Source organism: Alphaproteobacteria bacterium, assembly GCA_023898745.1.
GTDB lineage: Bacteria > Pseudomonadota > Alphaproteobacteria.
In genome coordinates this window covers 403,583-634,268 of the sequence record CP060237.1, presented here as the reverse complement: position 1 = coordinate 634,268, position 230,686 = coordinate 403,583, and the positions used below count along the sequence as shown (strand labels likewise).

General features: G+C 38.1%; 223 protein-coding genes, 9 tRNA genes, 1 other RNA gene and 2 pseudogenes (2 of these 235 cut by a window edge). 120 read left to right on the top strand and 115 right to left on the bottom strand.

From position 1 onward, the window contains the following. On the bottom strand, positions 1–169 hold the start of the coding sequence (gene gyrB / locus H6850_03175) for a DNA topoisomerase (ATP-hydrolyzing) subunit B (GenBank protein USO02089.1). 2,168 nt of this gene lie to the left of the window's left edge; the window shows 169 of its 2,337 coding nt (coding positions 1–169); its start codon is at positions 167–169; the stop codon falls past the left edge of the window. A 47-nt stretch (positions 170–216) separates the two neighbouring features. Between gyrB and ssrA the strand changes: the two genes are divergently transcribed. After that, positions 217–582: a transfer-messenger RNA gene (ssrA, locus tag H6850_03170) on the top strand. Positions 583–604: 22 nt separating this feature from the next. Further along, the gene (locus H6850_03165) at positions 605–1,024 is read left to right on the top strand and encodes a hypothetical protein (protein ID USO02088.1); all 420 of its coding nucleotides are present in this window, start codon (positions 605–607) and stop codon (positions 1,022–1,024) included. Positions 1,025–1,081: 57 nt separating this feature from the next. Here the strand turns inward: H6850_03165 and H6850_03160 are convergent, their stop codons facing one another. Together H6850_03160 and glmU are read right to left on the bottom strand one after the other, a co-directional pair. Further along, entirely contained in the window at positions 1,082–1,666 is a 585-nt protein-coding gene (locus H6850_03160) for a hypothetical protein (protein USO02087.1), read from the bottom strand. 73 nt (positions 1,667–1,739) lie between these two features. Beyond that, positions 1,740–2,987 carry a bifunctional UDP-N-acetylglucosamine diphosphorylase/glucosamine-1-phosphate N-acetyltransferase GlmU gene (gene glmU / locus H6850_03155; protein ID USO02086.1) on the bottom strand — a complete coding sequence of 416 codons (1,248 nt, stop codon included), beginning with the start codon at positions 2,985–2,987 and terminating at the stop codon, positions 1,740–1,742. Positions 2,988–3,165: 178 nt separating this feature from the next. Here glmU and murJ point away from each other — a divergent pair, with 178 nt between their 5' ends. The 4 genes from murJ to H6850_03135 all read left to right on the top strand — a co-directional run bounded on the left by murJ (position 3,166) and on the right by H6850_03135 (position 7,009). After that, positions 3,166–4,686 (top strand): murein biosynthesis integral membrane protein MurJ, encoded by a 1,521-nt coding sequence (murJ, locus tag H6850_03150; protein USO02085.1) that lies wholly within the window; start codon positions 3,166–3,168, stop codon positions 4,684–4,686. 63 nt (positions 4,687–4,749) lie between these two features. Then, positions 4,750–5,679, top strand: a complete 930-nt coding sequence (locus tag H6850_03145) for a hypothetical protein (protein ID USO02084.1) — start codon at positions 4,750–4,752, stop codon at positions 5,677–5,679. 71 nt (positions 5,680–5,750) lie between these two features. Then, positions 5,751–6,209 carry a DUF721 domain-containing protein gene (locus H6850_03140; protein ID USO02083.1) on the top strand — a complete coding sequence of 153 codons (459 nt, stop codon included), beginning with the start codon at positions 5,751–5,753 and terminating at the stop codon, positions 6,207–6,209. Next, the gene (locus H6850_03135; protein ID USO02082.1) at positions 6,206–7,009 is read left to right on the top strand and encodes a hypothetical protein; all 804 of its coding nucleotides are present in this window, start codon (positions 6,206–6,208) and stop codon (positions 7,007–7,009) included. Before H6850_03140 ends, H6850_03135 begins: the two co-directional genes overlap by 4 nt. On the opposite strand, the gene H6850_03130 is transcribed toward H6850_03135, so the two are convergent. Next, on the bottom strand, positions 7,006–8,208 hold the full coding sequence (locus H6850_03130; GenBank protein ID USO02081.1) for a lipoprotein-releasing ABC transporter permease subunit: 1,203 nt from the start codon (positions 8,206–8,208) through the stop codon (positions 7,006–7,008). The two genes, H6850_03135 and H6850_03130, sit on opposite strands and share 4 nt — an antisense overlap. Before the next feature lie 254 nt (positions 8,209–8,462). On the opposite strand from H6850_03130, the gene H6850_03125 reads away from it, so the two are divergent. Together H6850_03125 and dnaQ are read left to right on the top strand one after the other, a co-directional pair. Next, positions 8,463–9,953, top strand: coding sequence for an NTP/NDP exchange transporter (locus tag H6850_03125; protein USO02080.1), 1,491 nt, complete (start codon positions 8,463–8,465; stop codon positions 9,951–9,953). Between the two features lie 6 nt (positions 9,954–9,959). After that, positions 9,960–10,655, top strand: a complete 696-nt coding sequence (gene dnaQ, locus H6850_03120; protein USO02079.1) for a DNA polymerase III subunit epsilon — start codon at positions 9,960–9,962, stop codon at positions 10,653–10,655. A 285-nt stretch (positions 10,656–10,940) separates the two neighbouring features. Here dnaQ and H6850_03115 read toward each other — a convergent pair whose 3' ends face one another. Then, on the bottom strand, positions 10,941–11,843 hold the full coding sequence (locus tag H6850_03115; protein USO02078.1) for an NAD(P)-binding domain-containing protein: 903 nt from the start codon (positions 11,841–11,843) through the stop codon (positions 10,941–10,943). A gap of 129 nt (positions 11,844–11,972) precedes the next feature. After that, a tRNA-Ile gene (locus tag H6850_03110) sits at positions 11,973–12,047 on the bottom strand. 102 nt (positions 12,048–12,149) lie between these two features. On the opposite strand from H6850_03110, the gene H6850_03105 reads away from it, so the two are divergent. From H6850_03105 to H6850_03080, 6 genes are read left to right on the top strand one after another with little or no spacing between them, the layout of a single operon-like run. Continuing rightward, positions 12,150–12,647, top strand: coding sequence for a hypothetical protein (locus tag H6850_03105; protein ID USO02077.1), 498 nt, complete (start codon positions 12,150–12,152; stop codon positions 12,645–12,647). Between the two features lie 15 nt (positions 12,648–12,662). Beyond that, positions 12,663–13,064, top strand: coding sequence for a hypothetical protein (locus tag H6850_03100; GenBank protein ID USO02076.1), 402 nt, complete (start codon positions 12,663–12,665; stop codon positions 13,062–13,064). 28 nt (positions 13,065–13,092) lie between these two features. Further along, complete coding sequence (locus H6850_03095) at positions 13,093–13,395, top strand: hypothetical protein (GenBank protein ID USO02075.1); 303 nt, start codon at positions 13,093–13,095, stop codon at positions 13,393–13,395. Between the two features lie 58 nt (positions 13,396–13,453). After that, the gene (locus tag H6850_03090; GenBank protein USO02074.1) at positions 13,454–15,190 is read left to right on the top strand and encodes an ABC transporter ATP-binding protein; all 1,737 of its coding nucleotides are present in this window, start codon (positions 13,454–13,456) and stop codon (positions 15,188–15,190) included. A 1-nt stretch (position 15,191) separates the two neighbouring features. After that, positions 15,192–16,871: an ABC transporter ATP-binding protein gene (locus tag H6850_03085; GenBank protein ID USO02073.1), complete on the top strand. Its 1,680-nt coding sequence runs from the start codon at positions 15,192–15,194 to the stop codon at positions 16,869–16,871. Position 16,872: 1 nt separating this feature from the next. Beyond that, a complete protein-coding gene (locus H6850_03080; GenBank protein USO02072.1) occupies positions 16,873–17,853 on the top strand; it encodes a low specificity L-threonine aldolase in 981 nt (326 codons plus the stop codon). On the opposite strand, the gene H6850_03075 is transcribed toward H6850_03080, so the two are convergent. After that, the gene (locus tag H6850_03075) at positions 17,840–19,177 is read right to left on the bottom strand and encodes an ABC-F family ATP-binding cassette domain-containing protein (protein USO02071.1); all 1,338 of its coding nucleotides are present in this window, start codon (positions 19,175–19,177) and stop codon (positions 17,840–17,842) included. The genes H6850_03080 and H6850_03075 overlap by 14 nt on opposite strands. 204 nt (positions 19,178–19,381) lie before the next feature. Beyond that, positions 19,382–20,683 carry a carotenoid oxygenase family protein gene (locus tag H6850_03070; GenBank protein USO02070.1) on the bottom strand — a complete coding sequence of 434 codons (1,302 nt, stop codon included), beginning with the start codon at positions 20,681–20,683 and terminating at the stop codon, positions 19,382–19,384. 87 nt (positions 20,684–20,770) lie between these two features. On the opposite strand from H6850_03070, the gene H6850_03065 reads away from it, so the two are divergent. Both H6850_03065 and H6850_03060 read left to right on the top strand, forming a co-directional pair. Then, the gene (locus H6850_03065; protein USO02069.1) at positions 20,771–22,396 is read left to right on the top strand and encodes an arginine--tRNA ligase; all 1,626 of its coding nucleotides are present in this window, start codon (positions 20,771–20,773) and stop codon (positions 22,394–22,396) included. A 137-nt stretch (positions 22,397–22,533) separates the two neighbouring features. After that, positions 22,534–23,199, top strand: a complete 666-nt coding sequence (locus H6850_03060) for a hypothetical protein (GenBank protein ID USO02068.1) — start codon at positions 22,534–22,536, stop codon at positions 23,197–23,199. Here the strand turns inward: H6850_03060 and plsX are convergent. Next, entirely contained in the window at positions 23,183–24,214 is a 1,032-nt protein-coding gene (gene plsX / locus H6850_03055) for a phosphate acyltransferase PlsX (GenBank protein ID USO02067.1), read from the bottom strand. The genes H6850_03060 and plsX overlap by 17 nt on opposite strands. 102 nt (positions 24,215–24,316) lie before the next feature. Next, complete coding sequence (gene rpmF / locus H6850_03050; protein USO02066.1) at positions 24,317–24,511, bottom strand: 50S ribosomal protein L32; 195 nt, start codon at positions 24,509–24,511, stop codon at positions 24,317–24,319. A gap of 238 nt (positions 24,512–24,749) precedes the next feature. On the opposite strand from rpmF, the gene mraY reads away from it, so the two are divergent. Beyond that, positions 24,750–25,697 (top strand): phospho-N-acetylmuramoyl-pentapeptide-transferase, encoded by a 948-nt coding sequence (gene mraY / locus H6850_03045; protein ID USO02065.1) that lies wholly within the window; start codon positions 24,750–24,752, stop codon positions 25,695–25,697. Between the two features lie 145 nt (positions 25,698–25,842). Here the strand turns inward: mraY and H6850_03040 are convergent, their stop codons facing one another. Continuing rightward, positions 25,843–26,049: a hypothetical protein gene (locus tag H6850_03040; GenBank protein ID USO02064.1), complete on the bottom strand. Its 207-nt coding sequence runs from the start codon at positions 26,047–26,049 to the stop codon at positions 25,843–25,845. A gap of 289 nt (positions 26,050–26,338) precedes the next feature. Between H6850_03040 and H6850_03035 the strand changes: the two genes are divergently transcribed. Together H6850_03035 and H6850_03030 are read left to right on the top strand one after the other, a co-directional pair. Further along, positions 26,339–27,196, top strand: coding sequence for a cation diffusion facilitator family transporter (locus tag H6850_03035; GenBank protein USO02063.1), 858 nt, complete (start codon positions 26,339–26,341; stop codon positions 27,194–27,196). Positions 27,197–27,363: 167 nt separating this feature from the next. After that, a complete protein-coding gene (locus tag H6850_03030) occupies positions 27,364–27,852 on the top strand; it encodes a 2OG-Fe(II) oxygenase (protein ID USO02062.1) in 489 nt (162 codons plus the stop codon). A 356-nt stretch (positions 27,853–28,208) separates the two neighbouring features. On the opposite strand, the gene H6850_03025 is transcribed toward H6850_03030, so the two are convergent. After that, the gene (locus H6850_03025) at positions 28,209–28,643 is read right to left on the bottom strand and encodes a MucR family transcriptional regulator (GenBank protein ID USO02061.1); all 435 of its coding nucleotides are present in this window, start codon (positions 28,641–28,643) and stop codon (positions 28,209–28,211) included. Between the two features lie 234 nt (positions 28,644–28,877). Continuing rightward, positions 28,878–29,186, bottom strand: coding sequence for a DUF167 domain-containing protein (locus H6850_03020; protein USO02060.1), 309 nt, complete (start codon positions 29,184–29,186; stop codon positions 28,878–28,880). Between the two features lie 58 nt (positions 29,187–29,244). Between H6850_03020 and H6850_03015 the strand changes: the two genes are divergently transcribed. Beyond that, on the top strand, positions 29,245–30,039 hold the full coding sequence (locus H6850_03015) for an AAA family ATPase (GenBank protein ID USO02059.1): 795 nt from the start codon (positions 29,245–29,247) through the stop codon (positions 30,037–30,039). A gap of 101 nt (positions 30,040–30,140) precedes the next feature. Here the strand turns inward: H6850_03015 and H6850_03010 are convergent, their stop codons facing one another. Together H6850_03010 and priA are read right to left on the bottom strand one after the other, a co-directional pair. Beyond that, entirely contained in the window at positions 30,141–30,596 is a 456-nt protein-coding gene (locus H6850_03010) for a hypothetical protein (GenBank protein ID USO02058.1), read from the bottom strand. A 167-nt stretch (positions 30,597–30,763) separates the two neighbouring features. Beyond that, positions 30,764–32,815 carry a primosomal protein N' gene (gene priA, locus H6850_03005; GenBank protein ID USO02057.1) on the bottom strand — a complete coding sequence of 684 codons (2,052 nt, stop codon included), beginning with the start codon at positions 32,813–32,815 and terminating at the stop codon, positions 30,764–30,766. Between the two features lie 117 nt (positions 32,816–32,932). On the opposite strand from priA, the gene H6850_03000 reads away from it, so the two are divergent. From H6850_03000 to H6850_02960, 9 genes are all read left to right on the top strand, one after another. Continuing rightward, positions 32,933–33,613 carry a hypothetical protein gene (locus H6850_03000; protein USO02056.1) on the top strand — a complete coding sequence of 227 codons (681 nt, stop codon included), beginning with the start codon at positions 32,933–32,935 and terminating at the stop codon, positions 33,611–33,613. Then, on the top strand, positions 33,613–34,467 hold the full coding sequence (locus tag H6850_02995; GenBank protein USO02055.1) for a hypothetical protein: 855 nt from the start codon (positions 33,613–33,615) through the stop codon (positions 34,465–34,467). The genes H6850_03000 and H6850_02995 overlap by 1 nt, the downstream gene beginning before the upstream one ends. A gap of 191 nt (positions 34,468–34,658) precedes the next feature. After that, on the top strand, positions 34,659–35,393 hold the full coding sequence (locus H6850_02990; GenBank protein USO02054.1) for an ATP-binding cassette domain-containing protein: 735 nt from the start codon (positions 34,659–34,661) through the stop codon (positions 35,391–35,393). Next, positions 35,377–36,126, top strand: a complete 750-nt coding sequence (locus H6850_02985) for an MCE family protein (GenBank protein ID USO02053.1) — start codon at positions 35,377–35,379, stop codon at positions 36,124–36,126. The genes H6850_02990 and H6850_02985 overlap by 17 nt, the downstream gene beginning before the upstream one ends. A 149-nt stretch (positions 36,127–36,275) precedes the next feature. Then, on the top strand, positions 36,276–37,157 hold the full coding sequence (locus H6850_02980) for an ABC transporter permease subunit (protein USO02052.1): 882 nt from the start codon (positions 36,276–36,278) through the stop codon (positions 37,155–37,157). After that, the gene (locus H6850_02975) at positions 37,150–37,917 is read left to right on the top strand and encodes an ABC transporter permease (protein USO02051.1); all 768 of its coding nucleotides are present in this window, start codon (positions 37,150–37,152) and stop codon (positions 37,915–37,917) included. Before H6850_02980 ends, H6850_02975 begins: the two co-directional genes overlap by 8 nt. A gap of 168 nt (positions 37,918–38,085) precedes the next feature. Beyond that, positions 38,086–38,778 carry a ComF family protein gene (locus H6850_02970; GenBank protein USO02050.1) on the top strand — a complete coding sequence of 231 codons (693 nt, stop codon included), beginning with the start codon at positions 38,086–38,088 and terminating at the stop codon, positions 38,776–38,778. A 139-nt stretch (positions 38,779–38,917) separates the two neighbouring features. Further along, the gene (gene dusB, locus H6850_02965) at positions 38,918–39,871 is read left to right on the top strand and encodes a tRNA dihydrouridine synthase DusB (GenBank protein ID USO02819.1); all 954 of its coding nucleotides are present in this window, start codon (positions 38,918–38,920) and stop codon (positions 39,869–39,871) included. Continuing rightward, a complete protein-coding gene (locus H6850_02960; protein USO02049.1) occupies positions 39,861–40,112 on the top strand; it encodes a Fis family transcriptional regulator in 252 nt (83 codons plus the stop codon). Before dusB ends, H6850_02960 begins: the two co-directional genes overlap by 11 nt. Positions 40,113–40,244: 132 nt before the next feature. Here H6850_02960 and H6850_02955 read toward each other — a convergent pair. Further along, positions 40,245–40,320 (bottom strand) — tRNA-Arg (locus tag H6850_02955). Positions 40,321–40,431: 111 nt separating this feature from the next. On the opposite strand from H6850_02955, the gene H6850_02950 reads away from it, so the two are divergent. After that, entirely contained in the window at positions 40,432–41,589 is a 1,158-nt protein-coding gene (locus tag H6850_02950; protein USO02048.1) for an MFS transporter, read from the top strand. A 460-nt stretch (positions 41,590–42,049) separates the two neighbouring features. Here H6850_02950 and H6850_02945 read toward each other — a convergent pair whose 3' ends face one another. From H6850_02945 to H6850_02915, 7 genes are all read right to left on the bottom strand, one after another. Next, positions 42,050–42,289 carry a hypothetical protein gene (locus H6850_02945; protein USO02047.1) on the bottom strand — a complete coding sequence of 80 codons (240 nt, stop codon included), beginning with the start codon at positions 42,287–42,289 and terminating at the stop codon, positions 42,050–42,052. A 257-nt stretch (positions 42,290–42,546) separates the two neighbouring features. Beyond that, on the bottom strand, positions 42,547–42,936 hold the full coding sequence (locus tag H6850_02940) for a ribosome-binding factor A (GenBank protein ID USO02046.1): 390 nt from the start codon (positions 42,934–42,936) through the stop codon (positions 42,547–42,549). Between the two features lie 156 nt (positions 42,937–43,092). Next, a complete protein-coding gene (gene infB / locus H6850_02935) occupies positions 43,093–45,450 on the bottom strand; it encodes a translation initiation factor IF-2 (GenBank protein ID USO02045.1) in 2,358 nt (785 codons plus the stop codon). A gap of 6 nt (positions 45,451–45,456) precedes the next feature. After that, positions 45,457–46,953 (bottom strand): transcription termination/antitermination protein NusA, encoded by a 1,497-nt coding sequence (gene nusA / locus H6850_02930; GenBank protein ID USO02044.1) that lies wholly within the window; start codon positions 46,951–46,953, stop codon positions 45,457–45,459. Next, positions 46,954–47,388 (bottom strand): hypothetical protein, encoded by a 435-nt coding sequence (locus H6850_02925; protein ID USO02043.1) that lies wholly within the window; start codon positions 47,386–47,388, stop codon positions 46,954–46,956. Positions 47,389–47,489: 101 nt separating this feature from the next. Beyond that, on the bottom strand, positions 47,490–47,780 hold the full coding sequence (gene rpmB, locus H6850_02920) for a 50S ribosomal protein L28 (GenBank protein ID USO02042.1): 291 nt from the start codon (positions 47,778–47,780) through the stop codon (positions 47,490–47,492). 55 nt (positions 47,781–47,835) lie between these two features. Further along, on the bottom strand, positions 47,836–49,413 hold the full coding sequence (locus H6850_02915; GenBank protein ID USO02041.1) for a hypothetical protein: 1,578 nt from the start codon (positions 49,411–49,413) through the stop codon (positions 47,836–47,838). Positions 49,414–49,551: 138 nt separating this feature from the next. Between H6850_02915 and H6850_02910 the strand changes: the two genes are divergently transcribed. The 4 genes from H6850_02910 (at position 49,552) to H6850_02895 (ending at position 52,750) form a co-directional block, all read left to right on the top strand. Beyond that, complete coding sequence (locus tag H6850_02910; protein ID USO02040.1) at positions 49,552–49,785, top strand: hypothetical protein; 234 nt, start codon at positions 49,552–49,554, stop codon at positions 49,783–49,785. A 77-nt stretch (positions 49,786–49,862) separates the two neighbouring features. Then, positions 49,863–50,309: a hypothetical protein gene (locus H6850_02905; protein USO02039.1), complete on the top strand. Its 447-nt coding sequence runs from the start codon at positions 49,863–49,865 to the stop codon at positions 50,307–50,309. A 133-nt stretch (positions 50,310–50,442) separates the two neighbouring features. Further along, entirely contained in the window at positions 50,443–52,383 is a 1,941-nt protein-coding gene (gene uvrB / locus H6850_02900) for an excinuclease ABC subunit UvrB (GenBank protein USO02038.1), read from the top strand. A 55-nt stretch (positions 52,384–52,438) separates the two neighbouring features. Next, positions 52,439–52,750 (top strand): hypothetical protein, encoded by a 312-nt coding sequence (locus tag H6850_02895; GenBank protein ID USO02037.1) that lies wholly within the window; start codon positions 52,439–52,441, stop codon positions 52,748–52,750. Here H6850_02895 and H6850_02890 read toward each other — a convergent pair. Then, positions 52,747–52,911: a hypothetical protein gene (locus H6850_02890; protein USO02036.1), complete on the bottom strand. Its 165-nt coding sequence runs from the start codon at positions 52,909–52,911 to the stop codon at positions 52,747–52,749. The genes H6850_02895 and H6850_02890 overlap by 4 nt on opposite strands. Before the next feature lie 281 nt (positions 52,912–53,192). On the opposite strand from H6850_02890, the gene H6850_02885 reads away from it, so the two are divergent. Next, on the top strand, positions 53,193–53,816 hold the full coding sequence (locus H6850_02885; protein USO02035.1) for a hypothetical protein: 624 nt from the start codon (positions 53,193–53,195) through the stop codon (positions 53,814–53,816). Between the two features lie 19 nt (positions 53,817–53,835). Here the strand turns inward: H6850_02885 and H6850_02880 are convergent, their stop codons facing one another. The 3 genes from H6850_02880 to H6850_02870 all read right to left on the bottom strand — a co-directional run bounded on the left by H6850_02880 (position 53,836) and on the right by H6850_02870 (position 56,387). Further along, positions 53,836–55,224, bottom strand: a complete 1,389-nt coding sequence (locus tag H6850_02880; GenBank protein ID USO02818.1) for a glutamate--tRNA ligase — start codon at positions 55,222–55,224, stop codon at positions 53,836–53,838. Next, entirely contained in the window at positions 55,200–55,676 is a 477-nt protein-coding gene (locus H6850_02875; protein USO02034.1) for a CDP-alcohol phosphatidyltransferase family protein, read from the bottom strand. The genes H6850_02880 and H6850_02875 overlap by 25 nt, the downstream gene beginning before the upstream one ends. Positions 55,677–55,739: 63 nt before the next feature. Continuing rightward, positions 55,740–56,387, bottom strand: coding sequence for a superoxide dismutase (locus tag H6850_02870; protein USO02033.1), 648 nt, complete (start codon positions 56,385–56,387; stop codon positions 55,740–55,742). A 299-nt stretch (positions 56,388–56,686) separates the two neighbouring features. Here H6850_02870 and H6850_02865 point away from each other — a divergent pair, with 299 nt between their 5' ends. The 7 genes from H6850_02865 to H6850_02835 all read left to right on the top strand — a co-directional run bounded on the left by H6850_02865 (position 56,687) and on the right by H6850_02835 (position 63,581). Next, a complete protein-coding gene (locus H6850_02865) occupies positions 56,687–57,160 on the top strand; it encodes a DUF2948 family protein (GenBank protein ID USO02032.1) in 474 nt (157 codons plus the stop codon). A gap of 41 nt (positions 57,161–57,201) precedes the next feature. Then, a complete protein-coding gene (locus H6850_02860; protein USO02031.1) occupies positions 57,202–59,397 on the top strand; it encodes an AMP-binding protein in 2,196 nt (731 codons plus the stop codon). A 204-nt stretch (positions 59,398–59,601) separates the two neighbouring features. Continuing rightward, the gene (gene ftsZ / locus H6850_02855; GenBank protein USO02030.1) at positions 59,602–60,897 is read left to right on the top strand and encodes a cell division protein FtsZ; all 1,296 of its coding nucleotides are present in this window, start codon (positions 59,602–59,604) and stop codon (positions 60,895–60,897) included. After that, a complete protein-coding gene (gene def, locus H6850_02850) occupies positions 60,894–61,400 on the top strand; it encodes a peptide deformylase (protein USO02029.1) in 507 nt (168 codons plus the stop codon). The genes ftsZ and def overlap by 4 nt, the downstream gene beginning before the upstream one ends. An 80-nt stretch (positions 61,401–61,480) precedes the next feature. After that, entirely contained in the window at positions 61,481–61,981 is a 501-nt protein-coding gene (locus tag H6850_02845) for a CvpA family protein (protein USO02028.1), read from the top strand. Between the two features lie 44 nt (positions 61,982–62,025). Next, the gene (locus H6850_02840; GenBank protein ID USO02027.1) at positions 62,026–62,364 is read left to right on the top strand and encodes a hypothetical protein; all 339 of its coding nucleotides are present in this window, start codon (positions 62,026–62,028) and stop codon (positions 62,362–62,364) included. Positions 62,365–63,080: 716 nt separating this feature from the next. Next, positions 63,081–63,581 carry a hypothetical protein gene (locus tag H6850_02835; GenBank protein USO02026.1) on the top strand — a complete coding sequence of 167 codons (501 nt, stop codon included), beginning with the start codon at positions 63,081–63,083 and terminating at the stop codon, positions 63,579–63,581. A 6-nt stretch (positions 63,582–63,587) separates the two neighbouring features. Here the strand turns inward: H6850_02835 and H6850_02830 are convergent, their stop codons facing one another. Both H6850_02830 and H6850_02825 read right to left on the bottom strand, forming a co-directional pair. Beyond that, the gene (locus tag H6850_02830; GenBank protein USO02025.1) at positions 63,588–64,985 is read right to left on the bottom strand and encodes a serine protease; all 1,398 of its coding nucleotides are present in this window, start codon (positions 64,983–64,985) and stop codon (positions 63,588–63,590) included. Between the two features lie 249 nt (positions 64,986–65,234). Beyond that, on the bottom strand, positions 65,235–66,068 hold the full coding sequence (locus tag H6850_02825) for a hypothetical protein (GenBank protein ID USO02024.1): 834 nt from the start codon (positions 66,066–66,068) through the stop codon (positions 65,235–65,237). A gap of 285 nt (positions 66,069–66,353) precedes the next feature. On the opposite strand from H6850_02825, the gene H6850_02820 reads away from it, so the two are divergent. From H6850_02820 to H6850_02790, 7 genes are all read left to right on the top strand, one after another. Further along, positions 66,354–67,871 (top strand): hypothetical protein, encoded by a 1,518-nt coding sequence (locus H6850_02820; protein ID USO02023.1) that lies wholly within the window; start codon positions 66,354–66,356, stop codon positions 67,869–67,871. 62 nt (positions 67,872–67,933) lie between these two features. Beyond that, entirely contained in the window at positions 67,934–68,728 is a 795-nt protein-coding gene (locus tag H6850_02815) for a ParB/RepB/Spo0J family partition protein (protein USO02022.1), read from the top strand. Between the two features lie 114 nt (positions 68,729–68,842). Further along, positions 68,843–69,430, top strand: a complete 588-nt coding sequence (locus H6850_02810) for a ribonuclease HII (GenBank protein USO02021.1) — start codon at positions 68,843–68,845, stop codon at positions 69,428–69,430. After that, positions 69,427–70,080 carry an RNA methyltransferase gene (locus tag H6850_02805; protein ID USO02020.1) on the top strand — a complete coding sequence of 218 codons (654 nt, stop codon included), beginning with the start codon at positions 69,427–69,429 and terminating at the stop codon, positions 70,078–70,080. Before H6850_02810 ends, H6850_02805 begins: the two co-directional genes overlap by 4 nt. Further along, the gene (locus tag H6850_02800; GenBank protein USO02019.1) at positions 70,080–70,994 is read left to right on the top strand and encodes a glycoside hydrolase family 3 protein; all 915 of its coding nucleotides are present in this window, start codon (positions 70,080–70,082) and stop codon (positions 70,992–70,994) included. Before H6850_02805 ends, H6850_02800 begins: the two co-directional genes overlap by 1 nt. A 239-nt stretch (positions 70,995–71,233) precedes the next feature. Further along, positions 71,234–71,734, top strand: a complete 501-nt coding sequence (locus tag H6850_02795) for a tetratricopeptide repeat protein (protein ID USO02817.1) — start codon at positions 71,234–71,236, stop codon at positions 71,732–71,734. 277 nt (positions 71,735–72,011) lie between these two features. After that, entirely contained in the window at positions 72,012–72,554 is a 543-nt protein-coding gene (locus H6850_02790) for an OmpA family protein (GenBank protein USO02018.1), read from the top strand. 98 nt (positions 72,555–72,652) lie between these two features. Here the strand turns inward: H6850_02790 and H6850_02785 are convergent, their stop codons facing one another. Continuing rightward, positions 72,653–74,044: a PAS-domain containing protein gene (locus H6850_02785; protein USO02017.1), complete on the bottom strand. Its 1,392-nt coding sequence runs from the start codon at positions 74,042–74,044 to the stop codon at positions 72,653–72,655. A 722-nt stretch (positions 74,045–74,766) separates the two neighbouring features. Between H6850_02785 and H6850_02780 the strand changes: the two genes are divergently transcribed. Both H6850_02780 and H6850_02775 read left to right on the top strand, forming a co-directional pair. Next, positions 74,767–77,208, top strand: coding sequence for a valine--tRNA ligase (locus H6850_02780; protein USO02016.1), 2,442 nt, complete (start codon positions 74,767–74,769; stop codon positions 77,206–77,208). Between the two features lie 63 nt (positions 77,209–77,271). After that, positions 77,272–77,769, top strand: a complete 498-nt coding sequence (locus H6850_02775; protein USO02015.1) for a hypothetical protein — start codon at positions 77,272–77,274, stop codon at positions 77,767–77,769. A 72-nt stretch (positions 77,770–77,841) separates the two neighbouring features. Here the strand turns inward: H6850_02775 and H6850_02770 are convergent, their stop codons facing one another. Then, the gene (locus H6850_02770; protein ID USO02014.1) at positions 77,842–78,459 is read right to left on the bottom strand and encodes a hypothetical protein; all 618 of its coding nucleotides are present in this window, start codon (positions 78,457–78,459) and stop codon (positions 77,842–77,844) included. A 58-nt stretch (positions 78,460–78,517) separates the two neighbouring features. Then, entirely contained in the window at positions 78,518–79,186 is a 669-nt protein-coding gene (locus H6850_02765) for a hypothetical protein (protein ID USO02013.1), read from the bottom strand. A 297-nt stretch (positions 79,187–79,483) separates the two neighbouring features. On the opposite strand from H6850_02765, the gene H6850_02760 reads away from it, so the two are divergent. Further along, positions 79,484–80,203 (top strand): outer membrane protein assembly factor BamD, encoded by a 720-nt coding sequence (locus H6850_02760; GenBank protein USO02012.1) that lies wholly within the window; start codon positions 79,484–79,486, stop codon positions 80,201–80,203. Between the two features lies 1 nt (position 80,204). On the opposite strand, the gene H6850_02755 is transcribed toward H6850_02760, so the two are convergent. Further along, a complete protein-coding gene (locus H6850_02755) occupies positions 80,205–81,008 on the bottom strand; it encodes a hypothetical protein (GenBank protein USO02011.1) in 804 nt (267 codons plus the stop codon). 240 nt (positions 81,009–81,248) lie between these two features. Between H6850_02755 and H6850_02750 the strand changes: the two genes are divergently transcribed. The 8 genes from H6850_02750 (at position 81,249) to H6850_02715 (ending at position 87,934) form a co-directional block, all read left to right on the top strand. Further along, positions 81,249–81,770: a shikimate kinase gene (locus H6850_02750; protein ID USO02816.1), complete on the top strand. Its 522-nt coding sequence runs from the start codon at positions 81,249–81,251 to the stop codon at positions 81,768–81,770. Continuing rightward, the gene (tsaD, locus tag H6850_02745; protein ID USO02010.1) at positions 81,749–82,759 is read left to right on the top strand and encodes a tRNA (adenosine(37)-N6)-threonylcarbamoyltransferase complex transferase subunit TsaD; all 1,011 of its coding nucleotides are present in this window, start codon (positions 81,749–81,751) and stop codon (positions 82,757–82,759) included. The genes H6850_02750 and tsaD overlap by 22 nt, the downstream gene beginning before the upstream one ends. Before the next feature lie 298 nt (positions 82,760–83,057). Next, positions 83,058–83,603, top strand: a complete 546-nt coding sequence (locus H6850_02740; GenBank protein ID USO02009.1) for a septal ring lytic transglycosylase RlpA family protein — start codon at positions 83,058–83,060, stop codon at positions 83,601–83,603. A 145-nt stretch (positions 83,604–83,748) separates the two neighbouring features. Continuing rightward, positions 83,749–84,459 carry a uracil phosphoribosyltransferase gene (gene upp / locus H6850_02735; protein USO02008.1) on the top strand — a complete coding sequence of 237 codons (711 nt, stop codon included), beginning with the start codon at positions 83,749–83,751 and terminating at the stop codon, positions 84,457–84,459. A 58-nt stretch (positions 84,460–84,517) separates the two neighbouring features. Continuing rightward, positions 84,518–85,081 carry a hypothetical protein gene (locus H6850_02730; GenBank protein ID USO02007.1) on the top strand — a complete coding sequence of 188 codons (564 nt, stop codon included), beginning with the start codon at positions 84,518–84,520 and terminating at the stop codon, positions 85,079–85,081. A gap of 42 nt (positions 85,082–85,123) precedes the next feature. Beyond that, positions 85,124–86,011, top strand: a complete 888-nt coding sequence (locus H6850_02725) for a DMT family transporter (protein ID USO02006.1) — start codon at positions 85,124–85,126, stop codon at positions 86,009–86,011. A gap of 55 nt (positions 86,012–86,066) precedes the next feature. Beyond that, positions 86,067–86,663, top strand: a complete 597-nt coding sequence (locus H6850_02720; protein USO02005.1) for a hypothetical protein — start codon at positions 86,067–86,069, stop codon at positions 86,661–86,663. A 305-nt stretch (positions 86,664–86,968) separates the two neighbouring features. Continuing rightward, positions 86,969–87,934 (top strand): hypothetical protein, encoded by a 966-nt coding sequence (locus H6850_02715; protein USO02004.1) that lies wholly within the window; start codon positions 86,969–86,971, stop codon positions 87,932–87,934. 29 nt (positions 87,935–87,963) lie between these two features. On the opposite strand, the gene H6850_02710 is transcribed toward H6850_02715, so the two are convergent. Both H6850_02710 and glyS read right to left on the bottom strand, forming a co-directional pair. After that, positions 87,964–89,109, bottom strand: coding sequence for an MFS transporter (locus H6850_02710; protein USO02003.1), 1,146 nt, complete (start codon positions 89,107–89,109; stop codon positions 87,964–87,966). Between the two features lie 159 nt (positions 89,110–89,268). Then, a complete protein-coding gene (gene glyS, locus H6850_02705; GenBank protein ID USO02002.1) occupies positions 89,269–91,116 on the bottom strand; it encodes a glycine--tRNA ligase subunit beta in 1,848 nt (615 codons plus the stop codon). Between the two features lie 304 nt (positions 91,117–91,420). Here glyS and prfB point away from each other — a divergent pair. Further along, a pseudogene (gene prfB, locus H6850_02700) lies at positions 91,421–92,428 on the top strand (peptide chain release factor 2). An 87-nt stretch (positions 92,429–92,515) separates the two neighbouring features. On the opposite strand, the gene H6850_02695 reads toward prfB, so the two are convergent. From H6850_02695 to H6850_02680, 4 genes are all read right to left on the bottom strand, one after another. Beyond that, positions 92,516–93,166, bottom strand: coding sequence for a hypothetical protein (locus tag H6850_02695; GenBank protein ID USO02001.1), 651 nt, complete (start codon positions 93,164–93,166; stop codon positions 92,516–92,518). Between the two features lie 51 nt (positions 93,167–93,217). After that, a complete protein-coding gene (gene metG / locus H6850_02690) occupies positions 93,218–94,897 on the bottom strand; it encodes a methionine--tRNA ligase (protein USO02000.1) in 1,680 nt (559 codons plus the stop codon). Beyond that, positions 94,894–95,367, bottom strand: a complete 474-nt coding sequence (locus tag H6850_02685) for a protein-export chaperone SecB (GenBank protein USO01999.1) — start codon at positions 95,365–95,367, stop codon at positions 94,894–94,896. Before H6850_02685 ends, metG begins: the two co-directional genes overlap by 4 nt. Before the next feature lie 163 nt (positions 95,368–95,530). After that, complete coding sequence (locus tag H6850_02680; protein ID USO01998.1) at positions 95,531–96,385, bottom strand: hypothetical protein; 855 nt, start codon at positions 96,383–96,385, stop codon at positions 95,531–95,533. Positions 96,386–96,611: 226 nt separating this feature from the next. On the opposite strand from H6850_02680, the gene H6850_02675 reads away from it, so the two are divergent. Both H6850_02675 and H6850_02670 read left to right on the top strand, forming a co-directional pair. After that, positions 96,612–96,688, top strand: a tRNA-Arg gene (locus tag H6850_02675). 24 nt (positions 96,689–96,712) lie between these two features. Then, the gene (locus H6850_02670) at positions 96,713–97,072 is read left to right on the top strand and encodes a hypothetical protein (GenBank protein USO01997.1); all 360 of its coding nucleotides are present in this window, start codon (positions 96,713–96,715) and stop codon (positions 97,070–97,072) included. A gap of 103 nt (positions 97,073–97,175) precedes the next feature. On the opposite strand, the gene trxA is transcribed toward H6850_02670, so the two are convergent. Then, entirely contained in the window at positions 97,176–97,499 is a 324-nt protein-coding gene (gene trxA / locus H6850_02665; GenBank protein USO01996.1) for a thioredoxin, read from the bottom strand. A gap of 107 nt (positions 97,500–97,606) precedes the next feature. On the opposite strand from trxA, the gene H6850_02660 reads away from it, so the two are divergent. After that, entirely contained in the window at positions 97,607–98,185 is a 579-nt protein-coding gene (locus tag H6850_02660) for a hypothetical protein (GenBank protein USO01995.1), read from the top strand. Positions 98,186–98,260: 75 nt separating this feature from the next. On the opposite strand, the gene H6850_02655 is transcribed toward H6850_02660, so the two are convergent. From H6850_02655 to H6850_02640, 4 genes are all read right to left on the bottom strand, one after another. After that, a complete protein-coding gene (locus H6850_02655) occupies positions 98,261–98,818 on the bottom strand; it encodes an NAD(P)H-dependent oxidoreductase (GenBank protein ID USO01994.1) in 558 nt (185 codons plus the stop codon). 180 nt (positions 98,819–98,998) lie between these two features. Beyond that, positions 98,999–99,556, bottom strand: a complete 558-nt coding sequence (locus H6850_02650; GenBank protein USO01993.1) for a hypothetical protein — start codon at positions 99,554–99,556, stop codon at positions 98,999–99,001. A gap of 150 nt (positions 99,557–99,706) precedes the next feature. Next, a complete protein-coding gene (locus H6850_02645) occupies positions 99,707–100,378 on the bottom strand; it encodes an ABC transporter ATP-binding protein (protein ID USO01992.1) in 672 nt (223 codons plus the stop codon). Then, positions 100,347–100,760 (bottom strand): DNA polymerase III subunit chi, encoded by a 414-nt coding sequence (locus H6850_02640; GenBank protein USO01991.1) that lies wholly within the window; start codon positions 100,758–100,760, stop codon positions 100,347–100,349. Before H6850_02640 ends, H6850_02645 begins: the two co-directional genes overlap by 32 nt. A 167-nt stretch (positions 100,761–100,927) precedes the next feature. Between H6850_02640 and H6850_02635 the strand changes: the two genes are divergently transcribed. Together H6850_02635 and H6850_02630 are read left to right on the top strand one after the other, a co-directional pair. Further along, on the top strand, positions 100,928–101,203 hold the full coding sequence (locus H6850_02635; protein USO01990.1) for a septum formation initiator family protein: 276 nt from the start codon (positions 100,928–100,930) through the stop codon (positions 101,201–101,203). 90 nt (positions 101,204–101,293) lie between these two features. After that, positions 101,294–101,863: a hypothetical protein gene (locus tag H6850_02630; protein USO01989.1), complete on the top strand. Its 570-nt coding sequence runs from the start codon at positions 101,294–101,296 to the stop codon at positions 101,861–101,863. An 18-nt stretch (positions 101,864–101,881) separates the two neighbouring features. Here H6850_02630 and H6850_02625 read toward each other — a convergent pair whose 3' ends face one another. After that, positions 101,882–102,211, bottom strand: a complete 330-nt coding sequence (locus tag H6850_02625) for a hypothetical protein (GenBank protein USO01988.1) — start codon at positions 102,209–102,211, stop codon at positions 101,882–101,884. A 115-nt stretch (positions 102,212–102,326) separates the two neighbouring features. Between H6850_02625 and H6850_02620 the strand changes: the two genes are divergently transcribed. The 6 genes from H6850_02620 (at position 102,327) to H6850_02595 (ending at position 107,156) form a co-directional block, all read left to right on the top strand. Beyond that, complete coding sequence (locus tag H6850_02620) at positions 102,327–104,225, top strand: UvrD-helicase domain-containing protein (GenBank protein ID USO01987.1); 1,899 nt, start codon at positions 102,327–102,329, stop codon at positions 104,223–104,225. 226 nt (positions 104,226–104,451) lie between these two features. Then, entirely contained in the window at positions 104,452–104,805 is a 354-nt protein-coding gene (locus tag H6850_02615) for a hypothetical protein (GenBank protein ID USO01986.1), read from the top strand. Positions 104,806–104,859: 54 nt separating this feature from the next. After that, positions 104,860–105,453 (top strand): hypothetical protein, encoded by a 594-nt coding sequence (locus tag H6850_02610; protein USO01985.1) that lies wholly within the window; start codon positions 104,860–104,862, stop codon positions 105,451–105,453. A gap of 124 nt (positions 105,454–105,577) precedes the next feature. Beyond that, positions 105,578–105,913 carry a hypothetical protein gene (locus tag H6850_02605; protein USO01984.1) on the top strand — a complete coding sequence of 112 codons (336 nt, stop codon included), beginning with the start codon at positions 105,578–105,580 and terminating at the stop codon, positions 105,911–105,913. A 114-nt stretch (positions 105,914–106,027) separates the two neighbouring features. Further along, entirely contained in the window at positions 106,028–106,330 is a 303-nt protein-coding gene (locus H6850_02600) for a hypothetical protein (protein ID USO01983.1), read from the top strand. Between the two features lie 187 nt (positions 106,331–106,517). Continuing rightward, on the top strand, positions 106,518–107,156 hold the full coding sequence (locus H6850_02595; protein ID USO01982.1) for a hypothetical protein: 639 nt from the start codon (positions 106,518–106,520) through the stop codon (positions 107,154–107,156). A 31-nt stretch (positions 107,157–107,187) separates the two neighbouring features. Here H6850_02595 and H6850_02590 read toward each other — a convergent pair whose 3' ends face one another. The 4 genes from H6850_02590 to H6850_02575 form a co-directional block, all read right to left on the bottom strand. Beyond that, positions 107,188–108,534, bottom strand: coding sequence for a UDP-N-acetylmuramoyl-L-alanyl-D-glutamate--2,6-diaminopimelate ligase (locus H6850_02590; protein ID USO01981.1), 1,347 nt, complete (start codon positions 108,532–108,534; stop codon positions 107,188–107,190). After that, entirely contained in the window at positions 108,531–109,064 is a 534-nt protein-coding gene (locus H6850_02585) for a peroxiredoxin (GenBank protein ID USO01980.1), read from the bottom strand. Before H6850_02585 ends, H6850_02590 begins: the two co-directional genes overlap by 4 nt. 281 nt (positions 109,065–109,345) lie before the next feature. Further along, positions 109,346–110,983, bottom strand: a complete 1,638-nt coding sequence (locus H6850_02580; GenBank protein ID USO01979.1) for a transglycosylase SLT domain-containing protein — start codon at positions 110,981–110,983, stop codon at positions 109,346–109,348. Between the two features lie 142 nt (positions 110,984–111,125). Continuing rightward, positions 111,126–111,572 (bottom strand): hypothetical protein, encoded by a 447-nt coding sequence (locus H6850_02575; protein USO01978.1) that lies wholly within the window; start codon positions 111,570–111,572, stop codon positions 111,126–111,128. Between the two features lie 45 nt (positions 111,573–111,617). Here H6850_02575 and H6850_02570 point away from each other — a divergent pair, with 45 nt between their 5' ends. The 5 genes from H6850_02570 to H6850_02550 all read left to right on the top strand — a co-directional run bounded on the left by H6850_02570 (position 111,618) and on the right by H6850_02550 (position 115,453). Then, entirely contained in the window at positions 111,618–112,007 is a 390-nt protein-coding gene (locus tag H6850_02570; GenBank protein USO01977.1) for a hypothetical protein, read from the top strand. 2 nt (positions 112,008–112,009) lie between these two features. Further along, positions 112,010–113,113 (top strand): cysteine desulfurase, encoded by a 1,104-nt coding sequence (locus H6850_02565; protein USO01976.1) that lies wholly within the window; start codon positions 112,010–112,012, stop codon positions 113,111–113,113. Then, positions 113,103–114,311 (top strand): IscS subfamily cysteine desulfurase, encoded by a 1,209-nt coding sequence (locus tag H6850_02560; GenBank protein ID USO01975.1) that lies wholly within the window; start codon positions 113,103–113,105, stop codon positions 114,309–114,311. The genes H6850_02565 and H6850_02560 overlap by 11 nt, the downstream gene beginning before the upstream one ends. Positions 114,312–114,435: 124 nt before the next feature. Beyond that, positions 114,436–114,870: a dUTP diphosphatase gene (gene dut / locus H6850_02555; protein ID USO01974.1), complete on the top strand. Its 435-nt coding sequence runs from the start codon at positions 114,436–114,438 to the stop codon at positions 114,868–114,870. Positions 114,871–115,036: 166 nt separating this feature from the next. Beyond that, on the top strand, positions 115,037–115,453 hold the full coding sequence (locus H6850_02550; GenBank protein USO01973.1) for a hypothetical protein: 417 nt from the start codon (positions 115,037–115,039) through the stop codon (positions 115,451–115,453). A 67-nt stretch (positions 115,454–115,520) separates the two neighbouring features. Here H6850_02550 and H6850_02545 read toward each other — a convergent pair whose 3' ends face one another. The 10 genes from H6850_02545 to H6850_02500 all read right to left on the bottom strand — a co-directional run bounded on the left by H6850_02545 (position 115,521) and on the right by H6850_02500 (position 123,963). After that, a complete protein-coding gene (locus H6850_02545) occupies positions 115,521–117,134 on the bottom strand; it encodes a hypothetical protein (protein ID USO01972.1) in 1,614 nt (537 codons plus the stop codon). Then, entirely contained in the window at positions 117,131–117,802 is a 672-nt protein-coding gene (locus tag H6850_02540; GenBank protein ID USO01971.1) for a hypothetical protein, read from the bottom strand. Before H6850_02540 ends, H6850_02545 begins: the two co-directional genes overlap by 4 nt. A gap of 163 nt (positions 117,803–117,965) precedes the next feature. After that, the gene (locus tag H6850_02535; protein ID USO01970.1) at positions 117,966–118,769 is read right to left on the bottom strand and encodes a hypothetical protein; all 804 of its coding nucleotides are present in this window, start codon (positions 118,767–118,769) and stop codon (positions 117,966–117,968) included. Then, the gene (locus tag H6850_02530; protein ID USO01969.1) at positions 118,766–119,515 is read right to left on the bottom strand and encodes a hypothetical protein; all 750 of its coding nucleotides are present in this window, start codon (positions 119,513–119,515) and stop codon (positions 118,766–118,768) included. The genes H6850_02535 and H6850_02530 overlap by 4 nt, the downstream gene beginning before the upstream one ends. 274 nt (positions 119,516–119,789) lie before the next feature. Further along, entirely contained in the window at positions 119,790–120,212 is a 423-nt protein-coding gene (locus H6850_02525; protein USO01968.1) for a hypothetical protein, read from the bottom strand. Continuing rightward, the gene (locus H6850_02520) at positions 120,199–120,660 is read right to left on the bottom strand and encodes an ATP synthase F0 subunit B (GenBank protein USO01967.1); all 462 of its coding nucleotides are present in this window, start codon (positions 120,658–120,660) and stop codon (positions 120,199–120,201) included. Before H6850_02520 ends, H6850_02525 begins: the two co-directional genes overlap by 14 nt. 3 nt (positions 120,661–120,663) lie before the next feature. After that, positions 120,664–120,879 carry a F0F1 ATP synthase subunit C gene (locus H6850_02515; protein ID USO01966.1) on the bottom strand — a complete coding sequence of 72 codons (216 nt, stop codon included), beginning with the start codon at positions 120,877–120,879 and terminating at the stop codon, positions 120,664–120,666. Between the two features lie 25 nt (positions 120,880–120,904). Continuing rightward, positions 120,905–121,609, bottom strand: coding sequence for a F0F1 ATP synthase subunit A (locus tag H6850_02510; protein USO01965.1), 705 nt, complete (start codon positions 121,607–121,609; stop codon positions 120,905–120,907). Positions 121,610–121,748: 139 nt separating this feature from the next. Then, positions 121,749–122,993 carry an MFS transporter gene (locus tag H6850_02505; GenBank protein USO01964.1) on the bottom strand — a complete coding sequence of 415 codons (1,245 nt, stop codon included), beginning with the start codon at positions 122,991–122,993 and terminating at the stop codon, positions 121,749–121,751. A gap of 142 nt (positions 122,994–123,135) precedes the next feature. Then, on the bottom strand, positions 123,136–123,963 hold the full coding sequence (locus tag H6850_02500) for an AAA family ATPase (GenBank protein USO01963.1): 828 nt from the start codon (positions 123,961–123,963) through the stop codon (positions 123,136–123,138). Positions 123,964–124,082: 119 nt separating this feature from the next. Between H6850_02500 and H6850_02495 the strand changes: the two genes are divergently transcribed. Further along, positions 124,083–124,814, top strand: a complete 732-nt coding sequence (locus tag H6850_02495) for a hypothetical protein (GenBank protein ID USO01962.1) — start codon at positions 124,083–124,085, stop codon at positions 124,812–124,814. Beyond that, complete coding sequence (locus H6850_02490; GenBank protein ID USO01961.1) at positions 124,811–130,249, top strand: hypothetical protein; 5,439 nt, start codon at positions 124,811–124,813, stop codon at positions 130,247–130,249. The genes H6850_02495 and H6850_02490 overlap by 4 nt, the downstream gene beginning before the upstream one ends. Here H6850_02490 and uvrA read toward each other — a convergent pair. From uvrA to H6850_02455, 7 genes are all read right to left on the bottom strand, one after another. Then, the gene (gene uvrA, locus H6850_02485; protein USO01960.1) at positions 130,242–132,806 is read right to left on the bottom strand and encodes an excinuclease ABC subunit UvrA; all 2,565 of its coding nucleotides are present in this window, start codon (positions 132,804–132,806) and stop codon (positions 130,242–130,244) included. The two genes, H6850_02490 and uvrA, sit on opposite strands and share 8 nt — an antisense overlap. A gap of 88 nt (positions 132,807–132,894) precedes the next feature. Next, entirely contained in the window at positions 132,895–134,391 is a 1,497-nt protein-coding gene (locus H6850_02480) for a hypothetical protein (GenBank protein ID USO01959.1), read from the bottom strand. After that, positions 134,391–135,119 (bottom strand): hypothetical protein, encoded by a 729-nt coding sequence (locus H6850_02475; protein USO01958.1) that lies wholly within the window; start codon positions 135,117–135,119, stop codon positions 134,391–134,393. Before H6850_02475 ends, H6850_02480 begins: the two co-directional genes overlap by 1 nt. A gap of 162 nt (positions 135,120–135,281) precedes the next feature. Continuing rightward, positions 135,282–136,169: a hypothetical protein gene (locus H6850_02470; protein ID USO01957.1), complete on the bottom strand. Its 888-nt coding sequence runs from the start codon at positions 136,167–136,169 to the stop codon at positions 135,282–135,284. Between the two features lie 342 nt (positions 136,170–136,511). Beyond that, complete coding sequence (locus H6850_02465) at positions 136,512–138,023, bottom strand: hypothetical protein (GenBank protein ID USO01956.1); 1,512 nt, start codon at positions 138,021–138,023, stop codon at positions 136,512–136,514. A gap of 293 nt (positions 138,024–138,316) precedes the next feature. Further along, on the bottom strand, positions 138,317–139,375 hold the full coding sequence (locus H6850_02460) for a hypothetical protein (GenBank protein ID USO01955.1): 1,059 nt from the start codon (positions 139,373–139,375) through the stop codon (positions 138,317–138,319). Positions 139,376–139,573: 198 nt separating this feature from the next. After that, complete coding sequence (locus tag H6850_02455) at positions 139,574–140,182, bottom strand: hypothetical protein (GenBank protein USO01954.1); 609 nt, start codon at positions 140,180–140,182, stop codon at positions 139,574–139,576. A gap of 129 nt (positions 140,183–140,311) precedes the next feature. Between H6850_02455 and ndk the strand changes: the two genes are divergently transcribed. From ndk to H6850_02435, 4 genes are all read left to right on the top strand, one after another. Further along, positions 140,312–140,728: a nucleoside-diphosphate kinase gene (ndk, locus tag H6850_02450; GenBank protein ID USO01953.1), complete on the top strand. Its 417-nt coding sequence runs from the start codon at positions 140,312–140,314 to the stop codon at positions 140,726–140,728. 97 nt (positions 140,729–140,825) lie between these two features. Beyond that, on the top strand, positions 140,826–141,347 hold the full coding sequence (locus tag H6850_02445) for a CDP-alcohol phosphatidyltransferase family protein (protein ID USO01952.1): 522 nt from the start codon (positions 140,826–140,828) through the stop codon (positions 141,345–141,347). Further along, positions 141,344–142,486, top strand: a complete 1,143-nt coding sequence (locus tag H6850_02440; protein USO01951.1) for a UDP-N-acetylmuramoyl-L-alanine--D-glutamate ligase — start codon at positions 141,344–141,346, stop codon at positions 142,484–142,486. The genes H6850_02445 and H6850_02440 overlap by 4 nt, the downstream gene beginning before the upstream one ends. Before the next feature lie 95 nt (positions 142,487–142,581). Beyond that, positions 142,582–143,283, top strand: a complete 702-nt coding sequence (locus tag H6850_02435; protein USO01950.1) for a PAS domain-containing protein — start codon at positions 142,582–142,584, stop codon at positions 143,281–143,283. A gap of 123 nt (positions 143,284–143,406) precedes the next feature. Here the strand turns inward: H6850_02435 and H6850_02430 are convergent. The 4 genes from H6850_02430 to H6850_02415 all read right to left on the bottom strand — a co-directional run bounded on the left by H6850_02430 (position 143,407) and on the right by H6850_02415 (position 144,950). Beyond that, positions 143,407–143,482 (bottom strand) — tRNA-Trp (locus tag H6850_02430). A gap of 83 nt (positions 143,483–143,565) precedes the next feature. Further along, on the bottom strand, positions 143,566–144,756 hold the full coding sequence (tuf, locus tag H6850_02425) for an elongation factor Tu (GenBank protein ID USO01949.1): 1,191 nt from the start codon (positions 144,754–144,756) through the stop codon (positions 143,566–143,568). Between the two features lie 26 nt (positions 144,757–144,782). Beyond that, a tRNA-Gly gene (locus H6850_02420) sits at positions 144,783–144,856 on the bottom strand. A gap of 8 nt (positions 144,857–144,864) precedes the next feature. Beyond that, a tRNA-Tyr gene (locus tag H6850_02415) sits at positions 144,865–144,950 on the bottom strand. A gap of 207 nt (positions 144,951–145,157) precedes the next feature. Here H6850_02415 and H6850_02410 point away from each other — a divergent pair. Then, complete coding sequence (locus H6850_02410; protein ID USO01948.1) at positions 145,158–146,390, top strand: hypothetical protein; 1,233 nt, start codon at positions 145,158–145,160, stop codon at positions 146,388–146,390. On the opposite strand, the gene H6850_02405 is transcribed toward H6850_02410, so the two are convergent. Next, positions 146,371–146,991: an RsmD family RNA methyltransferase gene (locus H6850_02405; protein ID USO01947.1), complete on the bottom strand. Its 621-nt coding sequence runs from the start codon at positions 146,989–146,991 to the stop codon at positions 146,371–146,373. The two genes, H6850_02410 and H6850_02405, sit on opposite strands and share 20 nt — an antisense overlap. A gap of 62 nt (positions 146,992–147,053) precedes the next feature. Between H6850_02405 and H6850_02400 the strand changes: the two genes are divergently transcribed. Then, a complete protein-coding gene (locus H6850_02400; GenBank protein ID USO01946.1) occupies positions 147,054–148,592 on the top strand; it encodes a lysine--tRNA ligase in 1,539 nt (512 codons plus the stop codon). A 211-nt stretch (positions 148,593–148,803) separates the two neighbouring features. On the opposite strand, the gene nth is transcribed toward H6850_02400, so the two are convergent. Both nth and H6850_02390 read right to left on the bottom strand, forming a co-directional pair. After that, positions 148,804–149,460 (bottom strand): endonuclease III, encoded by a 657-nt coding sequence (gene nth / locus H6850_02395; GenBank protein USO01945.1) that lies wholly within the window; start codon positions 149,458–149,460, stop codon positions 148,804–148,806. A gap of 9 nt (positions 149,461–149,469) precedes the next feature. After that, on the bottom strand, positions 149,470–150,057 hold the full coding sequence (locus tag H6850_02390; GenBank protein USO01944.1) for a LysE family transporter: 588 nt from the start codon (positions 150,055–150,057) through the stop codon (positions 149,470–149,472). Positions 150,058–150,269: 212 nt separating this feature from the next. Between H6850_02390 and H6850_02385 the strand changes: the two genes are divergently transcribed. Beyond that, positions 150,270–150,713 (top strand): DUF2628 domain-containing protein, encoded by a 444-nt coding sequence (locus H6850_02385; GenBank protein ID USO01943.1) that lies wholly within the window; start codon positions 150,270–150,272, stop codon positions 150,711–150,713. Here H6850_02385 and ruvA read toward each other — a convergent pair. The 4 genes from ruvA to H6850_02365 form a co-directional block, all read right to left on the bottom strand. Beyond that, complete coding sequence (gene ruvA / locus H6850_02380) at positions 150,710–151,297, bottom strand: Holliday junction branch migration protein RuvA (GenBank protein ID USO01942.1); 588 nt, start codon at positions 151,295–151,297, stop codon at positions 150,710–150,712. The two genes, H6850_02385 and ruvA, sit on opposite strands and share 4 nt — an antisense overlap. Further along, complete coding sequence (locus H6850_02375) at positions 151,294–152,001, bottom strand: 2,3,4,5-tetrahydropyridine-2,6-dicarboxylate N-succinyltransferase (GenBank protein ID USO02815.1); 708 nt, start codon at positions 151,999–152,001, stop codon at positions 151,294–151,296. Before H6850_02375 ends, ruvA begins: the two co-directional genes overlap by 4 nt. Before the next feature lie 231 nt (positions 152,002–152,232). Further along, complete coding sequence (locus H6850_02370) at positions 152,233–153,969, bottom strand: hypothetical protein (protein ID USO01941.1); 1,737 nt, start codon at positions 153,967–153,969, stop codon at positions 152,233–152,235. Positions 153,970–153,973: 4 nt separating this feature from the next. Beyond that, entirely contained in the window at positions 153,974–154,879 is a 906-nt protein-coding gene (locus H6850_02365; protein USO01940.1) for a hypothetical protein, read from the bottom strand. Positions 154,880–155,070: 191 nt separating this feature from the next. On the opposite strand from H6850_02365, the gene H6850_02360 reads away from it, so the two are divergent. From H6850_02360 to dnaG, 3 genes are all read left to right on the top strand, one after another. Continuing rightward, a complete protein-coding gene (locus tag H6850_02360) occupies positions 155,071–155,781 on the top strand; it encodes a PAS domain-containing protein (GenBank protein ID USO01939.1) in 711 nt (236 codons plus the stop codon). 163 nt (positions 155,782–155,944) lie between these two features. Next, positions 155,945–157,021 carry a hypothetical protein gene (locus H6850_02355; GenBank protein USO01938.1) on the top strand — a complete coding sequence of 359 codons (1,077 nt, stop codon included), beginning with the start codon at positions 155,945–155,947 and terminating at the stop codon, positions 157,019–157,021. A gap of 159 nt (positions 157,022–157,180) precedes the next feature. Next, positions 157,181–158,764, top strand: coding sequence for a DNA primase (gene dnaG / locus H6850_02350; GenBank protein USO02803.1), 1,584 nt, complete (start codon positions 157,181–157,183; stop codon positions 158,762–158,764). On the opposite strand, the gene H6850_02345 is transcribed toward dnaG, so the two are convergent. Beyond that, the gene (locus H6850_02345) at positions 158,761–159,516 is read right to left on the bottom strand and encodes a PAS domain-containing protein (GenBank protein ID USO02802.1); all 756 of its coding nucleotides are present in this window, start codon (positions 159,514–159,516) and stop codon (positions 158,761–158,763) included. The genes dnaG and H6850_02345 overlap by 4 nt on opposite strands. Before the next feature lie 138 nt (positions 159,517–159,654). On the opposite strand from H6850_02345, the gene H6850_02340 reads away from it, so the two are divergent. Further along, the gene (locus tag H6850_02340) at positions 159,655–160,206 is read left to right on the top strand and encodes a hypothetical protein (GenBank protein ID USO02801.1); all 552 of its coding nucleotides are present in this window, start codon (positions 159,655–159,657) and stop codon (positions 160,204–160,206) included. Here the strand turns inward: H6850_02340 and dapF are convergent. Together dapF and secA are read right to left on the bottom strand one after the other, a co-directional pair. Further along, positions 160,165–160,971, bottom strand: coding sequence for a diaminopimelate epimerase (dapF, locus tag H6850_02335; GenBank protein ID USO02800.1), 807 nt, complete (start codon positions 160,969–160,971; stop codon positions 160,165–160,167). The genes H6850_02340 and dapF overlap by 42 nt on opposite strands. Further along, a complete protein-coding gene (gene secA / locus H6850_02330) occupies positions 160,958–163,594 on the bottom strand; it encodes a preprotein translocase subunit SecA (GenBank protein ID USO02799.1) in 2,637 nt (878 codons plus the stop codon). The genes dapF and secA overlap by 14 nt, the downstream gene beginning before the upstream one ends. 124 nt (positions 163,595–163,718) lie before the next feature. Between secA and H6850_02325 the strand changes: the two genes are divergently transcribed. Both H6850_02325 and H6850_02320 read left to right on the top strand, forming a co-directional pair. Further along, complete coding sequence (locus tag H6850_02325) at positions 163,719–164,012, top strand: nucleotidyltransferase domain-containing protein (GenBank protein ID USO02798.1); 294 nt, start codon at positions 163,719–163,721, stop codon at positions 164,010–164,012. Beyond that, positions 163,999–164,394: pseudogene (locus tag H6850_02320) on the top strand (nucleotidyltransferase substrate binding protein). The gene H6850_02325 and the pseudogene H6850_02320 overlap by 14 nt, the downstream one beginning before the upstream one ends. Before the next feature lie 96 nt (positions 164,395–164,490). Here H6850_02320 and H6850_02315 read toward each other — a convergent pair. Then, positions 164,491–165,402: a rhodanese-related sulfurtransferase gene (locus H6850_02315; protein ID USO02797.1), complete on the bottom strand. Its 912-nt coding sequence runs from the start codon at positions 165,400–165,402 to the stop codon at positions 164,491–164,493. Positions 165,403–165,579: 177 nt separating this feature from the next. On the opposite strand from H6850_02315, the gene H6850_02310 reads away from it, so the two are divergent. After that, a tRNA-Gln gene (locus H6850_02310) sits at positions 165,580–165,653 on the top strand. 237 nt (positions 165,654–165,890) lie between these two features. On the opposite strand, the gene secF is transcribed toward H6850_02310, so the two are convergent. Genes secF through ssb form a run of 3 tightly spaced genes read right to left on the bottom strand, consistent with a single transcriptional unit; the run spans position 165,891 to position 168,755 of the window. Next, positions 165,891–166,754 (bottom strand): protein translocase subunit SecF, encoded by an 864-nt coding sequence (gene secF, locus H6850_02305; protein USO02796.1) that lies wholly within the window; start codon positions 166,752–166,754, stop codon positions 165,891–165,893. After that, the gene (gene secD / locus H6850_02300) at positions 166,751–168,289 is read right to left on the bottom strand and encodes a protein translocase subunit SecD (GenBank protein USO02795.1); all 1,539 of its coding nucleotides are present in this window, start codon (positions 168,287–168,289) and stop codon (positions 166,751–166,753) included. Before secD ends, secF begins: the two co-directional genes overlap by 4 nt. A gap of 28 nt (positions 168,290–168,317) precedes the next feature. After that, positions 168,318–168,755 carry a single-stranded DNA-binding protein gene (ssb, locus tag H6850_02295; GenBank protein USO02794.1) on the bottom strand — a complete coding sequence of 146 codons (438 nt, stop codon included), beginning with the start codon at positions 168,753–168,755 and terminating at the stop codon, positions 168,318–168,320. Between the two features lie 248 nt (positions 168,756–169,003). Here ssb and H6850_02290 point away from each other — a divergent pair, with 248 nt between their 5' ends. Further along, positions 169,004–169,312 (top strand): hypothetical protein, encoded by a 309-nt coding sequence (locus H6850_02290; GenBank protein USO02793.1) that lies wholly within the window; start codon positions 169,004–169,006, stop codon positions 169,310–169,312. Between the two features lie 43 nt (positions 169,313–169,355). On the opposite strand, the gene H6850_02285 is transcribed toward H6850_02290, so the two are convergent. Continuing rightward, the gene (locus H6850_02285; GenBank protein ID USO02792.1) at positions 169,356–169,796 is read right to left on the bottom strand and encodes a hypothetical protein; all 441 of its coding nucleotides are present in this window, start codon (positions 169,794–169,796) and stop codon (positions 169,356–169,358) included. A gap of 209 nt (positions 169,797–170,005) precedes the next feature. Here H6850_02285 and H6850_02280 point away from each other — a divergent pair, with 209 nt between their 5' ends. Together H6850_02280 and H6850_02275 are read left to right on the top strand one after the other, a co-directional pair. Beyond that, positions 170,006–170,986, top strand: a complete 981-nt coding sequence (locus H6850_02280; protein ID USO02791.1) for a hypothetical protein — start codon at positions 170,006–170,008, stop codon at positions 170,984–170,986. 143 nt (positions 170,987–171,129) lie between these two features. Beyond that, positions 171,130–172,485, top strand: coding sequence for an MBL fold metallo-hydrolase (locus H6850_02275; GenBank protein USO02790.1), 1,356 nt, complete (start codon positions 171,130–171,132; stop codon positions 172,483–172,485). Positions 172,486–172,675: 190 nt separating this feature from the next. Here H6850_02275 and xth read toward each other — a convergent pair whose 3' ends face one another. Both xth and H6850_02265 read right to left on the bottom strand, forming a co-directional pair. Further along, positions 172,676–173,431, bottom strand: coding sequence for an exodeoxyribonuclease III (gene xth, locus H6850_02270; GenBank protein ID USO02789.1), 756 nt, complete (start codon positions 173,429–173,431; stop codon positions 172,676–172,678). Positions 173,432–173,683: 252 nt separating this feature from the next. Beyond that, on the bottom strand, positions 173,684–175,180 hold the full coding sequence (locus H6850_02265) for a hypothetical protein (protein ID USO02788.1): 1,497 nt from the start codon (positions 175,178–175,180) through the stop codon (positions 173,684–173,686). 675 nt (positions 175,181–175,855) lie between these two features. Here H6850_02265 and H6850_02260 point away from each other — a divergent pair. Continuing rightward, the gene (locus H6850_02260) at positions 175,856–176,179 is read left to right on the top strand and encodes a hypothetical protein (protein ID USO02787.1); all 324 of its coding nucleotides are present in this window, start codon (positions 175,856–175,858) and stop codon (positions 176,177–176,179) included. A 254-nt stretch (positions 176,180–176,433) separates the two neighbouring features. Here the strand turns inward: H6850_02260 and H6850_02255 are convergent, their stop codons facing one another. Both H6850_02255 and H6850_02250 read right to left on the bottom strand, forming a co-directional pair. Then, complete coding sequence (locus tag H6850_02255; GenBank protein ID USO02786.1) at positions 176,434–177,798, bottom strand: sodium:solute symporter family protein; 1,365 nt, start codon at positions 177,796–177,798, stop codon at positions 176,434–176,436. A 142-nt stretch (positions 177,799–177,940) separates the two neighbouring features. Beyond that, positions 177,941–179,035 carry a hypothetical protein gene (locus H6850_02250; protein USO02785.1) on the bottom strand — a complete coding sequence of 365 codons (1,095 nt, stop codon included), beginning with the start codon at positions 179,033–179,035 and terminating at the stop codon, positions 177,941–177,943. A 199-nt stretch (positions 179,036–179,234) separates the two neighbouring features. On the opposite strand from H6850_02250, the gene H6850_02245 reads away from it, so the two are divergent. Next, positions 179,235–179,323: transfer RNA gene (locus tag H6850_02245), tRNA-Ser, on the top strand. Positions 179,324–179,427: 104 nt separating this feature from the next. On the opposite strand, the gene H6850_02240 is transcribed toward H6850_02245, so the two are convergent. Continuing rightward, positions 179,428–179,946 (bottom strand): type II secretion system protein, encoded by a 519-nt coding sequence (locus H6850_02240; GenBank protein USO02784.1) that lies wholly within the window; start codon positions 179,944–179,946, stop codon positions 179,428–179,430. Positions 179,947–180,105: 159 nt separating this feature from the next. Between H6850_02240 and H6850_02235 the strand changes: the two genes are divergently transcribed. The 3 genes from H6850_02235 to H6850_02225 all read left to right on the top strand — a co-directional run bounded on the left by H6850_02235 (position 180,106) and on the right by H6850_02225 (position 184,120). Beyond that, complete coding sequence (locus H6850_02235; protein ID USO02783.1) at positions 180,106–181,485, top strand: porin; 1,380 nt, start codon at positions 180,106–180,108, stop codon at positions 181,483–181,485. A 96-nt stretch (positions 181,486–181,581) separates the two neighbouring features. After that, positions 181,582–182,037: a tRNA (cytidine(34)-2'-O)-methyltransferase gene (locus H6850_02230; protein USO02782.1), complete on the top strand. Its 456-nt coding sequence runs from the start codon at positions 181,582–181,584 to the stop codon at positions 182,035–182,037. A 52-nt stretch (positions 182,038–182,089) separates the two neighbouring features. Continuing rightward, positions 182,090–184,120 carry a tetratricopeptide repeat protein gene (locus H6850_02225; protein ID USO02781.1) on the top strand — a complete coding sequence of 677 codons (2,031 nt, stop codon included), beginning with the start codon at positions 182,090–182,092 and terminating at the stop codon, positions 184,118–184,120. Positions 184,121–184,198: 78 nt separating this feature from the next. Here H6850_02225 and H6850_02220 read toward each other — a convergent pair whose 3' ends face one another. Then, positions 184,199–184,951, bottom strand: coding sequence for a phage major capsid protein (locus tag H6850_02220; GenBank protein USO02780.1), 753 nt, complete (start codon positions 184,949–184,951; stop codon positions 184,199–184,201). Positions 184,952–185,273: 322 nt separating this feature from the next. On the opposite strand from H6850_02220, the gene H6850_02215 reads away from it, so the two are divergent. The 4 genes from H6850_02215 to H6850_02200 all read left to right on the top strand — a co-directional run bounded on the left by H6850_02215 (position 185,274) and on the right by H6850_02200 (position 188,224). After that, positions 185,274–186,590 (top strand): hypothetical protein, encoded by a 1,317-nt coding sequence (locus H6850_02215; GenBank protein USO02779.1) that lies wholly within the window; start codon positions 185,274–185,276, stop codon positions 186,588–186,590. 171 nt (positions 186,591–186,761) lie between these two features. Further along, a complete protein-coding gene (locus H6850_02210) occupies positions 186,762–187,091 on the top strand; it encodes a YbaB/EbfC family nucleoid-associated protein (protein USO02778.1) in 330 nt (109 codons plus the stop codon). A gap of 161 nt (positions 187,092–187,252) precedes the next feature. Next, on the top strand, positions 187,253–187,783 hold the full coding sequence (locus H6850_02205; protein ID USO02777.1) for a hypothetical protein: 531 nt from the start codon (positions 187,253–187,255) through the stop codon (positions 187,781–187,783). Between the two features lie 54 nt (positions 187,784–187,837). Further along, positions 187,838–188,224, top strand: a complete 387-nt coding sequence (locus tag H6850_02200) for a hypothetical protein (protein USO02776.1) — start codon at positions 187,838–187,840, stop codon at positions 188,222–188,224. On the opposite strand, the gene H6850_02195 is transcribed toward H6850_02200, so the two are convergent. After that, positions 188,213–189,319 carry a phosphoserine aminotransferase gene (locus H6850_02195; protein ID USO02775.1) on the bottom strand — a complete coding sequence of 369 codons (1,107 nt, stop codon included), beginning with the start codon at positions 189,317–189,319 and terminating at the stop codon, positions 188,213–188,215. The two genes, H6850_02200 and H6850_02195, sit on opposite strands and share 12 nt — an antisense overlap. Before the next feature lie 237 nt (positions 189,320–189,556). Here H6850_02195 and H6850_02190 point away from each other — a divergent pair, with 237 nt between their 5' ends. After that, a complete protein-coding gene (locus H6850_02190) occupies positions 189,557–190,351 on the top strand; it encodes a ParA family protein (GenBank protein USO02774.1) in 795 nt (264 codons plus the stop codon). A gap of 40 nt (positions 190,352–190,391) precedes the next feature. Here the strand turns inward: H6850_02190 and murB are convergent, their stop codons facing one another. Both murB and recR read right to left on the bottom strand, forming a co-directional pair. Next, on the bottom strand, positions 190,392–191,216 hold the full coding sequence (gene murB, locus H6850_02185) for a UDP-N-acetylmuramate dehydrogenase (GenBank protein USO02773.1): 825 nt from the start codon (positions 191,214–191,216) through the stop codon (positions 190,392–190,394). Beyond that, complete coding sequence (gene recR / locus H6850_02180; protein ID USO02814.1) at positions 191,216–191,827, bottom strand: recombination protein RecR; 612 nt, start codon at positions 191,825–191,827, stop codon at positions 191,216–191,218. The genes murB and recR overlap by 1 nt, the downstream gene beginning before the upstream one ends. 190 nt (positions 191,828–192,017) lie before the next feature. Between recR and H6850_02175 the strand changes: the two genes are divergently transcribed. Continuing rightward, complete coding sequence (locus H6850_02175; protein USO02813.1) at positions 192,018–193,103, top strand: coproporphyrinogen III oxidase; 1,086 nt, start codon at positions 192,018–192,020, stop codon at positions 193,101–193,103. Between the two features lie 70 nt (positions 193,104–193,173). On the opposite strand, the gene H6850_02170 is transcribed toward H6850_02175, so the two are convergent. The 3 genes from H6850_02170 to H6850_02160 form a co-directional block, all read right to left on the bottom strand. Further along, positions 193,174–194,289 carry an MFS transporter gene (locus tag H6850_02170; protein USO02772.1) on the bottom strand — a complete coding sequence of 372 codons (1,116 nt, stop codon included), beginning with the start codon at positions 194,287–194,289 and terminating at the stop codon, positions 193,174–193,176. 16 nt (positions 194,290–194,305) lie between these two features. Further along, a tRNA-Gly gene (locus H6850_02165) sits at positions 194,306–194,380 on the bottom strand. A gap of 144 nt (positions 194,381–194,524) precedes the next feature. After that, positions 194,525–195,661 carry a sodium:proton antiporter gene (locus H6850_02160; protein ID USO02771.1) on the bottom strand — a complete coding sequence of 379 codons (1,137 nt, stop codon included), beginning with the start codon at positions 195,659–195,661 and terminating at the stop codon, positions 194,525–194,527. Positions 195,662–196,176: 515 nt separating this feature from the next. On the opposite strand from H6850_02160, the gene H6850_02155 reads away from it, so the two are divergent. Next, positions 196,177–196,410, top strand: a complete 234-nt coding sequence (locus H6850_02155) for a hypothetical protein (protein USO02770.1) — start codon at positions 196,177–196,179, stop codon at positions 196,408–196,410. Here the strand turns inward: H6850_02155 and H6850_02150 are convergent. Then, entirely contained in the window at positions 196,394–197,320 is a 927-nt protein-coding gene (locus H6850_02150; GenBank protein USO02769.1) for an A/G-specific adenine glycosylase, read from the bottom strand. The two genes, H6850_02155 and H6850_02150, sit on opposite strands and share 17 nt — an antisense overlap. Before the next feature lie 185 nt (positions 197,321–197,505). Between H6850_02150 and H6850_02145 the strand changes: the two genes are divergently transcribed. Continuing rightward, a complete protein-coding gene (locus tag H6850_02145) occupies positions 197,506–200,214 on the top strand; it encodes an efflux RND transporter periplasmic adaptor subunit (GenBank protein USO02768.1) in 2,709 nt (902 codons plus the stop codon). Further along, positions 200,211–203,291: an efflux RND transporter permease subunit gene (locus H6850_02140; protein USO02767.1), complete on the top strand. Its 3,081-nt coding sequence runs from the start codon at positions 200,211–200,213 to the stop codon at positions 203,289–203,291. The genes H6850_02145 and H6850_02140 overlap by 4 nt, the downstream gene beginning before the upstream one ends. A gap of 155 nt (positions 203,292–203,446) precedes the next feature. Here the strand turns inward: H6850_02140 and H6850_02135 are convergent, their stop codons facing one another. Then, the gene (locus tag H6850_02135) at positions 203,447–204,556 is read right to left on the bottom strand and encodes a DNA recombination protein RmuC (GenBank protein USO02766.1); all 1,110 of its coding nucleotides are present in this window, start codon (positions 204,554–204,556) and stop codon (positions 203,447–203,449) included. A gap of 174 nt (positions 204,557–204,730) precedes the next feature. On the opposite strand from H6850_02135, the gene H6850_02130 reads away from it, so the two are divergent. After that, positions 204,731–205,762 carry an AI-2E family transporter gene (locus tag H6850_02130; protein USO02765.1) on the top strand — a complete coding sequence of 344 codons (1,032 nt, stop codon included), beginning with the start codon at positions 204,731–204,733 and terminating at the stop codon, positions 205,760–205,762. Positions 205,763–206,110: 348 nt separating this feature from the next. Here the strand turns inward: H6850_02130 and lepA are convergent, their stop codons facing one another. The 7 genes from lepA to rpmI all read right to left on the bottom strand — a co-directional run bounded on the left by lepA (position 206,111) and on the right by rpmI (position 210,843). Continuing rightward, on the bottom strand, positions 206,111–207,979 hold the full coding sequence (gene lepA, locus H6850_02125) for an elongation factor 4 (protein USO02764.1): 1,869 nt from the start codon (positions 207,977–207,979) through the stop codon (positions 206,111–206,113). Between the two features lie 249 nt (positions 207,980–208,228). Further along, positions 208,229–208,603 carry a hypothetical protein gene (locus tag H6850_02120; protein USO02763.1) on the bottom strand — a complete coding sequence of 125 codons (375 nt, stop codon included), beginning with the start codon at positions 208,601–208,603 and terminating at the stop codon, positions 208,229–208,231. Between the two features lie 215 nt (positions 208,604–208,818). Then, positions 208,819–209,145 carry a hypothetical protein gene (locus H6850_02115; GenBank protein ID USO02762.1) on the bottom strand — a complete coding sequence of 109 codons (327 nt, stop codon included), beginning with the start codon at positions 209,143–209,145 and terminating at the stop codon, positions 208,819–208,821. Between the two features lie 162 nt (positions 209,146–209,307). Then, entirely contained in the window at positions 209,308–209,634 is a 327-nt protein-coding gene (locus tag H6850_02110; protein USO02761.1) for a hypothetical protein, read from the bottom strand. 302 nt (positions 209,635–209,936) lie between these two features. Next, the gene (locus H6850_02105; protein USO02760.1) at positions 209,937–210,236 is read right to left on the bottom strand and encodes a hypothetical protein; all 300 of its coding nucleotides are present in this window, start codon (positions 210,234–210,236) and stop codon (positions 209,937–209,939) included. Beyond that, complete coding sequence (gene rplT / locus H6850_02100) at positions 210,233–210,637, bottom strand: 50S ribosomal protein L20 (protein ID USO02759.1); 405 nt, start codon at positions 210,635–210,637, stop codon at positions 210,233–210,235. The genes H6850_02105 and rplT overlap by 4 nt, the downstream gene beginning before the upstream one ends. Beyond that, complete coding sequence (gene rpmI, locus H6850_02095; protein USO02758.1) at positions 210,637–210,843, bottom strand: 50S ribosomal protein L35; 207 nt, start codon at positions 210,841–210,843, stop codon at positions 210,637–210,639. The genes rplT and rpmI overlap by 1 nt, the downstream gene beginning before the upstream one ends. 249 nt (positions 210,844–211,092) lie before the next feature. On the opposite strand from rpmI, the gene H6850_02090 reads away from it, so the two are divergent. Further along, the gene (locus tag H6850_02090; protein ID USO02757.1) at positions 211,093–212,103 is read left to right on the top strand and encodes a hypothetical protein; all 1,011 of its coding nucleotides are present in this window, start codon (positions 211,093–211,095) and stop codon (positions 212,101–212,103) included. Here the strand turns inward: H6850_02090 and H6850_02085 are convergent. Then, on the bottom strand, positions 212,100–213,767 hold the full coding sequence (locus tag H6850_02085; protein USO02756.1) for a leucine-rich repeat protein: 1,668 nt from the start codon (positions 213,765–213,767) through the stop codon (positions 212,100–212,102). The genes H6850_02090 and H6850_02085 overlap by 4 nt on opposite strands. Before the next feature lie 110 nt (positions 213,768–213,877). On the opposite strand from H6850_02085, the gene H6850_02080 reads away from it, so the two are divergent. Further along, the gene (locus H6850_02080; protein USO02755.1) at positions 213,878–215,644 is read left to right on the top strand and encodes a transketolase; all 1,767 of its coding nucleotides are present in this window, start codon (positions 213,878–213,880) and stop codon (positions 215,642–215,644) included. A gap of 194 nt (positions 215,645–215,838) precedes the next feature. Here the strand turns inward: H6850_02080 and H6850_02075 are convergent, their stop codons facing one another. Further along, complete coding sequence (locus H6850_02075; GenBank protein USO02754.1) at positions 215,839–216,999, bottom strand: ATP-binding protein; 1,161 nt, start codon at positions 216,997–216,999, stop codon at positions 215,839–215,841. A 352-nt stretch (positions 217,000–217,351) separates the two neighbouring features. Continuing rightward, a complete protein-coding gene (locus tag H6850_02070; protein USO02753.1) occupies positions 217,352–218,089 on the bottom strand; it encodes an ABC transporter permease in 738 nt (245 codons plus the stop codon). A gap of 222 nt (positions 218,090–218,311) precedes the next feature. Between H6850_02070 and H6850_02065 the strand changes: the two genes are divergently transcribed. Continuing rightward, on the top strand, positions 218,312–219,700 hold the full coding sequence (locus tag H6850_02065; GenBank protein USO02752.1) for a hypothetical protein: 1,389 nt from the start codon (positions 218,312–218,314) through the stop codon (positions 219,698–219,700). A 118-nt stretch (positions 219,701–219,818) separates the two neighbouring features. Beyond that, on the top strand, positions 219,819–220,322 hold the full coding sequence (locus H6850_02060) for a hypothetical protein (protein USO02751.1): 504 nt from the start codon (positions 219,819–219,821) through the stop codon (positions 220,320–220,322). An 11-nt stretch (positions 220,323–220,333) separates the two neighbouring features. On the opposite strand, the gene tgt is transcribed toward H6850_02060, so the two are convergent. From tgt to H6850_02035, 5 genes are all read right to left on the bottom strand, one after another. Next, positions 220,334–221,482 (bottom strand): tRNA guanosine(34) transglycosylase Tgt, encoded by a 1,149-nt coding sequence (gene tgt / locus H6850_02055; GenBank protein USO02750.1) that lies wholly within the window; start codon positions 221,480–221,482, stop codon positions 220,334–220,336. A gap of 372 nt (positions 221,483–221,854) precedes the next feature. Continuing rightward, on the bottom strand, positions 221,855–222,823 hold the full coding sequence (locus H6850_02050) for a hypothetical protein (GenBank protein USO02749.1): 969 nt from the start codon (positions 222,821–222,823) through the stop codon (positions 221,855–221,857). A 245-nt stretch (positions 222,824–223,068) separates the two neighbouring features. Next, entirely contained in the window at positions 223,069–224,145 is a 1,077-nt protein-coding gene (locus H6850_02045; GenBank protein USO02748.1) for a porin, read from the bottom strand. A 280-nt stretch (positions 224,146–224,425) separates the two neighbouring features. Then, positions 224,426–224,776 (bottom strand): hypothetical protein, encoded by a 351-nt coding sequence (locus H6850_02040; GenBank protein USO02747.1) that lies wholly within the window; start codon positions 224,774–224,776, stop codon positions 224,426–224,428. A gap of 136 nt (positions 224,777–224,912) precedes the next feature. Then, entirely contained in the window at positions 224,913–225,308 is a 396-nt protein-coding gene (locus H6850_02035) for a hypothetical protein (GenBank protein ID USO02746.1), read from the bottom strand. A gap of 191 nt (positions 225,309–225,499) precedes the next feature. Here H6850_02035 and H6850_02030 point away from each other — a divergent pair, with 191 nt between their 5' ends. From H6850_02030 to H6850_02010, 5 genes are all read left to right on the top strand, one after another. Beyond that, the gene (locus H6850_02030; GenBank protein USO02745.1) at positions 225,500–225,862 is read left to right on the top strand and encodes a hypothetical protein; all 363 of its coding nucleotides are present in this window, start codon (positions 225,500–225,502) and stop codon (positions 225,860–225,862) included. Then, complete coding sequence (locus H6850_02025; GenBank protein ID USO02744.1) at positions 225,863–226,306, top strand: hypothetical protein; 444 nt, start codon at positions 225,863–225,865, stop codon at positions 226,304–226,306. A gap of 18 nt (positions 226,307–226,324) precedes the next feature. Beyond that, positions 226,325–226,819, top strand: a complete 495-nt coding sequence (locus H6850_02020) for a hypothetical protein (GenBank protein USO02743.1) — start codon at positions 226,325–226,327, stop codon at positions 226,817–226,819. A gap of 275 nt (positions 226,820–227,094) precedes the next feature. Then, on the top strand, positions 227,095–228,345 hold the full coding sequence (locus H6850_02015; GenBank protein ID USO02742.1) for a malate dehydrogenase: 1,251 nt from the start codon (positions 227,095–227,097) through the stop codon (positions 228,343–228,345). A 188-nt stretch (positions 228,346–228,533) separates the two neighbouring features. Next, positions 228,534–229,517: a tyrosine-type recombinase/integrase gene (locus H6850_02010; GenBank protein ID USO02741.1), complete on the top strand. Its 984-nt coding sequence runs from the start codon at positions 228,534–228,536 to the stop codon at positions 229,515–229,517. A gap of 107 nt (positions 229,518–229,624) precedes the next feature. Here H6850_02010 and H6850_02005 read toward each other — a convergent pair whose 3' ends face one another. Next, a protein-coding gene (locus H6850_02005) for a hypothetical protein (protein USO02740.1) crosses the window boundary here: on the bottom strand, positions 229,625–230,686 show its 3' portion. It continues 126 nt past the right edge of the window; 1,062 of the gene's 1,188 nt are visible here — the last part of the coding sequence; its start codon lies off the right edge, out of view; it ends in the stop codon at positions 229,625–229,627.

Sequence of the window (230,686 nt, the reverse complement as noted above, 5' to 3'; positions counted from 1 at the left end):
CTTCATCCACAGAGTTATCCACAACTTCAAATACCATGTGATGCAAACCAGAACCATCATCTGTGTCTCCAATATACATACCGGGACGTTTTTTAACCGCTTCCAACCCTTTTAAAACTTTAATCGATTCAGATGTGTATTCCTTTGATTGTGTCATTTTTTTATTCATGTATTATTATATCCTTTATGTTAACAGATTATGGCCATGAACGATACATACTTGAAAACTTAATCTTGACTTCCTACAATAATAATGTTGGGAAATCCCGACTATGGCAATAAACAGCTTATGTAATAGATGGAGCGGACCCGGGGGCGGTACCCGGCGTCTCCACCAAGAAAAATTATGGGGATGAAATAGGATCGACGCACTTTGAAAGATACGTCTCTTTGCCCGGTATAATACCACCGTGACGGATTGAAAAAAATAATTGGAAACAGAAAACCAGTTAGAATGCTTTCACCAGAGCAAATTGCAGGGTTCCAACCTTTCAATTTTGCTGAAACTAGATCTGCAATCGCAGCTTAAGTTTGGTGAAAACAAAGCGGCCTTGAGGGAGCCGAGCAACAGAATCCCTCACCAAATTTAAAAAGGAGAAATATTATGTCTAAATTGAATTACGATAAAATTGTGCAAGATGCATTGCGCGGTGTAATTGTTCAAGTTTTAAGACATATCGAAGATCACGGTATGAAGAAAAATGAGTATATCAGACTCACCTTTATGCCAGAACTTAAGGGTGTTACATGTCCAGCAAAACTTGCTAAAGAATACAGCAATGGTTTGTGTATTGAATTGCAAGAAGATAAATATGAAAACTTACAAGTTGGGCATGATCGTTTTAGTCTCGACCTATATGTTGGCGAAAAAATCGAACACTTTGTAATCCCATTTCGTACAATTTCTCATATCGTAGATCCAAATGAGCAATTCGGATTAGAGTTTGATGTGAGTTTAGATAAAATTGATAATCTGCCAGACAATGTTGTGTGTTTAGAATCTTTTCGTAAGAGTAAGCATTGATTCGTCGTCACGAGGAGTGAGGCGACGTGGTGATCTATAATGGATGGCCACAGCCCCTTACGGGCTTTCGCCATGACGACGCTCATCTTCCGTTGCCTCTCTAAAGCCTTCAAAAAATAGATCTTGGCTTAGCTGCTCAGTCACAGGTTGCTCCTTTATAACCTCATACGCCACCTTGCCCTGTGTGATATTAAATTTGTATTCACATAACTGATGTGTTTTTTGCTCACCCTTTAATTTGTTATGAAACTCTTTACTAAAATAATCTACTTTTTCTTTAAACTCCCTTATAGCAAATAAGGGTTTATATTTTGCATGAAATGCTTCTATGTATTCATTAAAAACTACAATAGAATCTTGACTTAAAGACGAAGCTTTTTGAAACTCTTGGTACAGCATGTACATAAAAAAATCTTCTAGCACATCCACATTGATTCTTAAAAATAATCTTTTATTTTTGATAACAACTGCCCTGCTAGCTCTGTCGTACTTTCCACTAGATAAAAGGTCATTTAACGCTTCAACAGAACGCACGTTCATATCACTTGGCATATCTTCACGATTCATAATTTTACACATAACCTGTATAAGATTTGGTTTGTGTGACACTACCGCAGCAAAAGAGTGAAAAAATAAAAACATAATATGTTAACAATATTGATTTCTATTGTAATGAAAAACATGTTGCTTAATAAAACATAAACTCCAGAAACGGTTAATCTGCAGAGCGATTCTTCCGCCAACCCTTTACAATTTTCTTCGGTGCCCGAGTTAATGCCAAATCGTATGCTTCCACATCTTCAGATAGCACCGTATCCGCACCTATAAATGCATGATCATGAATCGTTATAGGTGCAATCAAGGTACTATTGGATCCTATAAAAGCATCATCTTCAATAACGGTTTTGTGTTTGTTCACACCATCATAATTGCAGGTAATTGTTCCTGCGCCTACATTCACATTTTTACCTAAAACCGCATCCCCAATATAACTCAAATGCTTTACCTTAGAGCCTTGACCAATTTTAGACCCCTTTATTTCAACAAAATTACCCACGACTGACTCCCGCTCAAGCACAACATCGCCTCGAATGTGTGCAAATGGCCCAACGTTTACTCCCTCTTTAATATGGCAATTTTCTAGCGCGGTAAAAGGATGAATAACAGCGCCTTTTTCAATTGTCACGTTTCTCCCAATTTGCACATTTGGATGCACAATCACATCTGCCGCAATGTTTGTATCATGACGCACACTTGATGTTTCAGGGTTATAAAAAACAGCACCCTGTTCCATTAGTTTGTTTATCCATTTTTTTTGCAAACACCTTTCAATATACGCTAGATCCGCTCTTGTGTTGATGCCAGCAAATTCTTCTTCTGTTTTAAAAATGATGCTGCGACTTCCGCGGCATTTTTCCACAATTTCTGTCAAATACAACTCTGGATGTGGTTTTAATTTCGGCAGCGTTTCATCCAAAACTTTACGAGATGCTTTCATAACACCTGAGTAGGCTAAAGAGTTATTCTTCACATCTTGCGAAGCTTCTTTATATTCTACAATCGCTTCACCATTATTCAAAATCCGCCCATAAGGTTTTGTAAAATCATTTATATGAAATCCAACCAAGGTCAAATCACTAACGCTCTCAACTAACTCTCTAAGCGTTGACCGCTCAATCAAAGGAACATCTCCGCACAAAATAATACACTCTGTATATTTCTGTGGAATTTGCTTCAGCGCTTCTTGAACTGCATGCCCTGTTCCGAGCTGCGCTTTCTGAGGAATACATTTATAACCCTCATGCTCAAAATTAGCCACAATAAAAATATCATTTTTTGGCGCAGGAATTGCTTCAAGCGCATAGTCTAAAATCGTTTTTCCATGAAGCTTAAATAATACTTTTGATACATCAGATTTAAAACGCTTACTTTGCCCTGCTGCTAAAACGATATAACACAACATATGCCAAAAAGTATTTTTTGTTACCTTAGTCAGTTTAAACTGTGTATTATAACTTAACAACTACAAACAGGATTCGCACAAGGTTCGTCATCACGAGGAGCGAAGCTACATGGTGATCCGTAATGGATGACCGCACCCGCCTAAGGCGGGCTCGCCATGACGAAGTGCACATTAAAACATGCAAAAAAATAATTCTATTGCAAAACATCTTTTTACCTTTGGAGGATTCACCGCTATCAGTCGCCTCACAGGATTTGTAAGAGATAATCTCATTACGCATTTTTTAGGAAAATCCGTTTGGTATGAGCTATTCCTTATTGCATATAAATCCACAAACTGGATGCGTCGTTTTTTTGCTGAAGGTGCGCTGAATGTCTCTTTAATTCCAGAACTTGTTAAACACAGAGATGATCCAGAAAAATTTCATGCACTTGCTCAAAATACTTTTTCTCTCATATTATATACGCTTGGATTCTTTGTCTTGCTCATGGAAGTTACAGCACCTTTCTTTCTTCCGATGCTTTTCGGGCGATACGGTCAAACAGAGATTCAGCACCTTGTATTCTTGTTTCAGCTCAACTTTCCTTATGCGCTTCTCATTTCCTTATGCGCAATTTGTAACGCTGTTCTCAACACACATCAAAAATTCTATGCAGAATCATCACTCCCGATTATTCTCAATTTCAGTTTAATTATCTCTATTTATGCTTTTCGAAATTATCACCCCGCCATAACAACTGCCGCTATGTCTTACAGCGTATTAATTGCCGGAGTCATTCAAATAACATGGCTTTACTTTTTATGTCGAAAATACAGCTTTTCCCTTAAATTGAGGCGACCAAAGTTATTCTCAGATGAAACATCATTAATTGTGAAAAAAACAGGAAAGAATTCTCTTATATCCTTTGCTAATCAGATGAACTTGTTTATTGACCTCTATCTAGCAACCTTTCTACCAGTTGGCGCTATTACATACCTCTCTCTCGCAGACCGCCTGAATCAGTTCCCGCTCTCTATTATTGGGGTGGCCTTGAGCGTTGTATTGCTACCTAATTTTTCAAAATACAAAAATGGATCTCAAGAAGTTAAATCCTTGTTTCATAACTCTATCATTGGCTCTCTGCAGCTTTCTTTACCAATCACCTTTTTGATGATTGCTTTGGCGGATCCAATTTTTTATGTTTTATTTTTTCATGGAAAATTCACCCTCGCTGATACAATTAACACAGCAAAGACTCTTAAAATGTATGCATTTGGCATTCCGTTCGTGATTCTAACAAAAGTTTTATTGAGCTTCTTGTTTTCGCGTAGCATAACTAGGGTCCCTTTATATAGCGCTATTCTTTCTGTTGTAACAAATACGATTATAAGTGTTGTTTTACTCCCTTATGTGGGGCATTTGGGTATTGCAATCGGAACATCCATCGCAGCTTGTCTAAACTGCCTATGCCTAGTCACTTACATATATTTAGAATACCCTGAAATGTTAGAAGACTATCATGATATTCTTGCGGTAATAGTATGGAGTATTACCTGTGGTATGGTGTGCTATTTCATTAAAATCAATTTCTTGCCAAAATTTTACCCATCTTTTCTTGAAAACAGCATTTTCATTCTATTGGCTACAGGATTTTTTAGTGGATTGTATTATGGTATTGGATACAAAACCGGTATAGTGAAATTTTCGAAAAAAAATTAAAAAAACGCATGATTTAATTCAAAAATAAGTTATACTAATGTTGTGTATATAAAAAATATTACTATGAGTTTTTACATACCAAAATCAGATTGCTCACAACTTACATTTGTGGATTTTCTGAAACATCGTCATACACCTATTCCTGAAACAACAAAAGTTATAGGGCTGTTTTCTGCGTACAGAACGCCAGGAGACTTTGAACTATCTGTTTTATATCATAGACGAAACTTTTATATTGAAAACTTTGATTTTTCTTGTTTGCCCGCACATAGAACAGATGACCCTGATTATTGTGATATTGAAAACCACTATGAGACGGCGCTCATCCTGCCATATGACTGCCCCACACCCAATTTACCTTACAATTCAGAGTTTGTTTTGCAAGGAGATCCTGCAACAATATATAATTATAAAGATTTTTGGAAACGCGCTACATTAACCCCTTATTTTTCACAATCTTATTTTTACGATCCAAAGCGCGCTCTAAAATTTACAGAGCGTCTAAGATTTTATGGAAATTTGGAATTTTTTGAAAATTTTTTCAAAAGCCTATTAAAAAAATATAAAAACATCATCGTTTCAAGTTCATTTTGGGATTTGCATGGGTTTGGATATGTAACGCGGAATTTTAGAAACACCCGTTTTAAAAAAGATTTTCCAACGCTCGATCATATTATGGAGCAACATACCCATCATTTTGCAGGTAGTACAGGTCATGAACGTATTCATAACGTTCATCATTTTTTGCATCATTTGAAACGCAAACACACGCCTTGCCCTCTTCCATGTATATCACTTGAAGGTATTATTAACTGGAATAATGCCTTTGAAGTTATGAATCACTACACATATCTTGGAGGTCGTTTTTGCTGGGAAAAATGCCAAACTGAGGATGAAGGTTGCGATACCTGTGATCCTTCTATTGTAACCTTATGCCCTAAAACGTTTATTAAGCTTTTAGATGATAAAAAAGCCCTTAGAATTTTGACGTAATTGCATTTCTGACCTAAAGTAAGCTTTAATAACTAAAGCATTAAAAGGCGTCATGACGAATCTTATAAAATATGAAGCATATAAAACATGGCATCGACAAAGCGCTCAGACAGCATAAAAACAAAAGAGGTTTTTTACACGGACGTCTACTTGCTGAGTGGGATAAAATTGTTGAAAAGCCAATTGCGAAAATGACGCAACCCTCTAAAGTGATATGCTACAGAAATTTGCCCGGGGTATTGGTTCTAAACACAACCAGCTCCTCTTCGCTTTTTCTACACACAATGGAAGAAGAGATCATACAAAAAATCAATACTTATTTTGGTAAAGAGCTTATTAAAGCACTAAGATACAAGCATGTCCTAAAACTCGAAAAACCTGTAAAGAAAATAGAACTAACATTATCAGAAGAAAATCTTCAAAAAATAGATCTTTTATTGGAAGATTTTGAAGATGGCGAAATGAAAGATAGTTTAGAACGGCTTGGAAAAGCAATTTTGCTTAAACAGAAAAAGGATAAGTTGCAATGATAGATAAACTGAATCGGGGATTTATTTTTATTAAAGGTGCGGAAACGCTAGATTTTTTACAGGGACTTTTAACATGTGATATCCGTAAGGTAAGCACGTCATCACGAGGAGCGGAGCAACGTGGCGATCCAGCAACTGGATGGCCGCGATTTTCTGACGAAAATCTCGCCATGACGGGATCATCGGCTTTGTATGGGTTTCTCTTAACCCCCAATGGACGCTTCTTATCTGACGTCTTTATTACATCTTATAAAGATGGATATCTACTTGAAGTATATGATAAACAAAACTTTCTAACCGTATTAAATCGATATAAATTAAATCGAAATGTTGAGATTGAGGATGTTGAAGGGTATGTGGGGTGGTCTTTGCCTCGCCATCCCGAGTCGAAGACGAAGGATCTTCCTGAGTCTATCGCGAGAAGATCCTTCGCGCTATGCACTCAGGATGACGAGGTTTATTACAAAGACCCGCGTTTTTATGGTTACCGATTTCTTTCAAATACACCCATGGAAAATTTCGAAGAGTACCATTATCACCGCATTAAAAGCGGTATTTCAGATCCACCATGGGAACTCATTCCCTTGAAGAGTATTATATTGGAACATAACATACCTGAAGACGCTGTTAGTTATAATAAGGGCTGTTATATTGGACAAGAACTTATTGCTCGAACACACCATCAAGGCGTTGTACGTAAAAAAATCACTGTGTGTAACATTGAGGATGCGTCACAACAAGAAGGAACTATATACTCTGTAAGTCAAAATTTATGCTTAGTAATGAAGCGTCAAGCCTAACGTAACACCGGCGCAGGCTCTAATTTAGATGCTTTCACCGAAGGATACAGCGTTGCCAAAAATGTAAATCCCAAACTCATCAAACACACATAAAAAATATCTTGATATGCTACTACAGACGGAAGCTGAGATAAGAAATACAGTTCAGGATTAAAAATTTTCACATGAAACACGCGCTCAATAAATTGGGTGATTTGATTAATATACTGACTCACAAACACGCCTACACATGCACCCAAAAATGTTCCGCTCACACCAATCATAGAGCCACTTAATAAAAAGATATTTCTCACGCCACTTCTCTGCATGCCCATCGATCTTAAAATCGCAATCTCTTTGGTCTTATCTTTTACGAACATTGTTAAGCTCGACACAATGTTCAAAACTGCGATCACAATCATAAGCGCCAAAATGATAAACATAACATTCTTCTGCACCAGCAACGCTTTAAACAAGGTAGAATCTGTGTGTTGCCAATCTAAGACATGATAAGGTCGCTCCATATGCACACCTGTTGCATCCCCTGTTTTGGTGAATACATCAATGTGATGCACCATATCCGGTTGGTAAAAAAACTGCTGCATGGTTGCAAGCGAGGTAAAAATAAATCTTCGATCATACTCGCGCATCCCTAACTCAAAAATACCTACAATTTTAAAGTCTCTTTCTTTGGGTGTAATACCAAAAATTGTTTCCTCTCCTTGAGGATTTAATAATGTCAAAGTATCTCCAACAGTCAAATTGTATTGCTCTGCAAGGCGCGACCCAATCATAACTGTATTATCATCTTGCAAATCCGCGATAGAACCTTGTTTTATGTTGTCTTTAAAATATGCGTGCTTTCTTAAGGATTCAGGATCATGCCCATACAACATCACACCATGAAATTGATCATTTTTAATCAGCAACGTGGGTTCTTCTATCACAGGCAAGGCAAGGGTTACATTTTTGTTGCGCGTCAATTGCTCTAAAATATCTTCGTATTGATCTACCCCTCCATGTTTAAAAACAACTACATGCCCTTTCATGCCAATCAATTGACGCATTAATTCTTCTTTAAATCCATTCATGACAGACATAACGATAATTAAAGCTGTTACACCTAAAAAAATTCCTGAAAATGCTAACTTTGTGATGAGAGAAGCAAACCCCTCTTTCCTACGACTCAATTTTCTGGCTAAAAAAAATTCTAATTGCATAATATCTCTGCACTGGAAGGTCGTCATAGCGAAGCTCCGCGAAAAAGGGCTGCGGCTGTCCATTTGGATCACCACCACCTCACGCGCCTCATGATGACGAACGCCCGCCGTCACCCTCTAGGCAACAGTCTATTCACAAACTCTTTAAACAAAAAGTTAATCTTTCAAATTTTTCTGATTTTTTCAAATGCTCTTTGCTTATCATTGGCAAACAGCTATACTGGCGTTAGCGAATTATTAAATTAACCTTATCAATGCAACACGCAAATGAGGACTTTAAGGGTTTGAGAGCCCTTCTTTGGCCTATACATAATTATGAACTTAAAAAATTTATTCCCACAGCGATTATCATGTTTTGTATCTTGTTTAACTATACAGTTATGCGCGATACAAAAGATGCGTTTGTTGTAAACTCTATTGGCGCAGCCTCTATTCCATTTCTAAAATTATTGATCACACCATGCGCCATCTTATTCGTGCTGATTTATGCTGAACTTGTTTCGAAATTCAGTCATGAAAAAGTGTTTTATCTGATTATTACACCGTTTCTAATATTCTTTGGTTTCTTTGGATTTGTATTATATCCTATGGTTGATATCATTCATATGTCCCCTGAAACTGTTAAGAGCTTATATGCCTATTCATCTATGAAATGGGTACATCAACTCATTGATATTATGGCGCACTGGAGCTACTCTCTTTTCTATATCTTGTCTGAAATTTGGGGAAGCGCGATGATTGCGCTTATGTTCTGGCAATACGCAAACAGAATCACAAGAAGAACAGAAGCAAAAAGATTTTATGGCTTATTTCAAACATTTGGAAATGCAGCTTTGATGCTTTCTGGTCCAACGGTTGCCTTCTGCTCAATGCCAGCAAACTTTGCTTGGGGAACATCTGTTAAACTTCTATGCGCATCTATTGTTGTAATGGGAATTATTGCAATGCTTGTATTCCGTTGGATGCACACAACTGTGTTGACAGACAAAAAATACTACGATCCATCTGAAACTCAACAAAAGAAAGAGAAAAAGAAAAAACCAAGCCTAATGGACAGCATGCGAATTGTTTTCCATAGCAAAGAACTTGGGTACATCGCAATTCTTATGATCAGCTATGGGATCACTGTTAATATCGTAGAGCTTCAATGGAAAGATCAAATGAAAATTTACTTCCAAGGAAATCTCGGTGCATACAATGCCTTTATGGGATGGCAATCTTTCTATATTGGTTTGGTAACTGTGGTATTTAGTTGGTTTATTGGTACAAACATCCTAAGACGCGCACCTTGGAGAGTTGCAGCCCTTATTACACCAGTTTTACTTCTATCACTTGGTGGAATTTTCTTTGGATGCATCGTATCTCAAGACTTTATGGCGAGCCTTCTTAAAGGTTTTATTGAAAGTCCAGTAGCAGGCGCTGTATTTGTTGGATTGGCGACAGTTGTAATTTCAAAGTCTATTAAATATGCTTTGTTTGACCCAACAAAAGACTTGGCTTATATGACATTGGATGAAACGGCTCAAACAACTGGTAAAGCTGCTGTTGACGTAATTGGCGGACGCGCTGGAAAAGCTGGTGGAGCGCTTGTTCAAGCTACTTTCTTGATTATCTGCGGAACAAAAGTTTTAGCGGATATTGCACCTTACACAGGTGTTGTATTCCTGATCATCTGTGTAGCATGGATTTGGGCGGTTGTTGGTTTGAGCCGCAGAATTAACCCTGCACACATTCCGCACAAATAAGATTCTATGTCATCCTCTCACTCTCGTTTTGTTGTTCTCGATACGGAAACAACAGGCCTTGACCCTCTCAAGGGTGATCGGATCATTGAAGTTGCTTGTCTTGAGCTAGATCAAGGTCTGTACCCTACTGACCGAACTTATCATCAGTATATAAACCCTCAACGCGAAATTGGGCGAGCAGCTTATAATGTTCATGGGATTGACAACGAGTTTGTTAAAGACAGTCCATTGTTTGCAGATATAGCACCAGAGCTATGGGATTTTATCAAAGATGCGCGATTGATTATTCATAATGCCGAGTTCGACGTAAAGTTCTTAAACTCTGAATTTGCACGATTAGATTATCCAACAATTCATATTGATCAGTCGATCGATACTCTTAAAATTGCACGCAAAAAATATCCAGGTATGGCAAACAATCTTGATGCGCTATGCAAACGTTTTAGCATTTCTTTAGAAGATCGTGAAAAACACGGAGCATTAATTGACGTCAGGCTACTTGCTTCCGTATATATTGAACTAACACAAGGCGGAAGACAGCAAAGCTTTTTGAATACAGAAAAACAAAATAGAGCTGAAGTTGGTAATGTATCCTCTATCAACAGACGAACTTGTGAGCCTAGAACGTTTGATTACCCTGAAACTGAAAATCACAAAGACTTCATCAAGAAAAATTTCAAAGAAAATCTTTGGGGGTATTGATTCAAGTCTCTGCACATCGTCATGATGAGCGAAGCGTGGCCATCCATAATGGATCACCATGCCTTGCTTCACAAGGCTCGTGATGACAAGCCCTATGCGAAGAAAAAAAATACCCGTGTTTTTTCAGGGTATTTCTTTTGTGAAATTTCCTAAACAATAAATCTAGGAGGGAAACCTTCTACTGGGTAAGTTAAAAAAATAAAGAGACAAATGTTTGTAATATTTATGTGTCTCCTCTTGCTATGCGATTTACTTTCGCTGCCTGAGGACCATTCAACCTTCATATCAAAACAGTCTATTGTGAATCATATCACAGGTCGGTAAAGGCAAATCTCCTTTGATTTTATAAATAGACTGCGCAGTATAAGCGCCTTCTGCCGTCAAGTTGTGCTTTTTCCTAAACTCATCAAATGACATTCCAGAAGCTAGCGCTAAACCAAGCTTATAATTTCTCGAATTTGCACTTCCGCATGTTAAAACCAAATCCCCTACTCCTGCATAGGTTAACAGAGTGCGATCATCAAAATCCGCTTTCCAAAACGTCTTACCTACAAGGCTCATTTCTTGAAATGCATGAGTAAATAAAGCGGCTTTTTCATTTAAACCTTTCTTTTGACCTTCATAATATCCAGCTGCAATGGCGAACACATTTTTCATAAAACCAGCAACCTGTATACCGCATACATCATGCCAAGCTTCTAATATAAAATGACTTTGTGAAAGCGCATCGCAAATTGCTTCAGCATTTGGGCCTGCTATATTGGCATAGGATTTTTTATACTCTACTAATTCACATGCAAAATTTGGACCCCCTAAAACATATAAAGGATTTTTTAAAGTTGTTTTTGCATATTCTGTCATCAAGTACGGTTTATTATCTTTGACATATAAACCTTTAGAACAAAAAATAATAGGAATATGCTTAGGCAGTTCTTTTTTTAGTCGACTGACAACTTCTTCTATAACTTGCGCTGGCGTCGCAACAAATAACACATCACAATCTGGATCAATATCAAGACTGATTTCAACAGACTTAGGAATTTTTACATCGGGAATAAAGCAGTTGTAACCAGATAATAATTCTTCAAAATATTTAGGAAGTGTGATGAGGCGGATTTTATGATTTGGAGAAAAAGCTATAGCTAAAGCTGTTCCAAATGCACCTGCGCCTAAGATGTTGATTTTCATTGCGACTACCTTTAAGCATATAAGTACAGCCCGCCTACGCTAAGGCTTCGGCGAGGCTTCCATTTCGCACGCTACGACGTAGTCACGTCGTAGCTAAATTTTGCTAAAAGCAAAATTAGCGAAGACGGATGGTGGGCCTAGCAGGATTCGAACCTACGACAGCACCGTTATGAGCGGTGAGTTCTACCGCTGAACTATAGGCCCTCAGCACTATTTTGCTGCATTTATAGCTATAAATCAAGAAAAGCTTGACCTATTCTATAGGCTTGCTGCTAAAATTAACCGAAGATTCTAATTATCATATTCATGTTCACTTTATTTTTTTTAATGCCACAACCCACACAAACCGCACTGCTTAAAACAGAAGTTTTGAAACTGCAAGGCTATGGGAAAATTACAAATGGTTTAATAAAAAAAATTGCAGCCAATGGAGAATTAGAAATCAAAAATTCAGAAATTGAAGCAATTGATATAAATGGAACACTTTATCTTCAAAACGTAATTATTGATCACCTTAAAATCAATGGCGTTCTCACTATTGAAGCTGGCCGCATTACTACTGTGTTATCCAATGGTGATTTCAAAGCAACAGGCACGCAAATAACAAAAGCTGAGTTGCGCTCTAAAGAAATAACGATAAAATCCTCTAAAATTGGAAAACTTATATTTAAAAAAGATCCAAGTCATAGACAGCAAACAATCTATATATCTCGATCCCAAATCGATGAAATTATCTTGGAGGATAAAAACGCTCATATAGTTCAAGACAAATATTCAGATATAAAAAAAATAACTTATCAATAAAAGAGGAAAAATCTTATGGATATACAGGTATTAATCAATAGTCTCCATCTTGAACCTTATGCAGAAGAGTTAGAAAAATTTTCTCGCAACCATCCAGATGCCATTCACCCTTTTAAAAACGAAATTCTTGCAACGCTCAAAACATGTAAAAATAACATTACAAAATGGCATCTCCTGCAAATGCTAAAACGACTTCCTTTTGAAGAGCGGGAAGTAGTAGCACTCGAGAGTTTGTTAAAAGATCTATTTCACAATAGCCCAAGCAAAATCGTCAAGGTGGAATCTCTGCAGGCAGCTGTTGATTTATCACGTCAATATCCGGAACTCAAAGAGCTTGCTATGGGGCTTTATGAAAATGCTTTAACCTCTGCCATCCCATCACTCAAAGCTCGTGTAAAAAGATTAAAAATACAATGAACAATCTCTAAGGCGATTTGTGATTCTAGTGACCACCTTAGGTATTATCATACATATCTTAGGAATATTAGACTTTATAAATAAAACAACTATCGAAATGGATTGTATAATGTTAATGATAGATGTGTTGATTGTTTATGGATTAGTTCAGCGTAAAAACTGGGGATATTATTTAGCCCTTGGGCTTTATCTACAGCAAAGCATCATGCAGCCCTATTGGGCATATCAATCTGATGGATTTATTCTTCACTCAATAGAATGGTTTATAGCTCCAGTTTTAGTTATAACTTGCTTCTTCATTTTGCTATTCCGCAAAAATAACTTTTCTTAACATGGTATAACGTCAAATATTCGGGCTAAAATGATAATTATTAGCCACATAAAAAATCATGACTATTCCACAATTTTTATGGCGTCACATTAAGCCGTATAAATGGCTTTATGCTGTCATGATGATTGCGCCAATCGTTGCAGCATTTTATACCTTCGTATATAACTACTCCATTAAATTGTTTGTTGATAATATGCTCCAGCAATCCGAATTCAGTTATAGTAAGATCATATGGCCAATTTTTCTATTTCTATTTATACAATTTTTAGTTGATGCAGCCTGGCGTGTTAGTAACATGGCTGAATGGAGCGCTGAACCAAAAGTCAGACGCTCTATCATGCTAGAGTCATTTGAATATGTGGAGCATCATTCCTATAAATTTTTTCAAGACAATTTTGGCGGAACGATCGTAACAAAACTGAAAGGTCTCGTTCATGGGTATGATAAATTTTGGGATGAAATGCATCATGGGCTTTTTTCAAAAATTCTGAAAATTGTTATTAACCTAGCCTCTCTTGTCTTTATAAACTTACATGTTGGTTTGTTTATGGCGTTTTGGTCTATTCTCTATGTATTAGCTATGCGCCTGTATTCTAAGCGCATGAATTACTTGGCATTCATGGAAAATCAAAGTAAATATGCCTTAGGCGGCTTGGTTGCAGATAATGTCACAAATATCGCTTCTATTTTTTCTTTTGCCGCAAGAAAAAGAGAGTTAAAAAGACTTGAACATGAAATTAATACAGATTTTATCCCCAAACAAGTCGCTTGCTATAAATTCGATTTTAAAGTTCAAGTTGCTGCGAGTTTTTTCTATGCCGTTATGTTTACATTCATCTTGTTTTATATGATTCACTTGCGAAGCGTTGGTTTAATAACAATTGGTGGCTTTGCCTTTGTATTCAGTACAGTTCTTTTGATATCTGAAGATATTTGGCGCGTTACAATCTCTGTGCAAGACTTTGCAAGGGCTATGGGTGATTTCAAAAGCTCATTATCAATTCTCCAAACCCCTCATGAAAATGTTGATATAAAAAATGCAAAACCACTTGTAATACAAAAGCCTAATATTATATTTAAAAACATATGGTTTGGTTTTGATGAAGATGTTTTATTTAAAGGGCTTAACTTGGAAATCAAGGCAGGTGAAAAAGTTGGGCTTGTGGGAAGATCCGGCGCAGGCAAAACATCTTTGATACACTTACTCCTAAGATATTTCCCGCTTAAATCTGGTGAAATTCTGATTGATGGACAAGATATTACGCAAGTCCAGCAAGATTCTTTGCGCAAACATATAACAGTTATTCCGCAAGATACAATTTTATTCCATAGGACTATCCTGGAAAACATACGATATGGAGATCCAAATGCAACAGACGAGCAAGTCATTGAGGCGTGTAAAAAAGCTTACATTCATGACTATATCATGACAATGAAAGATGGCTACAATACAGAAGTTGGAGAGCGTGGCATTAAACTTTCAGGCGGACAAAGACAACGTATTGCAATCGCACGCGCGATCTTAAAAGATGCGCCTATTTTGGTTTTAGATGAGGCAACATCTGCATTAGATAGCCAAACAGAAGAGTTAATTCGCAAGAGTTTGGATACGTTAATGAAGGATAAAAAGAAAACAGTTATTGCAATCGCACATCGCCTTTCCACCTTGCAAACTATGAATCGCATTGCGGTTTTAGATAAGGGAAAAATTGCAGAAGAAGGAACGCATGATGAGCTCGTGAAAAAATCCAACAGTATCTATAAAGAGCTATGGAATCGCCAACAAAGGATTTAACATGAATATTCCGCAGTTTTTATGGCATCATATCAAGCCTTATAAATGGCATTACCTCACCATGTTGATTGCACCTATTATCACTGCGTTTTATGCTTTTGTTTATAACTATTCAATTCGACTAATTATTGATGCCATGATACAAAAAACAGCGTTTGGCTATAGTGCGGTTTTGTTTCCGATCGTTTTGTTTTTTTTTATACAATTCGCTATTGATGCAGCCTGGCGTATTAGTGACATAGCAGAATGGCGAGCTGTACCGAAAGTAAAGCAATCCATTTTAAGCAATTCTCTTAATTACGTGCAACATCACTCTTACATATTTTTTCAAACTCATTTAACTGGAACGATTACAACAAAAATCAATGCTTTACTCCTTGGATATGAAAAATTTTGGCAAGAAGTTCATCGCGGATTATTTTCAAAAATTCTGAAAATTCTCGTCAATTTAACCTCTCTAGTATTCATCAATGTATATGTTGGTTTATTTATGGCATGCTGGTCGATGTTATATGTTTTTGTTATGAGCTTCTATGCTAAACATCTCAAACATTTGGCATTTTTAGAAGCGCAGAGTAAATATACATTAGGTGGATTAATATCCGACAATCTTACCAACATCACATCTCTATTTTCTTTTTCAACCAGAGACAAGGAGTTAAAAAAATTCAACAAACAAATCACTCAAGATTTTGTTCCCAGGCAGATTGAATACCTTAAATACAATTTCAAGACTTCCATTATGATCAACGGCTTTTATGCAGTTATGTTCATCTTCATATTGTTCTATATGATTCACCTCAAACAAATTGGCTTAATTACCGTAGGTGGATTTGCATTCGTATTTGGAACAGTTTTAATGATCTCTGAAGATATATGGAGGATTACATTATCAATTCAATGGTTTACAAAAGCTATGGGAGATTTAAAAAGCGCGCTATCTATTTTGCAAATTCCCCATGAAAATTTAGATAAGAAAAATGCAAAACCTCTCATTGTAAAAAATCCTAGCATTGAATTTAAAAATGTAAGATTTGCCTATGATGACAAACTGCTGTTTCAAGAATTAAACCTTGATATTAACGCAGGTGAAAAAATAGGACTGATAGGAAAATCTGGTGCAGGAAAAACAACATTGATTTATTTATTGCTGAGGTACCTTCAACCTCAATCAGGTGAGATTTTAATTGATGGACAAAACATTGCTGATGTCACACAAAATTCTGTACGAACAAATATATCTATCATTCCACAAGAGACCATTTTATTTCATAGAACCATCATGGAGAATATCAAATATGGAAACTTTGATGTTACAGATGAAGATGTTATAAAAGCTGCTCAAAAAGCACATATCCATGAGTATATTATGGCACTTAAAGATGGTTACGAAACGCAAGTTGGAGAACGTGGCGCAAAGCTATCTGGTGGACAAAAACAACGCATCGCTATTGCTCGGGCATTTTTAAAAAATGCACCTATTTTAATTTTAGATGAAGCGACTTCTGGATTAGATAAAGAAACACAAGAACTTGTTCGAAAGAGCTTGAGAGAGTTTATGAACGATAAGAAAAAGACAGTAATTGCTATTGCGCATGATGTGGAAAATTTGCAAAGCCTGGATCGTATTGTTATTTTAGAGAAAGGAAAAATTACAGAAAAACATATAAAAGGAACATAGTATGAATTTTAAAAGTGACAATATAGCCCCTATTCATCCACATATTCTAAAAGCCATTTCTGATGCAAATACCGGACTGCAAAATTCTTATGGGGACGATGAATATTCAAATGCATTGAAAGAAAAAATCTCTCAAATATTTGAAAAAGATGTGGAGATTTTTCTTGTTTCAACAGGAAGTATTTCAAACTGCTTGGCACTATCTTCTTTATGCTTACCCTATCAAACAATTTATTGCCATAAAAACGCTCACATTAATACACATGAAGCTGGGTGCATTGAATCAATGGGCTATAAACTCACACCGGTAGATGGCTCAGATAACAAAATAGACCTCTGCACATTAAAACTCGCAAAAGAGACGCAACTTCTTTATGCGCCACATATGGTAAAACCTGGCGCTATAAGCCTCACTCAACCAACAGAAATTGGAACAGTCTATACGTTGGATGAAATCAAAAAACTAAAACAGCTAGAACTCCCAATCCATATGGACGGCGCAAGATTCTCAAATGCCTTAGCTTACCTTGGAGTGTCTCCAAAAGAAATGATTCAACATATTGATGTATTATCATTAGGCGGCACAAAAAATGGATGTATGATCGGAGAGTTGGTTGTATTTTTCAATAAAGATTATGCGAAAGATTTTTCGTATCGCGTCAAACGCGCTGGGCAACTGTTATCAAAAACCCGTTATGTAGCCGCTCAAATGATCGCTTATTTTGATGTATGGATTGAAAACGCCCAGCATGCTAATAAGCAAGCAAAAAAATTATTCGATATACTGAGTCAAAACTTTAAGCCAGCCTACCCTATAGAAACTAATCAGGTGTTTTTTCATATGGATATAAAAAATGCACAAAAATTACAGGAAGCAGGTGTAAAGTTTTACCATTGGGAAAAAGATATCTACCGCTTTGTGACGCATTTTATGACGACAGATGAAAAAATTAATCAGCTTCAAAGACTTATAAACAGCTAAAATGCTGCGTCACCCCTATCGCATCCAAAAATCCCTGCTCATGCGAAATCACAATCAGCGTTCCAGGATAATCTCTTAAAACTTGAATCACATGTTCTTTTGTTTCTAAATCTAAATTATTTGTCAGCTCATCCAAGATCAACAGTCTTGGTGTATGCGCTCCAATTTGCGCTAAGCTCAAGCGCGCTTTCTCACCTTCAGATAAACAGCTAGCTTTTGTATTCACTTGCTCATCTGTACGAAACAAATAATCATTAAGGTATTTTCTTTTATCCAGAAGATCTTCAAAATGCTCTAATACAGTTTTATCTGGATCAAGTGTTTTGTAATGCTGATCTAAATGCCCTATATGCTCTTTTTTTGGAACTATCCACTCACCTGATGTCCACACAGATGGGTCACCTAAAATCGCTTTAATTAAAGTCGTTTTGCCTGAACCATTTTGACCTGTAATTGCTAATCGATCATTCTTACTTAAAGCTAAGTTGATATTTTTTAAAACTGGTTTATCAGGATGATATCCTGCTGTACCATCCACAACGAGGATGTCACTATTGTTATCTAGCGTTTCTAAAGAAAATTTAGGCTTAATAACTTCAGGCAACTGCAGTTCTTTTAGTCTCTCTGATATGTCTTGTCTTTTTTCACCTAATGTCTTTTTTCTATCTCCGGTAGTTTTTGCCGCTTGCTGCTCTTTCATTTTTGCAACCATTGCTGGCCATTTTTTTTCTTTGGTGCGTTTTTCGCCTCTTAGCCTACTTTTTTTAGCTCTCACTTGCTCATCCATAAGATCTTCATGAAGATATTTCTTCTCTTGATTTAACTTTAGTTTTTTTTGTTCAAGAGAATGCTGTTGTAATTCAAGCTCTCGTTTATAATCTTCATAGCTCCCCTTAAAAATAGAGATTTGATCATCTTTAATATGCCACAAAATCCCTTCCATCAAATCCATGTCATGGGTCGCTATCACAAGTGTGCCTGGATAATGTTTCAACAGTTGGAGCAATGATTTTTTATTCCGTGAATCCAAATGATTTGTTGGCTCATCTAATAAAAGCATCTCAGGGTCTACAGATAATGCTTTGGTTAAAGCCGCGTTAAATCTCTCGCCTCCGCTCAGCGCTTCAAATCCTTTGATCATTTGCGGAACATATCCAACCTGAACATCATCACACTGTTTCAAGATGGATTTCAAAAGAGTCGATTTACCCGCACCATTGCGACCAATTAAAATAATTCGATCACCATAATGAATCGTTGCAGAAAAATCTTCAATTTTTGTAAATGGAAGTGATAGGTCTTTTATAATGATTGGTTTGTGCATAAAATTCTCCTTGGTATTTAGTTAAAATCCTAATTAACAAGAAGTAATATCCATTGCACAAATTTATGACTAATTCATAATTGATAATAGGAAATTTAGTAGGAGAGTTCAACTTTGATACATGTCATCACGAGGAGCGAAGCGATGTGATGATCCATGGATGGCTACGCTACGCTCGCCATGACGCGCTTTACAGCCTCTCGTTTAGGAAGAAAAAAACCGCCCATGAAACCCAATAGAGGCAACATAATCACGCATAGGCTGTGAATACACCAACTCCATCGTTTGAGCATTCAAAACATACAAATATGACTTTCTTTCCGCGGTGTTAGACATAATCCCGATAAGCCATCCGTCATCTTCTGTGCTAGCCTTACAAGATTCTTCGCTACGCTCATAATGACGACGTATAAAGGCAGGCTCACCAAAAATACAATCTTTTTTGCTGAAACTTTTCATATCGCCATTCAGATCAATTTTTAATAACCCTACGCCCATTTGCTCAAACTTTTTTGATAAATCCGTCCTTAATGCATAAATAAAACGATAGTTTTTTCCAGCAATCTCAGGATTAATCACGGGAAATTCGCAGGCTCTTTCATGCTCGACCACCACCGGCTCAGCATCCTGCTTCAACACAATGCGCATCAAACGATTGTTCACATTTTTCTCTTCCAGCGATACAAGGGGCTTATCATAACCCACAACATCAATATTTATAGAACCATTATCTTCAAAGGCATTCGCAATATGATAGTAGAAAAATGACTTTGTAAAAAATTCCTTCACTTCGCCTGTTTTTTTATCGATACATAAAACGCGTGTTTTTTCTTCAGGATAAAACTCAAAACTCTTCATAAAAGCTGAAAATAAGTTAGGAAACGGTCTAGATAATCGAAACGGAATTTCCAACAAAATGAAATAATTTTCTGTAACGGCAAAACTATGCATATAGGCTGGAGTATGTGTTGTAATCCTGCAAATAGGAATGCGGCAACAATCTTGAATTTTATATACAACATAGTCTGTGCTAAACAAACCAAAATGCATCATATAACTATATGAATCTTTGATAAACGCATTTTCATAGATACGACTTTTAGGAAGCTCGTCTTTCCACTCTAAAGCCTTTCCTGTCAAAAATATCTGAGGCGGTGTTTCTGTCGTTACAAAAACATCTTTTTTTATATCTTGAACTTTAGCCTTAAAGGAATGCGCATTCAGCATTTGATTGAACAAATGCGTATTACCCGTTTTTTGATAAAACCCATCATGCTCCGCCTTGCCAGATTTTTTGTACTGCTCATACGCAGAAGATGGCACGGGAAATCTCTCATACTGCACCTCTCCTTTTGAAAACTTAAATGCATAAACCACACCAAGCTTATCAAATGGATGAAGGTTTTGATCTTTTCCTTTTATCTCAGGAACCAACTTCACAAATGTACCATTAATATCTTTAGGCGCTAAAGTCTTAGCTTCTAATGAGAGAAATAAAAAAAACATAGGAATTTTCGTACGTACCTTGCTATTATTATGCCTAGCTTTTTGCTTTCCAGGTAAGATACATGCGAAAATAAAACAAAAAAATTCATGAAAGCTATTTTAGATTTCATCATCAACCAGATAAAAAAGTATTATCAGCCGTCAGATAAAGAGCTTGAGAGGATAACGCTTGAACCATGTAAATTTAAGCAGCATGGCGATGTCACAACTAATGCTTTTATGATTTTAAAAAGCAAACTTCTCGATACTGAAATTCAAACTATTCAGGATGATATTGAAAAAACCTTTCCAATTCAAAATATCGAAAAGGTTGGTCCAGGATTTCTCAACATTAAATTTCATAAATCTTTTTGGCAGAATAAACTATTAGAAGATATAGCGCCAGAGAATATCGGGCAAAATCAAAAAATCTTGCTCGAATTTTTATCCGCAAACCCTACGGGCCCTTTACACATTGGTCATGCAAGAAATGCAGTTTTAGGCGACACATTAGCGCGCATTCTCACGACATCTGGTTTTGATATAACTAAAGAATACTATATCAACGATGCGGGCAACCAAATCGATATGTTGGGCAGATCTTTAGAGCTTAGATACAAAGAGCAACACGGTTACAAAATCAAAGATGATGATTTCACAGAAGATATGTACATTGGAGAATACTTAAAGGACGCTGCTCAGACGATAGATGAAACACCGCGCGATTTTAAATCCTGCGCCGTTGGAAAAATGATGGATATGATTCAAAGTAATTTGAAAAAACTCAATATTGAATTCGATGTATTAACCTCTGAAAGGAAGCTTGTCGAAGATGGCGCTGTGGATAAAGCGTTTGAGACATTAAAAAAAAGTGGTGATGTAAAAGAGGGTATGCTGGAAAAGCCAAAAGATTTCCAAGGCGAATGGAATCCCCGAAAGCAATGGATTTTTGAATCTAAAAACTATGGAGATGACCAAAATCGCGCTATGAAAAAAGCAGACGGAACCTGGACATATTTTGCTAGCGATGTGGCGTATCATTATGATAAATATCAGCGCGGCTTTGAAAAAATGATCAATATTTTTGGTGCTGATCATATTGGCTATATCAAGAGATTAAAAGCAGCGGTAAAAGCCTTATCAAACGGCAAGGCTGATTTAAATATTCTTGTTTGCCAGCTTGTCAACTTCATGAAGAATGGCGAACCTCTGAAAATGTCAAAACGCAAAAACACCTTTGTGACTATGGCAGAAGTTATTGATGAGATTGGCGCAGATGCATTGAGGTTTTTATTACTCATGCGCAATGCAAACATGAGCTATGATTTTGATCTAGAAAAAGCTGTGGAACAAACCAAAGATAATCCGATTTTTTATGTTCAATATGCAACCGCCCGGATTGGTTCTTTAATGCGAAGATATAAAGGTGAATACGACAAAGATACCGTAGCGCTTTTGGAAGATGAAGATGAGATTTCACTTATTCAAGTTCTACAAGATTTTCCGCGAGCATTAAGATTAGCATGTGTGCATTATGAGCCTCATCGCTTAGCAAATTACGCTTACCAACTGGCATCAGATTTCCATAGCCTATGGAGTAAAAAAGATTATCGCTTCATTGTAGAAGACAATGCTCCTCTATCATCAGCCAGAATGTATCTTGCGCGCTATGTGTTAAATGTCTTAACGCAAACCCTAGATATACTAGGCGTAAGCGCTCCTTTGGAAATGTAGCACCGTCATCACGAGGAGCGAAGCGACGTGGTGATCCATGGATGGCCACGCTCCGCTCGCCATGACGCACATCTGTCATTAAATTTCTATTAATAAAAAAACTTCATATTTCATATACTCCAACCTCCTAGCAACTGATGTATATCGGCTTAAATTTAGGCAATGACTTGTTTATACACAGCGTCAAACCAAAGCATCCACTTAAATTCAATATCAATAGCGGTGTATCAAATAAAAGGATTGTAATTAAAAACCAAACTCCAACCTCTAACAACCCTGTGCTAAATATCTTGTTTGGACAAACATGGTGCAAAGATAAGGCGCAAATCAAAATCGAAGGTGGAGTTTCGATTCTTCCTTATACACAGAAAAAACATACCAAAAGCCGCGATGTAGCCAGTATAAAATTTGGACTTGGGTATAAATTCAGGCCACACTGGGTTATCTCTGGAATTTTAGGATACAAATTTCACAGTATTCAAGAGCTCAATATAAGTGATGAAAATGATCAAGAGTCATTGGGATTGCAAGACCAAAATGACAATGATATTAAACAAGATACAGCAAACATATGCGCAGGACTTGAGCTGCAATACACACTGAACAATAGCACTCTCTTAACAGGCGGATTGCAATATGCTTTTCCATTTAGCGCTATAACAGGGTTATTTCGATTAAAAACTAAGACAGGTGAAAAGCTTCGAGAAGATAATGGGCTGCACGCTATGCCCATGATTTCCAATAGCTTATCATTTATACGCTTCACATTTGGAGTGGTTTTTGATGTTAAACGCCAGCAATAACTACGTCCTCGTTTTCAGCAAGCTCCTCTTGAATTTTATTGATTAAATCTTTTTCCAAAAACATGTACGTCATTTTCACAGCAGCAGCAACCGCAACCTCATCAGAATCCCCATGACCTTTGATTGCGAGTTTGGAAAATCCAAGCAAAGGAGCCCCATTATGCTGTCGCCAATCCATATATTGTTTCAATTTATTAAGCCCTAACTTCACCCCAAGTCCTACAATTTTTCGCATCCAGTTTTTTGTAAAGTAGCTTTTGAGCATTTTTGTCAAAAAAGACTGAAATCCCTTAACGGTTTTAAGTGCAATATTTCCGCCATATCCATCTGTCACAAGAACATCAATATCATCACTAAATAATTGACTTGCTTCTGCAAAACCTTGATAGTTTAAAATCTTAGTGTCTTTTAAGATTTTGTGGGCTTTAATAGTTTGAGGGAAACCTTTCATTTCTTCCACGCCTACATTTAGAAGCTTAATACGAGGGTTTGATTTATTGAGCATAATTCTTGCCATTGCATCGCCCATAAGTGCAAATTGCACTAACTCTTTCTCTGACACCACTAAAGAAGCGCCAAGATCTAAAACGACTTTATGGCCATTTTCAGAAGGAATAGTTGCAGGTAGTGCAACCTTGGTAATAGATGGTAATAAATGCAATATTTTCCAGCACAGTGCAATATATGCACCTGTAGATCCTAGCGAAAGAACCGCATCCGCCTTTCCATCACGCACAGCTGTAATCGCAAGGCCCATAGTAGTATTTGGACCTTTTTTAAGAGCTTTCAATGGACTCTCATGCAAATCAATCACTTCATCCACATAAACTGCATCTGAAATGCTTTGAATATTCACTAAAAGCGCTTTATGTTTTTTTGGAATAAAAATTTTGAATCTTAAGTTTGAATCGCCGATCTCTTCATAAGCCTGCTTTACACCTTTAATAACAGCTTCAGGCCCATGATCACCCCCCATTGCATCAACAGCTATGGTAATGGCCTTTTTAGAGATCATATCTCACCATCATTCTGAGTTGAAGGCAAAAAATCTACAAGAAATTCACTTAGATCCTTCCAGCCAAATCTCTCAGGATGACCAACTAAAGTCATGCGAAAATTAATCTTCGTCTTTCACTTTTTGTGCAATAATTTGTCGCCCATTATATATGCCACAACTCGGACAAACATGATGTTGCAACTTATATGAACCACATGAATTGCATTCAACCAAATTTACAGGTTTAACAGTCTTTCTATGAGCGTTTCTCATACCTCGCCTTGAAACACTTACTCTTTTCTTTGGAACTGCCATGTACGTAACCTATTTTATCTATATAAGGAACTGTACCATATTTTAAACACAAAGTTAATATGATTAAATGTGAATAAGATAAAATATAAACTGGAGCCTGTCATCACGAGGCGAGCTTAGCTCGTCGTGGTGATCCATGGATGGCCACGCCCGCTTACAGCGGACTCGCCATGACGACATCAAAATGATCTTAGCACTCCTTCCACACTTAAAAAACCAACTTCTTCTGCGAGGCTTTTTGGCACTTTTCTTTGCTTTTATTACGCATATGACACTCGGAAATGCAGCAATTCAATACTTAAAACGCTTACAAGAAAAAGGACAGCCCATAAGACATTACGGCCCAGAAACCCATCTTAAAAAAGCGGGAACACCTACGATGGGTGGAGTTTTGCTGCTATTTTGCGTCTTTACTAGCGCCATACTTTTTTCAGATATAAGTAACAATCTTATATGGATCTCTCTGCTATCCATGGGGCTATTTGGTGGAATCGGTCTTTATGATGATCTCCAAAAAATTAAATTACATTCTGCTGAAGGCATTCGCGCACGCACAAAATTCGCTTTACAGTGGATTGTTGGCATTGTCATCACATTATTATTCGCAAAAAACTACACGATCTATTTGCCTATTATTCACACTTTCATTCCCTTAGGTATCGCATTCCTCCTATGGAGCGCATTTGTAATTGTTGCATCTAGCAATGCCTTAAACTTAACAGATGGTTTGGATGGGTTGGCAATTTTTCCCGTTATCACGACAAGTCTTGCTCTAGGAATTATGATCTATACAGGTAATTACACACTCGAGCAAGAGCTTCTGGTATTATTAAGCGCATGGATCGGCGCATCCTTAGGGTTCTTATGGTTCAACGCCCCTCCGGCAAAAATCTTTATGGGGGATGTCGGCTCTCTTGCTTGTGGCGCTTCTTTAGCAACAACCGCCTTAATGATCCAACAAGAAATTTTGTTTGCTATGCTAATTGGTGTATGTGTTATCGAGACTGTATCTGTTATCATTCAAGTGTTTGTGTTTAAGCGCACTGGCAAACGGGTATTCTTGATGACCCCTATTCATCATCATTTTGAGAAAAAAGGATGGGCGGAAACAACAGTTGTTGTAAGGTTTTGGATTGCGTCTGTTGTTCTAGCTTTCATGACCTTGGCTGCCTATTTCTTCTTATAAATATACGGATAAAACGTCCACACCTCTTGAACGCCCAATTTATCAGATATTGGACTGCCATAGCATCAGACAATAGCACCTCACAGGAGTAGCATCTTCAAATCCAGGTTCGGCATATAAAATTTTCCACTGATGAATTACTTCTTCAGACCCACCAAAAAATACATCGTTCATAATATTTAAAAATTGCTCGAACGCCTCTTCGCTTCTTATGCGTTCTATAGAAATACCTTCTGGTAAACGGGCATTGAATATTATCTCCTACATCACCAATCATACCCTTTATTGCATCAACCGCTTCAAAACCCTTTTGCACTACAATTGCTGTTAACACTTCTTCCTGTTCTTGCACATATCAAACAACACCTCCGGGGTATTTCTTTGAAAACAGATGAACATGGAAACAAGCAAGCTTATTGATTTTTATGGAGTGGAAATTTACCAGATACTCCTGTAAAACTTGCAAAAATTATGCCATCTATCATGCTATCACTCTGTTGAAACTTATATTAACCACATTCTCAATCACACAAACTGTTTAGCGCTGTAATTACATAATTTATATGCACTCTGCGCATAATTACTGGCATTTATTCATACAAATTTGATAAACTTACGAAAGTTAACTCAACCTTGTAGAGATGACAAACGATCGTCTTATAAAACTTGCAAGCATTGCAGCTATTTCAACATCTTTAATCTTAATTATCTTAAAGATATATATCTGGATTGTGACACAGTCACTCAGCGTAGAAGCATCTCTCTTTGACTCTCTATTGGATGCTGTTACATCCATTATCAATTTCTTTGCCATTATTCATGCAACCAAACCTGCAGATTCTTGTCATAGATTTGGGCATGGAAAAATTGAATCTTTAGCCTGCTTCACGCAATCTATTTTTATTGCGTTTTCTGCTCTATGCCTGCTGTATTCCATTATCCAGAATTTTATACACCCTGAACCTCTAATAGATACAGGTTATGGTTTCTTCTGGATGATTATTGTCTCCATCTTGACTCTAGCCCTCATCTTGTTCCAACGACATGTCGTACGCAAAACAAATTCCCAGATCATTAAAACAGATAATTTGCACTATGAAACAGATTTATTTGTAAACGCAGGCGTCCTACTAAGCTTGGCTTTGTCTTTAAAATTTCAATTTATTTATCTGGATATTTTGATTGGCATGATCATCGTGTGCTACGTACTAAGCTCCTCTTTTGATATCTTAAAATCCTCTTGCAATGTTTTGTTAGATCGAGAATTGCCTGAAGAAGAGCGTCTTAAAGTTATTGCGGTTGTGAATGCACACAAAAAAATAGAAAAACTTATGAACTTACGCACGCGCTCATGTGGAAATCATAACTTTATTGAACTCACACTTAGCTTTGACTCAAAACTTACGGTCAGCCAAATTCAAGCACTTTCTAAAAAAATCACGCAAGAAATTCAGGAAAAAATTCCTGGCGCGGATGTTGTGATACAGCTTCCTCACTAAAAACAAAACGCAGCCACGTCATCACGAGGAGCGAAGCGACGCGGTGATCCATGTGATGGATTGCCGAGCTCTCTTCGAGAGCTCGCAATGACAACATTCTGATGCAATTTTTCATTGACAAAAACTCATTTTTATTATAAAATAGTAATAAAACTATAATAATAATTATGTATCTCCAATTAAAAAATATTATGACAGACGAGATGTGTAAAAAGCTCATTCAAATTTATCAAAATAAACATCGTGTAGGAAGAATTAACAAGCAAGTATTTGAGTTTTTTACGCGATGGAACAAAGATGTTGATATGTGGATTAAAGATTATTTGAACGCGCAAGTCATCCCCCTAGCAAAAGAAAAATGGAATTTTAATAAAGACCATTTCACAAACATAAAAGTAAGAGAATATCCAACCGGAACCTTTTATGAACCTCATGTGGATTTCCATCATCCTCAACCTTCCAGAATTTACTTGAGCTTTTCTATTGCCTTAAATAGCGAGTTTGAAGGCGGTGAATTTGTATTAGAAGGTGATAAAAAATTCCCAATTAAAAAAGGTAATGGTCTTTTGTTTCAAGGAACTGATGTTCATGAAGTACTGCCTATCACCTCTGGTCAACGTATCTCTATTATTGGCCACTTGATTGCCGAGAAATAAATTTAAGGCAATAAACTTTGGTTATAATAAACCTGAGTAACGCTCTGATGAGTAGTCATTTTTTCATAAGATGCGCAATTTTAACGCTTGCGATAAGAGATTTTAAGGGGATGAAACCAAAATTTACGCAATCCCCACCCATTTTTGTGCCTCTAATAAAACAATCGAAAGTCCTGGCCGCACCTTTTCTGACAAAAGAGCGAGTGTTTAGATTCTATGAAAAATAGACGGAAGAGGTTTAAGATCCATTTAATGTAAAACCTCCATCATCCCGAGGTGCAACCGAAGGATCTTCTCCATTTTGCCTCAGAATGGGCCTGTACTCGCTATATTCGTTCAGAATGACGGCAGAAATATTAAGAAACTTTTCTCTTTTTGCTTTTTCTTGTCTTCTCTGTGCCAAGACCTACATTGTAAGCGATTTGACTGCGCTTCTCTGCATAACTTGGCGCAACCATAGGATAGTCCTGCGGCAAACTCCAACGATCACGATACTCTTGTGGTGTCATGTTATAAACTGTCTTAAGATGACGCTTCAACATTTGAAGTTTTTTTCCATCTTCAAGACACACGATATAATCTGCATGCACAGATTCTTCAACTGGAACAGCTGGAACCAAAGGGCCAGTTTTCAATACATATATGTTATCATTTCTGCTTTTAAAAAACTTATGCATTTGATCGAATACATCTTGAACCTCTTCAACAGACAGAGGTTTTCCTGTAATATACGACCCCGCAAAATCCGCTGTCACTTTCAACAACTCTGCTGGTGATAATTTCTCGCTCATTACTTTTTTATTATATTTAAGAGGTTTGTAATTAAGACTACAAAAATTCTAAATAAAAATCTAGTATTTTGTTTAATTTATTTACGTTACTTAGTAAAAAAAATAAATTTAATGTATTTTTTCTTAAAAATCAGGACATTTAGCATGAGTCCGTCATGGCGAGCCTACCATAGGTGGGCGTGACCATCCATGAATCACTACGAAGCTCAGCTCCTCGTGATGACGTCTTCACACCTAAAGAAAGCCCAACCCCTGAAACGCCTTCTGCACATCCACCTGCTTTGCATTCAAAACTTTAATCTTTTTGAACTTCTCTGTTTCACCCTTGTCAATCACAACATGACTTTTGGGCATATCAAGTAAAGAACTTAGATACTCGATAATCTCTTTATTTGCTTTTCCACGCTCTGGAGGTTCTTTGCTGTGAAGTTTGAACGCCATTTTATCGTACTTAGCCACAACGCCAACAATGCATGTTTGGGCAGCGTTGGGAACAACTTGCAGATAAAAAATAACACTCCCATTCTTTTCATGAAAAAACATATTGAGGTGTTTTTAGGTTTTGTCCTATTATAAGGTACATTTGATGGATTCTAAATCTATGCTCACAGAACGTCAATTAAATACCTGCGAAAAACTTTTAGAGAACCGAGATCAACTCTCTCCATTTTTAATTTTTTACGGAGAGCAAGGTTGCGGGAAAACATTGGCAGCTAAAACATTTACTGCCTCTATTCTAGATGTCGCAGTTGATGCATTAGATCAAACACCAATGCAAAATTACAAATACATCAACTTTGATCAAGAAGAAATAAAGCTAGAAATCCTACCACTTATCCGTGACTTTTTAGAACACAAAAACGATAAATATAAAATTTTGGTCATTGATAACGCCGATAATTTAAACATCAGCACATCTAACAGCTTGCTAAAACTGTTTGAAAAATACTATCAAAAAACGTTTGTGATTCTCATTGTTCATAATATCCATAAATTTCCCAAAACTCTACGCTCAAGATTTTTTGAGATTCCATTCGAGCATGAAATCACGAAAGATAACGAATTAACCGAACACACACAAGGCAACCAAGAGTTATTGGTATGGGTCGAGAAAAAAGGTGGGCTGAACTTTATTCACAATCTAAAGCGCCTTATGTTAACGCAATACACGACTGCTGAACATGAAGATTTTGTTCAGAAATACAAAAAAGACTATGCTTATGTTCTTATGCTTATGCGCATTATTTTGTATGTTGAAAAAAAAGTAATGGCATTTTTGGATTTAAATAAGTTTATTTTGAGATCACATAACACGCATATTCCTATGGAGGATTATATTTATATGGGATTTTTATTGAGTCGGACAAACGATCCGTCACCCCGTCATTCTGAATAAACGGAGCGCACTCCGTCATCCTGAGCGTAGCGAAGGATCTTCCCGAGTATTTCTCAAGAAGATCCTTCTCTCGCTACGCTCGCTCAGGATGGCGGTGATTTTTATTCATCATAATCCTCTAACTCATCCTCTATTTCAAGCTTCTCAATCTTAGGCTGGTTCAGCATATAAGGTGACTGCTTCTTTTCTGGAGCGTTTGTTATAGTTTTCTCCGCAGGGGTGGTCTTCACTTGATGTTTTTTATGCAATAATTCCACGCGTTTTGCATAATCTTTTTGTGACAACCGCCCCGCTCTCTTAAGCTTTGCCAATTCTTCCATTTCTTCTTGCTTCGTCAGTGTTGACCTCGCATACCCTGTGGATTTCCTTGCTTTAGGTTCCAAAAACTCTGCTTCATCAAACAAAGCCTCCTCTTCGCTCTTGTCGATGTATGGACGAGACAGTTTGGAATAATCCTGCTCTTTACCTTGGCGTGTTATATGTTCAATCTTAGCAGATACATGTGGATCTGTTGTATTGCAGTTGGTGAGGAGAATGAGGAGAATGAGAAAATGCATTTTAAACCTTTCGTTTGATATTCTGCACAGAGTCGTCATAGCGAAGCCCCGCAAGGGGCTGTGGCCATCCACCATCATGGATCACCACGTCGCTACGCTCCTCGTGATGACAACCTTTGTGAACTTAACGTATTTTACGCACTCTCATCTTCAAACAAAAGCCCTTATTACATAAAATTCCATGGATTAATATCAATCAATAACTTTAAAGAGCCAGGAATAGTCTGCTTAGATAACCATCCATGAATAAACTGCTGCAAAGCATGTGGAGACGGATGATTAGAATGCACCAAAATGCGATAACGAAACATCATTTTCAAACGACGTATAGGCGCAGGCGCAGGTTTGAAGGCTTTGATATCTGAATTAACCGGACATGCTTCATATAACTTAAATATCGTTTCTTTCACTTTTTGGAAATTCTTTCCCGATAGTGTGATCGTTGCCAATTGAGAAAATGGAGGCATACTAGACAGTTTACGATCTTCAATTTCATATTCTTCAAACGCATCACGATCATGCGCCGCAAGCGCCATAATCGCCGGGTGATCTGCGCTGTAAGTTTGAATCACAACATGACCCTTTTTCTCTTCACGACCACAGCGCCCTGCAACCTGGTGCAGCATCTGATAGGTCTTTTCTGTGCTGCGCAAATCAATTCCATGCAACCCCATATCAGCGTCCAACACACCAACCAAAGTCAAAGAGGGAAAGTGGTGACCTTTGGCTAAGATCTGCGTTCCCACAATAATATCCACCTCATGGTCTAAAATCTTGCGACGCACTTCATTCAACTTGGACGCAGATGTGATCTGATCACTTGCCACACACAATACACGCGCATGGGGAAATATTTTTTCCACTTCATCGCAAATCCGTTCAATCCCTAACCCAAAAGGTTCGAGCTCTATGTGGGGGCAATTCTTACATTTCGGCTCATTATAATCTTCATTAAATCCACAGTAATGGCACATGATTTTATTTTGCGCCTTATGTAAAACCAAATGCGTTGAGCAAAATGGGCAGTTCTTTTTATATCCACAAGATTTACACAACAAAATGGGGGCATATCCTCTGCGATTCATAAACAAAAGCGTTTGTTCCTTTTGATCTAATCCCTTTTGAATCAACTCTTTCAGCCGTGAACTCATGAAATCTTTTGTATCTTTCATATCCACAAGCTCAATGTCAGGAAGCGCGCTTTTTCCATAACGACTTCCCAATTTCACAGCTTCATATTTGCCATTTTGAACATTCACAACTGTTTCAATAGAAGGCGTTGCAGAACATAATAAAATACCAATTTTTTCAATATTCGCACGTACCACTGCCATATCCCGCGCGTGATACATAATTTTTTCATCCTGTTTATATGACCCATCATGCTCTTCATCCACTACAATCAAATCTAAGTTTTTATAGGGTAAAAACAAAGCGGACCGCGCTCCAATATAAATCCCTGGAACACCTGCAACAGCATTTATAAAGATCTTCTCTTTTTTAGCGGGAGTAATTTTGGAATGCCAAACAAAAGGTTTGATATTTAAGTTCTTTGCAATACGCTCGATAACTTGTTCTGTTAGCCCAATTTCCGGTAAAAGAATCAGGATTTGTTTATTTTTTGCCAAGAGTTTTTGACATAATGCTAGATAGACTTCTGTCTTTCCTGAACCTGTTACACCATCTAATAATATAGGTTTTTTGTAGAGGTGTTGCTCTATGGTTTGGAGGGCTTGAGTTTGTTGCTGGGACAGCTTCAAAACGTCGTCATGGCGATCCACCTTCGCCAAGTCTACGGCGGACTCGGGATGACGAATATTTTTCACCGGCAGCATCATCTTCAAAATCATCCCAACTGGGGTCATCGTATACCCTGCAACCCATTTCACAAAGTCAAGGCATGTCTTTGGCAACGTAATATCATGCACACGCAATACATCTTTAACTTTAAATCCTGTTCTATGCGTTTTATGAATTTCCCACACAACGCCTAAGTAGGTTTTATCTTTGATCGAAATCTCAACAACCTGTCCCACTTGAACACATCCACTTACATTATAAGTAAGTGTTTTTTTGAGAAACACAGGAACACAAACTTCTATATGACATGACGCTCTGTCATCCTGAGGCGCAGCCGAAGGATCTTTTGGAGTTTGTTGTAGGGAGGTCCTTCGTTCGCTATGCTCACTCAGGATGACAGAACTTTCAGACAAAGACAAAATAAAATTTATACGTCATATATTATTTGTATTCTAATGTCTCAAGCCATGAAAGTCTATACAAACCTCAAAAAAATAGGCATAATAACGTTATGAATTTACGTCACCTAAGATATAGTGTTTTTCTTTTTGCAAGCCGATGAATATATCAGCATAAAAGGTGGCTACTCACGTACAAAACGCGAATTTAGCGATGACTTTAAAGATAAAGGCATCCAGAAAGACAATGTGCAAACAAACATTGTTGGCTCTGCACACGTAGGTTACATACGAATTGCAAAACATCTTTTTTGGGGTGTAGAAATTTTTGGTGGAAAGTTGTTTAGTGGCGACACAGCGTATTTTGAACAAGATTTCAGCTTAGGCTTAAAGGCATATTTAGGCGCACAGTTAAATAATCGCTGGAAAGTTTACGCAGGCGGGGGTGTCTTTTGGGCGGAAGTTAGATCCTTGAAAGCAAAACAAGATGAAGAGGTGTTAACCTTCTATCAAAAGCCTGGGGAAGATGTTGCCCCTGAGCAAAAACTAGAATCTTCATGGAATATGAAAAGCCCTTCTCCTGTTGGAACCTTTGGTATTTTGTACACAGTTGATACATCTTGGAGCTTTAATGCTGAGGTGAATTATTTGTTTAACAATACGAGAAAGTTTAAAGAAGGAACGATATTAAGTTCTAAAAATATAATAGGAACTACTTCAAGCCTTAAACATAACTTCGAGACAGATAATCAGTCTGAAGAAAATTTCAATAACGTGCAGGTTGTTTTTGGTCTCACCTATTTTGGAGGGTTTTTGTAATGCTTTTATTTGCGCTTAAGCATCAAACGGCTGAGCAATTTGTAAACTCTCACACAGACACCTATATAGTCGATGCGGTTGCAAAACATCCTGGTCAAACAGATGTTATTTATTCACACCTTGATACAGATAGATTAAACCAAGTAAAAAAGTTAAGAGAGGAGCTCCCTTTAAAAGTTCCAGAACTTACAGCAGAGCAGGAGAAATTATTTGAGAGCTATTTAACTAGCGATCCTACAACACGCACTTTCCCTGAACAATTTAAATCCATAACCGGATTGGAAACATTTTTAATTCTTTGTCTAAGCGGCAATGTTCTGCGAGACGATAAAGTTGAAGCTTGGCTGAAACAAATTAATCACCCTGAAGAAATAGGATATTTACTGCCTTTTATTTTATATCTTCAAAATAACGTCGACAAAGCACGCACAAAAACACCAACTGCCGGATTATCAATTACAACAACATCCAACGCACTACTTCTAAAAGCTGCGCAAAAACTAAAAAATTTAAGACTATTTAAAAAATTAACCTCCGTAGATCGAGGGAATGAAACGATCTTATTAAAACAAAAACAAAAGGACTTTTTAGTTGGCTCGCTTATTTTGGAGCTTGAAAAGAAAAATAAAGACCCACAAACAGTTGGGGTCTTTAAACTTCTTTTATTAGTCCAGCTTCATTCTGAGACAAAAACAGATATAAAAAATAAACTACCAAAAACAGCTAAATCTGATTTTATGCAATACTTACAAGATAATTGGAAAGGCTTTATAATAGGATTTTCGCAGTTTAAGGTTAATAAACCAGAGGATTGGATTAAAAACCTTGACCTTGAGGATGCATTTCAAACTTAAAGCACTCTCATCGCGGTCAATAACTCATACCGTCACCTTAAGCCAAGCAAAGAATCTTCATGAGTTCGCTTAAAGAGATCCTTCGCTTCGCTCAGGATGACGGCGCCTAACTCTAGACGACAGTGCGCAAATTTGCCAACCTTTTTCCTTTAATGCTAAATTCAGATATATAGTCTTGATATTGTCATAATTTGGAATCTGTTATTACAGTTAAAGGACTAACTACAAAGTTCGGCAAACAAGTCGTTCATTCCAATCTCAATCTCACCATTTATCGTGATGAAATTTTGTCATTGGTTGGCGCATCTGGTTCAGGCAAAAGCGTTTTGTTTTCTTATTTGACACAGCTCAAACATATACAAAAAGGACAAATTGTTTATGCGCCAGATATCAAAAACAGCAATGCGATTTTGTTTCAAACGGGCGGTCTGATTTCATCTTTATCTGTGATTGAAAATGTTATGTTGCCGCTGGTTGAAACACAAAATATGGATCCTAAAAACGCATACAAAATAGCTAAAAAGCTACTCAATCGCTTCAAGATTGTGGATCATGATTTTGAAAAATATCCATCAAATATTTCTGGTGGTATGGTAAAACGTGTAGGAATTGCAAGAGCGCTTGTCATTAGCCCAAAAATCTTGTTTTTGGATGAGCCGACTTCTGGTTTAGACCCTGTATCTGCGCAAGAATTTGATGATATTATCCTAGATATCAAAAAAGACTTTGAATTAACATGTGTTATCGTGACACACGACCTTCACAGCATCTATAATTTATCAGATAGGGTTGCTGTTATCATCGACAAAAAAATTGTTGAAGGTAGTTTAGATAACATTATTGAAAACCCTCACCCATGGATACAAAGCTATTTCAATGGGAAACGAGGCAGACAAATAAGAGGACTCAATGGATCCAAGAGTTAATGTAAAACTAATTGGCGCAAGCGTTATGTTTATTTTGTGCATTGTTGGTGCGCTTTTATTTTTTGTGCATAAAAACAAATATGAGCAATGCTCAGAAGTCTATCAAGTTCATTTTGCACAACCTATTACTGGTTTAAGAAAAGGCGATACTATTGTATATAACGGTATCAATGCAGGTCGTGTGATGGGTATGAAACCAAACTTCAAAACATTGAAGGGCGCAATTGTTACAATTTGCTTAGATAAAGCCTATATTTTAAAGTCTGACGCATTTGCGATTATTGAGCCAAAAAGCATTACAGGCGGTTTGCTGATTCATATTTATCCTGGAAGCATAGAAGCGGATATGTTAAAACGTGAAAAAGGTATTATCCCAAGTATTCCAGGACGATCATCACGTATGGAGCAAATGTTAGAGTCTATGCCAAAAATTCTAGCCTCTTTGGAACAAACAATTAAAAAGATAGAAGCACTTTTTTCTGCAGAGTCTGTAGATAGCATTGGAAAAACATTTCAATCTGTTGAGATTATTGCTGATAAACTCAAAAAGTCGATTCAAAAAAATGAAGCAACGATTAATATTATGTTCTCTGAAGTGCCTTTGAAATTTGCACAATTCTTAGATAAAGGGAACAGTATATTCAACCAACTTGAAAAAACGTTAAATTCTATTGAGAAAAGCCCAAGACGGTTTTTGTATCAAGATGCATCTCAAGGGGTGAAACTACCGTAGCTCCGTCATCACGAGGAGCGCGGCGATGTGGTGATCCACCACAGATTGTCACACCCTCTTCGAGAGTTTGCAATGACGTGGTGAGACGCATACTTGTCCACCAAATAAAGAACTTGCTACCATAACCTGAACAACATAAAAATACGTCAATGAAATTCTGGGGTTTAAAAAAAAGATTATCTATCATTCTTCCGCCTTATTTATTTGCTTTATTTTTTATTATCCTACCCTTGGTTAGTATCCTGAAAATAAGCCTTTCAGAAACTTCTGACTCTTTAGCGCCTCCCTATAGCCCTATGTTTTCTTTAACAGGTGACTTTTTAATCAATATAAAATTGTGTCTGAGTCATTATGTAGATTTATTGACCAGTGACTTTTATTTGTATCTAATGCTCAGCTCTTTAAAGATTGCACTCCTCTCAACATTTTTCGCGCTTATTCTGGGATACATTATTGCGTATGGCATTGCTAGCACAACGCCTAAATATAGATATATCTTATTTATCTTAGTGATGCTTCCCTTTTTTACATCGTTTTTAATGCGTGTGTATGCTTGGATCACCTTGTTAAGCACCTATGGCATTATCAATAATTTTCTCATTTATATAGGATTGATTACCCAGCCATTAAAGCTTTTAGATTCCACATTTGCTGTTTGTATAGGAACGGTTTATTGCTACCTTCCATTTATGATCTTCCCTATTTACACCGCGTTAGAAAATATCGATCACGCCTATATTGAAGCCTCAGAAGACTTGGGCGCAAAACCATTTCAAAGCTTCTATAAAATCCTCTTGCCATTATCTGCTAATGGAATTATCGCAGGATGCACCCTTGTTTTTATCCCAGTTATTGGAGAATTTGTCATTCCTGAATTGCTAGGAGGATCCAAAACCGTCACCTTAGGTCGTGCAATTTTTTGGGAATTTGCTACAAATTATAACTGGCCACGAACATGTGCGATGGCGATATTTACAGTCATAATTCTCGTGCTACCTGTTATGATTTTGCAAAGGGATAGAAATGCATAAAATATTAAAACTTGGCTTATGGATTGGGATTATATTTTTGTATTTTCCGATCCTGTTGCTCATTTTATTTTCATTCAATGAAGCGCATTATCCGGTCGTTTGGACAGGATTTTCTTTGAAGTGGTACCAACAATTATTTTCCGATAAACAGCTTTTTCATTGTCTTATTAATAGCTTAAAAATTGCTACTATATCAGCCACCATATCAACTATCCTTGGAACGCTTGCCGCAATCAATATTGTGAAGTCCCGCAAAAACCTGCTTAAACACCTTCTAATGATGCCTCTTTCTACGCCTGAAGTAATCATTGGTCTATCGCTTTTATTATTCATTGTAGGAATACGCAAAATAACAGGTGGGCCTACCTATGGTATGCAAACTATTATTATGGGGCATATCACGCTTACTGTTGGCTATACACTGGTTATTATTCATGCACGACTTAAAACATTTGATGCACACTTGGAAGAAGCAGCATCAAATCTTGGCGCCACACCTCTGCAAACTTTTTATTATGTCACCTTGCCTATTATTATGCCTGCGCTTGCTTCAGGGTGGTTTTTAAGCTTTGCCTTATCTTTGGATGATGTTGTATTAGCAAGTTTTCTATCTGGTCCAGGTGTAACCACTCTTCCTATGCTGGTTTTTTCAAGCATTCGTATGGGTATCACACCAAAACTCAATGCTTTAGCAACAATCATTACCGCATGCGTTTTATTGGCTGTTGTGATTTTTTCTGTGAAAAAATTCAAAAATTAACATCTTCTTTAGATTTTGTGGGTTTATGATGGGTAAAGAATTAACGCGTCATCTGAATCTAGGCATCGTCATCACGAGGAATGAAGCGACGTGGTGATCCATGGATGGCCACGCTCCGCTCGCCATGACGAATCGAGCGCTCAGGATGATAGAGAATACAGGACCGCAGTGCTACTCAACACCTTAATCCCTCCAAGATGTATATGTGCCCAACCTATTTCTCATGATTTTCTTTTGTGTGGAGCATGCTGGAAACAACTTAACTTCATTACCCACCATTGCAACATATGCGGCACACCTTATGACCCTATGGTTATAGAACCCTGCGGTGGATGCAAAAAACGCGTTGCAGGCTCGCCAGTTTATGGCACATCTCTCGTATTTTATGAAGGATTGGCACAAACCATCATTACGCATTTTAAATATCAAAAACGCTTTTCACATGGTGCGTTTATCGCAAATCATATGTATAAAAGCATCAAGCATAACCCTTTTGACGCGATTATACCTGTCCCGATGTCATTCCGCAGGTTATTATTAAGAGGATATCATCATACTGCAATCTTAGCGCAGCACTTGTCTCGCTTAACGGAAAAACCTTTGTTAGTGAACTGTTTAAAGAAACGTCATACCAAAACACAAGTTGACTGCAAAGACAAAAAAGAACGGTTAAATAATTTAAAACATGCATTCTATATCAATGAAAAAAATAAAACACATATTGAAGGAAAAAAAATTCTCCTTGTGGATGATGTTATTACTACAGGCACTACTATATATGAATGCGCAAAGATCCTCAAAAAAGCTGGAGCATTTCATGTGTCGTTTGTAACATTTGCGCGCTCTCGCCCGTCATCCTGAGCTGAAGGCGAAGGAGCTTCTTGAGTATATCTCAGAAAGATTCTTCTCTCGCTACGCCCGCTCAGGATGACGATAAGCAAAGTTGCACTATTTTTGTGCACTTTCTATAATAAGACAATAACAGTACAAACATACTATCATTCTTCGCATTGGTCCAATAAAACTAGATTCAAACGTTATTCTTGCCCCCATGTCCGGCGTGTCTGATCTGCCATTCCGTCAGTTGGTAAAAAAACTTGGCGGTGATTTGGTTGTATCAGAAATGATTGCTAGTCAGGCAATGATTCGAGAAAATCAAAAAACCTTAAAAAGGGCAGATGACGCCATGTCTGTTCAATTAGCTGGATGCTGCCCAAACCTTATGGCACAAGCTGCAAAAATGAATGAAGACAAAGGTGCAAAAATTATCGATATCAACATGGGCTGTCCAGCCAAAAAAGTTACCAATGGATTTGCTGGCTCTGCTTTAATGCAAGATCTTAAATTAGCTCAGAAAATTATTGAGGCCACAGTAAAGGCTGTAAAAGTACCTGTCACATTAAAAATGCGCACAGGATTTAATCAACAAAATCGCAATGCACCGGAACTTGCAAAAATTGCACAAAATGAAGGCATTCAAATGCTGACAGTTCATGGACGCACGCGAGCACAATTTTATACAGGACATGCGGATTGGGATTTTATCAAAGTTGTGAAAGAAAATGTATCTATCCCCGTAATTTGCAATGGTGACATCAAAACCTTCGAAGATGCGCAAACCGCCCTACAAAAAAGTGGAGCAGATGGTGTGATGGTTGGGCGCGGAACATACGGTCGCCCTTGGCTCATTGGTCAATTGATTCATTTCTTTAAGACAGGCGAAAAACTGCCCGATCCATCTTTGTCTGAAATTAAAGCGTTGATATTGGAGCACTTTGAACATATGCTGCAACATTATGGCTTGCAACCAGGATTAAAGATTGCGAGAAAACATCTAGGCTGGTACAGTAAGGGTATAAAAAATTCTGCCATATTTAGAAGTCAAGTGAATCAAACAGAGTCTCATCAAGACGTGGTGGATTTAATAGAAAGGTTTTTTACAGATGAAGCATAAAAATTTACCTAACATCTTAAAAGACTATTTAAGTGAATTTCTTGAAGATAATCATGAGCATGTATCTGATTTACACCGTATTTGTGTTTCTGAAATTGAACGCCTATTGATTGAAGCTACAATGCAAAATACAGATGGAAATCAAGTGCAAGCTGCTAAAATTTTGGGATTAAATCGCAATACGCTTCGCAGAAAGATTATTGAGTATAACATTAAGATAAAAGTTTCTAAGGCATCTTAAGAGAATAAACGGAATGGCCCGCCTTCGCCCGAAGGGCTTCGGCGAGACATCTACTTCGCACGCTCCGACTCGATAAATCTCGTCGTAGCTATCCGCCATAGCCCTCTGGGCGACGGCGGAAGCGAAGACGGATGGCGCTCCCGGCAGGAGTTGAACCTGCGACCTTAAGATTAGGAGTCCTACGCTCTATCCACTGAGCTACGGGAGCACAAATATAGTTTAGCAGGATCTTATAGAGGTGACAATTTTATAACAAAAGTGTATAACTTGAAGTGGGTAAGCAAACAATTTTCGCAATATGAACGCCAAAATCAAGAACGTGTACATTATCTATGCGGCGTATTTTTTCTGGTCATTTACAACGCTTATGATCATGTCAACATTAACCATTTATCATGAAACGGTTTTAAATATCTCTAAACTGAAGCTCGGCTCTATTCAAGCTTACGCAACGCTCAGCATGTACGGAACAAAGTTTTTTTCCGGATTAATTATCGATATTTTTAAAAACTATAAAAGCGTCCTAATATTTGGATCCATCTTATCCATGATTGCGCGGCCTATGTTTGCCTTTGTGTCTACGCCGTTCAATATCTTTCTGGTTCGATCATTTGAACGATTAACCAAAGGTGTGCGAGGATCTCCGGCAGATGCATTTTTAACTCTCAACACAGAAAAAAAAGATATGGGACGTGCTATCGCATTCAAGCAAGTTGCTTATACCGCTGGTGCCATTATGGGTAGTATTTGCGCAGCTGTATTTTTGTATTTTTTCAGCAATGATTTTCAAACATTATACAAGCTCAGCATCATTCCAGGCCTTCTTGCGACAATCTTATTGTTTTATATTGAACCGATTGAAGTGACGCAAAAACAATCTAAGAAAAAAGGTATTGAATGGGGACAGTTAAAACAAATTCCTTCAGCGCTTATCTTCATGTACTTCTTGACCTATGCTGTGTGCTCAGCTCGTTTTGGTGAAAACTTCGTTGGACATCGTTTTCATGAGTTTGGACTTTCAACCACATGGATTCCATTAGTGTACGTGATATTTGATCTTCCGTGGCTTTTAATTTCCCTTTTCTTATCCAAAAAATTAGATACCTCAGAATTTAAAAAAGTGTTTTTATATGGCGTAGGCTTTTTGTTCTTAGCAAACGCATTGCTTATGTCTACACATTTCCACAATCTTGTTTTAGGTTGTATATGCGCAGGTATTTACGCTGCTATCATCCAAGGTGTGTTATTGATGCAGGTAGCAAAATTCACACCAAAAGATATTCGTGGAACAGCATTTTCTTTATATTATATTGTATCAGGACTTGGATACTTCACCTCCTTCAAAATGACAGGTTATTTGGCGCAAACTTATAACACTTGGCGCGCTGGATTTTTAGCGCAAGCGATTATTTCTTTTGGTTTGATTCTTTTGATCATTGTGATTCCAAAACGCTTTTTCCAGGAAAAGACTTCGTAGGAAACATCATCACGAGCTGACCCATCCCCACGAATTTTTTAGAACCCAAAAAAATCTTAAACGCTTAACCATGCAAGCTTTTCTTCTAGAGAAATTGATAGAAAAATATAAGGACAACGACCGTCATGGCGAGCGCGCCGTAGCTTTAGCGAAGGCGGCGTGGCCATCCATCCGTCTTCGCAAATTTTGCCTTCAGCAAAATTTAGCTACGACGAGATTGGTCGAGTCGAAGCGTGTGAAGTGGATGCCTCGCCGAAGCTCTTTAGAGCGTAGGCGGACACCTCCCCATGGATCACCACACCTTGCTATGCAAGGCTCGTGATGACGTCTGTGCATATTTAATTCGTGGGGATGAATCAGATCCTGAGGAGCTCACGGAATATCGTCATCACGAGGAGCGAAGCGACGTGGTGATCCATCATGGATAGCTACACTAGACTCGCCATGACACGCTCACGTGCTAAAGCCCCTCTTCATCCCACAAATAATAGCCTAAACTTCCTGTCATAAATCCACCTGCTGCCACCAAAAGTGTCGATAAAAATGTACTGTAAACAAACAATCCAAATACAAGCACGATTATCCCTGTTGCAAACAATATATCTAAAAAGGTGTTAAATGACTGCTCTCTTATAAGTTGATGCGCAATCGTTAATCCAATCACACCAAAGATGAATGCAAACGCAACTTTTTGAAACACCGGAGAAATGTTTTAAACCTTATGTCTCATTATATCTTTTAAATGAAATTTGATCAATATTTTATCGCCTGTCATTGAAAGTTCCGTCATCACGAGGAGCGTAGCGACGTGGTGATCCATTTTCTGGATTGCCGCGCGCTCTCTACGAGCGCTCGCAATGACAAATCTCTGCACGCCGTCATCACGAGGCTTGCGTAGCAAGGCGTGGTGATCCATATGAGGGCCACGCCCCGCCTTCGCCATGACGACCCGGCGCGCTAATCCTTTATCTTATCAAATAAATCTTGTAGACGCGCCTTTTCATCAACATCTTTTGCAATGCGAAACTCAAAGGCAGGAGAGTATTTCATTGTTGAAATTTTTGCCCACTCACGACTTAATTCTTTGGAAATGCTCTTTAAGAATTCTAGCGTATCTTCTCTAGAATTTTGATCAAAATTTTCAAAATAAATATAAGCTTGACGCATATCAGGGCTTACCTCTACGCGCGCAACAGTAATCATAGGATGGTGTTTGAGTTTTACCTTAGAGAAATATGAGCCTGTAATAAGCTTTTCGGAAATAAAACGATGAATTTCTTTTTTAACTTTTTCCGTGCGACTGACGGTGGTTTTTTCAGGGATATACATATTGTGTTTATCCGCCATGGCGAGACCTTTTAGGGTTGTGGCCATCCATATGGATCACCACGGAGCGAAGCTCCTCGTGATGACGAATCATAGAATTCTCCTCATGATGACGAATTATAGACTGTCCCTCGTGATGACGAATTATAGAATACCCCTCGTGATGACGAAATCTCATCATCCCTTCACCTCTTCTTCCACAGAACACTCAATCACATCACCTTCTTTAATATCATCATAGTTTTCAAATGCCATACCGCATTCATATCCATGTTTTACTTCTTTCACTTCGTCTTTAAAGCGCTTCAATGTCTTTAATTTGCCTTCATGAATCACAACGTTATCACGTAGCAAACGCACCTTAGCCCCACGTTGAACAATCCCTTCTGTAACCATACAACCAGCAATTTTTCCAAACTTTTTGACACTAAAGACTTGGCGAATCTCAGCATATCCAATAAATTTATCCCTGAACGTTGGTTCAGCCAATCCTTTGATAATGTTTTCTATATCCTCAATCACCTTGTAAATAATAGAATGATAGAATACACGAATATCTTCCTGCTTCGCTAACACGCGGGCTTTGGAATTTGCTCTCACATTAAATGCCACAATCAACGCGTTACTCGCTTGCGCAAGTGTTACATCGCTCTCAGAAATCTCTCCTACAGAGGTATGTAAAACGTTTACTCTTACTTCATCGTTAGATAACTTCTCTAAGCTTTGTTTAATCGCTTCAACAGAACCATGCACATCGCCTTTGATAATAATTGGCAACATCTTCAACTCGGAGTCTGCAACATTTTGCAGCAGCCCTTCCAAACCAGTGCCTTTCGCTTTCAAGCGCTTCACTTCTTGCTCATTTCTGTAACGCTGCTCTCTGCTCTTCGCAATGGATATCGCTGTTTGCTCATCCCCAACTACATTCAATGCATCTCCTGCATCAGGAATTTCATTCAATCCAAGAATTCTAACAGGTGTAGATGGCAACGCTTCCTTTACCGTGTTTGCCGTTTCATCTAGCATAAGCTTCACTTTTCCGTGTGTACGCCCAACAACAAAAACATCTCCAACACGCAATGTTCCAGATTGCACAAGAATAGTTGCAACATTTCCACGACCCTTCTCTTGTGTTGCTTCCACAACAACACCTGCAGCAGGTTGATTTACTGGTGCTTTTAGCTCTAATGTCTCTGCTAACAATAAAATAGATTCTTCTAGATTATCTAAACCTTGTCCTGTTTTTGCAGAGATCTCTGTTATCATCACATCTCCACCCATACTCTCAGGTATAACATCATACTGTACGAGCTCACCAATCACACGAGATGGATTTGCATCTGGCAAGTCCATCTTGTTAATTGCCACGATAATCGGAACTTTCGCTGCTTTAGCATGATGAATTGCCTCGACTGTTTGATCTTTCACACCATCGTTCACAGCAACAACCAAAATCACGATATCTGTAATATTCGCTCCACGTGCACGCATAGAGGAAAAAGCTGCGTGACCAGGCGTATCTACAAATACAATTGCTTTCTTACTCTTGGTGAAAACACGATATGCACCAACATGTTGTGTGATACCGCCTGCTTCACCTTTTACAACAGACGTTTTGCGTAATGCATCTAATAGAGATGTTTTTCCGTGATCTACATGCCCCATCACCGTTACAACAGGTGCTCTTTCTTCCTGCTGTATATCGCTTTTATCTTGAACAAGTAATTTTTCTACATCGTCTTCTGACACACGTTTTGGGGTATGTCCAAATTCCGTACAAATGATCTCTGCAAGATCCCCATCTACAGGTTGGTTTGCCGTTACAAACATATCTTGCTTCATGAATTTTTTAATTACTTCACCCACACGTATAGCCATACGATTTGCAAGCTCTGATACAGTGATCGTTTGAGGTATCACCACTTCTCTTACAATAAACTCCTGCTCTTTAGATGCAGAAATCATAGGTTTCTTGAACTTTGGTTTTTTTCTAAAACGCGTTTGACGATCAAACCCTTCCTCAGCTGCCTCTTCGATATTTTGCACATCTTTGAAATATGTCAAATCCACGCGTTTTGTTGACCTTTTGTCTTGCCTCTCCTTCTTAGAATCCGCAAATGCATCATCTACAAAGGCTTTTGCCTTCTTCTCTTTATCCTTTTTAGAGAAGTCTGCTTTTCTTTTTCGTTCTGTATCTAAAGCTTCAGGTGCAGGAGTATTCTCGCTTTTTTGAGGCGCTGCTTTTGGCTCTACTTCTGATACAGATATTACCGGCTGAATAGGAGGCACAAAAGATGGTTTTTGCGCTAGCACGTCGTTATCCATCGCCTTTTTAACAGCTGCTAGCCTTTCATCCATCTCAGCAGAGGTGAGATTTCCTACATCCCTCTTTAAGGGAATTTTACCGCCAGGCTTCTTCTTGCGACGAATCTCAACTGCAACGTTTTTAGATTTTCCATAAGACAAACTCTGTCTTACAATTTTGGCTCCCGCAGGTTTGTTTACATCTTGGTCATTGTTTTGATCTTCGGCCATAACATGTTACCCCACCAAATTTAAATATTTTTCTCTTAAGGACATAATGAGATCATTTGCCTCTTGCACTTTCATAGATGGCAAAAGATCTACAAGCTCCAATCCGGAAAGATTTGCGACGTCCTCCATAGACTTCACATCGTTTTCTGCTAAAATCTTCTTATTCTCAAGAGTCAACTCATCAAAATCAATGAATGCATCTTCTGCCTTTTTCTCTTTTAAGAATTTCAAAATTTCATCTTGCTTATTCTGCAAATATTGAAGCGCCGTTTTAATCACCTTAGCCGCATCTTTTTCAAACCCTTCAAGCGCCGCCAATGCCTCAACATCTTCTTCTGCGATTTGCTCAACATAACCGTAACCTTCAGATGCAAGAAGACGCGCTCTCATTTCATCAATCCCAAGCGCATCTTTAAACAAATTGGAAGCTGCTTCAATCTCTTCAGCATAACGCTCTGCCTCTTTTGCCTCTGTCAAAACATTAATTTTCCAACCTGTTAAAGCGCTTGCAAGCTTAACATTTTGGCCTTTTTTACCAATCGCCACACCAAATTGCGCCTCTGGAACAATCACTTCAATTTTGTCATCCTCTTCATCAATGACCACTTTTGTAATTTCAGCAGATGACAATGCGTTGATCACATAAGTCGCAGGATTTGAAGACCATTCAACTACATCAACCTTTTCACCCATAAGTTCTTTTGATACTTCTTGAATCTTAGATCCACGTACACCAATACATGCACCAACAGGATCAATATTTGGATCTGCTGCATAAACTGCAACTTTGGAACGACTCCCTGGATCACGAGCGGCAGATTTAACTTCAATTTGACCTTCTTGAATTTCCGTTACTTCTTCCTTAAGAAGCTCAATCAAAAATCTTGGAGACGTTCTGGACAGGCGAATCACAGGGCCAAAACCCTCTGCTCTTACATTCGAAATCACAGCTTTCACGCGCTCACCTACTTGCAAGCGCTCTTGTGGCAACATGTCATCTTTTCTCAAAATCGCCTCAACTTTGTTATCAAACTCTAATAAAAAGTATGTGATTTCATTACGCTTCACAATCGCGGTCACCATATCACCAATGCGATCAATATAGTCTTTATAGTGAATCGCACGTTTCTTTTCTTTAATTTTCTCAAAAATTACTGCGCGACTTTCTTGCGCAGAGATTCTGTCATAATCAATAGATGGGAGCTCTTCTTGTAAAACATCGCCTACTTCAACTTTTTCACGTATTTTTCTTGCATCTTCAATGTGAATTTCTTGATATGGATCCGTTAAGTCAACAACCACTCTCAATTGGCGATAAAACTTTGTTGCACCAGTATCGCGATCAATCGTCACAATAATATCATTCTTCTTGCCATATTTTAGTTCAGCTGCTTTAGCCAACGCTGCCTCAATGGCTTCAAAAACAACATCTTTTTCTAAACCTTGTTCTTGGGCGACAAAATCTGCCACTTGCAAAAACTCAGTTGCTCTTTTTCCAATCACCTAGTTGCTCCCTTTATTGTTATATAATTTCGCATCCTTTATATCTTGATAGCTTATATTACCCAAAGATTCAAGTTCAAACCCCTCATTATCTGCGCTTTTTATCACACCCTCATGCTTTGTTCCGTTCCATTTAAACCGAATATTGTATCCAATATACTTTTGAAAATGCATCGGCTTGTTCAGAGGTCTGTTCAAACCAGGGGATGAAACCTCTAAAAGATAATCCTCTGAAACAGAGTCATGCAACTCATCTCGAATCAATCGCGTTGCCCTGGAACAGTCCTTGTGCTCAATCACAGAATGATCTAATTTATCAATCATGATTTGCAAACGTATCTTATCACCCATCTTAAGTTGTTTAATTGAAACAATATCATATAGACCGGAAAGATTTTTTTCTACAATTTGGGTAACGATTTCTTGAAGTGACATTTTGCCTTCCTAGTGTCGTCATAGCGAGTCCGCCATAGGCGGGCGTGGCCATCCATATGGATCACAACGTCGCTACGCTCCTCGTGATGACGGGCCTTAAATTAAGATGAAGCTTTTTTAGCTTTCGCCATCTCTTTTTTGAGTTTTTGAAGAGCAGGATGCAATTTTGAGCTTCTTGTCTTCATCAAGAATCCATCAAATCCACCGTGCGCTTCAATTGTACGTATACCGCGCGTTGTTACTCTAAGGTAAAACTTTTGCGCCAACAAATCACTGTAAAAGCTCGTGTTTTGCAAGTTTGGCAAAAAGCGACGCTTCGTTCTGTTATTTGCGTGGCTTACGTTGTTACCTGTCATAGGAGCTTTTCCTGTTACAATACAAACTTTGGACATCGCCTGAAACTGTTATCATATCTTGTGTAAATATGACATATTATGATCATTTAGGTCAATGGCTCTCTTCGTGAAAATCAGAGATAAAAATATATCCAGCATCTTCAAGTAAACCTTTTACAAACGACCTATCATACTTCCTGTGAAGCCACAATAGATTGTTATCGCCTGTCTTTTCATGTTTCTCATCAAAAGAACGTTGGCATATTTTGGAAGGGTTTTGCCTTGAAGGTAGCGTGGCTTTATATTTCTTCTTGTCAAGTTTAAGATCACCACCAAGCGCTCGTAAGCACTCACGCCAATCTTCAAAAGATATACTTTTTATAACATCAAAACCATTTCCTCTAAAAATACCTTGCATAAGCGCATAAATTTTTTGAGGAACAACTTTAGGAGGGTAGGTTAAACTTTGTTTCGCTTGCTCTACTCTTTTTTCGATAAAGCTTTCTGTTTTCTCTTTGTTTTTCTGCAGAAAATCAATTTGCTCTTTATAGCTCATAATTTTTCTGGGCTGGGCCACAAATTTAACCGGTTGACTTTCTGAAGACAAAGAAAGATCTTTTATTAACTCACTTGCCAATCTTTCATTTTCTTCCTGCTCCTCCATAAGCTCATCAGCTAAACTTTCAAGATCCATCTCTTCTCCATCATCTGTATCAATATCTTCTATGATTTTATCAAGAATTTCAGGAGGCAAGTTCTGACTTAAAGCAGAGCCGTCTAAAAATTTTTGCAAATGTCGCAAACACTCAATTTCAGGCAAAAGCTCAGAAAATCTCTTAGGATTTAGTTGACGAAACCGCTCTAAATCATTAAAAGCAGCTTCAATTTTCCCAGCCCGAAAATGTTTATCAAACAAAATACCTGCAACAACTGGTGTAGCTTCAATTTCATCTTTCATATTCAATGGAACTTTATTTAACTCAGATAAAAACTCATGCGCCCATTGATTTTTTAATTCTTCGCTTGCTGCGCTTTGATATTTCTTCGCTAAACTCACAAAAAACATACGACAAATATTTGCATAACCTTTTGCTTGAGTAGTGCGCAATCGCAGTTTAGTCTCTTGATAGCATATGTCCCACTGTTTGAGCGAAATGCTATCATGTCCTTTAACAGCCATTTGTATACAGAGTGCGCTAATAGAGCGATTTTTTTGACCAAATTCTAGGAAAAAATTTTTCCAATAATCTGGTAGAAAACCAAACTGTGCTAACTCACTAATTGCATCATATTTATCTAAGTCCGATTTAAAACGAACATCATAGCGGCCGTAAAAAAATAATAGAGGAGCTTTTTTATACATACTTTCATCATTCGTTATTGAGCATAAATTAGGGGAAAGCATACTTGCAATCATACTTGGAAAACGCAACGCAAAATTACGCTCAAGCAATGCCCGGGATGAAGGAATAATAACATCACACATAAGCTGAAAGACCTCCCTATCAGGATCAGTAAAATCTTGCGGCAAGTTCGCTAAGACAAACTTTTTATTCACCTCTTGAGCATCTTTGTGTGTATAACATTCAACACAATCCATTAAGGTTTGGGTGCTAGCTTGGAATTTTCTCAAAAATTCAAATTTTAATTGATCAAACTCACTTGCGCTCAAAAAAAACATAAAAAACATTGTAATTCTAAATTCTCAATTTAAGACTTTGGACTTATTGTAAAAAACATCCGACAAGTTTTCAAGGATCTCATTTACTAGCTTAAAATATAATTTTCATGCTATACTTAAAAAACAAAGCTTAATTACTTGGCACATATGTTTTGGTTATTTTGTAACAATGGATTTGATTTTCTTTTACCAAACGATGAAATGATTTTGAACAAACTCGAAGAAGCGGTAAAAGAAGAACAAAAACGCAGAAAATTCAAAAAACGCAAGGTGGATATTAAAATCTCCAAAAACAACCTTCATGAATTTCATTATCAAGGGCTTCAGCATCAATCTATTCCTGATCCTCAGCCTATAAAAAACAAAATACTAGAAGAATAGTGTTTGTTTTTTTTGTAAAATCATACTATATGTAAGATACGGCTTAATTAATCTGTTATTTTATTAAAAGGAAAAAAATGATTTTATTTACTTGTATGTTTGGAACATTAAATGCAAGCGACACTGCGTCAGGGTTATTTAAGGAAGGTGCGTGTGGCACATTCCAGTCAGAGTATCATGATAGCAGGTATAGTTTGGTATATCCACTATCCAATGGCTCTCAGATTAAATTTTCAAAAAGCTATTTTGGTAGTGATTATACAAATACTCTCACATTTGGAGAAGATCGGATTAGATTTGCGTTTTTTCCGGGTAGTCAAGTTTTAAATATTGGATATCATGAGGCAAGACCTGAACTTGTCAAACAAATAGTAAAATTTATATTTGACGAGTATATTAAGACGCAAAAAGTAAAAGACGTTGTTTTAAAGCATGACTCTTCATATGCAGTGAATAATGATTTGTTGATGTTGCGATACAAAGAAGCAATGGATAAATTAGTTTCATCTCAAGGAGAAGTTTAAGTTCATATCTTGTGATAAATCGCTTATCATGAAGTGTGTATATTAAAGCGCCATCCCAAAAGGGCTCTCAACATGTGAATCTACAAATTGCTATGTTGCCCTTGCAGTGACAGCGGCTTACTAAAGGACTAGTATGTTCAAGTTACATTCAAAATTCCAACCAACCGGCGACCAACCCAGAGCCATACAAACCTTAACTGAAGGCTTTACACAAGGTGAACGTAATCAAGTTTTGTTAGGCGTTACAGGGTCAGGAAAAACCTTTACCATGGCCAATGTTATACAAAACGTTCAAAAGCCTACGTTAGTTATGGCGCCCAATAAAACATTAGCTGCACAATTATTTGAAGAAATGAAAGATTTCTTTCCAGAAAATGCAGTCGAATATTTTGTGTCTTATTATGACTACTACCAACCAGAAGCCTATATCCCCAGAACAGACACCTATATAGAAAAAGAATCCTCTATTAATGAATACATCGATCGTCTGCGTCACTCCGCCACACGTTCCTTGATTGAACGTCGCGATGTTATTGTTGTGGCCAGCGTATCCTGCATTTATGGTATTGGAAGTCGTGAGTCTTATGGCGCGATGGTTGCAGATTTAAAAGTGGGTGATGAAATTGCTATCCATGATTTGGCCAAAAAATTCACAGAACTTCAATACAAGCGTAATGATTTTCAAAATGCCCGCGGCACCTTCTCTGTGAAGGGTGATACAGTTGATATTTTCCCTGTACACTACGATAACGCCTTATGGCGCATCAGTTTTTTTGGTGATGAAATTGAATCTATTCATGAAGTTGATGCTGTTACAGGCAATAAACTCACCTCACTAAAATTTGCTCGTGTATATGCAAACTCTCACTATGTCACGCCACAAAAAACCATTCATCATATGATCAAAGAAATCAAGAAAGAACTAACGGTGCGATTAGCTGAGCTTGAGCAAAACAACCAATTATTGGAATATGAACGCCTCAAAAACCGCGTGAATTATGATATTGAAACACTTATGAACACAGGCATGTGCCCAGGAATTGAAAACTATTCCCGTTATCTCACAGGTCGTGCACCTGGCGAGCCACCCCCTACTCTATTTGAATATCTGCCGCCTGATGCTTTGCTCATCGTGGATGAATCACACGTTGGTGTGCCACAAATTCGCGGCATGTTTCATGGTGACTTTGCAAGAAAAACCACATTATCAGAGCATGGATTTAGACTCCCTTCTTGCCTAGATAACCGCCCATTAAAATTTGAAGAATGGGACAAAATGCGCCCTGCAACAGTTTTTGTTTCTGCAACACCAGGCGAATTTGAGATGAAATCTACAGACCATGTTGTGGAACAAGTCGTGCGACCAACAGGTTTGTTAGACCCTGTTTGCATTGTAAAACCTTGTGAAAATCAGGTAGATGACCTTATGCATGAATCTCGCAAAACTATAGAACAAGGTTATAAGGTATTAATCACAACCTTAACCAAAAAAATGGCGGAAGGTTTGACAGATTATTTCAACATGATGGAGCTGCGTGTGAAATATTTGCACTCTGATATTGATACCTTAGAACGCATTCAGATTCTTCAAGCTCTGCGCAAAGATGAATTTGATGTTTTGGTTGGAATCAACTTATTAAGAGAAGGCATCGACTTACCAGAATGTGGACTGGTTGGAATATTGGACGCAGACAAAGCGGGATTCTTAAGATCTGAAAGATCTCTTATTCAAACCATTGGTCGTGCTGCAAGAAACTCTGAGGGTCGTGTGATTTTATATGCAGACAAAGTCACAGAGGCTATGGATTATGCCTTGAAAGAAACTGAACGTCGTCGCGAAAAACAAATGGCTTATAATGAAGAGCATGGCATCACACCAACTACTGTACAAAAAGCTCTGCGCGAAACGTTTGCTGACGCATACCAAGCGCCTGAAAAAGCCATTGGCAAAAAGGACAAGCCTGTGGATATTGATAAGCTGCACCGCGAGATGATGCGTGAAGCAAAACGTCAAAATTTTGAAAAGGCTGCGCAGCTGCGGGATCAAATTCGCAAGTTAGAAAACAACTCTTGAAAAAATAGACGCTTTTTACTAAAAATAAGTTAGACTATTTAATTTTGATAAAAACATGTTTTTATTTCTCTCTCATTTAATCGCTTCAGACGCAATGCCTTTTTGTGAAGCGAAAGACAATATTTCTATTGTATTAAGACAAGATCCTCGATTTATAGCTCCAGAAATTTTACCTTCAGCACAACAAAAACTTCTGCGTGATATTAAGCTTATCGAAAATTCAATCACCAGAAACACGCAAGAAAAAAAAGAACGACTAGAATTGATAGAAAAATTACACACTCATCTCTTGAAAATAGGAGCGAGATTACCACAACGTCCTAGAACCGCTACTGAAATTCCGTTTACGCCAAAAGAAGAACTTTAAGCATCAAAACGTTTTAAAACAACATCTTGCCCTAAAACTTCCATAATCTCAAATACACTTGGTGAAATTGTCGAGCCTGTTAGTAAAATGCGAATATACTGTGCAAGCATATCCAGCTTCATATCATGTGCTTTTGTGAATGCTAATAGTTCCGCTTCCAAAAATTTATAATCTTTTAGGGCATCACAATCCTTGTAGCATACCCTACTACCGCAGACAGAAAAGATTTGGGAGAGAAACTTGCATTAGTAGCACATCTAGAGCAATGTCTTTCTATAATACTTCCATTTATATCACCCACAAAACGTCCAAGTAATTCTGACAGCCCGAAATCAGATCTTTAAAGTCTAAAAATTTTATCCTAGTTTGTGACTTGAAAAACTAGAAAAAACTCCCTACTGTAAAAACATAGACAAAACCGCGAAATACTAAAATGCTATTTATGAATTTATTCTATAACTTAAATGCAACAGATGATAAACCTGCTAGTCTCAGAACTCAAATTGAAACTATTGGACCCCAAATGCATAAGATGTTTGAAAATGAAGTCACTCTCTTGAGTGTATTGGCACTGCCTTGCCAATTTTCAAAAGATCCAGGCCTTTTTGAGAAGGCTTTGGCAGATTATCAAACTACTTCTATGAAGTTCTGCAAAGATATGCCTTCAGTTGTAAGACCCTTGTTGCATAACGCGATCAAGTCTCTAATGAAATATAATATGCAAAAAAACCGCTCTTCAGGTAAAGAAGAATCTGGCAAAACATCTTCTGGCAATTCCGATCAACACTCTAATTTTGATGGTAGTTATAAGGATATCTGTCAATTAAAGGAGCAGTTTTTAAACCTTATGGATCAAATGCAAAAAGTGGATGACAAAGAAGGTGTTCAAATTCTTAGTTATGAGAAGCCGCTTGAATTAATAGAAGCAATCAAAAACTTCTCTACCACTTTTGAAGCATGGATAGAGAAAATACAAAAGGCAGTAGATTTACTACAAAAGAAGCAATATGACTCAAATGCTTTTGATCAACTTGCCAAAACTCGTAATCCAGCTGCCGAATCATAATCCGGCTTCTCATAAACTATCATAAATTTTGGGCACGCTTCATAACCTCTTCATATCCCAAAACCTCCATAATCTCAAACACACTTGGTGAAATTGTTGAGCCTGTTAATAAAATACGGATATACTGAGCAATCACACCAAGCTTCACATCATGTGATTTTGCAAATTCTTTTGTGAATGTAAGCAGCTCTGCTTCTGAGAAGTTTATGGATCCCGGGGTCTCGCCTTCGGCTTCGCCCTGGGATGACGCTGCGGATAACGCTTCACAATACTTTTTCATCAACGCCTTATCTATCTCAACCTTCTTCGCATCTTCCGTCAAAACAATAGGGATATCCATATAAATCTTGGCATTTTCACGCAATTCAACCAATGTTTTTGCACGAACTTTTAAGCCGTCTAATCCTTTAAGAATGCGCATACGCTCAACATCTGAAACACTTAAACCCATCAACTCAAACAGCTCTTCATTGCTCTTTTCTTTGATGTAATGCGCATTCAAAAACAACAGTTTATCGCGATCAAATTTAGAGGGAGATTTGCCAAGCCCTTTGATATCAAACCATTTTATAGCATCATCTCGAGAGATAATCTCATCATCACCATGACTCCAACCCAAACGCAGCAAATAATTAAACAGCGCTTCAGATAAAATTCCTTCATCGCGAAAACTTTGCACACCTACAGCGCCTTCACGCTTAGAAAGCTTGCCGCCATGTGACCCATGAATCAGCGGAATATGCGCAAATGTTGGCACCTCCCATCCCATCGCTTCATAAATCTGATATTGTCTAAACGTATTGGTCAAATGATCATCTCCTCTGATCACATGTGTAATTTTCATATCATGATCATCCACAACGACTGATAACATATAAACTGGAGTACCATCCTGACGCAATAAAACCATATCATCTAATGTATCTGTTTTTACTGTCACATCACCCTGCACAGCATCTTGAATTGTTATACTGCCTTCATCGGATGATTTGAGGCGAATAACATATGGCTTGTCCTGTGAAGCGCAGTCACGACACTTACCCGTATACTTCCCATATTGAGTTCTTATCTCCTCAAGCTCTTCTTTTGTGCAATAACACTTATACGCCAATCCTTTTTCAAGCAATGCCTGCACAACCTCTTGGTGTCGTTTAATATTTTTAGACTGAAATACCGCCTCTTCATCATAATGAAGCCCAAGCCATTCCATAGCATCAAAAATTGCCTTGGTATTTTCTGGGGTAGATCTCAATGCATCAGTATCTTCAATGCGTAACAAAAACTTACCATCTGTGTGTCGCGCATACAACCAATTAAATAATGCTGTCCTAGCACTTCCTATATGCAACTCACCTGTTGGTGATGGCGCAAACCGAACTCGGATCACGTTTTTCTTCGTCTGTGATATTTTCTTATATATTGCACCAATCCAATCAAACTTGAAACCACACCCACAATGACTGCCAAAATATCAAGATAAATTAGATTTACATTATCATCAGATTCAATCAATAAAAGCGCTGGAAATAAAAAGGTTGCAATAAAAAGCCATATTTTTTCTGGCCACCTTGTGCGCATCTCACGCTTAAAACGCAATGCGAACAAAATATGTATAGCGGAAATGAAAAATCCAGGAATAGATAAAAACAAAACACTTATAGGAAACACAGCATAAAACGCATACGCCATACACAACAAGGAAAAACGGTCAGCACTATGATCTAACCACTTTCCAAATCGACTCTGCACTCTGAGATAGCGCGCTAACTTTCCATCAAAATAATCAGATGCTGTTCCTACGATAAGCGCAAGAAATGAAATAGCATACTGCTGTTGTTCAAATGTATAAACACCGATCACACTGATGAAAAAGCGTGAGATAGTTAATATATGAGGAGAATACTGTAAAAGCACGATCCCTCGTTATATATGTGACAAACGACATGCCGCAAAATCCCAGTTCACGAGATGTTGCATAAATTTCTCCAAATAATCAGGGCGTCTGTTTTGGAAATCCAAATAATAAGCATGCTCCCATACATCACATGTGAGCAAAGGATACAATCCATCTGTCAAAGGATTTTCAGCATTAGCGGTTTTGACAACCTCAAGCTTTTTGGTTTTTTCGTTATAAACTAACCAAGCCCATCCACTGCCAAATTGCGTTTTACCTGCAGCAATGAACTTCTCTTTGAACGCTTCAAAACTTCCAAAATCACGGTCTATAAATTCTTTTAACTGACCACCTGGCTCCCCGCCACCATCTTTTTTCATGCTGAACCAATAGAAATTATGATTCCAAACTTGCGCTGCATTGTTAAAAACACCCACATTGTCTTCTTTATGGGCCTTCAGCATGATTTCTTTTAATGACAAGTCTTTATATGTCTCTGGCAACATATTGGAAAGATTTGTTTGATATCCCTTATGATGTTTCTCAAAATGATAATGCAATGTATTCGCTGAAATATGCGGCTTTAATGTTTCGCAATCATATGGCAAATGCGGCTCATTAAGCGCTTCAAAATGCTGGCAATGCTCTTGTGTCACGACCCCACCCCTAATGTTCATGTATAGTAAAATGATAAACGGCTTTTGAGAAAGAAATCAATGACCTCACCATTGCTGCACCATCATAAGGAATGAGAAAATCTACATGGAGCGTCATGGCAAGGAGCATAGCGACGTGGCCATCTAGAAAATGGATCACCACGATCTGCTTCGCAGATCTCGTGACGACAAAACTCCTTGCATCTTTCAACGTTTTTGTCATTAAAAAAACACAAACTTCGCTCGCCATGACGGATACTCTTTAACACCTTGTTAACCTTTTCTTTCCCATACTCTAGAAAACACAGGTGGTATCAATTATGGAAAGTGTCAGAGCAAAGCTCAATTTAAAGATCAATGATCATGAAGGTGTTCAGCTTTTAAGACCTCTTATGCAAGATGGTCTAGTATCTTTTAGTGAATTCACGCCTAAAAGTAACAACTTTGAAATGCATGTGAATCGATTTGCTCATGAACATGCGCATAAAAAGAAATTGCGCATCAATTCTTACATCGCCATCCCAACCGCTACAGCCGTTCACCACAAGGGTCTAGAGCGAGATATTGAGCATTTACACCTGCTCACCCTTGACTCAAAAGAGAATCATGATCAGCATTACCTATACTTTATTTTTGCGCATAATAAGACCATCCGTATCACCATGTCAGAAATGATGTTCCGTTTATGGGATTTTGGTGAACATTGGGAAGCGCCGATGGTAAATCACGGCCTAAATGCACATTATGCTCACAACCACAACATGTACACACGCCCCGCTCTCCTCCACTCCTAAAACTGTGCTATAATGCACTAGATGTGACTTAAATAAGCACAATGCTTAGATCATATTTATATTACTATCTGCAGATCAGCGTATCGCTTTGTTCTTTAGATACATACATACTTTTAGGTTTATTTATCTTTGTTTTTGCATACACCGTTTTTGAAATCAGTCAAAGAGATCTCAAAGAACTTCTTTATAAAGCGTTTCGCTTATTTTACAAAACAGAAATCGTTGGTTTTGAAAATTATGAAAAAATAAAAGACAAAAAATTTATCATTATTTCAAATCACGAGTCTTTTATTGATGCGCCTTTAATCATGAGTCACTTTCCTGAAAAACTCACCTTTTCTGTCAAACCATCCCAAGCGCATAAATGGTATATTAAGCCATTTTATAAACTTGTCAAAATTATTGAAGTTAGTTCTATCAACCCATTTGGAATTAAGGAACTTATTCAACTTGTCAAAGATGGTGAAAGATTGCTCATTTTCCCTGAAGGGCGCATAACAACAACCGGCAGCTTGATGAAAATGTACCCTGGTGCAGCAGTTATCGCTCAAAAAGCGAATGCTTATGTTTTGCCTGTTCGTATTGAAAATGCTGTGAACTCTATTTTTTCTTGTTTGAAAGAAAAGAAAAGTCTGTTTCCAAAAATACGCTTGCATATTTTGCCACCACAAAAACTTAAAGAGTATAAAGACCTATCCCCAAAACTACGTAGAGATAAAGCAAAAATTGAGCTATATAAGATCATGTCCAACATGATCTTTGAAACCAACCTTAAGAAAGCCACGCCTTTATTTGAAAATCTTGTCACCGCTTGTGAAAAATATGGAAAAAGCCACGTCGTTTTAGAAGATGTAGATCGAAAAAAATGGACCTATAAAAAGCTTTTGCAAGCAGTATACGTGTTTTCACAGCTTCTCCCCAAGCGAGAAAAGCGTATCGCAATTTTATTGCCCAATGTTATACCAACGGTTGTTTTATTCTTTGCCTTACATAGAAAATCCATCACACCGGTGTTTTTAAACTATTCCACAGGCATGCAAAACCTCCTTGCAAGTTGCAAAATTGCAAAAGTGAGAACAATTTTTACATCCAGAAAATTTATTCAAAGACTAAATATCGATGTATCTGAATTCACGGGACATAAACTTGTTTACCTTGAAGATATCAAAGAAAAGCTTACGCTATCCGTAAAGCTTAGAGGACTTTTTGCCATGCATTTTTCTGCATTACCGACGCAAAAAATGGATGATCCAGCTTATATCTTATTTACATCTGGATCAGAGGGTATGCCAAAAGGTGTTGTATTAACACATAGAAACATTCAAGCAAATGTTTATCAGATGCTGTCTCGCACAGATATCACACTTAACGATCGACTCTTTAACACAATGCCAATGTTTCATTCCTTTGGTATTACATGTGGTGTTATGTTGCCACTCTTACATGGCGTCAAAGTCTTTTTGTTCCCTAACCCTCTTGAGTTCCGACTTATCCCTGAATTGCTCTACGATACCGGCTCTACCATTGTGTTTGCTACCAACTCTTTCTTAAAAGGATATGCAAAATTTGCGTCTTCTTACGATTTTCATTGGATTCGTTATATTTTTGCTGGTGCAGAAAAATTGCAGGATGAAACGCGCCAGCTCTACTTTCAAAAATTTGGAAAAATTATCTATGAAGGATACGGCACTACAGAGGCTTCTCCTGTTGTGTCCATCAACACACAAATGTGCAGCAAGCCCGGATCCGTTGGTTTGTTAATGCCAGGCATTCAATATAAGTTGAAAAAAGTTGAGGGCATAAAAAAAGGTGGAATTCTGCAAATTCGCGGACCAAACATGATGCACGGATATTTAGGCAAAACACCTTTAGATAATAAATTTTATGACACGGGAGATGTGGTAGAAGTAGACGATGATGGATTTATTAGCATCGTTGCACGACTCAAGAGATTTGCAAAAGTGCATGGCGAAATGATTGACCTTACACTTCTAGAAAGACTAGTTCAAAGCATTTGGGATAATTTTGAACATGCTGCTATTGCAAAACCATCTAAATCTGGCGAATCCATTCATTTGTATACAACAAAACCAAAAGCAAAATTAGAAGATGTTGCAAAAGTTATCAAAAAAGAGGGTTATACTCTGCTCATGGCACCCAAGAAAATTCATGTTTTAGATGCTTTACCTAGACTTGGATCAGGGAAAATTGATTATATGGCACTTAAAAACATGTAACGCCGTCATAGCTATAAAAGTTCATTAATTCGGTTCTGAATTCTAATGAACTTTTATAGTGATGACGAACTTTTTAACGCATACTTTTTCACTTCGCTCAAAAATGACCGTCAGAATTGTTATTTTTTTTGCGAAATCCTTTACTTTATTTACAATTCTTTCGTAAAATACACCTGAAATAGTTGTATTTTTATAGACACCCAGATGCAATCCAGAAATAATGTAAAAAACACTGTCGATAAAAACATCGACTTGAAGCCCAGAATCACAGTAATCGGCGTTGGTGGCGCTGGTGGGAACGCTGTAAATAACATGATTGACCTCAGACTTGAAGGCGTTGAGTTTATCGTTGCAAACACAGATGCGCAAGCTTTGGAAGGTTCACTCTCCAATGAAGATGTTCGCATTCAGCTTGGCCCACACCTTACACAAGGTTTAGGAGCAGGTTCCAAACCTGACATCGGAAAAGCAGCAGCTGAAGAATCCATCGATGAAATCTTGAACCACATCGTTGGTAGTAACATGGTGTTCATCGCAGCTGGTATGGGTGGCGGTACAGGCACAGGCGCAGCACCTATCATTGCAAAGGCAGCTCGTGAAAGTGGAATTTTAACTGTTGGTGTAGTAACAAAGCCATTTAACTTTGAAGGCTCTAACAGAATGAAAGCTGCAGAAAAAGGCATCGAAGAACTTCAAGAATATGTTGATACTTTAATTGTTATTCCAAACCAAAATCTATTCAGGATTGCCAATGAAAGAACAACATTTGCTGATGCATTCAAAATGGCAGATGACGTTTTGTATTCTGGTGTACGAAGTGTTACAGACCTTATCTTAAAACCAGGTCTAATCAACTTAGACTTTGCAGACATTCGCTCCGTAATGAGTGAAATGGGTAAAGCAATGATGGGAACAGGCGAAGCAGAAGGCGAAAGACGTGCGCTTGATGCAGCAGAAGCAGCAATCTCCAACCCACTTCTAGATGATATTTCCATGAAAGGCGCAAGAGCCGTATTGATCAACGTAACATGCGGTCACGATGGCACGCTTTACGAAATCGATGAAGCAGCAAACCGTATCAGAGATGAGATTGAAAGCGATGCAAACATTATCTTCGGCTCTGCATTTGATGAAAACTTGAATGGTCGCATCCGCGTATCTGTTGTTGCAACAGGAATCGGTGGCGCGCCTATGACATCATCTCATTCATCCAACCTAACATCCTTTAAAGATTTCTCTTCTACAAAGAAATCTTCAGATAAGAAAGAGGAAGAAGACAAAAGCGCAGAAGCAAAAAAAGATGACAATGTGCATTTCTTAAATTCAGAAGGCAGCACTGAAGCAAGCAAAGAACCTAAAATAGAGCCTTTGGAAAAGAAAAAAACCTCCTCATTGTTTGAGCGTTTCACCAGAATGGGTCGTGCAAAAAAACAAGAGACAGAGACAGAGAAAGTGGATGAAAGCTCCTTTGACATCCCATCATTTCTAAGGAAAAAATGACAAAAAAACTCCCTGTCATAACCGCTCCCAATCCAATTCTCAGACAAAAAGCCATTAAAGTTGAAAATTTCAATGATGAATTGCGTGAATTTTTAGATCAATTAGAATATACAACGGTAACGAGCAAAAATTGCGGCGGTCTTGCGGCGAATCAAGTTGGGTATAGTCAACATGCTTTTATTATGAATATGGATCGAGATAAAAAACCATATAAAATGGTAAATTTAGAGATCTTAAAATACTCTGATAAAACTTGCATGTGGACAGAAGGTTGTATGTCATTTCCGGATATATGGCTAGAAATTGAACGCCCTGAGAGTGTTTTGGTGCGATATATGGACGAATTTGGCAAAACTCATGAAGAGCAATTTTCGGGCGGAGAAGCGCGCAATATTCAACACGAGCTCGATCATTTGAATGGTATTTTGATGATTGACACATTTAGCAAAGATCGTCAGGATTTTATTATGCGTAAAATCAAGAAAACAAAACCGAAGGTTTGATATGTGGCAGAAGAGCAGCTATCCATCACCGGATCACCACGGCGCTACGCGCCTCGTAATGACGGCCGCGGAGCATAACCATGTTCATCGTTGATCTTCTCCTCATCGGCATCCTCATTTTATCCAGCGCCATAGGTTACATGCGCGGATTCATCAACGAATTCATGCGTATTTTTGTATGGATTGGCTCTGCATTTGGTGCTTATTATGTGTATTTTTATCAACCTCAACTTCTCACTGTTCTACCAAGTATGAATGGACTTCTTACTCTTATTTTTCTTTTTATCTGCTTTCTCATCGCATCAAAATTACTCCAAACGTTACTCGATAAATCTATAAAAATTACACCTTTGAATTTCATTAATCAACCTCTTGGCTTTGCTTACGGTCTGTTGCGCGGTCTTGCAATTATTCTATCTATTGGACATACATTAGACCGCTTTCAATTAGAATCACAATTTATCTGTCAACTCTATGAACAAAGCGCACCTTATATAGACCTCAGACAACAAGAAGACAATATACTGCAGCAGGGCAAAAAAATTGCGGAAAAATTCGAAAAAGAATTCATGAAAAAATAACTTCATGATATAATGGTGCTATAAGAGCTTAATACCCATATAACATGTACGAATATTCAGATTTAGAAAAAATTTGGAACAGCTTATCGCAAGAGCATGAGAAACAGGCAAAAGTTGGCGCGCCCTCACCACAAAATGAAGACCCTATCAAAGCGCAATACTTTGCAGCAAAACCAGCGAAGCCATCTGTAGATGTAACTGCGCAACCACCTAGAGCGGAAGACTCCGCAACAGCAGAATTCAATTACTTAAAAAAAGAGCTTGAAATTGCGCGTAAAGAAATTCTTGAATTAACGCATAGACTAGAAGAAAAAGAAGAAGAATTACTTAATGTGAATCAATACCTCGAGCAAATTGAGAAATTTATTGCAAAGTTTGACTAACATAAAAGGTCGTCATCACGAGGCACGTAGCGCCGCGGTGATCTATATGAATTGCCGCGCACTCTAACGAGCGCTCACAATCTGATTCATCCCCATGAATTAAATATGCGCAGACGTCATCACGAGCCTTGCGAAGCAAGGCGCGGTGATCCAGAAAAACATGGATGGCCACGATTTTCTTTCGAAAATCTCGCCATGACGAGTTTAGAAGCGTCATCACGAGCCTTGTGTAGCAAGGCGTGGTGATCCATGGAGGGTGTCCGCCTACGCTCTAAAGAGCTTCGGCGAGACATCCACTTCACACGCTTCGACTCGACCAATCTCGTCGTAGCTAAATTTTGCTGAAGGCAAAATTTGCGAAGACGGATGGATGGCCACGATTTTCTTTCGAAAATCTCGCCATGACGGTCGTTATCCTTATATTTTTCTATCAATTTCTCCAGAAGAAAAGCTTGCATGGTTAAGCGTTGAGGACTTTTTTGGATTTTAGAAAATTCGTGGGGATGCGTCAGCTCGTGATGAGGAACTACGCGCACCTCCTCTCACCTTCAAAAAACCTTCCATCATCCTGAGCGCAGCAAAGGATCTTCTTCAGATATACTCAGGAAGATCCTTCGACCTAAAGGTCTCAGGATGACAGTGTATTGACATCTCTCCTTGGCTTCACAAAAAAAATCCCTATAAAATAAACAGAAAAATACAACATAAAACCACATATGTTTTTACTTTTTTGCACAGAAAATACCTTAAATCCGAGCACTTTCTCCATATCACCTTTCATCATGACACCTTTATGTCCAACTCAACCCGCTTTATATTACGCAAACTCCATATATAATGCAGGTATACAGATTGCCCTTAACACAAAAATTTACCCATTTTCTCCATTTTTCAGAATGTATGGCGGCATCCAAGTACACCAACTTAACATGGTACTAGGCACACAATTGGGCGGACATATTCAGAATCCTAAAGAGTACTTGAGCGCATATTATGATTTTAACAACAGAACCTCCTACTCTTTTAGAGTGGATATTTCTTCTGCCCTACTAACCGAAATGACAGCTCTCATCTTTTCTTTGTGTGAAATATTTCTTCCCATTATGCCAAGCATCTCAAATTTGATTTCAGATTCTGGTCGAATACATATGACCCTTGAATGGAACAAACATACTCCATGGAAAAAGCCTAATATCGGTCCAAAAATAAGCTTTTAGAAAAAATTATTGCACTGTCTCCACCTTCCACTCATCCCCCAGTGGCGTGCAATACATCGTATATTTATACATAATCGCATCCCCCGCTTGCTGAATCTCAAGGTGCGCAATATTGTCGCTTTTTGAAATAATCGGCATACCATTATAACCGCCATATCCGCCAAAATTTTTATAAACTGCTGTAATGTAGCGTTGTTTATCTCGAATGATACGTCTAATTTCTTTCTCTAAATCATCAAATGTTCGAATTGCTTGCTTGTTTAACAGTTGTAAACCAATAGCATATTGAGAAGTTCCTAAGATACTAGGAAATACATGAAATAAACTTCCAGGCTCTACCTTTACCATAAGCGGTGTGCCAAGAGGAATTCCAAGTGTTGTTAATAGGATTTCATCTGACTCCATAAACACAGCACCACCAAATTTCAAATAACGTGTATGTTGAAATGCTGGTCGCACCTGCACCATAACATCTGTTTTTTTGCCATTTCTAAATACAGTTAGTTTCACACTTCTGGAATTTTTCTTTAACGCTTTATTCAAAGCATCATGATACAACGCCAACGACGGCCCAACCTCTTCATCATCCACAGCCAAAATAATATCACCTGGCTGCACAAAACTTTTCGCATTCTCATAAACAGAGCTCACAATCAGCATTTTATTGTAACTCTCTGGATATTTTTGAATATAATCATTCGCTGCATTAGCAGGATATCCATAATTTTTAATCGCATAATCAATTGAAATATGTGACAACTCAAAATTCGCGGCGCCAATCCCTTTATTGGCCATACTCTTCAAGTAATCAATTGGAACGGCAAATAACGATGTGCCACTTGAGTCCTTAGCGAACACAATAGCAATCACCTCACCATGCTGATTCAAAACAGCTGCACCGCTTGTTCCAAAACTTGCATTTACACTTAACCTAAGCGTTTGAACAGGAAAAACGCCTAGAGATTCATTCAAACTGGTGATCTGACCCCTATGAACAGAAAAATTATATCCAGAATTATTGCTATAAATCTCAACTTGATCATTTAAATGGGGTTCTTTTTGTGAGGTTGCAATCTCTTCAAAATCCAAACCTTTCAACTCCTCTGGATTCATTTTCAGAATACTAATATCAGCAAATGGATGAGACCATACATGTTTTGCATTTACTTTACGCCCATTAGAAAAAATCACTTCAATGGAGGTAATGCTATGCCCACCTGAAACATGGTGATTGGTTACAACCAAGCCTTGCTTTTTATCTAAAATAAAACCGCTTCCACCCCAATAACCATGTGGTGCATGACCACTTAAACTGGCTCTGGTTGAAATACAAACAATGGCTTTCTTTTTTTGTTCTATAAATGTTGATTGAGAGGTATCGACACAAAATAATGTGAATAACATACAGTATTTTAGATGAGGCTTTTGTACACATTGTACAGATCATTCCAAGGGAAAGGAAGTGTGCGCATAGTCGTCATCGCGTGATCCCGATGGATTACCACGCGCTCTTCGAGCGCTCGCAATGACGGACTCAAAATCGTCACACGAGGAGCGGAGCGACGTGGCGATCCATAGATGGGCACGCTACGCTCGCCATGACGATGGAGCATTTCCTTCCGCTAAGAATGAATTAGGGGAAGAGACAAACCATTAAGCTGGTTTGTATCCGTGATCATTTCCTGGCTTATCGCCATGTCCTTGACCTTCACCTTTAGGCTCATGCTTTGGCGCATCTTTTGGCTCTGGAGTTGTTCCAGCTTTTGGAAGCTTGTAACAAACCTCAGAACGCACCAAAACATCGTTCTCGTCTTTGTAAGTGTTGCACTGACATCTCCAGTCAAGCTGATCGTGCCATTTTCCTAAATAGCACTTTCTATCATGTGCATATTCACAATGTTTATCATCGCGATAATCCTCATGATGACCTTCATATTGACCATATCCTTTGTCATCACCTTTTGGTCCATGATCTTTATTATCATAACCATGATAGTCGCCATAACCTTTAGGGTCACGATCTCCATAACCTTGGCGGTCGTAACCGTATCCTTTGTCATGAGTTTTAGAACCGCAACCTTGGTAACCACATCCTTCTGGATATCCGTAACCTTTGTAATCAGGATCTTTATAGCCATAACCTCTGTCATAATCTTTATGCTCAGGTTTTTTATCATAATCTTTATGACCATAACCCTCGCCATAACCGTCGTGACCATAGCCTTTATCATGGCCTTTATAACCATAACCTTCTTGTTCATGTTCATAACCATAACCTTTGTTATCATCATGATAACCGCGATCATGTCCTTCATAGTGACCGTATCCGCCTTGACAATATGGGCAACCTAAGCACTTTTTACAAGAGCTTTCCACACATTTGTTGTGGCATTCGATTTGCTCGTCGATAGGCAATTTAGCACAGTCAGCATGACATTTTGCACAGTAGCAACACGTACGAGAAGGCCTTCTGTAGTCGTATGTCATCTCTGTTATCTCCTTTCTTATTTAAATAAATGAGATATAAAAGAGAGTATTATATCTCAGTGTATATTATACCACAGAAAGGGGATAAATTCAATAGTTTTGTGATTAGACGTCATCCTGAGCACAGCGAAGGATCTTCCTGAGTTTGTCTCAGAAAGATCCTTCACTCGCTTCGCTCGACTAGGATAACGGAGTGAGAGATTTTTTCAAAATAAAACGGTTCAACTATACCCATCCAGCGGAGTCTGTGTATATAATAAATCACCTAGAGAAGCACGAGAATAATTGGCTTTTGCACTCCAATTAAAACATTTTCCTTATAATTTGAAGCAAATCAGCAATATCTTGCTAGTTCCATTATTTGTATTGCTCAATAATCAGCAAACTGTATCAAAATATTTCGAGAAAACTACTGCAGAGGAGTTTTCTGTCCACACGCAACAAAGCCTAAAAGAGGAGGCTTTGGTGGCCCTAAAAGTTACCGCCTCTGATAGCGCGCAAACACAACGAATTACCGAAGAAACCATCGTTTATATACAACCGAAAACTTTAGATACAGAGACAATCACCACTCCAGATAACATGGAATTGTCAGAAACTCTCGTTGAAACTTCTGCTAATCCAATCACAAAAACAACTTCTCTTGTTATTTCAGAGGCAGTAATTCCTGCTACCTTGCTCTATTCACCTTATAGCCACTCCGACACATCATTTGAAACCAACGCAACAGAATCGACTAGATTTCTCCTTCCTTCAAAAACTGTCGAGCATATTGACCTAACGACTTTTGGTGCGATTTCACATCAGCAACAAACCGCCACCCCTATCGTTGACACAACCCAAACTGAAGCGTCTGAGGAATTAACCTCAGAAAGAATCATCGCACTTCAAAAGCTATTTGTAGATGCGCGACTTCGTGTTGGTTATATAAAAGAAGGCAGCATGGTTTTACAGGAAGCGTGCAAAACACAATGTTCCGGTGCTGATTTTGATACATCCACTTACCAAACACTCTATGAAAACAAAAACGCTTATGATGACCTTGAGTATGCAGAAAAATTGATTCAGCTTTTTGTGTATAACTTCGATGAATATAAGTATGATTCGGACACAGGGTTCCTATCTCTGTCCAACCTATTTGCAAACTTAAGCTTGAGCGACAACTCTTCACATTTGTTCAACTTTGCGCCTATGCATTTCTTGATGCACTTAGCACAGATGAAAAAACTAAAATACTTGGATCTCAGAGGCTTTATACCAAAGGCTCATGAAAAAGATAAATATGGAGATCAAAATGCAACGGATCTTTCTCCCGAAGAAAGAGATCAAGCTTTTTATACTGAATTTTATAATAACTTAAGTCAGTTACCAAAATTACAATATATCAATATCAGCGATACGAGTATATCATTAGCTCGAACAGTGGAAAGCATGAGGTATCACCACAAGCAAATTATTTTGATTTCAAACCAAACATGTCTTCCAAAATTAACATTGGACACGGCCCTTGTTGAATGTGATACAAACAGCCTTCTCGAATACTGTGAAAGCATTCTAAAATCTTCTATAAATATGATGCAACGCTTTGTAAGCGGCTGGACAACCGAAGATGACGAACCCATCCCCTCACAAATAGAAGCACAGCTAGAAAAATGTAAGGATAAATTAAGCGCAACAGAACGCCATCTTGCTGAAATGAAAAAATGTGGATTTGCTCCAATTTTAGATATATTTCACTCTCAAGGCCTGGCGCCTGAAACAATTTATAATACTAAACAAGCAGCTTCTGAACTCCCTCGCTAAACCTACTATGTATCTTCATCAATCTGTGGCACAATAACATCAAAAGAAATAAATATTAAATCATGCTAAATAAAGGCATTGAAAGACTTCTAGGTGAATTAAATGATGATATCGTCACGAATGTCGATATCGATTTGGTGACTCCTGACCCGAATCAACCAAGAAAACAGTTCAACATTGATTCTGTTACACAATTAGCAGAATCCATTCAAAAACATGGTTTGCTACAGCCTATTATCGTCAATAAGCTTCCTAATGGACATTACAGAATCATCGCAGGTGAGCGTCGTTATCGCGCATGCAAAGCGCTAGGATTAGCAACAATCACGGCAAAAATCGTTGATTATGATGACGAAAAAACAATGCAAGTAAGCTTGATTGAAAACATCCAAAGAGAAAACTTAAACCCAATTGATATCGCTTTAGGCTTATCTACCTTACTCCAACAATTCAACAAAACTCAGGAAGAATTGGCGCAAGAAATTTCTAAAAGCCGTAGTTATGTAACAAATGTTTTAAGATTATTGAACTTGCCAGAATCTGTAAAAGATACGATTCGTAAAGGAAAAATCAGTTTAGGACATGCGAAAGTTCTTTCAAGTGTTACAAACCCTGAAGAGTTTGTCGCTGAAATTGTTGAGAAAAAATTGTCTGTAAGAGATGTTGAGAAAAAAGTCAGCATGGCAAAATCTAAGGTTGTGGATAATGATATTGTTTACTTACAAAATGCCATTCAAGATAAAATTGGTTTACCAACAAAAATTGATCTATCCGGAAAAGGCGGAGGTAAAATTACGCTGAAGATTACGGATATTTCTCAATTAGATACATTATTAGAGAAATTACGAAAGCTTTAAATGAACGCAGGAAGTGCGTCATGGCGAGCGAAGCATGGCCATCTATAATGGATCACCGCGTCGCTTCGCTCCTCGTGATGACGAACACCCAATTCTTGTTATGATAGAGGTCTGATGCAGGATTTTGATAAAAACTACAACACTCCCATCCTTGGCATAGACGAAGCCGGCAGAGGCCCCTTATGCGGCCCAGTGGTTAGCGCATGTGTATGGTGGCATGAATTTCCCAATGAAGATTTGGGCATTAACGATTCTAAGAAGCTGACTCAGCCTAGAAGACAGAACGCTTTCAACCAGCTGATGAATTCCACAGGAAAAAATCAACTCAGTGTAGGAATCGGCATTGCATCTGCGTTTGAGATCGACGAAATGAATATTCTAAATGCAACAAAATTGTCTATGTATCGCGCATTTAAACGATGCAAAAAACCTGAAAAATTCCTCGCATTACTTGATGGAAATCAGCCTGTTTCAACAATTAACCCTCATGAAACTGTGATCAAAGGCGATCAAAAGTCGTTTTCTATTGCAACAGCATCTATTATTGCAAAAGTTATTCGAGATGAAATTATGGAGAAAATTCATATTCTTTACCCTGAATATCACTTGGATCAACACAAAGGATATGGTACAAAATTGCATAAAGAAAAAATCCAAGAATTTGGGTTTTGCCCCTATCATAGAAAGAGTTTTAAGATTTGAAAATTTACGGCAAACATGCTGCTTTAGAAGCACTCAAAAATCCAAAACGTAAAATTTTAGATGTATTTGTTGAAAAACCAGACATTGTACCATCTCATGTTAAGGCATATGTTACAAACATCAACAAGAAATTTCCAGAATTGCATAACCATCAAGGGATTGTCGTAATTACAAAGCCCCTACCCACACGAGATTTGGAAGATGTTGAAGGTAAAATTCTGATCTTAGATCAAATTACAGATCCACAAAATTTAGGCGCAATTATAAGATCTTGTGCAGTTTTTGGGATAAAATTTCTTATTGTTCAGGATTTTCAAGGGCTTTTAGACTCTCATGTGATGGCGCGCATTGCCTCTGGCGGGCTTGAGCATGTATCAATTATTCCGGTGATAAATATTACTGATACCGTAAAAAAACTTAAAGACAAAGGGTATTGGGTTTATGGACTCTCAGAAAAAGGATCCGATGCGTTAAGTCAAACAAAGTTTGATGAAAAAGCCGCCATCATTATAGGAGCAGAGGGAAAAGGCATTCGACCATTAGTGCTTAAAAATTGTGATTTTTTGGTAAAAATTGATACAAGTCCCGATTTTTCGACACTTAATGCATCACATGCAACGTCGATTGTTTTATATGAGGTCACCAAATAATGTTTTTATTCGCACACAATCTTATCATTGGGTTTGAAGGCACAAACACAGAACATGCGTGTGTTAAAAAAATGCTGAACTATGCCAAGCAAAATAAAATCAAAGGTGTTATTATTTTCAGGCGAAATATTTATAATTATGGTCAACTAAAACGCCTTACACAGGCTTTCAAACAAGCTAAACCTGATATTGAAATTGCATCTGATGAAGAAGGATGTTGGGCTCCATTTAAGGGCGTTTCACGCTTATATAAACTTGTTGGGCCGGTGCCATCCGCCTTGCAAATGGCAAAAAACCACACGCCTGAAGAAGCTTATAAAATCTATCGCAAGTATGCACAACGCTTGAAAAACCTTGGAATCACAATGGTGTTTGGCCCTGTTGCAGACCTGCATTCAGACACTTGCCCTGCAATTGGAAAATATGAACGTGCGTTTTCCTCCGATCCAAAAAAAGTCATTGCATATGCAAAAAGTTTTATTCGAGCGTTTAAAGATGAAGGTATTAAAACGGTCGTTAAGCACTATCCTGGGCACGGGCTATCCTGTTTGGATACACATGCTGAAACCACAAATGTGACACAAACTTGGCAGAAAAAAGAAGCTATTCCTTTTCGTGCACTATCAAAATACACACCCTATGTAATGATGGCACATATCATTGACGATAAGGTGGATAAAGATGTCGAAACATCCCTCTCGGCCAAGCATTATGCAAATGCAAGGGCTATGGGATATAAGCACCTTATCACGGATGACTTGCATATGGGCGGTGTCCAGATACGCCATCAACCTATTATTGAGGCTATCCGCAAAGCGCTAGCCATGGGCGCAATTGTGATTGCAAGCAACATGCCAAAATCTGCGCCTAACTTTAAGTTTGAGCCGGATTTTGATCTGCCAGATAAGCTTTAGCACCATAAAACTATAAACTCTGACCAAAATTTATGTTTCTGTTCTTATTTTCTGCTATTTCGGAAATCCGCACACTTGTTGACCAACAAAACTATCAAGAAGCTGAAAAACATATTAAAAAAGATATGGAAGAATATTATTTTTGACTTGGAAAAGTATATGAAGATCATCATAGAGATTTTGATAAAGCGCTTGAATATTACAAACAAGCACCTCATCATTTTGGCGCTTTAAATAATATTGCATCTATTTTAATAAGACAAAAACAGAATAACGCGGAAGCAAGAGCTTATTTAGAAAAAGCTGTGGATCTTCAACCTAAAAATCTTGTTATTCAGAGAAACCTTGCTATTCTTTATTTCAATACAGGAGAAAAAGAAAAAGCAGAGCAAAATTTGAGAAAGCTTATTGAGCAAGGATTTTTGATGGCTACATATGTTTTAGGATATATATTGCTAGAAAACCGTACCGCTTATAAGGAAAACGCCCCATTTGAACTTAAGGGCAGAGATCTAATTGAAGGCTTTATGTGGATGCATATTGCACAACACTTTTGTCAAAAAGGTCCTTACTGTAATGAGGTATGGGGCAAACCTGAGATCATAAAACATTATAAAAAATTTAAGGATGTTTTGAATGCACAACAGGTTGATATGGCGATCAAAAAAGCGAATATATGGATTGCGCAGCATCCAAATCACTTCAAGACATGGAAGGTATGCAGAGGAATAAAAAAATAATCTGCATAAATTTTATCGGCGAAAACCAGAGTAAAATTAAACTCACTTTTTTTGCAAATCGCGCAAAAATCTCTTGAATCATATTGTGGTTTTCATTTAATATCACGCTAACACAACAGGATTTAAACGCAAAATTGTCATGGCGAGCGAAGCGTGACCATCCATAATGGATCACCACGTCGCTGCGCTCCTCGTGATGACGACTCTGAGTTCGTCATTGCGAGCGCTCGAAGAGCGCGTGGCCATCCATCTGGATCGCCACGGAGCGAAGCTCCTCATGATGACGTCATGCACAACTCAGGAGATGCCCATGAAAAAACTTACCAACACCCTTTTATTACTCTCAGCTTTTTGTGTCACAGCATGCTCACCCAAAGACGATGAGCTTGGTATCACAAGAGAAATGAGAACATTTCAAACAGACTTAGAATCTAATTCTGAATCTATGATTTATTTTGAAACAAGCTTACCAAAACCAGGGCAATTATGCCTCGATAATAAACAGATGCACTATGCTTCAACTGTTGCAAAATGGCTTTATACAAACAAAAATATCAGTCTCATTTTAGAAGGACATTGTGATGAAAGGGGTGCGAGTGAATACAATATGGCACTTGGAGAACGCAGAGCATTGTCTGTAAAAAATGCAATTGTTTATGAATATAGACGCCAATTCAATGAAGAGATGAATCCTGGGCGTATTGATATTATTTCCTTTGGAAAAGAAAGCAATCCTGTACCTTATGTTGAGGGTATGGATCGCTCTGAGTTTTTGGCAAAGAATCGCGTAGTGATTGCTAAGATTAAGGATGTGAAGTAATATCCCGCACCGTCATTGCGAGCGCTCAAAGAGTGCATGGCAATCTATATGGATCACCCGCGTCGCTGCGCTCCTCGTGATGACGATGTCCCGCAAAATTACGCGGACTTTTGGAGTGTGTAAAAGAAATTCAAAAGGTGTGATCCTTCTGGAAGCGGTGTATAAGACCAGCTAATCTCTTTGCTTAATTTTCCTGTTGCATATGTGCGTTTTTCGAATAGCTCTAAAATCATTTGACGCGTTAATAAAGATGTGGAAATTTTATCAATAAAATCATCCATATGTGCATCAAGCTCTCCCAAATCAAACATTTTTAACAGCATAGGGTTAGAAAGCCTCAAACGATTATCATTTCCGAATATAATCACACCTTCATGCAAATGATCGAGAATTTCTTTTTGCGAGGCGCTTAAACTTTTATGCTCCATTTCTAAATGCAAATGGTTTGTAATATCTTCATACATATATAAAACTCCGCCTGAAGCTTGCGGACTCACAACACTTCTCAGAACTTGACCATTGGGCAAATGTAAAGTCTCCTCAAATGGCTCTAACAAGTTGTTAAAAAATGCACGATGAACTTTTTTATAATTCACAAAATCTTGCGGTTCTGGAATTTTTTGTCGATTGCGCAAATCATCTAAAATCTCACTAATTAAAGGCTGGTGCCCTAAAAATTTTGCATCAAATTCAAATAACATTTGATAGGCTTTGTTAAAAAATGTCAAAGCCTGATCACTATTAAAAACGGCTATTGGAGTGGATAATTGTTGAAAAATATTGTGTGTTGAATGGGTATAAGTGTCAAATTCTTTTTTCAGTTTATCTCGCTCTGTTTCATCTCTTCCAATAATAATTTGATCTTCGTCTTTTTTAAGTTCATCAACTTCAAAAAATCTGCGCTTCCCTTTCAAAGTAAGATATTCTGTTTTATTTTTTAACTCAAGAACGGTTTGGGTTTTGATTACCTCTTGCTCTGTTTTATCCAAAAATTTTGCATATAATTTGTTGCAATATTGAATTGCGCCCTCCTTAGTTTTTTGACAGACAATCACAGGTAAATGATTCAATACGAACTTAAATGTATCCACCTGAGCTTGGAGTTTCTCACAATTTGCCCTAAGGTGGTCGTTAAGCTCTTTAATTGTATCGAGATTATAGAACTCTATCACACATCCATTTTGCCCTACTTTAAAGCCTTCAACTTTTAACAAAATTGCATTGTAGGTGATATAAAATGAGAAAGATTTCTTGCTTATGTTTTTATATAAAAGCGCTACATCGTCTTTGAAAAAATACTTTATAAAAGCTTCAAAAGTTGGCTTTGCGCTAAATACATTTTGAAGCTTAGGAGAAAGATGAATCTCTGATTTTGATAAATCTGGAACGTAGGCAAAATCACGCTTCATATAAAACATTTTGTAAAGGTAAAGCCTATAAACAGATACCGCAAGAACAATATTAAGCATCATTACAAATATAAAAAACATGATTAAATTATTTTATTTTTAATATTTTATAATATTAGTTTAGAAGTATTTTAAGATGCGATTCAATATTCGATAGCTTATTAACTCTTTCTTAACAATCGATAGTACAAACTATAGATAGTTGATAAGAGGCTCAAGTTTTTTGTCAACATTTATCTAAGGCCTTAGGTAAAACGTGACAGATTTTATACATCTGTCAAAAGATGTTTCTTTTAGCATCTTTGTATGGAGATACAAAGCGGCTGGGGGATCCAATCACTTTTACGTTGTGTCGGAATGCTATGCCGAAGCAGCAACATCGCCCCCAGTGGCTTTGTGTCTCTTAACCTTGATGTGTAAGTAAAGGACTAGAAGACATATAAATCGGATATGCTTGATTGGGCGTATCCTTTTCATAACTTTTAAAAGTTATGAAAAAAGAAAAAATAACGAAAAGCAAAACAAAGAAAGGTTGAAAAACGAAATCTAAAATTCAGCAGGACAAAAACAATCTATAAAAAAATTAAATTTGGAATTCAACTGTTAAGAATCGATTCTTGATCGATGGTCGATCGACACAAGATCGAAAATGAACGATCTACCTCCACGATGACATTAGACACCAAATTGCTTTAAGAAATGGTTAAGTGTTTCGCTCAGATCTCACTAAAGACAAAAACCACTCTTTACGTCCATTCACACGAAAACCATGCTATGATTGAAAAAAATACCCTAAGAATCTCATGCTTGAATCACGCTATAATCATAAAGAGTATGAAGACAAGATCTACAAAAAATCCAAACCAAAACAAAATCCTGGTGGTGAAAAGTTTTGTATTATTATGCCTCCACCAAATGTTACCGGATCTCTTCATTTGGGGCATGCCCTCACCTACACACTTCAAGATATTTTGTGCCGATATAAACGCCAAAAGGGGTTTGATGTTTTGTGGCAGCCAGGCACAGATCATGCAGGTATTGCAACACAAATTATCGTAGAGTCAAAACTTGATGGCACTAAAGAAGATATTGGAAAAGAAAAATTTTTAGAAAAAACATGGGATTGGGTAAATCATTCACAAACTAGCATTCAAAATCAACAAGAAAAGTTGGGTATATTACCAAACTGGGAGCGTAAAAAATTCACGCTTGATCCCGATGTTTCCAAAATTGTAACGGATGTGTTTGTTAGATTGTACAAAGATGGATTGCTCTATCGCGATAAGCGCTTAGTAAATTTTGACTTTAAATTAAAAACTGCTTTGTCCGATCTTGAGGTTGTGAACAAAGACGTTCAGGACAAAATGTATTATATTCGCTACCCTGTTGCAGATGCGTCTGGTGAACATATTGTTGTAGCAACAACAAGGCCTGAAACCATTTTTGCAGACGTGGCGCTTGCGGTACATCCAGACGCAAAACAACATCAAGGCAAGACTGTTTTTATCCCGCTTGCAGACCGCAAAATACCTGTGATTGCAGATGAACATGCAGATCCAGAGAAGGGATCAGGTGTTGTGAAAATTACGCCAGCTCACGATTTCAATGACTTTGAAGTAGGTAAACGTCATGATCTAGCAATGATTGATATCATTGATGACGAAGGTCGATTAACTGTGCCGCTTTTGAATGGACAAAAACCTTTGGACGCGCGAAAAGAAGTTGAAACACTTTTGCAAGAATTGGATTTGTTAGAGAAGGTTGAGGTCATTACACACACTGTTCCATTCAGTGAAAGAACTGGTGAACGTATTGAACCAAGACTAACAACCCAATGGTTCTGCAACATGGAAAGCATGGCTAAACAAGCTCTAGAGCAACCGCCAAATTTTATCCCTGATCATTGGATTTCAACATATGGAAACTTCCTGCAAAATATAGAACCGTGGTGTGTTTCTAGACAACTATGGTGGGGTCATACCATCCCAGCTTACTATGGACCTAATGGTGAAATATTTGTAGAAAAATCCTTAGAAGAAGCGCAGAAAAAAGCTGGAGCATCTGTAACTCTCACGCAAGACCCAGATGTTCTAGACACGTGGTTTTCATCTGCTCTTTGGCCATTTTCTACACAAGGTTGGCCAGATAATTTAACAGATTATTTCCCAACATCTGTTTTGATTACAGGATTCGATATTATCTTTTTCTGGGTCGCACGTATGGTAATGATGTCGTATTACTGCACGAAACAATTGCCCTTTAAGGATGTATATATTCACGCCCTTGTGCGCGATGCCAAAGGCAACAAAATGTCAAAATCTAAGGGCAATGTGATTGATCCTCTAGATTTGATTGATAAATATGGCGCGGACGCTTTAAGACTCAGCTTAACTGCCCTATCCATCCCTGGACGCAATATTAATATTGGTGAAAAAATCGTTGAGGGTTATAGTCATTTTATTACAAAATTGTGGAATGCAGGACGCTTTTTATCCGCATCTAAAAATCAAGCTGTGGGAAAAGTGACACAGCCACTCAATCTTTGGATTTTGGATAAACTTCATACATTTATCCAGGATGTTGAAACACATCTAGATGCATATCGTTTTGACCTTGTAGTAAAATCATTTTATGAATTTTTCTGGAATACCTTTTGTGATATCTATTTAGAAGGTGTTAAGACACTGGATGACAACGAAAACGTTCCGATTTATGTTTATAAAATACTGCTTAAAGTTATGCATCCCGTTATTCCACTTGTAACAACAAAATTGCTGGAGGAATTTGGAGAAACAGATATTGACACTTGGCCTAAAAATACTTTGCAAGGTCAAGCATCTGATGAAATTGATCTCATGGTGAAAATCATTGAACAAGTGCGCTCTATCAAGGGATTGCTTGGATTAAAAAGTGGATTAACATATAGTATTCCAAGCACGTTAACTGTGGATAAACAGATGTTGAAGCACTTTCTCAAAGCTGGTGAGATTGTGACTGATGTGAAGGCAGGTGTGCCCGTTGTTGTTGAAACACAGGTTATATATATCATGGTGGATGACATGGAACAGGTGATGCAGATCTTGCAAGCACATCAAGCAAAAATCAAAAATGACATGACAAAAACCAAAGCGCTGCTAGATAATGAAAAATTTAAACTCAGTAAACCGGATGCTTGGGAAGAGAAAAAAGAGACCTATGAAAAATTCACGGCAGAATTAAAGACAGTTGAAAGCATGATGCGCTAAGACTTAACTCTTTTTTCATTTTTGTAAATTATTTTATCTCATAACATACCCTTAACATTTATAATGCTGTTTCAATTTTTGCTTGCTGACATAGCAAGCCAAACACAATACATCCTATATCGATGCAGCCAAAAATGCAAAGCGACAGCTAATGCTTGTAAAGAATGCGCAAATCAGTCCCAAAAAACATCACAAAATATCTCAGCAGGACAGCACTATGATGCAATAAAAGCCTGTCTTGAAAAATGCCGTAATTGCGCAAGGGAATGTTTATGTACGGCCAATCGCTGCAAGGCAACAACACGCAGTATTAAAGAAAAAAAAGCACTCAGAGAGATGCAACAAAAATTGGCTGTATGTATAGATGAACTGCGAGAGTGTTATAAAATCTGCAAAACATGCAAAACACATTGTGCAAAAGCATCTTACAAAGAGCCTGAAAATGATATGTTATTCATAAGCGCATATGAGTGCAAAGATTGTGAAGAATTGTGCAGAGATTGTGAAAAAGTCTGCAAAGAAACAAAAGATCAGATTGAGAAATTATTAATAGCGAATTGACCTCCGTCATGGTGAGTGAAACGTGGCCATCTATGGATCACCATGTTGCTGGCTCCTCGTAATGACGGTGTGTTACACAACCTCATCTGCAACCACACTCACCCCCTTACTCACAAGAGACTTTAAAGGCGCGTAGTTAAGATCTTTTACAACATTACCCAAATATACTCCAGCATTATTGTAAATCGACTCCTGAATCGAAATATTGTAACACGTAAAAATCACTGCAATTTCATCGCCATTAATTAGATCAACATGATTGATAATGGCATGTTGAAAATCATACCGTGAATGATCAATAAGCGCTTTATCACAGTTGATAAACTTCTTTATTGTTATAGGCACAGGAACCTGACGTTTTTGATAATCTGATAATGTTGCAAAGCAAAACCCATGCGGAATCACAACCAGTGTTGGCTTCATCACAACGTTTTCACTGCGTTTCATTTGCAGTGGATCTAGATGATGCTCAGCAAATAAAAACTCACTTGTGAACTTTATGGTGGTTGCATAAATAGGATAAAAGTTGGTGTTATTTTTAATGTCTGATGCAAGCTGCTGATTAATATCAATCACCCATGTGGGTGTTGCGTGCCCACCCTTTTCAACGGCTTGTTTATACCAATCGAGATAGTCAGTTTTGTATAATTCTCCTCTGTAGTTAACTTCTACGTCACCGGATTTGTACATGAGAATTCTTTAGAGGGCTTTTTTAAATTGAAGCAAAAAAAGGGTTAAAAATAGGTTATTATTTTTCCTCACTATTATCACTGCCTACCTCAACAAAATCATCACCTACCCCATCCATTGCATGCGGCAATTCTGGCACAGGTTTTGTTGGCGCTAGAGATAATAGACTTGAAGAATCAAGACCCATAGCACTAAGCTGCGCTTGGAATTGAGTTAATTCTTCAACTTTAGCCATGAGCTCCCCTTCTATTTGTTGAATCACTTGCAGACCTTGTGGCGAAACATTGTAAGGCGCCTTACATATAAGCTCAGCCATAATATTTTGAACACAGCCGTCCATAAACCCTATCCCAGGCGTATACTCTGCTGTGACGTATGTCGTGCCTTTCTTATGTGTCCAGCTGCCAAGATTCACATCCTTTAGATTTGCACGCCTATTAAGACTTACCTGAATGGCTTCAGGATTCGAAACTGAACTAAATTCACAACTTATTGAGTAAGACGCCCAATTTCCTTGAGAAACCGTTACAGAACTCCTTCCAATCTCCACTAAATCCGTCCTATCACTTTCTGCTCCTCTCTTTTTTTCAAGATCCATAATATTTTGCGTATGAGCGCCTATTTTAAACATGAGCTGATCTCTCGGGGTCATTGATGACATCCCAGAAACGTCCACAACCTTTGCCATCACCGGAGTCTCTGTTGCCATTAAAAAATACGTAAGCATATTCTTCCCTCTCTTCAGATTTTGTATGTTAATCTTAAGACTTATATTCTAAGTCTCTCGAATATAAAACACATGCTTAAAAGTTAATGTCAAGTTAAAATTGATACCATCGTCCTGAGAAAACTGTGTCGCTTGGATAACCGAAGCGTCGTCATGGCGAATCCGCCGCAGACGGATGTGGCCATCCATAATGGATCACCACGTCGTTTCGCTCCTCGTGATGACCACAAAAAACGAATTGCCTCACAAAACCCATAATGTGTATAATAAGCTAACTTACATACAAATCACATCACTGTGCGCAAACTCTCGCTTTTTCTCCTTCCTCTCTTCATTCTCACACAATGCAGCGATCCAGAAGAATTGCACGATGATATGCCACTTAGACAACTCTACGAAATTGGACTAAAGCGATTTAACAATCATAGCTTTGAAGAGGCAGAAAAATATTTTCAAGCTATAGAAAAACAATACCCTTACACAGACTATGTAAAACAAGCGCAACTTATGTCAGGTTTGTGTGCTTATATGGATAACCGTTACTTGGAAGCCATCGCGCACTACAAAGAATTTATTGCCCTCCATCCAAATGATAAGAGTATACCCTATGCGCTTTATATGATTGGCTATTGCAATTATTTACGCGCTTCGTATATCGAGCGAGATCAAAGTATGGCAAAAGATGCGTATCTATATTTCAGAGAAATAACCACACGATTTCCAAACTCAAAATATCAAAAAGATGCTGAGTTAAAATTACAGCAAATGGTGGATCATATTTCCGCAAAAGAGCTGCATGTTGCACGTTATTATATGAGAGAGCACCTATATCATGCCGCGCTGGAGCGCCTAAATCGCGTAAGCAAAGATTCAATTCATCACCCTGAAGCATATTATAGAATGATGGAATCTTATAGAGGGTTAAGTCTTAATCATGAAGCTGAACTCATAAAGAAGAAATTACTCAAAGAGTATCCTGATACACCATTTGCAAAGAAACTATCTTCTTCATCTTAAGTCACAAAATATCAACATTTCCGACTGTAAATTTCTTAGAAGAGGGAGATGTGTCTTTTTGACTTTTTATTGTGCGCTTTATATTATCTACAGATACTTCTCTATCCTCTCGTAAAACAGACCTTACTGCGCTAAATATTTTTTCCGATTTAAATCCTTTGTCTTTTAACACCTTATAAACTCTCATTACATCATGCAATTGCCCTAAAGTTATCTCCTTAAACTCCTTTCTCAATTCAAACGCAAAATCCCTTACTTTCGTTCTTCTATGTTCTTCACGAATATCGCGCAATACATCCAGTGTATCAAGAGATGATAATTCACCTCTTAATCCATCACCTAATTCTATGATTTTTCTCATTCTAGGCTCTGATAATTTCAAACCATTAACGCCCAAAACTGTTCTCATACTTCCAACCATTGAGACATCGTGAGGAGATGCAAATGATCCTTCTAACATGTCCAGTGTTACTCTTGGTATTGCCGCATTGTCTTGCTCTATAGCGTAAAAAATTTGATTAACCACAGCATGAATCGGATCACGCCAATATTTTTGATGCATTTCTAGTGCTAAGCCTATTACACCATGAAGCTCTACATCTGAAACTTGTCGCAATCGAATGGCATGATAAAATTCTTTTACATCAGAAATCGCATCCCGCAAATCAGGAAACTTCTGATACAAATTCTGCATTACTTCGCTCAATCTATCATCATTTATTTCATATGACATATTAGTAAACATATTTTGCTCAACTCCTTCTAACTCCAGATTGGCGCATAACAACATACAATAAAACAGCACTTCAAACCTTCAATATACTTCGCATAATAAAAATTCGTTGATATTTCTTAACAAAACCTTAAAAAATTACCGGTTTATTAGGAGCATTATTGTTTTTATTATACAATTCTGGTACCATTTAGCTGTGGAGAAATTTATGAAATTAGGGCTTTTTTGTCAAACTACTTGAAAGACGGTGATAATTACAGTTTAGCGACGATTAGTTTTATACCAAATCGTCCTATTATTCTGGTTGGGTCTATGGGATGCGGAAAAACAAGTATCGGGAGACGCCTTGCAAAACGATTAGGTTTGCCGTTTTATGATTCTGATCACGAACTTGAGGAATCAGCAGGCTGTCCAATTAAGGCAATTGAAGATGTCTATGGCGAAGAAGCCTTAATGCGCGGAGAATACAAGGTTATTAAACGTCTTTTAGAACAAGATGTTCACGTATTAGCAACTGGCGGAAGCTCTCTAAAAAATCCTGACACATTGAAGCTTGTTCAAGATGTTGGAATTACAGTTTGGCTCAAAGCGGACTTGGAAACACTTGTTTCAAGAGTTTCAAGACGCTCAGATCGCCCTTTAATCTCTAAAGGTAAAGAGCGCGAAGTTCTAGAAGATATTATCAAAAATTACTATCCAATTTATGAAAAAGCACACATTCATGTTGACACATTTGATGAACCAACAAACCTCACCGTTGATCGCGTCATCAAAAATGTAAGTGACTACGTACAAGAGCATTATCCTGATCAATGCGTTCTGAAAACTATCTAGTTTTAGGAATCGAAACTAGCTGTGATGAAACAGCGGCCTCTGTTGTCAGTATTCATAAAAAAACTGGCCAAACAAAAATTTTATCCAATATTGTGTATTCTCAAATTGAGGAGCATAAGCCATATGGTGGCGTTATCCCTGAATTTGCAGCACGCGCACATTTGGATATTTTGCCAAAGGTTGTTGAACAAGCTCTTGTGGTAGATAAAAGTGAATTAGATGCCGTGTGCGCAACTACTGGGCCCGGACTTATTGGTGGACTTCATGTAGGTGTATGCTTTGGAAAATCCTTTGCAAAAGCATTGAACATTCCTTTTATTCCTGTGAATCACTTAGAAGGTCACGCGCTGACAGCTTGCTTAACCAATGATGTTCAATTTCCCTTTTTACTCCTTCTGATTTCAGGTGGACATACACAAATCATCAATGTAAAAAATTTCAAAGACTATGAAGTATTGGGCTCATCAAAAGATGACAGCTGTGGAGAAATGTTTGACAAAACTGCAAAACTCATGGGATTACCCTATCCAGGTGGGCCTGAAATTGAAAAACTTGCACGTCAAGGCAACGAAAATGCATTTGATTTCCCAAAACCTTTTTATAAAAAACCACATTGTGATTTTTCTTTTTCTGGCCTAAAAACTGCAGTGAAATTAGCTTATAAAAAAACACAACATCCTCATGATATTGCTGCAAGCTTACAAAAAACAATTTTGGATGTGCTGGTAGACCGCTTAACACAAGCGCTTAAATTCGCGCCACATAAAACATTGGTTGTTGCAGGCGGTGTTGCTTCTAATCAGTATATTCGCGAGGGATTGCAAAAATTTTGTGACAATTTAAATATGGCATTTGAAGCCCCTCCTTCTAAATTATGCACTGATAATGCGGCAATGATTGCGTATGTAGGGGGAATGACACTATATCACCAAACGGAAATTCAGGAAATGAAGACAATGCCGAGAATTTCTTTGGGGGTTTCATCTTAAACTTCAAAACATCGTCATCACGAGGAGCGTAGCGACGCGGTGATCCATCTGGATTGCCACGCATTCTAACGAATGCTCGCAATGACGGTGAGTTGTCATCACGAGGAGCGCAGCGACGCGGTGATCCATGGAAGAGTTAGCCCGCCTACGCTCTTCGAGATGCGAAGATGGATGGATGACCACGCTTCGCTCGCCATGACGGTGTTAAAGTCTCAATCAGCCGTCAATTATTAACATTTCCTTAATTTTGGAAAGTTAAGGTATAATTAAGAAAAGAAGAAATGAATTCTCATCATTTATGAAATGGTTCTTTATTGTTATTTTTCTTACCTTAACGCAGTGTTGGGGCAATACACCCGCTGATTCTGGCGCAACAACTTATGTTGTTAAAGGAAAACGATATAAAACCCAAGCGCATTATAATTATGCAAAGGCTGGGCTAGCTTCATGGTATGGGCCAAAATTTCATATGAAAAAAACGGCATCTGGTGAAATTTACAATCAATATCACTACACCGCTGCCCACAGAACGCTGCCACTAAATACAATTGTGCGAGTTACAAATTTACACACCAAAAAATCTGTTCTTGTTCTCATATCAGACCGCGGCCCCTACCCTTCAACCAAACACAAAGGTTGCAGATATATGTATAAAAAACGTTTGATTGATTTATCTTATGCCGCAGCAAAAAAACTTGATGGCTTGAAGCAAGGTGTTTTTCCTGTGCAAGTTGTGAGTTTACCGGCTGAAAGTCGTAAGTTTGCACAAATGATTCAATTGCTTAAGAAAAAACAGAAGAAAAATTTTAGTGTATCGAGAGAATTTCATCGAATTTATACTTGAACGATTGCGTCATGACCACCGGAGTGTGCGGAGCGTAGGCGGACTAACCCTTCCATAAATCAGCTCATGATGACGGCAGACCATTATTGCAATTTATACCAAAAATAGTATAAATTTAATAAGATTATTTTTTACCTAATTATATATGCAAGCTTTTAAAAAGATCGCCTTATGTGCGTTTATTTTTTTTGGATTAACAGGACAAACACCTTCAACACATGACTTTCAAAACTTAACTGTTGTAGAGCATCCGTTGATTAAGCATAAGCTCACAATTATGCGCAATAAAAAAACAAAATCACGTGCATTTTCTAGGTTGCTTCATGAAATTTCTCTTTTGATGACTTATGAAGTGACGCGAAATTTACCTACAAAAGATCTTCTGGTTGAAACCCCTGTCGCTCAAGCTGTAGGATCCAAACTCTCTGGCAGAATTGTCATTGTGCCAATTTTACGAGCTGGTCTTGGAATGTCTAAAGGGTTGGAAGAAATTATGCCTCATGCAAAACGCGGACACATTGGACTTGCGCGCGATCCTATCACAAAACAACCAATAGAATATTTGTTTAAAATACCCAAAAATAAAGAGGGTCAGATTTATATTGTTGTTGATCCGATGTTAGCCACTGGTGGGTCGGCTGTATATGCTGTGAAAAAAATGATTGATTCTGGTATTGCGCCAACTCAAATTATCTTTATGTCACTTGTTGCAGCCCCTGAAGGCGTTGAAAAATTTCAAGAGCAACTTCCAACAGTTCCTATATTTACAGCTGCTTTAGATGAAAAACTTAATGAAAAAGCCTATATTGTTCCTGGACTTGGCGATGCGGGCGATCGCGTGTTTGGAACAGAATAATTATAGTTAAGGTCTTGTTAATTTTTAAAACCTTACTTTACTAAGAGAAAAGTATAAGGTGCCTGAACTGCTTCTATTCCTCTCGCTAATTCATCCATCTCAACAACCTAAACTCACTTCATATAAAAACGTTAAAGAGTTTTTGTCAGTCGCCCAAACACCAAAAGACTTTTTTAGATTGGGCATATTAGTAAAATTACGACAGGTTAATATAGGCGGCGTTGAGACCGAGCAACAAAAACTTGAACTTGAAGCAGAGTGTTATAGAGCATCTGGCACACGACCAGCTTTATGTAATTTTGGCTTGTTAATTGCAGAAGGAAAAATAAAGACAGACCTGCGCCGTCACCCAATCACCAGTATATTTGATCGCTTTTATGCTGCAGCAATATGTTCTATTCGCTCTAGAACACTCTGTTCGATTTATAATTTAATGCTTATACTGCATATCAATCAATTCAACATTTTGCTGATAGATTCCCAACTCGCACTATGCGGGATCCTGGGAACATCTATTGATCCTGAAGCGTTGCTAGACTTAGAAATACGAAAAACTAACTATATGCTGTTAGATCGAATAATTCAAGGTGAACTTATATACAACAATTTGCCTGCCTCCTGAAAAACGCTTAACATAAAAAATAAAAGCTTATTTTAACTTGTTGTGAAAAACACAAAAAACTGGTTTTTGAGATCTGGATATCTGCAGGGTGCCTTCTGGGCCATCATGATTAACGTTGTTGCGTCAGCCAACGATGTGATCATGAAATACACAGGTGGACGACATCACTTTATCGAGGTATCGTTCTTCCGTTATCTATTTAGTACATTGGTCATCTTACCTTACATGTTCAAAAATACAACTTTATTTAAAACACAACATTTTGGTCGACATGCGTTACGTGCATTTATTGGTTCCACCGCCCTTACGGCTTGCTGTTTTTCTGTGAATATTATGCCGCTATATGAAAATACTGTGATTATGTTTTCACAGCCAATTTTCTTTCTCCTCCTAGCGCACTTTCTATTGGATGAACGCGTTGATTTTAAACGATGGCTGTGCACACTGTTTGCATTTCTTGGATTGGCGATTGTATTTTATCCAGGTGCACATTCATTTAACTGGGCAGCGCTTGTGCCAACAGTTGCAGCATTTTTATTTGCATACTCCGATATCATAAATAAAAAAATGGTTATGCATGAACATACTTTTACGTTGTTATTTTATTTTGGTGTAGGTGCCACATTGTTTTCTCTTGTTCCCCTACCCTGGGTTTGGAAAATGCCGACATTTGAAGAAATGTTCTTTTTTGCACTTTTGGGAGTGGGCGCAAATTTAATTCAAGTGTGTATATTTAGAGCATTTACTGCAACAGACGCATCAGGACTGGCACCATTTCGCTATGTTGAATTAATTACAGGCGGGCTTTTTGGTTATATATTCTTCCAACAAATTCCTGAGATGCATGTGCTTTATGGCGCGATTATTATCATGTTAAGCACTTTTGCTTTAACACTTTATGAGAAGCGTTTTGAACAAATTAATGCTTGACTTATTTGAATCTATAAACTGAAAATTAACTATAAAGCTAAAAACTAGATTTAATATGTTTATTTTTTTATATGCCACAGACATTCATCAAGAAGCTGCGCGTTATTTAACAAGCTCTACAACAATCTCAGCAGAACAATATGAAAAAGATAAGCAAAAATCTTTAACACTTTATGAAGCTTTTAAAAAAGGCCACAAAGAAAGTTTTGATACGCTCATAGCAGAAGAAACTCAACCATGCTTACCTGAATTTCAATCACCAGAATCATGGAAGGCTTTTCAAGAAGCTCTAGCACAACAGGATAACTTAAAATTTTTTGAAACACTTCATGAGATTTCAAATTTTAATAACTCAAGAGAAGTACTAGAATTTGGATTAAGAGCGTACCTATATCAAACACAAGAAAACCTTACATCTCTTGTAGACATACAGAAAAAAGCTCAAGAGCTTCAAATCCAAATAAAAAAACAACTCCAAGATACGTTGTTTTATCAACAATGGATCTCTGCGTATACATTCCAACAAATTATAACCCCTTTAGGGCTTTTTATTATAGCGAGCATTTTAGGTTTTTCTTCGATCTTTGAGTCATCACACCAAATGGGACTGATGATTGCATCTTCTGTTTTTACCGGTATTGCTGTTATTTAGGGTGGATTTTTTGGATATAAAATAATTTCTTTAGAAGAGACTAACCGTTGGGCGCGCATTAGAAATGAGAAAAGCATTGATAAGACAGTCGATTTCTTAAGTCTTTTGTTTACCCTTATAGAACGCAAGGATCAAAATGACCTTTTGTATTGGGCAACATACTATTATGCAAATGGCCGAATTGTGAGGTGGGTACCGGATGGTCAGCGTTGGTGGCCCTTGAAAGAATGGAAATCTTCTATTGAGGAATGGGTGCTTACCCTTATTCGAGAACAACCAATACAACCATAGGAAGGAGAAATTGTATGATGTTTAATATTCTTTTTGCCACAGAACCACTCCATACAAGTACGGGAGAGTATAATATTGTCACCCCTGAAGAAGTTGCAATCATAAGATTTTGTCATAATAATTTGCCAATCTCTCAAACCAAAATTGGAGAGAAAATTCAAGAAAAAAGACAAAGAGAAAACCTATATGGGTCTAATCGCGATTATCGATGCCCTCAAACTACAGTCTCTAAAACAGTCAATAGACCTTTAAAAAATGCTGAAGAAGTTGCAGCGCATCAAGAGTTTAGTCAAAAAATTTCCCGTCATATATGGGATGCGCAAGAATTAGGACAGCCATTTAAAATCACGCAAGACGTACTAATAAAGGAGGGATTTTCTTTATTTTTAGATGGTCGATTAATGTTTTATGCTGCAGAAAACGCACTACAACATTTTGCACTTTCTCAAAGAGAAAGTTTAGCACCTTATGGAAAAATTGAAGCGTGCCTTAATGCTTTATTGTTTGGGAAAAAATATGATTACCATTTTCACAGAACAATATATCCGATTGATTTACAAAAAATATTTATTTTTTTAGGATTAGCGCTAGAAAATCAAGAAGCGTATTTTCAGCTTCATAAAACAATGTTAGAAATTTTGGTTGAAAGAAACAACAAAGGTTGTAAAAAAAGCAATAAGACATTAATACGTTATTTAACTGCAGAGCCTGGAATCACCCGCGGATACAACAATGGAATTATCATAGGACATCTTAAGGTTTGGGGCGAGCGGTGCTTTGAGGTCTCTGAAGAATTCACAACAGATTTATTAGAAGAATTGAGTGCAGCGGAAGATAAAGAAAATCTTTTTTGCCACTATTTTTCAACGAATTATGGTAAAAAAATAGATTTACAAACACTCAGGTCGTTCAATCCAAAACCCACACCTTCTATGTGGGAAAGTTTTTTGAATTGCTTTCACACACCTTCTGGACAATAAACTACGTTAAGTAAATTTACTTTGACACTTTATGAGGACGTTGGAAGCAGAATCCCAATCAGTCCTAACAGACAAACAATAACAGGGTATATAAATACACCCTTTTCATTTCCTGTAAATTTCTCTAATCCAAGGCTTATTAAAGGAACTGAACTTGAAAATGCTAAAGATGCAAAGGAGTAAGCTGTTGATGTACCTAAACAGCGATTTGCTCTTGTAAAAAATGTATTGATAAGAGGTGCGCCCATCAGCTCAAGAGCAAAAATAATAATACTGATAATAACAAGAATACTTAGGTTTAGAGGGTTATAAACGTAGACAGATAACAAGCTGAGTAAAACTACATAAAGAGCTATCATGATGCGTTTTTCATGCTTAACGCGATCTATAATCCACCCTATCAAAGGTGTTACAACCATGCTCATGAGAAGCAATGCTGTGCTTATTTTGCACTTCCATATGAATGCGCAATTTTTTTGTAGCAAATAAGCGCACATAAATACAAAGAAAAATTTGTATAACCCGCTTAAACTGCCTGAAATAAGAAATGCCTTTAAAACCGCTCTTTTATTTGGCTTAGCGCTGACTTTGCATTCTTTAGGGATAAAAGTTTCTTTGGTGTTTAAACTATAAAAAAACAACAGGATTGCTCCACAAGATTGCAACAAAAACGGAACCCGCCAATACAAGAAATCTGACGATAATGAGGCAAGAAAAATTCCAATCGAATACGACAAACAAAAAATACTGTTGGAAAAATTTTTATACTTTGTCGCGCTCTCGTAAACATAAACCATACCTACAGAACTGCCCATAAAAATGCCTTGAATCAACCGAAACATGATAAGTAGAATTGATGACGTGATGCCTATAGTTTCATAAGATGGCAATATTCCAATGCAAAACGTTGAAAATGCCACACCACATAAGGCAATATTCAGCGTTGTTTTGCGACCATAATAGCGATCTGCAATATAGCCAAGAATTATACCGCCCAAAGGCTTTATAAAGTAACCTAATGCATAAACCAAAAATATTTTTACATATAAACTTTGATCATTTTGGAAAAAGTGAACTCCAAGCTCATGCGCAAAAAACATATAAAGCGCATGATCATAATATCGCAAAATCGCATTGCCATAAGCGCTAAAAAAATTTCTCATACCTTTGAGCATAGGGTTATTTTGTTAGGCGCTTTGATTTAGTTTAAGTCAGAGTTTTGGTTAAAAATCAAGAAGCATGCATTGATCTCCGTCATGGCGAGCGCAGCGTGGCCATCCATTATGGATCACCACGTCGCTGCGCTCCTCGTGATGACGCTCCTTACGTAATACTTACACAATCTTAGAAAAATCACCCAATACTTCAATACTTTGCTTTAATGCAAACAACAAATTTTGTCTTGATTGCACAATATGAGGGGCGCCTTCATTCACTGTAATTTCATTAAAAAATTTTGTTAAATGAGGGGCAATGCTTTTTAAATCTGAAAATGTGAGTGCCTTTGATAATTTCGCATTAAGAAATATCTCAGACTCGTGAAGAGGCAAAATCTCTCCTGTCGTTTTGTTTACATTTACCAAACCAAGCAAACGTTTAAACCCTTTTAAAAACTCTTCACCCTCTTTGGTATGCACAAACTCTTTAATATCTTGAGATGCTTTGCGCAATTGGTGTAATGGATACTTTGATATTGCCACCTGAACATATGCAGCATCTTCTTGATAATAAATCTTGAAACGAGAATAAATAAACTGCTCTACAATTTGAGCTGTATCTGAGGGCAATGTTTTATATTGTTTCAACACCTTTGAAATTAAAACTTCCAATGGCTCAAAATCAGGGAATTTTTCGTAAATACGAATGATGGTTAACGCATGGCGACGCAATCCATAAGGGTCTTTCGAACCTGAAATCTTCACACCTGATCCGATTAAGCCAACCAAACTATCTAAACGATCCACTAAAGCAACTTTCGCGCCAAGCTCTGTTTGGGGCTGTAAGCGCAAATGATCTTCTATTGCCTCACATATAACATCTTTTTCTTTTTGCGCTTTTGCATAAATACTTCCCATAATACCATGCAGTTCAGGAAATTCACTCACCATTTGTGTCATCAAATCTTTTTTGCACAAACGCAAAACTTTTCCTTCTTCCGACCCTCTTAAAATATTACTCATACGACTAATTTTATCTTTGATAGTTCCAATACCTTTGTAAAAAACAATCCTTGATAAATCATGATCTTTTAATGGAACTTTTAGATCTTCGAGATAAAAGAAACGCGCATCACTTAAACGCGCTCTTAGTACGCGCTCATAACCTTTAATCACGCTATTTTCTAACACATTACATACAGCCGCAAAGTGTGGCGCATCTTCAAAGAAAAAGTACTTTTGATGCACTTTCATAACAGTTCTCAACACAGCCTTTGGCAATTTCATAAACTCATCAGAAATTGCACCTTTTTTTACAACAGGAAATTCTGCCAAACCTGCATTTTCAATAAGCAAATCTTTATCTGGAACTGCGCCTTGCAAATTATCTTCAATGATCTTTTGTCTTTCTAAATCATTCAAAATAACTTTATTTTCTTTTAAAAGCTTTACATATTCTGCAAAGGTTTTTGGTTGAATTTTTTGAGGAGATAAAAAACGATGCCCTGTTGTGTGATCTGTCGTTTTTAACCCAACAATATCCACGTCAAAAATAAGTGGCTTTTGATCCAACACAACCATGATAGATCTTATAGGTCTCACCCATTTAATTTTAGCTTGCGGCCAACGCATTGTTTTAGGCCAGTGAAATGTTGTTAAAACTGTGTGTATAGCCTGTGAAATAACTTCATCTGCTTTTTTTGAAGGCGTGGTTTGTGATACATAAAAATAATTATCTTGTTGTGTAAGTTGGTCTTTTGTCACACCGTGACTTTTGCAAAATTTTTCTACAATATCTTCAGGAAGTGTAATTTTAGGCCCACGAACCATTTCAACTTTTTCTTTGGTTTGCGCAGCAAGTCCTGTTATATGTGCAACTAAACGTTGAGGCGTCACAAAAGTTTCAATTGACTCATGCTCAATATCAATCAAAAACTTTTCAAGAAAATTTTTAAGCTGCTCTTTTGCCTCTGGCTGCATCTTAGCAGGAATCTCTTCGGAGTAAATTTCAAAAAAGCAGTCCACTATATGATTTGTACTTGAATGTATGTCAAATTATAGCGAATTTGTGTGAAGCGAGTAAACGGTAATCGTCGTCACGAGGAGAGCTGAGCTGCGTGGTGATCCATAATAAATAGCCACGCTTCGCTCGCCATGACGCGCAAGAAACTTGCACAATACCTTAAATTCAGCAACAATAATGACTGATAAACAACGAAGGAGAAAATTATGATTTACGATGCACACTTATTCGAGCAAAACCTCACAGAAATCACTGAGAAATTAGACATCATTTGGAGGTGTCTTTGACAAAGAGAAGTCAAAAGCGCGTCTACAAGAACTTGAAGAAATTGTTGCACAACCTAATCTTTGGGATGACCAGGAAAAGGCGCGAACCCTTTTAAAAGAACGTGAAACTTTAGGTGACACGTTATCAGAAGTTGAAGCTATTGAGATTTCTGTTGAAGAATTAAAAGATTTGTTAAAAATAGCCGTTGATGAAAATGATGAAGAAATCATTGGTATGGTCTTTATGCAACTAGAAGCCTTAAAAGAAGAAATTGATAAGCTCCATGTAAAATCACTTCTAAAGGAGCCAGAAGATCAAAATAGCGCCTTTGTCGAAATTAATTCAGGCGCAGGTGGAACCGAAGCGCAAGACTGGGCTTCTATGCTATTGCGTATGTACACACGCTTTGCTAATAAACGAGGGTATCAAGTTGAGTATCTCGCAGAAAGTGCTGGTGAAGAAGCGGGCATTAAATCTGCCACAATTAAAATCATTGGAGAAAAAGCATATGGTTGGCTCAAAACAGAAGCTGGGGTGCATCGTCTCGTCCGCATTTCTCCTTTTGATGCAAATGCTAAGCGTCACACAAGTTTTGCATCTGTTTGGGTTTATCCAGAAATTGATGACTCTATTGATATTCAAATCGAAGAAAAGGATTTACGTATTGATACTTATAGATCATCTGGTGCGGGTGGACAACACGTCAATACAACAGATAGTGCTGTGCGTGTAACGCATATTCCAACAGGCATTGTGGCACAGTGTCAAAACGGACGCTCACAACATAAAAACAAAGAATTTGCCATGAAGATGCTAAAATCACGCTTATATGAATACGAGCTACGAAAGAAAAAAGAAGCTGTTAATGAAAAAGCCTCTGTAAAAAAAGAAATTGGCTGGGGGAGTCAAATTCGTTCTTATGTGTTACATCCATATCAGTTGGTAAAAGATTTGCGCACGGGCGTTGAAAAAACAAATCCAAGTGCCGTTTTGGATGGTGAGATTGATGACTTTTTGGAAGCTGCGTTAGTCAAAGAGAATGAGTAAGAAGTCGTCATGGCGAATCCGCCATAGGCGGATGTGACCATCCATGGATCACCACGTCGCTGCGCTCCTCGTGATGACGCTGCTGCATCACTTCAAACGGACTTCATGCAACAAACCAAACGGCTTAATAAACGGCATAGATGCTTTCGCAGCAAAATGATCTGGCTTTAAACTACTGGAATATAGATTTTCATCCAAAATACCTGAAGACTTTAAGACTTCTGCCACAATTTCACAGCAATACATATGTTCCAAATTTGGTTTTTTTCGCGGAAAAAAATAATCTTTCAGAAACTTCCAAAAACTGTTTTCAAAAGGTGTATCATAAAACTTTACAAGAGCTTTTTGGAATTTGGTTTTTTGCACACGTGTAAGCACGGGAGAAAGTTGCCGCACCACAATGCGCTCAGGTCTATCTCCTAGCCTTTTAGACAAAGGATTGAAACGAATTCCTTGACCAAACCGAGTTTCTAGAATGAATTTTTTCTCATGTATATACTCTTTGGGTAATTTTATTTCAGAAGGAATATCACTCCGATCCACGATCATACCAACATGATAAAAAGGATGTGCATAAATATAGATCAAAACACTCCACAGCATTTCTTGAACAAAATGCGTAAAAAAATCACTTGTTGAAGTGTATTTATCTTTTAGCGCAAACCTATGATCGCCAAACAAAATAACATCACCTGTTTTGAGTTGATTGAATGATAGTTGCGCAAAAAGAAAAAACACGTTTATTTAATAAGGTTTTTTGTATTTAACAGTGAAAAAAGTTTCAAAAAACTAAAGACCAGAAAAAAACTGAGCGTGTTTTTCTACATCCTCATCAGAAACCTTTTTAAACAGGGGTTCAGGCTTTTGGATATTCCAGTTTTCGATGGTTAACTCTTGATCAAAATCAAATTCTAAAGGTAGTCCTAACATTTCCATAATGCGATTAGATGTATCTGGGATAATAGGCTTAGATAAAATGGCATATTGATAAATCATATACAAAGCCTGACTCAGTACCGCTTCTCCTTTTTGAGGATCAGACTTCATAAGTGCCCATGGTTCATTTTTTGCAATAAATTCATTGCCAAAATTCCAGAGTTTACGCAAAGTTTGCATAGCCTGACGGAATTGTAAATTCTTTAAAGCCGACTTATAATCTTGCGCCAGCAGCCTGAACGTAGCAAAGGATCCTTCGGAGCCTGTCTCAGGCAGATCCTTCGGCTGCGCCTCAGGATGACGAGATGTAAGATCAGGATGACGGTGAACTGGAATACGCCCATCAAAATATTTATGAACAAGAGTTCCTACCCGATTAATCAAATTCCCCAATACATCCGCTAAGTCCTTATTTACAATCTCTGCAAAATGCGCAAAAGAAAAGTTTGCATCATCAGTTTCTGGAATATTTGCTAACAAATAATAGCGCCAATAATCAGATGGATACAGCGCTAAGGCTTGATCCAAAAATACACCTCGTTTACCGCTGGTTGAAAACTTCCCACCGTCATAATTGAGCCAACCAAACGACTTGAGTTGATCCACCAAATGCCAGTTTTGATTTGCGCCCATTAATACCCCTGGCCAGAAAACTGCATGAAATGGCACGTTATCCTTGGCCATAAATTGTGTGTAGGTGACGTTACCATCCTTCCACCACATCTCAACATCATCTGTCATAGCAATATAAGCATTTGGCGCATCAAACCAAACATAAAATACTTTATCTTCATGTCCTGGAATAGGAATGCCCCATTTGAGATCACGAGAAATACAACGGTTACGCAGACCTTCTTTAAGCCATTTTTTGGCAATACCCTTGGTCATCGCATTCCATTGAGGACGATCCTCAACAAACTTCTCAACCTTATCTTGCATTTCTTCCAACTTAACAAAAAAGTGCTTAGAAGATCTGAGTTCTAAATCTTTATCTAGACTGATCGAAGAATATGGATGGATCAAATCTGTTGGATCTAATAAAGAGCCACACCCGTCGCATTGATCTCCTCTCGCCTTTTGAAAACCACACTTTGGACATTCACCCATCACATAACGATCAGGCAAAAAACGACCATCTTTTTTACTGTAATATTGCTGAATATCTTTTTCTTCGATCAAACCATTTTTTTGCAACGCGAGAAAAATCTCTCGTGTTAAGATGTGATTCTTTTCATCTGAGGAACGTCCAAACGTATCAAAACTGAGTTGAAACTTTTCATATATAGATTTTTGCGTTTCATACATATCCTTACAATATGTTTCGATATCTTTTCCTGCTTCATCTGCAGCAATTTCTGCAGGTGTCCCGTGCTCATCTGTTCCGCACACAAATAACACTTCTTCACCTGATTGCCTTAAAAATCTTGCATAGACATCCGCTGGCAACATAGAACCAATAAGATTACCAAGATGCTTAATTCCATTAATGTAGGGAAGTGCGCTTGTGATTAAGTAGCGCTTTTTGAGTGTCACTGAATTTTTTCTTTCAATTTGTCTGCATGCTTACTTTTCTTAAGATAGATCTCTGAAAAGTCTACTGGACGCAATACAATTGGCCCAAATCCAGATTGATTTGCTAAGCTTGCCACCAAGTTACGCGTTTCAAAGAACAGGTAATAAGGAATTTCAATGTAGGCAATTGGTTCTAACTGCTCTTCTGTTGGCTCTTGATCAAACTGCACAATGCCAGCATATTTCGCTTCTGCGATAAACAATGGATTATCTCCTACCTTCATTGTCGCTGTTAAGCTCAACACCACTTCGTATGTATTCTCCGGGACATTTGGCATGCTGTCGAACTTGCTGTAATCTACGTCTGCATTCACTTCTACAATTGGCTCTTTTTTTGGGTCAAGTACTTTTTTTGCGGCTAGATTTTCAAAAGAAAGGTCTTTTATATACTGCCCAATAACGTTGAAATGTGGTTGTTTTGGTTGCTCCATGGCTTATCCTGTTTTGCTGTAACTAGGGTATTTTAGCACAGTTGAAAGCCGAACGTCACCTAACGTAGGCTCACCATCATCCTGAAGCTCAGCCGAAGGACCTTCTCGAATTTATCTCAGAAAGATCCTTCGCTCACTACGTTCGCTCAAGATGACGCTCGCATCACTTAGGAGAGAGTTCAAATTCTTTATAATCTAACTTATTTGTCTTGGTAAGTGCGATGATAATTGCGTTAAAAATTTTAAACAAACGCTCATTTCTGTCAATTTTTGGATAATCAACATCTTTTTCATTTTCAATTGTAAAATATGTCTCTATTTTTTTGCGCAACTCTTTGTCTGTAGGCGCCCAATATCCAGGAAATACTAGTTTAGATAAAAACTGCCCTTGTGTTAAAATTTTTTCTTGAAATACAAATGTCCTCCAAAACATCCTACCGCCTTTTCGCAAGAATCCGTTCATAACTTTCAAAAACACATCTGGGCTTTTCACATAGAAAAATGGATCATACACAATAATTCGATCAAACGGCTCATATTCGACACCATGTTGGAATACTGTTACATGGGATAAATGACTTAAATGTTTATTGTTTTTACCTAAAAGCAAGATTCTCTCTTCAGGATGATCATCAAGTGAATGTTTTAAATCCAACTCATAATCTGATAAAGGTTTTTTTGGTTGAAACTTCACCCTAGAACTTTGTGCCCAAAATAAAACACCTTCCACAACACCAATATCAACTTTTTGAAAAGCTTTTTCATTTTGAAACACAAACTCACATAGATTCTCTAAACTGTCTGTATCCCACATATTTTCTGCATAAGCTTCAAAAAAACCTGAGTCATGCTGCAGGGCAACAGCATCTAAGGCTTTCCATTCATTCACAGAAAGAGTTACATTTACACCTTCCTTTTTTCCTTTAAATGCAAACTCCTCTTTTTCTGGTGTAACAACTTTGACGGAGCCATATTCTACTGGCGCGAAAATTTTCTTGAGCATCTCTTTTTTGATCATATGCAAATATTTTAGCTAACCTTTATAGTATTATTATATTCATAAAAATATTTATTTTTAAATACTTGAATTATATATAAAAATATATTCGCGCCATCCTGAGCGAGGCGAAGGATATTCTCACAGCAAAACTCATGAAGATCCTTCAATCTAAAGATCCCAGGATGACAGCGTATCATGCGTCCCCTTGCTTTATCCAACCAAAATCGACTAATATAACTCACGTGCGCCCGTAGCTCAATTGGATAGAGCGTCAGACTACGGATCTGAAGGTTAGGAGTTCGAATCTTCTCGGGCGCGCCACGTTTATTTATACAAAAGGTTGGTATGTTCGTAAAGATAGATAAATCTGTGAAGGTGGTATATGAACCTTTCGCCCTGCAAGAGAATTCCTGGGGCTACAATCTAACAATCGAAAATATTGGAAAATCGCGCCTTATGATGAAGTCAAATTATTGGCAAATCCCTAACTTAGATGGTGAGTTCGAGCGCATTGATGAAGATAATGTAAAAGATGTTGAACTATGTCCTGGAGATACATGCGAAATTATCGGCCACCCTCCTCTATTCGAAAAAGATGTCATGGTAATTGGAACCTATACATTAAAAGATGAGAATGGCGAAGAATTCGACTTGCACGTGCCATTTTTTAACCCGTATTTACCGGTTTCAAAAACGTTTCATTAGTATAAACTACCGCTTCCACATTTCTGAACGTAACAAAGAAACTTCTTTGAGCGTGTGTTTTCAGAAGATCCTGCGCCTATTGACTCAGGATGTGAAATATAAATTATTCAACGGCCTGCGCCCAACCCTTTAATTTTTGTTGTGTTGGAAACAATCCGATATGACGATCCTTGATCTTTCCATCTTCAAAGATAATGATTGTTGGAATGCTTGTAATATCATATTCTTTTGCCACTTCAGGACAATCTTCAATATTTAATTTTACAAATTTAAAATCTGGCATTTCTTTTGCTGCTTCTTCTAGAATTGGCAACATAACTTTACATGGCCCACACCATTGCGCCCAAAAATCTACAATAACAGGCTTACTCGCATGTAAAACTTCCTTTTCAAAATCCCCTTTTGATTTAATATCTATAATAGCCATTTCACCTCCAAAAAAATTACCTCTTTTGTTTATTCTGACATAATTTGATACAAAAAATATACCTTTTCTTAAGAAACGAAGGGCAACACTAAAAATAAAGACGTGTTATGCCGTCCATAAAGTACCGCAACAAAGAATATTCATGCGATTACCTTGATTGGTATAAAAAATCTTTGGATAAAAAACTCACACGCCCAAATTGTGTCATTCATCATGATAATGTTTTTAAATCTTCAATTAACAATTTTGAAGAGTGTGGCCCTGTTATTGGTATGAACCTATCTACGTCCGCCTTTGGAAATTACTCTAAAACCATGCAAATGCAGTTAGATGCATCTATTCAACTGGATAAAGTAATGATTATCCTGCCTATGAATTTATACTACCCTCTTTTGATGTTTTGGCATACCTCAAGAACGATTTTGCAAGAAGCGGATATTTTTATGTTAACGCCAGGCAAGGATGGAAAACTTGTAGAAAAAACACATTTTCGTTTTTTTCATAGCCATATTGATCATATTAGTTTGGAAAATTCAAAAGAAATTATACTACTGTTAAGTCCAAAATCTATTGTGATTACAAACATCCTTTATGATGAAATGAATACAAAAATTGGAAAAAGCAGTTATGAGCTGTTCTTTGATACAGCGAACTTTGCTTGGGCTTCAGGCGCGCCGTCATCCTGAATGAGCGTAGCGAGTAAAGGATCTTCCTGAGATAAACTAAAGAAGATCCTTCGTCTTCGGCTCAGGATGACGCACTTAATTCTCTTCGCATAAATCCTCAGAAATATACCCTCTCAAAGATTCACTCATCCTGATAAAACTGCCTAACATTTTATCCACGCAATTTTGATATCTCGCTTCAGGCATATCTTTTGTAACAAGGGTGTATTTAGGAAAAATAAAGGCTTCATGCGCCAACATTGTATTTGCTAAAAAATTCAAGGGCGCCATATAGCTGTGACCAAAACAACAAGTGCCTATGAAAGAAATAACCTTATGGTATAAGGATTTTCCTGATAAGATATCTTTGTATGGCTTGCTGAGGAGGTCCATGAGGTTTTTGCATGTTGCAGATACATCAAAATTATAGATTGGTGAAATAATAATAACACCCAATGCTTTCTCTAACTTTTTCTGCAATGTTAAAAGTTTGGGATTCTCAAACGCCTTCCCATCAAACCCATCACACAAACCAAATTCACATTCACTAACGTTAATGAGCTCAAACTGTTCATATTTTTCCTCAATATATCTCCCAATCTTATCACCAAAACTGTTTTGACTTAAACTGCAAGATAAGATGATGTATGTCATAAATATAGAATAATAAATTTTATTAGCTATATTATATCACAGAAAGTCGAAAAAGTCACGAATTATTTTTAGAAACACGGAAGCTCGCCATCACGAGGAGCTGAGCTGCGTGGTGATCGATTATGGATTGCCGCGCGTTCTAATGAACGTTCGCAATGAAGACTCCCCCCCATGACTGAGTTATTCCTCAAACACCCAATCATATATGCGTTTTACAAGGATCTCGTGCCTCATATTGAGAGATTCAATATATTTTTCGTCATTGACCCATTCATAATCTTCGAACACTTCAAATAATTGACTCTTAGCAAGTCGACCTCTTGGCTTATCATAAACTTCCACAAAATAAGCAGCATGAATCTTCTTGCCCGTATGATGTTTGGTTTTTTCATAACACTCTAATCCAAAATGTCGAATAGTGATTTTCATATAAATATCACCTTGCGCACTCAGATTTCTATAGGTTGCAAACCCCGCATCCTGCAAATTTTGTGCGATTGTTTTCTCAATCATAATCGGTAAGCTTTCATGCCATTGGGCACCCGCAATACTTTTCATCACACGCGTATTCATTTTTATGTATGGTCGATCCGTTGGAATATCGCTCACCACATGCACAGTTACACGTTCATTCCTCACTTTGACAGGCAGAACGTGCTCAGATTGTATAACAAATTCTTTTATGGAATCTGATGGCTCATTAATAAGCGTACAGCCCGTAGTGAAAATAAGTAACATACTCGTCATCCCTAGGAGCGAAGTAATGAAGGATCTCTTTGAAACAGTCTCAGAAAGATCCTTCACCTCCGGCTCAGGATGACGATTCATCATGTTTTTCATATAAAAACATTTTAAATCGCCTACTTTAGTGTACAAGATTTGGTGGATTTACACAAAAACACCATCTTTCATTTGAATCACACGATCCATACGCTTTGCAATTTCGAGATTATGCGTCACTATAACAACCGTCATTTTGTAGCGTTTTACCAATGTGAGAAACAGATCCATCGCGGCATCAGCATTTGCTGTATCAAGATTACCCGTTGGCTCATCTGCCAATAAAATGTTTGGAAAGTTTGCTGCAGCACGCAAAATAGACACGCGCTGTTTTTCACCGCCTGATAGCGTGTGCGGCATGCGATCTAATAGACTTGATAATCCAAGCTTCTCAACCAAGTCTAATATATCTTTTTCATGATCTTTTTGCGCAATACGCAAAGGTAGTAGGATATTTTCCCTAACCGTTAACTCTTCAATCAAATGATGTTGCTGGTATACAAATCCAATATTGCGGAGTCTTAGATCTGTTTTTTCTGTATCCTTCATGCAAGCAACAGATTTGCCTAAAATCATCAATTCGCCTGAGGTCAAAGAATCCAACAGTCCCAAAATTTGTAATAAAGTTGTTTTCCCAGCCCCGCTTTCGCCTATAAAAGCTATTTTTTCACCAGAATAAATCTTGAGATTGATATCACGCAAAATCTCTACACCATCGATGATTTTGTATAAATTTTTTGCTTCAAGACTAACCGTTTGCTTCTTTTTCCCACTTTTCATCTTTTTGAACCCAACATATTGCGCTTTTATCCTTTTGTTTGGCTTGTTCATATAATGCCCGATCATCAAAAACTTTCACAACCCTGCTGTATTCTCCGGGCACATCAAGCTGATTAAACATCAAAACAACGTCTGCTTTATTGATATTTGCCGCATTCTGCTTTGCTAAAACAATAGGCGTCATCTCAGCCAACTGACTATCTTCTTTAACATGCGGCACAAAAGCGCTTTGTTTAAAGATCCATAAAACACGATCTAATTCGTTTGCAAACTCTTCATCTTGATATAACACCATCACACGATGATTTTTTTCATAAAGTTTATATAAAAATTTCACAGCAAAATCTAACGCGTCATCGACTTTGTAAATTGTTGTTTCCACGGAACCTCTTACACTCCGTCATTCTGAGGAAAGAAGTGACGAAGGATCTTCCTGAGTTTTGCTATGAGAAGATCCTTCGCCTTGGGCTCAGGATGACGTCATTCTTCTATGAAACTATAGCAAAATTTGATACATTAACCTAGAAATGAAATGCTTCAAAAAGGCATATGAAATTATTTAAAGGCATTGCCTTTGTATTCGGTGTATACTTTTTATTCCATCTTATTAGTGGGCAGTATGGCTTGATGTCTTGGCATCACCTCAAACGAGAGATTGCCTATAACGAAGTAAGATTGAAAAAATCAACAGAACAAAAGAACGAATTAAAACATATGGTTACACTTTTAGAGCCAGGTAATGTAGATGGAGATCTTTTGTCTGAACGCGCAAGAGTAGTTTTGGGTTATGCGAAGAAAGATGAGAAGGTTATCATTCTGAGATAGCAAATACTTGCCATGACGCACTGATGCGTATTAACCAAAAATTAATACTGCTCCCCCTTTTATTCTTCAAAGTTATTCATAACACACACAATGTCTGAATCAGAAGTAAAGATTGATTTCCATGGCAAGGATGTCACAGCCAAATACCTTGACTGGTATCAAAAAGCCAAAGTGGAAGGGTTTCATGGTGTGCCTGGATGGGTTATACAAATGGATGATGTATTTCATTCAGAATTAAAAGGAGATTTGGAGAACTTCGGACCTGTTTATGCCTTTACACAAAGCGTATCCTCCTTGAGCAAAGGCTCTGTAGGCGCGCATGAAGATGAGTCTGCAATTAAGTTTAGCAAAGCGCTTATTGTTGTGCCTGCAAACAAAGCTTATACCAGAATCCTGGATAAAGAATCTAAGCGCACACGAATAGAACACGTTACAATTCGTAAGCTTAAGAGTGTCGGAGATGATATCTCTGTGCAAAAAGAATTTTCTTACTACAATGCGTACATTGATCATACTGAGATCATTGGCGGAAAAGAAATTGCCATTGTGTTTCGTTTTAACAAATTACGTGTGACAGAGAATGTATTTGATGCGACTGGGGCAAAATCTGGCCTTGTGTCATATGAAGTTGAGGTACATTCAGGTAAAGTCTCTGCATAATGCAGTAAATAAAAATTGTCATTTTCGTTCAAACTTATCACAAACTGTAATTTTTATTTGCTGATCTTTTTTTGTTTTAAACAAAAACTTTCCCCACGGAGTATCATTTATCAAGGTATTCTTTTGAGTCGCTATTTCATGCCCATTAATCAGACACTCCTCAAAAGCACCTCTTAAGATCCACAATCCAAAAGACTCCTGGGGAGCAAACTTTTTTATAAAATTTTCAAAAAATTGCAAACATGTCCAATTGGAATGCACAACCCACTCATGAGTACCTGTATGTATACTTACCCTAACCTCGTTCTGTGAAAAATCTGAAGCACCTAATACAAAAACTGAAAACATCTTTATTAAATCACGAAACTTGAACCTCATTTTATAGAAATCTTAAATTTATAAGCAAGTTATTTTTTCATCTTAAAAATCTTATACTAAACATGAATAATTGATATATATAAAAATGAAAGCCACTTGGATTAACGCATCTGCTGGGACTGGAAAAACGACAGCCTTAAAAAATCAGTGCTTAGAGTTACTGAATAAAGGTGTGAAACCACAGAATATTTTATGTATTACGTTTACAAATAATGCAGCAAGGGAAATGCAGGAGCGCATCCAAAGCGCAACGTCATCACGAGGAGCTTCGCTCCGTGGTGATCTAATGGATGACTACGCTTCGCTCGCCATGACGCCCTCAACCGATCTACAAATTAAAACCATTCATAGCGTGGCACAAAACATCGTCCAATCCATTAAAAACATAGAAATCCCTCGGATTTTTGATGATTATGATCAAGAAATAATCCTTAGAAAAGCTGTTTCAAAATATTTTCAAGAAAATCCAGCTGCAGCTAAAGAATTGAGTAATCAATATTCTTATTACCATTTTCTTAGTCTCATTAAAAAAGTTTTGTATAAAACACGCACCCCTGTCGCAACATTTCTTTATAAAGAGCAAACTGCACCAGAGCCTGTGGAACATCCAGATCTCTACCTTACAACCAAAGGCACTGTGCGCAAAAAGCTTGCGCCTGCGCTTGCAGCCCAGGCTGAACAAGTTTATCAGCAAGTTCAAAACATCAAAACGCATGAGTGGATGGAGAAAAACTATAAGCTTTTATATCATATAAATCATATTATGAAGCATTATCTTGAACTCAAAAATGGATATGATTTTAATGATCTTATTCTAGAAGCAACGGAATTACTCAATGATCCTGCAAATCTTTATCAAGCTACGAAAAATTTTCATCATGTACTACTAGATGAAGCACAAGACACCAGTTTTCATCAGTGGATCTTCTTCAAAAAACTTATTGAAAATGCACAAAGCGTTTTTGTTGTAGGTGATGAAAAGCAGAGCATTTATAGCTTTCAAGATGCTTCGCCTCAGTATTATCAGGATTTCAAGGACTATCTGAGATCTATTAGTGACTTTGAAGAAAAAACACTTACAAACAATTATCGATCACTAAAAACCATTACAGATTTAGCCAAAGAAAAGTGTCCAAATTTGAATATTCCACCGCAAGAAAATCATAGAAAGGGAGAAGGTCATTACGAGGTTGTGTCAGATTTGGGGCACATCCGCGCCATCCTGAGTCACACGCAAAAAGATCCTTCGGCTGCGCTTCAGGATAACGGAGATAAGAACGCCCAGGATGATGCGAGATATATACAGCCGCAGGATATCCTATTATTATTCCGCAAACGCGATCAAACATTTGAAAATGCCCTTGAATTCCTAAAGGAAAATAACATTCCTGTAAATGTCGACAAAAAACACCCCCTTCAAGATGAACCGCTCATAAAAGAACTTATGCATTTAATTAATCTGCAAATTTATCATCCAAACGATCCGTACAGTTTATTTTTCTATGAACGCTCTACGCTAAAGCAAAAAGGTGTTCCTATGCAGTTTAACGATGTTGCAGAAATGGTTGCTGCGCTTATGAATGTTGTGCCAGAGCCTATGTTTATAGCACTTATAGATGTGTTGGCCAATTTACAAGCACCAACCTTTTACCTTTTGAGAGAATATCTTGAAAATCATGCTATTTACTATGAGTCTGACAAAGAAACCAACGCCGTTTCCCTTATGACAATTCATAGCGCTAAAGGTCTCCAGTTTCCAATCGTCTATCTATTTGATAGCAATGACCGAGAACCATATGAGCCATTTATGTATGATATTGCAACAAACTCTCTTTATACTACCCCACCATCTGATCTTTATCATGAGTCTATTACACAAATCAGAGAGCAAAAAAAACTGCTCAAGCAACAAGAAAATGAACGTTTGTTGTATGTGGCTATTACAAGGGCTAAAGATCGATTTTATTTTGTTTCGAATGAGTAACCAGCCTCGTCATGGCGAATCCGCCGCAGGCGGGTGTGGCCATCCACAATGGATCACCACGTCGCTCCGCTCCTCGTGATGACGCTCAACGCCAGGCATTATAAAAAAATACAATTTTTTACTTATATTTTATATATTTATATTAAATTTATATTGAAATATTAATGACTATTTGATATAATAAGTTCAGAACAAAATGATATTTGCTAATGATAAGGAGCTTTTTATGACGACGACATTATATTCAGAAGACGATTGTGCAAAGTGCGAGAAACATGAAGTCCATTTCAAGCCTCAATATCCTATCATAACACTTGGAAAATGCGTAAAGTGGGACACAAAAAGAGAAGAGAGTGGTCTTTATACTATTCCTGCAGGCAGCAACGTAGCAACATTAAAAAGCTTCATTGAAGAAGAAGGAAAAATTCTTTGGGCATCAAAGTGTCATGGAAACACAATTGTTTGTATGAAATCCATATGTCAATTGCAAGATGCAATTCAAAATCTTAAAACGGTTCTTCAAGGTGGCACAGCAACAGACGAAGAAGGCGAAGGCGAAGGTACAAGCTTTGACTATTAATAATAGCTAAAGCGCCTCGAGCTCATGAACATTATTTAAAGGAACGGTATCAAAATGTTAAGTATTTATTTTTTGTCTAAAAAAGCGGCAATTTTTCAGTGGGATATCTATGAAGAAAAGGTATCTCTAGAAAACAAAAATGCTATCTTGGATGTATTAGGCCGTGTTCAAACAAAAACCCTTTATTTGTACGATATAAGAAAAATTAATACAGAGATTTTGACCGCTCTTCTTGAACTTATTGATATCAATCTATTTGGCAATCAACTACAAGTTGTGAATGTCAACAAAAACCATCCCATGATGTTTAAAAACTTGAACTATGATTTTCAAATAATCACAGTTGAAGAGGAAATAAGTATTTCAAATTCTTGTTTGCAAGAAAAATGTAATACAAATCCTAAAGAATCTCCTTTTATAGCTCTTGGAGATTGTTTGACTTGGGATACTCAAAAGATAGATAACCAATATGAGGTAGTTGAAGGCAGTAGCGTTGCAACTATACAAGAGCTTCATAAAAGAAATGGCGATATTGCATGGTCATCTCCAGGCCATGGCAAAACGCTTGTATGTTTTAATGATTTGCAACAATTAAAACATGCGATGAACAACAATTTTTTAACAGGATGGGCTGTCTTCTTGAAATAAATTTTTACATTTATTTTTAGAAGATTGCTGCAATATGCAATCTGAATAAATTGGAACATTAAAAAATATAAATTAATAAAGATGCACGATAAGCATCGTACAGTATATATGTAAAGGAATCATAATGACGACTACAACTGAAAACAACTGTCCAGGCTGTCCAGATTGCACGCAACCAGAATCAAATAAACCTTGGATTTTCTTAGGATGCTGCTTTGTTTTTGACTTAGAAAAAACAGAAGAAGGATTCAGCAACGGACCTAACGTAACAACATTGTTGGAACTATTAAAGCATAACGCAGATACAATTATCTGGAACTATGAATGTGAAACTTGCCCTGAGCATCACACTAAATCTGGTTGCAGAACTGTTGTAACTATGGATATTTGCAAACTAAGACATGTTCTTGCAACAGAAGAATTGTCTGACGCATTAAACCTTGAGAAATGCGACGGTTAAGTTAACAATGTCATAATGCTTTGATCCTTTCCCTTTCTTCCCCATTGAATTGAGGGAATTTTTCTCAATTTGATGAGGAAGAATCAACTTCCTCGGAAGAAAGGATCAAAAACTATGACATGGGGTTCAACAACCAACAATACAACGACTACAACAACGACTACTTCAGAGTGTACAAACTGCGAAACGCTAGAAGATAACACTCCAAAATTTAGTCTTGGATGTTGCATTAAATTAGATGCAGATACACAAGCAAGTCTTAAAACGATTTGTGAGAAAGTGGATATTTCTTGGAATAGCACTTGCAACGGACGTACAACAATTTGTACAGATGGTATTCAAGCGCTTAAAAATCTACTAACTAGCAGTGATCAAGACGCTGTAGAATTGAGACATTGTCTAAACCTTACTTGGTAAGAATAAGTTGAAAGAAGTGTAAACTTCTTTCCTTCCCATTGAATTGAAAGACACCGTTATTCTGAGTAAAATGAAGAATCTTTTGATCTATTATGAGAAAACCCTTCGTTTCACTCGGAATGACAAAAAAATGTTCGCTTTTATGGGGAGGAAAAATCCTCCCAGATCATGAAAGGAACATTTAAAAATGTCATACAAAGATATTTTATCGTCATTAAAAAATTCTGTAGAAAGTATAAAGCAAGATGCAGCAGCAGCTGCAAATAATGCAAAAAACAGAAAAAATGATGGCGATATTGATAGCGCAAAAACAGAGGCTGAAATTGCAAAAAACAAAGCTCTCGAAGCAAAATCTCAAACCAACCAAGCAAAATATGAATTGAGAAAAGCTCGTAAAAAAGCAAAATCTCCAGAAGAAATTGCAGAATTGAATGAGCTCATTGCTGCTGTAGAAGAGATGAATGCAATGGCGTCTGACGCGGTGCAAATTGCAAAAGATTCATACACTGATATTGGTGAAGATGATCCGCTTTCCGAGTATAGGCAAAATAGAGCTGGAGATTTTGCACTAACAGAATCTAATAAAATTGCTCCTGATAACACACCTGGCATTACGATTGGGAAAGACTTAGTGTGGAATAAGGATGTCATTGCTCAACTCCAAGCACTAAGAGATAACGGTGGTGATATTATATGGAAAAATCCAACTGGAAAAACGATTATTCACACAAATAGCCTTGAAGAAGGTGCCGAAGTCTTAAAAACACTCTCAAATCTTGGGCATCTTCAAGTTGAAGATGCGCTCGATTTGAAAAACGACGACTAATAGATTTTCTGGGTACGTCCTGGTTAATCTCTTATTCAACTGCGAGCATTTTTTTGATGACAGTTTCATCATGTAGCTCATATTCTTTCCCTTGAATCTTTTGATATTTTTCATCACCCCTTCCAGCAATCACAACAACATCATTCGATCTAGCAATAGATATCGCATGTGCAATCGCTAATTCTCGACCATGAATTTCAAAAGCAAACGATGCGCCTTCCATAATATCTTTTCGAATCAAATCAGGGTTTTCAAATCTAGGATTATCTTCAGTTATAATCACCATATCAGCTAAGTCTGATGCAATTTTTCCCATCATAGGGCGCTTGGTTTTGTCGCGATCACCGCCACATCCAAATACAACAATTAAATTACCTTGTGTAATTGGACGTAACATTTCCAAAACATTTTGCAGCGCATTCGGTGTATGCGCAAAATCAACAAAAATCTTTCCACCTTTTTTGTTAGAGCCGACATATTGCATACGCCCTTTAGGTGGCGTAAGAAGCGGTAAAATTGGCTTCACACGGTCTAAAGAAAAACCAGATAATAAAACGGCTGCTGTTAGGTTATGCAGTTGCGCTTCACCAAATATTTGTAAGTCATCTGTAGGAAATGGAAATTCATCCCCGTATGTAACAGTATTGGGAAAATTTTCATTTATAAGTCGCCTGCCATAAGGGCAGTTTTTATAAATCACTTTGAGCGTCTCGGGACCAGCTAACTCTGTAAATAATCTGCGCTTAGATTGGAAATATTCTTCCATTGTCTTATGATAATCCAAGTGCTCATTTGTGAGGTTTGTGAAACAAACTGCTGCGAGTTTGCATGTGTCTGTTCTGTGTTGATCGAGCCCATGACTTGAAGCTTCAAATGCGAAATAATCTGCAGGTAAAAATTCCAGTATTTGACTAAACACTATCGGATCTACAGTGGTTAATTTAAATGCATCGTCATGGCGAAGATCCGCAGGATCTGTGGCCATCCATGATGGATCACCACACCCCGCTTCGCGAGACGCGTGATGACAAAAATCCCAGTCTAATCCAAGAGAACCAAGACTTGCACCCTTCACGCCTAGATGTTTCCAGATTTGACGCAAATAGGTCACAACAGATGTTTTACCATTGGTTCCTGTAACAGCAACACAATACTCAGGCTGCTTATAGTTTCTTGCTTTCGCAAGCTCTTGGACTAAATATAATCTAGGATTATCTGTAACAATAAAATCTGGTGCTAAATGCGATAAATGCTTTTGCCCAATAATTGTGGTAGCGCCACGTGCTAACGCATCTTTTATATATTCTTCTTCTTTAGGATTTGGGACACATACAAATGTATCGCCTTTTTTGACAGTTCGAGAATCGTTTCGGATCATGAAGGTGTTAAAGTTTCATCCCCTTTATTCCAGTTACAAGGACACAACCCACCTTCTTGCAGCGCATCAAGGACACGCAAAACTTCTTGAGGATTTCTTCCTACACTTAGATCTGTAACCATAGAAAAACGCACAATACCTTCTGGATCAAGAATAAATGTTGCACGTTGGCTCACACCTTCATTTTCATCCAAAATTCCAAGGGCTGTTGATAAGTCTCTCTTTAGATCTGAAAGCATTGGAAATTTGATATTTGGCAACTTTTGACGTCTCCACTCCAAATGAACAAATTCATTATCTGTACTTCCACCTAACAACACTGCATTTCTTTTTTCTAGCTCTGGCAACATTGCATCAAATGCTAAAATTTCCGTTGGGCAAATAAACGTAAAATCCTTTGGCCAAAAGAAAATCACCTGCCATTTACCTTTGTAACTTTCTTCATTTATTTCAACAAATGCATCATCAATATCATTAGACACAACTGCTGTAAGGTGGAATTTTGGGAATTGGTCACCAACTTTAATCATGCGCTTCTCCTTATGTACACCCGTCATCCTGAGCACAGCGAAGGATCTTTTTGAGTATGTCGCAAGAAGATCCTTCGTGCTACGCACTCAGGATGACGAAACTTATATATACCCATGATAAACAATTTGTAGGTAAAAATAAATGAAGAAGATAAATATAAAAGACGCTCGTCATGGCGAGATTTTTGTCAGAAAATCGTGGCCATCCATATTTTCTGGATCACCACATCTCGCCTTCGCTAAAGCTACGGCGGATTCGTGATGACGTGCCTATATTTCTCCTACATCAACTCCTTATAAACTTCCTGATTCGCCAATACCTGCTTCACATAATGCTTTGTTTCTTTAAATGGAATCAGCGCAATAAATTTTTCTTCTGATATCTTCTTTGGATCACCATAAATATCCACCCATTTTTTGACATTAAAATCACCAGCGTTATAATCACACAGCATCAAAACAACTGAATGATTGTATATGTCTTTCAAAGCACAAATATAACGACCACCCCACTCAAGGTTATTTTTTGGATCTAATATTTCTTCTTCTGTTGCAGCGTAGCCTGCATATTTGCATGCCGTTTTTCTGATAAGCTGCATATACCCCAAAGCATTTGCGCAACTTCTTGCTCTTGGATCAAATAAACTTTCTTGCTTGATAATCCCCAAATAAAATGGGCTCTTTACACCTGGTAATGTTGGATACAAACATTTAAGTTTTGGCGTTTTGCTAAACCTCATCTGAGCATATAATCCCGCCCATAAAGTAAAAGGCGGGCCAAATTTTTGATCAACTTTTTCAATAAAAGCGGCGGCTTGATCTAGTGTGTTTACATCCCTTCTCATGACAGCAAATATAAACTCCTTTAATACCTCAGGATCAGATGTATCTAGAGCAAATAAAGCTTTGATCAAATCTGTTTGCTTGGTAAATTTTGTCGCAATCATGAAAGGTGGCGATTTTAATTTCAATCTCTTTAAAGCTTTTTGACCAAAATATGTTGTTGGGTAGGATGTGGCTTTTTTAAACCATTCAGTATCATTTTGAATCATACCAAGGTAATAAGCTGCGTAACTCTTTGAGCTTGGATTGCCGCTGCGTGCATAAATATATTGCAGCGGCTTTACAAGTTTCTTTCTGTAACCTAAAAGGTGATATCCAATTTCAATCTTAAAAATCACAACATCGTTTTGCAAATGAGATCCTCTTAAAGGCCCTTTATCCAATATTTCATAAGCCTCTCTAGGTCTCTTTTTTTGAACCAATTCCTTCGCAAGCCTCAATCTTTCATACGCCCATTGCTGCGCAAAAGTATTTTGATCATGCTTGAAATTCCTCAAAATCAGATAAATATCATCAAATCGTCCTTTGGATCTTAAGTGATGCAGATACGCCAAAGTTTCTCCACGTGAAGGTGTTTTAAGTAACTTAATTCTCGGTTTTTTTTCTAGACAGTCATGCCGAAATTTGGCATTTCTCTTAAATTTTGAAACTAGCAAGCCGTAAGCTGAGAGCATATTCGACTGTTTTGTTACATATAAAAAATCTAATCGTCTTAAATGCGCTTTGCGATTTAAATAAGTAAGATACTTCTTATACCACTCCATCTGCTCATCTAACGTCATGCACGTCGTTTGCCAGATATGCCTGATATGCTGAGCTTTTTTATGCTTTGGTAAATGATGGATATACACTGCATGTGCCTGCAAAGATATTGGTTTGTATTTACGAAACCAACCCAGCGCTTTTGCGCTGGGTGTTTTTGTTGTGATATATACCTCACCCTTTTCAACTACTTTTTTCTCGCGCGGCCATCTGGGGTATTTATCTAAAAATGCTTGAATATCTTTAAAAGAATGCGTGACATTAGGATCTGTCATTTCTTTCCATAATGCTAAATTGGCAAACAAAAGGAGCATTCTTTTTAGGTTTTTAAGTTCTTGTTTTATTATGACACTGATTTGATACTCACGTCATCCTGAAAAAAACACCGTCATGGCGATCGGAGCGTGGCCATGATCACCACGGCGCATTTCATGCGCCTTGTGATGACGAGTTTATTTAACCAGCCCTACCCTCTTCAGAAGCTGTGTGCGCGATGTTGCCAAAAATTTCAGCAATATAGTTATCGCTTTTCTTAGAGCGCTCGATGGGTGTTGTGTATTCTAACATCACTTGCTTCTTCAAAAAATGATCTATGAGTTCTTTTTTAACCAAATTTCCTTCTTTATCAAAGGTAAGTTTCAACAATATATCATTGATAATTTTCCCTTGAAAAAATGCAACATATTCTTTTTCTAAATATACGTAATACCAACTCTTTTGATCCACGGACATAGCATTTGGAGCATTAAATTTTTGCAAAACAGATTGTTTATTATCCTCTTTCACAACCAGATGTGCACTTTCTTCTTTTAAATTCTCAAACCCAAAGGTTTCAATTCTCCCTTCGCACGCTGTGAGGAATAGACAGGTGATGGCTAATAAAAAATGATAAACTTTTTTCAAAATATTGTTTTGCTGATGAATTCATCCTATTAATAATAATAAGAAATGCAGGGTGTAAAAGCAATGAACAGACTTATAGACGTTAAAAAACAGAAGGTTTTTTCATTTGAAGCAACCCCTAGTGATTTAAACGCGGTGGAGGAAAGGTTTGATTTTGAGAGCGTTCCATTTATTAAGGGAGAGTTTACAATTCGACGCGATGATAGTGTCATACCGTGTTTAGTGCTTGAAGGTAATGTCACATCATCCGTAAAACATAATAATCAAGATATCAATGTTGAAGATAAAATAGAGCTTTATCTGGTAAAACATGAAGACGACATTGAAAAATTTGACATACAGCAGGATGTGGAAATTTTGGAAGACGACAAAATCAACATTGGTGAAGTGATTGCGCAATATATCTATTTAAATGTCACGAATTCGGATGAATAAGCATGGTAGAAAAAAAAGTTATTTACTTTGATTATAATGCAACACGCCCCATAAGAAGTTCAGTTAAAAAATTGTTAGCTGAAATGTATGAATACACAGGCAATCCTTCATCTATTCATACACAAGGCGCTTTTATGAAAAAGAAGCTAGAAAATGCTCGCACATCTGTTGCAAAATCACTCTCGATTCACACCAAAAATATTATTTGGACAAGCGGCGCAACAGAAAGTAACAATACAGTTTTACAAGGTTATAAAGGTCCTGTAATCGTTTCTGCTGTTGAACATCCTTCTGTTTTTAATGTTCGCGAAGACAAGCTTATCTGTCGTGTAGACAAAAATGGTGTCATAAATTTACAAGCCTTAGAACATCTGCTGCAAAAATACCCTAAAGCATTAGTATGTGTCACAGCAGCGGTTAGCGAAACCGGGGTGTTACAACCACTTGAAGAAATTATAGAGCTTACACATAAATTTAAAGGTTTTGTTTTTTCTGACTGTGTTCAAGCTGTGGGGAGAACGCAGGTTCCATGGGACAAACTAGATGGATTTTCGTTGTCGGGTCATAAAATTGGCACCCCTTTTGGTATTGGCATGTTAGCGCTTAAGCCAGCCTTGAAACTTCAACCTTTAATGATTGGTGGCGGACAAGAAAATTATAAAAGAGCTGGAACAATCAATGTTTATGGCGCATTAGCATTTGCGCAGGCGCTAACTGAAACGCTAAATGAAAGCTGGGATTATGTAAAAAAATTACGCGCTACGTTTGAAACAGAGTTACAAAAAATTTATCCAGACGCTATCATTGTGGGGCAAGATGCGCCTCGTTTACCTAACACAATCGGCCTCATCACACCTAATCTACTTAGCTCAACGCAAATGATGAGCTATGATATTGAAGGATTTTGTTTATCCTTGGGTATTGCATGCTCATCAGGTACAATGAAAACAAATGAGAACTTGGAGCGCATGGGTTTTTCAAAAAAACTTGCAGATTGTTTTATACGTATCAGTCTAGGCACAGATAATACGCTAGAAGAAGTTCATCGTTTCTTAGAAGCGACACAAAAACTCAAAGGAAGGAGTCAAGCAAAATATGCCTCATAAAACTATCAAGCTTCCTGTTTATTTAGACTATCAAGCTACCACACCCTGCGATCCGCGCGTATTAAATAAAATGCTACCCTATTTCACAGAAAAATTTGGAAATCCACATTCTAGAAATCATAAGTATGGTTGGGAAGCAGAAGAAGCTGTGCAAAAAGCAAGAGAACAAATTGCTGCTTTAATTAATGCACACCCAAGTGAAATTATCTTCACCAGTGGCGCAACAGAAAGTAATAACATTGCTATAAAGGGTGTTCATAACTTTTATAAAGGTCATGTGATTACAAGTCAAATTGAGCATAAATGCGTTTTGGAAACTTGCAGAAGTTTAGGCACAGATGTAACATATTTACCTGTAAAATCTAACGGCATTATCTGCATCAAAGAATTTAAAAAAGCTATTCGCCCAGATACAAAGCTTGTCTCTATCATGGCAGCCAGCAATGAAATTGGAACTATACAGCCTATCAAACAAATTGGAGAAATTTGCCGTGAAAAAGGGATCTTTTTCCACACGGATGCAGCGCAAGCTGTAGGAAAAATTCCTATAGATGTCAAAGAGATGAACATTGATTTGATGAGTATTTCCGGACACAAACTTTATGGACCAAAAGGTATTGGATGCTTATATGTAGGTAAAAAACCACGTGTACGTATTAAATCTATTTTATCTGGTGGCGGACAAGAGCGAGGCATGCGCTCAGGAACTTTGCCAACACCTTTGTGTGTAGGGCTTGGTGAAGCGTGTGAAATTGCAAAAGCAGAGATGACTATAGAGCAAAAACGTTTGAAGAGCTTTCAAAAGAAAATTTATGATGCGCTTATGAACAACCTCGAGGATGTATATCTGAATGGTGATCTAGAAAAACGTCTGCCTGGAAATTTAAATTTAAGCTTTGCATATGTTGAAGGTGAAGGCTTGATGATGCGACTAAAAGATTTATGCATATCTTCAGGATCTGCTTGCACCTCTGAATCTCTAGAACCCTCTTATGTGTTAAAGGCTATTGGTGTGGGTGAGGATTTAGCTCATACCTCTTTACGATTTGGACTAGGTAGATTTACCACACCAGAAGAAGTAGATTATACAATTGACCGCGTTATTAAAGAAGTTAAAAGTCTTCGTGAGATGAGCCCGTTATATGATATGGCGAAGCAAGGGATTGATATCAAGAGCATCAATTGGGTTGGGCATTAACGCCTGCCGAACCGTCATCACCGAGGCGCATAGCGCCGTGGTGATCCATATGGATGGTCACGCTACGCTCGCCATGACGAACATTTTATGGTTTAATGAAATATATTTATAAATATGAAAAACCATGCTTTATATTAAAAAACTGCACCCTGATGTTCCGACCCCGAAATTTGCAACACCTGACAGTGCGGGCATGGATATTTGCGCGTCTATTGAAGAAGAGCAAGTTTTAAAACCGGGAAAGCGCGCGTTAATTCCAACAGGATTTTGCATGGAATTACCCAAGGGCTACGAAGCACAAATCAGGCCTAGATCAGGCTTGGCCCTAAAGCATGGGATTACAGTTTTAAACACACCTGGAACAATTGATGCAGATTATCGTGCAGAAGTAAAAGTGATTTTAATCAACCTTGGTGAAGAAGATTTTGTTATTACACCATGGATGCGTATTGCACAAATGGTTGTAGCAAAAATTACACCTGTAAAATTAGAAATTGTGGAAGAGTTGGATAACAATACACAAAGAGCCTTTGGTGGCTTTGGATCTACGGGGGTGTGATGTTTAGAGCATGCATTATAACTTCGTCATGGCGAAACCCTGAAGGGGCTGCGGCCATCCGTACTGGATCACCACAGCGCTATGCGCCTCGTGATGACGGAGAGCTTTATGCGCCTCGTGATGACGGAGGGCTTTATACGTCTCGTGATAACGGCAGGTCATTATGATGCTCTTCCTCTTCGCAGATGCGGTTGCAAAAAAAGTTGAATATTTCGCTGCCACTAACACAAAAAAAGTTCAGCGCTTTAAAGGGCCTGGCACAAACTATCCGTTGATGCATATCTTGTCACAAAAAAACTATCCTGTGAAGGTTATTGGAGAGTTTGATAACTGGTGTCGTGTGTTATGCGTAGATGGCGAACTTGGATGGATTAAGAAATGCTATCTCAGCACAAAATATCGCCGTGCAATTACAATAAAGAATACGCATTTGTACGATGGTGCTTCAAACCATTCGAGAACTATTGCTCAACTTCATAAAAACGTGTTCGTGCAAATTAAAAGCACAAAAGGTGAATTTGCCTATGTTATGGTAGGGGAAAAACGGCTTAAAGGTTTTGTGCCTTTGAAGGATTTGTGGTGAGATGAGTATTCATCATGATGAATCCGCCGAAGGCGGATGTGGTCATCCACACCGGATCACAACGGCGCTAAGCGCTTCGTGATGACGTATATTCAACTTTTAGTTTTCTAGCAATATCTTTACTATCTTTGCCTGCTATGCCGCTTGCCAAAATATCATCTTCAGGAATTGCTCCAATTGAAAATGCAAGAACTTGCAACTGCCACAACTTTCTTTTTTCTGTCGCAATATATGTTTTTAGCTGCTCATCTGTATAAGCATCTATTACCGCTTCAATCTTATCAATGGTTACGTTTTTTATCCACTTTTTAAGCAACGCTCTATCAGCAAGTTTCAAATCGGTAAAACGATTCTTTAGTATAAACCTTAATAATTCAAGAGGAGCGCGCTGTTTAAGTTTTTCAGAATATAAATCTCTTAACTCTCTAGCAATCGCTCTTTTATCGGCTTGAATATTATCTTCTGCCTTAATTTTACCAATAGCAAATGCAAGAATTTGCAGTTGAGACAACTCTCGACTACTTGACGCAATATAACTTTTAAGCTCCTGATCAGTATATACATTAATTGCTGTTGCATCTTTTTTCTTTGTGGTTTTTTCCATCCATTTTTTAAGCAATGCCTTGTCGTGTTCATTTAATAATGCAAAATGATTTACTAGAAGATTTTGCAATGCGTCTTTTTTCTGAACATTCGCAGTCCATTCAGGTTCATTATTTAAATCTTGTTTTAAAAATGCGTTATTCAATTTCTTTAACTCCGAAAGTGCTCTACCGCCTTCAACGTATGCAATAAAATCAGTTATGGAATTTGCTTGCATAAAACTATATAAACCTAATCTTACAGCATCTAGAACAAAAGGCGTTTGATATGCTTCTCTCAAGCGCCCAACTAGAGCCAGTATTTCCGCTCCTGTTTTTTTGAAAAACTCATACACTTCTTGCAATTCTTCAACTGTTCTTTCTTGAACAACATATTTATCAAAATCCGCTTTATCTTTTTTAAACTCTTGCCAATCTTTGTGTATTAAAGAAAAATTCGGATTCGATTTCATCTTTTTTAACTCTGTTATTAGTGCTCGCTTTCTCACAACCCGATCTTTACAAAAATTAAATGCAACCTCTAGATCTTGGAGTGTTAGAGACTCATCGTCTGCATAAAGGTTTATATCTCTTTTTCTTTCTTGCATCCAGTCAGATTTAATATAGTTAAAATCTGGAAAATTTTTGAGCTGCTCTATGAGCTTTTGCTTTCTTTCAAGCGTCTCACGGATAAACTCAACAGAATCTTGCAACTCCTCTAACGTGAGAGAATCATCTCTTACATAATCTCCGCGCTCTTTTCTTCCAGAACTTAGCCAATCTGCTGCAATAATTTCAAAATCTGCAGAACGAAATGTATCAATTTGATCTCTTAAACGTCTTTTTTGGTCTTGTATTCTTTCAACGTCTTTATTGAGTTTTTTTATAAACTCTTCATTTATAGACTCTTTAGATAAGCTTGCGCCTAGATCTTCCACCTCCTTAGATGACAACGAATCAACAACGACATGCTCAAAGTCACTTAAAGCCGCTTGCCTTTCTTGCTGATCTTCAATTTGTGATAGTTGCGCGATAACATCTGAACGAAATTCTGTTGCTAAAGGTGCTTCTGGTAAACCAGCAAATAAAAATAAAATCATAAAACACCTCCTTCTAATAAAATGCCAACAGAAATTTTATATCGCATTTTTGAAGCCATAGAATCATTTGTTGTTTGAGGAAGGGACACACCTTCAATTGCGAGCGCCTTGATATCTTGCTTCGCAATCAGATAAGCATCTTTCTTAACTGAAGCTGCATTAAAACCAAACTGTCCTGAACCTATTAAATACACATGTTTTTTCAATTGATACTTTACCTCAAGCCCAGAGAATAAATTCCAAAAATACGGTGTATAAACCTTTCCTTTGAACTTATTTTCATCTGAAAGATAAAAGGCTTTATCTTTAAACCCAACATCTGATGAACTAACTTGCGTATCCACTCGGTAAAAACGCCACAATTGCGCACCTAATAGACCAGAAAGCGTGCATCTTTGGGTTATTTGATATCCAGCTGCTAGCTTGATTTGACCTAGATCTTTCACATCACCTGCTGCCAAAACCCCAGCATTTCCTGTAACTTCACAGCTCATCTGAAATGGCGCTTTATAAAACGTAACTCCGCCAGATAATGGAAACCATATCAGTTTATCTGTTTTACCTTGTTGCGCTGTGACATTATAGTGATTTTGCGAAAATGACATTGCTTCCGCATCTTGTAAGCTGGAAAAACCACCTCCAAGAGAAATAAACCAATCAAAAATCATAAATATTTATGTTAATATATACTTGCAGTTATTATAACATGATATTTGATTTAAATCAAATTATTTTTAAGGGGAAAGAAAATATAGAGAAATTTTAATAATAGAGTCTTTAAACATATTGTGCAAAAACTCAACATGTTTACTTTTATCCAAGCAATAATTCTTATTGAACTACACAAGGACCACTAGTGCAACAACCGCCCCCTTGTGGCCCGTTACCCCTACTAGAAGATGTGTTGTTAGGAGTGCGTGTAGAAACGCCAAGTTCTCTGTTATTTCCTGAACCCCTTGTAGGCTCATTAGAGCTCGAACGTTCTTGTGTGCGCGCTGCACTATCACTCCCCTTCGCCACAATTATGCCTTCTATCAATCTTGCTCCAGCCTGCATGTCGTCAAGAGTAACGCCCTGACCAGCAATCAACTTTGCTAACTTTCCAGCTTCATCTTTACCAAGAAAATCATGGGCTTGCAAATCTACTGCAACCAATGCAAAATCTTGCGCTCTTGCGCCGCCAGCATTAAATGCTTTTAACTGTTCCTGCATAGCTTTTTTAGTCGCTACCTTTTCATTGATAAACGTAAGCGCAGCTCTCATATCTTCAACAGATACACCTTCTTTTCCTGCAATAAAATCCTCAAGACTGCCCTTGTGATTAATTTCAGATGCCTGGAAATCCTTTTGCACTAAGGCGAGATCTGCTTTTGCAACTTTACCAAATTCTTGCGTTAACTGTGTTCTTTCTGTCTCTAAAGTTGTTTTTCTTTGTGTTACAGCGTGCAGAACTGTTTCAGGAACTTTTGCGTTAGCATTTGCAAATGCCTTTGTAACACTTGCCACTTTCCGCTCAGGAGAGTTATGCAATTCATCAACTAATATCTGTCGAGCTCGCTGCTGAGAAACCGCCTGTGTAGCATATGCAGCATCAAAATCAAGATCACTATCACTACAAATCAAATGTAAAATCATAAAATACCTCCCGATTCGATCAACAGACCAACGGAAAATTTGTATTTCATCCTTGAAACAACCTCACTAATATTACTATTAGGAAATAAAACGCCTTTTGCATGCTTTGACCCTGAAGCTTTATTAATATCTTGACTTGCAATTAAATAAAGATCTTTTTTGTCTTTAGTCTGATTTAGTCCAAACTGCCCTGATCCTATTAAGTAAACATGCTTTTTTAACTGATATTTCAACTCAACACCGCCAAAAAAATTACGAAAACGAGAGGAATAAACACTACCATCATTCTCATTTTTATCAGACAGGTAAAAACCCCCATCAGTCAAATCGGCACCAGTTTTAGTTCCACCACTTTTCTTTGGGAGGATTGCAGGTGCGCTCAATTTCACATGCATCTTGTTTACGCTCCACATCTGCGTTCCAACCAACCCAGAAATCACAAGCTTATCTGTCGCTTGCATACCAATAGTAAACTTAATTTGTCCCAAATCTTTCACATCCGCACTGCTTGCAGCTGCTGCAACGTTGCCTGCAACCTCAAGCCTTGTGTGCAAACGTCCTTTATTCCAAGACAATCCCAAAGATGCAGGAATCCAAGGTAGTTTACCTGCTTCAACTCTTTCTACTGTTGCCTTAAATGGGTTACTTGCTAATTCAATTTTTTTATTGTTGTCATCATCTAACTTGGAGAATCCGCCTGCAATGGAGACAAACCAGTCTAAACCTGTGATACCTAACATACTCATTTTTTACTTATCTGATTATAGCTAAATATACCAAACGAAAATTTCGCTTGCAAGCAAAAAAATGGTTAATTTGAAGTTAAAGTATTAAATATTGTTATCCTGATCGAACAAAGTGAAAGAGGGGTCTTTTTGAGTTTGTCTTAGGAGGATCCTTCGCCTTCGGCTCAGGATGCCGGAGCGTGTTGCGGGAGGTCCTGTCATGCTGAATTTCGTCATCACGAGAAGCGCAGCGACGTGGCCACGCTTCGCTCGCCATGACGGCGCACAACGCTATTCAAGAGGCTCGCTGCGACATCTCTTTCTTCACCTGCTCCATCAATGCCTTCACCAACTCTTCTTTCGTCTCATTAATAAACCGAGAGTTCATAATGCGCATGCGTGAATTCAACTGTTGCTTCAACTTACGCCCCTGCTCTTCTATCTCAGCTAAAGACATGGCTTGAATCTCCTTCACCTTCTGCTTTGACTCATCTTGAATCATTTTCAGTGTTTTCTTAAGATCGCCATCAGGTTTTTTTTCTTCCATAATATATCCCAGTGATACACGTTGCAGGTATCGCGCTGTTTCTAGAAAGTTATCCATTTGCTTTTGCTTATCTTTGAAAAATGCCCCACCTTTTTTACGCATGATAGAAATGAACATAACGAAAAATAGACTAAAAGATAAAGTGTAAATATAAAATTCAGGATGCTGCATCTTTGATACCTTTTATACTTTGGATTTTGCTGATAATTTCATCTTTATTTTCCGCAATAAATGGCTTGACGTGCTCTAAAATGTTTTGTTTTTGCTGCTCGATAGATTTTTCAAGCTTTTTAATCATCAATTCATGCTCTTTTTTAATTGCCTTAATAGTTTCAACTTGCTCGTGATGAATCTTTTGATATGCTTCTTCTATCTCTTGCTTTGCCGCTTCTTGCGCCTCTTCAATTTGCTTGAGTTTTTCTTTCTTAAGCGTAATCACCTCTTGTTGCAAATATACCGCTGTATCAACCTCATTTTTGAGCTTAGAAAGCCTTTTGCTCAACATTTTCTTGTACTTTGGCAACACTAAAAACACCATGCCCCCTAAGACAATAGAAAAGCTTATGGTTAACCAGAAAAATTGAGACGGAAATGTCGCAACATCAAATTGTGGAAGCATGTATCAGCTAAACAAAATGAGTATGGAAACAACAAGCGCAAATAAGGCCACTGCCTCTGTAAAGGCTAGACCTAACATCATTTTGTTAAAAAGATCATCTTTGGCAGACGGGTTTCTTGCAGATGAGTCGATTGCAGATGAGGCAATACGCCCCAAAGCAAGAGCCACGCCGATAAGTGGCAAAAGTGCAATTGCAGCGGATAAAAGCTTGATGTCCATGGTCTGATGCGTTTATTGTTCCCTACTAATGTAAGTTTAGGACATCGTTTAGATAAAGACAAGTTAACAAAGTGAAGACGTATGCTTGAATAACTGCAACAAATACTTCAAACCCAATTAAGAGAACGTTAGCACCAATCGGGAGAAGCGAAAATGGATTTAGACCTAACAAAACAGAAAACCCTACGAAAATTTTCACCATAATATGCCCTGCTAACATATTTGCAAATAACCGCACAGCAAGACTTATAGGTTTGGTAAAAAACGAAATAATCTCTATAGGAATCAACAATGGCGCCACATAAACTGGAATACCTTTAGGGAAAAAGATACGAAAAAACCCAAGTCCATTGTGGTAAAAACCGCACCCTATAATAAAGAGATACATACTTGCAGCCAAAAATAAGGTCATTGAAATGTGGCTGGTCGTTGTGAAGGCGCCCGGAATAACACCAATTAAATTGGAAAGTGCTAAAAATAAAAATAACGATATTACCAAAGGAAAATAGGTCATGTCACCAATATACTTTTCTGTCATCGTTCTCACAAATTCCATTAAGGTATCCACAATCACAAATCGCTTCTCATTCAAAAGCATATAAGGAATCGCAATGCATAGAACTGCTGCAATCAACATGCAAAGAGAAGAGTTGGTGAAAGAAATATCAATAGATCCAAACTTCAGCGGAACAAGTGTTATAATTTTGAACTGATCAAGTGGCGATGCCATTGTGTGATCTATCTCCTTTCCGGAACGTCGTCATCCCGGGATTTGGCGTAGCTAAAGACCCGGGATCCATTAAATCTTACGTGGATCCCGGATTCTCGCCTTTGGCTCGCTCCGGGATGACGGTAATTAATGCGCCTCACTACACCATTTTGTCATGATTCAAGCGCTTATACCAAGCCAGCGCCAAAAATGCGCTCGCACACACCCCTGAAACACATACCACAAAGAAAAAGGCATTCCATCCAAAATGATCTAACAACCAACCAGAACCTACGCCCGTCAACGCCGTTCCCGCATACCCAAAAAATCCTGTAAGCCCCGTTGCGGCTCCAGACAATCTTTTATCAGAATAATCAGTTGCTGATATCCCTATCAAAATTTGCGGTCCTGTTAAGAAAAAGCCAATCGCCCCCATAAGGAACATCAGTAGCGTTGCATTACCCCCAGGAAGTTGCCACAACACAAAGATAAGAATAGTGATCACAACCATGTAGATCGTACTTACAATACCGCGATCGCCTTTAAAAATATGGTCTGAGATATACCCAGCAACAATCCCACCAACAACAGCACACACATCTTTCATCGCTGGATTCGTAATTGTTGCTAACGTCTTTACCTGCTTAAACTCAGCCAAAAACTTAGGCGCCCATATAATAAGAGACATGCGCACATAATATAAGAAGAAGTTTGCACAACACACATATAATACGAGAGGATTCTTATACACAAGCTTCTTAAGAACCTTCCAGTCATACAAATCGATCTTTTTATCTGTCTTGCAGACAGATTCAAAGCCCATAGATTCTGGCGTATCTCGCAAAAAGACAAACAAAAATAATGCTGCGCATAAAGATAAAAATGCAGGAACAAAAAAGATAAAATGCCAATCCTTAGAAAACATCCACATCACAAAGGCCACAACAAAGTAAGCAGCCAACCCACCAAATTGTTGCGATGCATTCAAAAGCGACCATCTCAGGCCAAGCTCTTGCTTCGTAAACCAACTTGAAAGCAGCTTAGCGCATGGTGGCCACCCCATAGATTGAAAGCCCTGATGCAACATATATAATAAGACTAAAGATGTAAACGACTGAGAAAAACTCATTGACATCACCATTAAAGCAGATCCAAGTAACCCAAATGACATAAAATATCGTGCGTTCACACGGTCACTAATTAACCCATTAATACCCTTGCCAAATGCATGAACCAAATTGCCTAATGTGATAATTACACCAATATCGAAGTTTGAATATCCAAAAGATTTTTGGAGCAAAGGAAATGCATAAGAAAAAATGTTGTTACGAATCAGATAAAACCCAGCGTATCCAATGAAAATTGATGCAAAAATACGTGCTTGCCAATACTTAAATTGCTTCATGGTTTTTCATCTGGGTATGATTTATAATTTTGCATTTTATAAGGAATTTGTAAAGACGCAAAACGCACCGTCCTAGCGAAGTCCCGAAGGGACTGCGGCCATCCATGAATCACCACAGCGCTACGCACCTCGTGATGACGAACTACCCCGCCCGCTTCTCCACGCGGTCTTGACTGGAAAACACAGCCTTAATCAAAACAGCCAGCTCATTTCGTGCGGCAATGTGTGACAAACGCATTTGCATTCCGATTTCAATCAAATCCAACAATGTCACACCTTGCAAAAACAATTCTTTAAATATAACACGCTCTGTAAACCCTGAAATCAAACGAAATCCAATGCGTGGCGCAAGCGCGCTCAGGATTTTCTCAATCTCCATATTGTTATTTGAACTCAAATTACTCAAACGATTACGCACTACAATCCAATCAATTTGCCCACCATCACGCTTGGCTTTTTTCATTTTTTGCTCCCAAACCGTTTGAGAGTATAAGCTTGGCTTAATATCTTTGGCATCTTTAGAATTATCATTCACACGCACCAACATATCCAAGTCAATAAAACTGTCATTAATCGGTGTAATTAATGTAGATGCATACGAATGCGCTACTCGTGACAAATATGTGTCATTACCTGGCGTATCCACCACAACATAATCACAATGCGATAATTTTTCCATAAGCGCTGCAAAATTCTCTTCATCCTCTTTATGTGCCTGTGTCACATTATCATTTGCAGATTTGTGCAACTCATGATGCTCTGGCATCGGCAACTTCGCAGATGGATTATTCTCAAGGTGACGTTTTCTGTTATGAAAATATCGGGTCAAGGTGCCTTGACGCGCGTCTACATCTATAGATCCAACTTTATGCCCCTTTCTCAAGAGACTTACTATAAGATGCATGGACAAAGTGGACTTCCCTGTTCCACCCTTTTCATTGCCCAAGACAATTACATATGGCTTTTTCATTTTTTTCAGTACTTTTTTTTAAAGTGTAGCAAGATCAAAACGTGAAAACAAAGTGTGTTGTTTTTTTACAGCAGGTTTGCTAACCTCATCATATATAATGGAGAAAATGGATATATATCATGTTTTTAGGAACAGGCTTCGACTGGTTCGTTGCTGTTATGGGAGGCGCTGCAACGGTAGATGTGCCTTCAAAGGAGATTAAGGCTACGGAAGAAGAGATAACTCTTCCTGGCGGAGCAAAAACAAAACCTGAAGTAACTTTTGGAGATTGTGATTATGGAAAGTTACCTTTGTTGCTTCTATCTGGAGGCATTTCCTGGCAACAAGGAAAAATCCATGCCAAAGCTGAAATCGCAGGCAATGCGGCAGCATTCCTAAAATCTGATGTAAAAGACCTTGGTCAAGTTAAGTTTGGCATTGGGTACGAAGTTATGAATAAACTTGTAGCTTCTTTTATTTTCGGCGCTCAAATGCGGAGTATGAATAAAATCAATATGAAGGCAAGCGCAAAAGCTCCAAAGTTTGAAGATAAGGCTGTTTATCTCTCTGACAGCAATAATCTTGGTGGAGAATCGCCTCATGCAGACAAGTTCTATAATGGTTTTGCTGGCGTAGAGCTAAAATACAAAGTCATGAATCACATCCATGTTGTTGGAGCTTACCAATATGGTATTGGAAGCTCAACATTAAAAAAAGATCTCTACCTAAGAGCGGATGAGGAATTTGATTTGACAGCAGGTAAAGCTGACAAAAATCAAAGAATCCAAAATATAACCGTTAATGAAATCAAATCAAAAACAAATCACAAAGTATCTGTAGGTATTTTGGTTGAATCAGGAGGACTGCTATGATCTTATTTATACTTAATCTTAACGCCTCAGCTAATGCCGATGAAGTTATGACAGCAAGATACGCAGCTGAAAGAGCTATTCTTAACCCAGATGGCTTTAGAGCAACACTTGAAACTGGCGTATTCAGCAGAGAACAGTTGGAAATTACTGAGAAAAGTATCGGCGAATTTCTTGCCGATGACAAGGTGAAGCCTTCTGATACAACAGCATTTGATAGTGCAGGAATTTATGATGCAGACACAACTACAGTTAAAGGAACGCTTTTAGCAAGAGCTAAACTGGTTCAAGAAAAAATAGAAGCAAAGGATGAGATAGTTGCTGAACTCAGAAGCCATACCAACGCATTTTCTAAGGTGAGTAATGCAGAGGCAGACTTGCAAGCTGCGAATGATAAGATGAAATTTGCTGATTTGTTAAAACTTACAGCTCCTAAAGCAGGTCTGCATATAGATGAATCTGAGAAAGCGTTAGATCCTGTTGATATAATAGCTGAAGAGATTGGAAAAGTTGGTAAAGCGGTAGCTACGGAACTAAAGGCGCTAGATGCTACAGCAGGATCTACCTTGGAAAGACAGGTTGAGAGTTTTGTAGGAGCGGAGAAACTTAATACACTTGACGCAACAATTAAAAGCTCTAAGACAACTCAAACATCGTCCGACACAGCCCTAGACACCGCTGAAAAACTTCAACTCAAATCCAACCTTGACAATGATACAGCTGTAGAGACAGAGATCCATGCATTCAACCAAGCTGCATTCCTCAAGTTAGCTGCAGATCTTGGCATTGGAACAGGCGATACGGTTTACACAGGAGCTGACAGCGCTGTAACAGCTGCAAAAGGAGCTTATGACAAACTTGTATTGATTCGCACAAAATACGCAAGCGATCCAACGGATGCGGAGTTAACAACAGAAGAACTTGATGCAACAGGTGAAGCAAATGATGCTGATAAAAAGAAAGCTGCAAAAGCAAATGCTAGGAAAGACTTTGCAACACTTGTAAATGAGGCTGAAACTGCAGTAACTGATGCAAGATCAGATCTAAAGAAACTTGATGCTGCTAAAAAAGCTGTAGCCATCCTTGCTGCAAGAGCAAAGAAGTTTACAGAGGCATTAGAAGCTGCAAAAACTGGAGCATTTAAAGATGCTACAGAAAAAGCAAATGCATTGTACAGTGAGATCAGAACAAAAGCTTCTATCATCACATCTCAACATACAACTTTGACCACGGCATTTGGTGCAGACGACCAAGATGGAACATATGCCAACATTCAAGCCGAAGCTGCAAAAAAGCTAAGAGCTGCAAAGACTGTTCAAGTGAGAAAAGCTGATCATGCAAGTGATATAATGGACTTTGATCTTGAAACGCTATCTACAGCAACTAAGAGAGGTGAGCTAGATACACGCGCAAACACTGCTGGAATCATTGATACAGGTGACGGATCTTTGCGTAAAGTTGCAGGTGATGCATTAGAAGCTGCAGAAAAACACTACACGTTGCTTGATGCAATCATCACAGGCACTTTTGCAGATGATGCTGCAGTTAAAGCATCTTTAACAGATGCAGAAAAGTCTGAAGCTGCAACAGGCAAAACAAAATCTGATGAGCAAGAAGCGCAAGCTGTTAAAACAGCAAAAATGTCCTTTGAGGATCTACGCAACGAGGCTGAAACAGCACTAAATGAAGCTAAAAAAGCTGATAACTTAACAAAAGCTGATGTTCAACTTGAAGCTAAACGTTTAATGGCAGCTCTTGAAGCAAGAGTTGCGAAGTTTAATACGGCTATGACTGAAGCAACGAAAGATACAGATGGTATCTTTACAAAAGCAAAAGAGGCTGTGAGTGCGTTGAATGCGGAGATTTATAGCAAGAATGCGGCTAAAATCGGAGAACTTGACACGTTAGAAAAAGCAATTGAAGATACAAGCGCAAGTAATGTAGGTTACAAAAAGACTCAACAAGACTCCGACACAGCCCTAGACACTGCTGAAAAACTTCAACTCAAATCCAACCTTGACAATGATACAGCTGTAGAGACAGAGATCCATGCATTCAACCAAGCTGCATTCCTCAAGTTAGCTGCAGATCTTGGCATTGGAACAGGCGATACGGTTTACACAGGAGCTGACAGCGCTGTAACAGCTGCAAAAGGAGCTTATGACAAACTTGTATTGATTCGCACAAAATACGCAAGCGATCCAACGGATGCGGAGTTAACAACAGAAGAACTTGATGCAACAGGTGAAGCAAATGATGCTGATAAAAAGAAAGCTGCAAAAGCAAATGCTAGGAAAGACTTTGCAACACTTGTAAATGAGGCTGAAACTGCAGTAACTGATGCAAGATCAGATCTAAAGAAACTTGATGCTGCTAAAAAAGCTGTAGCCATCCTTGCTGCAAGAGCAAAGAAGTTTACAGAGGCATTAGAAGCTGCAAAAACTGGAGCATTTAAAGATGCTACAGAAAAAGCAAATGCATTGTACAGTGAGATCAGAACAAAAGCTTCTATCATCACATCTCAACATACAACTTTGACCACGGCATTTGGTGCAGACGACCAAGATGGAACATATGCCAACATTCAAGCCGAAGCTGCAAAAAAGCTAAGAGCTGCAAAGACTGTTCAAGTGAGAAAAGCTGATCATGCAAGTGATATAATGGACTTTGATCTTGAAACGCTATCTACAGCAACTAAGAGAGGTGAGCTAGATACACGCGCAAACACTGCTGGAATCATTGATACAGGTGACGGATCTTTGCGTAAAGTTGCAGGTGATGCATTAGAAGCTGCAGAAAAACACTACACGTTGCTTGATGCAATCATCACAGGCACTTTTGCAGATGATGCTGCAGTTAAAGCATCTTTAACAGATGCAGAAAAGTCTGAAGCTGCAACAGGCAAAACAAAATCTGATGAGCAAGAAGCGCAAGCTGTTAAAACAGCAAAAATGTCCTTTGAGGATCTACGCAACGAGGCTGAAACAGCACTAAATGAAGCTAAAAAAGCTGATAACTTAACAAAAGCTGATGTTCAACTTGAAGCTAAACGTTTAATGGCAGCTCTTGAAGCAAGAGTTGCGAAGTTTAATACGGCTATGACTGAAGCAACGAAAGATACAGATGGTATCTTTACAAAAGCAAAAGAGGCTGTGAGTGCGTTGAATGCGGAGATTTATAGCAAGAATGCGGCTAAAATCGGAGAACTTGACACGTTAGAAAAAGCAATTGAAGATACAAGCGCAAGTAATGTAGGTTACAAAAAGACTCAACAAGACTCCGACACAGCCCTAGACACTGCTGAAAAACTTCAACTCAAATCCAACCTTGACAATGATACAGCTGTAGAGACAGAGATCCATGCATTCAACCAAGCTGCATTCCTCAAGTTAGCTGCAGATCTTGGCATTGGAACAGGCGATACGGTTTACACAGGAGCTGACAGCGCTGTAACAGCTGCAAAAGGAGCTTATGACAAACTTGTATTGATTCGCACAAAATACGCAAGCGATCCAACGGATGCGGAGTTAACAACAGAAGAACTTGATGCAACAGGTGAAGCAAATGATGCTGATAAAAAGAAAGCTGCAAAAGCAAATGCTAGGAAAGACTTTGCAACACTTGTAAATGAGGCTGAAACTGCAGTAACTGATGCAAGATCAGATCTAAAGAAACTTGATGCTGCTAAAAAAGCTGTAGCCATCCTTGCTGCAAGAGCAAAGAAGTTTACAGAGGCATTAGAAGCTGCAAAAACTGGAGCATTTAAAGATGCTACAGAAAAAGCAAATGCATTGTACAGTGAGATCAGAACAAAAGCTTCTATCATCACATCTCAACATACAACTTTGACCACGGCATTTGGTGCAGACGACCAAGATGGAACATATGCCAACATTCAAGCCGAAGCTGCAAAAAAGCTAAGAGCTGCAAAGACTGTTCAAGTGAGAAAAGCTGATCATGCAAGTGATATAATGGACTTTGATCTTGAAACGCTATCTACAGCAACTAAGAGAGGTGAGCTAGATACACGCGCAAACACTGCTGGAATCATTGATACAGGTGACGGATCTTTGCGTAAAGTTGCAGGTGATGCATTAGAAGCTGCAGAAAAACACTACACGTTGCTTGATGCAATCATCACAGGCACTTTTGCAGATGATGCTGCAGTTAAAGCATCTTTAACAGATGCAGAAAAGTCTGAAGCTGCAACAGGCAAAACAAAATCTGATGAGCAAGAAGCGCAAGCTGTTAAAACAGCAAAAATGTCCTTTGAGGATCTACGCAACGAGGCTGAAACAGCACTAAATGAAGCTAAAAAAGCTGATAACTTAACAAAAGCTGATGTTCAACTTGAAGCTAAACGTTTAATGGCAGCTCTTGAAGCAAGAGTTGCGAAGTTTAATACGGCTATGACTGAAGCAACGAAAGATACAGATGGTATCTTTACAAAAGCAAAAGAGGCTGTGAGTGCGTTGAATGCGGAGATTTATAGCAAGAATGCGGCTAAAATCGGAGAACTTGACACGTTAGGAAAACTACTATCAGGTGATGATGGTAGAGGTGGCTACGCAGCTATCAAAACTCAAGCTGCTGAATTTTTCACAACACAAAAACAGAAAAAGCATACGCTTAGAACGAGTTTTCAAACTACAGACACCTCGGAGGTACTAGTAGAATCGTTTGTCACCCAAGAGAAGTTGAAAGAAATTCAAACACTTATAGCTAAGGCTATAGTAGCTAAACTCTTAAAAGATGAAGACGCTTCTAAGGCAGCAGAAAAAACTTTAGCGGATGCGCTTGAAAATTTCACAGCTCTTGATCACATTGTAAATGGTTTTGTAACAGTAACTGATGCAGATATAGATTCTGCTCAAGAAGATATTGCTAAAAAGTTCACAGCCGTAACTTCCTCTACTACTACTACTAAAGAAAAAGCTAAAACATTGGCGAAGTTATCTTTTGCAGAGTTAATCACAAAGGCAACTGAAGCGTTGAAGGCTGCAGAAAAAACAATTTCAGATGATGACCTTCGACAAGAAGCTGAAGCTTATGTTGCAGCAGTTAAGTATAGAGCAGATGAGTATCAACGCATTCAAGCTCAAACTGACTCTGAAATTTCAACTGCTGTTAGTGAGAGGAATCGCTTATATACTGTAATTGCAACGGCTATTACGCAAGAGGTTGATCAAGCTAAAAATACGGCAGAGGCTACAGAATGGTATAAAACCAAAGGGAGAGATGAGATACGTACTCATTTTGGGACACTCGCACTCCAACCAGAAGAATTTTCAGTGTTTAATGTAGAGCCAGCCCACGCTTTCACAGCGCTTCCTGGCGTAAAAGGCGTAACATATAGCGACGTAGCGCCTTGGCGAAACGCATATGTAAAACTGATGGAACTAAGAGCGCGAGAAAAAGCAATTAACGCACTTAAATAACCATCCGCTTTAAAAACACTCCCGTTACACTCTCCCCACTCTTCGCAACAACCTCAGGTGTGCCGCTGGCCACAACAGTGCCGCCGGCAGCACCACCTTCAGGACCCATGTCGATCACATGATCGGCGGTTTTGATCACTTCGAGGTTGTGTTCAATCACGATAACTGTACTGCCGTTATCCACAAACGTGTGGAGAATTTCTAACAGTTTTTTCACATCATCAAAATGCAAACCTGTAGTAGGTTCGTCTAAGACATAAACTGTATCTTTGGTGGAGCTACGCGCGAGTTCTTTAGCAAGCTTTACACGTTGCGCTTCACCACCAGATAATAACGTCGCAGAGTGGCCAACTTGGAGATAGCCTAACCCTACCCTTTGCAAAAACTCCAGTTTCTTGCGAATCTTTGGGTGTGCATCAAAAAACGCACATGCCTCATCTATACTCATACTCAAGACATCAGCAATGTTTTTGCCACGATAGAAGATTTCCAGCGTTTGTTTGTTATACCTACGACCATCACATGTTTCACACACCGTAAATGTATCAGGCAAAAAGTGCATGGATACACGAATGGTACCATCACCATCACACGCATCACACCTTCCACCTGGCACGTTAAAAGAGAATCGCCCTGGAGAATATCCTCGTGCTTTTGCTTCTGGCAATGCGCAAAACCATTGGCGAATTTCATCAAATACCCCAATATATGTGGCTGGATTAGACCTTGGTGTGCGTCCAATTGGCTTTTGGTCTATTTTTATCAATTTATCCGTGTACTGAACGCCAGTGAGGAATTGATGACCTTTATTATAGCCATTACATAATTCGCCCATCACAAGCGAAGATTTGCCGCTGCCTGAAACGCCTGTCACACAAATCAGCTTGCCAAGTGGAAATTCTACGTCCATTCCTTTCAAATTGTGTAATTGTGCATTTTTCACCACCAAAGATTTTCCACTGCCCTTGCGTCTCTTTTTCGGAACAGGAATCATCTTTTTGCCAGACAAATATTGCCCCGTCACACTATTATCATTTTGCATAATTTCTTGAGGTGTGCCTTCGGCAACAATTTCGCCACCATATATTCCAGCTTTTGGACCAATATCAAAGATATAATCTGCTGCCAACATAGTGTCTTCATCATGTTCCACCACAATAATGGTATTACCTAGATCACGCATTTTCTTGAGTGTCGCGATCAAACGATCATTGTCGCGCTGATGCAAGCCAATAGATGGCTCATCCAACACATATAATACACCTGTTAATTGCGACCCAATTTGAGAGGCTAGCCTAATGCGCTGCCCTTCTCCACCAGACAATGTGCCGGAAATACGATTAAGGGTGAGATAACTCAGTCCTACATTCACCAAGAAACCCAAACGATTCTCGATTTCCTTGAGAACCGGCCCCGCAATATCCATTTGCTGGCGTGAAAATTTCAGTGTATTCAACCACTGATGCGCCTCACTGATGGACATATCACAAAATTGCCCAATATGAAGATCGTTAATTTTAATCAACAGACTCTCTTTTTTGAGACGATAGCCCTGACATTCTTCACATGTGACTTTTTCATACCACCCTTCTTCGATGAACCCTAAACCTTGGCATGCTTTACATGCGCCTGCATGAGCGTTGAAGGAAAAGATGCGTGGCTCAATTTCTGCGATAGAGAAACCACTTTCGGGGCAAGAGAATTTGGAGGAATATAGGTCTGACGTCTTTGCATCGATATTGTCGATGACAACAAGACCGTCGGATAGTTCAAGAGCTTGCTCGATGGATTGGGTGAGGCGTAACGTAAAACGCTCTACCGCCTCGTCATCATGCGGAAGAGGTTTCGTCATGGCGAGCGGAGCGTGGCCATCCATTGGATCATCACGGAGCGAAGCTCCTCGTAATGACGATGCGCTTGCGCCTTCCACCATCACCAAACGATCTACCACCACAGACACTGTGGTCTTTTTATTTTTCTCAAATACCGGCACATCCTCAAGCTCATAATAGTTGTCATTCACCTTAACTCGTGAAAATCCTTTAGCTTGAATATCACGCAATAAATTCGCATGCTCACCTTTACGGTCTCGCACAACAGGCGCAAGAACTGTAAACTTAGTTTTCGGGGCTTTTTTCATGATGAGGTTCACAATTTCTTGTGGCGTCATTGCTTTGATAGGCTTTCCTGTTACAGGAGAATACGGTATGCCCACACGTGCGTAAAGAAGTCTGAGATAGTCATAAATTTCAGTAATCGTTGCCACAGTTGAGCGCGGATTGTTATGCACCGTCTTTTGCTCAATGGAAATGGCTGGACTCAACCCTTCAATAGAATCTACATCCGGTTTCTTTGCAATATTCAAGAATTGTCTTGCGTACGCTGACAAACTCTCGACATATCTGCGCTGCCCTTCTGCATAAATGGTATCGAATGCTAGTGATGATTTGCCTGACCCACTGGGACCTGTGATCACCACAAGCTGATCCTTGGGGATATTGATATCGATATTTTTGAGATTATGCTCCCGCGCACCTTTAATTTTGATGTATGACATGGGATGTATGGTTATGTATGAGGATTATTGTATTATAGGGGATTTTTGGGGGGATGTTGAGAGGTATGAAATTCCGTTATCTCGCTTATTATTCTGTATCTGCAGCACTTCGAGTTTTTGGCGCTGTTGAAGAGCTCTTATGAAGTGCAGTAGCGGCTGTTGCAAAAGATGCTGTAGATTTAGCGCTTGCTTTTCTTTCTGCTGACGCTCTAACGATTTTTTGTACTTCTGTTTGCGCATCATCAAAAATTTTGCTTACACCAGACCTTGAATGGTTAAATTCAGGCACACTCTTTTCTGTTGCAGACAATGTAAGCCCACAAAGTTTCTTCGCTTTCACAATCGCACCAGCCCATTGTGTTTTTATTCTAGACTCAGTCACACCTTGACTTGTTTGATCATTTTTAATCAAGTCTAAAATAATACTAAAAAATAGATTTACTCTATCCAGAGCTTCTAATGAATCCATTCCTTTTGGTGTAAGCGCTTCCACTCTTTCACCTATTGCACTATTAAGCTGATCAAACACCGCTTGATCTTGCGTATCTTGCTCAACAGTTTGTGCTTTCACATCTCTTAGAGCTTCATTTTCCGCTTTCAAGCGCACAACTTCTTCAGCTGAACGCTTGCGTTGTGGAGAATATTCGTCTTGAATTTTTTTACGAAGCCCATCAAGAAGTATTGTGTTTTCTCGCTCTCTTGCGCGTGTTTCTCTCAATTCATTTGAAACGCTCAACTCATGTGCATCTTTTTCAGCCAACTGATCTTGGGACATACCCAGCTCAATTTTTACTTCATCTAACTTTTCTTGAAGAGCATTTTTCTCCTGTGTAAGACGCAGCTTTTCTTGACTTGCTTTCTCTTGCTCTCTTTCCAGAATTTCAAGTTTTGCCTTAAGTGCAGAAGTTTGGGCTTTAGAGGCCTCCTGTATCTTTGAAAAATCTCGATTTCTTTCTATAGACCTCTCTTGAGCCCGTTTTTGCGCAGCTTCTTGCTTCAGTCTCGAATCTTGTCTTTCAAGCTCCAACTGCTTTTGCGCTTCACTTGTAGCAACTTCAAGCTCTGCAATTTTTTCACGAAGGTGTTGATTTTCTGACGAAGTATTAGCATTTAACTGCTGCAACTTTTTTCTCTCTGGAGAAAAACTTGGAGTGGGTTCAACAGCTTTACGCTTCAAATCTTCATTTTCTGCTTTCAATTTAGCGATTATCAAAGATGGATTGCTATCATCTTCTAAAGTTGTAGGAGGTAAAGATGCGATGTTTTCAGCTCTAGACAAAGAGTGTAAGTTATTATCTTCATCCTCACCTTCCCCTAACTCTCTTAATTGATCTATTACAAACCTTTGTATGTCTTTATCATCTTTATAACGCGCAGCAACCAACTGAAGATTCTCAATACTCAAACCCTCAATAAAATCAAGCTTACGTCCTGGATATCTTGCGATCCTCCCTGCTAAACCATCTATAGTAAAATTTAGATTAGGATCCTGCCTTAATGTTGGAGCGCTAGACCCAGCGAAACTTGATCTCGGATGGTATGATCCTGTTGTAGAAGCAAACATGTATAAAAATAATGCATTCATTATAATTCTCCAACTTTAAATACCATGCCTATAGATACTCTCCAGCCCATATCAGCTTTCAAAGATGCTGTACCATTTTCCGACATACATTCGTTTTGACCACGTAGCAATCCCCCGTAAACAGGGTCAGGTAATTCGTCTTTTATAAATAAACCGTGCTTATCTGTGTTAAAAACTTTTGCTTTAAAGCCTTTTTGCACAGATCCGCTAATAGACATGCTTTCATTGACATCATATTGGCCTTCAAATCCAAAAAACCCGCAGTAAGAATTAAAAGCTCCTGGAATACCTTTTATTACGGGAGTTCGAGTTGTCACTGCTGAAAAATATACCTCTAAAGACTTTGGATCAGGGTGTGTTGGATTTGCTTTTTTTTGAGTTGCAAGGACATTCACTTGATCACATCGAGATACGTGAACTCCACCTATCAAAAAAAATGTCAAACGTTTAAACGCTTGAAATCCTAAACCTAATTTAAGTTGTCCTAATTCTTTAATATTTGAAAGACGAAACGCTGTCACGTTTCCGCTTAATTCGCCTTTGAGGCGAAATTTACCAAACGCCCGCATTGCACCTAAAGAAATAGGAAGTAAAAAATCATTGTCTGTTTTTTCAACAGAAAAACCAGAAATATATTCCTCTATATCCTTCTGAACATTGCCTTTAATCTGAGGCTTAATCGATACCCCCCCTGTAGCAATTCCTGCAAAAAAATCGAGTCCTAACATCACAAAATCCTTTCAAAGCTTAAACTCAAACCACTTCTCAGAAAAAGATGCACTTATCTTTAAATTCTGCGGTTGTATCGCATTTTAAAATTTATTTATTATAAAAGCAAGTACATTTTTTTATATTTTTACATATCTTGCAAACTATGAAACTAAAACATTCTAAATCTTAGATTTTAGAGCCTTATGCTGAGGGGTATTACTTTCTTTTGGTGTGTTATCTTTTTGCAAAAAAGATTTAAACATTAAACCCGCAATAACAGAAAAGCTTACACTTCGCTCTATAAGGCCTGCAGAATCTTGAATATGTTGCAAAATTAAGCCAACACCCTTTTTCTCCTCTTTTGGATTCGCGCCGGCTAAACTTTGCGATGCTGAAGATTGAATACTTGCAAGAACTTTTTTTGTTTGTGTTAACCCATTGAAGAGCTCACTCAATCTAGAAATTAATTGACTGATATCTTCTTGAGAATCAACATCAGAAGGTCCTTGTATAGAATTATTAACTTGTTTTATAAAGTTTTTAAACTTCTGCCTCTCTTTTTCTAACTCTTGCTTTGCTTGTTGACTTTGTTGATTCAAACTCTGCTTCTCGGAATTACAGGTTTTAGCCGATTCATTAGCTTGACGCAATTTTTCCTCTAACTCCCCAATTTTACTTGCTTTATTCAATAACTCTTCTTGAAGGCGCCGCACCATTTCTTGGGTGTCGTTTAACTTTGCAGGCACTTTTCCTAGGCCTAACTCATCATCCTCCGAAATATCTAGTGTTTTCATCATATCATCTACAACTTTCACAATCTCCGGGTTTTTTCCTTGAAAATGCAACTTAACACGTTCTAAATTCTCACGACTTAAACCTATTAAAAACTCTGATTCCTTGCCTGGATATCTTATGATTCGTCCCTCTAAACCCTCTATAGTAAAATTTGCATTAAGATCCTGAACGCGCTGCCTTGAGGCGGAAGAATGTAGAACTGTCTTTTCCCCTCCACTTGAACGAGCAGGCGAAGGTGAAAAATCCGATGCAGATATAAAAAATAAGATCATATTACTATTCTATTAATGTGTCGTGAGATGATTATAGGAAGAACAAAATAGAAAAACAAGTTTTTGAAAAAATGAGAAAAATGAACTGACCCAGGGTCAACATTACGAATTTAGCATAACATTCTAATGGATCACCACACCTTGCTGCGCAAGGTTCGTGATGACGGAAATGCTGCACTTCTTGTGATGAGAAGGTGAAAAACCGTCATCCTGAGCGCAGCGAAGGATCTTTGTGAATTCATTTTAAGAAGATCCTTTACTCGCTTCACTCAGGATGACATAGTATGCTGCACACTCAGAGAAGTATGATATTCACGCAGAAATACTATACCTCCACACGCACTAGCGTCGTCCTGCCCATCCAGCCTCAGTCAGATTTGGCTTGATACATTTGCGTAATCCACCATTCTTAGCAAAAGCCTCAGGAGAGGTGTGAACCATGCCCCACGCTGCTGTTAGATCTTCATCTGTAATACCTCCGTCTGCGGCAAATCCATCAACCGCTGTGCCATCAGGATGTGTAAGAACATTTTTTAACCCTAAGATCTCACCACGGAAACGATTGATGCGCTCTCTAGCAGATTTTTGCCAATTTGCACCTGCATTGCCTTTAAGACCCCATAGGTCTTGATATAAGGCATTTACATGACTCCATATGTGACTGCAAATAAACTGAACACGTATGTCACGCGTGTTGGATTCATTTTGTGCATCAGATCCTTCTAAGCCTCTTAATACACTTTGGAATTGTTCTAGGGGGTAAGCTGCAAGTTGGGCTTTGAGTTGTGTATTTTCTGCTTTAAGTTGAGCAATTGCTGCATCTTTCTCTTGTTGTGCGACTTCAAGGCCATCAACCTCTTGCTGTAATTGAGCTTCTCTAGATGATGTTGCCTCTAGCTCTTGTACAAGTTGCTTCACTTGAGTTGATATGTCGTCTAGGGTCATTGTGCCTGAAGATGCATTTCGACAATCTAAGATACGATCTATTATCTCATGAAGATCTGCGTGTCGCGCTTTAACAGCTTTCAGATTTTCCTCATTCAAGTGATTTAGCATTTGTATAGCAGCAGGTCGACGCGCTTCCAATATCATATCAAATGTATCTATATTAAACTCAGTATTTATATCGTTTCTTACAGTAAACTTTTGAGGTTGTGCCAACATTTGATCTATTGCCTGAACCATCTCTTGATCTTTAGATTGATAATACCCTTTTACCAACTGAAGATTGGCAGGGTTAAGCCCCTTTAAAAAAAATATTTTTTTACCTGGATTGCGCGCTATCCTTCCTGCAAAATTATCGATATCAAAATTAATATTTGGGTCGCGCTGGCCCGAAACAATCTCTTTTTGTTTAAAATTTGCTACACAAACCTCAAGCTCATCAACAAATGCTTTCAATCGAGCTGGATCAGTCATGCGTTGAACGGAAGGATCGTTTGCTTGTGCGACCATCTGATCTATTACCTGTACAATCTCTTGGTCCGTATCCTTATAAAACGCTCTTACTTGTTGGAGATTGGCACCATTTAGTCCCTTCAAAAACTCCAACTTCTTAGCAGGAAATTTTACCACTTTTCGTTTAAACTCTTCGAGATTAAAGTGAGAATTAGGATTAAATCCATCTGTCACATCAGATGGACCAGCTTGCAGAGCAGCAAAAATTCTTTGCCTCCTTGCCTCTAGTGTAGAATCAATTTGAGCAGCGCTAAATTTCTTTACCCCCTCAACACAATCAACCATTCCACATTCTATTGCTCTTACGTATTGACTTGCATTTTTATCAGAAATCATTGCAGAAGAAGGATTCATAACACGAGGCTGATCAGATGCAGCCATAAAAAATAACATCATAGTAATATACTCCTTTTAAATAAATGAACAAAAAAACTCTGCTCAAGTTATAAGGAGTATTGAAAGAGAAAACAAGGGCGGGTAATAAAAAAAGATTTATCATTCTGAATGGAGTGAAGAATCTTTTTGAGTGTGTTGTAAGAAGATCCGTCGCTGCGCTCAGGATGACGGATTGGATCACCACGGCGCTTCGCGCCTCGTGATGACGAATAATGACACACTCCTCGTGATGACGGAAATGATACACTCTTCGTGATGACGGAAATGCCAAACCCCTCGTGATGACGGACGCATTACCCCGCCGCGCGCTCCGCATATCGTGGCACTTCCTCAAAATGCGGCACGATATTCTTACGAATCAGATCTACAATCACACCTTCACGCACACCACGGTCAGCCACAGTGAGCTCCTCGCATGGCAATGCCGTTAGGATGCCCTTTAAAATCCCTGCACCCACATTCATCAATTCATTCTTTTTATCAATATGCACTTTGCGCAATTGCTCATCACCATAACAAGATTGTGTGCAAATTTTCTTGATTTCTGATGATGCTACACGCAAGCCATCAACCTTGCGCCTGTCATATACTTCAAGCCCTAGGAATAACGTGGCAAATGCTGTCACTGTACCAGATGAGCCAATCATTTGTGCACCATGTTGCTCATAAATCTCGCGAATATTGTTTTTCACAATAAACGTTTCCATATCTTTGAGCACTTTTTGATAAACATTCTCAAAGATCTCTTCTTGTGAGGCGTATCCATGCAGGTTATCATTCACCGTTACAACACCATATGGCAAGGAAATGGTGTCAATAATTTCATAGAAATCATGCAAAATATAGTTTGTTTTCATATCGGTGTTGAATTTCACCCACATAATTTCTGTGCTACCGCCACCAATATCAAAAATAATACCGTATGGGCTTTTCCAATTGATCAATTCAGAACATCCTAATAAAGCATATTCCGCTTCTTGGGCGCCTGAGATCACCTCAATATCCATGTTGCAGCGTTTTTGCGCTTGCATTTGAAGTGTCTTAATATTTGCTGCCTTACGACACGCCTCTGTACCTACTACCTTCAGGTGATTCACACGGTAATAACAAATCTTTTTGTAACACATATGCAATGTTTCAATCGTACGACTAATGGATTGCTCATCCAAATTTCCTGTTTTGGTGAGATTTTCACCCAACTTCACGATACGACAAAATGAATCGATGGATTTCCATTGAATCAAAGGCTGGTTGATTCTCAAGTGTGAGCGACGCGCGGGCATCACTTGCACACGTGATACCAAAAGACGACAAGAATTGGTGCCAATATCAATAGCACCTAGGTTCATCACCCGCTCTCCATGATATTTATAATTCATTTTTTTATTTTATTTTTTATACTCAATACATAGTAGTATGAAAAAAATCGATATGCAAAAAGCGACTCGCGACCGTCATGGCGAGCACACTGCAGCTTTAGCGAAGGTGACGTGGCCATCCATAATGGACCACCACGGCGCTACGCTCCTCGTGATGACGTCACGCAGCGATTAATCGTTCACGCTTAACAACGTAGATTTAAACTTATCCGCCAACCGCAGGCCTTTTTGCTTATTCACTGGACCAGCCATAAGCTGATAGCCCTTTCCTGATTTTAAAGGAACCACGCGAATAATCGGCTCAATATCTCTAAAATCATTGAAATAATCACCTTTGACTTTTTCCCACTTTGCGTATGCTCCCTCATGTGACTCGAACGTACCAAGACTTATGTAATAAGATGCGCTTACAGGTGGAGCGATTACTGGCGCTACAGTAGATTTTTTGCTTGTAATGACCTGCTGTTTCTTTTTCACTCTTTGATATATATGATTTTCTTTTTTTGGCACAGCGCGCTCTTCAATAATCTCGACTTCGGGCTGCACCTTTAAGGGTTCGGTTGGCGCATAAATCACAATAGGCTGATCTGTTTTTTTATGTGTTGCCTGCTTAATCACATATCCAGCAATCCCTACAACCATAAGAACAGAGCATACCAAAGTTCCAATTTTTACCCATGTAAACCATCGATCCTCCTGCTGTGTATTGCAAGATGTGTTATTTTTGGATTCAAATAAATCACATGCGTCGCAAAATGGTTCATTGTTTTGGTGATTCATGGACAAAATTAAGCTCTTTTTTCTATTTTAGGCATATTTTATATGTGGTCAGCAACGATCTTGTTACACAAAACAGGATGATTTATAATGCATATAAGTAAAAATATTTTATTTTATGAGGAGAATTTCATGGAAAGAACATTAAGCATTTTAAAACCAGATGTAACAAAGCGCAATTTAACGGGCGAAGTTAACACTATGATCGAAAAAGCGGGGTTTAAAATTATCGCGCAGAAGAAAATTCGTATGACACCTGAAATTGCAGGTGGATTCTATGGTGAGCATAGAGAAAAGCCTTTTTTCGGTGATTTGTGTCGCATCATGTCAGCAGCTCCTGTAGTTGTGCAAGTCTTAGAAAAACATAACGCTATAGAATTATATAGACATCTTATGGGTGCAACTAATCCAGAAAAAGCAGATGAAGGTACGATTCGTAAAAAATATGGAATTTCACTAGATGAGAATTCTGTTCATGGATCAGATTCAGCAAAAAGTGCAGAACGCGAAATTTCCTTTTTCTTCTCTGATTTAGAGATCGTTGGATGAACCGCAGAACTCCGTCATGGCGAAGTCCTGAAAGGGTTGTAGCCATCCATTCTAGATCACCACGTCGCTCCGCTCCTCGTGATGACGGAGAGCAAAAATGATTGCAAACTTTATTAGCTTTATCAGAATTATACTCGCGGGCACGTTATTTTTTCTTAATGCAAAACAAAAATTGATTGTGATTTTTGTGGCAGCAATTACAGATTTTCTAGATGGATATATAGCGAGATGGGTGCGTCAATCACAAGGTTCCGGTATGTGGATAGACCCTTTAGCGGATAAAATATTCATTACATGTCTTTATGTTTCTCTTGTGCTAGAACATCAGGTGCCTCAGTGGGTGTTTGTTCTTTTTGTTGGGCGAGATGTTTTAATTAGCGCTGGATATCTTTTTATGAAATACAAAAAGATGTTTGGAAACTTTACACCTAGCTTTGTGAGTAAGGTTAATACATGCCTACAAATGCTCTACCCTATGGCTGTTATTAGCAGCACATATCCTGAGCTATTCATGTATTTGACAGTTACAACAACTATTTTATCTGCAATTGTCTACTTATTCCGATTTTTGTTATCTTACTGGCTTTCTAAGGCCACGCGCATCCCAACATACGGATGAAACTTATCTTAGGCTATTCAAAAACAGGTGAATCTGTTGCGAGATTTCTTGCAAAAACAGGTGAGAAGTTTGTTATTTATGATGACAAGAATCCTGTAGACCTACCAGAATACGATATTGTTATTAAAAGCCCAGGCGTCCCTTTATCTCACCCCCTATGCGCCGGCAAAAAAGTTATTACAGATCTGGATTTATTCAAACCAAGAGCTAAGGTAATTGCGCTTACAGGTTCCAGTGGTAAAACAACCCTAGCTACACTTATTTACAATTTTTTAAAAGCGAATAATATTGAAACAGCCCTTGGAGGGAATATTGGCATTCCTGTTCTGGATCTGCCTGTTTTATCTGAAAATGGTATCTATATTTTAGAAATGTCTTCTTTCCAACTAGAAACAGAACCGGCTCTAGAGATTGATATAGCAATCTTCCTAAATTTTATGCCAAATCACTTGGATCGCCATGAAACTATGGAAAAATATTTTCAAGCAAAAATGAATATTTTTAAGCATGCGAAAGCAGGGATAGTTTCGCCGCAAGTGCGTCATGGCGAGCGCGCCGCAGCCTTGGCGAAGGCGGCGGCGTGGCCATCCATGGATCACCACGGCGCATTTCATGCGCCTCGTGATGACAACCCAGCAGCAATTCTTGAAAAAGTCGCTGAACTACTAAACCTGTCCAAAACCCACATACCATCAGTTATTAAAAACCTTGAACCTTTGGAGCATAGACTCGAAAAAATTGCAGAAAAAAATAACGTTATTTATATTAACGACTCAAAATCCACCACATTTTTCTCAGTTGCTTATGGCATTGACAACACAAAAGATTTGGGAGAAATTCATTTGATTATGGGTGGATTGCTGAAAGAGAATGACCCATCTTATTTGCTGCCCTTTTTGTCTCATGTAAAACATCTCTATATCTTTGGGCAGGACCGTGAAAAAATTCGACAATTGTTCAATACAGGTGAAACCTTCGAAACTCTAGAAGACGTAATGACACACCTGAAACTTAACCCCAAAAAAAAATCCGTTGTCTTGTTATCACCTGGCGGCACAAGTTTTGATCTTTATCAGAACTATATTGAACGCGGTAAACACTTTAAAGCTATCGTAAAAAATATACCTTCGCATTTATAGGAAAAATTTATTTTAAATATTTTTAAAAAATAGGATGGTTTTTTATAAAATAAAGTTGTATGGTACCGTAAACAGTCTCAAATTGAGGGTGTAATATGCATCAAGATCCGAAATCCATTATCGACACATTGCAGCAAATCCACAATGGCAAAACACATATCGGAGAATATCTCAGCCTCATTTTTAATAACATGCCAATCAGCGTTTATTGGAAAGATACAAACTACATTATGCAGGGCTGTAACCAATATACAGCTGATTTGTTTGACACTTCTCGAGAAAACATAATAGGAAAAACAGAATTTGATTATGTGTTTAACACTTTAGATGCAGAATACTACAGGGCGGTTGACAAAAAAGTTATATCACAAGAAAGGTCTGAAATAAATATTATTGAACCAGTGCATACCAGTAAAGATACATGCACACTTTGGTCTTCAACAAAAATGCCATATTATGATGAAAATGGCACAGTAGCAGGGGTTGTTGGTTTTACTATGCAGATCAATCCAGCGGCATTTTCAAGCATACCGTTAATCAACGAACTGCAAAATCTTAAAAATGAGGAAAATTATTACATCCATGCAAATGCACAGATTATTCGATTAACAGCCCGACAGGCAGAATGCTTAATGCATCTCTCTATGGGGAAAACCTTCAAACAAATTGCGCTTTTAATTGATCGTGAAATACGAACAGTTGAGAGTCATCTAGAAAGCTTAAAACGAAAATTAGGTGTGAATAGCACTTCAGCGCTTATTGATTGTTTTTGGAAGAATCCTATTAAGTGGTTTTAAGAAAATTATACAAATAGCCTGTCTTCGCCCTATGGGCTTCGACAAGACTTCCGCTTCGCACACTACGACGCAGTAGTCGCGTCGTAGCTAAATTTTGTCTTCGACAAAATTAGCGAAGACGGATGGCAGGGGTGAGAGGAATCGAACCCCCGACCTTTGGTTTTGGAGACCAACGCTCTACCAGTTGAGCTACACCCCTAGAATTTTTAGTGATTTTTTTTCAGATAGTAAGAGTACTACAAGAAGACCCTTCGGCGCGACGCCTCAGGATGACAGAGTTGCTTATTCAATAATCTTAGAAACAACACCTGAACCAACTGTACGACCACCTTCACGAATCGCGAAACGAAGTCTTTCTTCCATCGCAATTGGCTTTAGAAGCGTAATTGTCATTTTTACGTTATCTCCAGGCATTACCATTTCAACACCTGCTGGCAACTCAACGTCACCTGTAACGTCAGTTGTTCTGAAGTAACATTGTGGTCTATAACCTTTAAAGAATGGTGTATGACGTCCACCTTCTTCTTTTGTCAAAGCGTAAATCTCAGCTTCGAACTTCTTGTGTGGTTTCACGGAACCTGGCTTACAAAGAACTTGGCCTCTTTCGATATCTTCTCTTTTTGTACCACGAAGGAGAATACCAGCGTTGTCACCTGCTTGACCTTCATCAAGAAGTTTTCTGAACATTTCCACGCCTGTAACAGTTGTTTTTTGCGTGTCACGAAGACCAACAATCTCAACTTCTTCACCAACCTTAATCACACCACGTTCGATACGACCTGTTGCAACTGTTCCACGACCTGTAATTGTGAAAACATCCTCAATTGGCATCAAGAAAGGTTGATCCACTGGTCTTTGTGGCTCTGGGATGTAAGCGTCTACCGCATCCATAAGCTTCATAATCGCCTCTTCTCCAAGAGGTCCTGTGTCACCTTCAAGCGCTTTTAATGCAGAGCCGCGAATAATCGGCGTATTATCTCCATCAAAGTCATACTTACTCAAAAGCTCACGAATTTCCATTTCAACAAGCTCAAGCATTTCTTCGTCATCAACCATATCGCATTTGTTTAAAAATATAACAAGCGCTGGAACACCAACTTGGCGCGCCAATACGATGTGCTCTCTTGTTTGAGGCATTGGTCCGTCTGTTGCAGATACCACAAGAATACCGCCGTCCATTTGCGCAGCACCTGTGATCATGTTCTTTACGTAGTCAGCGTGTCCAGGGCAGTCTACGTGCGCATAGTGGCGTTTTGCAGTTTCATATTCAACGTGCGCTGTGTTAATCGTAATACCACGCGCTTTTTCCTCTGGCGCAGCGTCAATATCTGCGTACCCTTTTGCTTGTGCTCCGCCTGCTTTTGCTAAAACAGTCGTAATTGCTGCTGTCAAAGTTGTTTTACCGTGGTCAACGTGCCCAATTGTTCCTATGTTAACGTGGGGCTTATTTCGTTCGAACTTCTCTTTAGCCATTTTTTGTTCCTTTTTCATTTTTGGATTGGAGCGGGTGATGGGAATCGAACCCACACTACCAGCTTGGAAGGCTGGGGCTCTACCGTTGAGCTACACCCGCGTTTTTTCTGGTGGGAGGAGCAGGATTCGAACCTGCGTAGACTTTCGTCGGCAGATTTACAGTCTGCTGCCATTGACCGCTCGGCCATCCTCCCATCACTTACACTAATTTAAATGATTTTTTTGAATATTGTCAATACAATCAAGAAGCTTCGTGGTTCGAAGTTTGTTAATAAAAGCGTAATTTATGTGATTTTTTAATGAAGTTTATTTTAAATTTTTGCAGTATTGAATAAATGTGTATAATGTTACTTGAGACCACATAGCATAGCGCTATACATAACGCAGGAGGAGGTAAATAGATGATTTTATTTCTTATGCAATTATATGGACAACATGGACAACTCGAGCTCTCAGAGGAAGAGTTGGGGTTCATAACTCGGGTTGTAGAAGAGAGGATGAGATCCGGCGACCCGGAAGAAACTGCTAAGCAAGTTGAAAGCATGCCTCTCAAAAAAAGGGCGCAAGTCTTAAATCACCTTTCAAAAGAAACCATGGAGAGTTTTCCAGAGGGATCACCTCTTAGAGCAGAAGGTCAAAAGAGAAAAAAATTGGTAGAGATAAGTGAAATACTTAGAGAACAAGGGAGTTTAGCGGAGAAGTTCAACGCCCAAATCCCAAGCAACATTCATATTTTGCTCAATAAAGTTAAAGCTTTTCTTAGCGCAGATAGTGCATTTAACACACAACTGGAAAACTACGACGAATTATTCACGCAAGTTCGAGCAGAATTGCTGTGTCTAGACAAAGCAATACATGAAAAACGCACAGAAAATTTGCGTGCAAAATTTGAGGAATGCAAAATCACAGTCAGCAATGCAAAAACTCTTTATATTGGAACCGAGCAAAGTCAGCCTTTAACACAAAGACTTAACACCTTAACGAGAGACGTTGATACTTTTTTACTGGAAGAATATGATGAGCACGAAAACAGTAAATTAATAGCCCGCTTGAACTTTCTAACTTCAGAATTGAGTCGGCTCATTACACAAACACAACAAGCTCTCGAAAAGGAAAGAAACAAACTGCTACGCAGTTACGTAATTAAACATCCATCAGCAGACGGTTTTCAAAAAGAAATAAGCAGGCTTAGCATACAGTTTTTAGGAAAGCTTGTGGGAGACCTATCGCAAAAATTAGGTAATCTAGATCTTAATGAAGAAGAATATATGCGCCTGTTAAGCGAAGATGCAAAAATTCAAAATAACCGTTTAACAGAAGAACTTACCCAAAAAGCGATTCTTGATATGAGAAAATTAACACTAGATTTGCTAAAAAAATATCCTGAACGAGCAAGTGTAACTTTGGAAGAAATAAGAAAAAATTTTAAGGCAATTCTACCAGAAGGCGCAGAACCTGGTGAATATTATACCGCTTCAGAAAGTGCTCAGCCATTTTTTATAGAAATAGCTGAATTTTCTACTGATCGTAGCAGAGCGAAAAGAACAAAAGAGCCTGAGCTAATTAGAATAACCTACCTAAGGTTAGAACTATTACTGCAGGTAAAAGATCGCTTTAGAAAACAATCAGACTGATATAAGTTGAACCGTATTTTCTTTGCTCCTTAAATTTATATGAACTGTTGAACGGGGGCTTTATGGGCTTGTCAGATTCAATCACCAGCGTTTTTACTTTCCAATTCATTTCAAATATTTTCTGATAAAGCGCCTCATTTTCATAAGGTGGATCAAAAAAAACAAGATCAGCTGTTAAATTTGCCACACTCTCAAATGGCTGATTGATGATTACCGCGCCAACATCCTGAGGCAATTCCCTGTCATCCTGAGTCGAAGGTGAAGGATCTTCTTGAGTATTACTGTGAGAAGATTCTTCGCTACGCTCAGAATGACGAAGTTCCCTACGCTCACTCAAGATAACGTTGCCAAATCCCCGAAGATTCTTTTGAATTATCGCACAATTCTTTTTATCTTTCTCAATAAAAACAGCCTTCTTTGCACCTCGCGATAACGCCTCTATCCCTAACGCCCCACTCCCTGCACAAACATCCGCTACGACTAAATCTTGGCATGACCCTATAATATTAAATATCGCTTCTTTTACGAAATCCCTTGTTGGTCTTATGTTGAGTGGACGTTCAAGTTTCTTACCCTTTCGGAAACCAGAAATAATACGCATTTGAACTTATGTCTGCACTTTGTCTTATGCTACCATGAACAAAAAGCAAATTATAAGAAACCATGAATGACTTAAAATCATGGCCCTTTGTTGAAGCGCGCAAAATTTTAGAGCGCATTGGCCATAAAACACCTGAAAAAGGATATGTGTTACTGGAGACGGGATATGGGCCATCGGGACTTCCGCATATTGGCACATTTGCTGAAGTTTTAAGAACAACAATGGTGAAAAACGCTTTTTCTCAACTTTCCGATATTCCCGTGAAAATATTTTGCGTATCGGATGATATGGACGGATTTCGAAAAGTTCCTTTAAATGTTCCAAATCAAGAGATGTTACAAAAGCATTTAAACCAACCTCTTACAAAAGTTCCTGACCCATATGAAACTTACGAATCATTTGCACATCATAACAATGCAAGATTGCAAGGCTTCCTAAATCATTTTGGGTTTGAGTATGAATTCGTCAGCTCAACAGCGGAGTATCAAAAAGGCACTTACAACGAAACGCTCAGGCAAATCCTTGAGCATTATGATGATATTATGAAAGTCATGCTACCTACACTCGGCCCTGATCGACAAAAAACTTACAGCCCTTTCTTACCGATTTGCCCAAGAACAGGTGCTGTTTTGCAGGTTAAAGCTGAAAGCGTGGATACAGAAGCTTATACAATGACTTACAAAGATCCAGAAACGCAAGAACTTGTTACAGTTTCTGTATTAAATGGCGCATGTAAACTACAGTGGAAAATTGATTGGCCTATGCGTTGGATGGCTTTTGACGTTGATTTTGAAATGTATGGAAAAGACTTGATCGACTCCGTTACAATTGGACGAAAAATTTGCAAAATCTTGAAAAAAAATCCGCCAGCAGGTGATTTTGTTGAGTTATTTTTAGATGAAGATGGACAAAAAATCTCTAAATCCAAAGGTAAGGGCTTTACCATGGAAGATTGGCTGAAATATGGCCCACAAGAAAGCTTGTCTTATTATATCTATCAAAACCCAAAGCGTGCAAAACGCTTATTCTTTGATGTCATCCCGCGCGCAACAGATGAATATATGAGTTTTATGATCAAATATCAAGATGCGCCTACTCCTGATAACCCTGTGTGGCATGTGCACTACACGCACCCACCAAAACAAACATGTGACCTGCCTTTTACATTACTGCTAAACCTTGTCTCAGTTTCTGGAAGTGACGATGCGGAGATTATTTGGGGCTTCGTGCAAAAGAACCAGCCGCATATCATCAGAACAGAGTTTATAAAGCGATTAGTTAAACATGCAATCGCCTATTACAAAGACTTTGTGCATAAAGATTATCGCGCGCCAACAAGTCAAGAAAAAGAGGCTTTGAAAGACTTAATTGGTGAGTTGCAAAACATCAATGAAGGTACAGATGCGAAAGACATTCAACATATCGTATTCGAAGTAGGTAAACGCAACGGATTTACAGATTTAAAAGCATGGTTTGGATCTTTATATGAAATATTACTCGGTCAAAAAGAAGGGCCACGTATGGGTTCATTTATTGCACTTTATGGACTAAAGGAGACGGTAAGGTTGATTGAGGAAAAAATAAGCGCAACTTCATCCTGAATCCACGCACTCGTCATGGCGAGCGAAGCGTGGCCATACATAATGGATCACCACGTCGCTACGCCCCTCGTGATGACGGCTCTGAGCCCGTCATTGCGAGCATTCGTTAGAATGCGTGGCAATCTATAATGGATCACCACGCCTTGCTACTCAAGGCTCGTGATGACGTCTGCACATATTTAATTCGTTAGCTCGGGATAAAGGAGTGCGTTCATTTTCCTGTTTTTAACGCAGTATAATAATCACACCACTCCCTCAAGTGACACTCTTCACAATTCGGTTTTTGCGCTTTGCAAATATACCGCCCATGCAAAACAAACCAGTCACTGATGCGTGTTTTATATTGATCTGGGATAATCTCCTCTAATTGCTGCTCTATCACTTCTGGCGTTTTACCTTTACAAATTCCTAAACGTTGTGTGACCCGAAACACATGTGTATCCACAGCAATATAGGGCATATCATATAGTGTATTTAAGATCGCATTTGCACTTTTTCGCCCAATGCCTGGAAGTGTCATCAGTTCCTCACGCGTTTTTGGTACAACACCGCCAAATTCATCCATCAGTTTTTGTGATAACGCGTAAATATTTTTTGCTTTTGTTTTGTAGTAATTAACACTACTCACAGCCTTTGTTAAATTTTCTAATCCAAGCTCCAGAATATCTTGAGGACGTTTAATATCCTCAAATATAGGTGCTGTCACTTTATTCACATGCTTATCTGTTGCTTGAGCCGACAACAAAACGGCAATTAATAATGTAAAAGGATTTATATAGTTGAGCTCAATCTGTGGTACATCATTATATTTCTCAAGCTCATTGATAATATTCTGAATCTTTGAGGCATTTCTTTTCACCTTAGACATAATATTTCTTTAAGCTATCTTCGTGACGATGATACCAATTATAATGAGAGCAATCGAGGTGATTAACTTAATAAAATACAAAAATTTTTGAGATAAAAATCTACGATAGTAATTAATTAAAAACCCAACAAAAGTCCACCACAAAATTACAGATAAAAATACCCCTAAAACAATTTGCAAACCTTCAAATATAGTCACTACGTGGATGGATTTATAAAAACTTAAAATAATTGCAATTGTAACCGGATTTGTCATTTCCATACAAAATGCATAAAACCACAATGCACGATTATCTACTGGACAAGTCCCTTTATTTTTATATTTTAATACATGCCTCACTTCATTCACGCCAAGCCCAATAAGAAAAATACCCGCTAATATCTGTATTAGTGCAGCGTGTGTAATAAAAATACTTTGAAAAAAAGGCATTTGAGACAACATCACAAACAAACAATCTGCACAAGCCGCGCCCAAGCCTATTAATACAGATGGACGCATATCATGATCGATTGATCGCTTTATACATAGCAAGTATATTTCATCCAAAGGCATAGCAATGGCTAATCCAATTAGAATGGCTTGAAAAAATATACTCATATGCATCGACATACGCTATTTCTTTATATTGAGCATGAAAAACATTTAACGTGTGGTTAATTTCAGCGCCCGTCATAGCGAGCGGAGCGTGGCCATCCATGGATCACCACGGCACTACACGCCTCGCGATGACGTTCTGCACAAGCCTTCCCATGACAAATCATACAATTTATGTTATAATAACATCAAGTATTACGCCTGACTGCCTACAAATGAACAATGATAAAGACGTGTTTCATTTCGTAAAATCTGAACCATCAGAAACACTAAAAAAGCCAAAAAAATCTACAAACTATTACCTTAAGAGTTTTAAAAAAATGCAAAGCGGACAATGGACTTTTAATTTTGCGGCATTTTGTTTTGGTATGTTCTGGCTTTTATATCGACGCATGTATGTTTATGCACTGTGTCATTTCATCATTTCCATGTATGTACCCCTGCCCTTTACGTTGATGTCTATGGCATTTGGATTTTTTGCCAATCGTTTGTACTTTCACCACTTACAATCAAAGTATATAGACGGTGAAAAAACCTCGGGTGTAAACCATTGGGTCATTCCATTCACGATTATATGTATCTTCTTGATGAACTTTCAGTTTATGCATATGGAAGAACGGCAGATTGATCCGCTGAGCTATCGGAATATTAAGCTTTAACGCATCACTTTCTTCTTCAAAATCTGACGCACAAAATCCTCTGTTTTTTCTAACTCAGGATTCTCTTGCTCAACTTCTTTTAAATACACAACAGCTTCGCCTCTGTTATAACCAAGAGAAATCAGCGTTTCAATGACATCTTGTTTTGCACCAAAATTCTTATGCGCAACATTATTGAATGCAATTACAGAAGAATTTATTTTATTCTTGAGCTCTAAAATAATACGCTCTGCCAACTTATTCCCAACGCCATCAGCATTTGTCAGCATGCGTTTTTCTTGATTTAAAATAGCACTTGCCAATTCATCACACGTCATAACAGACATTAAACTCAAGGCCATTTTCATGCCAACGCCTTGAACATTGAGTAACATTTCAAATACGCAACGCTCTTGCAAGCTCAAAAACCCAACCAAAAATGGCTGTTCTTGTCGTGTCATTTGCAGGGTATATAGGGTCACGTAATCTTCCGCTTGCGCTTTTGTGGTTTGGGATACAAAAACTTGGTATCCAATGGCGCCTGTATCAATAATGAGAAAATCATCACCTACGTAATCTACAGACCCTTTAAGTTTTGCAATCACCGCAAAGCTTCTTCTAATGCAACGGCTTTGTCTGTTCCAAAATCACGGTATTTCACAATCACACAGCACGCAATATTCACGCCTGTTTTTAGTGTACGAGAACCTGGAACTACAACAGCATTTTCTGGCACTTCACCATAATATTTTGTGTCATAAATATGATCAAAAATTGGAATACTTTTCGTTAGCGTCACACCTGCTGCGATTACAGCATTTTTACGAACCAAAACACCCTCTGTCAAAATTGTTCCTGCACCCACAAACACATTGTCTTCAATGATACATGGACGCTCACCAATTGGCTCCAAAACACCACCTACTTGCACCCCTGCAGACAAATGCACATTTTTACCTACTTGGGCACAAGATCCAACCAAAACATGGCTATCGACCATCGTATTGTCATCTACATATGCACCAACATTGATGTAGGATGGAGGCATAATCACCACATGCTTACCAATGTACGTTCCTGGACGAACTGTTGAACCATATGGCACCATACGCACATCATCTTTTTCTGTGAATTCACGCGGTTTTAGAGCTTCTTTATCAACAAACCCCCCTGGATAATCTACATTCAATGAAGTTTTGAAAATATTTAGAATAGCCCCCTTCACTTCTGTGTCGACTTTCCAACTGCCTGTTAATGTCTTATTTGCTGCTCTTCGCTGCCCTGATTGTAGTTCATCAATGATGGACATGTTTTGTGTTTTAATCACGTTTGATCAAGCTTAGCATGTTTCTTTTTTGTTGGGAATGTTTTTATTGGTGTTAATTTCTTGTTAAGGCTGGATCTTGTTATATGATTTGATAATAAGAATTTCTTATTATTCTCTAGGATACTTGCAATCCACCAACGCAAGTTATCCTTCCTTGGACTAAGGTTGTCTTACTCCCCTTTCAATAACTTGCTGCAACAAACTAAAATAACCTTACTGTACAACACAAGAACATTCAGAATTCTTGATCGGTTGTTGTGCAGACATTACTGCTGCATCACGAAATCTAGATGCTAAATTTTGCCTTTCTACAGTTCTTCGTCTTTCCGCAATCTCTACCTCTTGGAGTTGTCTTAATTTAGTAACCTGATCTTTATCTTGTATCAGACGCTCTGTAGCGGTTTGTACAGAATAGACATTCACTTTCCGCCCTTTCTGATTTAAGTCAAACAGAGCAAGCTCCAATAACCCCTTTAACTCTTGTTGATCAAACTGACAATTTTTCTCTACAGCAAACTCTTCTAACTTAGGCAATAAAAAATCATATGAAATTGGACCATCAAAATGCACAGGATACAAACGCCCCTTGAGTTCATCGGGGAGTGTGTCATATTTTTGATTGGATATGAAGATTTTTGTCATGTCTTTTATATCCACAGCAGACCGACCGAGGTATTCACATGTAAAGGGTTTTTCCAAGAAATCATTAAAAAATCTTACAGTCTCATCCGCAATAGTAGATCTAAAAAAAGCCTCATCAAAAATTGCAACAGGATTCAAAAAAGTCTCCTGTTGGCCTTCACGTTTAGCAACTAAAGTATCAAAAACCCAGCCTGACTTGGCATCCTGCATTCCACGACTTGTTCCGCCTGCGTGACTTTTTAACAATTCTATACTTCTGTTATTAAGCACGCATAAATCATCGTTATAAGGCAATCCTAAAGTCTCTACTATCAAATAGGCGATTGTTGTTTTTAAACACCTTGTCTCACCATAAAAAAAGAACGCTTTATTAGAGTTTTGAACGCTCATTCTCCTGAGAACTTCTTGCAAACTTGCTCTGGTGGCATCAGATAAATAACGAAAAATTGGATTTTGATTAAATACATAGTCTCCCAACGAAGCAAAGCCTTCATAGGAAAAATTCTTACGTCTTACAGGATAATGAGGCACAACTCTTCTTAAAAAGTTAATTGCATTAGTAGCTGTATAGCTCCCTTCTTGAGATTTATACATATCTCCAAATGCTTTTTCAATTTCAACGCAAACATTTGGGGCTGTTTCTAACAACTGTCTTTTTCTATTCATGTATTGCCTCTCAAGTCCCGGACGCTCATAATCAGCTGAGTCTGCATTTAAAAAATATGCAATTACATTTTTTCTCCGTTTTATCTCAGTTTGAACAGAGTTCATTGATTTTCGAATCTCTTGAATCGCTAGATCTGTGTACTCTTTCTCAAGAGTATCTAGTTCAAACAAACTGGGGCGGGCTACCGCTCTCGCACATGGCCCACTATCACAACCTGTTATAAAAAAATCAATTATTCTAGCCGGCACCCAACTAACAAGCAATGGTGTATACAACCCTCTACCAATACACTCTGCAATATATTTTGCTTTTAGTCCTGTAAATGAAATAGAAGGCACTCCTACATTAATACTGACAACAGGATGTTCATGTCTTGTTATTGCCCAAAAATCTCGTACCTGCCCAGCGCACACTCGCAATTCAAAGTTATAATGTTTTTCAAGTTGTAATTCTTCTAGATCCTCCTCACCTAACATATTCTTCAATCTTTCTTTTATACTCTTGTTCAAAGATTCCTCAGAATAAACCACCTCTCCATCGAGCCTTTGCTCACCTTCATACAATTTTGCATTACCGCTATTGTAAAAAAAAGACGATAAACTCTCAGGATTCTCTGTAGTTGTTACTAATAAAAAAAACATTAGACTATCTCCTACTTATAGCTTCTATTCTCTGACGAATTTCATCATTTGTTCTTAAAAGCTCCTCTACCCTATTAAAACCAGCTTCCAAATGTTTTGATTTTTCTCCTTTGCTATCGAACCATCCATTTTTCACACGCTCTGTCCATATTTCTTCGTTGCTGCACTTAAGAACAATTTCATAACTCGTCCATGAACCCGCTTTACCACGCACTTCTACATCGATACTTCTTCCATTCCAATCAAACGAAAATGGACTTACAATATGCGTCCTGATCATATTATTTAATCCACGGGTAACCCACTGATCCGCATCTTCAAACTCTATACGCCCTCCAACATTTGTGCCGCTCATACTTTTATGAGCCCCTACAAACACACTGCTTTTTGTTGTGCCGCCAGAAATAACTACACCAGAAGCAGGTTTTTGAATACCAACAATATGAGAAGATTGCGCAGGAGGAAGAAAAAACTGTTCCTGATCATCTTGAGCAAAGATGGTGTCATTTACTGGCGGAACCAAAATTGCACCATCTCTCATCCATTGATTTGTTTCATAATCATAAAAATCACCGCGTTTGACATAATCAGGCACAACAGGGCGATTTGCAGAAATTTCTCTCGCATCTGCGCCCCAATTGATGTCATTACTCATACCCAATTTCACAAGATAAGCAGCATTTAAAATAGCTCCCAGCAATCCATTTGAAAATCCTTCATCGTCCTCAACAGAATTCGTTGCATGAGTAGCTTTCTGAATATCTGATAAATCAACAACATCGCCGCGACTGGTAACAAATAATTTTTCATTTGCTGAGCAAACTGAGTGCTGCATAACAGCATTTTGTCGTGCATAAAACTGCTCTTCATCATCTTGATTGGCTCTCAAACAATATAAGACTAAAAGCATAGTTGCCTCCATTTAAATTTCTTTACATTAACTTGATGAAAAAATCTGTTTTAGTTTTATCAATCTAAACAAATCAAAGTTTCATCCACTATTATCAATAGAAAAATTTCTACGCAACACTCTCTAAAATGTATAGGATTTCAGAGCAATATCTGTTAGCATGCAGAAGCTCAAGAGAGACAAAGTGTTTTATGACTGAAGACTCTCCTTCAATTAGCAAAATTCTTTATCAAATTCATAATGGAAAAACACATATTTTTGAGTATTTCCAGCTTATTTTCCAAAACACTCCGGTTGCTACTTATTGGACCGATAAAAATAGCATTGTTCAAGACTGTAATTCGACCTTGCTTAAAGTATTTGAAAAAACTAGACCTCAAGACCTGATAGGAAAGTGGGCTTTTGATTTTGTGTTTGATGAAAAAGATGCGATTTGCTACATAAACTCTGATCAAAATTTAATATCAAATGACTCACCTCTATTAAATTTAACTGAACCAATTCACTCCTCTAATGGGGAATGTACTTTATGGTGCACAACAAAAATGCCTCTTTATGATGCAAACAAGAATATAAATGGAATTGTTGGTTTTGGAATTCCATTACATTTAGGTGTGACGGGTTTTGCTAATACACAGTTAACAGCTTTTCATCAATCCTTCAAAAATAAAACAAATTACTTTATTTATATAAACAAACAGATAATCCGTTTAACCACAAAGCAAGCAGAGATCTTAACGCACTTGTCTATGGGCAAAGCCTTTAAGGAAATTGCAAGCGCTATGGATTGCAGCACATGCACTGTTAAATATCACATTGAAGTTTTAAAACAAAAATTAAATGTCTATAACACTTCACAACTTATAGAGCTCTTCTGGAACAATCCTATTAAGTGGTTTTAATAGATTTTTTGAAAAACCTAGGATACAATATTCTTCCACATCGCAATATGTCATTCATTAGCTCAAAAAAATACTCTTTTCATTATCTCTACTATTTGCTATTCGCGCACTTGCTTGAATGACCTTTTTGTGTTACAGTCGTAAGAAAAAGATAAGTTTATTTATGTTACTAAATTACATCAAAAAAACATTTTTGCTTTGTATTTTATTTCTATCCACTCCGATTTTACAAAAAAACCTATTTGCCTCTCAGCCTGCAGTAATACCTGTAGAGCATAATATCAACACAACTAACCACTCTCAATTTTTTAAACAAATGGGAGAGGACTGTTGGCTTGCGACAGAAAAGATAACGTCACAAAATGCACGTTTTTGGGAAAGGTTTGCTCTAAGAGAGAGTTTTTTTGCTAGAGAATTAAGCTATATTGAATGCGCAAAACTTGCCGCTAACGAGTGTGATATTAAAGAATTGCCTAACTCAAAACTTTCTAATATTAGGGACATACCACCAAACTTCCACCTTAAAAAACTATCGACTGACTTTCATCTTTTTATGGAAAAATACCATAGCGGAGGAGGAATTGTTGACGCTTTTTGGTTAGATAGAGGAAGCAAAAGAAAATTGAGAGATTGGGGCGAATCAGATGTATGGGTATGTTATGCATGCTACAGCAATACTTCGATACATAAAAAATTTACAGAAACAGGGGAAATAAATACTGAAAGTTTGGATGATATTGAAATGGCAATGATGCTACTTACACACCCAGATCTTCCCTTCACGGTGCATCTAGGAATTTTCCGCACAGCCTCCTCTCAACTACAAAAATTACCACACCATAAAAACTTATCTATTTTCCTGCATGCTTTCGCAGCTAAAACAGCACAAACCGTCTTTGAAGGTAAAAAACTATATATGGCTACAGACCCTATCGATATTATGAAAGAAATATTAATAAAAAAATTTGGAAATAAAATACAATGCAATGCTTTAGAGATATCCTCACTAATCAACCGTCTTAAAAATGAAAAAGGGGAAGTTGTTTGGGAAATGCAAGATGCGAAATGCACGAAATATGCATGCCTTTCAGTACTTCTAGGCCGCAGCTTCGCTGCCATCTGTGTTCGCTTAGAAACTTTGGCCGCAGCTCTTCCAGACAATATACCTCCAGGAGAAGTTCCTCAACCATCTACGAATCCTGCCTATCTTGAACTATTTAGACATTCTCACCAAACATAAAGTATAATAAGATGTTAGTTTTGTGACCACATATTTATCACTATCCTGAGCATATAAAGGACTTTTTTAAAACTAGCGCAAAGTAGGTTTTGAAAGATGCGTCATCTTCGACTCAAGATGGTAAAAATTTCACGCAAAATGATGGGAAAAAACCGCACCATGAGTATTCTAGACGAAATTTTAAGCAAGATTCGGCTTTCAGCAATCATCGGAAAGGATGTAAAGCTGAAGCTTAATGGTCATGAATATCTTGGTTGCTGTCCATTTCATAAAGAAAAAACACCCTCATTTCGCGTGAATGATAAAAAAGGCTTGTATTACTGCTTTGGCTGTCAAGTAAAAGGAAATGCTTTTACATACCTTAACCAAAAAATGTCGAAAAAAGACACCATAGAAACGTTGGCAAAAATGGCAGGTGTAAAACTTGAACCATTAAAACAACAAGCGCCCATTATTAAATCTCAGATTGAGCTTTATAGAAGAGCCTGTGATTTGTTTAAACAAAGTCTCACACGAGATGTGTTGAGCTACCTCAATCAACGAGGTATTACAAAAAAATCTATTGAGATATACGAACTTGGATATTGCCCCCAAGGCGATGAGTTATTTAATGCACTTTCTCCGGAATTTCCACAAGATATGCTGAATAAATCTGAGCTATTTACCGGTAAAAAATGTCGCTTTAGAGGGCGACTTATGTTTCCAATTAAAAACTACAGAGGTCACGTTATTGCATTTGGTGGACGTATTTTAGATGGCTCATCAAATGCTAAATACATTAACTCCAAAGAAACAGAAATTTTCAAAAAAAGTGAAGTGCTGTATGGATTTCATGAAGCAGATAAAAAGAAAAAATTCATCATCACAGAAGGTTATCTTGACGTTATCAAGGTTCAGCAAGCTGGAGAATTTAGTGCTGTTGCACCCTTAGGAACAAGCTTTTCTAAAGCGCAAGCGGAGCAAATTTGGACTTATGATGAGCGCCCTTTTGTTTGTTTCGATGGGGATCAAGCAGGTAAAACAGCAGCATATCGTTTAATTGAGCGCATGACACCTTTCTTAACAGCTGAAAAAAGCTTTGCATTTTTAGATTTACCACAAGGCGAGGATGCGGACTCCTTTGCAAAAGATTTATCAACCCTCAAACCTATCTCTTTTGCGGATAAATTGTTTGAAAAAATATGTCTCAAAAAACAACTCACCTCTCCTGAAGATCAGGCGTTTATTAAAGAGGAAATTATTAGAATTACTAAAACTCAACAAAACCAAGCGTTATCAAATGCATTCCGCCAATATCTCTTAAATAAACTATGGGAAGCGTCAAAACATAAAAGCAAAACATCTAAGGATAAAAACCATAAAATTCCCACCCTACCTAAAGCGCAATACAGAGAAATCTTGGCGGGTGTTTTATTAGCGACGCTTGTAAAATATCCAGAGCTTCTTGAGGATATTCAAGATTATCTAGGTCGCCTTGAATTTGAAAACCCTGGCTTTGAAGCTTTAAAATATAAGTTGTTAGAACGATATTTTGATGAAACAGTCACCATAAACACCGATGCTTTAAATATAAAAAAACTCACAGCTTATGCACCTTTTTTAGACAAACCAAAAGAAGAAAAAATAAAAGACATTTGGATAGATATATACACACAATACCTTAATCACACACCTCAAAAATCTCAAAGTTGGGAAGAAATTCAAGCTTCAAAGAAATCTCTTATTGTGGATCAATCTGACTAAAACCATTTGATAGGGTTTTTCCAGAAACAGTCAATCAATTCCGACGCAGTATAAACGCCCAGCTTTCGCTTCAAAACATCAATATGATCCTCCACTGTAGAAACGGCACGATCAATCAAACGAGCGATTTCTTTAAATGTTTTTCCCATTGATAAATGCATCAGAATTTCAGCCTGCCTTGTGGTTAAATGCACAATACGTCCATGTATATAAACATAATAGTTTTTTCCATCCTTAAAGGATTGATAAAGATTCAACAACTGCGCATTTGAAAAACCCTCAACATTTCGATGAATAGGCATCGCAAAACCCACGATGCCTAAAATATTTCCCTCCACATCGTAAAAAGGCATTTTTGTTGTAGACCATAAAGTACATACACCATCAGAAGTGTGCATTGGATCAATTACATTAAATTGCGGCTTATTTTCTTTTATTACTTTTTGATTGGTTATCAGATAACATGCCGCATCTGTGTCGCTCAACGCAAAATCAAGATCAGTTTTTCCAATAATATCCTCTGGATATGACTTTTCAAAAGCTCTAGCTGAATTTTCATTACATCCACCTACAACAAAATTCGTATCATACCAAAACGTAATCACCGGTGTATTTCGAAAAATAAGTTTCAGGTAATCACCTATATGAGTTTCTCCATTATGGATCTGCGAAAGTGTATAGATCAGTGAAGCTTGGTCCTGGGACATATAAAACTCATACCTACTCTTGCTAAAACACAATACAAAAAACACCCTGGAAAATCCACCCCCCTGTTTTTAGGGAGTATTACGTGTAATAAAAACTTGCCAATAATGTATACGAAAGGGCACCTTGTCAAAAACAAAACCCTTTCACAAGAAATGAATACAAAAATAAAAGGAGAAAAAGTAATGTTTACGCTACTTTCGGCCTTTTTCCTCCTTTGTGAAACAGGCCAACAAACTTTAAAAGAAATGACAGATTATACTACGAAAAATTTTAGACAAAATCGCGTATGGGCCACGTTTAGTGAAGAACATCACAAACCCTTGCATCATTTCGCAGGAAATTTACGTTTTGTGTATTATCATTTAAGAAGCGAGCCAACGACATCTTCTAGAGATATGTATCTGCAAGCACTTGATACCTTAGACAATACACTACGTAATGCAGCAGGGCAAAAACTATGGTTTTGGCAACGCTCATTTTGCACAATAGCAGAAAAAGAGCAAAATATTGCAGAGTTATTACAAAAAATACTTTTTGAAAAAACAGAAGCAGAGATTTTGGACACGCATGGAGAAATAATCAGAACGATAAACCGGGAGTTAAGGAATATTCAGGAATCACGAGGAACGCATAAATTTCATAATCGCGTAGCACACGCTTGCTATGAATCAGGCGCTTCAACAATCAATGGATTATTCAACTTGGCAGAACGAGCTAAAAAATTGGCCGGATAACTGACCCTCGTACACAATTTGACATGCGCCTCTCATGTATAATTCGGTACCATTCCAGGAAATATCTAATTTCCCACCATCTTGAAATACCTCTACATTAGATTCAACAAGTTTATGGTGTTGCGCAGCTATAACGCTAGCGCACGCTCCAGAACCGCAAGCAGGAGTTAGCCCCGCACCCCTCTCCCAGACCTTCAATCTAAGTTGATGCTCATTCAATACATTTACAAACTCTACATTCACATCTTGGCGCGATAAAATAGGACCATATTCATGAATATCATCCAAATGCTCAACAAAACAAACCAAATGAGGATTTCCAATACGCACAAACACAGGCGGGTATTTGAACAAATCCGCATGCGCAACAATTGATCTCTCCTCAACCACTGTAGGTTTAGTCATTTGAACTGAGACTGTTCTGTCGCTATTCAAAGAACAAAACACGGTACCGCCAGGGGTTTCAATTTCTATAGAAGTGCAGTTGTTTTTTGACATCAAATAGTACGCTAAGCAGCGCGTTCCATTACCACAAGTTTCAGCTTCTGTTCCATCGCTATTATAAAACCAAACTTTACTTTTCTTAAACAATAATAGCTGGTCAAAACCTATCCCGAGTCGTCTGTTAGACATTTGCTTAGCAAACTTACTCCAATCATACTCAGACAAACCATCAATATCAATCATAACAAAATCATTGCCAAGGCCTTGCGCTTTAATAAAAGCTACAGTCTCGTGATGAAGCTTTTTATTACATTTTTCCATGGCAAGACTTATATCGCTTTCCAGAGCCACAATAACATGGATCATTTCTTCCGAGCTTCTTTGTTGCAGGCGCACCCTTTAATGTGTCAACCTCATCTTCATGCGTAACATCACTACTCGCTAGAAAATTTGAAATTTCTTGATGTAAATCTGATGGAATTTGCTCTTCTGGCATTTTGCAAAGCGTTTCGATAATCTCAAATCTCAGTGTTTTCATCATGCCAAAAAATGCATTAAACGCTTCGCGCTTGTACTCATTAATCGGTTTTACGCCAGCATATCCACGAAGTCCGATTCCTTGTCGAATATGATCTAGTTGATATAACTGACTTTTCCAATGTTGATCCAATAATTTCAGCAATGTGGACTTTTCTAAATATCGCAAGAAATCTTGCTGCTCCTCATTGTTATATCGCGCATTAAATGAGCCTTTAAGTGTGTTATAAATATGATCAAATAAATGCTCTGATGCACGGAACTGATCTTGATCTAATCCAGCCAAATCAAGCTTCTGATTGAAGACTTTTTGAATGGATGTCTCTAAACCTGCGATATCCCACGTATCTGAAAAAGAATGTTCTGGAATATGAACCTCAAATACATCCTCAACAGCCAAATCAAAAATCTCAGAGATCGTTTCTGAGACATTGTCATCTGCCATAAATTTTAATCTTTGTTCATAAATGATTTTTCTTTGATCATTCATAACATCATCATACTGCAAAATCTGTTTACGCATATCGAAGTTACGAGCTTCTACAGTTCTTTGCGCTCTCGCAATAGCACTGTTCAACCAGAATTTTTGAAGACTTTCACCTTCTTTCATTTTTTTTCTGAATTTATCTTGCTTTTGATCAAATCCAAAAATACGCAGCAAATCATCTTCCGTGGATAAGAAGAAAATAGATTCTCCTGGATCACCTTGACGCCCTGAACGACCAATAAGCTGGTTATCAATACGCCTACTTTCATGACGTTCCGTTCCAATGACCAACAAACCACCAAGCGCTTTAATCTTCGCGTTTTCTTCTTTAATTTCTTTCAAGATTTTTTCTTTTAGCGCGTCTGTATGTTTCGCTTCATCATATTCTTTTAAGCGCGACTCTAAACTTCCACCAAGCTGAATATCTGTTCCGCGACCTGCCATGTTTGTTGAAATTGTTATCGCACCTAAACGTCCTGCTTCTGCTACAATTTTCGCTTCTTGCTCATGGTACTTTGCATTCAAAACGCTGTGCTTTATACCCTGCTGCTTCATAAGTGCAGACAAATACTCAGACTTTTCAATGCTTGTTGTACCTACAAGAATTGGTTGGCCTGTCGGGATGCGTTTCTTTAAAAATTCTACAATCGCATCATATTTTTCCCGTGCTGTAACATAGAATTGATCATCATAATCCTTCCGAATTACAGGATTATGTGTTGGGATAGATACAGATCTTAAACCATAGATCTCTTCAAACTCTTCTTCTTCTGTCAAAATTGTTCCAGACATACCAGAAAGTTTTGGATATAAACGGAAATAATTTTGGTATGTAATAGATGCCAATGTCTGGTTTTCAACTTGAATTTCAACACCCTCTTTTGCTTCTATAGATTGATGTAGGCCGTCTGAATATCTACGACCTTCCATCATACGACCTGTAAATTCATCAATGATAATCACTTCGTCATCACGCACAATATAATCTACATTCTTTTGAAACATAACTTGCGCTTTAAGGGCAGAATTCAAATAATGCACGATGGATAAATTACGAAGATCATAAAGATTATCACCTTCAAGCATCCCCCGCTTTTTTAATAGAGATTCGACTTTTTCTACACCAACATCTGAAAAGGTAATGTTCTTATTTTTCTCATCCTTCTCATAGTGCTCTGTAGATAACTGCTTTACAATTTCTGCAGCAATCACATAGTTATCAGAAGATTTTTCTGCAGGTCCTGAAATAATGAGAGGCGTTCTAGCTTCATCAATCAAAATATTGTCAACTTCGTCTACCACAGCAAAATTAAATTTACGCATCACCATGTCTTGAAGTGTGAATTTCATATTATCTCTCAGATAATCAAATCCAAACTCATGATTTGTTCCATATGTAACATCACAATGATATGCTTGGCGTCTTTCTATATCTGATAACCCGTGCACAATAAAACCAACGGTCAAACCTAAAAACTCATAAACTTTACCCATCCAGGTTGCGTCACGCTTCGCTAAATAATCATTAACTGTTACAACATGCACGCCTTTTTCTGTTAACGCATTCAAGTAAATCGCTGTTGTTGAAGTTAGTGTTTTACCTTCACCTGTTTTCATTTCACATAACTTGCCATCATGCAAAACTAGACCACCAATAAGCTGTACATCATAATGTCGCTGCCCTAGTGTTCGCTTTGCCGCCTCTCTCACCACAGCAAAAGCATCCACTTGGATATCATCAAGTGATACGCCTTTTTGCAAGCGCTCTTTTAATATAGATGTTTGACTCCTCAGATTCTCATCTGACATCTTTTCATAATACGCTTCCCTTGCATTGATTTTTTCAACAATGCGCCGATATCTCTTTACTACCCGATCATTCGACGATCCGAAAACCTTTTTCAAAATAGTGTTAAGCATTTAGAATAGATGTGTAGCCTTTTTTATAGAATACGTGAAAATCAAGGAATTTGCTATAGACTCGCTCCGTAACTTGATTTTTCGGTTAAAAGCCTTGTATACCTACACTATATGGGAGGTTTATATGCATATTCAAGATTATCAATTTTATAAAAAATTAACACAACACCCCTCTGTAAAAGAGATTTGGCTGTTTGGCTCTCGAGCGCGAGGCGATAATCAAGAAAGAGCAGACATTGATTTAGCTTTATTTTGTCCAAATGCAAGTGAGAAGGAATGGCTTGATATACTGAACATTATTGATGACGCTGATACACTTTTAAAGATAGATACTGTACGACTCGATCAACTGAGTGAAACATCCCCATTAAAAAAATCTATCTCACAACAAGGAAAAAAAATATATGAGAAGTTATAAAGTAAAATTAGGATTTTCTAAACTTGAAAAAGCGTTAATATCTTTGGAGGCAATTGCAAACAAGCCTATGCAAGAAGATCGCAGCAATGTTAATGCAACTATCCAAAGATTTGAATTCACAATTGAATTATTCTGAAAATTATTAAAAGCTATCATAGAAACGCATGGCGCTCAAGCTGTTTATCCTAAGGATATTTTTAAAGAAGCATACAAAGGTCAACTTATTGATGAAGAAGAAAAATGGTTGAGTATGCTCAAAGATAGAAACCTAACGTCTCATACTTATAATGAAGATCTCGCTGATGAAATCTTTGGGCGTATTCAATTATATCTACCAACTCTTAGAAAAACTTTTAATAAACTAAATGAAGTTGCAAAATAAAAATTACCTTGACCACCTGCATCTCACCATCCTGATCGCGCATAGCAAGAGAAAGATCTTATTGAATAGAACGCAAGTAAGCCCTTCAGCTACACCTCAAGATGAAGTCGTCGGTCGGGTTTGCCCCAAATGCTCCTGACCACGGGATTTAAATAGCTCAATTTGTCTCTGACGCTGTCTTAAGCGCGCTTTTTTATCTTCAGATGTTTTAGCAGAACAATAGGCGCAAGACACACCCTCTTCATATTCCGGCACCTGCATTTCTTCTTGAGATAAGGGCATACGACACCCATAACACATTTGATAGTCACCTTGTTTGAGGCCGTGCTTCACACCGATACGATGATCAAACACAAAACATTCACCTTCCCACAAGCTATCCTTCTCCTCTACATCCTCAAGATATTTTAAGATTCCACCATTTAAGTGATACACATGCTTGAATCCTAAAGCCTTCATATACGCTGTTGATCGCTCACAACGAATTCCACCTGTGCAAACCATTGCAATCTTTTGCTCTTTATCTTTGCAGTTTTGGGCCACATAGTCTTTAATTTCTGTAAATTTCTCTGTCTTAGGGTTTATTGCACCCTTAAATGTACCCATCTTCACTTCATAATCATTTCTTGTATCAATACAAATTACATCTGGATCTGAAATCAATTTGTTCCAATCTTTAGGCTCAACATATTCTCCAACATACTGGCATGGATCCGCTTCTGGCGCGCGCAACGTAACAATCTCTTTTTTAAATCGCACTTTAAGTCGATAAAAAGGTGTTTGGCCTTCTTTGTAAGAGAATTTTATACTTAAACCTGGAAACAACTCTTTAAGCTTCTCACCATAGCGATCAATATCTTCATCTGGACCGCTCACTGTTCCATTAATTCCCTCCCTTGCAAGTAATACCGTTCCCTTAATATTTTTGAGATAAGGCATTAGCGCAGCTTTAATCTCTTCAGGCTGAATAGCTTGAAATTTGTAAAATGCAACAATTTTGTGCTTCATTTTTTTTCCTTTTACGCTGAAACGTCATCACGAGAAGCCAAACAACGTTGTGATCCATTGTAGATGGCCATGCTCCGCTCGCCATGACGGTCTGCATTTCATAAAATTTATTTACTTTATTTTATAGCGTATTTTCCCATTGTTTCAAATAGTATGTTCTGGTAACATGAGATAAGTTGGGGTATAGCCAAGCGGTAAGGCAGCGGGTTTTGGTCCCGCCATCCTGGGTTCGAATCCTAGTACCCCAGCCATCCATCTTCGCAATTTTGCCAAAGGCAAAATTTAGCTTCGACGCGACTGCGTCGGAGCGTGCGAAGTGGATGTCACGCCGAAGCTCTTTAGAGCGAAGGCGGACTATCCACTTAAATCTCATTAAATCTCATAATAAAACTCCGTCATCTTGAACGAGCGTAGTAAATGAAGGATGTCTCTAAGATGTACTCAAGAAGATCCTTCGGCTACGCCTCAGGATGACGGTGCAAATGAAATTAAATACCTTGCCTCAATGCATGCTTGGAAAAGCCAAACACAAGCAACAAAGGTGCAGCTACAAAAATAGATGAAAATGTTCCGGAGATAACGCCCACAATAATTGGCAAGCTGAATTCCGCGATCACAGCACCACCCAAGAAATACATCGCAAGCAGAGATAGCATTGTTGCTGCAACAGTAAGAGTTGTTCTGGATAGTGTTTCTTGAATAGACCCATTGATAATTTCTGGCACCGTAAGCTTGGTGCGTCTCAACAAGTTCTCACGAATACGGTCAAAGATCACAATCGTATCGTTGATAGAATAACCTGCTGTTATCAAAATACCGATAATCGCAGACTCACTAAACTCAAATGGAAATACTGTATAAAGCATCACAATCATCATACAATCATAAAAAATTGTCAAAATTGCACTTAATGCATAACGCCATTGAAAACGAATCGTAATATAAATCAACATTGCCAACAAGGTTAACAATACAGACTTCACCGCATTACCCACAAGCTCTTTTCCAACTTTTGGTCCGATCACTTCAACTTGACGATATGCAACACCCTTCCCAAGAGTGTCTTTCACTTTCCCTACCTGGTTTTTTCCACCTTGATCTTCAAGTTTAATTAAAATATTAGACTTATCATTTCCAATCTGCTGCATGCTTACTGCGCCAATTTTTAGATTTTCAAGAGATGTTCTGAGTTTATCTAAATTAGGCGCTTGAGAAAATTTGGTTTCTAAAACGTATCCGCCTTTAAAGTCGATTCCATAATTCAAACCTTTTGTAAATAAACTAAAGGTTGTGATAAAAAGCAGCAAAAGCACGACAGTAAAAGATGCATAACGGAATTTTATAAAGTTCATTTTCTGCCTCCAATCGACAACTTCTCAACCTTTCTGTTGCGAATCCAAAAATAAATTTGCATTTGCGTCAATGTCAAAGCCGTAAACATCGAAATCACGATACCAAGGCCCAAAGTCACCGCAAACCCACGAATCGGCCCACTACCAAACTCATACAAAATAAACGCACCGATCAAGGTCGTTAAGTTTGAGTCAACAATTGTTGTCATCGCGCGCTCAAAGCCTAAAATAATCGCACGCACAGGCTTCATCCCAAATCGCAACTCTTCCTTTATACGCTCATAAATCAAAACGTTAGCATCCACCGCAACACCCATAGTCAAAGCAATACCAGCAATGCCAGGCAATGTTAAGGTCGCGCCAATAAACGATAATGTTGCAAACAGCAACACAACGTTAAAGACCAGCGAAACAATCGCAAAAAATCCAAATAAACGATACGCTAGCAACATAAACGCCGCAACCAAAATAAATGACCACAATACCGCTGCTTTACCATGCTCAATAGAGTCTGCACCCAATGAAGGACCAACAACACGCTCCTCCATGACCTTCAAAGGCGCGGGTAATGAACCTGAAGACAGAATAATCTTTAATCGTGTTGCTTCCTCAAGCGTCGTTTTTTCACTTGAAATCATCGCTTGCCCGTAAGGAATGGCTTGTGTAATTTTTGGCGCTGTCACAATCTTATTGTCGATCACAATAGCCAGGCGTCTACCAATATTTTTGGAAGTAATGTCTTTAAATCGCTCTGTGCCAAAAGAATTTAATTCAAACGATACGCCGTTTGATCCTTCAGAAAACACTTTCACTGTTGTGAGATCTTCTCCGCTTAAAAGCACCTCAGGCTCAACATAATATTTAACACCTGTATCTTTTTCAACCAAAATCTCTTTGTTGAAAGCCTTGTCTTGACCCACAACACCTGATAACAATTTAAAGACCAAACGTCCTGTTTGCCCCAGAAGCTGTTTCACACGTCCTGGATCATCCACACCAGGTAATTGAACAATAATACGGTCTACGCCCTGACGATAAATTAATGGCTCTTTTGTGCCCGTTTCATCAATTCTTCGTCTCACAACCTCAATAGATTGCTCAACCAATTTTAGATCTAACTCTCTTTTTTGATTTGGCGCATAATAAATACGCAGCACTTTTCCATTTAAACCAACACTTAATGCACGATCAAAAGACCCTATGAGTTTTGAAACGTTATCATAATCCTTAATATCTTTCAGACGCACAAAAATGGCATCTTTATCAATCTTATAATCTTCAAAACCAATCTTGTTTTTTTTGAATAATTTTCTAACATTCAGTTTTTCAAAATTTGTTTTATAAGCTTCATCTAATGCAACTTGAAGTTGCAAATATGAACCGCCTTTTAATTCTAATCCAAGGTTAATCTTTTGTTGAAAGTAACTTGGTAATTTCTCATACACATTATCTTTTAAAAAACTTGGCACAGAAAATGCTATACCAAAAAAACATATAAATAAAACAAGTAGGGTTTTTACTTTTGAGAAATGCATCACAATCTCCTGATCTCTAGCTATCTAATTAAAATGGTATATCATCCTCAATGAGTTGAGACATAGAATCGTCTGGACCATTACCTACAGCCATAGCCTGACCACCAGCTGTGACGGTCGGAGATAGCATAATCATTTGACCATTGAAACCAGACAAAACGACCTCAGTTGTATATCGCTCTTTATTGTCTTGATCAACCCATTTACGCGTTTGTAGCTGGCCCTCGATAAATACCTTAGAACCTTTTTTGAGATATTTTTCAATGATATCAACTAATGGAGCGTTAAAGACTACAACACGGTGCCACTCTGTCTTCTCCTGCTTTTCCCCTGTGACTTTGTCTTTCCATCTCTCCGATGTTGCAATTCTTAAATTTGCAACTTTCTTTCCATCGTTTGTTGCCCTCACTTCAGGGTCTGAACCCAAATTCCCAATGAGCGTCACTTTGTTCAACGAGCCTGCCATTAAATCTTATGCTAAATCTTCTCTTTGCCCATTTTAAACAAATTAATTCTTAAAATATAGTTAATTTTAGGATAAATTCCGAATTTGTTGATTTTAAAACGTCATCCTAAGCCACAAAGCGAAGAAGGATCTTTTTATAGCAACCCTTTTCATTTTATGCACCTAAAGTCGATCTCTTGTATTATTTAGGGAATTTGCTATATAAGATTACTAGAAAGAATAATTTTATATTACACGAGGTTAAAAATATGATATTTTGTTGTTTATATCTTTCTGCATCAGACTGCGCTGAATCTTTTGAGAATTTAGCATCACAATCAGAGCAGCGTGCAACGACAGTGCAAAATCCGCATCTTGCGAATCGTCATTTACAAACTGCATATTTCTATAAATTCATATGTGCGCAAACTCTTGCCGATGCAGAGCAAGATCCTGAAAAAGCGACACAATACATTAAACAAGCAGAAATTTATATAAAAGCATTGAAAGACCTTCGTGAGCAGTTAGCAAATGTAGCGCAACACATGTGGGAAGAAACTCAAAAAACATCTTTATAATACTCTGCTAATTTTGCAAGACCCTGTATTTATAGGTTCAGGATTACGATGTCAAAAAACTCCGCAGCATCCATGCCATCTTCTCATGAGACTTAATCAGTCCAACCAATACATCCTGATCTACAAGATCTGTCATAGCATCTACTTCTTTTTTCATATACATAACAAATAGCTCATGATTTTTCACAAGATCATTCACCATTTCCATATCTTTAAAATCAGGCTCTATAGGCGTCATATGCTCTTTACACATTAAAGCGCAGTGCATTCTAATTTTGCGTTTCTTTTTCGCTCTTATATATTCGGCAAACTCATCGATTTGCTCTAACAGATCATGGTACTGCTCATCAAGCAGTTTGTGTAGCCCACGAAAACTTTTAGATTCTATATTCCAATGATAATTTAATGTCTTTTCAAATATTGCAAACATATCTAAAAAAATATGCTGAAACACATCTTGCGTCATATTAACTTCCTTTTCCATTTTCTTTCGTCTTATTACACGCCAAAAAAGGTTAATAAATCGTTTGCTAACCATATTATTTTGCCATTTATCGGTCATTATATCTCATATTAAAAGCGCAATCTGTTTGTCTATATGCCCTTATGAATAAAATAAAAATTTTCTTCAAATACAATTGAAATATATTTTTATATTGATATAATATAATAAAATATATAGAATTATTTGCCATGCAATTTAGATTACGTAGCGCTCAAGACCCAAACAAGTTCTTCTGTGTTTACATCGTGTCCGAAGAAAAAAGAGATTACTCCTGGTGCGAAGGATACAATGTGCCAGATATCAACACATTGAGTCAAAACCTAGCTTTGGTGCCTGCAAACTATGAGTATTCTCCTCACAGCACGCTTATTATTGTAAGCCCTGAAGAAGCGTTAACTTTTGATCACTTTATATATATTGTGAAAGATGCATTAGAGTACAATTTGCATGTAACTTTCTCTGGTGCAAAGAAAAATGATTGCTTCTGCATTCCACCAGCATCTATCTGTGCATGCATTTCAGATATTTTACATGCTGAAGAATGTTTTAAGCAATTCCTGTTTGGAACTGTTGTTTATATCAAAGACCGTTGCCTTTCTAATGAAGAGAAACAATTATTGGCACAATGCGCAACAGACTATCAATTCACAATTCACTACGCAAGAGGTGAAGAGTATATTTCTACAAGGCGCTATAAGAAAAAAGCACACCCAAAGAAAACTTGGAGCGAATGGAGAGATTGTGAAGATCATTTCAAAAGCTGGAAAACACCTTGCGATGATCAACCTGAATATACATATGATGAAGGAAAATCACATCACCACCGCAAAAAAGTCGCTTGCAGCACAAAATGCTACGATGATTGTTTAGGTGAAAAATGGGTAAAAGAACCTTTGCATATGGGTCATGAAGGTTATGACCATGATGAAGAAGGAGACTGCTTCGCAAGTGAACATTGTTATGATGCGCCTAAAAATCCTGATGATTGCGGACTTTATACTCACCACAAAGGATGCCACAAACCAAAGTCTTCTCATTACGACTACGATGAAGGTAATGAATTCTATCCAAGTGAAGGTGGATACAATGAAGGACGTAAAAACTGGTTCTCAAACTGTAGCAATGGTAAATGCTCTACTGGTAGAAAATCCAAAAAACATCGTTATTAACAGAATCTTATGGTGAGCGCAGCGTAGTCATCCATGGATCACCACGCCGCTTCGCGCCTCGTGATGACGACTCTTCAACGAATTTAACCTTTCTTTAAGCTATCCTCCAGTTAAATACATTAAATCCAAATAATCCTATCTCTATGAAACTCACATTTCTAGGCGCGACTGAGGGTGTTACAGGTTCAAAATACTTGCTCGAACATAAAAAGTTGCGCATTCTTGTAGATTGTGGATTATTTCAAGGGGGTTATAAATTAAAAGAGCAGAATAAAGCGGGTATCATTCCTAGCCCTGAAACTTTGGATGCAGTTTTATTAACTCACGCGCATATTGATCATAGCGGCTACCTCCCTGCTCTTGTGAAAAGTGGATTCAAGGGCCCTATTTATTCCACAGAAGGTACATTTGAGTTATGCGCTATTCTCTTGCCGGATAGCGCGGATTTGCAAGGAGAAGAAGCGGAATTTTTAAGAAAAAAAAATATTGATCCTCATGCACAACCTCTTTATACGCAAGAAGAAGTACAAAAGACATTGTCAAAATTTCGTCTCATGAATTACCATACAGTTATTCCGTTATCAGAAGATGTGACTTTTTCTTTTATCCCAGCTGGTCATATTTTCGGAGCTGCAATGATTCAACTACATGTCAATCAAAAAATTTTTACGTTCTCTGGTGATTTGGGCGGGTTTAATGATTTCTTTATGCGCGCCCCAGACTTTATTCCCAAAACAGATATTCTAGTGATGGAGGCCACATATGGTGAACGCGCACATTATGAGGATAATCCAAAAGCTCATCTAGAGCGTGTGGTCAAAAGAGTTATCAAAAAGCAAGGTGTTTTAATTATTCCAGCCTTTGCAGTAGGCAGGACACAAGGTATTTTGTTTCTACTTTCAGAGCTCAAAAAAGAAAAGCGCATACCTGAAAATATCCCAATCTTTATTGATAGCCCTATGGCAACAGATGTCACAAAACTAATGTGTAAATACAAAAGCCAACATAAAATAGGCAGCGATGAAAATTGCAAGGTTGTAACCCATACAGCAGAGTACACAAGAAGTGTAGAGCAATCTATGGCATTAGATAAACTTACTGGTCCCCGCATCATTATTGCCTCTAGCGGCATGCTTTCAGGCGGACGTGTAACATTCCATTTGCGTAAATTAATAGAAGATCCTAAAAATACATTATTATTCACAGGTTATCAGGCCGTAGGAACATTGGGGCGAATCATTCAAGATGGCAAAGAGAAGGTGAGAATTTTTGGACAAGAATATAAGGTGAGGTTAGAAATTGATACTCTGCATATCTCAGGTCATGCTGATTATTTAGAGTTGATTTATTGGGTGGATCAAATGCATGAAAAACCTAAGCAAATATTTTTAACGCATGGCGATGAGAAAGCTGTTAACTCTCTGAAGAAAAAACTTGAAAAACAGTTTCCACATACGAAGGTTATTGATCCACAGATGTTGGAGAGTTTTGAATTATGAGACGCACGGAAACCGTCATCACGAGGCGCGAAACGACGTGGTGATCTATTGAGATAGCCCGCCTACGCTCTTTGAGCTTCGACGAGACATCCACTTCACACGCTCCGACTTGATGATAAATCATCTCGTCGTAGCTAAATTTTACCTTTGGTAAAATTAGCGAAGACGGATGGATGGCACGCCATGACGACTACCCAGCAATCATCACAATCGGCGCATGATCCGATGTCTTTTCTTTCCCACGCGTATCAACATCAATCTCAAACTTCTCAATTGCTTTAAACGTGCCAGGCGCCACCAAAATATAATCGATTCGCCAACCCTGTTTTTTCATAAATCCACGATTGCGATAATCAAAATACGTATACCCACTTACCTCTTTGTATCGCTGCACATCAATTAATCCTAAGTTCAGCAATTGATTTAATTTTTGCCGCTCTTTGATGGTAAAACAAATACCATTTTCATCTGGAAATGAGGTGTCTTCTTCTGTGAGCGCGACATTAAAATCACCTGCAATCACAAAAGGAACTTGCTTCTTTATATATGTTTCTAGATGTTGATATAAAGCATCATAAAAACTCAACTTATACGGATATTGTGAACTTTCAGGATCCTGTCCTTGTGGAGCATATATATTGATATAACTCACACCATCAACCATCACTTCAAGATATCGCTTATTTTCATCCTCAAAATTGGGTAATGATTTTATCCCCACGCCCTCAAATGGCTTTTTGGATAAAATCGCCACGCCATTAAAAGTTTTTTGCCCTGTATTGGCGATGTTGTAATGCAAATCTTCAAGCGCTTCATAAGGAAAATTTTGATCTTCGCATTTTGTTTCTTGCAAAAATAAAATATCGGGATTGTGTTGTTTGATTAGCTCGATCACTAATGGAAGACGGGCGTTGATGGAATTGACGTTCCAGCACACAAGTTTCATGGGCTTTTGTATTTTTTATTGCCGTTTTTATTGTGAAGGAAGTGGACTCTGTTTTCAACGCTTGCACACAGACCGTCATGCGTGGCGAAAACCGTCATCACGAGGAAATTATGGATGGCCACGCTACGCTCGCCATGACGGCGCCCGGAAGTCGTCATCACGAGGAGCGCAGCGACGTGGTGATCCATTATGGGGCCACACCGCCCACACTTACGCTACGGCGCGTTCGCCATGACGCACCCCCCCTTGCGCTTATAGTCTCTTCATAATCATGCAGCGAATCATCAAACGATGATCCAAGTGCGAATATGCATACCCACGAATATGTGGATCATCATCTGTCGTGCCATATTTACGAATCTCCGCTTGTTGCGCAAAAGAGCAGTTATATTCCAGCGACCATATCACATTACCATTCACAAACATGGCGCCTAAGCCACCTGATATGCCCATCAACCAGAACGGATCTCCATCTTTTTTTGGAAATTCAAATTGCTTCTCTGTTGTAAATGCGGAGCGATCTTCTTTCATAAATGGTGGATGTTCATTTCTCACGTTATACTTCAAATTCATAAGCGTGAACATGCCGCCAACTTTTGCATACACGCTGGTGTATGGATTCAACTCTTTTCCAATAATGAATGATGGATTGATATTCACCTTAAGATCAACATCTACCTGACCGTAATTCGTTTGCGCAACCTCTTTTTGCTTATCTTGCTCAACTTGTAACTTATAATGCACGGCGTACATGGGCTTAAATGCCGCGACTTCTATGCCGACAAACACTTGCCCGGAAAAGCTTTTGATATAACCAATGCTTGCACCAAATACGGGAGATATTTTGTTTTCTGGGTAGGCTGCGCCTTCTTGCTCTACCCACTCTTTCGCATTGCTTGCGTCTTGTTCGCTGTTGTAGACAGGCTTATCACCTCCTTTTGGAATGAAAGGACTTGCACCTTCAAAAAATACCATAAGCTCTTTTGTAAGCCATGCTTTATATTTTTCCATTGTCGCCTTAAGATGCTTTTGTCTCTGCACGTCAGCATTTTTTAAAGCTTCTAAGGCATTATCAACCAACCCCTTTAACCTTATATTTCTATCTCTATTTGAGGCCCGCGCTACATCATTAATTGCAGTTCCAACAGCAGCCGAAACAACATTTAACTTACTTATTCCGTTATCTAATATTTCTTTAAAGTAGCCTAAATTTCCCTTAGCTTTTTCCTCATCTGCGTCTTTAAAAATATCTTTAAAATATTGTTTGTTATTAGCATCTATAGGATCTCCAAATCCCAATTTTTCAGCATCTTCCCCCAATTGGTTGGTCATTGTATCTAAAGGTCTGTATATTTTAGCATAGCCATATTTATCTGCACCTTCTGAACTCTTATCCCCTCCCCATAACTCTCCTGAAAGCGAAAAACCGGCTGGGTTGGTCGTTTTGTCGTATTTACTTATGCTTTTATCATACGCATTAGCTACATCCTGCTGAATCTCTTTTAATTGAAAAGAAGCTCGCTTAGCATTTAAGGCATTTGCAGATGGAAGCTCAATAGAATCTAGTGTCGCTTTATCTCGCAATTCTCTGCTAATCCATTGATCTACAAAATCTTCTGCATCCCACTGCGACTTATACGTATCCTTCGGCGTCTCACGCTTATACTCATGCGTCGCACGGTTCCACATACCACCCACATACAGGGCGAAAAATGGGCCTTGAATCTTCGTGTGCAGAAATAAAAGCATGAGTGAATTACAACACGTGTATATTTATTTTGTGCATAGAAAAAAAACCAACACAACTGTTGGATGTAACTGCACAATCGTCATGGCGAGATTTTCGAAGAAAATCGTGACTATCCATAATGGATAATGGATCACCACGTCGCTACGCGCCTCGTGATGACGATTCTGAGCGCGTCATCACGTCATTGCGAGCGTTCGATAGAACGCGTGGCAATCCATGGATCACCACGGAGCGAAGTTCCTCGTGATGACGACTTCCGGACGCCGTCATGGCGAGCGTAGCGTGGCCATCCATAATGGTTCACCACGGGACTTCGTCCCTCGTGATGACGGTAAGTTCACACCCCTCGTGATGACGGTAAGTTCACGCTCCTCATGAGGGCGCGAAATTATACCATATCTCTATCCACTTCACACACACGAAAAAAATCAAAACAACTTTTCAACTTATTTTCTTTTAAATTTGAGAAATATTTTATATAATAGGGGTATAATATCGCGCCGTCATGGCGAGTGCAGCGTGGCCATCCATAATGATCACCACGAGACTTCGTCTCTCGTGATGACGATTCTCTGAGCATCGTCATAGCGAGATTTTCGTAAGAAAATCGTGGCCATCCATGGATCACTCCATCGCTCCGCTCCTCGTGATGACGCCTTACTCAACGGAGAAAAATGAAATTCGCCCTATCCGCCCCATTAAATTTCTTTTTATTTGCGGTGATGATCACACCTGTGGTGATGTTATTTTTTCTTGATGATGACAGTGTATTAAGAATGTTACGCATCCTAAGTTACATCAATTTCTCTAACATATTCTTTTTTGTATTAATCCCTTTGTTTACCCCTTATAAAAATGTTCTTGGAGATGACAGCCCCTCTTGGGTCGATATTTTAACATACGCACCTGCTGTATTCTATGGATTCGAAGCACAAAGAGGTGTAACACTTCAAGAATTTCTAACAGGAAAAACTGAGCAGAATGAGGCTACGGGATGACACCTATAACAACCGCAATTATTAGACTAGCTGCATCCGTTGCGTTAATGAGATTGATCACTCTCAATGGTCACAAATCACATCCTATTATCATGTACCTCACACTGCTTTTATCAGGACTTGGTTTTGGAGAATCTACCACTGTTTTGGTAGCTTACGCCACAAGAAGGACTTAGCCCGCCTTTGAGTTTCGGTGAGGTATCTGCTTCGCACGCTAAAACCTCCAGAAAAATTATTTTCTCATCTCGTCATAGTTAAATTTTGCTCCGCAAAATTAGCGAAGACGGATGATATATTTTGAAGCGCCTTGCGATAACATAGGCAATGAAATTAAAGCCCAAACCTACAACTAAACTACTAATATCTGTTGCGCTCTCAATATCCATAACATCCCAGATTGCCATCACAGCAACTGTAAACGCTGCAATCAGATAAAAATGCGATGTTGAAATTGTGCGATTAAAATATATACCGATCAAAGGCATTAAAAATATCGGACCCCAGAATTTATAGATAAATAACAACATATCAAATACTGATGCGTTCACCCATAAAGCAAAGAAAAGCGCGATACAACCAAACGTGATTGTAAGATATCTCGCTGCTTTTAAGTCATCTATTTTAACTTCAAGAGGTTTCAAAATATCATTCACGAAGGTTGCGGCCGCCATATTTAAATAACTATCAGCTGAGGATAAAATTGCCGCAATCAATCCAAGAACAATGAGCACGTTTAAGGAAAATGGCGTGGTCATAAGAAAGTTATTTAAAATCCCACCTGAAACATCTGTATTAGATGCAGCAAGGCCTATGCCCCACAAATTTGAAACTGCAGCAAAAATCACAATAAACACAGCTGAGACAAAAAAACTATTTCTTGCTTCACGGTTGGATTTCGCCATATTGATTCTTTGAATAATCGGAGGAATTAAAGCATCTCCAAATAAAAATCCTAAGAAAATGCAAGTTACTTTCGCATAAGAATAATTATCCAAAACACGCCAATGTTGATCTGGGACATGCAACATAAAATTATGCATACCACCAAATTCTCCAACAATGTAGAAAAGTGCCAATGGTATGCCAATGATCATCAGCAAGAACTGTAAAACATCTGTCCAAACAACCGCTTTTATTCCACCAAAATAACAATAAAATACAACTGTCACAACATTCACGATTGTTAAATGCGTGCGCGACAAAGGAATGAAAGGTTCCAATACCAATCCCATAGAATAACTCATAGCGGTAATAATCCCTAAGCTATAAATCACCCACATCACCCCAACAAAAATTTTTGCAAATTTTCCGTAATGTTGCTCAAAAATATCTCCAACTGTTAAGGCCTTCATTCGTTTTGGCGCAATGAACATACCAACCAATATAATTTGAAGCGGAAACCCTAAGAAACCAATTAAAGGTGCTATGCCATGATGAAAACCTTTTTCGATGTTTCCAATGATAGATCCACCACCGATAAATGATGCAACAATTGTGCAAATTAAAGGAAAAAAACTTGTGGGCACAACTGTAAAACCGCTGAGATCCTTAATATTTCGGCTCGTAATAATGCCTACCAAAATACAAACACAGATTAACCCGAGCAATGCAAATAGCATGAATATATCTAAAAATTAATTCACATTTAATTTAAACGATTTATAAATGGATTGCAACATTATGCGTCATCCTGAGGAGCGGAGCGACGAAAGGACCTCCTACGGCATACTCTGCTTGTTTAGAAGATCCTTCGCCTGCGGCTCAGGATGACGATGTGACTTCAACCACCGTCCTCGGCAAATCTTTTACAGACCCTTTCTGCGCTAAAAACTCTTCTTGAACCACAGCATCACTTTTCACTTTCACAACAATCGCATTTTCTTTTACTTCTCTTACTGTCTGTAACGCGCTTTCTCGTAACGCATAAGGCGCATCTTTATGTACAGCAAATGTAATCACAGTTAAAAAAGGCGTCATACTATATTCCACAACCTTTCCTCTTTTATCTCCCATCACAATTTCATCATCTAAGGTTACGTCTAAAAATGGCACTTGAACTGTTATGAATTCGCAACGACACTGAAGTAAATGCATACGAAATAACATCTTCTTGATATGCGCTTTCCATTTTTCCCCTTCTAGCGTATCTAAAAATGCTTCTCCATAAGCCTGTGCAATATGAAACACTAATTCTTCTGTTTGATCACTCTTATAATCCAGCTTATATTCCAACGATTCCTCTGTTGGTGTTTTATGTTTTATTGCATGATAAAAAGGTCCTTTTTGTCGTATCTTTTTCAAATATGTTTTGCCATCGTATGGACCTTTGATTTCTAGCTCTTCTGAACTGTGCAATCCATGAACAGGAGTATATGTGTCAATATGCGGCCCAATATATGGCATGAGATCCATCATAATATTCTGCTCATAAATCCATTTTGCGGTTACTGTTGCTTTGAGATTGTGTGGACGCTTTGTTTGAGACAGTAAAATTGGCCCTTCAATCTTATGTGTGCGTAACCCTGTAACAATATGCGATAATTCAACTTTTTTTGTGCGACGATTAAAATGCCAAGTATGTTCTGTATCTTCAAGATGAGAATTGGGATGATCTGGATTGCCAAACATAACCTCTTTTGATGCAGTAGTTGGATTTTGAAATGGCATTACATACTCTAAAATCCGTATATCATCTTTGACCATAATATTAGATAACATGCCTTCAAACATGCTTAGAATTTCGATATGTTCTCTATAAGGCGCATGTATAGGTTTTTGGATAATCAGTTTGGGTGGATGATTTTCTTTTTGTGACAGTGTGGCGCTTAGAACAACGGGATCTTTGATAATAAACATTTACATTTCCTTACTTCGTCATTCTGAGCCAAACCCCGTCATTCTGAGCGTAGCGAAGAATCTTTCCAAGTTAATCTCAGGATGACGGGGTCTAATTCGGGATAACGACCTGTCTATAATCCTCATTCTATTGCTATAAACCAACCTCATATAAAAAAATACGTGTACTTGGGCTATTTTTTGTCTATACTAACCTCAAGGAGAGGTGTCCGAGTGGTTGAAGGAGCACGCCTGGAAAGCGTGTATACGGGTTTCCCCGTATCGAGGGTTCGAATCCCTCTCTCTCCGCCGATTATACTTCCGTCATCCTGAGCCGAAGGCGAAGGATCTTCTCGAGTCCACCTCAGGAAGGTCCTTCGATCGCTACGCTCACTCAGGATGACGGAGTGTAATTATTTCTGAAAAACAGGCGCGCCTGGCACATGCGTGAAAACAGGATTTTCTTTTACATGACTAAAATAGCGCATTAAAAATCCTGAGCATGTCATATATGTCATTTGATCTTTATGTTTTAATACAAATGCGATCGCAAGATGAGATGGGATTACATCATTCATTTTATTGTCGCTGCATTTTCGAATTCTACTTAAATCTTCACTCTCTATCAAAATACGTTCATCCACGTAATACTCAATCTTAACGGATGTTGGTCCAAATTCTTTAGAAGGAAAATCCCCTTTTACAGCACCATATTCATGCACCACACGCCCCTCAGGTGCAGGAAATTTTTTATATTTATACACATATCCTGCCAAATTTGCTTCTGCATTTTTTAAAGCCTCGGACACTTTTTGGTAATAGATTCGCTTTTGGATGATATTGGATGTGGATAAAACCATAGACATAAGAACACCCATAATGATGAGGCACACACTGATTTCAATGAGGGAAAAGGCTTTTAATTTTTGCATTTTTTGTTTTTAGTTTAGAGGAGCAAAACTTAAATGAAGATTAACGTCATCACGAGGAGCTTCGCTCGCCATGACAACATCTCAACGCAGAGAAGAGGTATTGCATCATTAACGCATTTGCTGAGATAATAAAGTAGTGTAATACATCTTAGAATATCGATGATTCTTTGGAACTTTTTATTAAATGCAAGCAATGGAGCAGTGACAAAAACTGACAAACCACAAGAAAAGAAAACCCTTATATGCGGCAAAAAAACCTTTAAAGACGGTGAAGCAACATTAAAAATTGGCGGAATTCTGACAACAGAAGCAAGTCTAGCAACGCAGAAAAAACCAGAAAATGCGGATGATCGCCAAAAACCCGCTCTGGCAACTGGAATTCCTGAAGCAAAAGTAAACTTTGATGGAAACTATAAAGCTAATAATAGCGATTGGAATACCGGTTTTGTTATGAGATTAGATATTTCTAACGACACTTCCAAACCAGGTGAAAAGAAAATATTTTCTTATGTAGATAAATTGTATGCAAAATTTGAAAATAAGAACTACGGAACATTCCACTTTGGACAAGTGAAAGATGTTATCAACGAATGCGATGCAAAATTAGCGCAAGGCAATATGCCGACTGTATGGATTGATGGCGGACTTGAGCACCACTTTGCCGAAGATTTAGGAACAGCAGTAGACAACACAGGAAGTCGTTGGTACAAAGCAAATGATCTTGTTGGACAAACAGGATATTCTATGAAAGTGAACTATATTTCACCTGAGTATAAGGGTTTTAAGGTTGGTTTGAGCTATGCACCAACAGAAAGCTCTTTTGCGAAACAAGGTAGAAGAAATGACATTGGAACAAACTATGTGACTGCACTTTTGATGTGGGGCAAAAAATCTGGCGATTGGAACTTGAAAGCAGCAGCAGCTGGTATTTATAGCAGTGACAGTCAAATGAATGTGACTTATAAAGATAAAGCAGACAAAGACCGTGAATTTAAAGTAAAAAGCGACGTTACGGTAGGCAAAGAAAAACTACCAGCAGGAACTAAAATTACAGGAACTTTTCAAGACGATGTAGAACAAAAAAGAAAACAGGACTATTCAGGAACAGCAGCTTACATGCTCAGTGGCCTTATTGGATATAAGTGCGTTTCTTTCGCTGTAGAGTGGATGGATGGTCGCGATTCCAAATTACCTATGTTAGACAAAAAACTTGGCTATCTAGAAGGTGCTAAAAAAGACTTTACAGAAAGCAAAGCAACGGCTGGTAAATCTCTTAGCATGAGCCTTGCATGGCAAGTGAATTCAAAGCATCGCTTAGGTTTAGGATATCAAACATCCTGGAAGAAAACAGCACAAAAAGAAGATGGTGATAAACCAGACACATTGAAAATTGGAACAGTAGGATACGCTTACCAAATGAGAGAAAGTCTGACTTGGTATACAGAAGGCAATGCTGTTTGGAGTCATGAAGGACTAAAAGAAGAAAAAGATAGAAAAACAAATTACGTCATTGCAACAGGCTTCCGTTTGGAGCTTTAATTTTATGACTAAGGGGATTAAAGCGCCGTCATGGCGAAGCGCGTTAGCGCTGTGGCCATTCATGGATAGCCACGACACCCTCTTCGAGGTCTCGCTATGACGACTCCCATCGGCTCTATTGCCCTCTATCAACCTGAAATCGCACAAAACGTCGGAACAATTATCCGTCTCGCGCAATGTTTTGATATGAGTATTGATCTCATTCACCCTTTAGGATTTATTTTTTCAGATGCGCAACTTAAACGCGCTGGTATGGATTATGTTGCCAGAGCGAAAATCGAACATCATCAAGATTTTCATGATTTCACACAGAAGAAAAAAGATCGCATTGTGTTATTTGATACCAGTGGCAAGACTTCACTTTACGATTTTCGTTTTCGCAAAACTGACATACTGCTTTTTGGAAAAGAAAGCACGGGTGTACCGCAAAGCATTATGGATGCTTGTCAAGAGGTTGTTCGCATTCCTATCAACGACCGATCTTTAAATCTAGCCGTAAGTGCTGGCATTGGCGCAGCAAGCTATCGTAGACAATTTCGTTTAGAATCTTGAATCCAAGAAAATAAATTCCTATATTAAAATACTGACTATTTTTTATATGATTATGTTCTTTATTTTTAACCTTATTGCCGACGTTTGGGATTGTATCTCAAGATTGGAAGAGTTAGAAACGCGGTCAGATATTAACTTGGCCGCCCCTTTTTTTGAAGCTAAAAAAGAAGAATCTCGACCAGCCCAATACCTCAAAATTGCGCAAGATCTATTGCAGTATACAAAACAAGGAGATTGTATAGCGCCTTTTTTTCTTCAGTGGATGAAAGAAAATTCAAAGCTGGATGCATCTATAGATTTTCAATTAGATACATCTAAAATTCCCATGCATCTCGCGCAAGGGCAGCAAGCTAAGTATTGCTTTGAAACATATTTAGAACTATTTAAAACTTTAAAAGAAATGAGTGAACCGCAAGTTTATACCGTACATGCTAGAGTTAATCCTCAAAAACTTGAGCAACAGATGCGTGAGAGAATAAACCGCAAATTCGCCGCACTCGATGAAAAATTAAAGGAACACGCGCGTCAGCAAAACCCTATTGCGCAAATTTTAAAGGCTAAACTCTTTCAGCATAAATACACCTTGTTGCCAAATCAACGCTTCAACGCTTGCCTTAAAAACATGCTAACAATGTACAGTCTAGCGGTCTTAAAATCAAACTTGTGGGCCGTTAGAGAATTTGGATTAATCTATCGAAACCATCCAGAATTGTTAGAAAAATTCTCTAAGGACTCGCCCGCTATCAATGAGGGCAAAGAGGCTTACAATGAAGAGAGGTTAGCACAAAAAAGTGCTGCAGATTTAATTGAAGAATACACAACACAACTTGAAGAGCGCATCCTAAAAACTGGCGTTTTAGAGTTAGAAGAAACTTTAGTATATAAACTCCAGAAATGGAAGTTTGCTCTTTGCATGCAAGGAGAACATGATCCATTTTTTATGACTGTGCAATACCTTGAATATGACGAAACAAAATGGGGGAAGCAGCCCCGTATGTCTCTTACTCAATCTATAACAGAGGCGAGAAAATGGTTTAATATTGGTGTAAAAAAAGCATCTGAACCGTCTCAATTATGCTTATATATTTCTAGAAGCCTAAAATATAATCACGCAAAAACCAAATTAGAAAAATTACTTAAACATCAGCTTGATCTGGAAATTCTTGCTTACACCTTAGAAGAGCAAAATTCTGTCGTGATGCTCTTAAGCCAAGCGCAGCAAAATAACCGAACTGAAATGCTTTTAGCGTATGAAAAATTACACCAAGAATTTCCCGTAGAATTCCATGCAGCGTTTTTTATGAACGAAATCGGATGCGTTTATGAACAAAAAAATGATTTGGAAAAGGCTGCATATTTTTATAGAAAAGCGCTTGAAGCTGACCCTGCCTCTCCAACAATCCAATTTAATGTTGCGCACCTTAAAATTAAACAAGCTCGCGCAGCAAGTTCTTTGAAAGTATCTATGCCTGATAATTTCGATGATGAAACCATAGAATTACTATTCCGATCTGCTAAATCAGGAGATAGGGACAGCTTGGCTCTTCTTACTGAATATGCAACTAGAAAGGCAGAACACAACGCACCCTATGCGTCAAAGTTTGATGTCATTTTATTTATTGATTTACTCATCTCCTCGGAAAGTGAGATTATAAAAGATAAAGAAACAGGCATAACAAGAGATATAGAACAGTTTACAGATTGGATAAGACACCAACATGTAACGAATGAGAAAAAATTAATAGACGTCACTTCTTTAACAATACCTCATGAATCCTCAGAAAGGCCTGAAATACAACAAAGAGCCTGGGATAAATTATTAGAGCTAGGGCAAAAATTAGTGAAAAATTTAACCTTGGAAGACTTTAAGCAAATGCATAAATTAAAATCCATCTTAGCAGGAAAAGATGGGACGGTTGCTGTAAAGCAGGGCGCAGGTTCTAGAATAAATATTGAGAGTGAAACTGTTCATGAGACCCACAAAAGAGACAGAATGTCTAGAAAAGGGCAGAATGATATTGCAAAAGAAGTTCGAGATGCAATACAGAAACTTGAACAACTTATTATCAGAGAAAAAATCTAAGAAGTAACATAGCAAAAGAACATACCATAAATAACAATTTAGAGCCCAAACCCCCTCTCTGTGCGATATCAACCCTTCTTACACAAGCAAACAAAATGCTTCTTTATCTACAACATCACCACCCACTCTCTTCCGTGCATAAAACTCAACAAACGGTTTCATAGAATATGGGTCACGGATTAAAGAAAATCCGAGACGATCAACAATTTGGTATCCTTCATAAAATGACCCAAAGATAATTGTATTGTCTTTTTCAAACTCATCACATATCACAATCGGATAACCTAACAATGTCACAGGCGCAGATTCTTGCAAACTGTTTTGAAACAAGAAATGTCCTGTATGTGGATCTTTCAGCGTTTGAACCAAAGCAAGTGCTGCGCGCGACATCGCAAAACAAGCGGTTCTTAGATATTTTGGCTTTAAAGATAAGGTCGCTTTAATAAAAGATTCAACCACTCTACCGCCATCAATTTTCAAAAAATCTTTGCTATACGTTGTGATACCTTTTGGTTTATTATTGCCATCACCATATGTGAACGCTTCATTTTCTGTTTTTGCCATTTTATATGCGATTTGTTCTAACAGCCATGGCTCTAAATCAATCATCGCATCTTCCAATAACTTCTGAGTTACAACAGGTTTTGCATACAATTCATGCACATCAATCTTTTGCTTTTTAAACATCGGAGATTTGGTTACTCTTCTTTCCTCTGTTTCTTGCACCCATCCGCAATCTGCATCTTGCTCATTACTTAATAACTCATATGAATCTGTTGAAATTGTTTCAACACGTGCAACCTTGCGAATAGGCGATATATCTTCCAACATAGTTTGAAAACGTTTTGCGATATGGTGTGGCACAAGATGCCACCCTTTTCATCCTGCCCGGTTGATAGACTTAATGAAACTCCTCTTGCGAAATCGCTGAATTCTGCTGCATCAGCTTCTGGCTTTTCTACTGGCATGTTTTTTTCCTCCTATATGTTTTGCGATATGAATCATAGATTCATAGTTTATCTGAACATGCAAGATGGCTTTACTCAAACATTTTAGCCTATAAATTAAACTTATTCTGTTAAATATACATTGAAAGATTGACCTTCAAAAATAAGTGTGTGAATCTTCTTTAGAACGTCTTATACCGAAACTGATGTTTTGCATCTTTTTAAACGCAACAGAAATGCCTTACTCAATTGAGCAATTTCAAGCTGATTTATCAACTTTATCTCAACACAAAGATGAGCAACGAGCTAGTGAAATTTTAAAGCGCATGGATGAACTGCCCCAAAGTGAATGTAATAAAATTCTCAGAGAAAAAATAACAGCAATAGAAACCAAAATAAACTCTGAAAGATCAGAATTACACTCCATTTCACAATCTTATGAAAGTGATCATGAACCAGATGTGGCTGGTGCTCGTTGGGGAGATCGAGAGCAAATGGTACAAGAATTGTGGCGACACCAGGCTACAGCTCGGTTTCGCAAAGCAGAAAGACGAGAGGCTCAAGCCCGAGCTAACCAAGCGGAACGTGATTGCGCTTATAAAATTCAAAAATTAGAAGAAGAAAAAACTTTTTATGAAAGATATCTACCAGAAACTCGCTTCTTCTGTGCAGTTCAAGAAAATGACTTAGAATCTGTCAAAAAACGCTTAACAAGTGGCGCTCTATCAGAAGAACATATAATACAAGGATACAAAAAGGCATTGGAAAAAGAGCTAGATGACGCTTCAGAATTTCTTAAGTTGATAGGTGGCCATATTAAATCAGACGGTTTATTTCAAGCTATTTTAGAAGCGGAAAAATCAAAACGCACAGCTATCAGAGAAGAAGTAGATGCAATGTTAACAAAGTTTCAAAAGCAGAAAACTGAAGAATTTTATGCGAAATTTAAAGATGTTAAAGCATTAGAGCAAGCTGTCAAATCTAAAGATGAAGAAACCGTTAGAAGATTTATAAATGCAAAACAGCTTAAAAAAGACGTTATATGTTCCGCAATATTAAGCGCTTTAGATATCGATACACTAAAATCTGCAGACGAGTTAAAATCCATTCGCGACAACATAGCAAGAGAAGATCATCCATCTATCACACTTCTTCCTCAACGCTACCGAAGGACTTTCCAAGAAGAAGTGCTAAAAGCACTCGGAGAAAGAATTGATCATATGGAAATGATAGAGCGACAAAAAGCAGAGCGAGAAGAAATTTTAAAACTATATGAGGGTGCGCCAACAAAAGCTCTTCAAATATACAGAAAAATATGCGAGATAGATAGGCGCTCAATAGAGTTAAATGCACAACGAAAAATGACAAGGGTGGCTTTCGATGGAGTTATCAGCGAAAGATATAAATCTCATACCCCTAGCTATCAAGAGTTTCATCAGCAGTTAAAAACTGATTTAGAAACTTGCTTAAAATTATATCCTCAAAAATATCAGGAATTTATGCAAATTCTTCAAAATACATAAAATTGTAATAGAAAAAAGTTAATTTCTCACATTACAATCCCCAAACAAATATTTTTTTAAAAATATATATCATCGCTTGATCCAAAAAAGACAGAATTTTAACATTAATCAGGAGAATGGCTACAGTATCTCCCATGCCTCATTTTGCAATGTAAAGATTAGGAGGTTCAGATGAACGACAGTTTTATGCAACAAGCTCAAGAGTTACAACGCCGCATGGAAAAAGTGCAAAAAGAACTTGATAGCCATGAAGTCACAGGTTACGCAGCAGGCGGATTGATTGAAATGACAATGTCAGGAAAATTAGATCCACTTAGCATTCGCCTAAGCAAAGATGTTTTGAAAGATAAGGTTCCAGACGACGTTTTGGAAAAACTTGATTTAACAGAATTAGAAGATATGCTTTTGGTTGTGTTTAAAGATACGAAAAATCGCGTAGAAAAACATGTGCAAGAACGCATGAGCTCTGTTACAGGCGGATTGAATCTACCAGGACTCTAAGAAAGCGCACCGTCATGGCGAAGCCCCAAAGGGGTTGTGGCCATCCCTAATGGGTCACCGCGGCGCTACGCGCCTCGTGATGACGCCCTCCACTACACTTTAACCATTTATTAACACTTCTCACACTTATCAAACAGATCAAATTGTATTGGGTGTATATTATGATTTTTTACCTTACTTTAAATGCTAGCACTGCACCTGAGGCGGCAACGCCAGTTGTAACTCAAACTCCCGATAAAAGAAGTGATGACAGCTCGGATGATGACGTATATCTTGCTGCAGACAGTCGCGGCAGCTCAACAAGCGGCAATAGCACACACACCGCTTTACAATTAAGCCACCGTTCTGGAGAGCGTGACAGGAAAGTCGATAATGATGATTACAGTGATTTGGATGATGCAACAGCTGAGGAACTGTCTCCAAGAACATTGAATCTTATAGGAGAAAAAATATTCCCTATTAAAGATGTGCAAAGAGAATATGCAGAAGTAAAAACAGAGCTCAGATGTTTGATCGCTTGCAATGCAAGCCTAAAACTAGATGAGATTAACCCCCTTTTGGAAGAAATCTCACAGCAACCAACCCCTGTAATGCTTGTCCAGAATTTGAGAAAATTACTTGAATATTTTGTCAAAGCAAAAGTTGCCGCACCGAAACTAGCAAAACTTTTAGAGCTTTTAGAATCTGATTGATAGAATAATTTATATTTTACACGTCATTACTATATAAAAAAGGTTAGGCATATCATGATTTTATGTTTATTAAATGCAACGACTGATGCTGATCCAGCAACTGACCCCGCAACACCTAAGTACATAGAAGCAAAAAATGAATCTTTGAGGGAAACTTTAAATGCAGCGGCGGAAAATTTTTATATACTTTTTCCAAAAAGAGGAAGAACATCTTTGATTTTCCCTCAATTTATAAGTGATATGCTGGCTCATGAAAAGTTTATTGAGGACGTAGGTTTAAGAATGTTTGTAGACGAGCTAAGCAATCCAACAATAAAAGTTGAGAAATTTCTTTCAACTTTAAAAATCTTGCAAGAACACTTCAAAGTAAATATTAAGCGAGTGGAGCATCTTGATCAAATGATAATAATGATAGAAGCCGGACAAATCTCACACTTCTAAAGAAAGTGCATCATCCAAAATCTGCGTTAACCGCTCTAGTTCTTCTTTCTCAATATGCGGACCGCACCAAAAACGAAAACATGGTGGAGCAAAATGATTGCCGATGATATCATACACAAGACCTTTTTTTTCTAATAATTTTGAAACAACCAAATAATCATCGCGTGTCGAAAAATGCTTTACTGTCACGCAAGGCGCGGCACGAGACGTTGTTTTCATATCCTGTGATAAAAATTTCAATTCTTTTCTGGCGGCAACCCATTTTCTAATGATCTGGAAATTACGTGTCACGCGATCTGCATAATCATCTGGCAATGCATCTAAAGACCGCTTAAGATCTTCTAAAACCATAGTTGATTGTGTGTTGATGACATGCGCATCAAACACTTTTGTGTGTTTTCTTAAATCAAACAAATAAGGCATAGGACGATCTTTTGGAACGAAATTTTCCAATCGCTTTTGCGCCCTCTTTGATAGCACAATCATACCAATGCCTGCTTCAGCGCCAAGACCTTTTTGAAAAGAAAATCCCGTTGCATCAAGCTTTTTCCAATCAATATCATAACAAAATACACCTGTCGTTGCATCACAAATGGTCAGACCTTTACGCGTTGACGGAATCCAATTTAAATCTGGCACTTGAACACCATTAGCTGTATAAACATAACAAAATGTGCAGTCATGGTTCGGATTATATTTTTTGTAGTCAGGAGAAAAACCAGGCTTCTCACTATAATCATTATATGTTTTAATCTTCAGCTGCGTTATAATATCATCACGCCAAATACCACTGTATGCATCACAAGAAAAAATATCAACTGTCTTATGTCCAATCAAATTCCATAACAACATTTCCATAGCACCTGTTGCTGACCCTGCGACCAAAGCAACCTTATAATCCTCTGGAATGTGGAGCTTCTTTCGAATATCTGCAACAATTTCTTTGGTACGATCTGACCAATAACTTGATCGATGACTACGTCCAAAGGTCTCACGACTTTGATAAAAGATATTATTAAAAAGAGAAATTGCATAAGGTTTTTTTGTTGGTCCAGAACTAAAATATAGACTTTTTTTTTGGCGTAGGAATTTCATAGCATAATGAGCTTCTTAAAACTACTTCAGTGTAACAAATCAATATGAATGTTGTAAGCTGCTGTTGTGAAGAAAAACATTAAAGCTCTATAATTTTTTATGAAAATGTTTTAAAATGAAGCATTATAAGACACCCTGCAGGAAGATGTCGTCATGGCGAGCGAAGCGTGGTCATTCATAATGGATCACCGCGGAGCGAAGCTCCTCGTGATGACGGTCTGAGATGAAAAACAAGACGTGAGCACAGAAGTTATCGCATTCGTAAATCACAAAGGCGGCGTAGGCAAAACAACTTGTGTCATTAACTTTGGCGCCATCTTGGCAGCCATGGGGAAGCGCGTTTTGCTTGTGGATTTAGACGCGCAAGGCAATCTATCTTCTGGTTTGCGGGTTCCAACGATGTCTCAATCCATCTATGACTGCGTTGCAAAAAACGTTGATATCAACACGATTATACACAGGACCTATCTCCCGAATATCGATATTCTCCCTTCCTCTATGCATTTATCTGGCATGGATGCAGAAGCTTTTCAAAATCTTAAACCATATTTTGATAAAATTGAAAAACCTTATGACTACATTCTAATTGATTGCCCACCTTCGCTTGGTGTTTTAATGGTTATGGCAATTGTATCTTCCACAAGTATTGTGATTCCTTTGCAGTGCGAATTTTTTGCTTTAAACGGTTTGATTACCTTAATTTCGATCATCAAAAAAGTAGAACGTAAATTTAATAAATCTATCAATGTGCGAGGCATTCTGCCAACTATGCTAGATGCGCGCTCTAAGTTCTCAAAACAAATGCTAGAAAAGTTAAAAAGCAAAGTGCATTATCGGATTTGTCAAAATATGATCCCGCGAAACTCTAAAGTTGTTGAGTCTAATTCTATGGGTGAGCCAATTATCCTGTATGATTTGAATTGCGCCGCTGCTGAGGCTTACTTGCAGTCAACCAAGGAGTTGTTTTTTGGAGAGTATAGTCACTCTAATAGAGCGTCATCACGAGGGACGCAGTCCCGTGGTGATCTATAATAGATTGCCACGCGCTCTAAAGAGCGCTCGCAATGACAAGCTATCCTTGCCCTACCCGCTGAATTTCCCACTCCAACTCAATCCCAAACTTTTCACGCACACGCTCACGAGCTAACTCTCCTAATTTTTCAATGTCTTGGGCTGTTGCATGTCCAACATTCATAATAAAGTTACAATGCTTGGGGGAAAATTCTGCATCACCAATACGATATCCACGCAAACCTACAGCGTCAATCAACTCCCACGCCTTATGTCCTTCCGGATTTTTAAAGGTCGAGCCACCTGTACGCCCTTTTACAGGTTGCGCCTCTGCCCTATGCGCCAAAAACTCATGAACTTTGGATTCAATTTCAAATTTTGATTTATGCTTTAACTGAAATGTTCCATTCAAAATAATTGCATCTTTGCGGATATTACCTTTTCGATATGTCATACCAAAATCCTTAATTATATGAACTTGACCATCTGGCGTCATAATTTCGCACTCCACCAATACATCTTTGGTTTCATCTGAAAGCGCTCCAGCATTCATAAAAATTGCACCACCAATTGTGCCAGGAATTCCAACTAAGAATTCTAATCCTGATAGCTCATTTTCCACACACTTTTGAACAGCTATTCGATTTGCACAGCCTGCACCAACTTTCACTTTGGTATCATCAATTTTTTGAAACTTTGCAAATTCACCTGCTAACTTAATCACTGTTCCTTGATACCCACCATCACGTATCAACGTATTTGAGCCTGCGCCAATACAAAAATAAGGTTGTGAAAAATCTACTTTACGCAATTCATCCAGCGTTTTTGGCTTTGCTAATTGTGTCGCTTTTGCTGGTGTGTTGAACCATGTGGTGACTTTATCCATTACGACGCAATCTCCCATCGCTTAGAAAATGCCATTTTGATTGTACCATTATCCACATAATCCAACTCCCCACCAATGGGAATACCGTTTGCTAAGGTTGTGATTTTCGCAGGATATTTTTTGAGCTCATTGGTCAAATAAATCACGGTTGTTTGTCCATCAATTGTTGGATTTAATGCAATAATAATTTCTTTAAATGCACCACCTCTGACACGATCAAACAATTGATCAAACTTTAAAACAGATGGATTATATCCAGATACAGCAGACAAGATTCCACCCAAAACATGATATACACCATTGAAAGATCCAGTTCGTTCAATGGCCCACATATCAATCACATCTGCCACAACACACAAAATCTCTCTATCACGTGTTGAGTTTGTGCAAATTTTGCAAGGTGAATGTGTATCCAACGCAAAACACATACTGCATTCTTTGATATTCTCTGAAACATCTTGCAAACTTTCAATCATAGGATGTAAAAGCTCTTTTTTATGTTTAATCAAATGCAAAATGATCCGTCTAGCAGATTTTGGGCCAAAACCTGGAAGTTTTTCTAAGACAGACGTAAGTTTTTCGAATATGATTTTGTCTTTAGTGCTTTTTATCTAGAATAGCATGTGTTTAGCTGCGTGGCCATCCATGGATCACCACGTCGCTGCGCTCCTCGTGATGACGATCTGTAGAGTCTCGTCATTGCGAATTCTTGAAGAGAACGTGGCAATCTATTGTGGATTACCACGGAACTAAGTCCTTTGTGATGACGGGATCCAATAACTATGCTACCTTAATAAGAAAATCCCCATAACCATTCATAATCCTCTCAGCATCTACATTCACTGGCCATTTTGCCTTTCAAAATGCCCCTATTGTGATTTCAATTCACATGTTGCTAAAACAATTGATCACAATGAATGGCTCGAAATGTACTTACAACAAATGCGCAATTATCGCGACTCATTAAAAAGACCTATCAAGAGCATATTTTTTGGTGGTGGCACTCCTTCTTTAATGGAGCCATTTGTGGTGAGGGAGCTTATTGATAAACTTGCACCAAATTCTGATGTTGAAATCACATTAGAAGCAAATCCAACAAGCATAGAAATGCAGAAATTTAAGAACTTTAAAGATGCAGGTGTGAATCGAATTTCTATTGGCATTCAGGCGTTAAATGATAAAGACCTCAAATTTCTTGGTCGCACACATTCCGCTGCGGATGCCTTGAAAGGTTTAGAAACAGGTGTGTCTATTTTTGAGAGCGTTTCGTTTGATTTGATCTATTCGCGTCCTGGTCAAACTGTGGATGAGTGGTCAAAAGAATTGGAGCAAGCGCTCTCATATGGCACAAAACATTTATCCTTATATCAGCTAACTATTGAAGAAAATACACCATTTTATCAGCAGCATAAAAAAGGATATTTTCATCTACCAAATGATGAAATTTCAACAGAGCAATATCTCTTAACAGCTGAAAAAGCTGCGGAACACGGCCTGCAACAATATGAAGTTTCTAACTATGCAAAACCAGGTTATGAGTCGCAACATAACTTAACTTATTGGAACTATGGCGATTATCTTGGCATAGGCCCTGGCGCACATAGCCGCCTTACGATTGATGGAGAAAAATGGGGCATAGAGCAAATCAAATCCCCTGCTATTTGGCTAGAAACATTAAAAGAGCAGCGCACAAAAATTGAGGATGTAGTGATGGAAAAATTGATGATGGGATTGCGGTTAAAAAAAGGCATTGCTGTAGATTTTGAAATCACGCAAAAATTACAACAGCTCATTAATTTAGGATTACTTCAATTAAAAGATGGATTTTTGAGCGCTACAGAAGATGGGTTTTTGAAGTTGAATGGGATTTTACGACATATCCTGTAGTCTCGTCATGGCGAGCGAAGCGTGGCCATCCATATGGATCACCACGGCGCTGCGCGCCTCGTGATGACAATCATTCCGTAACACGCTTCAAAAGCCTAAACACCAGCAACAACGCATTCATCACAAATATCGCACCAAACACCGCTATATTATTCATAAATAAATTCATAAAAACGCCTGTTACTATAAAAGGTGCAATGACGCTTCCAATACCATATGTCAGCAATAAAGTTTGCATAATATTAAAACATTCTGCTTTTTCAAAACGACTACACGTATATGTGACAACCGTTGGATAAATTGCCAACAAACATGCACCCAGCATAACCAAAAATAACATTAACCAAAGAGTTTTGAAAAAAAGAACGCATAAAGGAATTAAGCATGCAATGAAAATATTAATACCAAATAAAATTGTGCGTTTCTCAAAGTGCCGTGATAAATGCCTCAAAGGGTATTGAAATAACGCACCGCCCAAAATACTCACCGCCATAAGATGCGTGAAATGAATCAATGGTTGATAAAATAAAACCTTGGGGAAAAATACATAAACAACAGTATTCATAAACCCCGCACCAAAACAATAAAACAGGCTAAGAGGCGCATTTTGCAAAATATCTTTGAACATAAGTCGCGCACCATTTGTTTTTCCTGTTAGCTTATCGATATCTGACAGGCTGATAATCATCATAGAAATAAAACACATTACACCAATTAACATCAGTGGAAAAGTTGACGTAATATCATCTTCAATAACTTTAAATAAATAAGGAGAAAGACCATATCCGGTATATAAACACATAGCATAAGTGGCAAAACTACCACTCTTGCTTTTTGCATCTTGCATCATCACAAAACTCTCAATGATTGAGAATAATGCACCCAAAGAATATCCAATAAAAAATCTGAAAATCATCCATAACAACGGCTCAAACTCAAAGCCTAGCCCTAAGGCGCTCATACCAATAAGCGACGCAAATCCCATATAGGATTTCACAAATCCAAGGCGTTTGATGAGTTTAGATGACTTGAATGATCCTAATGTTAAACCAATATTGTAAAAACCACTCACAATACCTAACCAATAAGATGGTATATCTGAGATATCAAAACGAATCGTTACAAATGACGTTAAAAATGATAATGAAATAACGAGGGAAATAAATCCGATTAAAACTCTGAGCATACACTCTCCGTTTTATTGGAGCGGGCGAAGGGAGTCGAACCCTCGACTTCAACCTTGGCAAGGTTGCGCTCTACCACTGAGCTACGCCCGCACCTGATTGTATATTACTATATTTGGGGTAGTTTAGTAAATAAGGAGTTAAGAGAATTTGCGCGTCATCACGAGCGCTCGTCAGAACGCGTGGCGATCTATATGGATTGCCACGATCTCTTCGAGAGCTCGCAACGCAAACAGCTTACAAGAACCAAATTGACAGCACCAAAAACACCGGTCCCAACACCAAAAATGCATATCTCGTATACCCCAAAAATGAAGGCATCTCTATTCCTAAATCTGTTGCAATTGCGCGAATCATCAAGTTAGGTGCATTACCAATATATGTGAGCGCACCCATGCACACAGCGCTCATAGATATAGCTTTTAAGAATGGGGATAAAGTTGTCATGAGAGTTGTGGGATTGCCAGAAAAAAGGTTGAAAAACAAAAGATATGTTGGGGTGTTGTCTAATATAGAAGATAACAATCCACACATCCAAAAGGTTTGAAATAAGGTTGGTTGTGTAGTAATTTTAAAACTTTGCTCAAATGGAATTAACACAATAAAAATTACAAGAAATATTTTTGCCACCTCTTCAATAGGATGCCAGTTAAGATCTTTTTTGCTTAGGTAAATGAGAAATGCGCATAGCGCTAATTGCGCTAAGTGAAATTCTGTAAAGCTGAGTCCTACTGTAAGAGCTAAAGCGCCGAGATATGGCAAGCCTGTGAGCTTAATAGCCACCGGATCACCACGGCGCTGCGCGCCTCGTGATGACGACACGAAAGCGTCTATACAGAAGAACAATCCCAACAAAGCAACCATCATAAACGCATACGCTTTCCACAAATTCTGCAGCGGCCAGAAAAACTTCACACCTTTTAAATAACCAACTAACAAAGGAGGATCACCCAGTGGTGTTAAACAACCACCACAGTTGCATACAATAAAAATAAAAAACAAAATGATATGTGCTTTTTGTTTTCTGTATTTGATTAGATTTATGAGCGGATAAATCAATAAAACAGATGCACCTGTTGTGCCCAAAATATTCGCCAACAAGCCGCCAAATAACAAAAATAGTGTTAGTGTTAAAGATGTATCATTCGCTTCAATTTTAAGCTTCAAATGATTTGCTACAATATATAAACTGGTTAACAACGTGATGAATGGTGTGTAAGTGCCCCACAGCATTTCTGTTAATGAATGTGCGTTAGGCAAACATAACAACCCCAATATTCCCCAAAAAATGCAGTTATGATTTTCATACTTTTTTGGCATCCATAGCAGACTTGTAAAAAAACCTATGAAAGGTATCATTGCAGGAGAAAGCATGCATTCAGTCTATTTTTTTGTTACGTGTCATTTTGGCATAAAAAAAGACACACCGTCATCTTCCTTTATATTTACTTCACAGAAAAAAATTACTTGTTCTAGAAAAATCTTTTGTGAATACTGGTGTTATAAAGAAACAATGCGCAAAAAATGTTTTACTTTTGCATTTGTGCTAGCACAGATAACTCGATCCTCGCTTTTGATGATTTCAAAAAAAATTTGCAATGCGTTTGGCGTGACACACAACACTTAAACCCCTGCGAACAGTATGCACAACAAAATTACTCAAAACTCTCACGCAAAACCCAAGAACAAATTGATGACTTTTTTAAAAATATCGGAACCTTAGAGGAGAGGAGAGGAGAGAAAAAAAATATATCATTATTAAAGATAGTGATATACATGCTAAAAAAACCCAGGAGCAGATTGCAGACATCCTCCAAACAGACCCTGACAAAAAATTTATAGTGTATTGCACAACTAAACAAGTATTTACACTAGCGCTTCCAGACTGCATGAAGCACGTATTTCTAATAGGTGAGATTCACTATATAGAAGAAGGGGCGTTCTTAAATGAAAAATTACATACATTGAACCTTTCGATGTGCGGAAGCAATCCTGATGTAGATGAAAAAGCTTTTGGAGATTTAAAAGAAACAGATGCAAAACAAATAATTTTTAGAGATGAATCCCGTAGAAAATTTAAAAAAGGATGTTGGTTAAATGAGCGGCCTAAGCTATTCCAATAACCTTCTTCAAAAGCGTTGAGGTAGGAACCTCCAAAATATCCTTCACCCACTTCCCTGTCGTTTCATCCACAGTATTGCTTTTATAAACATCCACATACAATTCAATATGCGTAAACACATGTTTGATCTGTTTAATAAAACCTTCTTGTTCCATATAAGGCGTGTCAGAAAATACTAACATTGGCACACTCCACAGGTTTTTTAACAACCCTGTATTTTGGTTTTTGACGAGGAAAATTTTTCCATCTCTTTCCACAATAAATGCTTTTGTATACATCACCTTTTTCACCAATTTTGGTGCTTTATTCGGTAAATGAATTTGTTTTTTGCACAAGTTTTTTAATGGGCATGCTTCACACTTTGGGTTTTTCGGCAAACAAATCTGACGTGACAAATCCATCAAGGCCTGACAAAAATCTCCTGGTCTGCGCTCGCATTTCACCTTATCTTCGATCACTTTATCTAAAGCAGGTCCACACACTTCCTCAAGTCCATAAAACCGAGATAAAACACGTCGCACATTTCCATCCACAGGCACAACTTTTTCATCAAAGGCAATGGCTGCAATAGCGGCAGAGGTATAAGGGCCAATGCCAGGCAACTTGACCAAATCCTCTCTTTTCTTTGGAAATTCATCCACAAGCTGCGCAGTTTTGTATAAATTCCTTGCACGCGAATAATACCCTAACCCCTGCCACAAAAAATATACATCTTCCAAAGAAGCTTTTTTTAATGCCTGAAGTGTTGGGTATTTATCAACAAATCGCAAAAAATAAGGTACAACAGTAACAGTTGTGGTTTGCTGCAACATAATTTCACTCAACCAAACATGATATGGATTTGGCTTGTCTGAGCGCCAGGGAAATGCGCGCTTATTTTTGTCATACCAGGTTAATAATTTTGTTTGCATTTTGTTAATGAAATATTCCAGATACTGTCAATGGATAATGCACTTATCGTCATCACGAGGAGCGGAGCGACATGGTGATCCAATGGATGGCCAAGCTTCGCTCGCCATGACGGCAACGAGCAGCAGTATATCTATCCCCCTGGGGATATGCTAACATACAAACAAAAACAACACAGGTATATTGTATGGATTTTTTGAAACGTCATAGAAAAAAAATTAAAGCTTTGAGTCTAGGTATCATCGCTGGAATAATATGCCTCACTATTATGATGCGCGTTTTTGCTCCACCTGTGCTTTATTTTGCCAAACTGATCATAGGTGCCCAAACTGAAGCTGTTCAGGAAGAAGGTGGTAGAGAAAAACCTGTTGAAGCCATCACACTGAAAAAGAGCAAGATTCGCCAAAGAATCGACTCTATAGCTTTAGTAAGATCCGATAATTTTGTGGATATTAAAACACAAAAACAAAATATGCGTATTCAAGAAATTTTATATACCGAAGGTGAATTTGTTGAAAAAGACCAACCCTTAATTCAATTTGACGATACAGAAACAAAAAGCAAATACGAAGAAGCGAAAGCAAAATCATTATTTGCACAAGCTGACTTCAAAAGAACACGGTATTTGTTTGAAAAAAATGCAGCATCAAAAAACGATATGCAGGAAAAAGAAGGCGAATACCTTAAAGCAAAAGGTCAATTAGAGGAGGCTGAAGCCGCCCTAAAAAACACACTGATTAGAGCGCCCATTTCTGGTGTAGCTGGTGTTCTTGACGGCATCACTGTCGGCTCTATTGCGAGTCCTGACAAAACGCTCCTATCTATTTCTAACGATCGCAAAACTGTAAATATTAGTTTTAAAGTCCCCTTGCGCTACCTTAATGATCTTAAGCTAGGGCAAAAAACATTATTCAAAGTTGAAGCGTTTGATGATGAGTTTGAAGGCACAGTTATTGCAATTGATTCCAGGGCGTATGAAGGTGATATTCTTGTTCGCGCAAATATCAACAACAAAAACAATGTCTTAAAGTCTGGAATGCTCGGCACCGTTCAAATCATCACAGACAATGAAGAAATTGGATTTAAAGTGCCAAAAACCTCTGTTGTTAAAAAGGCTGAAAACCATTACACACCAACGGTAGAAAAAAATAAAATTGTCAATAAATTGGTTGTTAAGGGTCCAGATATAGATAATGACACAGTTATTCTATCCGGCCTCTCAGAAGATGACATCATTGTATTAAATACAAACGCAGATTTTATTGATGGCGCGGGTGTAATGATTACAAAACTGGATGGTGTGGCTTTAACCGAAGGCCATGCTATAGAAAAAGCACAATCCTATTCTATGAAGAACATATTTCTTACAGAAAAAGTAAAATTGCTAGCACGATATATTTTAGAGCGCTCTTCCACACAGCAAGAAAAAGTTCCGATTAACGTATATGCGCAATCTGTGAAAACACGCACAGTGCAAAGAAAATTGAGCGCTATCGGCCTCATTCGTTCTGAAAATTTTGTTGAACTTAAATCTCATATTCAAAACTATAGAATTCAGAAAATACACTTTAAAGAAGGTGAATGGGTTGAAGAAGACACAACATTAATTGAGTTTGATAGCGCTGAAGCACGTGGAGGATTAAAGAAATCTAAGGGCCATTTTGAAGCTAAAAAAGCTGTATTTGAAAGAATGAAAAAAGTTTTTGAACAAAAGGCCATTCCACAAATTGAATTTGATAAAATCAAGGCTGAGTACGAAATGGCTGAAGCAGAACTTAAGGCTGCACAATACCGTTTAGATAATATGAAAATCAAAGCACCATTTTCTGGTAAAATTGGTATCTTGCAAAAAGTGAATGTAGGTAGCTTACCTCCAGGAGATAAGCCAATTGTATCTATCGTAAATGATAAAAGTGTTTTCCTTTATACACATGTGCCAATCAAATATTTGAATCGTGTTGGCTTAGGTCAAGGTATACAAGCTTCGTTTGAATCCTTCCCAAATAAAATCTTTGAAGGAACGATTGTAAGTATTGATTCAAAAGTAGATGATAAAACGCAAACTATTTTGTTAAAAGTACAACTAAAAAACGAAAATGAACTTTTGAAGTCAGGTTCACTAGGTTACGTTGATCTAATTATAGATACCATTGAAAATGCTATTGTTGTTCCTGAGTCAGCGTGTTTAGGATTAAGTCGCGCAAGAGATATTATGGTGGGAATCAAAAATGGAAAAACTGTCAGATATGTCATCGATAAGGACTTTAACTTCAGCGAAGGGAATCAGGTATTCTGGGTTGTAAAAAAAGGCCTAAGAAAAGGTGATGTCTATGTTGCAGAAGTTGGAACCAATACAATGCGTTTTGGATATCCTGTTGTGATTGCAAATCCTGAGACAAATCCGCTTATGGATGAAGCAAAAGAAATGGCGCCGAAAGATCCTTCACCTACGGCTCAGGATGACGGAGAAAAAGAGCCTCAGGATGATGGAGAAAAAGAACCTCAAGATGACGGAGAAAAAAAGTCTCAGGATGACAGCGCGCAACGTCATCACGAGCTGTCCGAAGGACAGTGTGGTGATCCATCAAAAAATACTGAAAAGATGGCCACAGCTTCTATGAAGCCTCGTCATGACGATTCTCACAAGTCATCATTCCGGAAATCAATCGAAGATTGGTTAGCTGGAATCCAAAAAGCGTTTGTCCGCTTAAAAGATTCTTTATGGATCTCGGGTTCGAAGTCTCCAACTTCGCCCAGGGATAATGACGTAAAACGTCATCACGAGGAACCCAGCGACGCGGTGATCCATGCAAAACAAAATAATGTGGATGGCCACAGCCCTTCGGACCCTGCCACGACGAATGTCACAAACGATAAAACAGGAGAGCAGTCATGAGAATTTCAGAAATCTGTATTAAGCGCCCAGTCTTGTCATGGGTGATGACATTTGTCATTTTCGTGCTTGGTATCGTTGGATTTTCACGTTTAGGTGTTCAACAATACCCAACTCTTGAGCACCCTATTGTTACAATTGAAAGTAACCTTGCAGGGGCCAGCGGTAGTGTTGTTGAAAACTCCGTTACACGATTAATTGAAGATGGCGTAGCCAGCATTGATGGAATTGATTTTATTCAATCTAATAGCTCTCTAGGTGAAAGCAAAATCACCATTGTATTCAACAAAACAAAATCTATCGATCGCGCGGTTGATGAAATTCGCGACCAATTGTTTAGATTGCAACAAGATTTGCCAAAAGAAATGCCAAACCCAAGCGTTAAACGAATGGGTGGCAATGTTAACTATATTATTTCGCTCGCACTTCGATATAAAAACCCAACAAAAGAAGATAATTTAGGCCCACTTTTGGAATTTGCAAAAAGCGAAATCGAAAAAGAATTGGAAGCTATTAAAGGTGTTGCGCAGGTTATCACATCAGGCGCCGGCCTATACAAAATGTTTGTATATCTGGATCCAACAAAACTTGCGGTTAACAATGTTTCTGTTCGAGAAGTGATCAATGCAATTCAAAATCACAACTTTGAATTATCTGCTGGTCAGTTAAAAACTCAGGAGCGTGAATATACAGTTACCGTTTCATCGAACTTAGAAAAACCTGTTCAATTTGAAAATATTACTGTTCTAGAAAAAGAAGGGCGCATCATTAAAATCCGTGACTTAGGTCATGTGGAAATGATGCCAGAAGATCGTCAAACCCGCTCTCGGTTTAATGGGCAACGCGTTATCAGCATCAGCGTTTTAAAACAGTCTCTTGCAAATCCGATGGATATTACATATGCTATAAAAACTAAATTACCGGAAATTCGCAAAAAATTATCTAGCGATATGGAAATTGATGTTTCTTTTGATGGAACAAAATTTATCGACATTTCTGTGAAACAAGTTTATCGCACAATTGTGGAAGCAATCATATTTGTGACTCTTGTGATTTTGCTCTTCTTATCCTCATTTAGAGCCGCTCTCATTCCGCTTGTCACAATACCTGTTTCACTGGTTGGAACCTTCTTTGTGATTTACCTGCTTGGCTTCACAATCAATATGTTCTCACTCTCAGCTATGGTATTGGCTGTTGGACTTGTGGTTGACGACGCCATCGTGGTGTTAGAAAACATTTATCGCTATCTTGAAAAAGGCATGAAGCCATTTGAAGCAGCGCGAGTTGGTATCAATGAAATTGGGTTTTCTGTTGTCGCAATGACAATAACGCTTGCGGCTGTTTATTTCCCAACTGCCCTTGCTCAAGGAACAACCGGAACATTGATGATGGAGTTTGCTATTACACTTGCAATTTCTGTTTTGATCTCAGGGTTCGTCGCGCTTACACTCTCTCCTATGATGTGTGCGCGTATGTTAAAAGACCAGCAATTCACACGCGGTGAAGAGCGTATTATTGATCTACTGAAAAAATACATCAGAGTGGATGACAGACTTGATCAACTAGAACGGTCTTATCAAAAAACCTTAGAAAATGTTTTAAGCATCAAAAAACGCTTTATGTTTATTGCGATTCTTTTCACGTTAGGGTGTTTTTGGCTATATGTTTACATTCCAAAAAACTTCCAACCATCGGAAGATAAAAACACTATTCAAATCGTAGGTGAAGCGCCTCAAATTGCAACCCTAGAATTCACAGATAAGTATGTAAAAATGCTAGACGATAAACTCGCAGAATTTCCAGATATCGAGAAGCGTGACGCAAAAGTTGAAAACATCAACCGTTATAAAATTGACCTGACATTAAAAGACAAAAAGACAAAAACTACAGATCAGCTTATCAAAGATTTGGAAAAAATGTATGCAACAATTCCCGGAATTAATGCTCGCATTAGCGCAGAAGACTCTTCTGATATGGTGCAATTCGCAATTCGTGGAAACAAAGACGTAGGGCAATTGTATGGTTATGCTATGGCAATGCATGCGATGTTAAACGGAACTGGATTATTCAAAGCTAGTGGTGGTATTTTGACATCTCAAAAACAAGCGCAAGAAGAGTTCATTGTAACAATTGATGCAGATAAAACAGATGCATTAAAACTTGATCCTAAGTCTGTTGGCAACATCATTAAAGGTTTAATGAAAGGTGAAAAATCTACAACGTTTAGAAAGAACAACCGCGCCTATGACGTAATGGTGGAGATTGATGATCAGTTTAGAAAAACGATAGATGATTATCTAAAAATTCAAGTTAAACTCCAAGATCGTGCAGATGCTTTGAGAATTCCTTTAGGAGAATTGATTAATATCGAATCTAAAATGGGATACCCAAATATTTTACACTACAGAAAAGCACGTATGGTTGATGTTGCATATAAACTCAAACCAGGTGTTGGCTTAAAAGAATGTATTGAAAAAATCCAAGATGTTAGCGCAAAGGTATTGCCGGACGATGTATATCTTGAATTTATTGGAGAAACGAAAAAGTTCTTAGATGAAAGCTATTGGATTGTGTTTATCTTTTTGCTTGCACTTTGCTTCATTTACCTAGTTCTTGCTGCGCAGTTTGAATCATGGCGTGATCCGTTCATTATCATCCTATCGGTGCCACTATCACTCGCTGGTGGTATCTTAGGCGTATTGCTGTTCTTTAGCGAACCCAAGATCACTCTGTGGGGTAACATCGGATTTATCACACTGATTGGTTTGATCACTAAGCATGGTATTATGATGGTCGACTTTGCTAACCATTTGATGGCAGAAGAAAAACTACGCGCTGTAAATGCGATTGTTGCAGCATGTAAATTGCGTCTACGCCCAATCCTTATGACAACATCTGCGATGGTGTTGGGAACAGTTCCATTATTGTTACTGTCAGGCCCAACGCAAAAAGCAAATAATGAGTTAGGTGCTGTGATTATTGGCGGCCTAATTGTCGGTACGATTTTGACATTGTTCTTTGTGCCATGCGTATATGTATATTTTAAGAGAAACGTGCGATTTGAAGAAACGAATACATAATACCATCACGGATAATATCCATGGATCACCACACCTTGCTTCGCAAGATTCGTGATGACGGCTCAGTACCCGTCATTGCAAGCGTTCATCAGAACGCATGGCAATCCATTATAGATCACCACGTCGCTTCGCTCCTCATGATGACGATAAGCAGTTTATCCCATAATCAGCTTTAACTTCTTCTCCTGTGGCAAAATATTCTTATTAAAATGATCTTCAGTCTTTTGATAATGATCCACAGCCGTTTCTAATGTCTTGCCAATTTTTATGAAATTCTTATGAAATTCTTGATGCTTAATAAACAATTGCTTCCCGATTTCACACACAGATTTTGCATGATCTGAGATACGATAATTTTGCCATGCAAAGAAAACCGTCTTTAATAAAGCAATTAATGTTGTTGGCGTGGCAATTACAACTTTTTCACGAATTCCATACTCCAGCAATGCATGATCACCTTCAATCGCATGCGCTAAAAATGCATCACTAGGCAAAAACAACACCACAAATTCTGGAGATAAAGTTTGATCCGTCGGGTGCTGCCAATAATTCTTTTGTGACAAGTTTTTAATATGCAGGCGCACATTTTTTGCATGCTCTTTTACTTTCATGCTGCGCTCACTTACACTCGTTATTTCTAGCGCTTCCATATAGGCCTTCATAGGCGCCTTAGCATCAATAATAATGCATTTATTATCTGGCAATCTTACAATCATATCAGGGCGAATACCTGCATGCGCTGTGCTTTGCTCAATAAAATCACAGTATTCCAACATCCCTGTTAATTCAACAATACGCTTTAACTGAATCTCACCCCACTGCCCTTTTGCAGATGAGTTACTAAACGTCTTGCGCATATGAGCCGTTTCTTCATGGAGTGATTTTTGCACCCCTTGAATGTCTGACAATTGCGTTAATAACTTTTCTGATGTTTGAATACGATCTTTCTCCAAAGTTTGTAGCTGATTTTGCAAATTCGACAGGGTTTTTGAAATTGGCTCAATCATATGCACCATGTCTTTTTCTTTACTCTCCATATGTGCTTTATTTTTTTCATAAAAATGCTTAAAGCTATTTTCTGCCATAGTTAAAAAATGCTTTTGAGAATCTAACAATGCTTGATTTGAGAAATTCTTCAGCTCTTCATTTATGAACACATTTCGCTCTTTGAGTTTTGCATTTTCTATAACGAGTTTTGTTTTTTCATGCCATAAATAAACAATATAAAGCACAAGAATAAAAATAAGTGGGGTAATAACGAACATGTTTATGAGTATGAAATGTGACACATACAGTATGCAATAATTCCATCTTCATGGCGAGAGCCTTCAAATCGTCATCACGAGAAGCGTAGCGATGTGGCGCTCGCCATGGCACACCCCCGTGCGGAACAATTTGTAATATGTTAACATACCCTGAGCATAAGAATTTTTCTCCCTATGTTAGACCTCAGTTTTGTCACAAAATATAAATACTACTTTGCGGTTTTAATCGTTTCCTTATTTGTTTTAATCGGACTAAGCGAAATGCTGAAACCTCTGTTTGTCATTTTCTTTTTATCTTACCTTTTTAACAAACCTGTAACTTTTCTGGAAAAATATTACATTAAACGACAAGTATCAACGTTTATCCTGATATCGTTATTTGTGTGCACCCTAATGGTCATGATGGTTTTTGTCATACCACTTCTCAGCCAAAAAATTATCTCGATCATCCAAAAAAGCCCTGCACTCTTGGATCAATTTATTCAAACTGTAGATCTATGGATTTCTAAACTCTCCCACAAAACACAGCTCGAAAGTATTAAAGCGGATATAAAATCCCATCTTCTATTCGTCTTAAAAAACATGCTGCTTTTCTCTTTAAATGAATTCAGTAATATTTTCAGTTTTAAAAACATCATTTATTATTTTGCTGCAACACCCATTTTGACATACTACATGACGGTTGATTTTCCTTATCTAGGAAACTTTTTTCTCTCATTATTTCCTAAGAAAGCACGCACAAAAACACAAGAGCTTTTAATAAATGGAGAAAAAATGCTCTCTCGCTATATTCACGGACAAACCATTGTATGTATTGCGTTAGGCCTTTCTTACATAATTGCGCTTTACCTTATAGGATTGAAGCATCCTGTTATTCTAGGAGCTTTAATGGGAGCCTTGGTCTTTATTCCTTATATTGGTGCAGTGCTTGGATTTGTTATGATCATCCTATTTATGTTAGCGGATTTCTATAGTGTGAATATGTTTATCAAAGTCTGCTCTGTTTTAATTAGCTTGAATATTTTAGAGAGTCAAATCATTGCACCTTATATTATTGGTAAGCATTTAGGCATTTCGCCCCTCATTTTAATTTTGGCATTAGTTGTGGGGCATTTTTATTTCGGCTTGATTGGCATGGTGCTAGCATACCCATTAACAGCAACATTTACGCATATGTTTAGGAATCGTGAAGAAGGGGAGGTTTAGGTCGTCATCCCGAGGAGCTTAGCGACGATTATGGATGGCCACCGCTTCGCTCGCCATGACGACCGACCCTTAAAGCTTCGACTCCTTGTTAATTTTATACTCCCGTATTTTAAATCTCGTCAATGCCTTATTAACAGCAGTCGCAGACCTACCTAACAACCGCCCCATTTCTTTTAAAGATTTTTCTTTAAGGAAACACTTTTTCAGTATTTCGATTTCGTTTGATTTCCACCCATATTTCATGAGTAAGACCTCTTTTGTTTTATCATGAGGGGTTTGGAGAATGAAGTCAAAATATTAGAAAAAATAGCCCATGAATACCGTCATGATGACGGGCTTGCGCGGCTTTTATTTTTGATCCATCTTCAATGCCTCAATAAACACTTTTTGTGGAATCTCCACATTACCATATTGACGCATCTTCTTTTTACCCTTCTTTTGTTTTTCTAAAAGCTTTTTCTTACGGGTAATATCACCGCCATAGCATTTTGCTGTCACATCTTTTCTGATAGCGCCCACTGTTTCTCTTGCGATAATTTTTCCACCAATTGCCGCCTGAATTGCAATCTTAAATAACTGCCTAGGGATTAAGTCTTTCAATCGCTCGCACAATGCGCGTCCACGTTGCTCAGCCCTTGTCTTATGAACCATAAGAGATAAAGCATCCACAACTTCATCATTAACCAAAATATTAACACGCACCAAATCACCTTCGCGATATTCCAGCATTTCATAATCAAATGATGCGTAGCCTTTAGAAATAGATTTCAGGCGATCATAGAAATCAAAAATAATTTCATTAAGCGGCAAATTATACACAGCCATAGCCAATTTACCCGAGAAGGTCAAATCTACCTGCTCGCCTCGCCTATCTGTACATAAATTCAAGATCGATCCGAGATATTCCTCTGGAACCATAATCGTTGCGCGAATCCATGGCTCTTCAATGTGATCAATTTTCATAATATCTGGCATATCAGCAGGATTGTGCATTTTTACCATATCACCATTTCGCAGATATATGTGATATACAACACTTGGTGCCGTTGCAATAAGATCCAAATCAAAGTCTCGCTCTAATCGCTCTTGCACAATCTCTAAATGCAATAACCCTAAAAATCCACAACGAAACCCATATCCAAGCGCTGCTGAAGATTCAGGCTCAAAGTGAAAACTTGCATCATTCAAATGCAACTTTTTCAAACTTTCACGCAACTGCTCAAAATCTGATGCATCTTCAGGAAAAAGCCCACAAAATACAACAGGTACGGAGGGTTTAAAACCTGGTAATATTTCTTTTGTTTGACGTTTTTCTTCTGTGATTGTGTCACCAATTTTGCAATCTGCAACTTCTTTAATACTGGCTGTAAAAAATCCAATTTCTCCGGGTTCTAATGTATCTTGATACACTTTTTTAGGTGTAAAAATACCGAGTTGATCTATATCATAAACACGACTTGTGCCCATCATTCTAATGCGCGCGCCTTTTTTCAGCACACCTTCAAATATACGCACCAAAATAATCACACCTAGATATTGATCATACCAACTATCTACTAGAAGAGCCTTTAAAGGACACTCGTCATGGCGAAGCTCCGAAGGAGCTGCGGCCATCCAGTTTGGATCACCACGACCTGTTTCGCAGGTCTCGTGATGACGCTTTTCCGGACCAGGCAAATATTTCACAATCGCTTCTAAAACGTTCTTAATCCCGATACCTGTTTTAGCTGAAGTTTCAACAGCATGAGAAGTCTCTAACCCAATAACCTCTTCAATTTGTTTTTTAACACGCTCAACATCTGCAGCAGGTAGGTCAACTTTATTTAACACAGGGATAATTTCATGATTGCTATCAATAGCTTGATATACGTTAGCCAAAGTCTGCGCTTCCACACCTTGACTTGCATCCACTACCAGAAGCGAGCCTTCACAGGCAGATAAACACCGGCTCACTTCATAAGCAAAATCCACGTGTCCTGGCGTATCCATCAGATTCAAAATATATTCTTGACCATCGTCCGCTTTATAGGGCAATCTCACGGTTTGCGCCTTAATGGTAATGCCACGCTCACGCTCAATATCCATCGCGTCTAAAAGCTGCGATTTCATTTCATGACTTTTCATTGTGCCGCAATATTCAATCAAACGATCAGCTAATGTCGATTTGCCATGATCAATATGCGCAATGATGGCAAAATTTCTGATGTGCTTTTTCAATTTTTTTAATTGTAATAATTTTAAGTTATGTTAGCACGTATTTTCATTCTAAACACAGTGAAAATAGACGTCGTCATCGTGAACTGTAGGTAGTTCATCATCATAAGGAGTAAAGCGACCTGGTGATCCATAGATGGCCACGCTCCGCTCGCCATGACGATTCTTGTTGCTACGTTGACGTCTTCATATCACTCCATTAAGAATGAAGCTGAGTCAGCAAAGAAAGAATAATCTCTTCCTTTAGCTAACTTATGCCTTATCCATAGCTTTGTTTTCTTTGCGGTATGAGTAAATTGCAAATACTAGCAATACAAGTGAAAGACCAGCGATGATCACGTGACCAAGAGCCGCAGCTACGTGGTGGTCACCACCTTTGTCACCATGAAGTTCACCTTGTACGTGGAAGTTTTCACGAACACCAGTAAGAATAGTCGTTGGTGCGGATCCATCTACATCGTCTGCTTTGATGATTGCATTTTGGAACTCATAGTGTGTTTTTTCATCGCTACGGTTTACTAAGTTCCAGATACCTGAAATGAAACCATAAAGAGTTGTAAGTGCTAAAAATCCTACAACACCAAAAAAGATACCTTTAGAAATTTCTACATCTTTGTCGTTTGTCATTGATTAATCTCCTATAATTAATTATTTATTTGTACAACTATATTATAACACAACTGCGATAAAATACAACTATATTTAAAGTAATTTTAAATATATTTATGAATTTATACTTGTATAAAACAAAAAAAAGACCGACAATCCAAGCTTTTAAAGATTAGATTGTCGATCTGAAGACTTTTGTACACTATGCTTCTTTGCTAAAAAATGTAATCTAGTTAAGCAGCTTCAGACTTTGTGCAAGCTACGTTACCCCATATCAAATAAGCACCAGCAATTGCTATTACAGCACCCACAATTAATCCAACAATGTTCAAAATAAACACATCATCGCTTCTTAAATGACCTTCAACAGTTACTCTCTGCTCTCCGGAATCAACACCTGTAGGTGTTACAGTCACAAGATTAGATTCCGTTTCTTTAACTCTAAATTTTTCGAATTCAAAATCTAATGAGCTATGTGAAAGGATGATAATTCCAAAAACAGTAGATGCTGTTCCAAGCACAAGAACTGTCCATCCTAAAACGTTTTGACTAATTTGCATTTCTGTTCCTTAATGTATTATTTTTATATTTAAATCATATCATAATTATTATATAATTCAATTATATTTGAAAAATAATTTAAATATTTATATCGAGATATATACAAAAAAAATAATGCAAGAATGAAAAAAGGGGAAATCTACTCAAAAAATGAGTAAACTTTACATTGACTGTTTATGATATTTTTTACGATACGCGCAAACCGTTAAAAATCCACCTGCGATAACCATAATGCTGCTTATCACTAATAGGCCAATATTAAAACCGAATGCATCACTGCCTTTTAATTGACCCTCAACTGTAACTTCCGTCTTTCCAGACTTTGCTGTTAGAGGATAGCGAGCAGCATCTTCTGTCTCTACGATTGCAAAATCTTTGAATGTATAATCAATTTCATCGTCTGAAATAAGAAGAATTGTTAATAAAAGGGATGTTGCTCCCAATATCAAAACAATCATACCCATCATGGCTAAAACTTTTGAGCTCATTGTAATCATTATTTTACGTTGTAATGTTTTTATACCTATATTTTAACATAAAAATGCTAAATTTAAAAGAAATTATAGATAATTTGCAAATTACACAATATTGAGATGTCATCACGAGTCTTGCGCAGCAAGGCGCGGTGATCCATTAAGGAGCCCGCCTACGCTCTTTGAGCTTCGGCGAGACATCTGCTTCGCACGCTCCAACTCGATAATAAATCATCTCGTCGTAGCTAAATTTTACCTTTGGTAAAATTAGCGAAGACGGATGGATGACCACGCTTCGCTCACCATGACGCGGACTCTTACAGCTTCTTAGCCATCAAATCCCATAACATAGCATGCCGCAGATTATTCTTCAGAGTATTTTCGCCCTTTTTCATCTCAATCTCAGCATTCAAGACGCGTTTATACTGATCTATCTGCCCACGCTTACGCGCTCGCTTCAATAGCATTCTTAAACCAAACATACCATTTTCATTAATAAATTGATCTGATAATAGATTACTTAATGTAATATCAGGAAATTTCTGCTCAGATGATGCAGGAGATAAGAAAGCTGTAGAAAGTTTCTCTTCTTCAGCAAATAAACTGTTTTGCTTCACGAAGCTGACGCCGTTTCAGCTTTTTTTGCTTCTTTTTTCGCAGGCGCTTCGTTAATCTCTTTTGCTTTTTGAATAATATCCTTAAAAACTTCTGGCTCATTCATTGCGATATTCGCCATAATTTTACGATCTACTTCAATACCCGCCTTTTTCGCGCCATAGATAAATTGAGAATAATTCATACCCTCTGCCCTTACAGCTGCATTGATTCTTTGAATCCAAAGCGCTCTGAAGTCTCTTTTTTTCGTTCTACGATCTCTATATGCATATTGAAGCGACTTTTCAACGCGTCTTAATGCAACACGAAAACAACTTTTTGAACGGCCAACAAACCCCTTGGCCATTTTAATAACTTTTCTGTGACGTGCGTGTGTCGTCACACCTCTTTTAACGCGTGCCATTATGATACTCCATTAGGTAAATAAAACTTGTGAACATTCTTTGTATCTGCCTTATCTAGAATTGCAGTTCCTTTAGAATTGCGCAGAAACCTATTGGATCTTTTACGCATACCATGTCGCTTAAATGCATGACCTATCTTGATCTTGCCGTTCGCCGTGATAAAGAATCGCTTTTTTGCGCTGCTTTTGGTCTTAATCTTGGGCATTTTCATCTCCTTTTCTCTTGCTTATATATGTATGAGGCATACCCGACGGGCCTCTACATCGACATAGTAGCAGATTTTCGTTATGAAAATAAAGATCAGTACATACGTCATGACGAGATTTTCACAAGAAAATCGTGACTATCTATAATGGATCACAGCGTCGCTTCGCGCCTCGTGATGACGGACTAACAAGTAGCTTTATTTACTTTACTCGTCTACACTACCTTATAAAATTCAAAAACTAAACTTGTGTTCTTCCAGTTCTTATTTTGCAATCTACAAGATATCATCCGTCAAAACCAAGATCACCCTGTGTTAGGTGAAGTTTTAAAATTCCATAAAAGATGGAGCAAAGAAAACTTAAGATCTCTCAAAGCCTTAAAAAAATCCACCCCAAAAGGCTATGAATGTGAAGCAAAACAATTGATTGAGGAAGAGATTGTTGCAATCAACAGTATTACAGATCGTAATCAACCGCGATGGACAGACAACATATGGGATTTTTTTGGAAAACGTACTTCAGCAAGGCGTTTTTCTATTAACACCAAAATGCGTCGCGTTGCTGAGTTTTTAGAATATGCACAACAAAACTTTGATCGTTTGAATAAAATAAAATTGGATGGTTTGCGCCTGGGGTCCGGCATATTTTCAGAAGATATGATGGTTACACATGACGCATTAGCGCTAAAACTCGTCTTATTGTTCCAAAAAATTGCAGCTAAACAAGATATCAGTGAATTTGAGCATACACCTGTTTTGTACACATTCGATACGCAAGAATTTGATTTTTCTGGATCTGTGTTTTCTAAGAAAAATGCTTTTATGTTGCCACATAATGGATATATCCTATCAGGACAACGTGAACAAGCTGCGCGCTACCGCTGGGGGCCAGAAGATTGCGGCACACTTATTATTAAATACTTCCCAGAACTGCCAGAAAATGGCTTTACAACATTGATCTTGTGGAAATGGCTAGATAAAACCCTTGAAACAGATCAAAATTTTGCAGATTACAGGTATATGATTCCTATTTTAGAGCGCGTATTTAAGCCTGTGGATGATTTTAAACCTGGTGATTTCTTATTAAGACCAGGGCATATATGGTTCGTTCTTGGCAAAGAAGGTGACAGCCTTTATCTCATGAATTACCATAGACAAGATCTGCCAGACCAAGGCAATGGGTTTATGATTAGAAAAGCAAGCTGGGAAGAGCATAAGAAAGACTGGCCGAAGTATGCAATTTTGAGGCCGCAGATTTAAATAGTATGTATAAAAAAAGCGCCATTGTTGGGATTTTCTAAAAGTGTTTTATAAATCATTGATCCTTTGTTAACATTGTTTAAACCATGGATGATCTTCACTTCCTTACCTAAATCGGATTTCCCAAACTCCTCTGCAGTTTGATCGACAAGCTTAAATTTTACCCATTCATCTCCATCATTAAACAGTAAAAAACTAACATTTCTAAAAGAATAACGCCCTATTATTATTGGCATTTCCGCTCTATCCAATCTTTTGAAATAAACCAAAGCTTCGCAGCCATTTAGAAAGGATTCGCCAATTTCCTCAAGCTTTATGCATCCTGACATATTAAAACGCTCTAACAACTCACAATCACGTAGGAAGTTTGGTCCGATCGTCTTTAACTTGACACATCCAGACATATTAACAAAACTTAATTTCTTACATCCATACCCAAAACCTTCTTCGATTTCTTCCAAACTGTCCCATCTGGAGACATCAAGAAAAGGTACTGCTCTACAATCTAGTAAAAAATACCGTCCAATTTTTTTTAAATTTATCCAATCTACCAAACCGTCTATACTTTTTAAAGCTATACATTTATTAAGAAATAAATCTTCAACAATCCGTAATTTTTTTAATCCAAACAAATAAATAGCTTCAAGAGATGAAGAATTGGAAAGAAAGCGAGGCTTAATAATTTCTAAATTAATCCATTTAGACATATCAAAATCAATTAGTTTAGATCCTTCTAAAAATTGCTCTTTAACTACCTTTACATTCTCTCCCATCACGGACAGCTTTTTGACAGACGCAGGCAAGTCGTCTCCGGACAACTTAACTTCTGTTTCCTGATCAAAATCCAATACAAGCCATAAATCAGGCCTTTGCGTAAATACCGTATCAAGGTGTTGTTTGGCGTTTCTCAGCTCTTGATGCGTTACAATCAAGTACCGTGTTTGTGGTGTCACTTGTGTGGTTTGGTCTTTGTATATCACATATTTTTGCCGCATCTCTTCTTTGACGCGAAACACTCTTGCAACAAAATCAGCATTTATCTTCGCTATTTGTTCTGATGTTGCGTTCGCTGGAATAGTAGGCTTGAGAAGATAGTGTGCCTTCATATGTTGTCTGACTCTTGGATCAAGATCTGAAGGGGGTGTAACACGTTCAAAAAATGGTTCTGACCATTTTGGTAAAGGTCGTTTGCGAATCAAAGGTTTGTCTTTTAATTGTGATTCTATATTTTCGAGAATCCATTTTTGTATATCCTGCTCTCTATGTTTTGGATCTCTTGGTCCTAACGCAATAATATCTGTGAGTTTTTTTGGTGCTTTTCTATCTGTTACAATATAGTCAGCAAACTCACGTGCCGCTTTATGCATATGTTCACTGAATCTAAAGAGTTCCAACATGCCTGGATCTAATTTCCCAGGTTGATCTTTTAAACGTATCGCTTTTAATGCATCTTCCAAGGAGAGTGTATCCATGATATTTTTACCTAAAGCAGGTCTATCAAAGAGATATTCCGGCTTAACGGACGTATCATTTGAGGCATATAGCAGAGGTGTATAAGAGAATGTGTGAGACACACATGTCAACATCCAAACTAAAATAGGCAGGATCCAAGAGATCGATATGGCAAGAATAAGCTTTACTGCAAAAGAAGTGTTATTAGACATAAAATATTTTGAGGAGCCTTTTGAATTCATTATAACATAGCGCAAAAAAAATTTAACCTTTCTTCAACCTCTCCCATGCCTACCATCTAAAAATAACTGCACATTCGCATATGTGTACAAAAACACTTGCCAATGCCATAAGGTTTTTAACCGTTGACGCTGTAGAAAAAGCGCAAAGTGGTCACACAGGCATGCCCCTTGGCATGGCAGATGTCGCAACAGTTCTGTTTAAAAACCACCTGAAATTTTATGCCAAAGAGCCATTGTGGAAGCATCGCGATAAACTTATCTTATCATGCGGCCATGGTTGCATGCTGCAATATACCCTACTCTATTTAACAGGATATGAAGATATCACTATTGAAGATATCAAAAACTTCCGCCAACTTCACTCTCCTTGTTCAGGCCATCCAGAATATGGATTACTTAAAGGCATTGAAGTCACAACAGGCCCATTGGGTCAGGGTATCGGGCATGCTGTTGGTATGGCGTTATCTGATCAACATGAAGGATTAGATCGACACATATATGTGATGGTGAGTGATGGTGACTTGATGGAAGGCATTGCTCATGAAGCTTTTGCGTTAGCTAAAGAGCATAATTTATCTAAATTGATCTTCTTGTATGATGATAATCAATCCACCATAGATGGCCGAACATTTATAGGTCGTGGAATAGATAAATTAATGGCATATTATGAATTCAACTTTCAATCCATTGATGGGCATGATCCTGAAGCAATTGATCACGCCTTAACAAAAGCTCGCAAAGGAAATGTGCCACAATTTATTGCCTGCAAAACCATTATTGGATATGGCGTTAAAGAAACTGAGGGTAAATATGCTATGCACTCTGACCCTGTAGGGCAAAAATTGATTGATCATATGCGTGAACGATTTAACTGGCCTTACACACCCTTTGAAATACCTGAAGAAATTTTAAAACAGTGGCGCGATATTGGCGCACAATATAAGGATGCGTTTTTGCTAAAACCTGAATATGATAGAAACTATCGATCTGTATATCAAAACAAGGAGGTCCAGTTCACACAAGAAATGATGTCGACACGTGATGCATTTGGAGCGCTCATCAAAGAATATGATGTTATTGGGGGATCATGTGATTTAGGCGGATCAACACGCGCCAACAAAGCTAAAACTTATCGTGCATTTGGTGTGCGTGAGCATGGCATGGGAGCTGCACTCAATGGCATTGTTTTATCTAAAACCTATCGGGCATTTGGCACAACATTTTTTGTTTTTAGCGATTATATGCGCCCCGCTATTCGCATGGCTGCCCTGATGCGTGTGCCAACAGTCTTTATTTATACCCATGACTCCATCGGCGTAGGCGAAGATGGTCCTACACACCAACCTGTGGAACACCTAGCAAGTTTACGCGCAATGCCACATCTCAATGTATACCGCCCCTGCGATGCAAATGAAACACAAGTTTGCTTGCAACAAGCCTTTGAGGATATAGATAAACCTTCAGTTATTGCGCTCACGCGACAAGCACTGCCTGTAATTCACAAATTCCCAGCTTTTCCTGAGGGTGAGCTGGATTTTGTGTTTTTAGCGACAGGGTCAGAAGTGCATTTAGCACTTGAAGTGGCTACAGAATTGGAACTTAAGCACAGTGTACGCGTTGTGAGTATTCCATGTGTAGAGAAATTTCATGATTTCAAGGCTTTAGAAGGTAAAAAACGTATCATCATAGAAGCTGGGTGCCGCCAATCATGGGAGAAATTCTTGCGCCCTGGTGATATGTTTTTTGGCATAGAAGATTTTGGGCATTCTGCACCTTATACAGATGTGTATGTGGAGATGGGATTAACAAAAAACGTCATCCTGAACGCAGTAAAGGATCTTTTATAACAAAATAGCAGTCCCTTCGCTTTCGACTTCTAATGACGAAAACACTGAAAGCTGCAAGAGATCGTCATCACGAGATCTGCAAAGCAGATCGTGGGGATCCATTTTCTAGATGGCCACGTCGCTGTGCTCCTTGCCATGAAGCTCCGTGCAACTTTCGTCATTGCCTGTATATCAAAGCTTTCTTTGTGGGAAACTCAGGATGACCTAGCGAAAAAACTATGAGTCAACCAATTTTTCACCCCACATACTTCCACGTTCTGACGCTTATAACTCTCCTTTCCTCCATACACAACATACGGCACAATATTATCACTCAGACCTTCAAAATATTTAAGATTTGCCCAAAATCCAGGATGTACAGTTTCCGACGTTTTAATTTCTAAAGCATGAATGCTATTACCTTTTTCAAAAACCAAATCAATCTCACGTCCGCTTTGATCTTTAAAATAATAAAGAGTTTTTTGTATATTGCGATTTAAGAAATTTTTCATTGTTTCAACAATGATAAAGTTTTCGAATAACGCGCCTTTTAACGGATGTGTTTTTAATTGCTGAACTGTTTCTATTTCTAACAAATAACACGCTAATCCAGTATCATAAAAATAAATTTTTGGGTTTTTGATAATACGTTTTTTGAAATTTCTGAAGTACGGTTGTAGATAAAATGTTACAAAGCTTAAATTTAATATACTAATCCAATCAGATACAGTATTTTGAGAAATACCTAAATCAGTTGCGAAATACAATGCATTTTTTACTTGCCCAACATGACTTGCGCATAATTTTAACAATTTACTGAATTTTGCAAGATCTTGAATATTTTTAATTTGACGCACATCTCTCTCAATATAGGTTGAGATATAACTTGGATAAAATTCGTTTGCCGCAAGATCAAATCTATGAACTCTTGGATATCCCCCTCTTAAAATAAGCTCATAAATATCTTCTGGATAATCTAATTCTTCATAACTTAAAGGCAACAAAGTCTGTATTGCAACTCTTCCAGCAAGTGTTTGTGATATTTTTTCATTCAAAATAAAATTTTGAGAGCCTGTTAAAAGAAAAATTCCATTTTTATCTAACTCATCTACCATAAGCTGAATATAAGAAAATAAAGATGGTACGTGCTGTATTTCATCAAATATCGCGCCATTTGGATAATTAGATAAAAACTGTTTTGGATCTTCAGTGGCATACGCGCGCTTTTCCAAATCCTCAAAATTCACATAAGGCTTGTCAGCGCAAATTTGCTTTGAAAGTGTTGTTTTGCCCGACTGTCTGGGGCCTAAAAGCGCAACAATCGGAAATTTTTTGAGCAAATCTTTTAGAGAGAGAATTAATTTTCGTTCAAACAATATGTGTTATTTTCATTTTTTACTAAAAATATCCTGACAGATTTTCAGTCTGATTGCAAATTTGTCATAACTCATCGTCATCCTAACGCAGCGAAGGATCTTCCTGAGTCAAACTGAAGAAGATCCTTCACCTTCGGCTCAGGATCTGATTCATCCCCACGAATTAAATATGCGCAGACGTCATCACGAGCCTTGCGAAGCAAGGCACGGTCGTTATCCTTATATTTCTCTATCAATTTCTCCAGAAGAAAAGCTTACATGGTTAAGCGTTTAGGACTTTTTTGGATTTTAGAAAATTCGTGGGGATGGGTCAGCTCGTGATAACGGATCATATTATTTAGGCTGGCAGAGTTCAAATCCCCAAAAATGTGATGTAAATCGACATCATCCCATCAAACACAATGGTCCAAAAAATGCATTGCACAACCGCTTTTGTCGTCATATTTCCCAGAATCTTAAAATGCGTATGCACACACATCCCACGGAAACATCCAATAAACCCAATAATTGTGCCAAATACAAGCGATTTCAACAAAGTTGCGCTCAGCACTCTAAAATTTAGCAAATCATAAACACTTTGCAGATATTTAATAAAAGAGAAGTCAATTTGCAGCTTTGTCATCAGACCGCCACCTAAAATACCAAAGAAAATCGCTACAATCACCAAAATTGGCATGAAACAAATCAAGGCTAAAATACGCGGGATAATAATGGCACTTGTGGGATTAATTTTCATAGATTCTAGCGCATCAACTTCTAGTGATAATTTCATGGCACCAATTTCTGCTGCAAAGGCGCTGCCAGAACGCCCTGAAATCACCAAATATGTGATCATGCCACCAAAATAGCGGATATAAGACGGAATCAAAGCATCGGGGGCTCTGTCAGATAAACCATAATCAGACAAAGTCGTGATACCTTGATTGATTGTCACCATGCCAACCAAAAAATTTAACAGAGCAACGACGGGAATTGCTTGAATACCCACAAGATATATTTGATAGAAAAAAGTTCTTGTATAAAACTTTTCTCGCCTCAACAAAAGACGAAATGCAGTGTGAAAAACATACCCTACAAAGCTTAAAAACACATATAATGCTATATGTTACCTACGTTTCATTTAAGCAAAACAAGACCTTCTATTCAAGTATATAAATGTCATCACGAGAAGGCTTTGAATCCGGGATCTATGCAACAAAGCCTACTCACAATGACGACAACCCCTGGCTAGGTTCGCTCAGAATAACGCACACCCTCGAAAAAATCTCAAAATATGTTATACTATAGGTAATCATAGTAAAAAGATATTCAAATGACCCAATCCTATACAAAAAAACTTGTGTTAGGCGTTGTAATGGCCTGGCTTGTCCCATCAGTTGTTATGACATTTGCAGGGCTAAAATCTAGATCCTACGCAAAACCTAAATCTTTTGCTTCTCTAGAAGACCTTCCAAATGCATCGCTAGTGGTAGATGACAATTCCGAGCAGGACAGTTCTGAGATGTCAACATGGGAAGGTGATACATCCAAAGCAGAGCTTATGGATTTCTATAAAGAATGGTCCACAGAGAAAGATTCGTTAAAAATATATACCTATATGGAGAAAATTGGAAACAATTGGAATACTAGGGAATTAGGCAGAATAGAAAAATGGTTCGAGGATCATGAAACGCCAGCTATAAATATAGAAACCTTAACAAACTTACTCTTACATATACACAACAATAGATTTTATCAAGATGGTATATTCGCTCTTCCACCTATGTTTGTTTTAACAGGCATGACAGATTATGATCTTTTAAATCCAGAATACCTGAAAAAACTCTCAAGCACATTAGATCTTCTAGAGCTTGACGAAACAACTCTGACGCTTGATATGATTGAAGATTTTATGACAATTTTGCGTGGAGATTACACCGATATGATCCAAAGAGCTAAGTTGATCTTAAAACAAGAGAATATAGATCACACACAAGTAATTATACCATTCACAATACTAATGATAGAGCTCAATAAAACACTTCCAGAACGCGTTAACATTGCAAAAACATCGAAAAATCAGGTTGTGCAATACTTTTTCCAATTCCTCACTCTCTTTACAACGAAAAAGAAATTTGATGATAAAGATATTCCAGCACTTCTGAGAACACATATGTTATATACAACACAAACGCCAGAAGATTATTTAAATGTTTTGGAAAGTGTGTATCTTCTTGCAAACTATTTAAACACACCATTAACTGAAAATAATATAAAAACTATCCTCTTAATGGATCCAAAGAAACGTATTACAACAATTAAAAAATTCATCACTCTCTTAAAAGAGCAAGGCATGAAATCTCTCAACGCCGATGATGAGCCATATTTTGAGTCATATTTCGTAATCTTTACTGATATGATAGGAAAAACTGCCGATTTCTTTTCTATTAAAGATAGGGCAGAAGCAATTATGAAGAGATTCTTTAAGCAACTCGATCTTACGTATTGGATTTATTATGTAAAAGTTTCAGAAGCTTTGTATGACTTATACAATCTATCATCTAGCTCAACAAAAAAGACGTATGATTCACGCTTTAAAGAAATTGCAAAAGAGCTTGGACAAAACTTCCCACAACCAAAAGGTGAAGATGCACAAACGATCTTTGAACGCCTGCAAGTATTATGCCACACACCATATGAAGAGGAATTTCCTGCGTTTTAATCACCATTCCTACTCAAACACTTTCGTCATTTTATCAACATATATTGCAGAAATTTAACGATTTCTTCACATTTAACTAAGTTATCTTAAAGAAATGTTAATATTTGGAGCGCACCATATGTTGTTATATTTGTTTTCACTTGCAGATAAACCTCTAGAAGATCATCCTAATCCAGATCTCCTTCCAATAACACATAAAGACAGTCAAAAAATTGAGGAAGTAGAAATACATAAAAAGTTACTCAAAAGCTTAGAGCAATTAAATTCCCCCTCAATAATACCCCCTTGGTTCATTAATGTATTAAAAGTCGGAGCAAAAATGAAGGAAAGAGATGACGAGACTGCAGGACCTCTAGAGAGCTTTATATTTCTCAATAAACTATTAACAGAGACGCTTATGAGAAAAACAACATACAAAACCGCAACAGGCAGCGAGGCTGACGCTTTTTGTAACATTACAAAATCATCCGTTACGTTCTTAGATGAGCTTGTGGCACTACACAATACATTAAGCAACCACCCAAAAGTTAAAGAGTTTTATACATTTGGCACAACTTCTAGACCGACAACATTTGAACTGCTTGATTATAGTCCTGAAATCAGACTATACAAAAAAGAATGATACTCAAATTCTCAAATATACCTCTCCTCCACCGCCTTCAAATTCCCCACCCTAATACCTTCACGAATATCCGCCATCATTTTATTCATAAAATACACATTATGTATGGTTAATAATGAAATCACCGTTGGCTCTTTTGTCATCAACAGGTGATGTAAATATCCCTTGGTATAATTTTGACAGGTCGGACACTTACAATCTTCTTCAATTGGCGTTTGATCTTTCTTATATTTTGTATTACGCAAATTGATAAACTCTTTAGGCACTTTTTTCGCCAATGCGCCACCATGTCGTGCAATACGGGTTGGATGCACACAGTCAAATGTATCAATGCCAAAATGAATATTGGTGAAAATATCTCTCACACCACCGATACCTAACAAATGCACAGGTTTATCTTTATTTAAATCTTTCGTAGAAGCTTCAACAATTTCATACATTTGCTCTTTAGATTTACCAAGTGTACCTCCTATCGCATAACCAAAATATGGTTGCTCATTAGCAAATGCCGCGCTTTGTGCGCGCAAATCTTTAAAAACACCGCCATGAATAATGCCATAAAGCTTCTGCTTGCCATCATCATGTTTTGCAAACTCATCTAAACTACGCTTTGCCCAACGATGACTTAACTCCATTGATTCATAGGTTTTAAGCTTATCATCGTTATATGGCATACACTCATCTAAGACAACAATGAGATCCGCTCCTAGCTCTCTTTGAATTTGAATCGATCTCTCGGGCGTTAAAACAAACTTTGATCCATCATAATAAGACTTGAACGTTGCGCCTTCTTCAGTCATCTTAAAACCATCGTTTTTTGTCTTGTGCCCTGCTCTTTTGATTTCATTTTCAAAACCACCATGACCTAAGCTAAAAATTTGAAATCCGCCTGAATCGGTTAACATTGGACCACGCCACCCAGTAAACTTTTGCAATCCGCCCATATTTTCGATATATTCCGAACCTGGCTTAAGCATCAAATGGTATGTGTTAGATAAAATCACCTGCGTTCCTAAATCTTTCATCATATGTGTTGGCACACCTTTAATGGATGCTTTGGTTGCGCAAAAAATAAATGCAGGTGTTTCAATAACACCGTGTGGAGTGGTTAATTTGCCAAGTCTGGCACCGTTGTAGTTTTTGTATTCGAATTTGAACATGTTTCCTTTGTTATGGCAGGGCTCGTCATCACGAGGAGTGCAGCGACGTGGTGATCCATTATGGATGGCCACGCTGCGCTCGCCATGACGGTGCCACACTTTATTTCGTTGTTAATTACTTTATAAGATACTTTAAAGAATGTTTCAAATTTTCTTCATCATCCTGAGTATAAACACTTCGTCATCCTGAGCCAAAGACGAAGGACCTTCCTGAAACAAACTCGGAAAGATCCTTCTATCGCTTCGCTTGATCAGAATGACACTTTCTTTAAAGCTTAAATCAAAACATAAAATGTTTCACGTGAAACATTTTTTGAAACATTGCATATCAATCATTCTCTTAAGCTAAAGACAGCGGATCCTTCGCTACGCTCAGGATGACTCATTAAGCCAACACTCCATCACATCAACCATGCGCGAAGCAAACCCCCATTCATTGTCATAAAACGCCGAGATTTTGACTAAGTGTGGGTGGATAACCTGCGTTTGCGTTGCATCAAAGATTGCGCTGTATGGTGTGCTATTGCAGTCTATAGATACAATTTCTTCTGTGTTATAGCGTAAAATACTCTGTTGACCGTCATGACGCATTGCAGCTGCCGTTTGCATAACCTCATGAATATGATCTTGTGAAACGGGTTTTTGTGTTTCAAAAATCATATCCACAACCGACACATTTGGTGTTGGCACACGATAAGCCGCACCTGTGATAGAAATATCAGGAAACAATCGCGCCAAAGCCTTAGACGCACCTGTCGTTGAAGGCACGATAGACAGAGCGGCCGCCCTACCCCGCCTAAGGTCTTTGTGATGATTCCCGTCCACCAAATTCTGCGTCACTGTATAAGAGTGAACAGTTGTAAAATGACAAGCTTTCACGCTAAATTCTTGATGAAAAATGTGTAATAAAGGCGCTGTACAGTTTGTTGTGCAAGAGCCATTGGAGATAATTTTATGTTCTTGCCTCAATTTATGATGATTCACACCATAAATAATCGTTTCTTCTGCATCCTTGAGATTTGTTGAAATCAAAACCTTCTTAGCACCAGCATTGATGTGAGAGTACGCTTTATCAAAGGACAAAAATTGCCCAGAGCATTCAAGAACGATATCCACATTCTCATCATAAGCTGGAATTTTATGATGCGTGAAATTCACGTTATCCAATGGTGTTTGAGATACGCCGTGAACGGAATCGTACTTAAAGAGATATATCAACTTCTCCTTAGGGGTAGGATCATTGACGGTGATTTTATATGCATGATCTTTGTTTTGATACAGTAAAACGCGCAAAATTGAACGCCCTATTCGACCAAAACCGTTAATCACAATATGTTGCATTGCATCTAAAACATATCTCTCACAGGGTTAGTTTGCGGGGAAAAAAGTTAAAAAGCTGTTAAAATTGAACACAGACGTCATCACGAGGCATTTTAGCGCTGTGGTGATCCATTATAGATGGCCACGACCCTAAAGGGTCTCGCCATGACGGTGTTTTGAAGACCGTCATCACGAGGAGTGTAGCGACGTGGCGATCCATTATGGATGACCACGCTACGCTCGCCATGACGCACAATGCGAACTTATTAGAACTCAGCGCGCAACCCTGTTACAATCAAAAACGCCTCATTTTTCTTATCAACGCCCTCGCCTTTTTGATGCAAAGCAAGATCAACTTGCGTGCTCCAAGCTAAATTTTCATTGATCTGATAATTATGCCCCAACGTACCAATAACTCGGCGATTCTTAGCGCCCCAGACGTTATGAAACCCTAATCCTAATTGGTTTTTCTCATTAATCTCACATTTCACAGATAGATTAAACGCCTTTTCTTCATGCTTTACATCACCAAAAAATTCAAATGCTGCAGACCATTTACTTACACCCAAAGACCCACTCAATAAATACGCAGCGCTGCTTCCTGCATGTTTTTTGTTGATATATTCATCACCCTTCAACAAACAAGATCCCGTAATCGCAAACTTAACATCATCAACCTTACCCTTATATAGCGCCAAAAGTGTTGTAAAATTCGTGCCCTGAGCGGCATTTCTAGGTTGATCGCCATGCACATTATCAAAAGGCGCATAACTCGCTGCAAACTGCCATCCATTAATCTCAGGAGATAGATAATTCAACTTAAAAGAAATACTGTTATCATTCAAAAATGCAGAGCCTTTATAAATCCCATATGTTTCCATATGCCCCTCATATACAGGCGCACGCAACCACACCGTTGGCATATTTTTTTGCGCCAACTTGCCAATCATAAAACATACATCCTTATTTTGCCCTACATGCACTGTTCCCCAATTACTGTTTTCAATTTTGAAATACATACGGTCTACAAGGTTATGGATTTTTGTTTCATTGACCTTAGCTTGCTCATGGTTAAATCTCATCACATACCCAATTTTCGTGCCACTTTCATCTTTATAAGCGCCCTCAAAAAAGATCTTTGCCTCAGATACATTACTGCTTAAGCCATCTGGTTTATGATCAAATTTCTTTGATTGCCCCACAATGCTACCTTCCGCCGTCATCACACCGCCCATTTTGATCTCAATATCACCATCTTTCACAGATGTGCTGGCGGTTAAGATAGGTTTTTTATCTTTGTTAGTATAGGTATGATGATCAACGCCGGAAAATAAGAAAAACAATAGAGTGGGTGTGTAAAAGGTTATTTATTTATACCAGATTTTCATGGTCATGGCGAGTGGAGCGTGGCTATCCATCCGTCTTCGCAAATTTTGCCTTCAGCAAAATTTAGCTACGACGAGATTGATCGAGTCGAAGCGTGTGAAGTGGATGTCTCGCCGAAGCTCTTTAGAGCGTAGGCGGGCGCCTCCATGGATCACCACGTCGCTGCGCTCCTCGTGATGACGAATGACCGAGTTTCGTCATTGCGAGCGTTTGCCAAAACGCGTGGCAACCCATGGATCACAGCAACAAAAATGCCATCAAAAACAAAAAACTCAATCCAAACACGATCCAAACCCAGGCTGTAGAATTGCTGTGTGAATGATCTTCATGAAAATTATACATATCAGACAAACGCGTTAATCTACGCCTATCTGATTTTGTATGTGGATAATCCATAAAGATAATATTCTTGCCATTTAGCGCTTTTAAAACCACCTGACTTGCACTAGCTAAGTCGCGATAATACGCAATAATCGTGGAGCAATCTCTCGTATCCAGAGTATAGTCAGAAGCGTATTTTGACACCATGTCATTAAATGCATTCCACAACATAGTTTTGTTGTTAGATTTTACGCATATTGTTGTCATAGCACACCTCCTACCCTGTCATCTGAGAGCATCACAACTCGCACGCCATCACGAACCTTGCGCAACAAGGCGTGGTGATCCATGGATGGCCACGCTACGCTCGCCATGACGACCATATTTCCATACTCAGACTCCTTCAAAACCGATAAATACAAAACTGAAACGTAACTTTTTTATCAAAACACATGGATATTTGCTGTTCTAGATTCTTTTTAAGCTCATCATTCACATAATCCTTACTCATATATACTTCATCAAGCTCTACCTCAACATTAAGATAAGTTTGATCATTTATAAGCGCATCGCAAAATACTTTTGTGCAGGGAGAGTGACTAAAAACGTGGAAATGATGTTGCTTAAATTGCCCTTTGAGCTGACAAGATAAATCCGCGAGCGTGCACCAAAGAAGGTAGGGGATTTTTAATAGCGCGATAGCGTCATCACGAGGGACACAGTCCCGTGGTGATCCATTATGGATGACCACGCCGCTGCGCTCCTCGTCATGATGACATTTAGCTTTAATATCTTGCATACAAATATTTTTATATATTCATATTATTATTATATTTTTATTTGCAAATATTTTCAATTGTTATATCATAGAGTATAAGAAGTAATTTTTTATTCATATTATGAGTGAAGAAGTTTCGGTTGAAGTAAGTGTCACAATTGAAACAAAAATTGATCCTGAAAAAGAAACGATAAATATAGATGTGAGGTAAAATGGGCGTTGTAAGAGGCTCTTCCATCTCAAAACAAATTCAAGAACGACTCGATAATTTCGAGGATAAAGCCTTTGACCTTTGTTATACCGAAAAAATCAAAATTCATGCACCTTGTGATTACAAAAGCGATAATATCGAGCATGTTTTATTTTACTTAAAGGGTATTTTGGATATTGAGCAACGTTTCACGAATGGCGAAACATTTGCTAAAAATGTAGAATTTGAAAATATTTTCTACAAATGTGATCAATGTCATGCAAAAGAAGAAGATTGTATCAATGTAGATCTAGGACATCACCGTGAAACATTCGAGAAAAATGATATAGAAATACTTGTGTCATTTAAAAAGTTAGGAGAATAAATGCTTATATATTGGACTAACCCCAACAGGAAGACTATCTATAGAGGTAACGCCGATGGATCTGCAGCAGAAAGGCTTTTTGAAGGATTAACTATCGGAGCACCAACAGGTCTAGCACTACATGAAGACACGCTATATTGGACAGACTCTAAAGGTAATGCAATTTATAAAGGCAATGCGGATGGATCCGGAACACCCACGATTTTGTTTTCTGGAACGCCTGGACTTAATAAACCCCTAGGACTATTCTTAAAAGACAATGCGCTATATTGGACAAATGAAGGTAATGATAGTATTTACAAAGGCAATATGGATGGATCGGGAGCTCCTGTGAAAATACTTTCTGGCAACCCTGAGGTAACTCAACCTTTGAATTTAATCTTAGACGACTCCGCCCAAGCGGAAGAGCCAAAAGAAGCACGCCCAGATAAAGAAGTAAAATAGCATGAGAAAGGTAAAGTGATGTTTATCTACTGGACGAACCGAGACAGCAACGCCATTTATAGAAGTAATGTTAATGGATCTCAAATCACAAAACTTTTTGATGGGTTAGATATCGGAACACCAACAGGTCTAGCGCTGCATGAAAACACGCTATATTGGACAGATTCTAAAGGTAATGCAATTTATAAGGGCAATGCGGATGGGTCTGGAACGCCCACAATTTTGTTCGCTGGAACATCCGCACTTGATAGACCTTCAGGATTATTTCACAAAGATAATGCGCTTTATTGGACAAATGAGGATAGCAATAGCATTTACACAGGAAATATAGATGGATCCGGAACACCTGTTAAACTATTTTCTGGCAGCCCTGAGGTAGATAATTCTTTCAGCGTCATTTTAGATAATTCAACACAAACAATACAGCCTGAATCAGAATTTGATAACAATAGATTTAAGTTGCTCCGCAAACAACAAAACGACCGTATCAATACAAGAAACGCTAACTCTTAACTACCCACAGGCAGAAAAGAACAAGAACCTCCAATCCTTGTTAGTTTTATTGCGAAACTTCGCTATCTTTTTTTCTTAGATTTACGCTAAAATGGGGAAAATATACGTCGTCACAAGGAGTGTAGCAACCTAATGATAGGATATGGATTGCCACGCGTTCTGATGAACGCTCGCAATGACAACAGTCCGTCATCACGAGATCTGCGCAGCAGATCGTGGTAATCCGGAATAGATGACTGCTACACACCTCGCCATGACAGACTAAGGAAAACACCATGGACCTAAAAACGAAAGCCCTCAATTACCACGCGCAACATCCAGCAGGAAAAATCGGCACAGCAACAACCAAGCCTGTAGCTTTGAATGATGATTTAAGCCTCGCCTACACCCCAGGTGTTGCAGCACCATGTTTAGAAATTGCGCGAGACCCTGAAAACGCTTACAAATATACCAACAAAGGTCATTTGGTTGCCGTCATCAGCAATGGCACAGCTGTTTTAGGATTAGGAAACATTGGCGCATTAGCATCCAAGCCTGTAATGGAAGGAAAATCTGTTCTTCTTAAAAGATTTAGTGGCCTAGATTCTTTTGATATCGAAGTAGATTGTCAAAATGTAGATAAATTGGTTGAAATTATTGCTGCAATTTCCCCATCTTTTGGCGCTATAAATTTAGAAGACATAAAAGCACCTGAGTGTTTTGAAGTTGAGAAACGACTAATAAATCAACTTAATATGCCTGTTTTTCATGATGATCAACATGGAACAGCGGTGGTTACATTAGCAGGTTTAAAGAGTGCATTGGAATTACAAAACAAAAAATTCCACGAGGTAAAAATTGTTATGGTAGGTGCAGGCTCAGCCGGTATTGCGATTGCAAATTTCCTCTTAAAGTTTGGCGTCAAAAAATCTCAAATCTATATGTTTGATTCTCAAGGTCTTTTACATAAGGGTAGGGGAGATTTAAATACTTATAAACAAGATTTTGCCGAACACACCTCCGATATTTCTTTAGAAGATGCTATGAAAGGGTGTGATGTATTTTTAGGAATCTCTGTAAAAGATATTCTTTCAAGAGAAATGGTTCAAACAATGTCTAGAAATGCAATCATTTTTGCCATGACAAATCCAGATCCTGAAATAAAACCAGAAATCGTTTGGGACGTGCGTCCAGATATTTTGATGGCGACCGGAAGAGGGGATTACCCAAATCAGATCAATAATGTTCTTTGCTTCCCATATTTGTTTAGAGGCACTCTTGATGTTGGCGCAAGAAAGATTACAGATGCTATGAAAATTGCTTGTGTGAACGCATTGTCTGATTTAGCCAAGCTTGAAGTTCCACGTGGAACATTAGAGAAATATAACTTGACAGAGCTATCCTATGGCAAGGATTATTTCATTCCAAAAGCGCTAGATGAGAGATTGTTAACCTTCGTTACACCTCGCATTGCAGATGCTGCGATTCAATCTGGGGTGGCGCAAAGAGCTATGCCTGAGAACTATGAAGATGTATTATCTGGCTAATGTTGTCATAGCAACGCAACTATCCATGGATCACCACGGCGCATTTCATGCGCCTCGTGATGACAAAACTCAGCAAATCGTCATAGCGAGGAGCGGAGCGACGTGGCTATCCATGGATCACCACAGCACTTCGTGCCTCGTAATGACGGAGTGATACAATGACCTCACACATCAAAAAATTCCTCATCATGATGCGCTCTGAAAAGGGCTTATCTAAAAATACAGTAGAAGCATATGAGAGGGATTTAAAACACTTCTTATCGTCATGGCGAAGCCCCAAAGGGGCTGTGGCCATCCATAATGGATCACCACAGGACTTCGTCCCTCGTGATGACGTTCTGCTAACACTCACAGAAGACCAAATCCGCCAATACCTCAACGCCCTCACCATAAACTCTCGCTCTATCGCACGCAAAATATCTGCGTTGAAACAATTTTATATGTTTTTGATGCGTCAAAAACTGATTCAAAAGAATCCTATGGATAATATTTCGAGCCCAAAAATCAAACCCCCATTTCCAAAAACACTGACAAAAGAAGAGGTGGAAATATTGCTAAAAGCCGCAGCAGATAAGGATTTTAGGCTTTCTACGATGCTTGAAATTTTGTATGCAACCGGTTTGCGCATCAGTGAATTGATCAGTTTAAAAACATCGAATTTTTCTTATTATGATGATCATCCGATTTTGCTCATAAAAGGGAAGGGGGGTCGTGAACGAATTGTGCCTTTGGGAGAAACATCACATAAACAATTGAAGGAGTATCTAGTAGATATGACGCCGTCATGGCGAAGCCCCAAAGGGGCTGTGGCCATCCATAATGGATCACCACGTCGCTCCGCTCCTCGTGATGACGGCGGCGGTATCCGCAATACTTGGATGTTCCCATCCTTCGGAGCCTCAGGTCACATTACGCGTCAACGCATGGGCCAACTCCTTAAAGAAATCGCTTTAAGCGTAAACATTGACCCGGAAAAAGTCTCTCCCCACATCCTACGCCATGCATTTGCTACCCATATGCTGCAAAGTGGGGCGGATTTAACCTTGATTAAGGAATTATTGGGTCACAAAAATCTCTCCACCTCTGAAATTTACCTGCATGTACTACCGCAAGACCTGAAAAACCTTGTGGAGCAATATCATCCTGCGAAGGGGTTGATGATATCAGAGTGATATCGTCATCACGAATCCGCCGCAGCTTTAGCGAAGGCGAGATGTGGTGATCCATGGATGGCCACGCATTCTAACGAGCGCTCGCAATGACGACGCGCCTCCTTTACCTACATAAACTCAGGATCCCACGCACTTTCCTTCGACCATCCACAAGGGTCTTTGCATGAATATGATGTTGCTTGCACCCATACAGATGTCTTTTTTTCATTTACACAAGGATCCGGCTTGCATAGCGTTTCACACGAAACTTCGCAAGGTTTATCCTCCACATATGCGCAGTCGTCAGCGTAATCTTCACAGACATCTTGCCATTCGCCCTGATCAGCACACTTAGAATCCGTCATGGCGAGCGTAGCGTGACCATCCATAGCTGGATCACCACGTCGCTTCGCTCCTCGTGATGACGATTCATATTGTGCGCCTCGTGATGACGGCTTATCGTACACGCCTCGTGATGACGGTTTAGAACTCGTCATGGCGAGCGTAGCGTGGCCATCCATACATCCTTCATCATGTGAAGACGCAGCACAAGGATGCTCATCAAAACAAGCCTCCCATTTGTTTTCATATACTTCGCCTTCATCAGCTTCATAATTCTGTTCTATGTCAGTCCATCCATCCGATTCAAATTTCTTGGATTTCGTTATGGTGATTGAAGCATTATCCTCCATAGCTGGATCACCACGTCGCTTCGCTCCTCGTGATGACGATCCATATGGCGCTCCTCGTGATGACGATTCATATTGCACGCCTCGTGATGACAGTTTAGAACTCGTCATGGCGAGCGAAGCGTGGCCATCTATATGTCCTTTGTCACGTAAAGACACACGTGGATGTTCATCAAACCTTAAATCCCAACCACCTTCAGCTGAATCTGAAATAAACCCATTATAACCATCTTTCCATGTGCCTAAATTCTCACATTCCCATTCCTCAGGCGTCAATGAAAATGGGTCACATTCTGATTCGCAAGAATCTTCACACACAGGATGTGGTGGACATGGCCTTAAAACCCGAACTTTTTCTGCATTACACAGATCCAGAAAAAACCCATATTTCATTTCAATCACTTTTAAGCAATCTTCATCTTCACAGGTGTAAAGCCCCATAATTTGGATATTAGACCCTTGTATGGCATGCAAAATACAGGGTTTGATTTTATCCAAGCA

Bases quoted from the DNA above. Each gene is read 5' to 3' on its own strand.
- H6850_02140 (USO02767.1), top strand. From the start codon at position 200,211: ATGAGAATTTCAGAAATCTGTATTAAGCGCCCAGTCTTGTCATGGGTG.
- H6850_02400 (USO01946.1), top strand. From the start codon at position 147,054: ATGAATGACTTAAAATCATGGCCCTTTGTTGAAGCGCGCAAAATTTTA.
- tgt (USO02750.1), bottom strand. From the start codon at position 221,482: ATGTTCAAATTCGAATACAAAAACTACAACGGTGCCAGACTTGGCAAA.
- H6850_02210 (USO02778.1), top strand. From the start codon at position 186,762: ATGAACGACAGTTTTATGCAACAAGCTCAAGAGTTACAACGCCGCATG.
- H6850_03165 (USO02088.1), top strand. From the start codon at position 605: ATGTCTAAATTGAATTACGATAAAATTGTGCAAGATGCATTGCGCGGT.
- H6850_02490 (USO01961.1), top strand. From the start codon at position 124,811: ATGATCTTATTTATACTTAATCTTAACGCCTCAGCTAATGCCGATGAA.
- dnaG (USO02803.1), top strand. From the start codon at position 157,181: ATGAGTATTCTAGACGAAATTTTAAGCAAGATTCGGCTTTCAGCAATC.
- H6850_02525 (USO01968.1), bottom strand. From the start codon at position 120,212: ATGCAGCATCCTGAATTTTATATTTACACTTTATCTTTTAGTCTATTT.
- H6850_02325 (USO02798.1), top strand. From the start codon at position 163,719: ATGCATATTCAAGATTATCAATTTTATAAAAAATTAACACAACACCCC.
- H6850_03130 (USO02081.1), bottom strand. From the start codon at position 8,208: ATGCAATTAGAATTTTTTTTAGCCAGAAAATTGAGTCGTAGGAAAGAG.
- H6850_02975 (USO02051.1), top strand. From the start codon at position 37,150: ATGCATAAAATATTAAAACTTGGCTTATGGATTGGGATTATATTTTTG.
- H6850_02770 (USO02014.1), bottom strand. From the start codon at position 78,459: ATGTACAAATCCGGTGACGTAGAAGTTAACTACAGAGGAGAATTATAC.
- H6850_02515 (USO01966.1), bottom strand. From the start codon at position 120,879: ATGGACATCAAGCTTTTATCCGCTGCAATTGCACTTTTGCCACTTATC.
- H6850_02060 (USO02751.1), top strand. From the start codon at position 219,819: ATGTTGTTATATTTGTTTTCACTTGCAGATAAACCTCTAGAAGATCAT.
- ndk (USO01953.1), top strand. From the start codon at position 140,312: ATGGAAAGAACATTAAGCATTTTAAAACCAGATGTAACAAAGCGCAAT.
- H6850_03090 (USO02074.1), top strand. From the start codon at position 13,454: ATGACTATTCCACAATTTTTATGGCGTCACATTAAGCCGTATAAATGG.
- H6850_03080 (USO02072.1), top strand. From the start codon at position 16,873: ATGAATTTTAAAAGTGACAATATAGCCCCTATTCATCCACATATTCTA.
- H6850_02580 (USO01979.1), bottom strand. From the start codon at position 110,983: ATGCTCCTTTTGTTTGCCAATTTAGCATTATGGAAAGAAATGACAGAT.
- H6850_02085 (USO02756.1), bottom strand. From the start codon at position 213,767: ATGTCTAATAACACTTCTTTTGCAGTAAAGCTTATTCTTGCCATATCG.
- H6850_02815 (USO02022.1), top strand. From the start codon at position 67,934: ATGCTAAATAAAGGCATTGAAAGACTTCTAGGTGAATTAAATGATGAT.
- H6850_02355 (USO01938.1), top strand. From the start codon at position 155,945: ATGTTACTAAATTACATCAAAAAAACATTTTTGCTTTGTATTTTATTT.
- rpmB (USO02042.1), bottom strand. From the start codon at position 47,780: ATGTCCAAAGTTTGTATTGTAACAGGAAAAGCTCCTATGACAGGTAAC.
- H6850_02905 (USO02039.1), top strand. From the start codon at position 49,863: ATGATTTTATTTACTTGTATGTTTGGAACATTAAATGCAAGCGACACT.
- H6850_02215 (USO02779.1), top strand. From the start codon at position 185,274: ATGTTTTGCATCTTTTTAAACGCAACAGAAATGCCTTACTCAATTGAG.
- H6850_02390 (USO01944.1), bottom strand. From the start codon at position 150,057: ATGAGTATATTTTTTCAAGCCATTCTAATTGGATTAGCCATTGCTATG.
- H6850_02680 (USO01998.1), bottom strand. From the start codon at position 96,385: ATGATCAAAAAAGAGATGCTCAAGAAAATTTTCGCGCCAGTAGAATAT.
- infB (USO02045.1), bottom strand. From the start codon at position 45,450: ATGGCCGAAGATCAAAACAATGACCAAGATGTAAACAAACCTGCGGGA.
- H6850_03030 (USO02062.1), top strand. From the start codon at position 27,364: ATGTATCTCCAATTAAAAAATATTATGACAGACGAGATGTGTAAAAAG.
- H6850_02660 (USO01995.1), top strand. From the start codon at position 97,607: ATGCCGTCCATAAAGTACCGCAACAAAGAATATTCATGCGATTACCTT.
- H6850_02340 (USO02801.1), top strand. From the start codon at position 159,655: ATGTTTACGCTACTTTCGGCCTTTTTCCTCCTTTGTGAAACAGGCCAA.
- H6850_02560 (USO01975.1), top strand. From the start codon at position 113,103: ATGCCTCATAAAACTATCAAGCTTCCTGTTTATTTAGACTATCAAGCT.
- H6850_02710 (USO02003.1), bottom strand. From the start codon at position 89,109: ATGCTCAAAGGTATGAGAAATTTTTTTAGCGCTTATGGCAATGCGATT.
- H6850_02250 (USO02785.1), bottom strand. From the start codon at position 179,035: ATGTTTATTATCAAAGATCCCGTTGTTCTAAGCGCCACACTGTCACAA.
- H6850_02150 (USO02769.1), bottom strand. From the start codon at position 197,320: ATGCAAACAAAATTATTAACCTGGTATGACAAAAATAAGCGCGCATTT.
- H6850_02800 (USO02019.1), top strand. From the start codon at position 70,080: ATGTTTTTATTCGCACACAATCTTATCATTGGGTTTGAAGGCACAAAC.
- H6850_02635 (USO01990.1), top strand. From the start codon at position 100,928: ATGAAATTATTTAAAGGCATTGCCTTTGTATTCGGTGTATACTTTTTA.
- H6850_02625 (USO01988.1), bottom strand. From the start codon at position 102,211: ATGTTTTCAGTTTTTGTATTAGGTGCTTCAGATTTTTCACAGAACGAG.
- H6850_02980 (USO02052.1), top strand. From the start codon at position 36,276: ATGAAATTCTGGGGTTTAAAAAAAAGATTATCTATCATTCTTCCGCCT.
- H6850_02570 (USO01977.1), top strand. From the start codon at position 111,618: ATGCAGGGTGTAAAAGCAATGAACAGACTTATAGACGTTAAAAAACAG.
- upp (USO02008.1), top strand. From the start codon at position 83,749: ATGCAAGCTTTTAAAAAGATCGCCTTATGTGCGTTTATTTTTTTTGGA.
- H6850_02740 (USO02009.1), top strand. From the start codon at position 83,058: ATGAAATGGTTCTTTATTGTTATTTTTCTTACCTTAACGCAGTGTTGG.
- H6850_02375 (USO02815.1), bottom strand. From the start codon at position 152,001: ATGTCCATCATTGATGAACTACAATCAGGGCAGCGAAGAGCAGCAAAT.
- H6850_02780 (USO02016.1), top strand. From the start codon at position 74,767: ATGCTTGAATCACGCTATAATCATAAAGAGTATGAAGACAAGATCTAC.
- dut (USO01974.1), top strand. From the start codon at position 114,436: ATGCTTTATATTAAAAAACTGCACCCTGATGTTCCGACCCCGAAATTT.
- H6850_02265 (USO02788.1), bottom strand. From the start codon at position 175,180: ATGCTTTTATTTCTGCACACGAAGATTCAAGGCCCATTTTTCGCCCTG.
- H6850_02785 (USO02017.1), bottom strand. From the start codon at position 74,044: ATGTTTTTTATATTTGTAATGATGCTTAATATTGTTCTTGCGGTATCT.
- H6850_02495 (USO01962.1), top strand. From the start codon at position 124,083: ATGTTTTTAGGAACAGGCTTCGACTGGTTCGTTGCTGTTATGGGAGGC.
- H6850_02285 (USO02792.1), bottom strand. From the start codon at position 169,796: ATGGAAAAGGAAGTTAATATGACGCAAGATGTGTTTCAGCATATTTTT.
- H6850_02910 (USO02040.1), top strand. From the start codon at position 49,552: ATGTTTTGGTTATTTTGTAACAATGGATTTGATTTTCTTTTACCAAAC.
- trxA (USO01996.1), bottom strand. From the start codon at position 97,499: ATGGCTATTATAGATATTAAATCAAAAGGGGATTTTGAAAAGGAAGTT.
- uvrB (USO02038.1), top strand. From the start codon at position 50,443: ATGTTCAAGTTACATTCAAAATTCCAACCAACCGGCGACCAACCCAGA.
- H6850_02655 (USO01994.1), bottom strand. From the start codon at position 98,818: ATGACATACATCATCTTATCTTGCAGTTTAAGTCAAAACAGTTTTGGT.
- H6850_02115 (USO02762.1), bottom strand. From the start codon at position 209,145: ATGCAAATTAGTCAAAACGTTTTAGGATGGACAGTTCTTGTGCTTGGA.
- H6850_02520 (USO01967.1), bottom strand. From the start codon at position 120,660: ATGCTTCCACAATTTGATGTTGCGACATTTCCGTCTCAATTTTTCTGG.
- H6850_02565 (USO01976.1), top strand. From the start codon at position 112,010: ATGGTAGAAAAAAAAGTTATTTACTTTGATTATAATGCAACACGCCCC.
- H6850_03100 (USO02076.1), top strand. From the start codon at position 12,663: ATGGATATACAGGTATTAATCAATAGTCTCCATCTTGAACCTTATGCA.
- dnaQ (USO02079.1), top strand. From the start codon at position 9,960: ATGTCATCCTCTCACTCTCGTTTTGTTGTTCTCGATACGGAAACAACA.
- H6850_02775 (USO02015.1), top strand. From the start codon at position 77,272: ATGCTGTTTCAATTTTTGCTTGCTGACATAGCAAGCCAAACACAATAC.
- H6850_02610 (USO01985.1), top strand. From the start codon at position 104,860: ATGTTAAGTATTTATTTTTTGTCTAAAAAAGCGGCAATTTTTCAGTGG.
- H6850_02130 (USO02765.1), top strand. From the start codon at position 204,731: ATGTTAGACCTCAGTTTTGTCACAAAATATAAATACTACTTTGCGGTT.
- H6850_02550 (USO01973.1), top strand. From the start codon at position 115,037: ATGCTCTTCCTCTTCGCAGATGCGGTTGCAAAAAAAGTTGAATATTTC.
- H6850_02135 (USO02766.1), bottom strand. From the start codon at position 204,556: ATGTTCGTTATTACCCCACTTATTTTTATTCTTGTGCTTTATATTGTT.
- H6850_03065 (USO02069.1), top strand. From the start codon at position 20,771: ATGAAAGCTATTTTAGATTTCATCATCAACCAGATAAAAAAGTATTAT.
- H6850_02605 (USO01984.1), top strand. From the start codon at position 105,578: ATGACGACTACAACTGAAAACAACTGTCCAGGCTGTCCAGATTGCACG.
- murB (USO02773.1), bottom strand. From the start codon at position 191,216: ATGGATAAAGTCACCACATGGTTCAACACACCAGCAAAAGCGACACAA.
- H6850_02360 (USO01939.1), top strand. From the start codon at position 155,071: ATGACTGAAGACTCTCCTTCAATTAGCAAAATTCTTTATCAAATTCAT.
- H6850_02170 (USO02772.1), bottom strand. From the start codon at position 194,289: ATGCTCAGAGTTTTAATCGGATTTATTTCCCTCGTTATTTCATTATCA.
- H6850_02630 (USO01989.1), top strand. From the start codon at position 101,294: ATGTCTGAATCAGAAGTAAAGATTGATTTCCATGGCAAGGATGTCACA.
- H6850_02830 (USO02025.1), bottom strand. From the start codon at position 64,985: ATGTTATTCACATTATTTTGTGTCGATACCTCTCAATCAACATTTATA.
- H6850_02065 (USO02752.1), top strand. From the start codon at position 218,312: ATGACCCAATCCTATACAAAAAAACTTGTGTTAGGCGTTGTAATGGCC.
- H6850_02720 (USO02005.1), top strand. From the start codon at position 86,067: ATGTTTATTTTTTTATATGCCACAGACATTCATCAAGAAGCTGCGCGT.
- secA (USO02799.1), bottom strand. From the start codon at position 163,594: ATGCTTAACACTATTTTGAAAAAGGTTTTCGGATCGTCGAATGATCGG.
- H6850_02200 (USO02776.1), top strand. From the start codon at position 187,838: ATGATTTTATGTTTATTAAATGCAACGACTGATGCTGATCCAGCAACT.
- H6850_02590 (USO01981.1), bottom strand. From the start codon at position 108,534: ATGATCCGAAACGATTCTCGAACTGTCAAAAAAGGCGATACATTTGTA.
- H6850_02895 (USO02037.1), top strand. From the start codon at position 52,439: ATGTTTTTATTTCTCTCTCATTTAATCGCTTCAGACGCAATGCCTTTT.
- H6850_02865 (USO02032.1), top strand. From the start codon at position 56,687: ATGGAAAGTGTCAGAGCAAAGCTCAATTTAAAGATCAATGATCATGAA.
- H6850_02020 (USO02743.1), top strand. From the start codon at position 226,325: ATGTTTATCTACTGGACGAACCGAGACAGCAACGCCATTTATAGAAGT.
- secF (USO02796.1), bottom strand. From the start codon at position 166,754: ATGAACTTTATAAAATTCCGTTATGCATCTTTTACTGTCGTGCTTTTG.
- H6850_02835 (USO02026.1), top strand. From the start codon at position 63,081: ATGTTTTTACTTTTTTGCACAGAAAATACCTTAAATCCGAGCACTTTC.
- H6850_02370 (USO01941.1), bottom strand. From the start codon at position 153,969: ATGTTTTTTTTATTAGTAACAACTACAGAGAATCCTGAGAGTTTATCG.
- H6850_03105 (USO02077.1), top strand. From the start codon at position 12,150: ATGTTCACTTTATTTTTTTTAATGCCACAACCCACACAAACCGCACTG.
- H6850_02595 (USO01982.1), top strand. From the start codon at position 106,518: ATGTCATACAAAGATATTTTATCGTCATTAAAAAATTCTGTAGAAAGT.
- H6850_02440 (USO01951.1), top strand. From the start codon at position 141,344: ATGAAACTTATCTTAGGCTATTCAAAAACAGGTGAATCTGTTGCGAGA.
- rpmI (USO02758.1), bottom strand. From the start codon at position 210,843: ATGCCCAAGATTAAGACCAAAAGCAGCGCAAAAAAGCGATTCTTTATC.
- ftsZ (USO02030.1), top strand. From the start codon at position 59,602: ATGCAATCCAGAAATAATGTAAAAAACACTGTCGATAAAAACATCGAC.
- H6850_02225 (USO02781.1), top strand. From the start codon at position 182,090: ATGTTCTTTATTTTTAACCTTATTGCCGACGTTTGGGATTGTATCTCA.
- H6850_02290 (USO02793.1), top strand. From the start codon at position 169,004: ATGATATTTTGTTGTTTATATCTTTCTGCATCAGACTGCGCTGAATCT.
- murJ (USO02085.1), top strand. From the start codon at position 3,166: ATGCAAAAAAATAATTCTATTGCAAAACATCTTTTTACCTTTGGAGGA.
- H6850_02280 (USO02791.1), top strand. From the start codon at position 170,006: ATGCAATTTAGATTACGTAGCGCTCAAGACCCAAACAAGTTCTTCTGT.
- H6850_02050 (USO02749.1), bottom strand. From the start codon at position 222,823: ATGCAACATATTGTGATTAACGGTTTTGGTCGAATAGGGCGTTCAATT.
- H6850_02455 (USO01954.1), bottom strand. From the start codon at position 140,182: ATGAATCACCAAAACAATGAACCATTTTGCGACGCATGTGATTTATTT.
- H6850_02365 (USO01940.1), bottom strand. From the start codon at position 154,879: ATGCTTTTAGTCTTATATTGTTTGAGAGCCAATCAAGATGATGAAGAG.
- H6850_03140 (USO02083.1), top strand. From the start codon at position 5,751: ATGAAGCATATAAAACATGGCATCGACAAAGCGCTCAGACAGCATAAA.
- H6850_03025 (USO02061.1), bottom strand. From the start codon at position 28,643: ATGAGCGAGAAATTATCACCAGCAGAGTTGTTGAAAGTGACAGCGGAT.
- H6850_02765 (USO02013.1), bottom strand. From the start codon at position 79,186: ATGCTTACGTATTTTTTAATGGCAACAGAGACTCCGGTGATGGCAAAG.
- tsaD (USO02010.1), top strand. From the start codon at position 81,749: ATGCGTTCTGAAAACTATCTAGTTTTAGGAATCGAAACTAGCTGTGAT.
- H6850_03135 (USO02082.1), top strand. From the start codon at position 6,206: ATGATAGATAAACTGAATCGGGGATTTATTTTTATTAAAGGTGCGGAA.
- H6850_02195 (USO02775.1), bottom strand. From the start codon at position 189,319: ATGAAATTCCTACGCCAAAAAAAAAGTCTATATTTTAGTTCTGGACCA.
- H6850_02585 (USO01980.1), bottom strand. From the start codon at position 109,064: ATGATTAAAGTTGGTGACCAATTCCCAAAATTCCACCTTACAGCAGTT.
- H6850_02715 (USO02004.1), top strand. From the start codon at position 86,969: ATGATGTTTAATATTCTTTTTGCCACAGAACCACTCCATACAAGTACG.
- uvrA (USO01960.1), bottom strand. From the start codon at position 132,806: ATGTCATACATCAAAATTAAAGGTGCGCGGGAGCATAATCTCAAAAAT.
- H6850_02535 (USO01970.1), bottom strand. From the start codon at position 118,769: ATGATTTTACATTTGATTTGTAGTGATAGTGATCTTGATTTTGATGCT.
- H6850_02040 (USO02747.1), bottom strand. From the start codon at position 224,776: ATGACAACAATATGCGTAAAATCTAACAACAAAACTATGTTGTGGAAT.
- H6850_02995 (USO02055.1), top strand. From the start codon at position 33,613: ATGCTTTTATTTGCGCTTAAGCATCAAACGGCTGAGCAATTTGTAAAC.
- tuf (USO01949.1), bottom strand. From the start codon at position 144,756: ATGGCTAAAGAGAAGTTCGAACGAAATAAGCCCCACGTTAACATAGGA.
- H6850_02500 (USO01963.1), bottom strand. From the start codon at position 123,963: ATGAAAAAGCCATATGTAATTGTCTTGGGCAATGAAAAGGGTGGAACA.
- H6850_02685 (USO01999.1), bottom strand. From the start codon at position 95,367: ATGGAGCAACCAAAACAACCACATTTCAACGTTATTGGGCAGTATATA.
- H6850_03115 (USO02078.1), bottom strand. From the start codon at position 11,843: ATGAAAATCAACATCTTAGGCGCAGGTGCATTTGGAACAGCTTTAGCT.
- dapF (USO02800.1), bottom strand. From the start codon at position 160,971: ATGGAAAAATGTAATAAAAAGCTTCATCACGAGACTGTAGCTTTTATT.
- H6850_02530 (USO01969.1), bottom strand. From the start codon at position 119,515: ATGAGTATGTTAGGTATCACAGGTTTAGACTGGTTTGTCTCCATTGCA.
- H6850_02145 (USO02768.1), top strand. From the start codon at position 197,506: ATGGATTTTTTGAAACGTCATAGAAAAAAAATTAAAGCTTTGAGTCTA.
- H6850_02545 (USO01972.1), bottom strand. From the start codon at position 117,134: ATGATTTTATTTTTATTTGCTGGTTTACCAGAAGCACCTTTAGCAACA.
- H6850_02410 (USO01948.1), top strand. From the start codon at position 145,158: ATGATTTTATTTCTTATGCAATTATATGGACAACATGGACAACTCGAG.
- H6850_02405 (USO01947.1), bottom strand. From the start codon at position 146,991: ATGCGTATTATTTCTGGTTTCCGAAAGGGTAAGAAACTTGAACGTCCA.
- H6850_02240 (USO02784.1), bottom strand. From the start codon at position 179,946: ATGCAAAAATTAAAAGCCTTTTCCCTCATTGAAATCAGTGTGTGCCTC.
- H6850_02670 (USO01997.1), top strand. From the start codon at position 96,713: ATGTTCGTAAAGATAGATAAATCTGTGAAGGTGGTATATGAACCTTTC.
- ssb (USO02794.1), bottom strand. From the start codon at position 168,755: ATGGCAGGCTCGTTGAACAAAGTGACGCTCATTGGGAATTTGGGTTCA.
- H6850_02860 (USO02031.1), top strand. From the start codon at position 57,202: ATGCTTAGATCATATTTATATTACTATCTGCAGATCAGCGTATCGCTT.
- H6850_02615 (USO01986.1), top strand. From the start codon at position 104,452: ATGACGACGACATTATATTCAGAAGACGATTGTGCAAAGTGCGAGAAA.
- H6850_03160 (USO02087.1), bottom strand. From the start codon at position 1,666: ATGTTTTTATTTTTTCACTCTTTTGCTGCGGTAGTGTCACACAAACCA.
- H6850_02470 (USO01957.1), bottom strand. From the start codon at position 136,169: ATGATCTTATTTTTTATATCTGCATCGGATTTTTCACCTTCGCCTGCT.
- glmU (USO02086.1), bottom strand. From the start codon at position 2,987: ATGTTGTGTTATATCGTTTTAGCAGCAGGGCAAAGTAAGCGTTTTAAA.
- secD (USO02795.1), bottom strand. From the start codon at position 168,289: ATGCATTTCTCAAAAGTAAAAACCCTACTTGTTTTATTTATATGTTTT.
- H6850_02925 (USO02043.1), bottom strand. From the start codon at position 47,388: ATGTCACTTCAAGAAATCGTTACCCAAATTGTAGAAAAAAATCTTTCC.
- H6850_03015 (USO02059.1), top strand. From the start codon at position 29,245: ATGCTCACAGAACGTCAATTAAATACCTGCGAAAAACTTTTAGAGAAC.
- H6850_02915 (USO02041.1), bottom strand. From the start codon at position 49,413: ATGTTTTTTATGTTTTTTTTGAGCGCAAGTGAGTTTGATCAATTAAAA.
- H6850_03035 (USO02063.1), top strand. From the start codon at position 26,339: ATGACAAACGATCGTCTTATAAAACTTGCAAGCATTGCAGCTATTTCA.
- H6850_02750 (USO02816.1), top strand. From the start codon at position 81,249: ATGGGATGCGGAAAAACAAGTATCGGGAGACGCCTTGCAAAACGATTA.
- H6850_02475 (USO01958.1), bottom strand. From the start codon at position 135,119: ATGTTAGGACTCGATTTTTTTGCAGGAATTGCTACAGGGGGGGTATCG.
- H6850_02645 (USO01992.1), bottom strand. From the start codon at position 100,378: ATGAAAAGTGGGAAAAAGAAGCAAACGGTTAGTCTTGAAGCAAAAAAT.
- H6850_02810 (USO02021.1), top strand. From the start codon at position 68,843: ATGCAGGATTTTGATAAAAACTACAACACTCCCATCCTTGGCATAGAC.
- H6850_02030 (USO02745.1), top strand. From the start codon at position 225,500: ATGGGCGTTGTAAGAGGCTCTTCCATCTCAAAACAAATTCAAGAACGA.
- H6850_02510 (USO01965.1), bottom strand. From the start codon at position 121,609: ATGGCATCGCCACTTGATCAGTTCAAAATTATAACACTTGTTCCGCTG.
- H6850_02845 (USO02028.1), top strand. From the start codon at position 61,481: ATGTTCATCGTTGATCTTCTCCTCATCGGCATCCTCATTTTATCCAGC.
- H6850_03010 (USO02058.1), bottom strand. From the start codon at position 30,596: ATGCATTTTCTCATTCTCCTCATTCTCCTCACCAACTGCAATACAACA.
- H6850_03020 (USO02060.1), bottom strand. From the start codon at position 29,186: ATGTTTTTTCATGAAAAGAATGGGAGTGTTATTTTTTATCTGCAAGTT.
- H6850_03145 (USO02084.1), top strand. From the start codon at position 4,750: ATGAGTTTTTACATACCAAAATCAGATTGCTCACAACTTACATTTGTG.
- H6850_02080 (USO02755.1), top strand. From the start codon at position 213,878: ATGTGTACAAAAACACTTGCCAATGCCATAAGGTTTTTAACCGTTGAC.
- H6850_02275 (USO02790.1), top strand. From the start codon at position 171,130: ATGAAACTCACATTTCTAGGCGCGACTGAGGGTGTTACAGGTTCAAAA.
- H6850_02220 (USO02780.1), bottom strand. From the start codon at position 184,951: ATGTTGGAAGATATATCGCCTATTCGCAAGGTTGCACGTGTTGAAACA.
- def (USO02029.1), top strand. From the start codon at position 60,894: ATGACAAAAAAACTCCCTGTCATAACCGCTCCCAATCCAATTCTCAGA.
- H6850_02465 (USO01956.1), bottom strand. From the start codon at position 138,023: ATGATGTTATTTTTTATGGCTGCATCTGATCAGCCTCGTGTTATGAAT.
- H6850_02015 (USO02742.1), top strand. From the start codon at position 227,095: ATGGACCTAAAAACGAAAGCCCTCAATTACCACGCGCAACATCCAGCA.
- H6850_02870 (USO02033.1), bottom strand. From the start codon at position 56,387: ATGAACATTAGGGGTGGGGTCGTGACACAAGAGCATTGCCAGCATTTT.
- rplT (USO02759.1), bottom strand. From the start codon at position 210,637: ATGGCACGCGTTAAAAGAGGTGTGACGACACACGCACGTCACAGAAAA.
- H6850_03075 (USO02071.1), bottom strand. From the start codon at position 19,177: ATGCACAAACCAATCATTATAAAAGACCTATCACTTCCATTTACAAAA.
- H6850_02230 (USO02782.1), top strand. From the start codon at position 181,582: ATGACGACTCCCATCGGCTCTATTGCCCTCTATCAACCTGAAATCGCA.
- H6850_02155 (USO02770.1), top strand. From the start codon at position 196,177: ATGAAGCACGTATTTCTAATAGGTGAGATTCACTATATAGAAGAAGGG.
- nth (USO01945.1), bottom strand. From the start codon at position 149,460: ATGTCTAAGGTGAAAAGAAATGCCTCAAAGATTCAGAATATTATCAAT.
- xth (USO02789.1), bottom strand. From the start codon at position 173,431: ATGAAACTTGTGTGCTGGAACGTCAATTCCATCAACGCCCGTCTTCCA.
- H6850_02035 (USO02746.1), bottom strand. From the start codon at position 225,308: ATGCAAGATATTAAAGCTAAATGTCATCATGACGAGGAGCGCAGCGGC.
- H6850_02825 (USO02024.1), bottom strand. From the start codon at position 66,068: ATGACATACGACTACAGAAGGCCTTCTCGTACGTGTTGCTACTGTGCA.
- H6850_02110 (USO02761.1), bottom strand. From the start codon at position 209,634: ATGAGCTCAAAAGTTTTAGCCATGATGGGTATGATTGTTTTGATATTG.
- H6850_02650 (USO01993.1), bottom strand. From the start codon at position 99,556: ATGTTACTTATTTTCACTACGGGCTGTACGCTTATTAATGAGCCATCA.
- H6850_02960 (USO02049.1), top strand. From the start codon at position 39,861: ATGAAGCATAAAAATTTACCTAACATCTTAAAAGACTATTTAAGTGAA.
- H6850_02315 (USO02797.1), bottom strand. From the start codon at position 165,402: ATGAAGCACAAAATTGTTGCATTTTACAAATTTCAAGCTATTCAGCCT.
- H6850_02790 (USO02018.1), top strand. From the start codon at position 72,012: ATGATGACGTCATGCACAACTCAGGAGATGCCCATGAAAAAACTTACC.
- H6850_03070 (USO02070.1), bottom strand. From the start codon at position 20,683: ATGTTTTTTTTATTTCTCTCATTAGAAGCTAAGACTTTAGCGCCTAAA.
- H6850_02445 (USO01952.1), top strand. From the start codon at position 140,826: ATGATTGCAAACTTTATTAGCTTTATCAGAATTATACTCGCGGGCACG.
- H6850_02840 (USO02027.1), top strand. From the start codon at position 62,026: ATGTACGAATATTCAGATTTAGAAAAAATTTGGAACAGCTTATCGCAA.
- H6850_02010 (USO02741.1), top strand. From the start codon at position 228,534: ATGATGCGCTCTGAAAAGGGCTTATCTAAAAATACAGTAGAAGCATAT.
- rpmF (USO02066.1), bottom strand. From the start codon at position 24,511: ATGGCAGTTCCAAAGAAAAGAGTAAGTGTTTCAAGGCGAGGTATGAGA.
- plsX (USO02067.1), bottom strand. From the start codon at position 24,214: ATGATCTCTAAAAAGGCCATTACCATAGCTGTTGATGCAATGGGGGGT.
- H6850_02160 (USO02771.1), bottom strand. From the start codon at position 195,661: ATGCTTTCTCCTGCAATGATACCTTTCATAGGTTTTTTTACAAGTCTG.
- H6850_02600 (USO01983.1), top strand. From the start codon at position 106,028: ATGACATGGGGTTCAACAACCAACAATACAACGACTACAACAACGACT.
- H6850_02480 (USO01959.1), bottom strand. From the start codon at position 134,391: ATGAATGCATTATTTTTATACATGTTTGCTTCTACAACAGGATCATAC.
- H6850_02205 (USO02777.1), top strand. From the start codon at position 187,253: ATGATTTTTTACCTTACTTTAAATGCTAGCACTGCACCTGAGGCGGCA.
- H6850_02025 (USO02744.1), top strand. From the start codon at position 225,863: ATGCTTATATATTGGACTAACCCCAACAGGAAGACTATCTATAGAGGT.
- H6850_03125 (USO02080.1), top strand. From the start codon at position 8,463: ATGCAACACGCAAATGAGGACTTTAAGGGTTTGAGAGCCCTTCTTTGG.
- H6850_02120 (USO02763.1), bottom strand. From the start codon at position 208,603: ATGACAAACGACAAAGATGTAGAAATTTCTAAAGGTATCTTTTTTGGT.
- H6850_02255 (USO02786.1), bottom strand. From the start codon at position 177,798: ATGCTATTTGCATTGCTCGGGTTAATCTGTGTTTGTATTTTGGTAGGC.
- H6850_02435 (USO01950.1), top strand. From the start codon at position 142,582: ATGCATCAAGATCCGAAATCCATTATCGACACATTGCAGCAAATCCAC.
- H6850_02385 (USO01943.1), top strand. From the start codon at position 150,270: ATGAACAATGATAAAGACGTGTTTCATTTCGTAAAATCTGAACCATCA.
- H6850_02235 (USO02783.1), top strand. From the start codon at position 180,106: ATGATTCTTTGGAACTTTTTATTAAATGCAAGCAATGGAGCAGTGACA.
- H6850_03085 (USO02073.1), top strand. From the start codon at position 15,192: ATGAATATTCCGCAGTTTTTATGGCATCATATCAAGCCTTATAAATGG.
- H6850_02505 (USO01964.1), bottom strand. From the start codon at position 122,993: ATGAAGCAATTTAAGTATTGGCAAGCACGTATTTTTGCATCAATTTTC.
- H6850_02985 (USO02053.1), top strand. From the start codon at position 35,377: ATGGATCCAAGAGTTAATGTAAAACTAATTGGCGCAAGCGTTATGTTT.
- H6850_02885 (USO02035.1), top strand. From the start codon at position 53,193: ATGAATTTATTCTATAACTTAAATGCAACAGATGATAAACCTGCTAGT.
- H6850_02260 (USO02787.1), top strand. From the start codon at position 175,856: ATGAAATTCGCCCTATCCGCCCCATTAAATTTCTTTTTATTTGCGGTG.
- H6850_03060 (USO02068.1), top strand. From the start codon at position 22,534: ATGTATATCGGCTTAAATTTAGGCAATGACTTGTTTATACACAGCGTC.
- H6850_02620 (USO01987.1), top strand. From the start codon at position 102,327: ATGAAAGCCACTTGGATTAACGCATCTGCTGGGACTGGAAAAACGACA.
- H6850_02540 (USO01971.1), bottom strand. From the start codon at position 117,802: ATGATTTTTGATTGGTTTATTTCTCTTGGAGGTGGTTTTTCCAGCTTA.
- H6850_02940 (USO02046.1), bottom strand. From the start codon at position 42,936: ATGGCGGATAAACACAATATGTATATCCCTGAAAAAACCACCGTCAGT.